Source organism: Shewanella sp. 553 (genome assembly GCF_059338375.1).
Map to the genome: position 1 here is coordinate 3055096 of NZ_CM181701.1, position 230686 is coordinate 3285781.

Here is a 230686-nt window from a genome sequence, read left to right on the forward strand (position 1 = left end):
GTTTACTGTCTATCGTGCAAATGCCTAAAGGTGTTGCAGTGGCCACCCAAGCCATTGGCGAGTCGGGTGCCTTTAATGCCGGCCTGATGGCAGCGCAAATATTGGCATTAGGTGATAGCGCTTTAACTCAGCGGCTTATCGATTGGAGAGCCTCACAAACTGCCAGCGTGCCACTGGAGGTAGAATAATGCGTATTGGCATTATTGGCTGCGGTCAATTAGCCCGCATGCTGGCACTGGCTGGGCTCCCTCTGGGGCTCAAGTTTAGCTTTGTGGCCGATACAGGCAGCGATACCGATTTAAGCTGCGTTGAAGGTTTAGGACTGATTGCGCCATGGCAAGCGGGCGATAACCTTGCAGACCTTTATGATGCCTTAGGTCAGCCAGATGCTTTCACGGTAGAAAAGGAGCAGGTCGACCTTAACTTACTGCAAGGCTTAGCCGCTTTTTGCCGTATCGCGCCGAGCGTCAATAGCGTTGCCCATTGCAAAAGCCGTATCGAGGAAAAACAGCTGCTAGCCCGACTGCAGATCCCCAGTGCACCTTTTTGCTACGGTATCGACTTAGACCAAAGCGCTAAAGAGATTGGTCTGCCCATGGTGCTTAAATCCCTACATGACGGGTATGACGGCAAAAACCAGTGGCTAGTCAAAGAGGATAAACAACTAGCACAGCTTGTTGCCAGCCCACCCCAAACGGATTATCTGGCAGAGCAGTGGATAGCGTTTGACCGGGAAGTGTCGCTTATCGGTGTGCGCAGCACGACAGGCGAAACCCGGTTTTACCCGCTAACCGACAATGTGCACCATCAAGGGATCTTAGTGCGCTCCATCGCCCCAGCTCAGGGGATAACGCCTATGATGCAACAAACCGCCGAAGATTATATGCGGGCGATTTTTGACGCCCTGCCCTATGTGGGCGTGCTCGCCATGGAGTTATTTGTGGTGGGAGATAAACTACTGGTTAACGAGCTGGCGCCTAGAGTGCATAACAGCGGCCACTGGACACAGCTGGGCGCCATGACCTGTCAATTTGAAAACCACCTCAGGGCGATAGCCGGTCTGCCGCTAGGGGCTACGCAAGCTCAAGGCGCTACGGCAATGCTCAATTTACTGGGCACAGCTGCAGCGCCAAGGGAGGCGCTTACCGCCAATGCCAGTTTGCACTGGTATAACAAGACGCCGCAACCTCAACGCAAAGTGGGCCATATCAACATTAATGCCTACGACCATGCGCAATTACAGCAGCAGATCGCACAAGTTGAAGCTAGCCTACCCCGTTAGCGCCACTCGTCAGACAAAGGCGCTTTAGGGCTGTCGCTCAATCACACTTAATGCTGTGGTTGGGCGCCATTTCGGACAATATCTTTACCCGTATCAAACACCTCTTGGGTTACCCAACGGGCAAGCAATAACTTGTGGTTATTGCCAAACACCGCCACAAAGGGACGACCGTCGGCATTATTGGTCGCCATGCCAATCCCAACGACCCCTTCTAAACCTAACCCCCCCTGCTCAACAGCGGCAATAAAGCGGCGTAATTCGGCTAAATTATCGATCACATCGTGTTCATTATTCATCTATTCACTACTCTTGTCGTCACAACTGACCTGCATTGGCTCAAATGGAGCTGAGGTTCAGTCTGTATCTGTATCACTTTGAGCGGCGTACTTTACCGTAAAGTGGGGGACAATGTGAACTCTCAGTATTGCGCTATCATCATTGGCTAAGGCAGCAGATATTCTATTGCGGCCGTTTATCCGCCACTTATAACTAATACTTGGGATCGATAGCCAAGTGTTATAACTAAAAATAACCTTTAGGGGTTTAACTGAGATTAAACATCCCGATATTAAGCAGTATCACGCCAGTAAAACCAAGGAAATCACATGACACAAGAGTATACGCCCCCTAAAGTATGGACAATGGATAAAGAAAGTGGCGGCAAATGGGCCAGTATTAATCGCCCCGATTCTGGCGCCAGACACCAACAAGCTTTGCCAGTAGGCAAGCACCCTTTGCAACTGCATTCTCTAGCCACCCCTAACGGCCAAAAAGTCACTATCTTGTTAGAAGAACTCTTGGCTAAAGGTGTTAGCGCCGCCGAATACGATGCCTACACCATAGATATTGGCGAGGGCGAGCAATTCTCATCAGGCTTTGTCGCCATCAACCCCAATTCGAAAATTCCTGCCCTCGTCGATAACTCAGGTGATAAGCCGATAAGAGTGTTTGAGTCGGGCGCCATCTTGCTTTATTTAGCCGACAAATTTGGCCACTTTATCCCTAAAGATCACGCAGCCCGCACTGAAACACTCAATTGGTTATTTTGGCTACAAGGCTCGGCGCCTTACTTGGGTGGCGGGTTCGGCCATTTCTATGCCTATGCGCCTGAAGCGATTGAGTACCCCATCAATCGCTTCACCATGGAAGTGAAACGCCAATTAGACGTGCTAGATAAACAGTTAGCCAACAACACCTACATTGCAGGCGATGAATACAGCATTGCCGATATGGCCATTTGGACTTGGTACGGCAACTTAGTGCTTGGCCATTTATATGACGCCGCCGAATTCTTAGCGGTAGACTCTTATACTCATGTCGTTCGCTGGGCCAACAATATCGCCGCCAGATCCGCAGTGCAGCGCGGTCGTATCGTCAACCGCACATGGGGGGAAACGTGGGAGCAACTCCATGAGCGCCACAGCGCCAGCGATATAGACCAAGTACTAAGTCTGCGCCCTTAGGCTAACGTCGCGTGGTTACGCCATGAATCGGTGGCTCGTAAGTTAAAACACATCATTAAAAAAGCGAGCCTTAGGCTCGCTTTTTTGGGGTCAAGCATCAACATCTGTTAACGCAGTTAATAGCGCCGGCCCATGCATAGACTCGTGGTTAGGCCCATGATTAAAGTCCAGCTTTGGCTTTACGGGCTTGATGCAGTTTCTTATAACTTTCAATCAATCGCAGGTGTGGCTCTACGCCTTCAAGCTGCATACTGGTTTGGGTTAAACCAGAGAAACGTATGTCACCGTTGACCGAGCCAACCACTTGCTCCATCACGGCTTCACCAAACATTCTGTTGAAGTTCTGGATGAAATGTTCAAGCGCCAACGCTTCGTCTAAAGTCACTTCCAATACCGCATTAACCGCTTGATAGAACAAGCCACGCTCAACCGTATTATCGTTAAACTGCAAGAAGTCGCCTACCAGCTCCAGCGCCTCATCATGAGCACCGAGTGCAAGATAGATAAGGATTTTAAGCTCAATAATCGTTAGCTGGCCCCACACGGTATTTTCATCGAACACGATGCCAATCAGGGTGCGAATATCTGTGTAGTTATCGAGCTGACTCTCTTCAAAACGATTGACTAAATCAACCAGCTCATCATCACTCAAGGTATGCAGGTTTAAGATATCTTCACGGTAATCCAGCGCTTTGTTGGTATTATCCCAAATCAAATCTTCGACAGGATAAACCTCTGAGTAATCTGGCACTAAAATACGGCAAGCCGATGCGCCAAGTTGATCAAACTCAGCCACATACACCTCTTTACCTAAGGTGTCTAAGATGCCAAACAGCCCTTTGGCTTCCTCTTCGTTGGTGCCAGAGAAATCCCACTCGCAGAATTCAAAGTCATGCTTGCTGCTAAAGAAGCGCCACGAGATCACCCCAGTCGAGTCGATAAAGTGCTCGACAAAGTTTTCTGGCTCACTCACCGCCATGCTGTTAAAAGTCGGCTTAGGCACATCGTTAAGGCCTTCGAAGCTGCGACCTTGTAATAGCTCAGTTAAACTGCGCTCTAAGGCCACTTCGAAACTCGGATGCGCGCCGAATGACGCAAATACGCCGCCAGTTTTCGGGTTCATCAAGGTGACACACATCACCGGGAACTGACCGCCTAATGAGGCATCTTTCACCACCACAGGGAAGCCTTGCTCCTCTAGCCCCTTGATGCCAGCAAGGATACTTGGGTACTTTTCTAACACCTGCATAGGCACATCGGGTAGGACAATTTCTTGCTCGATAATTTGACGCTTAACCGCACGCTCAAAAATCTCTGATAAGCACTGCACTTCGGCTTCTTGCAGGTTGTTACCCGCGCTCATACCGTTACTTAAAAACAGGTTTTCGATTAAATTCGACGGGAAATAAACCGTCTCGCCATCGGAGCGACGCGTATAGGGAATGGTGCAGATGCCGCGTTCAATGTTGCCTGAGTTGGTATCGATAAGATGCGACCCACACAGCTCATCATCTGGATTGTAAATGTCTAAACAATAGTCATCGAGCAGGCCAGCAGGCAGCGCATCGTCATCGGTGAGCGCAAACCATTTCTCGTTGGGATAATGCACAAACTCGCTGTTGGCGATATCCAAACCGAAGAACTGGTCGTTATAGAAAAAGTTACAGTTTAGGCGCTCAATAAATTCACCCAATGCAGAGCATAATGCGCTCTCTTTGGTCGCCCCTTTACCATTGGTAAAGCACATGGGCGAGGCTGCATCACGAATATGCAACGACCACACATTGGGTACGATATTGCGCCATGATGAGATTTCAATCTTCATTCCAAGATCGGCCAACATGCCAGTCATATTGGCAATGGTTTGCTCAAGCGGCAGATCTTTACCCAAAATATAGGTACTCGCTTCGCCATCGGGCTGGCCCATCAACATGGCATTAGCATCGGCGTCGAGATTCTCAACCGTTTCGATTTTGAACTCGGGGCCGGTTTGCACCACTTTTTTCACGGTGCAACGATCGATTGAGCGTAAGATACCTTGGCGATCTTTGTCGGAGATATCATCTGGCAGCTCAACCTGAATTTGAAAAATTTGGTTGTAGCGATCTTCAGGATCCACAATATTGTTTTGTGACAGGCGAATATTGTCGGTGGGAATGTCACGCGCCTTACAATACACCTTAACGAAATAGGCCGCGCAAAGGGCTGACGAAGCTAAGAAATAATCAAAAGGACTAGGGGCAGAACCATCACCTTTGTAACGGATCGGTTGATCGGCGGTAACGGTAAAATCGTCAAACTTGGCTTCAAGTCTGAGATTGTCGAGAAAATTAACTTTGATTTCCATTGAATATATCCAGTGTCGTGCGCGGCCAAGCGGCCAAAAAACTTACATTGAGGTGAATTATCGGTGTTTTTGACCCATTAGTCTTGGGTTAATTACCAAAAAGCCCATTAAGTGAGTTAGCTCTCTGGCAATACAGCGGCTTGGGGCGTGGTTAAAGGTTACGCTCAGATTCGCGCTTCACCAGTAAAAAGGTGAGGTACATTTTGGTGGGCAGCGACAACACCATGCCGATAGCGACACATATCGCACTGATAATAATGCCATTAACGCCCATGGCCTCTATTGTCTCGCTAAAGTTATGTAAATAAACCCCTACACCAATAAGGCTAATGCCGAGCATAATGCAGCACTTGAGTAACAAGATAAGCTTCTCATCTGACATAACTTGTCCCTATTTTGAAGCAGATGCTCTTTTACGAAGGTTTTACCGCCCAGCATCACTTGCTTCTATATGGCGGGTCTGGCTTTCATCGCGTAATACCTAGACAGCTTAATATATAACAGTAGTGATAGAAAAATGAGGCTGCCACCTGCAAACTGCTGTAGCTGTAACTGCTCATCTAACATCAAAATACTCAGCAACATAGTCCAAATCGGCTCTAAAATCATCAGCAGTGCGGCCGTTTCCATAGTCACCTTGTACTGCCCTAGGGTTTGCAATAGGTAGCGTACCGATGTCGCTATCACCGTCGATATTATAAACCAGAATAGTAACTGCGCATTTAACTCAAAGGCGACAGGCTTAGTCAATGCCGCATAGACCAAGCCAACAACCCCAACGACAAACAGTTGAATACAAATCGAATCTAATGGTTTGATATTAAGGCTGATATTTTTATTTAATACAAAATGAACCGAAAGTAAGGCCGCGGCTAATAGAAAATACCACTGGCTCGGATCAACCTGCCAGCCCTTGGTGAGTATCAGTAACATCATGCCACAAATACTCACAGGCAAAGCCAGCCAAAAGGCACGATTGGGCCTGACTTGAAACAACAGCCAAGCGACCATGGGCGCAATAATCATCGCCAAACTCATGATAAAAGCCCCTTCCGACAAACTTTGGCTCATGGCAACGGCGTGAACCCAAACTTGCAGTGAGACCCCAAGAAAAATGCCGACACCGCCAGCGGACAACAACCGCTTAGCGTCCAATTTAACTAAATTTTTATAGCAAAAGGGTAATAGCAGCAGGCTGGCGAGTAAGAATCGCGCGCCGATAAACAGCTCTCCTGGCATATGAATCACTACCATTTTCGATGCAACCCAACCAACAGCAGCTAACAAGGTAGCAATAAATAGATACAACACTCCGCGCATAATGGGGACTCATATAAAGTAAGATTCAGCATCAATAGCAAGGCTGAAAGGGCGACGACATGAAACACCTAACACCATAATATGGCAAGTTTTTTAACCTGAACTTTGTTCATCTTTATTTGCGTAAATAGCAACCACATGGCTGTGGTTGCTATTTATTTCATCGCAGGTAACCCACCACCTTTATACTGGGTGCAAGGTAGCTGATGACACTTTAATGAGCATACTCAGGATAATCGATTAAGCCTTTTTCTGCCCCGCCAAACAAGGTCGCCGGATCGTGCTCAGCCCATGGGTAACCGTGCTTAATACGATAAGGTAGATCAGGGTTGGCCACAAAGGGGCGACCAAAACCTATCATATCGGCTAAACCGTCATTAAGGGTTTGCTCAGCTTTTTCAACATCATACTTACCAGCGTAAATTAATACTCCTTTAAAGGCTGCACGTACCGCCTGTTTAAATGACTGTGGCGTTTCTGGTGCATCGTCCCAATCCACCTCGGCAATGTGTAAATAGGCGATGTTATATTGATTAAGCAACGCTGCTGCCGCGGTATAGGTTTCAACGGGGTTCGCATCAACCGTGCCATTAAGTGATGTAAACGGCGCTAAACGTACCCCAACGCGATCGGCGCCAATGGCATCGACCACCGCCTCGACCACTTCGGCTAAAAAGCGCAGACGATTGTCGACACTGCCACCATATTCATCGGTGCGATGGTTGGCACCAGAGTCGATAAACTGGTTGATTAAGTAGCCATTGGCCGCATGCAGTTCAATACCATCAAACCCAGCTTCAATGGCATTGAGCGCTGCTTGACGGTACTCGCCAATCACCAGCTTAATGTCATCTTTGGTCATGGCCCGAGGCTCAACCACATCGACAAAGCCTGGCTCTGCCTTACCATTATCAACAAACACTTTAACGTTTTCAGCCTTAATGGCTGATGAAGAGATGGGCTGAGCCCCGCCGATATTATCGGGATGGGTGACGCGGCCCACATGCCACAGCTGGGCAAAAATCACTCCACCTTTATCATGCACTGCAGTGGTGGTTTTCTTCCAGCCATCAATTTGCGCCTGAGTGTAGATACCTGGGGTCCACGCATAACCTTGGCCCATGGCTGAGATCTGGGTGCCCTCGGCCACAATTAAGCCTGCCGAAGCACGCTGAGCATAGTAAGTGGCCATGATCTCATTAGCTTCATTACCCGGTTGGGTCGCACGTGAACGCGTCATGGGCGGCATCACAATTCGGTTAGCTAACGTGTAACGACCTAATTGCAAAGGTTGAAATAATGCCTGTTTCATCTTGCTGTTCCTCTGTAGTCTAGCCAGTGCGCTTGGCAATACCGTGCGCATTATCGACCTAGTTAATGGCTTTAGTGCACTTAATTAATGGCTTTAGTGCACTTAGTCGATGTGAATTGAGTCGCTTTGAATTTAGCCGAGCTGAATTAGCTCAATTTGATAACCATCAGGGTCGGTGATAAACGCAATATGAGTCTCGCCGCCTTTTACCGGCCCAGGTTCACGCGTGACTTTAGCGCCCAAGGCTTTTATCTTGTCACACGCCCCATAGATATCAGCAACGCCTAAGGCTAAATGACCAAAGGCATTGCCCATTTCATAGGTGTCAGTGTCCCAATTATGGGTTAATTCGATGCTAGTACCCTGCTCATCTGGATAGCCCACAAAAACCAAGGTATAGCGATACTCGGTATTGTCGGTTCTCTCCAGCACGCTCATCCCGAGCACCTTGGTGTAAAATTCAATTGATTTATCAAGGTCTTTCACCCTGATCATCGTGTGTAAAAATTTCATCGTTATACCCTATTCACGTGATAACCAATCTGATAGTCAGCCAAGCCATAAGCCTCTGCGCCTATGTGGCTGACTCATTGAATAGCGATATAGTACGACAAGAAAATAAGTTCGTATAATTATCAATATTTATATTAATCATCACGATTTGTTATCAATAAACGCGGGCAGTCTGGGTAGCTATAACCATGCTCCAAGTAGATCAACACAATACTCCTACAAACAAAGATTGCTGCAACGCCTGTTACCTAGCAAAGATATGGTGCGTATGGAATAACCAATTAGTTTGATTGCTGTGATCTAAAGTTGCGATTTGGCGTATAATGTCTGGCTGGCAAAAATGTAAGTGCTCCTTCCCTAAATTAAGTCCCAACAATTAAGGTATGAATTAGTGAATGTAATTAATCGTCTGTATTCTGGCTTCGCGCTACTCTTGTTGATCATGCTGGGCATCACCCTTTTTGGTTTATTCAAGATCAGTATCGCCGATAAAAACCTCACCCAACTGTCCGATCAAACGGCAGTAGAACAGCGCCATGCCATTAACTTTCGTGGCAGCGTGCACGACAGGGCCATTTCGATTCGAGATGTGGTGCTCGCCAAGAACGAGGCTAAGTCAAACGAACATAAAAATGACATTGGCCGCTTAAATAGCTTCTATCAGCAATCCGCCACCGTACTCGATGCCATGTACGCAGCAGTGCCCCACAGTGCTGAAGAGCAAAAGTTAATGCGCTTGATTAAAGAGATTGAGCGCTCGACCCTCTCCTTAACTGATAACTTATTGACCATGATGCGCGATGGGCGTAAAGCCGACGCCACCGATTACTTAATTACTACAGTTTCACCGGCATACACCGAATGGCTTAAACGGATCAACAACTTGATTGATTATCAAGAAATCGCGATACAACAACAGGTTGCCACAGCGCGTGAACAAACTAATAGCTTCCAATGGATCATGTTAGTCGTGACAGCGATGGCTATCATCATCGGCTCTATTGTGGCGGTCAGTACCGTTAACCGCTTAAAACGACTGATGGGTGGCGAGCCCGAATATGCCGCTTTGGTTATCAAAGAGATTGCATCAGGTGATTTAACCACTCAGGTTAAGTTTCATACCCCCAATAGTATTTTAAGTGCGTTACAAGACTTAACCGACCATATGTCGGGTTTCACCAAAAATTCGATAGCAGCGGCTAATGAGCTGCTCAGTGCCTCTAACGAATTATTGCTCACAGCAAAATATAACGAAGAGTTGATCGTTAACCAAAAAACAGCTACCGAACAAGGCGCAACCGCCATCAATCAGATGTCATCGACGGTATCAGAAGTCGCCAGCCACACCAGTGATGCCGCCAGCCTAGCGCAAACGGCCATGAACGAATTTACCGCCGGACAAAACGAAGTCAGTAAAACCCAGTCAAGCATCAATGCCCTTGCCGATAAAGTCAGTGAGGCCGCCGAGGTGATCAATAATCTGTCGCAAGACAGCCGCCAGATTGAGACTGTGTTAGAAGTGATTCAAGGCATTGCCGAGCAAACCAACTTATTGGCATTAAACGCAGCCATTGAAGCCGCCAGAGCAGGTGAGCAGGGGCGTGGTTTTGCCGTGGTGGCCGATGAAGTGCGCAATCTTGCTCGCCGCACTCAAGAGTCGACCGGCCAAATTCAAGCGGTCATTGAAAAGATGCAAGGCAACTCGATGAATGCGGTAGAGGTGATGAATCAAGGCACACAACAGGCAGAGGTAAGCGTCGAGCAAGCAAAGTCAGCTGGTGAATCACTGACGGCGATTAATCTTTCGGTCACCCAAATCAGCGACATGAACACCCAAATCGCCACGGCGGCAGAAGAGCAATCTGTGGTTGCCTCTGAAATCAACCGTAACTTTAGCCAGATAACCCACTCAGCGTTACTGGCTGAGGAGCAAGCCAGCAAAATCACGCTAGCAAGTCAGCAGCTTGAAGATCTGGCAAAAACATTGGAGCACAATGTTCGCCAGTTCAAAACCCTGTAGTTAGCAAGAGTCGCTCGTTGATGATGGTGGTGGGAATGACATCCCCACCACTGTTGTTGCACCGCAGTATTTAATCAACGGCGCTCTCATTAAGGGTCATTAACGGCACTGTCATTGAAGAAGTGCCGCTCATTTAATCAAAGTGCCGTTAAGCTCATCAGCTTAAAACAGCGTATCAAGAAAAGGGCAATAGCCCTTTTCTGATACTCAGGGCGCACTAAGCCGAATCCCCTTACCACGATTTACAGTTGCGATTGCACAAACTGCTTGGCATTGGCTTTTAATTGCTCAAGATCTTGTTGATTATAAAACTGATTGTGCGAAATCACCCCTTCGATTTTCAGGGTGTTGCGGATATCGGTTAACGGGTTATCGGTCAAGAAAATAATATCGGCGACCTTGCCGTGAGTTAACTCACCAAACTGCTCGCTTTTGCCTAAAAATTTCGGCCCAGCAAGGGTAGCCGATTGTAAGGTTTGCAGCGGCGTCAGTCCAAAATCATTATAGATAGCCAGCTCTTGATGTAGCGATAAACCCGGGTAGATATAGGAGTTTAAAAAACCTGCATCGGTACCCGCAATAATCGAGACGCCCGCCTGCTGCACTAGCGGTAATAGCTGCCCCGTTTTGATGTAACGCGCTTTACGCTGCTCAATTTGCGCTGCATTGTCCTTATTGGCTCGCTCCACCCGCCACTGATACGTTTGCTTTAGCCCCTTACCGATATAATTTAAAAACTCATCATCTTGATGATTATCTTCATCAATATAAGTGGTAATTTGGTTGCCGACTAATGTCGGCACCACAGCCGTATCGTTGCTGGCCAGCACCGCATATTTGCTTAACGCGGTTTGTTGGTCGAAATTTTGCGTCGCTATGGGCAGTGCCTTGCTATAAGTTAGCTCGCCAGAGGCGACTTTCGCCGAGATCTCAGCTTCATTTTTGGCCGCCGCCTTTAACAGATAGGTCATATGCTCGATGGCATCTAAACCTGCGTACGACACATCGGTCACCGATAGCGAAAAGGGAATATGCCCAGAGATTTGATAACCGCGCTTTTTCACCTCTTTCACCGCCTGTAAATAAAGCTCTGGGGTGAGTGCGCTGTCGGTGATCTTAATAAAATCAATGTCCATGGCATCAAGTTGATCAATGGCGGCATTCATCTCAGCCGTGGTTTCCACTTCCAGATCGCCGGGCCAAATCGAATCTTTACCCTCAAGTTTAGGGCCAGAGGTATAAATGGTGGGGCCAACGAGCTCTCTGGCATTAACCTGTGCACGCCAAGCTAACACCGACTCACTTAAGTCTGCAGCGGCGTCTCGCACTGTGGTTACCCCGTAAGCCAAATACAGAGGTAACAGCTGCTTATTTTCTTCAATCAACGCTTCGCCACCCCCAAAATGAACATGCATGTCCCACAGTCCGGGCATCAGGTATTGGTTTTTAGCATCGATATATTGCGCCGCGCTATAGCGGTTATTAAGGGGTGCGCTGCTGCGCTCAATAATAAGGCCATCACGAATCGCCAGCGACTGTGATGCGTCAACCAGACCGGTTTTCACATCAATGATATTAGCATTATCGATAACGATATCGGCTTGCTTTGCGGCGGGCGTGCTGCAGGCACTCAGTAACATAAGTGATGAAACTATAAGCGTTTTTTGCATCTGTTGACTCCATTTTTTTGGTGTCAGGCTAACACAGCACTCGCAGATTATCCTCCATTATTTATCCTGCCAGGATGAAGATGAAGAACCTTGTTTTTCACGGTATTGCCGCCCATAACGATGAGCAAGCGGCTGGGCACGCAAAAAAGGGGGGCCGTTATCTGCAGGGAAAATACCTGCTGGGAGAGATAAGGTTCAAGCTACCAAACGTCGGCGTCAAAGCGCGCCCGCCTGGCTTCAGTAAGAGAACATTGGGTGAGATGCATCAGCTCATTCAAGGTGATGCTAGGGTTGCCCTTAATGAGGCGAGTAAGCTTAACCTGTAAAGGTTCTAGCTTGTCAGCGTGTTGCTGTAAGGCTGTGGTAATTTTTTGCACCAGGTAAGATAACTCAGCACACTCAGATACCTGTAATTGCGATGCCAGCGATTGAATATCAATGGCATCGCCACGCAACTGCCAATGTCTGGAGCGGCGCACACGCTTTAGCTCGCAACCATATGGCTTAGCAACCGCTTGCGCCTTGTTGGCCGCTTCCCTGCCAATCCGATGGATGAGCGCCGGAAGCGGTATGCTGATCTGCTTATCCATGACGGCTTACCTGTTAATCAAGTAAAGGCACAGTTGACGCGAGCGGTTAAAGTGCAACATCAGATTACGCCCCCTTCAATTTACAACCCGTTTTGGTATTGCAGGAGTGTTGACTCAGGCACTAAGCGCGACAGCTTAGCGCTGGCTTCACTTTGGCCATCCAGCAGGGCTTGAAACTGTTTAATGAGCTCAACCTTGTCAGGAGAGACTCTGTCGCCTGCGCCAATATTGGTCAAATCAATCATAAAGCCATCAAACTTATCACTAAGGTCGTTAATGATGTCGGTATTTAAAAACTGATCTTGGTTATAAATGCTTGGGTAACCTGCTTTTTGCTTGTCGATGGCAAAAGAGTCACCTTTGAGGTTTTTAATACTGGTCGATTTATCGCACGACAACATACAACCGTTATCGATACGTGGCTTTTCACACCCCACACTCTGCTGGAAAAAACACTGACGGCTAGCCATCAACAAAATGGGATGATAAATGCTGTAAAGCAGCTTAAAGTCTTTCGGTCTGGCTATCTGCTTAATTTGCTGCCGGTTTATCTCGTTAGAAATAAAGGCGCCGCTGCAGGCTGCCCCTTGCTTAAGTGCCAGCAAGGCGTAAGAGTTGGTGGTATTTAAAAATGGCCCCGCAATCCATTGAATCCCCAACTGCTCGGCATGATACGCAATACCTGTATTGTTGGTGACAATCAGCTTAGGCTTCACTTGTTGCAAAATATTCAGCGCCACATCAAAATCTTTGCCGATTAACACGGGCGGAAACCAAGGAATAAGCCGTGGGTTTTGCAGCAAGAAGTCGACATACTTGGTGCAGCCACGCTTGTAAGCATCTGGCAGCTTAAAATAGATATCGCCATCGATCACATCGGCCAACGCCACATCGGCTTCATCACAGATAAGCATCGACAGCCCAAGCGGTCCATCGGCTTTAGGGTGGTGCTCAAGTTTAGGCGGCTGCACATGTGCAATCACCGCAACCCCTGCATTTAAGTAGCTAAGTAGCTCATTTTTTAACGTGGTTATCTCACGAAACGGAATGCTTAAGCCATCGGTTAGCTGCTGAGTGTCAAGCTCGACGAGTTCATAGTTAGCGTTATTAATGCTTTTGAAACGCTTTTCAATCGCTTGCCTATCAACGCTTAACTCCTCGCTGGGTGTCATTACACTGCTAGAAGTGAAAGTTTGACTTGCGGTTTTAGCAGTTTGCCCGGGCAACAGGCTATCACTTTGCTCAGTCACCACCGTTAACCGCAGCGGCTCATCTAGCTCACTGGTAAAGCGTAAGCTGAGCTTGATTTTTTCGATACTCAAATGCGCAATTTTGTCATCAACAGAGCTGGTGATCTGTTGTTTATCCACTTGCAACTGTTGCTGAGCCGAGTGAATTTGTACCACAGAGATCGACTCGCCTTTTTCGGCTTTGAGTTTATCCACTAAGTGATTGTTAGAGTTATCGCGGGGGTTATCAATAAACATCGACTGGTTTAAATCGCCCCGTAAAAACGCATTGGTAAAGTCGCGGTTAAACACCTTATATAAGCGCTCGCCATCTTGAGTCAGCTCGCCGGTTGCCACATAGCCGTCAATCTGCTTGCGAAAACTATCGATCACCGTATGCACATAGCTAGCGCCTTTAATGCGCCCTTCCACTTTAAAGGAGTACACACCCGCTTCAATCAGTGCCGGTAAGTCAAAAAACGCCGAATTATCTTTGATATTCAGTGGGAAGTTATGACCCGACTCGGTAGTTTCATACTCTTCACGGCACGCTTGGCTGCAACGGCCACGGTTACCCGAGTTACCCGCACTGGCCGAGGTTGAATAGCATAACCCCGAAAACGCCACACATAATGACCCATGCACAAACACCTCTAATAAGGTGTCATGCTCTTGGCCGACTTTGGCGAGCGCCGTTATCTCGCGTAAATTAAGCTCGCGCGATAAGTTCACCCGGCTGACACCGAGTTTTTTTAAAAACGGAATTTGCCCCGCATTATGGGTGGTTAGCTGAGTCGATGCATGGATATCAAGGGTCGGAAAGTAGTGACGCAACACATAAAGCAAGCCCATGTCTTGCACTATCACCCCATCTAAGGTGGTGTTGACTAACTTATTCAATAAGTTAAATAAGGTTTTAAATTCTTGCTCTAAGATAACAATATTGAGGGTTAAGAAAATTTGGCAATCGTATTGATGGGCAAGTCTGATGATCCCCACAAGTTGATCGAATGAAATATTAGCGGCGCGATTACGGGCGTTAAAGGTATCTAGGCCGCAATACACAGCATCAGCACCGGCAATAATGGCCGCTTTTATGGCCTGCACATCACCACCTGGGGCTAATAATTCAATCTTGGGTTTCATCACTTTAGCGAGTCTCAGTTAACGTTAAAAGGGGGAATGGTACGCGTATATTTTGCCGATGAATATGGTTAAAGTAGATCAAGTATTAGTAAATCCGTAAATAAGTGATCAAGAGATAGCGTTTAAAATGAATAAAAATAGTAACTTACCTATTATCTATTCGCTAAGAAATTGCCCCTTCGCCATGCGGGCGAGAATCGCGATTTATAAATCCCAGCTGCCAGTTTTGCTGCGAGACATTATATTAAAAGATAAACCCGCTGAAATGTTAGCGGCATCGCCTAAGGGCACAGTGCCAGTGTTAATCACCCCAAACGGCACTGTGATAGAAGAAAGCCTTGAGGTGATGTTGTGGGCACTGAGCATGAATGACCCAGACGATCTGCTGTTCACAGGGGATGATGAGATGCTCGCTGACATGCAAACTTTAATCTATCGCTTTGATAACAAGTTTAAGCCCTGCCTAGAGAACTACAAATGTGCTAAGCGTTACAGCGAAACCAATATCATCGCGTGCCGCGAAGCCTGTGAAGTCTACATCAGTCAGTTAGAGCAACTATTAACCCAGCATCAATACCTGATGGCCGACAGAGAAAGCCTAGCCGACATCGCCTTGCTGCCGTTTATTCGCCAATTTGCCCGCGTCGAGCGCCAATGGTATCTGCAGTCGCCCTACCCACACGTTCGCCAATGGTTAACTGATTATCTACAAAGCAACATGTTCAGCAAGGTGATGACCAAGCATGAGTTGTGGCTAACTAACCGCTGTGATGTGCGGCTCAACCCCTAGGTAAAATCCACCGCGGTGCCCTTAACGCTAAGCCCTATGACGTCACGGATCACACATTTAACCCTAATATTGCTAGGTTAATTTCTTGAGCAAAGGGCCAGTATTGCCTACAATAGCGCACGTTTTATCCATTACAGACAGCGACCATGAACGACACTAATACACCAGCAGCACAACCCGCCTTACCGGATCGCCTTTCAGTTAATCCTCGTAGCCCACACCATGTGGCAGAGATCTTCGAACACGACATCGGCATTCGTGTTAACGGTAAAGAACGTTTCGATGTAGAAGAGTATTGTATCAGCGAAGGGTGGGTAAAAATCCCGTCAAAATCCTTAGACCGTCGCGGCCAACCACTGTTGTTGACCGTAAAAGGCACAGTTGAAGCCTTTTATCGTTAATACGATTACGCTCCAACATAAAAGCCAGCGATTAACCGCTGGCTTTTTTCATTGTATAACAATGCGCTTGTCCCCCATCAACCCACTCACTGATCCTGTCTGAATGAGTGTGCCGCACAAGGCTATTACCTCTGCTTAAGCACGGCTTAATTGCACAGTTTAATTCGCATCCTAACAGCCAACGCCCCACCTTAAATAGCAGGCGTGAATCGACACAAGTTACTCAATATCAATCCTTTACTGTAAACTGCTAAATAAATCATCAATATCTATTTTGCCCCATATCTTTAAGCTAACAGCTTTGTTACATTGATCCTCAAAAATCAACATCCGCATTAAGCCAACCATCTCATCATTGCTAGGAGCAAATGTGGCAAGAGCCGTTGTCCTATTTATTGCGTTAACCCTATTACCCAGCTTTTGTGTGAGCGCAAAAGCCTTAAGGTTTGCTGTTGTCCCCAAATTTTACAGCGCTTTTTTTGATCGAAGTGGCCATGGCTGTAAAGACGCCGCCGCTCAAATAGAAGGCGTTGAATGCATATATCGTGGGCCTGAAATCGCCAGCGTAAGAGTACAAAATCGAATCATAGAGCAACTGATCGATGAGGGCATTGATGGTATTGCCGTATCGGTGACGCAATCTAAATTTCTCGCCGAAAATAGCTTACAAAAAGCCAAAGAGGCCGGCATCCCTGTTATCACCTATGACTCTGATGTTGATATCTCCCCCCAAAACAACTACCAAAGCTTGCGTTTAGCTTACATCGGAACCGACAATGTTGAACTTGGTAAGGCGTTAGGAGAAGGGTTGAAAAAGCTTCGCCCCGAGGGTGGAACATTGGTTATTCAAACCGGACGGCCAGACTCGCCCAATTTGAACCAGAGAATTATGGGTATTCGCTCCGCGTTATCAGGCAAAAAATATGGTACCGCTCCCGGGTTGCAACTGAAAAACGAGCGTGGATGGACCGAAGCGCGCGAGCCTTTTTTAAATTTTGACAAGTTAACACAGGCCGTGAAACAGATGGAGTCAGTCATGAAAGGTAGGCCCATAAAGGCCGATTCCTTTATTGCTGTTGGAGGCTGGCCGCAAAATAATGTCGACCTTTATCGCAGCATGATCACTCCCTTCAAAGATAAAATTGATAACAAGGAGGTGGTCGTTATTATGACTGACGCAGCGCCCCGCCAATTAACCATGTTACAAGAGCATTTGGCACATATAAATATTGGCCAAAATCCCTATGAAATGGGACGAGAAGCGATATTGACCCTGCATAAAATTGTGACCAAACAACAATATGACGAAGTAATCCACACTCCGATCAAGTTTTGCACCCCAGATAACCATGACTCCTGTGCCAAGATTGCCGCACCGGAACCCGTTGGGAATTAGCGATACAAGGCCGAACGGCAGCCATAACGTTGGTTAAACTTAAACGAACTCATGGTCAGGGTTCTCATCGCATCAACCCAGCCAACAATCATCGGCACTAACGTCCAGCAAAAGACTAAGTACAAACTGCCTCTTACGTAATGCCCTAAATAGAACTGGTGTAAGCCGAACACACCAAACAACAAGCCGAACCAAATGGTGAGGGTTTGGTTTTTGATTTGTACGTTCGGGTCGATGCCAGCAAGTGCTTCCAACCCTTGGCCAGCATGACATTGCGGGCAGATTGCCACATTGAGACCTATCTTCTGCCTGCACTGCGAACATTGCACGTCGATATACGACGAAAAAGGGGCGTGATTGTTGGGCATTGCAAACTCCATTGTCATACGCAAGTAAAACGATGGTCAAAACACGGCTCAAAAACTTTAACCATAACGTTGACCAAATACTGAGCCACACATTATGCGTACAAGTGTTCGCTGAAATATAGGTGTGCAGTTCACAAAATTTAAATAAAGCCGCGTAAAAAAGGCACAAGCATGAAGTGAGGACAGGGAGGAAGCGAGACACGTCATCACGGCGCTAATTGAAGGTTGCTTTATCATTGTTCTCCATAGAAAATAGCGCCTAGACCAACTCAGCCATACACCATAGGAGCTCCAACTCGATGATGACAAAATGGGCAATACGTTTTTTACAGATGGCCGAGCTCGTAGCATCTTGGAGTAAAGATCCCTCCACCCAAGTGGGCGCAGTGATCACCGAAAACAATCGCATCGTCTCTTTAGGTTTTAACGGCTATCCCCACGGCATATCTGATAGCGCCGAAACCGACAACCGTGAGATGAAACTGCTTAAAACTCTGCACGCCGAAGAGAACGCCATTCTCCACGCCAAGCGCGACCTTAGCAGCTGCGAGATCTGGGTGACCCACTTCCCCTGCCCTAACTGCGCCGCCAAAATCATCCAAACAGGTTTACGTGCCGTACATAGCCCACAACCCAGCGAAGACTTTCTCTCGCGCTGGGGCGACAAAATTAAAGTCAGCCAAGATATGTTTGAGCAAGCCGGCGTCACCGTCGATTGGATGCAGGTAGATTCAGCAAACCAGACGGCTATGTGAAAGTAAGAGTAAGACAAATACGATGTGAGGCAGCGTAAATCGATAGCGTGTTTACACTGGTTCACTTTCCGCTTTATCTACTACCCGCGCCACCATTGCCCCCGCACAACTAAAGTCTCTTAGCTAAGTCTTATCACAGTAAGGTTTAACCGCCAGCATTTAGATATTGATACAAGCCATTATTTTTAATGAGAAAAAATTAGTGGTAATTTGACGTAAATAATGGCGTTATTGCCGATGACAAGGCCAGTCTAAGGCTCTAAGCAGGAGTTGACTGGTATCAAACTCTTTACGAAAAGTGCTGCATAAAACGAGGTTTAAGGCAGTATTATCGAGGTTAAGTAGCCATTACTCAGACAAAGCAATGAGGCCATGATGATGTGCAACAGCATTAGCCACCGCAATTAATCTGGCCTTTATCCCCTGCTCGATACCAACGCCGTCCTCAAGCAGATCATCTACGGCAATAAAAGCCGTGGTCGTTAGCTTGCTACTGTCATACTGGTAGGCATAACCCGATTCGACTCTCCAACGCTTTTCAAGATCGGCCGCTGGGCTTTCTTCACCCTTTTCATTCTCTGCCTGTATGCTCGCTTGTGTGTCCGCCTGTGCGCTTGTCAAATGCTCGGCTTTCTCTGCTAAGGATCTCACTAAGGTAAAATCGAAAGACAAGATGAAATCTTCATTACTGTACCAATCCGCTTTTAGCGCCTGAAAATTTAACCACATCTCCAGCTGGGTCAACAAGGGGTTAAGCGAACTGGAAAATTGGCCATCGGCCGCTACCGTAATGGGAAATCCTTGCTGCATATTTATATTTGCCCTTTTACCTTTTTTGCCTTTGTTGTTAGCGCTAATTTTGCTTTTCCATAGGCGGTTAGCCTTGGGTCACGCTGGCGATAAGTGTCGATTTTGCTGGCTAACCATCCTAGATGCAACCCCGACCAAGCATAAGCTGGCAGATTCATTACCGTGCTGCACTGCTATCAAAAGCAGACCAAAAAAGGCAGGGCAGCCATATTTTTTGGCTTTTTATGTTCACTAAGCAGCAGCATTAAATTAGTCCATAAAAACAACCCAGCCTAAGCTGGGTTGTTGTTCGTTGCGACTAACCTGACTGCTGGGCGCTACGCCATAAGGTTAAATAGGGTTTACTGCACCTAAAAAACTTATACCAGAGACATAAATAAACCGGCGATGGTGGCAGCCATTAGATTTGACAAAATACCCGCGACCAGCGCCTTTAAGCCGAGACTGACAATTTCAGAGCGACGCTCAGGCACCAGACTACCAATCCCTGCGATGGCGATGGCGATAGTGCCAAAATTGGCAAAACCGCACAGCGCAAATGACAAGATCACTTGTGTGCGCTCAGACATTGGTTGTCCGGTAGCTGCAACTAATGTGTCACCGGTCAGGTAGGGAGCCAAATTGATATAAGCAAAAAATTCGTTGATCACAATTTTTTGGCCAATAAAAGAACCCGCTAACATGGCTTCGTTCCAAGGCACCCCCATTAACCACGCCACTGGAGCAAACAAATAGCCTAAGATCATTTGCAGGCTTAAAGATTCAATGCCAAACCAGCCACCTATGCCACCAATCATACCGTTCATCAAGGCAACCAAACTGACGAATGAGAACAGCATAGCCCCTACCGCCAAGGCTAATGACAGACCACTCATGGTGCCCGACGTCGCGGCATCTATGACATTACGAGGCTTATCTTCTTCAGTAACCTCAAGCTCGTTATCGGTAACGTTTTCTGTTTGTGGGATCAGCAACTTGGCAAATAGTAGGCCACCAGGAGCTGCCATAAAAGAAGCCGCCAACAGATATTCCATCTTAATACCTAGCTGGGCATAGCCAGCCAACATGGTACCGGCAATCGAGGCGAGTCCGCCGCACATAACGGCAAACAGTTCAGAACGGGTCATTTGAGGGATATAAGGCTTAATTAAGAGTGGCGCCTCGGTTACCCCCAAAAAGATGTTAGCTCCGGCCGACATTGATTCGGCTTTACTGGTGTTAAGCAGCTTTTGTAGCGCGCCTCCGACCCATTTAACGACTAACTGCATTATCCCTAAATGATAGAGAACGGCTGAAATCGCTGAGAAAAACACCATGATTGGCAGTACTCTAAAGGCAATGACAAAACCTCCTGAACCAAACAGTTCATACATTTTGTCACTGACTAGGCCACCGAAAATAAATGACATGCCCTCATTACTATAACCAATAACATTTGAGACAGCCTCCGCCATATTTAAAATTACAGACTGACCAACAGATGAGTACATAACAAATGCACCCAAGGTTAATTGCAGCAAAAACGCTACACCGACTGTTCGATAATTAATTTTTTTACGGTTTTCAGAGGCAATATATGCCACAAGCAGTAGTGAAACAATGCCTAAAATACTAACTAAGGTTTGCATTAATTTAATCCGGAATTTATAAACAAACAAAACTGGACTTTATTATCAAATAAAGTCCACAAATAAATAGTTATAAACATGCTCAGTGCTAATTCAGTTCTAAATAGCACATTAATTAGCCACATAATTTGATTTGTTTAATGCATTAATTATATTTAGCACAAAACATTGGCAATCAACGGCCGTTTGAGGCTCAAAATCTTGACCATGCTGATCGGTATTAGACAATACACGAATACTGACAAATGGGATTTTATAGGCTTCGGCAACCATAGCGGCTGCTGACGTCTCCATCTCTTCAATGGCCGTATTAAAATGTTGATGGAACCAGTTTATCCGGTCTACCTCTCGGTTCCACTCATCACCCGTACCAATCACACCTGTGACCACTTGCCCTTTGTCATAGGTGTGAGCCAAGGACATTGCCAGCTCAACCAAGGCTGAGTCCGCCTTAAAGTGATTGTGTTTAACTACTTGGCCGTTTTCGCGCAAATACATTGTCATATCAAAGTTTTGCCAGTTGGCAGGGTGCATCCCCTGACCTTTCTCTGTGTACTCAGTCTTGTAAGAGCCCATGTTAAAACTACTGGTGCCAACCACTATATCGCCACGAAATAACTTAGGATCATGTCCACCTGCTGTGCCTTGGTTGATGATGAGCCTTGGCTGATAATGCTCGATAGCCAAAGTCGTCGCCGCAGCAGCATTAGCTAAACCAATTTCGGTTCGAGAAACCACCACTGACTGACCATTAATTTGGCCTTGCCAGAAAGTCCATGACCCAAACGTTTTTACTGACACTTGATCGAGAGCTTCAACCAACGTTTCAATTTCTACGTCCATCGCCCCTTGAACCAAAATAGGACGTTGGGAGGAGATATAATCATGATTTTTCATATAAATGTATTCAAAGCAGAAAGTGCGCGGATATTATCAACGCTTAACAGAGGGAGCAACGAAACAAAGCGTGAGCAACTTGTTATGAAAGTTTACTAAAAAATAGTTAATTAGCGTTACCGAATGTAACCATCAAAATATCGACTCTTGTTTTATAAGGAATTTAATTACCATCGATTTAATATTAAGCTAAAGGTAATTTTACAAATCAACAATTACAAAACACAGTGTTCGCTATAACACCTAATGCATGGCGCCAAGTATTAAATTAATCCTACAAAAATACCAATAAAGAAAAGTAACAGCTTACCAAGGCCCTCGATCACGATAACTTATTGGTGATAGGTTCTGGATTTTCATTTCATAATATGGGAGTTTTTCGCGCCAAATACTGAGTGCTACTGCCTAGCTAGGTGCGCCGTTGATAAACATCAAAACGTCACCATTTTAATGAGGCTAAAAATCGTCTAGTAAAGTAGTGGCGATTCAATGCGTGTAAAGTTGCGTAGTAAGAATACTGGCATAGGTCCAGAATTTCTTGGATGTGTCGAAGGTCAGCTCAATTATCCAACATAGTTGTTGCTGTATTGTTGCTGTATTGTGGCGGTATAGATGGCACGCGCCACTGCGGTCAACCCCCCCCCGCTAATTTCACGTACTGTGATGCCATGTCAGACAATTTACCCGGAACATAGCGTTTGCCATTTTTAGCCAGAAATAATGCCTTTCCAGAGCCAATGAATGCAAACATTGGTCTGATCTTACCAATGTAGAAAGCTAACCACTCACATCCTCGCAGACTAATTGGCACCAAACGTTCTTTTTACCTTTGTCGTGAACGCGAACCAACTATATTGAAGTAAAGAATAATATACCTGGTCGTCAAAACAAAAAAGGTGAGCAAAATGCTCACCTTTTGAAAGTTGTGTTAACCCACTTAATTACTCGGTAACACAAGTTGATCACAACAGATCTAGTTGGAAACTAAGAACCTTTATTTTTCAATAATTTACGAAAAGGCTTGTTACAAACCTAGTTGGAAACTTTGCCCCTTTCTTGTTGCCGAAAACTTACTGATAAAGCAATAGTAGTTGGAAACTAGGCTAAAGGGCTTTATATATCGGGGTTTACCGCCCGAATTACCAAAGAGAAAATAATGGTGCGAGAACACCTAATTCATTAACCAATCACAATAATGCTTTTTTCCACTGTAGTATCGTGTTTATGTCATTAATAATGGAAAAAAGCACTATTAAGAAATCGTTAGCTCCACCTCATTAATGACACCATATCAGCGGGAGATTTTTTATAAACTTCTTTTAGACTAGTAATTTCTATTTCTATTCCTTTTTTAATGTTTTCACTGCTATCCATAGATGATTAAGTTAAATATTTAAACCTTCCTCATTTCCTAACCAATAATTAACAATTTTGAGGCTCACTACTCTATTTTAAAAGAAACAACATATTCTCTGTTTTCTAGATGGAACCGTTCTTTATCATCAAAGTCTATATGTTCAATTCTAAGAATCTCATTAGAAACTAAAAAAATTTCATAATTCCCAATATTCTTCCTAGCAAATTCAAGCTCATTCGTGCTCAAATGAAATCTATCACCAGAGTACGTTTTAACTTCAACATACTTCGTTACGTCAAGTTCATTAATATATTTAATATCGTAACCATCACCATCACTAGTTTTAGATACCCAAGTAACTTTTTCTTTACCAAATTGTTTAACAAGAGAATTATAAACGTCTTCTTCAGATCTTTTACCGCTGATTCTATTGTTATCCGATAATGATTTTGAGTGTTTAAATGGTTTCTTCGATTTACTTTGGTTGTTTTTGATATTTCCAGGTTTACTAAGAGATGCACTCTTTATTCGTTTGGTTTGTCGAACAGAACCCTCAACACCGTGAGGTTTCTTTGTAACATTCTCAGACTCAAGTTTTTCATTAATACGAGTTGTAACTTCTTCCCACTTATGAGAAAAAAACATTAGACTCATTAGTTCTTGATCACCTTCAACCCTATCAACATCAATTAATTCAGTATGTTTATCGTACAAATCTTCAAAATCAATTTGTGTTTCTTCGATAGGTTCATGCCCTAAAATATCTGAGATATAGTTAGTGACATACTCTTCGTAGTCCATGTCAAAAGTTTGTTTATTTTGTCTAGCTGACAAAATAATGAAATTGTCGTTATTCTCGTATTGCGATACGTAATGAGTAAATTGGGGTTCTTTAGAGTTTACTATGCACCATTGATATAATTTCCTTTTGAATAAATGTAGATATCTCTCAAACGCCTGCTTGAGCTCATTAATATGATACTTTGATAGATCTATCTTATAATACGCAAATTCTGAACGATTGAAGTCAGCAACACTTACTCCCTTCTGAGCAAAAAGCTCTTTAATTACACTACAACTTTCAAGACTGTCCAACTGCTTAAAATTTATCCTTCTAACATCAATTTGCAATTCAAGCTCAGTCGACACACTTTCAAGCAAATGATCATTAGATTCAAACCTATAAGTTTTATCCAATAAGGAATACACTGTTTTCCAGAATGAATACAGTTCATCAGAAATCCCTAGTAATTCTCTTGTCCTAATTAACTCTTCTTCACCAATATCATTCTTAATAGTTTTTTCTAGATAAGAAGCATTTTCCTTAACAACATCTCGGAATACTCTTGTGTCCTGAATATCGAAAATTAACCCTATTATGTCTGCAAAGGTTTCTTGGAAATCAAAATCATATCTAAGATCCTCTACCGTAGACTCAGGTCTAACCTTTATGACAAAGTCGTTTTCATGTTTAATGTAATCATTATTTTCGAGCCGATAGCTTTCCTTACTAATCTGATATTTAACGTCCTCGCACAGGACTATTCTATACCGTCTCAACTTTGCTAATTCTGCTTTTGCAGACTGATCCTTATCAATATCTTGAATACGATAAACCAGAATATAGGGGGCAATTTCCTCTAAAAATGATGAGAAGTTACGAGTTAACGCAGGTAAAGAAGATATACTCGTAACTTTGACATCCAATTCATTTAAGTTCTGCACTCCAAAAAACTCGATTATATTTTGAGTATTTTGTCTTCTTGGGTAATACAACACTGGTACACTTGCAGCAATCTTCCGAGGAAGTTTTATATTACCATTATAAAAAACTCTATCAGCGGCGTGATAAGAACGAGTTTGTCCTTTTAAAGCAAAAAGTTTCGCGTCTTGGTTTCCCAAAGGTTGTCTATTAACTTCAAAGTGTTTGATTGCCAACTTATAAATCGCCTGTAGATCTGTCGTCCATCAGAAGACTTTTCCGGAAGTTCATTAATAATTCTCTGTACGGCTCCCAAAGATAGCTTTTCAAATTTATCAGTCGCACCAATTTTTAATAACAAACTTTCTACATCAGCACGACTAATATCGTAAAATTCAAATTTTTCATGACTAAAGTCGAATTTTATCTTATTTATTAATGAGCTTAACTTTTCATTAGAAAAAAATAAGTCTCTAACCAGCCCTAGAGATTTTACTTGGTACTTAATAAACGAAGGCTTACATGAAATTACATGACCATAATAGTTATAACCCTCTCTATCCTTGTTATAGGTAAACCTATCAGTATTTGTTGAATCATCTAACTGATTATAGATATCTTTATCCTGGATAAACCAAATGACTAACTTTTCTAGAGATATTTTTTGAGCTATAAAGTTAAAATTTTCGATTTCTCTGTAAAAAAACGAACCTACTCGATAACCAACAGGGCGGCTAACACACTGAAAAACAAATTTTTCATACTCTAAGTTTCTCTTACCTTTAACTTCATTAAACTTGCTGTGTTTGTTAACACCTAACCATAAAAAAAACTCTTCTACTCTATTGGGGTCTTCTTGACCCAGCCCATATTTTGAAGGCGCTGATAAAAAGACACTATCTTCAAATATACCTTCGAATAAGAACTCGTTTAAAGTTCCAGAAGGATAGTATTTAGATAAAAATAAATCCCTTGCATCAGCTAAAGTGTTACCTTTATCGTAAAGTCGGATTTTTGAATCAGGTATTTGTTGAGGGGAGTTCAACTTAATGAAGTTTTCATACAGAGAACGAACCATACTGGTTATGATTTCTTCTGCTCTACTCTCATCTTCTTTAATTAAACGATTGGCATTTGAAACGATTTTCTGAAGTACTGGTGTGGGCTGATATTGTTGAATATTAGTGATTAGTTTCAAAGTTCTCTGTAATTCACGAGCTTTTTCATTCGAATCAATCTCAAATTTTTTGATCAATAATTCAAACAAATCAGTATGAATAAACTTGATACTGACATAATCAGGTACACTAATATCTACAGATGAAGGCGTATATACTTCATCATCAAGAGAGATCAACGCACCACTTGAGTCAATCAAAAACTCTAATTTCTCCTCAAGTTTAAAAGTGTGGTAAATCATATGAATCATAGAAGCTCTATCTTCTATATCATCTATATTTTTACTTAATACTTTTAAACTTTCAGTATCTACGCTTCTATTTAAATTAAAATTCGAAAGGTCAACAGTACCATCTAATGGAATTAACAGATTTTCAAATATGAACTCTTGGTTAATAGAGCGGACAAAATTAGCAAGCTCATCTATAAATATAACCTCTGATCTTTTTCTATAAGTTCTGTCAACACAAGGAAACACCTCTAATGAATTGATCGCATCGTCAATCGCATCGTAGAACCCTAACCCCATCAAAATGTTATTAGGACTGTTATATGATAAAAGTTCTATAGCTTTATAACTAATGTTGCCTTCCGTCAAGGATTTCGCTGTATCAATAATTAACTTTACTAGCTCTTTTAAAATGAATCTGTTTTTCTCACTGTCATTAATCTCATTTCTGGAACTGTTTAATTCGAAAGAACCATGAATAACAAAAGGAAAATCAACAACTAATTTAGTAGGAAAGTAAGCAAACACTTCTCTAATATCGCAAGACAAGTTATCTTGAAGGGCTATTTTTAAATCAAAAAACTCTTCTACATTTTCTTTATCCCACAATTCATCAGGGATGCTGCCCTTACGTTCAAAAACAATCCACTTTTTGCTTAGTTCTTCTTTATTTATCGACTTAACGCATTTCCCATCAATAACAACAGTAAGAGTTTGGATTGAATTTAGAAAAAGTAAGATCTCATTTTTTAGCTCACCTATCTGCTTTTTAATATCACTTAAAAAACCGACTTTATAATATATATCAATTGAAGTATTCCAATCCTGATTATTATCATCGCTGATTTTTGGAACGGATAAAAATGGGATTGGACAAACAGACTCAGGTAAGTTTTGTGCCTTTCTAATAGCGGCTCTTTCTTCCAAAGAGAATAACCCGTTGAAGATTTCATTTACGACTTCTTTTGAAAAGTCTAGTTTCAAGTCGTTACTTCTAATAGAGACCTTTTTACTCCAATTAATTATCGAACGAAAACCAAGCCCTTTGTTTCCTATGAACTTTTTCGATATTTTGGTGCTTAAGTTTGAAATCATTAGAGATCGAACACCTTCAGCACTAAACGAAGTACAATTGATACCACGATTATTGATACTTAAAACACCTCTTTCAGTATCAAGCTCGATATAAACCTCTTCTGAGTTTTCATCATCTGCATTTTGAAGAAGTTCTAATAATTGCCTGCCGTTATACTCCTTTTCAGTTTCTATTTCGCGATTAAATGCAGACACCATATCAGCGGGAGATTTCTTATAAACTTCTTTTCGACGTGTAATTTCTGCTACTATTTCTTCTTTAATGTTTTCACTGCTATCCATAGATGATTTAACTGCCGTAAAGTTGTTCAAGATAAAGCCTCTTCATATTCCTTTTGAACCCTAGCTCTTAAACTCAATTCGTAATTAGTGCCATTCCCTTTTCGATAGGTGAGCCAATCAAAACTAAGTGTAAGATCCTCTCTGTCCGCATCAATTGTGAACTTAACCTGGGTTAGCTCGTATTTTCCGTCTGGTCTAAGGGCAATAACATCATCTAAACTAGTTACCTTTGCGTCAGGCAATGAGGTACTTTCTACTTTTACCCACTCATATTTATCCCTATCGTGGTACCAATTAACCAATATCCTTATACATACTAGGTCCTGATACTCATACCCAAGACGAGTTAACTGAGTGCTTTTGATTGGAGAGTTCATGTGAGTTGGTATTCCTTGATTCTTATTATCTGTTACTGATGACACCATTTACAGTAAGGAAAAAGTTTCCTATAAAATCTGATATTCCTTTACGTAATGAAGCTCAACAATGAAGACCATTACCTCTTTATGAAAAACTGTAGTTAATTTTTAAGATACTCTTTTTAAGACTATACAGGTTTATATCCTGAAATAAAAACAATCAAGTATTAACGCAGAAAGAATTACCTTATAAATTTAGCAGCGAATACATTGTGGTAGTTCACGAATAATTACCCAATAAAAAGGCGAACCATCAGGTTCGCCTTCTATACTTAGTTAGTTTCCAACTTCAATTGCAGTTTCCAACTTCGATTACGCGGTTTCCAACTTCAATTGTCGTTATCACAAGTAGCCATTTTATTTGTAATCGTCAATCGGTGCACAAGAACACATTAGATTACGGTCGCCGTAAACATCGTCGATACGGTTAACCGTTGGCCAGAACTTGTTCGCCTTAACTGCAGCACTTGGGAATACCGCCAGTTCACGGCTATAAGGACGTGAGTCAAACTCGCTATCCATGATGTCAGCCATGGTATGCGGCGCGTTGTGCAGTGGGTTGTTGTCCACTGGCCACTCGCCAGCTTCGACTCGAGCGATTTCGCCGCGAATTGAGATCATCGCATCGATGAATCTGTCTAGCTCGACTTTAGACTCTGATTCCGTTGGCTCAATCATTAAGGTGCCTGCAACCGGGAAGCTCATGGTTGGCGCGTGGAAACCATAGTCATTTAGACGCTTAGCGATATCCATTTCGGTCACGCCAGAAGCTTCTTTAAGCGGACGCAGATCTATGATGCATTCGTGAGCCACACGGTCATTACGGCCTGTGTACAGCACAGGGTAATGGGCAGATAGCTTCTTCATCATGTAGTTAGCATTAAGCAGGGCCACTTGGGTCGATTGTCTTAAGCCTTGGAAACCCAGTAACTTAATGTACATCCAAGTAATAGGCAAAATGCTGGCGCTACCGTATGGTGCAGCCGATACTGCGCCGTTGTTGTCTGATTCGCGGCCATGTTTAACCACTGTGTGACCCGCAACAAAAGGCGCAAGGTGAGCCTTAACACCAATAGGGCCCATACCGGGTCCGCCGCCGCCATGCGGGATCGCGAAGGTTTTATGTAGGTTAAGGTGCGATACATCGGCGCCGATGAAGCCAGGAGTCGTTAAGCCCACTTGCGCGTTCATGTTAGCTCCGTCTAGGTAGACTTGGCCGCCATGGCTGTGAATGACGTCGCAGATCTCGCGCACTGTCTCTTCATACACACCGTGGGTCGATGGGTAGGTGATCATGATGCAAGAAAGGTTATCGGCCACTTCGGCGGCTTTGGCTTTCAAGTCTTCCATGTCGACGTTACCCGCTTTATCGCACGCGGTCACCACCACTTTCATGCCGGCAAGCTGGGCTGAAGCTGGGTTAGTACCGTGAGCCGATTGTGGGATAAGACAGATATTTCGGTGCGCATCGCCGCGGGATTCATGGTACTTCTTAATGGCTAATAGACCCGCGTATTCGCCCTGCGCGCCTGAGTTAGGCTGTAGGCAAACGGCGTCATAACCTGTGATATCAACAAGCCATGCAGACAACTGTTCGAGCAACTCGTCATAACCTTGAGCTTGGTCCTGTGGGCAGAATGGGTGCATATTGCCAAACTCGGCCCAACTGACTGGCATCATCTCGGTGGCGGCGTTTAGCTTCATGGTGCATGAGCCTAGCGAGATCATCGAGTGGTTTAGGGCTAAGTCTTTGTTTTCGAGACGCTTGATATAACGCATCATCTCGGTTTCGCTGTGGTAGCGATTAAAAGTTGGATGAGTCAAGATAGCGTCGGTGCGCACCAACTCAGCTGGTATTGAACTATTGCCATTGGCGACGATGTCGGCATCCATTGCAGCAACGTCTAAGCCATGACCTTCACCTAAAATCACATCAAATAGCTGAGCGATATCGGCACGAGTGGTAGGCTCAGCGATGCTGACCCCAAGAATGCCATCACTATCGACACGCAAGTTAAGCTCTGCCGCGACCGAACGCGCTATCACAGCGGCGCTGTCGGCAACCTTAAATGACAGGGTATCGAACCAAGTGTTGTTAACCAGCTCGACGCCTTTGGTTTTAAGGCCTGCGGCTAAGATATCAGTTAAGCGGTTGATACGCTGTGCAATCGTTTTTAGCCCTTGTGGGCCATGGTATACGGCGTAGAACGAAGCCATGTTGGCCAAGAGTACCTGTGCTGTACAGATGTTTGAGTTGGCTTTTTCGCGGCGAATATGTTGCTCACGGGTTTGCATCGCCATACGCAGCGCGCGGTTACCGCGTGCATCTTGCGACACCCCAATAATACGACCCGGCAGTGACCGCTTGTACTCGTCACGCGAGACGAAGAATGCGGCGTGTGGGCCGCCAAAGCCCATGGGCACGCCAAAACGCTGGGCGCTACCAAAAACCACATCGGCACCCATGGTTCCTGGTGATTTAAGCATCACTAGCGACATGATGTCGGCGGCGACGGTCACGACCGCTTTTTTCTCTTTTAGTGCAGCAAAAAGCGCAGTGAAATCGCGAATTTGACCGTGACGGTTAGTGTATTGGAATAGTGCGCCAAACAGATCGTAGTTAACGGCATCTTCGGCAGGACCGGTGACAATTTCAAAGCCAAAACACTCGGCGCGGGTTTTCACCACATCGAGGGTTTGCGGGAACACATCATCGGCAACGAAGAAGATATTGGCTTTCTTGGCCTTAGAGACACGTTTCGCCAGCGCCATGGCTTCGGCTGCTGCGGTGGCTTCGTCTAGCAATGAAGCAGAGGCTAAATCAAGACCGGTTAGGTCCATCGACACCTGCTGGAAGTTTAAAATGGCTTCTAGACGACCTTGAGCGATCTCTGGCTGATATGGAGTGTACGCGGTGTACCAACCTGGGTTTTCAAACACATTACGCTGGATAACACTTGGCACTAGCGTGCCGTGGTAACCCATACCTATGTAACTTTTAAACACCTTGTTTTTATCGGCAATGGCGCGAATCGCCGCCATACCTTCGGCTTCGCCACATGCTGGGCTAACAGCAAGGTCGCGGCCTAGACGAATCGACTCAGGTACGATCTGCTGTGTTAAATCTTCTAAAGATTCTGCACCAACGAAGTTCAACATCTCTTGCTGTTCTGCGCTGTCCGGTCCTATGTGGCGACGGATAAAGAGTTCGTGCTGCTCTAACTGAGTGAGAGTTTCTGTGGTCATGATAAACCTAGTTCCATATTTGCCAGTATCCTGCCTGTAGGGGGGCGGTGTTACCGGTCTCATTTTTAATGTAGGGCGGTATAACAAAAAACCCCATGTCATTTAGGCATGGGGCTTTAGGGGCTCGACGCTTACTCTTCGTCGATAACTTCTTGATACCCTTCGGCATCAAGTAGGCTGTCAACTTCAGACTCGTCAGATGGCATCACGCGGAAGAACCAACCGTCGCCGTATGCGTCGCTGTTAACTAGCTCTGGAGAATCTTCTAATGATTCGTTAACGGCAATCACTTCGCCAGAAATTGGTGCGTAGATATCAGAGGCAGCTTTAACCGACTCGGCCACGGCGCAGTCTTCACCGGCGGTGACTGTGTCACCCACTTCTGGTAGCTCAACAAATACCATGTCACCTAGCAGCTCTTGGGCGTGCTCACTGATGCCGACAGTGTATGAACCGTCTGCTTCTTTGCGGATCCATTCGTGTGAAGAAGCGTACTTTAGTTCAGCTGGAATATTGCTCATTATTTTTAATCCTTTTTCCGTAATACTCAATTTTGACTAATCAGACAATGTGTAAGTTAAGCTAAAAAATTAGAATACTTGTTTACCGTTACGCACAAAGCCAGGGGCTATGACTTTAACAGGCACGCGCTTTTTACGCATCTCTACTTCTGCGACATCGCCAACAGAATTGGGCAAGCGTGCCATGGCAATAGAATAGCCCAAGGTCGGTGAGAATGTCCCGCTGGTGATAACCCCTTGCAGCTCTTCGCCGTTCGCGTCGGTAAAGAACACATCCATACCTGGGCGAATCACCCCTTTGGCTTCCATCACTAGGCCCACTTGCTTATGGGTACCCGCCGCTTTGATGGCGGTTAACGCTTCACGGCCAATAAAGTCACGATCGCTTGGCTCCCAGGCAATGGTCCATGCCATGTTGGCTTCGAGCGGGTTAACGCTTTCGTCCATATCTAGGCCATATAAGTTCATGCCTGCTTCTAAACGCAGGGTGTCACGCGCGCCTAAACCACATGGCTTAACGCCATTGTCGAGTAGTGCTTGCCAAAGGGCGGCCGCTTCATCTTCAGGCACAATGATCTCGTAACCCGCTTCACCGGTATAACCAGTAGTGGCAATAAACAAAGAACCTGATTGCACACCAAAGAAAGGTTTCATCCCCTCTACGGCGGCGTTTTGCTCGGCAGTAAACACGCTGGCAGCTTTCGCCTTGGCGTTAGGGCCTTGTACGGCAATCATCGCCATTTCTGGACGTTCGGTAATGGTGACATCAAAGCCCTTCACTTGCTCAGCAATCCAAGCGAGGTCTTTTTCACGGGTCGCAGAGTTAACCACAATACGGTAATGGGTGTCGTCGAGATAATAGGTGATGAGGTCGTCGATAAGGCCAGCATTGTGGTCTAGCATACCGCAGTAAAGCGCTTTACCCGGTACGGTGAGTTTGGCAACGTCGTTTGCCAACAGTTTACGCAGAAATTCACAGGCTTGAGTGCCGGTTACGTCAACCACTGTCATATGAGAGACGTCAAACATACCTGCGTCTTGACGTACAGCATGGTGTTCTTCGATTTGAGAGCCGTAGTTAATCGGCATTTCCCAACCGTGGAAGTCGACCATCTTGGCATTAGATTCCAAGTGCTTGTTAAAGAGTACAGTTTTATTAGCCATTATTATCTCTTCTTTAATGCCCTTTTCGGGTCTTACCTGACGGTGACAACATGGCTGAAATACATTGATAACGGGACTAACCGAAAGGCTCGGATAAGATCCCGTTTCCACCTGTGGTTTGAGCTATGCGACACCTAGGTGTGCTTTATTTATAGACACACCTGAACGTAGGGTACGTTGGGTCAGGATGTGATTGCAAAGATGAATTTTTGCATCAATTGCGTCGAATATGATGCATCGACAATGTCGCCTGCTAAGACGGGTCAATGGTATCAAAATGCGGCGAAATTATACCTTGCGTCACAGTTTTGTATACAAGATATTTTTCTAATCCGAGCGTATTTAACATTACTTTTTCTTATGCGTTAATCGTAGCTTTTTTACAGCGCAAAAAAACAACACCACAGCAACCTTTCAAGCCACTGTATTTAAAGGTAAAGTTGGCCAAACTCATTTTCAATGATACTTATTTACACAGGGCTGGCAGACGGCTTTTATTGCCCATCGCCTGTTGCATAAACAGTGTTTTCACAGGAGAAAAATTATCAACCAAATTAAGCCCTAAATCTCGCAGTGCTTGTTTCACTGGGTTCGCCCCATCGAAGAGGCGCTTAAAGCCTTCCATTGCGGCTATCATCTCCAGCGCATCGGCTTTACGCCAACGTTCAAGGGCGCGCAAATTGGCATAGTCGCCCAAATCTTTACCCGTACGTCTCAGTTCACTCAGGGTTTCGATAATGGCCGCGGCATCAAGAAACCCAAGGTTAACCCCCTGCCCCGCCAATGGATGTATGGTATGGGCCGCGTCGCCTGCCAGCAATAAGCGGTGGCGGGCAAAGTGGCGCGCATAACGCATGCGCAGTGGAAAAGCCTGTGGCTCACTTTCGAGCTTGCACATGCCTAGCTTGCCGTCGAAAGCGGCGGTAAGGCTACGCTCAAACTGCACCGCATCGCCGTCGAGTAAGGCTTGTGCCTTTGTTGGCGGCACCGACCAGACGATAGAGCAGAGGTTAGCTTCAAACAGGGGCAAAAAGGCTAATGGACCATCTTGTAAAAACACCTGCCGTGCGGTGTCATTGTGAGGCAGTTCGGTGCGCACCGTGGCGACGATGGCGTGGTGGCCATAATCCCAGAAGGTCATCGGGATTTTGCACTGTTCACGCACCCAAGAATTGGCCCCATCGGCACCGATCACGAGGGCCGCCGACAGGTTGTCACCATTGTCTAAGGTGAGCCATGCTTCGCGCTCGCCAAAGGCAATTTTGTCTAGGCGGCGATTTTCAAGATGGGTTATCTCATCAAGCTCGGCCGCACGGCTAGCCAGTGCGTGGCTGATGTTGTCATTTTCAATGATGCTGCCTAAGGTTTGCTCGCTGATACTGTGGGCATCGAAAGCAATTTTACCTAGGCCGTCTTTGTCCCACACCGCCATTTTTTGGTATGGCCCCATGCGCGCCTCATCGACATAGGCCCAAGCACCAAGGTGAGTGAGTAAACGTTGACTGGCCTTGTTAATCGCACTGACGCGCATACGCGCCTCGCCCGACACGGCTTGGGTTTCACCGGCATCGATAACCACCACCCGCAGCGACTCCATCGCCAAACCGATGGCAGTTGCCAGTCCTACCATACCACCGCCAACAATGGCTACATCATAGGTTTGAGTGCTGAACATAGGGGTATCCTTTATCGCTACGAGGCTGAAGTTGTAGGGGATTTCCATCCCATGGCTTGGCGGGCAATGGGGGTTTTTAGCGGCGGACACCACGACAAGAGGCGTAGCCCAATATTACGTCCGGCCACCAGCGGCCAGTGTTGATTGGAGAAGCCGCGCACCAAAAACTCGACATTGTTAATGGTCGATGCCCTGTCTTGACTGCGCTGAGCTAAATAGTGATGGGTCAGCTTAGCGCCGCCAAGATCGTCTCCTGCTAATAGCGCGCCGCGCACCGCATCGATAACGCAGACTAAATCACGCAGCCCAAGGTTAAACCCTTGACCGGCAATGGGGTGTAAGGTTTGGGCGGCGTTACCAATAAATAGGGTGCGCTGATAGATAGGCCGCGGCATTGACGACAACTTAAGCGGATAAGCGTGGCGCTCTCCAACCTCGATAAATTGCCCTGCTCGATAGCCAAAGGCCTGCTGCAAACTGGCTAAGAAGGTCGATTTAGAGCAGGTTAACATTTGCTGCGCCATGGCGGGCGACAATGCCCACACTAAAGACATGCGAGCCTGACCATCAACATTGGCCATCGGCAGCAAGGCTAATGGGCCTGAGTCGGTAAAGCGCTCATAAGCCCATTGCCCATGGGGCTTGTCGATGCCGATATTCGCCACCACCGCCACCTGCTCGAAATCCACTTGCTCAAGGGGCAAGGTAAAGTCACGCCTGACGACCGAGTTAACCCCATCGGCAGCCACTACCAGCTTAGCGCTGAGTTCACGACCATCATCAAGCAGCAAATAATTAGCGGCGATATCGGCGCGAATGCTGGCTAACTTAGCCGGGCAATACAGGCTAATCTGCTGTTTCTCTAAGAGTTCAAATAACGCGGCGCCTACACGCTCTAGCTCGACCACTTGCCCTAAGTAAGGCAGGTGAAAGTCGCTAGCATTGAGGGTGGTCATGCCGAAATGGCCGCGATCGGACACGTGAATGTTGTCGATTGGGGTGCCCAAATGGGCCAATTTAGGCCAGATGCCTAATCGGGTCAGCTCGAAAATAGAGCCTTGCGCTATGGCGATTGAGCGGGCGTCAAAACCGGGATGCAGACCACCGGGACGGCTGGCTTCAATCAAAGCGACCTTTAAGGGACGCTTGAGCTCCTGCGCCAGCTTGGCTAGCCCTAAGGCTAACGTGGCACCGGCCATGGCGCCGCCAACAATGGCGATATCAAAATCAACTGTGGTCTGAGACGCGGTCATTCAATTTCTCTATTTAGGCAGATACTTAGCGGCACCTGCCGTGACTTTTGCTGTTGGCAATCTTAATGAATTTTGGGGTCTTGATCTGTGATCTCACTCGGCTGTGGGCCAAATTCGGCGTAGCACAGCAGTGCCGCCATGCGCGAAAACTCCATCAGTTCTATGTAGGCCGCTTCAGACTCATCATCGTCGGCCACGTCAAATTCTACCTGCGCGATTTCGGCCAGATCATTGATCACCTCTTTGACATCTTTAGAGGCGCGATTGAGTTTAGGCTGCACAATCGCCAGACCCGTTAAGAAGCTTTGTACCCATAACGAGAGTGCTTCAACCCGCTTATTAAGCGGCTCTTCCTCTTCGGGGGCCATTGGCGTAAAGCCAAAATCGGCATCGGTGATCCGCGCGACAGTATCTTGGTAGAGCTCTTCGAGCAGTTGAGTCAGCGATGGCGGCGGTAATTGGCCATCATTAATTAACTCTAACAGTGACTTTAACCATTCGCTTTTTGCTTGGCCCACACCACCGCAAATAAGCCCCACGAGTGAGCCATGTACTTCTACCGGATGTTGAGCGATTTCAGCACCATTGAGCTCGGCCAATAGGCTATCAATACTTAAAGAGGGAGGCGTTGCCATAACTAATATCCAATCATATTTTATCTGTGCACATGCTAGCAGAATTGACCACATCGACCAAGATTAAAAACGTGTGCCACTGCCAAACATTATGCCCACTAAGACGACTGATAGGTGGTGAAAAATCCCCCGCATAGGCCAGGGCCTGTTGGCGAGGTTTTCACCAAAAGCGATGCGATTTACCGCCATTTATCGCGCAAGGCGCCTGTGATTGGTTATCTAAACAACATTTAATCTAACAAAGTGTTATTAGCACCCAAGTGTTATTGCACTTTAAGATACAGACCGATATAGTCCGCTCAATAACACGATAAAAGGATCTACATCAGCAAATGAGTAGCCATGCTATAGAGATTAGCTTATTAGGCCGGACCTACTCCATCGCTTGCCCTATTGGTCAAGAAGATGCTTTGCGTCATGTAGCGGCAAAACTGGAAAAACAGTTAAGCACCCTTCGTGCCCGCACCAATAATTTGAGTCGGGAAGAGATTGCCATCATGGCCGCATTGAATATCGGCTATGAACTGTTAGAAGAACAGAAGAAAAATCAAGATTATATAAAGCAGATGGATGATAAAATTGGTCTGCTACAGTCGACCTTAGAAAGTGCGCTAGTTGAGCGCTCGACTAAAGAAGACTAAGCTAATTGAAGCATCAATTAGCTGATACTCACTGAGTATCGATGCAACGTTTTTGCTCCCTGTGGTGTGCGTGAGTCGGTTATGTCCCTGTGCCGATATTTACAAACCCAGGGTGAATGCTTTAATGACATTGCGCAAGCTCGGCTCGAACCGAGAAGCCTTAGGAGTTAATCATTTACCCGCCTTGAACCTACGGTTCAAGGGCTACACCGGTAACGGCACCTTGGGGAGCAATTCAAATAATTAAGCCATCGCTTTAACCAGCGGTGGCTTTTTTACATCTGTTGCAAATGAAACAAATTACCCACCTTGAAACACTTATGGGTTCAAAGGCTACACAGGTAACAACACCTTGGGGAGCAATTCAAATAATTAAGCCATCGCTTTAACCAGCGGTGGCTTTTTTACATCTGTTGCAAATGAAACAAATTACCCACCTTGAAACACTTATGGGTTCAAAGGCTACACAGGTAACAACGCCTTGGGGGCGCAATTCAAATAATTAAGCCATCGCTTTAACCAGCGGTGGCTTTTTTACATCTGTTGCAAATGAAACAAATTACCCACCTTGAAACGCTTATGGGTTCAAAGGCTACACAGGTAACAACGCCTTGGGGGAGCAATTCAAATAATTAAGCCATCGCTTTAACCAGCGGTGGCTTTTTTACACCTGTTGCAAATGAAACAAATTACCCACCTTGCAACACTTATGGGTTCAAGGGCTACACAGGTAACAACGCCTTGGGGAGCAATTCAAATAATTAAGCCATCGCTTTAACCAGCGGTGGCTTTTTTACACCGGTTGCAAATGAAACAAATTACCCACCTTGCAACACTTATGGGTTGATAATATTTTACCCATTGAATCGATAGCCTGCCTAACGCTACACTGAGCGCTCAGCCTAACGGTAACCTTTACAGAGCAGCGGTTAATCAGACGTTTTACAGGAAGTATGCCATTGAGACCCCTATTATCATCCACCACACCTATGCTTATTACGCGTCAAATGTTGCGCGAACAGGTGCGAACGGCCCGTAACGCATTATCTAGCAAGCAGCAGCGTCAGTTTGCCAACCAAGCATGCCAACACGCCCTGCAGTTAATCACCGAGCGCGGCGTAAAACGAGTGGCACTGTATTTAGCTAACGATGGTGAACTCGATACCCAGCCCTTAATTTACGCGCTGTGGCAACGAGGGATTGAGGTATACCTGCCTCGGCTGCATCCCTTTTCGCCAGGTAACCTTATCTTTCTCGCCTACCGAGCCGATTCTCCATTAATTAAAAATCGCCTCGGTATATTTGAGCCCAAGCTGGCGATCACGCAGATGCGTCTGCCTCATCAACTGGATATGGTGATAGCGCCATTAGTGGCATTTGATGCCAATGGCAATCGCATGGGGATGGGCGGGGGTTATTATGACCGCACCCTTGCCCATTGGCCGCTAACGGGTAAACCTTTACCTGTAGGTTATGCCCATGACTGTCAGCAAGTCCGTCACTTACCGTGCGAACATTGGGATGTGCCCTTGCCTGTTATTATTACCCCAACGCGCATAGTGTATGGTTCGTAACTAGGATTAAAGAAGAGGGTAGCCATCTGTTGAATTCAATAAATACCGCACAAATCTAATGCATAACAATATTTACCCATAAGGAGTTTTTATGAAGCCACTGCTTATCTTATTAGGCGCGCTAACCCTAACAGCTTGTCATACGCCAACATCTACCACAGCAACACCGACAACCGCTACACCACCTGCTATAGCCACTGCTGTGAGCGAGCCTACGACATCAATCGGCGACAATAGCCAAAATGCCTTAGATTGGCCGGGAGAATACTCGGGCGTACTGCCTTGTGCCAGCTGTGAAGGGATAGAGACGCACTTGGTGATCAACGCCGATCTTAGTTATCGTTTAACGCAGCGTTATCTAGGAGAGTCTGGCGAGCTAATTATCAAGGAAGGCAACTTTACTTGGAACGAACGCGGCAGCGCGATTAGCCTAGCTAATGATGCAACTCCTATGCAGTTTCAAGTCGGCGAGAACCAATTATTTATGCTAGATCAAGAGGGCAAACGGATCTCTGGTGCGTTAGCCGACGATTACCGCCTAGCTAAGGTGTTCTAATTGGCTGAAACCAACAAACTTACATCTTACACCAGAGTTTTTCACAGGGCATATCACCGACCTTCTTTTCAAAACCTGGGCAGTGCTGCACAAAGTATTGCGCCTCTTGGCACGAGGTCATCTGTAAACACTGCTTGCGGGAATCACAACTAAAATCCGTATTGGGCAGTATTTGCTTGCCTATATAGTGCTCTGAGCCTGCAGGAAACAACCCTTCAGGCGGTTGAGTCCCATCAGCACCAAGCTCGTAATTGATCATCAATAGATAAAGCAAACTGGCTAATCCTAGGGCGAATACCACCAGTCCAACCTTAAATTGCCAGCTGATCGCGTCGATGCCAATCGCGCTATTAGGACTATCGAAAGGTGAGGTTAATTTGATGGGGTTACCAAGGTCTATCTCTCCCTTGATCACTTTGATACCGCGAAGCCTATCTTTCCACTGGCGATAAACTACGGTCTGCCCTTCTTGAGGCATATGCTCATAAGGTAATAAGTTAGCCCCGAGTATGCGTAGTTCACCTGACCCATCGTCTGGGGCGATAATCCCAACTCGTTGCTCTTTATTCCAACGAACAAGCGTTCCTCGCTTCATCCTGATATCCATATTCACGCCTATCTAAGCCATCTTGGCTTATACAAATGACTGCAGTTAATAAAAACACAACAATTTTAAATATAATAACCTATTGGCCCGACAGCAAGTATGAATTCAATCCGTTGTCGCGAACGCATTAGACTTGCCAGTCGATAATGGGCTGCTGGTGTCGTAAAAGTAATTCATTGATTTTAGAGAAATGAGCACAGCCAAAAAAACCACGATAGGCCGATAATGGCGAAGGATGTGGCCCAGTCAGCTTTTGGTGATGTGGCTGAATGATCAACTTCGCCTTTTTAATCGCATGCGCCCCCCATAACACAAAAATAATCGGCTGCGACTGCGCATTAAGCAGTGCCAAGGCGTTATCGGTAAAAGTTTCCCAGCCCGCTTTGGCGTGAGAGTGCGCTTTCCCCTGTTCAACCGTTAATACCGTATTTAACATCAGTACACCTTGGGCTGCCCATTGACGTAAATCACCGTGATTTGGAGGGGTAAATTTGGGGATATCCGTCGCTAATTCTTTGTAGATATTAACCAATGAGGGGGGCACCTTAACGCCTGGTTTAACCGAAAAGCATAAGCCATGAGCTTGCCCAGCACCATGATAGGGATCTTGCCCAATCAACACCACGCGCACCTTGTCGAGCGGCGTTAAGGTAAAGGCATTAAATACCTCCTCCTCACTAGGATAAATGGCTTTACCCGCGGTGCGCTCGGCAGCGACAAAATGTTGCAGCTGAATAAAATAGTCTAATTGTGACTGCTGCTCAATAAAGTCATCCCAGTTTGCGATATGCTCCATACACTTCTCTTTAGATTAAAAAACGATTAAAATTAATTACTAATACACTACTCGTTATAACTGTCATGAGCATAAACGCTCATTAAACCGCTTGGCTTATCCCCGGCTGCAACGTTATTTTTATAAGGACATATTTACCATGATATCTCAACAGCAACAGCGTGGTTTTACCCTTATTGAGCTTGTCGTGGTGATTATCGTGCTAGGCCTACTGGCTGTGACCGCCTTGCCTAAATTTGTCAATGTCTCTCAAGATGCTCAAATTGCCAGTGTAAAAGCCACAGGCGGCGCATTTAAAGCGGGGATTAACCTTGCCCATGCGGTTTGGGCCACTCGAGTAGGCTCAGGCCCAGCTGAAAACCTGCCCACCTTTGGTGAAGATGAAACGGGTGAGATGGATTTTAATGCCGCAGGGTGGCCAGCTCAACACTATTTCACCGATAACGAGCCCTCTCCGTCACTCGACAATGTCGAAGATTGTATTTCCGTATGGCAAACCCTGTACCAAGGTGAAGAACCTAGCGTGTCACGCTTTGATAGTAGTGATGAGACGGATTATAAGGCCAATTATATTGCGATTAATCAATGCCGTTATGAGTTCAATAATAATAAAAACTTAAGCATCTATTACGACTCTCGTAATGGCCAAGTCGTTGTCGACAGCGATCCAAATAGCTAAATACCTCTTAACTTGGGAGGATAAGCTAAAAATTGAAGCAAGCAATGAATCGAGGCAATTTGCCAATTTGATCTCATAAAGCCACATTCAATGATTCACTGTTGGCTAATTTAAGTTAATATCCGCCTATTACATTCACTCAATTGTGAGCCAAAAGCATGTCAGAACAGCAAAAAGAAACCACTATTTTTGAATTAGCCGATCAATTCATTGCCCTTGCCAACGAGCTGAGCGCCCAAGAGCAAGATGTCGGTAAAGTCGGCACGGCGCTGCGTTTTGCGGCAGCCCGTTTTAATGCATTTGAAGCATCAATCAAATCATCTGATTTGGCTGCTGAAAAAGACAATGCGCTAGAGTGGTTTAGCAAAGAGTACCGCGATATGTTAAATGACAATCTCGATGACCACATAAATAATCCATCACCAGCCCAAAGCGAGCCGGTGAAAGATGAAGCAGTACAGGTGTTTAAAGGTTAATCACCCGATGTAACCTTGTATGCCATCGCCTTACAGCTCAGGTAAGCCGATGGCATAATTACCCCATAACCTCACAACGATATCCCCCTAGCACTTTGTCCATTACTCACTATTTGTGTATTTCTAATAATGTGCGCTTCCAAAGCAATCTGCTTGAGAGTCTTAAATCGTAACGAGAACCCTGATGGCCAATAAAATTAGCACCACGCCAGAGAGCCTATCTATCATGCGCGCATTTTCCCGCAACTTGGGTAATACAGAGCGATGTGACAGCAATGATGCTATCAAGGTATACCACAGGCCATCGACCACCAGAGGCGTTAACACAATTAAAGACTGCCCCCAAAGGTTGTCGGCTGCCAACACAAATTGACTAAATAGCGCCAAAAAAAACAGCATGATTTTAGGGTTAAACAGTGAAATAGCCAGGCCGTCACGCGCGGCGGTAAGCGTGCTACTGGCTTTACCTGCCGCAAGCTTGTCCGACATACCGCCTTTAGAGCGTAGCGCCTGCAGGCCAATATAGGCTAAATAGAGCGCGCCTAGAATGGCAATGCCATTAAAGACCAGTGGCGCTTGCTTAAGTAACACCCCTAGGCCAAGCAAGGTCACTAAAGCGTACACCCCAATGCCAATAGAGTGCGCCCACGCGCAGACAATCCCCTTAGCGCGGCCGCCACCTAAGGTATGCCGCACCACCATAGCTAAACTTGGCCCGGGCGACATGGCGCCCAAACAACAGATGGCCAGCAAACCTAGCCAAGCACTCACACTCATCCTGCTTCCTCTTACACGACCCGATTATTGTTGTTATATCATTTGGTTAATCCGATGGCGCTTGGTAATACTCGCCAGCTTATACGCTTTGCCATCGCACCGGGCAGCTTACAAACATTCAGCCATAGGTGCAAAAGATCTGTGATGTACTGATTATTTCAATTCAGGCGTTGATGTTTGCTAGACTAGCATCATCAATCACCTTCAATGGTTATCATGCACACAATCCTCACTATCAGCGCACTCACACTAAGCTTGCTTATTGGCTTGATTATTTTTCTTAGCGTTAAAAAAGCACGCGGCACCCAGATCCCAATGGCAGTACTGCTATTACTGCTCTGTTTTACCGCGATCAACGCCGCCGTAACCTATTTTATTTACCCGCGCGAAGACATTACCGCCTATAAAAACTTAGTTTGGCAGCCGTTAGCCCAAGAGAAGATCGCCGCCTTAGTTGCCCAAGATAAAACAGTATTTGTCGATGTCAGCGCCGATTGGTGCATCATTTGCAAAGGCAATAAAGATCGCGTGTTGCATCGTGAGGCAGTGGTTAAGCTACTCAAGCGCGATCATATGGTATTGATGTTGGGCGATTTAACCCGCAGCGACCCCGTGGTAGAGGCTTTTTTAGCCCAACATAATGCCTATGGTATTCCCTTTACGATACTGTTCAGTTCTCAATATCCCCAAGGCATAGCGTTATCGCGCGTACTCGATTACCACGAGGTGCTCACCCTATTACGGGCACATTGATACGAGGCGACTAACTAATAGCAAGGTAGCAGTCTTGCAAGATACTTGTAAGATAGAAGTCGCGATATATCGTGAGCTAAAGTACACTGGATCTCTAGTTCATTTCTGCTGCGAGTATCTTTATGTGTTCATCCCCTTTAGCGCCCACGGGCGAGACTCATGTGGACTTTCTGCCCGAAAATAAATTATTGCTTAATGCCGTGGGCGAAGGGATCTACGGCTTTGACTTGGCAGGCAATGCGGTGTTTATCAATCCTGCCGCCGAGCGCATGACCGGCTGGACAGCACAAGAGCTGCTGGGTAAAAATATTCACAATCACCATCATCACAGTCATGCCGATGGTAGCCATTATCCCCAAGAAGATTGCCCCATTTACAACACCATGCACGACGGCATTGCGCGCGAGATCAGTCATGAACTGTTTTGGCGTAAAGATGGCAGCAGTTTTCCGGTGCATTACACCACAACCCCAGTCTATAAGCAGCAACAGCTGATCGGTGTAGTCGCGATATTTCGCGATATCAGCATGCAGAAACAAACCGAAGACTCACTGCGTCAGGCATTAGAGCAAGTGCAAGCCTTGTCGGAAAAGCTGGCCAGCGAAAACGATTACCTGCAAACGGAACTGGCCAGCCACACAGGTGATGTGAGTATCTCTGGTGAAAGCGAGCCGATTTTACGCCTTATTCAACAAATTAAGCTGGTCGCCAACACCAATAGTACAGTGCTGATCAGTGGCGAAAATGGCACAGGTAAAGAGCTGGTCGCGCGCAATATTCATAAACTCAGTGAGCGCAGCGATAAACCTCTGGTGAGCGTCAACTGCGCGGCATTTTCGCCCACCTTGCTTGAAAGCGAACTGTTTGGCCATGAAAAAGGGGCGTTTACCGGTGCGACCACTCGGCGCAAGGGGCGATTCGAATTAGCCCACCAAGGCACCTTGTTTCTCGATGAGGTCGCCGAATTGTCCCTCGAGGCCCAATCGAAGTTGTTAAGAGTGCTACAAGAGCAAGAGTTTGAGCGGGTCGGCAGCAGCACGACCATCAAGGTGGATATTCGTCTGGTGACCGCGACCCACCACGACTTACTAAAACGTGTGCAGCAAGGGCTATTTAGGATGGATCTCTATTATCGCCTCAATGTGTTTCCGCTGCATGTGCCGCCTTTGCGTGAGCGTTTACAGGATATCCCCACCTTAGTGAGCCATATCGTCGCCAACCTCAATAAAAAACTCGGCAAAAAAATCAAAGGGGTAAGTAATAAAGGCTTAAGTCATCTAATGGCCTACAGCTGGCCTGGGAATGTACGAGAGCTGCAAAATGTGATTGAGCGTCAGAGTATTTTGTCTCAAGGGCAGGTATTGCAAATCCCCGCCCTACAACTCGATACCGCCAACGCGCCGCCGACACACGGGCAAACCTTAGAGCAAGTGGAAGCCGCCCATATTCGCCGTACCCTACAACAGTTAGGTTGGCGCATATCGGGCGCGCAGGGCGCCGCTCAAGTGTTAGGATTACCCGCCAGTACCTTACGCTCACGTATGAAAAAGCTCAATATTCATCGACCAAGCTAGGATTAATGCCTATCTATTTTTCGCGATATATCGACAAAGCACGATATATCGCGAGGCGATTTATCTCAAGATAACAATAATCTTTTATAATCAATGCATTAAATAACTCGCAAGTTGGTGCTGAACTTGCAGATACCGCGATACTTTTTTCAATGTGTATAGCGCGGAACCTTAATCATGACACAAAGTGTGAACTCACGGTCCACCTCAACCCCGGCCAATTCGGCCATGGCATCAAACGGCAAACCACCTAGCGCCCAGGGCGAGCCGATAGCGGTGACCTTTATCCCCAGCGAAAAGGGCAAGATTCATATCAAAGAGCAAAAAGGTGACTTCCAACGACTGCGAACCGGCCTTAACAGCCTGCTTATCTTATGTTTCTTTTTGGTGCCTTTCATCCGTTACCATGGCCAGCAAGCTATTTTATTTGATATAGAAAACCAGCAGTTTAATTTTTTTGGTACGACACTGTGGCCGCAGGATTTCACCCTGATGGCATGGGTGCTTATTATTGCCGCATTTTTACTGTTTTTTATTACCGTGTTTTGGGGGCGGGTCTGGTGTGGCTATCTGTGCCCGCAAACCAGCTGGAGCTTTATGTTTGTCTGGGTTGAAAAGCAGATAGAAGGCAACAGCAATAAACGTTACGCCTTAGACAAAGCCCCTTGGAGTCTCAATAAGCTCACCAAGCGTGTTAGCAAACACCTATTATGGGGTCTCATGGCACTGCTTACCGGCTGTGGATTTATCGCCTATTTTGTGCCCGCAAGCAGCTTATACCCACAAATATTCACCCTCAATGGCAGTTTTTGGATAACGGCCTGGGTATGGTTTTTTGCCCTGTGTACTTACCTGAATGCCGGCTTTATGCGCGAGCTCATGTGCTTGCACTGCTGCCCCTATGCACGTTTTCAATCGGCCATGTTCGACAGTAACACCCTGACGGTGACCTATAATACCCAGCGTGGTGAGTCTCGCGGTCCCAGAAAACGCAAACAAGCCACAGATCTTGGCGATTGTGTCGATTGCAACTTGTGCGTCGATGTGTGCCCAACGGGAATCGATATTCGTAATGGCTTGCAGTATGAATGCATTAACTGCGGTGCCTGCGTTGACGCCTGCAATCAAACCATGGATAAGTTCGGCTATGAGCGTAACTTGATAAGCTATAGCAGTGAAAACGAGCTCAAAGGCTTACCTGTACAGCGGCTCAACTCTTGGCGGTTTATTGGTTATGGCATGGCGGTAGTGATTATGCTGAGCGTATTTGCCTTTGATCTATACCAACGCGAGGCGATCCAGCTTAATGTGATAAGAGACAGACAAAACCTGTATCGCATCGCGCCCGATAACCGTATCGAAAATAGCTATACGCTCAAGATCCGCAATAAAACCCAGCAATCACAACAATACCTTATCTATCTTGAAAGCGATCAAAGTCACTTTATCAATAAAGAGGTCGAGGTAGAGATTACCGTTCAGCCCGGAGAACAGCTCAGTTACCCGCTGACCGTGTACCAACAACGCAGTAAAGATGCCCCAATCGATGGCGCATTACGTCAGCAGCCCATTACCTTTAAAGTAATGAATCTGGCCGATCCACTCGACAGTGTAGCGCAACAAAGCCAATTTTTTACCCTGACTTCAGCGTAATCATCCCACCCAGACTTTATCGCGTCTGACAGCAACAGACGCGATAAAGGTCTGACCAGCACCAAAGCCCAGCCTAGATATAAAATTCTATATATACATAAGCTTAATAAATTTAAGTCCCAAGACTCATCGGCTATTTACGGTTGACCTTAGCGCGCTTTTAGCACAATCTAAACACTTGTTTAATTTTTAACAAATTAATAATAATGAGAGGCACGCTATGGCATATGATGTTGATACCCACGTCAACCTTACCCAGTACCAATCGATAATCGACCTGATTGAAACGTCGGCGCAGCGCTATAGCGATCACACTGCCTATGTCTGTTTAGGCCAATCGAGCACCTTTGCCGATATCGAACGTGACTCGCGCTATTTTGCCGCTTATCTGCAACACCATACTTCGCTTAGCGTTGGCGATCGCATCGCTATTCAGCTGCCCAACATTACCCAATTTGTTATTGCTGCCTATGGGGCATTGCGTGCAGGCTTAGTGTTAGTCAATACCAACCCGCTATACACAGAACGTGAACTCATTCATCAATATAATAATTCGGGCGCGAAGGCCCTAGTGGTGCTGAGCGACCTACTGCCGACGCTAACCAATGTCATCGCTAACACCGCCATTGAAACCGTTATCGCAACCCACGCATTGGATTTAATTGCCGAGCAGGAACAACCAGCCACGCCCTTTACGACCACCCGCTTTAATGAGGTGTTAGCCAAAGGCAGCCAGCTCAGCTTTACCCCCGTAAAAGCTAACTTGGGCGACTTAGCGGCGCTGCAATACACTGGCGGCACCACTGGGCTCTCTAAAGGCGCCATGTTGAGCCACAGCAATTTGATTGCTAATGCCCTGCAGGTTAAATCTCGCCTTGGCGATAAACTCATTCAAGGCGAAGAGATATTTGTCGCGCCGCTACCCATCTATCATATCTACGCCTTTATGGTGAACCTTATGGTGTATTTTGAAAGTGGTGGTTGCTCGGTACTTATTCCAAACCCTAGAGATATCTCATCGTTAATCAAAACCTTGAGTGAACATCCTTTTACTGGCTTTGCCGGGATCAACACCTTGTTTGTTGGCCTTTGTCACCAACCTGAGTTTAAAGCTCTCGACTTTAGCCACCTAAGAGTCACTATCTCTGGCGGCACGGCGCTCACTCAAGCCGCCGCCGCGGCCTGGCAATCCACCACTGGCTGCACCATATCCGAAGGTTATGGCTTGTCAGAAACCTCACCAGTTGTCTCACTTAATGCTCCAGGATTGGAGCAACTGGGGAGTATAGGTAAGCCGGTTATCGACACCCAAGTGAAGATCCTCGATCTCGATGATAACGAAGTGCCCTTTGGTGCCACAGGGGAGTTGGCAGTAAAAGGCCCACAAGTGATGAGCGGCTACTGGCAGATGCCAGCGGAAACCGCCAAGGTGATGACAAGTGACGGCTTCTTTAAAACGGGGGATATTGCCCTTGCGATTGACTTAGGCATGCACAAAATTGTCGACCGTAAAAAAGATATGATCATCGTCTCGGGCTTTAACGTTTACCCCAATGAGGTTGAAGAGGTGCTGAGCGCCCATGCAGCCGTACTCGAATGCGCCGTGATTGGCGTAGAGGATGCGCGCAGTGGTGAGGCGGTAAAGGCGGCAATTGTGCTAAGCAGCCCAAGCGATGATATCTCGGCCACCCAAGCCAGTATCCTAGCCCATTGCCGCGAGCAACTGACCGCTTATAAAGTGCCTAAAATAGTTGAGTTTATGAGCGCCCTGCCGAAATCCACCGTGGGTAAAATATTGCGTCGTGAACTGCGTAAATAACCAAGGCTAGGATTAATGAAAGGGGCCTATTGGCTCTAGTTAGTGTTAATGTTCCCGCTTACCGCTAACTGCTTGCAACTAAACACTTATAAACACTGACTCCGCTATACACTGACCAAGAAGGGAGCCTAATGGCTCCCTGCTTGTCGTACCTTCTTATCTATATGAGTTAAGCACTTTGTATCAACTTTTCATGCCCTTTATTGTTGCACCCAAATAATCTCATCAACCGCAAACCCCATCTGCTTAGCCTGCGCCACAAACTGCTGCTTTAACGCGTCACTCACCTTGGGCGTACGCGATAAAAACCATAAATAGTCACGCTTATAGCTGGTGATAAAGGCATATTGATAATCGGCTTTATCCAGTTCATAAATCACATAAGCGCCATAGAAAGGGCCAAAAAAGGAGACCTTAAGGTGACCAATATCGGGGCTTTCGACAAAATAGGCTTTACCTTCGGCTTCATCCCAACTTTGATCTGCCACTGAAAAACCACGATTAATCACCTCAACGCCACCATCGGCTTGCATACTGTAGGTGGCCGTGACTTGCGTTAAGCCGCGCTCAAAGCTGTGATCTAATCTGGCGATCTCATACCAAGTGCCTAAATAACGTGGCAGTTCAAACTGCTCAACAGGCTTAATACCACTGGGCACACTGGTGCACCCATTGAGCAGTAGCAAACATAACAAAACAATTTTTTTCACGTTGACTCCAAAATATAGATAGATCAAAGGTAAAGGATAACCCAGTGAACATTCATTACGTTAAAAACCAAGAGAATGTTCACTCAGCTTAACAGCGGTTAACACCTCCCTAGCGCACTTTATCTTAGATAACAAAAAAAGATCGATAAACTCATGGTTCAATCACAATGGTTAAATTCAAGCCAATACATCCCTCAAAATACACTTAAAATAAGCTAATAATGAACCTCTATTAGCAAAAGTAATCAATTAGCTTTAAGGCGAATAACATGCGTAAATTAATCTCGCTTCTTATCCCCACAATAGTCCTTGGAGCTTGCGGCGGCTCCGATGATTCACCTACGCCCACGACTGATCTCGCCGTCGGTATGGTCAATATTGCCATTTCCGATTCTCCGATGAGCCAAGTCAGTAACGTCGAGTTAGTACTCGATAAGCTAGTAATGACCGATGCCCATGGCACAGTTCATCAACACGACTTGGGGCAACACAGATTCAATCTTCTCGACTTCCAAGGAACAAAGAGTCATGAGGTTATTCGTAACCTTGAGCTACCAACGGGTCACTACCACGATGTACACTTTACCTTAATTAATGGTGATCAGTCCGATGGCTGTGCGATTGAAAATGGTCAAGGACGATTACCATTGATAGTCGAAAACAACCATCTTCCGTTACATGACTTTGTATTAAATCAGCACGAGAACCTATTTCTGACCATGGAGATAGATCTATACCAATCGATGCACCTTTACGATAACCAATATCATCTTAACCACGACGGTATCTACTCTATTGATAATCGAAAAATGGGACACCTCATTGGCGAGATGGATCCTCAATGGATAGCAAACTGCGAAATAACGCACTCAGATAATGCTCCGCTTGGCGGTCAGTTTTATCACATGGCCTATCTTTATCAAAATAGCGTCACAGGTCTTACGCAAATGGCGGATATAAGTCCAGCTAGAAACGATGGTAAATTCTCGCCAGTAGCCATCGCTCCTATACATCAAGATATGAGTGGTGATTGGTCCTTTGCCATGGGTTACCTCCCCGCTGGTGATTATCGCGTTGCCTATACTTGCCTTGGTCACTTAGACGACCCAGCTATCGATGATATGTCTCAGGACACCTTTAGTCTGTTTGAAGATGCAGGCTCTGTCACTGTGGGAGAGGGTGGCCAAGAGACAACACATCAATGTGGCAACGGCCATGGTAATCATGGTGGACACGGCTAAATGATGTCATTAAGCGAGTATGGAAACTCGCTTAGCTTTAGCGCAAAACACTACATCTCCTCATTTAATAACTGCAAACTGGCAAATTCACGATACAGCTCGCAGCTTTGCATCAATTGTGAATGGGTGCCACTGGCGACTAACGCCCCTTTTTGCATCACTAAGATGCGATCGGCATTAAGCACTGTGGCTAATCGATGGGCAATGATCAATGTGGTGCGCCCCTGCATTAAGGCATCTAATGCCAATTTAACCTTATGCTCGCTAACCGCATCCAGCGCACTGGTGGCCTCATCGAGCAGTAAAATGGGCCGCTCGGCTAATATGGCCCGCGCAATCGCGATGCGCTGCTTTTGTCCACCAGAGAGCCGCACCCCGCGCTCACCTAAATAGGTGTGGTATCCCATGGGGAAATCGACAATAAACTCATTGGCATGTGCGGCAATACAGGCATCAATCACTTGCTGCTCGCTAGCATCAGGGCGGCCATAACGAACATTTTCTAACACGCTGCTGGCAAAGATCACCGACTCTTGCGGCACCAGCGCAAACTGCTGCCTAAGCGCTTGCGGCATCAGATTAGCGATATCGATACCGTCTAATAAGATACTGCCGCTGTTAAGGGGATAAAAGCGCTGTAATAATTCAAATAAAGTGCTCTTGCCGGCACCACTTTCGCCCACCAGCGCCACCCGTTCGCCGCTGTGGATCTGCAGGCTAAGGTTACGGATAACCCATTGATTATCTAGCGGGTCATCGCACTGGGCATCGCTAGCATTTTCACTACTATTATCGGTGTTGGGATAGGTAAAACAGACTCGATTCAGTTGCAGGTCGCCGCGCACCTTAGTCGGCAGCATTTGCGGATGCCGGGGTAGCGGTATATCGATGGGGGTTTCAGCCAACTCGATAAGGCGCTCGGTGGCGCCAGCGGCGCGCTGGATCTCACCAATCACTTCACTAATGGTCGCCACGGCACCAGCTACCATCACCGCATAAAACATAAAGGCCGATAGTTCACCGGCGGTGATAACCCCTTGCATCACATCATGGGCGCCGACCCAAGTGACCAGCGCAATGGCTAAAATACTTAAAAACATCACCAGCGAAATTAATATCGAGCGATATTTTATCCGCCCCTTAGCTGCGTCCATGACCGCTTCGACACGCTCATTAAATAGCTCACGATCTCTGTGTTCATGACAATAGGCTTGCACCGTATGAATTTCGTGAAGGGTTTCATCCACATAAGCACCAAGATCGCCGACCCTGTCTTGGCTCTTGCGTGACAAATCGCGCACCTTGCGACCTAAGAAAAAGATAGGCCCAAGCACCATAGGCACCGCAAGCAGTACTAAAGCGGTCATCTTCAGGCTAGTGATTGTCATCATCACTATGCCGCCAATCACGGTAACACTGGCCCTAAGGGCCATCGAGAGGCTTGAGCCCACCACAGATTGCAATAGGGTAGAGTCGGCGGTAAAACGCGAGATCACTTCACCGGTTCTGAGTTTGGCGTAAAAGCCCGGCGACAGCTTAAGCAGATGATCGTACACCTTAAGGCGAATATCGGCGCTGACTCGCTCGCCGAGCCAAGTCATTAGGTAAAAACGACAAAAAATCGCCGAACTACTGAGCGCGGTAATGCCAATCACCAAGAGGATGATCTCGTTGAGTCGCTCGCTGTTATCTTGCAAAAACCCTTCATCGACCATCAGACGAACGCCTTGCCCTAATGACAGCCAGGCCAAGGAACCGATAAACAAAAAGACGATAGCGGCAATGACTCGAGCGCGATAAGGTTTTAAAAAGCCAGCAATCCAGGGCAATACCGCCCGGCGACTGGCCGAGGAGGCTGCCGCCGCTGATATGGCTTGTGTGTTTACCGCCGAGGCGGCCAATTTATTATCGCGCATAGGTCGCTAAACAAAATGGGAGATAGTGACAAGAATATCAAAAATAAAGCCAGATAATTGAATTTGTTTATCTATTGCAGACAATCAACAATGAGCCCGCCGCTCATCGCCAAGTCCTCTTTGTGATATAGTGCCGTCATAACAAAAGGGAGCGATAACCTGTGGTAAAAAATATTTCGAACGAAACCAAAAATGAGGCGCTAAGAGTCGCTAAAGCGACCCAAAAGCCGGGGCAAACCAAAGAGCAAACTAAGCTGATTGCACAGGGGATTGAAAAAGGCATTGCTGAATATAAAAAGCAGCAAAAGAGTAAGGCCCGTGACAAAGATAAAGCCCGTAAACAGGAGCTAAAAGCGAAAAACCGCGATTCAGCACAAACCGATGCCCCCCACATTAGTGACTCGAACAGCAACTCATCCAAGCTCCCATGGGCGCTACTGCTGCTGAGTTGGGCTGGATTTGCCGCTTACCTGTTAATGGGCTAATGCCTCAAGCCAGTAAGTCTAGGGGCACCTGCGATGTGCATAACGCTAACTGCATAAAACTAGTGCATTAAGCTAATGCATTAAGTTATCGAGGCGCTGGGCCAAATGGATCGCGATACGCTTTTGAAGGCTCGATGGGCTCGCTTGCAAACATAAGCGCTCCTCCCAGCTAAACACTTTATTGATGAGATGATAGCTTAACCAACGACATGGCTCAGGCTCCCATGGGGTTAATACCTGGCTAACCTCACTCACATGGGCCCAAGGCATTTGGGTTAATTCGGTGTCACGCTCAAGGATCAGGTCGGTTAAGGTTCTGGCAAACAGATTGGACGCCCCGACACCTTCGCCGCCATAGCCACCAGCCAAGCCGATGCCATTGCGCTTATCGAATATGGCATGGGGCGCAAATGTTCTCGCCATCGCCAGCGTTCCGCCCCAGCCATGGCTAACCTTGACCCCTTTGAGTACCGGAAAAAGATCGACCATAAGCTCAGCCCGCCAGCGAAAAGCCTCGCTATTACGGTCAAATTGAGTCTGCGTCTTAGCACCAAATCGATAGCCCCCTCGCGCGCCAAACACCAAACGATTATCCAAACTGCGCTGACCATAAGTCACCTGCCGAGAGGCATCGCTAAAGGTCGGCCTATCGGCCAAGCCCAGCTGTTGCCATAACGCCTCACTTAAAGGTTCGGTGGCAATCAACATGCTTTGCACAGGTAAAGTATAACCCCCAAGCTGACTCACCTCGCCTTGATACCCTTCAAGGGCAGGCACAATCACCTCGGCGCGAACTCGGCCAGAGTGACACCGCACCACGCCCTGACCAAAGCCGCTCACTCGGGTGTTGTCATATAGGGTCACTCCCATACTTTCGACCACGCGGGCTAGGCCGCGCACCAACTTGAGAGGCTGAATCGTGGCGCAATGGGGAGTATAAATCGCCGCGCAGCCCAGACGCATACTGACAGCCTGAGTTAACGCATCCCCCTCTACCCAGCGATAATCTTGCTCGGTAAACCCTTGTTGATGTAGCTCGGTTAGTTCGCCGCTCAGGGTATTAAGCTGCTCAGGATAACGCGCGGCCACTCGGTAATTACCACTGTGGCTAAAATCACAATCAATACCATGCTCAGCTATGACGCTGGCTACTGCATTGATGGGACTTTGGATCAACTGCTTGGCTTGCTCAAAGGCCTCGCCCGATAATCCTGCAAGGTAATGGCTATCGCCAACAAAACTGCCCATCAACCAGCCGCCATTACGCCCAGATGCGCCCTCTCCAGCGCATGTAGCATCGAGCACCACTATCTTTAATTGGGGAGATTGCTGCTTAAGATAATAAGCGGTCCACAGCCCAGTGTAACCGGCACCGATAATGGCCACATCCGCATCGATATCACCAGCTAATGGGGGGCGATAGACGAGCGCTTCGCCCAAGGTGCTGGCCCACAGGGTTTGATGCAGTGAATGGCTCATTATGATTGCAACTGAGCTAACAGCCCGTTGAGGTGGTCCTTAATCCATAACGGATTAATCGGCCCCCAACTGCGTAATTGATAATAACCTGCGTTATGACGCGCGCCATCTTGCACAAACTCACACTCGATACCCACATCGCCCAATGTGGCAATGGCATCTTGCAAGGTCCGCCGAGGCATGGCCGTAAGCTTACTCAGCGACAGTAAGTTATGGCGCTCGTTATCGATAAGATGGGCTAAATAGAGTTTTCTAAGAAAGGCCTTTTTCTGTTTTGATATTTGACTGTCTGTAACGCCCACAGCGCACTCCATATTGAGGTTGATTTTAGTTCTTTTGTAAACATAACAGATAATTACAAATTAGTGCTATGGCACACTCTGGTTAAATTGGGCATGATGCTGATATAGTCTAAATAAACCACAGCATGGCAATCTTGCTTAGGATAATCAATGGCAGACGATCTGAAAGACCCAACACTTAGCCTAGGCGAGCGACAACGACTGGCGCCCCATGAATGGCTAAGCTTCGATCAAGTGCCTCTCACTCCAGTTGAAACCACTTATATCAAGCAAGTCCATATCGAAAACCTGCTGTTGTTTGTGCCAATCATTATCGCCATTGCGGTAATAAGCCTATTGGCTAACCTGCCCATTTTAGCGCTATTGGGACTAGTGACGGCCGCACTCGTGCTCGCTGCGGTCATCAGTTATGGCCGCTATAAGTTTGCCACGTCGCTGGCTTATGGGGTATTTGACCATGAGTTTGTTATGCAACAAGGGGTTATTTGGCACCAGAAAATCGCCCTGCCCTACAGCCGTTTACAACATGTTAGCTTGTCGCAAGGGCCGCTGGAGCGCCGTTTTGGTCAGCACACCTTAAAATGTTTTAGCGCTGGCAGTGGCAGCGCCGAAATTACCCTGCCAGGGCTAAGTAGCTCGGTCGCAGAATCCCTTCGGCAACACTTATTGGCCAAAGCGGCGCTCGTTCGTCAAGCCGGCTCGGCGCCTGCCGACATCGCAGCGAAGCCCCCCTTGACCAGCATGAATAGCGATGATGCCGATACGGCAAAAATCGCCTCTCAGCCTAACGCGCCCAGTGATACCGCCACGCCGAGCGATAAACATGAGTAGTCGCTTTACCCAATGGGCGAGCCTATCGCCATGGTCCATCATCAGTTTTAGCTTACATGCACTCAAGGTGATGCTTAGTAACGGTTATGCGCTGATACCTGTCATCTATACCGGTTGGCAGCAGGGTTTTAATTCACCTTGGGTGATATTGGTGATGGTCACTGTGGTGTTAGCCATTGCTACCTTTGCCATTGTGCAGTGGAGCCAATATCGCTTTCGCGTACAAGACCATAAATTGGGCATCAAACAGGGATTGTTATTTAAACGCACTCACGAAATTCCGCTGAATAAAATTCAAAATGTGCGCCTCGAACAGCCGCTCTATTTCCGCCCATTGGGGCTGTTCAGTTTGGTGGTGGAAACCGCAGGTTCTAAGCAAGATGAAGCCGTGCTGTCGGCGGTTAACTATCGCCAAGCCATGCAGCTTAAACAGCGGTTATTTATCCATGCGCCCACTACGGCTGCAACCGACCCAGCGGGAACAGCACCTGTCGATGGCACCGCAGCAGCCCCTTCAACGAGCGGCCTTGTGGTGCAAAAACAGCTTAAGGATCTGCTGATTTTTGGTTTATACCAAAACAATCTTTTTTGGTTATCGATCATTTCTGGCTCGATATTGGGGCAACTCAATTGGGAGCAGATCGGTGATAGCGTGTTTGCCCAAGCGTTGTGGCAATGGTATCAAGTGACTATCGCTACCAGCTTGATGAATGAGCTGCTATTTGGATTATCGCTATTACTCTTGCTGTATCTGTTATTGGCGCTAGTCTCTATCGCCTCGGCGGTCTTAAAGTTTCACCCTTATAGGTTAAGCCTACGGGATAACACCTTGCATCGCACCGGCGGTTTACTGGCCAAACAACACGATGTATTGGCGTTAGCCAGAGTGCAGTTAATTCGTTTTAATCAGCCCGTTTTAGGCCGGCTGTTTAAGCGTTGGACCGCCAATTTTAAGCAAGTAAAAGGCAGTGAAGTCGAACAGCAATCCAAACGCCATATGCTGATCCCAAGCATGACCTCTGTCGAGATAACCCAAGTACTCTCTAGGCTTAACGGCCTTGAGAGCCACGCCACAGAGCTACCCACTCATTACCAAGGGATCGATATCGGCTGGTTTTGGCGCCGCGCCTTTTTACCACCATTAGTGACCTTGCTGGCCTCTTTTATACTTGGCCTTAACGGGTTAACCGAGCTGATGTGGCTTGGCGCAGCCCTTGTGGTGATAGCACTCTACTTAAGGTATCGCCAATGGGGGTATCAGTTGCAAGGCCATGATCTGTGGATCCATACCGGAGTGCTAGGGCAAAGCTGGCAACTGCTGTCACTCACCAAGGTGCAGCATGTCTGCATAAGCCAAACAGTAGGGCAGCGACGCAAACACTTAGCCACATTGCACTTAGGCATGGCCAGCGGCGAGCAAACCATACCTTACCTTAGTATCACAGACGCCAGAGTGATCGCCGAAACGGCGCTAAGCTTAACCAAGTATGACCATACTAACTGGATATAAGGAGCCCTTGATGCCAAAGACTATGACAAAGACCCTGCATACCCCAGATGATATTATCCATTTCTGGTTTACCGAGATTGAGCCCAAAGCTTGGTTCGATAAAGACAGCGCCTTTGACGCGCTGATTAAGCAACGGTTTGAGCCTTTATTGAGCCAAGCAAAACAGGGAGAGCTTTATCATTGGCGCGCCACGCCACAAGGTCGCTTAGCTGAGATCCTTATCCTTGACCAATTTAGCCGTAATATTTATCGTGATACTCCGCAGGCGTTTGCCGCCGATGCAATGGCACTGACCTTGGCCCAAGAAGCGGTAGCGGCGGGGATCGATCAACAGCTGAATATCAACTATGTACCGTTTATCTATATGCCTTATATGCACAGTGAATCACGCGCAATCCATGAAGTGGCGCTGATCCTCTTTAGCCGTGAGGCAGCGGCTGCCAACTTGCCGTTTGAGCTGCGTCATAAGGCGATCATCGACCAATTTGGCCGCTACCCTCATCGCAACCAGATCTTAGGGCGCCAATCGACGCCTGAAGAGTTAGCCTTTTTACAACAACCTGGGTCAGGTTTCTAACGCCCCTATTATTAATTTATAACCAGCTTAAAGGACAAAAAATGGATGTCACCCTTACCCACGGTCTATTGCTATTGGTCACCGGATTTCTCGCAGGGATCATTAACACCTTGGCCGGTGGCGGCTCTAATTTAACCTTGCCCGCCTTAATGGTGATGGGGATGCCAGCAGAGGTCGCCAATGCCACCAATCGAGTGGGCGTGGTGGTGCAATCGTTAACGGCAATCGTGGGGTTTAAAAAACACGGTAAATTAGACAGCGGTGATACCGGCCCCATTTTATTGCCCACCATTATCGGGGGTTTTATTGGCGCGGCAGCCGCGGCCTACGCCCCATCGAGTATCATCAAACCCTTATTGTTGGGGACTATGCTGACAATGGCACTGATCATTTTGGTTAAGCCCGCCATGATTTCGCCCGCGCTAGGCACAGAGGTGAAGAAAGTCAGCCAAACGCCGAGCTCTTGGGTCTGGCTCACCATTGCAGGGATCTATGGCGGCTTTGTGCAAGCTGGGGTCGGCTTTGTCCTGTTAGCAGCTCTGGCGGGCAGCTTACGTTACGACTTAGTCAGAGCTAACGCCTTAAAAGTCTTATGTACTTTAGTATTTACCTTAGCCTCGTTAGTCGTCTTTATCGCCGAAGATCTCATCCTCTGGCTGCCCGGCTTAATCTTGGCTGCGGGCACCTTAGTAGGCGCTCACATCGCCGTCAAAATGGCGATAAAAGTCAGCCCTAATGCCTTAAAGTGGTTCCTATTTATCATGACATTGTGCGGCAGCGCCGCGGCGATGCTCAGCGAGTAGACCTATTACGTACTATGCGTATAAAAACGTAAAAAGCCAGCAATTGACTCTGGGACAATTGCTGGCTGAAAAGTGTAAAGTCTGACTTATTTAAATGAGGCTGGCTAACATTTCATCTGAATACTCAACCAAAGGCTGGTTATCGCGCACTCGCTCAACATAATCTGGGTTAGCGATAAATGGGCGGCCAATGGCCAGTAGATCAAACTTACCCTCATCGATAGCGGCGGCGCCCGTTTGCGCTGTGTAGCTACCGACCCCGACTAAGGTTTTACTGTAATTTGCTCGGGTGTAACTAGATGCGCGGCCGCCAAGGTAATCAAATTCCAAGGCATCATCGAAAATACCTATGTGCAAATAAGCCAACTCACGTTGCGCTAACTGTTTAAGAAAATAGTCGAATACTTGACGATCTCGCGCATCACCTTGCATGTTGACATAGGCACCAGGGGTGACGCGTAGCGCCGTGCGCTCGTGACCAATACGCGCACAAACGGCATCGACAACGGCCAGCGGGAAACGCGCCATGTTCTCAGGAGTTCCGCCATAGCCGTCGGTGCGGCGGTTACTGTCGTGATGTAAAAACTGATCGATAAGATAAGCATTAGCACCGTGAATTTCGACGCCATCGAAACCAGCATCAATGGCATTGGCTGCCGCTTGTGAATAATCGGCAATCAGCTGCTCGATCTCTTCGTGGGTGACCGCTTTAGGCGTTTCGTAGGTTAATTCACGGCGCCTTGGCACGCTACCTTCGATAGCAATAGCCGATGGTGCAATGGTTTGCCCACCAAAAAAGTGAGAATGAGCAACCCGGCCAGTATGCCAAAGCTGAGCGAAAATTTTGCCATCGTTAGCGTGCACCGCATCGGTCACCCGACGCCAACCGTCGATTTGCGCAGGGGTAAACAGGCCAGGTGTATTGGGATAACCTTGACCGTCAGGGCGAATGATCACCGCCTCAGAAATAATCAATCCGGCCGCGGCTCGGCGGGCATAATACTCGGCCATGGCTTGAGTTGGCACCAACTCATCATCGGCCATACAACGGGTTAGCGGCGCCATCAAAATTTTGTTGTTAAGCGTAATACTGTCATTGAGCTTAAACGGTTGAAATAGGTTAGCGGTCATGTAGAACTCTCTTGCTGTAACGCTTTCTTGAATGTCCGCTCAAGATAAACCGAGTTGCATACGCATTCAAGATCTTTTTTGAACAAGCATTCAAGATTGAGTACAATGGCAACACATATGCCGACCACAGACAGAGAAATATGCGCAACGCCGAATTTGATCGAGAGCAGGTATTAAGGCACGCCATGACCGCCTTTATGGCCAAAGGCTATGCCAAAACCAGCATGCAAGATTTAACCAAGGCTACTGGCTTGCACCCTGGCTCTATCTATTGCGCCTTTAGCAATAAGCGCGGTTTGCTGTTAGCAGCATTAGGCCAATATCGCCACGATCGCAGCGTGGAGTTTGATGGATTCTTTCAGGCCGACGCGCCCATCGTCAGCCAGCTCAAGTCCTATTTAGATCATATAGTGCTGGAGTGCCTTAGCTGCGATGCCGCTCGGGCCTGTTTACTCACCAAAGCCCTGAATGAACTGGCCGAGCAAGATGATGAGATACGCGCGATAATCAACCAACATTTGGCCAACTGGCTTGACGCATTAACCGATAAGTTTCAGCAAGCTATTGATGCAGGAGAGATCCCTGCTCATCGCTCCAGCAGGGATTTAGCCCACTATTTTGTGATGGGCATTTATGGATTACGCACCTTTGCCCATACGCATCCCCAAGCGCAGGTGCTGCAATCGTTAGCCGATAAACTGCATCACGACACTTGTATTAGGCCGTAACCATTTCTCCGTAACGATTGTTATATCAGTCACTCGTCGGTTGTTACACGGCATCAGCGCACACATCTATTTGATCACTAATACCGGGCATTTGGCTTTATTAGCCAATGACTCGGCGATATTGGGGTTCAGTAGGTGCGATAACCCTTGATGACCGTGACTGGCAATGACCAACATGCCAATGTCGTTTTCTTCCACTTCCGCCAGCAGTTGCCCCAGTACATCACCGGCCCTAATTTTACTGTAAACCGTCAGTCCATCGGGCATCTCTAATTGGGCGTCTCGCACAATTTTCCCTAGTTTGCCACTGGCGTAGGCATGCAAATGTTGCTCTAACTCTTCATTACTATCGATCATAATACCGTAATTATGAGCACCATAGGGCTGACTTACCACATGCACTATTCGTAAATCGACACCATAAAGGCATGCCATTTCAATGGCATAACCTAAAGCATGCGAAGCCGTTTCTGAAAAATCGGTCGGGCACAAAATTTGATGAGTACGCATCACTCACCTCCTCAATAATGGTGTCAGCCAAGGCAATCACAACGTCTGTGGTTCACACCTTTATTTCACGACCAATACCGGACACTTAGCCCCATTGGCTACGGCCTCGGCCACATTGGTGTGTAAAAAATGGGAAAAACCCGTGCGGCCATGACTAGCAATCACAATCATACCGGCACCGTTCTCTTCGGCTTCGGCTAAGATCTCGGCCACCGCATCTCCCCGACGTATAATCGTTTCAACCGCTAGGTTACTGTCGAGATTAGCTAATAATGACTTCATTTTTTCAGCAGCGGCATCTTCCATCGTCTTAGCTAATTCCTCGGGAGTAATAGCCAAGATTTGGTAATTTTCATCACCTATGGGCTGCTCGACGACATGTAAAAGTCGAAAGCCCACCTGATAAAGGTTGGCCATCTCGATAGCATAAGACAGCGCATGGGACGCTGTTTCGGAAAAGTCGGTTGGACATAAAATTTGACCTTTTCTCATCATGAACTCCTTAGCGGTAAGGCTAGATGTAAGCGGTAGTATCATTGAGCCGTTTTAGAGCAAGCTTAGATAAATATCATCCACAGCTTACCGTCATTAAGCTTAGCGGATAACCCAGTAACCGTTAAGTAACCGTAATCAGATGACACAGTTTTATCAACTTAAGCTTCATCAACTTAAGTCTCATTAAGTACTAGCTCACGTCTGCCGACATGCTCGCTCGGCTCACATCAACCAATCTATCGCCTTAGCTCGACTGTCGAAAAATTTAAACTCTCCAGGGCTAAACCAGCCGGCAATGCGGCTCATCCACTGCTGGAAATCGCCTCGTCCAACAATTGCCACCTTACGAAACGCTTTACCATGTTTAAGCCCCAGTTGCAGATCGTCCCACGCGGCATGCAGCGAGATCCCCTCTAATTGGGTAATATCCACTAACGCAACCACCTCTGGCTGCTTGAGTCCAGCTAAGGCCGACTCCAGGATAGGGGTCATCAACTCATAATCGGCGTGGGTTAAACTGCCGATGGCCGTCATCATTAAGTAAACATTGTCATCATTACGTTCGATACCAATGGAAATACCATGCTGTAATTCACTCATATGCCCCTCCCATGACTCAATCATCACTTAAACGCTCATCTTTAAGTGTAGTTTTCGGTGCCATAAACACTGTTGATCTAGATCACACTTTGTAGTGAGCCTGATGTTTATTTGACCACAAGAAAAAGTTCATCTATTATCAGACCGACTAATCAGTCGGTTACTTTATTGAATGCCAAGGTAGAGAAGCTTATCTTGAGCGCACCCGTTCGAGCGGTAACCACTCATCCACGCGCTAGCGAATAAGGACAGGTGTAATGAATATGCCACTGCAAACCGATATTGCCACTCAACTGCAACAGAGATTAAGCGCGCAAAAATCTGCTTATCTGCGCCAACCGACTCCGGATCTCGATGCGCGAAAAGCACAACTCAAGGCCTTAAAAAAAGCCCTGCTCGCGCAGCAAAACCGCATTATTGAGGCCCTGTCCCAAGACTATGGCCACCGTTCGGCTGACGACAGCCTGATTTCCGACATCATGCCCTGCATTAACAATATTAATTACACTCTTAAACATTTAAAAAACTGGATGAAGCCCAGTCGTCGTCATGCCGGTATGCTACTGGCGCCAGCAAACATTACCGTACATTATCAACCTGTGGGAGTCGTTGGTATTATCGTGCCGTGGAACTTCCCGGTGATGTTATCTATAGGGCCGTTAATTACCGCGCTGGCGGCTGGTAACCGCGCCATGATCAAGCTGTCTGAATTCACGCCGCACACCAATGCTGTATTAAAGAAGATGCTCGCTGAGCTATTTGATGACACTGTGGTCGCCGTCGTTGAAGGTGAGGCCGATGTCGCGGCGGCTTTTTCGGCGCAGCCCTTCGATCATCTATTGTTTACCGGCTCAACCACTGTCGGGCGTCACGTGATGCGCGCCGCCGCCGATAACCTTACTCCAGTCACCTTAGAGCTGGGGGGGAAATCGCCGGTGATCATTGCCGATGATATGCCACTTGAGACAGCGGTCGAGAGGATGATTTATGGTAAGTGCTTAAATGCCGGCCAAATCTGTGTCGCTCCCGATTATGTGTTACTGCCCAAGGGAAAAACCGACGCCTTTAAGCAAGCGTTCGCACAACAGTTTAATGCCATGTATGGTCAAATCGCCAACAACCCAGATTATGGCGCCATTATTAATCAACGTCAGTTTGACAGAATAATCACTGTGCTCGACGATGCCCGCAGCAAAGGCGCGCTCATCACCTCGGCCAATGGTGAAGCTATCGACAGCAAGACGCGTAAGATCCCCACCCAACTGCTAAGCCAAGTCAATGATGAGATGCTGGTGATGCAAGAGGAGATCTTTGGCCCGCTGCTGCCTATCATAGAATATGATGATCTAACGCAAGCGATAAACTACATCAATCAGCGGCCACGCCCGTTAGCCTTATATATCATGAGCTTCGATACCACGGCTCAGCAACGCATTTTAAGCCACACCCACTCTGGCGGTGTGTGTATTAACGAAACCGTGTTTCATGTGGCGGCCGATGACGCGCCCTTTGGCGGAATTGGCCCCTCGGGCATGGGGCATTATCATGGTAAAGAGGGCTTCTTAACCATGAGCCACGCTAAAACTGTGCTCAGTCGCGGAAAGTTGAATACCGGCAAGTTAGTCCACCCCCCTTATGGTGGCCTAATACAAAAGCTGCTGATGAAAGTGTTTTTACGCTAACGCCCACGACGAGCTTGCACGCTGTAGATTGCACGCAATAGAACGCCGCTGCGGGCCATGTGCCCGCAGCCTGTGAGGAACGCCGTAAGGAACACCATGAGTATTACCGACAAAAAACAAGCCATCTTAGACACAGCACTCAGCCTGTTTGTTGCCCAAGGCTTTCATGCCACCAGCACCGCAGCGATAGCCCGCCAAGCTGGCGTGGCCACAGGCACCTTGTTTCACCACTTTCCCTCTAAAGATGCACTCATGCAGCACCTTTTTTTATCGATTAAGCAAGAGTTTGCCGATGCGATTATCGCTAGCGCTCAACCATCGGGGGAGCTTAAGCAAGATGCTAAACACCTCTGGTTTAGCGCCCTCAATTGGGCGATTGACAATCCGCTCAAGCAGGCCTTTTTTCAGCAGTACTCTATGTCGCCAACAGTTGAGCAGGCGGTGCGTATGCAGGCGATGAACACCATTTTAGGCTTTATTGGTGACTTAATTAAACAAGGCCAAATCCAAGGGGTTATCGCCCCCTACCCGGTAGCGCTGATGCAAGACAATTGCCACGGCCAATTCCTTGCCGCCACCCGTTATTTTATTGATAACCCCCAAACATGGCTGCAGGCCAGCCACAAAGAAGCCAGCTTCAAGCTGTTTTGGCATGCCATGGCAAGCCTACCCGCGTAACCTTTAGCTACTCCTGCCAGTCGGCAAAATGCGCTAATAGGTGATCTATCGCCATACGGGCACGCAGCGGCAGAAAGCGCCGATTTTGATATACAATCCAACTGGTTAATCCACTCGTCCAAAATGGCGCTAATACGGGTGTTAAGGTGCCTTTTTCGAGAGAGGTAATAAAACTACTCTTAGGCAGATAGGCTATGCCTAGCCCTTGTTCGGCAGCCGCGATCACCGCAGGTACATTATTGCTACGCCAACGGCCTTCAACCTTGATGTTGAGCCCGCTGGCGCTGTCGGGGTGATGAAATAGCCAATGTTCATTATTAGAAATAATGCAGCTATGACGCTTAAGTTCACTAGGGTGATGCGGCTCACCATGCTCGGCTAAATATTGCGGACTCGCCACCGCCATCATGTCACGATTAGCCAGCTTACGCGCCACCAAGCCGGAGTCTTTTAACGCGCCAAACCGAATGGCAAAATCGATACCGTCTTCAACAAAATTAACCATGCGACTGTTAAAGTCCATATCGATGGTGAGCTCTGGATGCTGGCCAGCAAACTGAATTAATACCGGCGCAATATACTGCTCGGCAAAGGCGCCAGCGGCGCTGACCCTTAAGGTACCATTAAGCTGTAACTGCTGCTGGCTGACCTCTTCGTTGGCCTGCTTTAAGCCCACCAACAAGTTTTTACACTGCTGATAGTAGCTCTGACCCGCCTGAGTCAAGCTAACGCTGCGAGTCGTTCGGGCAAATAAGGCGCAGCCAAGGCGCGTTTCTAAGCGGGCAATTTGGCGGCTAACATGGCTAGTCGAACTCCCCAACTGGCGCGCCGCCGCCGAAAAGCCATTTGATTCTGCCACCGCAATAAATTCAACAATGCCGTCAAAACTGTCCATCACCCATCCTCATTCTGCGTCATTATTGCTGTACAACAATAGTAATTTGCACTTTAAGCCGATTATCATATTTGATGACAACAATTACAATGACATCACTTTCAACAAACCGAGTGTTCTATCATGAAAAAAGTGCTTATCCTGCTAACGAATCACGCAACCCTTGGCACCACAGATGAAGCCAATGGCACCTTTGCCCCCGAGCTGACTCACGCACTGCATGAGATGCTTGATGCCGGTCTTGAATATGATTTAGTGTCTATTAAAGGCGGTAAAGCACCACTTTATGGTACCGACCTTGAAGATGATGCCATTAATGATGCCATACTGGCCGATGAGTCATTCCAGACTCGCGTCAATAACACCATTCCTGCATCACAAATTAATATCGATGATTATGCTGCTATCTACTACCCAGGTGGCTTTGGCTTGTTGTCTGATCTTGCCAGCGACGAAAATGTGGCTAAGCTCAGCGCGGCTCATTACGAGCAGGGCGGCGTCATCGGCGCGGTCTGCCATGGCCCAGCAGGTCTATTGCCCATCACCTTAAGTAATGGCCAAAAGCTGATTGCCGATAAATCGGTCACAGGCTTTACCCGCGAAGAGGAAGTGGATTACGGCACAATAGACAAAATTCCTTTCTTGCTCGAAGAAGCCCTCACCCGCAGCGCCGCACGTTACACTAAGGTGCAGCCGTGGAATGAGTTTGTTATCGAAGACAACCGCCTAATCACCGGCCAAAACCCCGCCAGTGCTGGCGCCGTGGGTAAAGCTATCGTTAAGCATTTAGCCTAAATCGGACTAAGTGGCTATTCGCTTAAGTGGCTATCCGACTCAGTGAGTTAGCGACTATTTGATTTAGCGATAAAAAACGCCAGATGAAGAGATTCATCTGGCGTTTTTTTGCCTTGTTATTTACCGTTAAGTGCCCTGACTCAGAGTCGCCACTTCATCCATCAACGCACCACTACCCCCCTACTTTGGCCACATTTTTGATGTTATTATCACTATTTGATAACACTAAGAAAACAATCATCACAAGGAATGCTAGATGGCAATCGAAGTCAGCAGACGTCAACTTATCAAAGCACTCGCCGCAGCAGGCGCACTGAGTCAATTTGCTCAACTCAGCGCTGTTGCGCAGCCAATGGCTAAACCGCTCTATATTGATGGTCTTTCCTTTCTACCTGATGATTTAGCCGATCTTAGCGCCTCGAAACTCGATGCTTACTTGTGTGATATCTCAGCCATCGAAGCCATTGAACAAGCCGATGGCACTACCAATTACAAGCGCACCTATAACGCCTGCGTTAACAGCATTAGTGAGGCATTAACACGGGTGAATGCCAACCCAGACAAACTATTACTGGGCAAAAGTGCCAGCGACATAGCCCTCGCCCACGACACTGGACGCACTGCGGTGATATTTCAGATCCAAGGCGCCGATTGCGTCGAAGAGAGTATCGATAGCGATCTTAATCAGGTGGATGAGTTTTATCAGCGCGGCCTGCGGGTACTGCAACTGACCCATCACTACGGCAATCAATTTAGCGGCGGCGCATTAGATAACGATGGCAAGCAAGGGCTCAATTTACCCTTAACCGCCGCAGGTCATCAGTTAATCGACAAGCTTAATCACAACAAGATGCTCATCGATGTCAGTCACTCTAGCCCACAATCGGCGCTTGATAGCGCCAAAGCAAGCCGAGTGCCCATAGTGCAAAGTCATGGCGCCGTGCGCGCTATCGTCAATCATGCTCGCTGCTCTCCCGATGAGGTGATTAAAGCCATTGCCGATACTGGCGGCCTGTTTGGGGTGTTTATGATGACTTTCTGGCTGACAACCGATAAGACGCCAACCACAGAGCACTATGTAGCGCACCTTAAACATGTGGCCAATATCGGCGGTATCGACGCCGTCGCGATCGCCAATGACTACCCCCTTCGCGGCCATGAAAACCTGATTAAACTGGGTAACAATAATGCCGAGGGCGTAAAACAGTACATCGAATGGTGGCATAGCCTACGGGCGCGCGGCGTATTAGGCTTTGATATCGAGCCCGAGCATGTGGTGATCCCAGAGCTTAATCATATCGATCGCATGGAGCATATCGATGATGCGTTATCTGCCGCCGGTTTTAGTAGCAACGATCGCAGCAAGATCATGGGCGGTAACTGGCAACGCGTGTTGACGCAGGTATTGAGTTAATACCGGTTAACCTAGGCGGGTTAGCGATCAGCCTACAGCTCGCAGTTCGTCTTGGTCTCGACATACAACCTCCTTGTTAAATGCTCTTTCAAAGCATAGTTGGAGGTCGTGAGTGATGCCATTAACTATGGCTGTCTATATATCTTTTAATCTCCCCCTAAATTAACCATGTAAAAACGCTCGTTCAGCGTCAAGGTTTGATACCAGGAAGTAATCTCTGATTATTTTGACAAATAGCGCCCACAAAGCCAGTCAATAGAGTTAATGCTATTCGGTTAAGCATTATTGCTTATATTTTAGTGGGTAACGGCTAGGTATATAGAGCACTGAACGTGGATATGTTCGGTGCTTTCTTTTATCTGGAAGGATAAAGTGTTTTATATCGGCTCACATTTGCTTCAGCTTAGCCGGCAATTTCCCATCCGGCGATAAAGCAAGCCACATCAATTGTGTGTCTATCAAGCTTATTGCTGCGGTAAAACTGATACGCGTTGGAGCAACTTCAGCTTCCTTTGCTATCGCTACCATTTCTAAACGAACCAGATTGTAAGCGATAAGTACGCCCCATAGTTCTTGTCTGACCCCTTCAGTAACTTGACTTCGTAACGTCACCTTACTTTGCAGTTGAGTTTGCTGAAGCTCGCCATATCCTTCTTCAATTTCCCAGTGTTACCAGTAGATATTAAGTAGCTTATCCAGTGGATACCGAGTGGGGTCAACCAGCGAGGTAACGAAGCCTTTAATCTCACCCTTTGGCTTTTGATTAGCAATAAAACGCGCGCGCCATGTTTCAGGTAAATTTGGGTTCTTCTTTCTCGCTTGCGGTGATACAGGCATATCAATAAGCAAATCATTATCAGAAAACGCTTCAACGACTTCATAACGCATTTTCGATTTGACTGGCGTTAACCAGTGTCGCAGTTTTCCTGAGCCTTCCCATCTAAAAAATTAGGGGCTTACCACAGCCTATAGCTATGCAACTTTCATTTTACTTATGTTGTATCGGCATATTTCCAATAGCACCAAATAAAACCCCATAGTATTCGCCATTATCCTCCACAATTTTCAAGCTCCCCCCCTTTAGCTTTTCTTTTACAATAGGCTTAGATGTAATTAAATCTAAGAAAGAATCAACATTAGAACGATTTTCAGAGGAAATGACAATGCCACAAAGTTTGTCTGAACAAGATACCGTCTTGAGATTCATATCTTCATATTCCACTAAATCTTTTCCAATTCCCTCATTAATGTTTTCCATAATAATTAGTGACTCGGGGTTGGTGATAGTAAGTGGTAAACTAGCTATAAAATCGAAAGTTTCGTTTAAGGATAGCTCTTTTAGGTAATATTCATCGAATACTAATTTCCCATTTTCTTCAAAAACAACATTATTATCTTGAAGCTCAGTCGAAATTACATCTTCATTTTTTTTATCATCTCCATTAGTCAAACTATCATGACTGATTAGTTTATCTGCATTGTTAACTGTCAAATCAGAATGCACCAAAATAGCCGCGTCATCTGGGCTTAAGCCATCCGCGTTTGCTATATCGGAAACGATATTGCCCTCATTTTGATTAAATTCATTTTCTTTTTCGTTATTAATAAACTCTATGTATCCCCATGTGGCGATTGATATTGCCAGAATAGAAAAAATATACGGTTGTAGTTTCATAACATTCCTTGATAAAAGTCCTTGATTAAAAAGGTATCTTTTCAGCTAAACTTTAAAATAATCGTAAAAAGTTGAGCGCACTTCAGCTCAACTATCAGTTAATATATTATACATCTGAAAAATTTTGCCTTAGACGGGATCTTCGGTTTCTTTTCTCCAGACCGATCCTCCGCAGCAATCCGTAACATTTCCGTGACTGTCGACAACACAAACATTATCACATTTATATGTACCTTTAGGTGTTACAACAATACTATCAGCCAGAACGCCAAATGTTGCGACTACTAACAATGAAGAAAATAGTACCAGATTAGTTTTCTTAATATTAAATGTCATTAAAATTCCTTTTATATTACATGTTGACTTTAAAATTACTAAAGCCTTGTTATGCCATAACAAAGCTTCAATTAAAATCTGACACACTTTTTTTTAAAATTACAAGAGTTTAACAACCCCTAGGTTTCAGCCTAGAGAATCCCCAGATAATTTCTTTAAATAAGCCGAAAAGAAAATACCCCCCCATTATAAAACAATAACATAATACGCTTTCGGTTTATGTTCAATCGCCGTGATGTGATTTGGTCATTTTAGGTCGAAACAATATGGCCTGAATATCGATGTATGACGACATTAAGCCTGCTGACTTAAAAATGGCGTATTTCAGCTGCACTAAACCAACCTATTGCACCAGAAGAACAACAGGTTTTGTGATGCAATAAAGCGTTAATATCAGTCTATTTTGAAATGCTGGCAGCTCGTTACAAAGTGCCGGCGCCGCTTCTCTAAGTGCTCGCAGTAATGGGTGAGTGCTTGTAATGTGCCCACTGGGCCATGAAACAATTGACCAAATTCGCTAACGAGCTTAACCCAATTTTCATGCGGGATATTCAATCTTGTCAGTACGTTGGCACTGTTTTCGTTGATAGCGCCACGTTTATCGTCACGAATAATACGTCCAGTTTGGCTTGAGCAGTACAGTCAATAGTCTCGTCACTGTTCTGTACTGCTTATCGCCTGTAACTCACAAAGGAGCAGAACCTAGTTAGCTTTTGAACTAGCAACCCACATCAAATACGGCTAAATCGAAGAGACGTTAGAGATAAGTGTAAACGCGGCTGCGGCCTTCGGTTTCAGGGATGAAACCGTAGAGCGGCCATGGATGGCGCACAGCGTGCCGCAGAAGTGTTTACACATTAGCCTGCTGCAAGCAATTTCAAACAGCGAAGGTTCGACCTTCAAACACTTTCAATAAATGAAAATACAGCCAGCCGCTACTCAAAAAAATGCCAAGCCTTCATTCCAAAACCAGCACACTTTGGGGCAAAAGCTTCTTAGCCTTTAACTCACTAGTCGTATCAAATGAAGTCCAATCGAAGAAGCGTTAGAGAGAGGTGTAAGCGCGGTTTTGGCCCTTGGCAGCAGGGATGCCGCCGTGGAGCGTATAGGGATATATTCACAGCGAGCCAAAAGAGCGCTTGCACATAAAGCCTGCGGCAGGCTATTAATTGCCATTAAGGTGCGTTTTCATAGCACATCAATAAATGAAAATTCAGCATAACGCTGCTCAAGTAAACTTAAAAAAATGCCAAGCCTTCATTCGAAGGCCTAATCACTTAGGCTCTATCTGCTCCACCATAAACTGCAGACTCTCATTGCCCCTAAACTCATTGATGTCGAGCTTATAAGCTACCTGCGCAAATTGAATGGTCGCATCAGGCCACGTTTTTAAATCGACATTAAAGGCAATGGCATCGACCATGGTTTGGCCGCATTCGGTTTCCAGTACGAGCTTAAGGTGACGTTCGCCAACAATGCGCTGCTGCACCACTCTGAAGTAACCGTCAAATAACGGCTCTGGGAAATTCTGTCCCCAAGGGCCGGCATTACGCAATTCTTGGGCTAACGCCATCGTCATTTGATGGGGCAATAGCTCACCATCACTAACAATTTCACCGGTCAGTTGCGCGGGGGCCAGTAACTCTCGCACCGCTTCATCATACGCCTTGGCAAAACGGTCAAATTGGCCAGCGTTAAGCGATAAGCCTGCCGCCATGGCATGGCCACCAAATTTGATGATCATGCCTGGATGTCTGCTATTGATTAGCTCGAGTAAATCCCGCATATGCAGGCCTTTAATCGAGCGCGCCGAGCCTTTTATCTCGCCTTCATTAGCCTCGGCAAAGGCGATCACCGGGCGATGATATTTATCTTTAATGCGCGAAGCCAAGATACCTATCACCCCTTGGTGCCAATCGCTCTGGTAAAGCGCGATTCCCCAAGGTAAGTCAGCTTCATCTAAACTCAGCGCCTCAAGGCTTTTTAGCGCCTCTTGCTGCATATCGGCTTCAAGATCGCGCCGTTCGGCGTTTAAGCTATCGAGCTCACTGGCCATACGCCGAGCTTGCATGATGTCATCACATAGTAAGGTTTCAACCCCTAGAGCCATCTCGTCGAGCCGCCCGGCAGCGTTGAGTCTGGGGCCAACCGCAAAACCAAAATCAGAGGCCACAATACGTGAAGTATTGCGTTTAGCGACTTCCAATAAGGCGGTGATCCCGGGGCGACAACGGCCGGCTCTGACTCGCTTTAAACCGGCATCGACTAAGATACGGTTATTGGTATCGAGCGAGACCACATCGGCAACCGTGCCCAGCGCCACAATATCCAGTAAGCTGGCTAAATTTGGCTCGGCAATGGCGCGCTGTTGATACCAGCCACGGGTTCTTAATTCGGCTCTTAATGCCGACATTAAATAAAAGGCGACGCCAACGCCCGCAATCGACTTGCTGGCAAATGGGCAATCGAGTTGGTTAGGGTTCACTATGGCATCGGCAGCCGGCACCGTTTGGCCTGGCAGATGATGGTCGGTGATCACCACAGTCATGCCTAGCGCCTTGGCGGCGGCAACGCCCTCGATAGATGAGATGCCATTGTCGACAGTGATCAGCAGCTGCGCCTCTTTACGGTAAGCCACAGCAACAATCTCAGGGCTGAGGCCGTAGCCATAATCAAAGCGGTTTGGAATGAGGTAATCCACCTGCTGCGCGCCCATCATCTTCAGCGCTAACAAACAGACACAGGTAGAGGTGGCGCCATCGGCATCAAAGTCGCCCATGATAAGGATTTTACGATTATCAGCCATGGCATCGGCAATCAGCCGCGCGGCCACATCGAGGCCTTTCATGGTATTAGGCCGTAGCAAGTTAGCAAGCGCCAACTCACAGTCTGCATCACTGCAACCTCGGCTGGCGTAAACTTGCTTTAAAATAGGCGAGAGATGGGCAGGAAGATGATTATCATCCACCTTAGGGCGACGAACTATCTTATGGATCACAGCGTAAATAACCTCAACAAACAATGGCGCTAGCATAACAAAGGCGGCGGCAGAACACACAGCAAAAGTATCGATTGCTACTATCTATCAGCGCTAGATAGAAGCAGATACCAGCCACTCAATACCTGCGCGGCGAGAACCATTGCAAGTAGGCACAAAAAAGGTGAGCGTAAGCTCACCTTTCAATCACACGATTTAGCCAATTTAAAGCTTATTGTACGCGCTCAAGCGCTTGCAATAATTGCCCTGGAGGTTGATAACCTGGGATCATAGTGCCATCTTCTAATACGATAGCCGGCGTGCCATTAACGCCCAGTGTTTGGCCTAAATTGTATTGCTGCGAGATGTTGGCATCGCAGTTTTTAGCCGTGTCGACCAACTTACCGCCCTTGGCATCGGTCATCGCTTTTAGCGGATCGGCCGAGCACCAAATGGCCGCCATATCGTTAGCGTTTTTCGATGGTACGCCTTGGCGTGGGAAGGCTAAATAACGTACGGTAATGCCTAAGTCGTTGTATTCATCCATTTGATTATGTAGCTTACGGCAGTAACCACAGGTGATGTCGGTAAAGACGGTCACAATGTGCTTTTCATCTTTAGCCTTATAGACCAGCATATTAGGCTCAAACTGCTTGATCATTTCGACACGAGGGCCAGCCAGCGCCGCTTCGGTGAGGTTTTTCATGCCGTTATCAAGATCGTATAAGCTACCGTGGAATAACTTACTACCATCTTGGCTAATATAAAGCACGCCACGATCGGTGATGGCTTCATAAAGGCCTGGAATTTGCGACATATTAAGGCTTTGCACTTCCACACTCAAAGTGCTGGCCAGTTTTTGCTTTAATTGCTCAGTGTTATCGACAGTGCTGTTAGCTGCTATGACAAACGGCGCGGCCACAAGGGCACATAGCAAAGTTAGAGTGCGGGTAAAGTTCATTAGATATCCTGTATTGTATTTGGACTACAACCATTAAACCAAAACAAGGTCGTGTTTATATCACTTAACACCACTCAAACTTGCGGCTACATCGACAGCGAATTAAGCAGCGATTGCATCAAATTACATAAGTGGTCTGCTATATAGACCCGACTAAAGGCTGAAAAGTTACATGTTCAAAGCACGGAAAGCAAATTATTCCACCGCCTACCCTCTTGGATGGTGCGCTTGATGCAATTTAGCTAATCTGGCCTTGGCCACATGGGTATAAATTTGGGTGGTCGACAGGTCGCTATGGCCAAGCAACAACTGTACAACCCGCAAGTCGGCGCCATGATTAAGCAGATGAGTAGCAAAGGCGTGGCGGAGTGTATGAGGTGATAGGTGCACCGCAATGCCGGCCCGTAATGCATAGAGTTTAATGCGATGCCAAAAGGTTTGCCGCGTCATCATGGTGCCCCGTTTCGAGGGAAATACCACATCGCTGCTGTTGCCTTTTAACAGTTCAAAACGCGCCGACGCCAGATACTGCTCAATCTCTGTCACCGCCATCTCCCCCAGTGGCACTAATCGCTCTTTACTGCCCTTACCGACAATACGTACCACCCCTTGACGCAGGCTGAGTTGATCCAGCGTCAGCCCAACCAATTCCGACACCCGCAAACCGCTGGCATACAGTAACTCTAACATTGCCCGATCGCGACACTCGATTGGCTCATCGACATTGGGCTCACTCAGTAATCGGTCAACATCGGCTTCGCTGAGCGAATCGGGTAAGGTGCGCGCCAATTTAGGCGGTTTGATCATCGCCATGGGGTCGATAACGATGCGCTTTTTAGCCACCAAATACTGATAAAATCGCCGTAAACTACTGACGAGTCTGGCGCTGCTGGATTTAGCAAACCCAGTATCGAAGCGCTGACTGAGATACTCTCTCACCAGCACAGCGTCAACCTCGATAAGCGCTGCATGCTGGCTTTGGACAAAGCGATCAAAATGGCACAAATCGCTTCGATACGCTTGCAGTGTGTTATCGCTTAGCCCCTTCATCGACCATAGATCATCGAGAAACGGCTCGATTAAGGGGTCCATTTGATACTCTTGTTGGCTTGAAGTCACGCGGTGTCCTTATACAAAAACGGTGTTAACTCAACTGAATTAACACCGTTATCTTACGCGATAGGCCAAGATTGTCGCAAACAACAAACGCACTATCTGGCTTATGACTTATCTACTGTGCGAACTAGATGAGCCGTGCAAACGACCAAAGGTTAGCTCGCAGCGGTTTAAGCTAGTTAATAGATGATGAGCGCGGTTCACCTTAATTGAGAACCGCCTGCGCCTTTGGGCGTTTGAGCATCAAGCAAGCAATAATCGCCAGCCCTGTAGGCAACAACCAAGCCATGCCTTCATTGTGCATCGGCATCGCATCAAACACACTCATGTCGAGCCCCGCCGCCTTTAGGCCATCGATAACGCCAAAGAACAGGGCCACGCTTAACACTAAGCGGTGAGCCAGTGCTGGGCGATCGAAATATTCAGTCAGGTAGGTCACAGCAACCAGCGCAATCGCCACCGGATAAACCGTCACAAGCACTGGAATACTGATACTGATTAACTGAGCTAAACCAACGTTGGCCACAGTGACACACGCTAGGCTCATGATCACGACCAATAACTTATAGGACAAGCTAGGCAGCAACTCATTAAAGTATTCGGCACAAGCTGATACCAGCCCCACCACAGTGGTTAAACAGGCTAAGGTAACAACCGCTGCTAACAAGAGCTGGCCCGCGGCACCAAATTGAACATTAACATAATTGGTCAAAATCACGCCGCCGTTATCAGCACCCTCTGCCAAATCGCCCGCGCTGGCACCAAGGTAAAATAATGAGATATACACAAACGCCAAGCCTGCGGCAGCAATAAATGCCGCGCGCACTAAATACTTAGTTTGCTCCTTGGGTGCTTCAACCCCCTTCTTACGCAAAATATCGATAATCAACATACCGAAAATAAGCGACGCCAGGGTATCCATGGTGTTGTAGCCTTCTAAAATCCCCTTCGACAGCGGACTATGTTGATACTCACCCACCGCTTGGCCGATATCGCCGCTGGGCAGCACTATGACTGAAACCGCTAAGCCAAGTAACAATAGCAACATGATGGGGGTCAGTACCTTGCCGACACTATCGAGTAATTTACCCGGAAACAGTGACAGCAGCATAGCGATACCAAAGAAGATCAGGGTATACAGCAGCTGCGAACCGTTAAGCACGAGCCCCAGCAGCGTAAAGGTGTCATCACCAAAATCAATAAAGGGCTTAAATCCCATCTCATAGGCCACCAAGCCAGCACGCGGCGCGGCAAATGCAGGGCCGATGATGATATAAATAGCCACAGCCAACATGGTCGCGGCGACGGGAGGTAACAACCCCATGATTTTGCCGTTGGCTTTAGCCACTGCAATCAAGGTAATAAGGGGTAAGGTTACCGCTGTCAGTAAAAAGCCAATCATGGCTAGTGACATATTTTCACCGGCTAAAAAGCCAGCCAATGGCGGGAAGATTAAGTTTCCCGCACCAAGAAAAAAAGCAAAGGTCATAAAACCTAAGCTTAATGTATCGGTCATACTCATTTTATTATTCTGCACACAACGCCCCGTTAAACTGCTTTTATAATGATCTCAATCACTTGTGGAAAATAAGCCGATAATCTTCACGACATTCATTGCGTGTAAACATTTAATTACACGACCTTACGGTAAATCTAGCCGCTTAAGACTACTTTTTGAACAACAGCAGAATCAACTAACGCCAACAATGCATTCAAACTGGATTACCTAAACCAATTTACGGGCTTTCGCCGCAAACTGGGGGACTACTATTAGCAAAATAGCTATCGATTAACAAGCAAACAGCGGCCACAAACGACGATTAACACCAAAAGTTTAACAAGCCTAAAACAGACACACCCCATTCATTACATCAGGCTACATTTCATCATAGTTAGATCCACTGCATTTATCCGGTGAGGCCCAGCTTTGCCCGACATTCACTATGCAGTACAATGACGCCATAGTTTGTATTACCGATATTCTTATGCCTTTTAGTTTTAAGCAGTTTCACATTGATGATCGCCATTGCGGCATGCCTGTGAGCACCGACGGCGTGCTCTTAGGCGCTTGGGCGCCCTTGACTGAGGCAAGCAAGATTCTCGATATCGGTGCAGGCAGTGGACTCTTATCTTTGATGGCCGCCCAGCGTAGCAAGGCAAACATCACCTCTATCGAACTGGATAATGATGCCGTCATCGACTGTAGCAACAACATTAATCACAGCCCGTGGGTCTGTAGAATCACCTTAATACCACAGTGCATCAATCAATGGCTGAGCCAGCTTACGCAGCCAAATTTATTTGATCATATAGTGTGTAATCCGCCCTATTTTGACAACGGGCCGCGGGCCGCCACTGACCGCCGCGCGCTGGCTCGCCATACCCAAGGCTTAAGTTTTCCTCAGCTATTAGATGCGATAAAAACACTACTGCACCCTGAGGGACGCGCCAGTCTCATTTTGCCTACCCAAAGCCTTACGGCGTTTTTATCTCTGCTCAGTGCACATCAGCTCACCCTGCTCAAACGCGTCGATGTGGCCAGTGTCGAAGGAAAAATCCCCCATCGCCATCTATTATTACTGGGCCATCAAGGGCAAACACAGCCAACAGCATTTCTCTCAGATAAACCTGAGTCCTTGTGCATTCGAGATAGCAGCGGCAATTACACTAAAGAGATGGTGGCACTGACTCAGGCGTTTTACCTCAAGCTCTAAGCATTAATCAGTGCCAATAGCGACTGATGGCTGTCGATAAAGCCCCCAAAGTGGCTTATTGATTATCCACCAGTCGCTGATGACTATCCTCGCACTTGAGTCTAATTTCGGTGTATAATGCCGCGCTATTATTCACTGAGACGCAGCGCATGCAATTTGAAGATTTCCACCTTGACGAGACTTTACTGAGGTCACTCAAGGCGATGGGCCACAATACGCCCACCACCATCCAGCAACAGACCATCCCACTCGGGCTTGAGCAGCGAGACATTCTTGCGCGCGCCCCAACCGGAACCGGTAAAACGGCGAGTTTTTTGCTGCCCGCGCTGCAGCATCTTATCGATTTCCCACGCCGTTTTTCTGGCCAAGCTCGGGTACTGATTTTAACCCCGACTCGTGAGCTTGCGAGCCAGATCCACCGCTATGCGTCTCACCTGGCTACCGACTTAGATTTAGATATCGCCATTATTACTGGCGGCGTGCCTTATGCACCGCAAGAAAAGGCGCTGAGTGAGAATGTCGACATTCTTGTGGCCACGCCTGGCCGTTTGATGGAATACCTCGACAAGGGGCAGTTTGATGCTCAAGAAGTTGAGATCTTAGTCATAGATGAAGCCGACCGCATGTTGGACATGGGCTTTACCTCTATCGTACAGGCCATCGCTATCGAAGCGCAGGGCCGCAAACAGAACATGTTATTCTCGGCCACACTCGAAGGTGGCGGTGTTAGCCGTTTCGCTCAAGAGCTGCTGACCAATCCTGTCACTATCGAAACCAAGCCGCCGCGCAGCGAAAAAGCCAAAATCCATCAGTGGATCCATTTAGCCGACGATAAAGAGCATAAATTTGCCTTGCTGTGCAGCATCTTGCAACGTGAAGATGTGACCCGCGCCATCGTATTCGTTAAAACCCGTGAAGTGGTTGCCAGCCTCGAAGGCCAGCTTAAGCGCGTAGGCATTGATTGCGCCTTTATGCGCGGTGATATGGAGCAAAAAGCACGCTTTCAAGCCCTAGGGCGTTTCACCAAAGGTGAAGTCAGAGTGCTACTGGCTACCGATGTTGCCGCGCGTGGTATTGATGTTGACGATATCAGCCACGTGATTAACTTCGATATGCCACGTTCGGCCGATACCTATGTGCACCGTATCGGACGCACAGGCCGCGCCGGTAACAAAGGCACCGCCATTTCACTGGCCGAAGCCCATGATATGCGCATTGTCGCTAAGATTGAGCGCTATATTGAACAACCGTTAAAACGCCGCGTTATTGAAGGCTTACGCCCAAAACATAAAGAGGCTCGTCCACCGTCTAAGAAAAAAGGCAAAGCGGTCGATAAAAAGGTCAGTAAAAAATTTAAAGCCAGCAAAAAGAAAAAGTAACTCACTCGGTTACACTTTGCTGACAACTTAAAAAGCGCCCATCACGGGCGCTTTTTTGTATCGTTAATTTAGCGTTTAGCCGTTGCGTAATCATCAAGATCAACATGTTAACGCCATTTTGACACATTTTAGTTACAAAAAGACGTTTGCCCTAAGTGCAGACTCTGGTAATTTAACAGCCAACGCAATGCAGCATGGAACCGCATCAAGGCAATGATAAAAATAATTCTTCGTAGAACGCTTCCGCCTATTCTAATTCTGGCACTCTTTGGTGGATTAGCCGCGCTGCTCATAAGCACCAAAGAGGCCCCTGAGCAAAAGCCCGATGAGATCCCTATTCCGATTGTCGATGTGATGACGGTGACCCAGCAAACCGTATCGCTAAATCTGCCCTCATATGGCGTAGTCAATCCCAAATACCGCACCCAACTGGTGACCGAAGTTCAGGGGCGTATGCTGACCATTTCCGAGCAATTTGTTGCCGGTGGCATAGTTAAAAGTGGCGATATACTGGCCGAGATTGAACCTTCGGACTATCAAGCCGACCTGATCCAAGCGCAGGCCACACTCGCTCAGGCCAAAGCCCTACTCGATGAAGAGATCGCCCGCGGTCAGGTGGCTAAAAAAGATTGGGAAGACTATGACAGCGGCGCCGCCCCCGAATTGGGACTGCGTTTACCGCAACTGAAAAAAGAGCAAGCTAACGTCAAATTTGCCGAGGCGGCTTTAGCCCGCGCCCAGCGAAACTTAGCCCGAACCGTCATTCGCGCGCCTTTCGATGGCATCATCAAGGTGAGACATGTCGACCTTGGCCAATACGTTACCTTAGGCACTAACCTTGGTGAACTTTACGATACTCGCACCGCCGAAATACGTCTGCCACTGGCCAACAGTGAGATGGCCTATCTCGAATCGGTGGACGACCCCGATACCGAAGTGACCTTAAGCGCCGAACTCGCAGGTCGCACTGTCTATTGGACGGGGAAAATTGTCCGTAGCGAAGGGGTGATCGACGCCGATAATCGCATGGTGTATTTAGTCGCCGAAATTAAAGATCCCTACCTCAGAGACAGCAAGCAAGCTGGACAACTGCCGTTAAAATTTGGCAGCTTTGTCACCGCCGTGATTAAAGGTCGCACCGTTGATGGCATAGTCAAACTGCCGCGCCATATCGTGCGTAACAATCAGGTGGCCATAGTGCGAGATGACAATACCCTTGAGATGCGCAGCGTCAATGTGGTTCGCAGCGATATCGACAATGTCTATATCAAAGACAGCCTAGTGGATGGCGAGCGCATTTCACTGACCACCATCAACAATATGACCACCGGCCAGCTAGTTAAGGTGATAGGCGAGCAAGCTGATGACAACTCGAAGCACGATAGCGAGCCTGCCCCCACCACGTTAATGGCAACAGGTGAACAGTAATGGATACCAAAAAAGGCATTATCGCTTGGTTTGCCCGCAACAGTGTTGCCGCCAACTTATTGATGATTATTTTATTGATTGGCGGGCTCTTTAGTACCGTGTTGATCAATAAAGAGGTGTTTCCCTCATTCGAACTCAACTACTTGCAAGTCTCGGTCGCCTACCCTGGCGCCGCGCCGCAAGAGATTGAAGAAGGGATAAACATTAAAATTGAAGAAGCAATTCAAGATATTAGCGGCATTAAAAAAGTCACCTCCGTCGCCAGTGAAGGCTTTGGCAATGTGACCATTGAGGTTGCCGATGGCTTCGATCCGCAAGATATTCTCGATGAAGCTAAATTGAATATCGATGCTATCTCCACCTTTCCCGACAATATCGAAAAACCCAATATTTTTCGCATTAAGCCTGAAAACAATGTGATTTGGGTGTCGGTCTATGGCGAGATGGAACTGCACCAGATGAAAGAGCTGGCCAAGAGCATTCGCGACGAGCTGACCATGCTGCCCGCCGTCACTCGCGCACAGGTCACTGGCGTACGTGAATACGAGATCAGTATCGAACTGTCAGAAGACAAACTGCGGGAATACAATTTAAGTTTTGCCCAAGTCGCTCAAGCGGTGCGTAACTCCTCTATCGATCTGCCCGGCGGCTCCATTCGCGCCGAAGATGGTGACATACTCCTGCGCACCAAAGGCCAAGCCTATACCGGTGATGATTTTGCCCAAATTGTGGTGAGCACTCGCCCAGACGGCAGCCGCGTCATGCTCCCTCAAGTGGCGACCATTCGTGATGGCTTCGAAGACCGTCTAGAATACACCCGCTTTAATGGCAAACCGGCGGCGATTATCGAAGTGTTGAGTGTCGATGACCAAAATGCGCTGGATATCTCATCGCAAGTTAAAGAGTACATTGAGCAGCGCCGCGCCAGTCTGCCAGCCAATGCCCAATTAGATACCTGGGGCGACCTGACCCATTACCTCAAGGGTCGCTTAAACATGATGATATCAAACATGTTTTATGGCGCCCTATTGGTGTTTATCATTTTGGCCCTGTTCCTCGAGTTGAAATTGGCCTTTTGGGTGATGATGGGCCTGCCTGTGTGTTTTCTGGGGGCGATGTTTATTATGCCGCTAGAGCCCTTCTCTTTATCCATCAACATGTTGACCCTATTTGCCTTTATCTTGGTACTGGGGATAGTGGTCGACGATGCCATTGTCATCGGCGAGAGCGCCTATACCGAAATTGAGCGCCATGGTCACTCGCTGGACAATGTGGTTCGAGGTGCACAAAAAGTGGCCATGCCGGCCACCTTTGGGGTACTGACGACTATCGCCGCTTTTATGCCTATGGTGATGGTATCTGGACCGATGGCGATTATTTGGAAGTCGATAGGCCTGGTGGTGATCCTCTGTTTAGCCTTCTCCTTGGTGGAGTCAAAACTGATTTTACCCGCCCATTTAGCCCACATGAAACCGAGTCGCCCTAACCCTAACCCCAATGCGTTTGTGCGCTTTAAGCTGGCACTCAACCATAAGGTTCAACACTTTATTCACCATAAATATCGAGTGTTTATCGAGCGTTGTATCAAGCATAGATACAATGTGGTCGCCACCTTTGTTGGAGTGTTGATCCTCTCCATCGCCTTGGTGGAAAGTGGTAAAGTGCGCTGGGTCTTCTTTCCCGATATTCCCTCTGATTTTATTCAGGTACGACTGGAAATGGATGTGGGCAGCTCTGAAGCCAACACCTTAAAAGTGGTTAAAGAGATTGAAAGCGCTCTGTATCGCATGAACGATGAGATGGAAGCCGAATATGGCTACCCCGTAGTTAAACATAGCTTTATCAATATGAGCTCGCGTACCTCGGCCTTTATCTTTGCCGAGCTGACCAAAGGGGAAGACAGAGAAGTTGATGGCGTGACCATCGCGTCCGCTTGGCGTGAGGCATTGCCAGAGCTGATTTCGGTTAAAAAGCTCAACATTAACGCCAGCACCAACGACGCCGGCGGTGATATCTCCTTTAGGTTGACCTCTAGCGATCTTGAGCAACTCGCCTTGGCCGCCAATGACTTAAAACAGAAGCTGCGCACCTATGAAGGGGTGTATGACATTTCGGATAACTACTCGTCGGGCAGCCATGAAATTCGTTTGTCGATAAAACCGGCCGCCGAGGCGCTAGGCTTAACCCTGGCCGATCTGGCTAGCCAAGTGCGTTACGGCTTCTACGGCTTTGAGGCGCAGCGGATCTTGCGCAATAAAGAAGAAGTCAAAGTGATGGTGCGCTACCCACTTGAGCAGCGCCGCACCGTGGGCCATCTTGAAAATATGATGATCCGCACACCTCAAGGCACCTCGGTGCCCTTCTCTAGCGTGGCCAATATAGAGCTAGGTGATTCCTACTCCTCCATCACGCGGGTCGACGGTCGCCGGGCGATTACCGTAAGCGCCAACGCCAATACCACGATTGTCGAACCCGCCAAAGTGGTGGCCGAGATCCAAGAGGAGTTTTTACCGCAACTGCAGAGTAAATACCCGCATATCTCCAGCACCTTAGATGGCGGTAGCGCCGACGAACAAAGTGCGATGGTGGGCCTGATCCAAGGCTTCTTCTTTGCCATGTTTACCATCTATGCCTTGATGGCGATTCCGCTTAAATCCTACAGCCAACCTTTGATCATCATGTCGGTTATCCCTTTTGGGATAATTGGCGCGCTGTTTGGTCACTTTATTTTGGGATTATCCATGAGCGTGCTCAGCCTCTGTGGCATCGTCGCGTTGGCGGGCGTGGTGGTGAATGACTCGTTGATCTTGGTCGATTTTGTTAATCGCTCACGCCAGCAAGGCTTATCTTTGGTGCAATCGGCCATTGATGCCGGTTGCTATCGCTTTAGGGCGATTATCTTAACCTCGCTGACCACCTTTGTCGGCTTAGTGCCCATCATCATGGAAAAGAGCTTACAAGCTAAGATAGTGATCCCTATGGCCACCTCATTGGCCTTTGGTATTTTATTCTCGACCGTGGTGACGCTAATTTTAGTCCCAGTGCTCTATATTATTCTCGATGATATTAAGCGCACAGCACGCCGTCTCTTCCAGTGGTGGTGGCAGCCTAAAACCGATGAGGTGATTGAGCCTTAAACCGCTGGCAAACAGGGAGGCATTGCCTCCCTTTTTGATCTAATCGCCATTTTCAATCGCTCAAAGTCGCTACACTGTCCTCTTTACCCCATCAGCTCGGGCAACGTCACCTATCATGAGTCAATCAACCCTAGTCTACGATATTCGTAACAGCCGCTACCTTAACATCACCGGGCGTTGCACCTTACGTTGCCAATTTTGCCCAAAACACAATGGCAGCAAGCAGATCCACGACTATCAGTTAGCCTTAGACCATCAACCTAAGGCACAGGAGCTTATCCCTCTGCTAGGGGAGGTTAGCCACTTCGATGAATATGTGTTTTGCGGCTATGGCGAGCCCACCTTAAATCTGACCACCCTGCTCGAGGTTGCCGGCGCAATCAAAAGCCAAGGCGGCAAAGTTAGAGTCAATACCGATGGCTTAGGCAATCTGTTTCACCGGCGCAATATTTTGCCTGAGTTAGCCCCTGTCGTTGACGCGCTATCGATTTCACTTAATGCCGATACTGAAGCGGCGTATCTACGCCACTGCCAGCCTAAACTCAAAGGCGCCTATCACGCCGTAAATGAGTTTATAAAACTGGCGCCGCAGTATATCGCCAAGGTGCAAGTGTCGGCCATTGATGGCTTAGAAGGTGTCGATATTGCGCGCTGTAAACAGATAGTGCTGGCCGCCAATGCCGAATTTAAACACCGACATTTAGGCGTAGTCGGCTAGCGGCCTTAAGCAGACAATAAGGCATTAGCGAGGCGCATTTGCGCCGAAAAGGTAACCCAATCTAACACCGACTAAACCATGGATATCGTCACGGGTGTTAGTCAATTGTAAGTCACTGTGTTAAGCCGTGAGAATCTGCTAATATAGCCGCAAAAGTAATTAGACAATGACACTCGATGCTGACGCAAAAACTTCCACTATTGATCACAGGGCAAGGACTTCACTGGTCACCGCAACGGATTTTCTCCGTGGCAACACAGATCATTATTTTGCTGATCAGTTCGATTCTATTGACCAATGTGATCGTTACCCTAGGCGAACGTCGCCTGCAGGAAGATTGGGCCGCACAACGATATAGCGAGCTGCAATCGGTTGGCAGCCTGATTGCCGATAGAGTGACATTTCAAAAGTTTAGAACTCAGATGTTTGCTAACTCTGAGCTGCTCAAAAACTATCTCACCAACCCAAGCGAAGCCGGCCAGCAACAGCTGCAACAAAACTGGCAGTTAATGACAGGTAATATTCCTGAGCTGTTCGATATCGCCTTGTTCGATCCTCAAGGTACCTTTAAATTTTCAGCGGCCAGCGAAATCGCCTATCAGGCATTACCCTCCTCATTATTAGGCGGGGCTAGCAGCATGGGCGGTGGTGAAGTTTACACCTCACCACTGGATTTTACTCAGGTCGATGGCAAGATAGAACCCTATCTGTATCAACTGGCATGGCTCGAAAATCCTGATCTGAGTGTGCGAGGCTACCTCGTTACCTACCAATCCATGACGCGCATGCTCAAAAGCATTAAACCCGCATATTCTAGCGAAGAGTCGCCGCTGTTGATGGTCGATACCCAAGGTTTACTCTATGCTGGTGTTAAAAATAAACCCACTATCAATCGTATCCCCGAGACATTGGGCGCCAGTTTACGCCTAAGCTATCCGGCGTTATGGCGAAAAATGGCCACCAGCAATTTTGGCCAGTTTCATGGTGATGATGCCACCTTTGTTTACTTAAAAATTGAGCTAACAACCCAATATGAAACCCGCCGGGAGTATTACTTAGTCTCCTATGTGCGCAACGATGCGATTGCCGCCGATTTTTATGAATGGCGTAATATTGTCATTATTGGCTCAGTAGTATTGACCTTACTGTCGCTGGGATTGATCTTGCTGGTGCATGCCTATCGCATTGCGCAGCGTTCACGGGAATTTAGTATCGATCTCGCCAATCGGCTGTTTCATCAAGATACTGGCTGCATCATCATCAATGACCATAATCGGGTTGTTACCGCCAACGAACAAGCCGCCAGATTATTAAATATCCCCCTAGATGAGCTGTCGGACCGTAATTTACAGCGCATCTTGCAAATGGAAGATGAGGACTATGCGGCGATATTAGTGCAGCTTAATGAACATAAAAAATGGCACGATGTTATCGATTTTGAAGAGCAATGTGGTCACTGTCTTGCCGTCACCATAACCAGTGCACAGCGCCCAGCTAAAAAAGGCAACTACCTGCTAGTGACCTTTAGCGATGTGACCGAGTTAAAACAAGCACAAAAGCAAGCCAACCTTAATCGGCTACTTAATGATAATGCGGTGGCGAGCGCCTTAGTGTTAGTCAATGGCGATCTTACCCTCGCCAACGAAGCGTTTATGCAGTTGCTGTCTATTCACGACATCAACAATAAAAACCTTACCGACCTGCTTAATAACGATTTGAGTTCACAGTGGCCGCGCATCACCCAGCAAATTTTGCTGCAAGGCAGCTGGAAAGGGCAAATCTTATGCGATCCCAACAATCATGAAAACACCTGCCTGCAAGCCACCTTAAAAGGCCATTTAGATAGCGCTGGTGAGATTGAATATATCGTCTGTACCTTAGAGCAGGCACAAACACGCACATTATTACACGACCGGGGCGATTTTATTCCTCATCGCAGCACCATCTTAGTTAACCTGCGGGATTTAGATGATTACTTTAAATCGCTGTCCCCTAAGAGTCGCGATAACTCCAGCCTACTGCTAATCGACATTACCGCCGAAAGCATGCTCAGCCACATGAGTGATATTGGTCAGTTAGAGAGCCGTCAGCGCGAAGTGGAGATCCACTTATTAAAGTCACTGCCAGTGGGCTATCAGATGTCCCATTGGCAACTGGGCAAAGTGATTATTATCTTGCCAGATACCAGCTCGGATGCGGCGCATCATTTTGCGGCCAAGTCACTCAACAGCCTTAATAATATCGGTCTTGGTACTGGTATTTGCATGGGCATAGCCAGCTATCAAGCGGGACAAAATCTAGAGCAATACTTAAGTAATGCCGAAGTGGCCCTGCAGCGCGCAAAACAGATAGGTGAGCAAAGTATTTGCCAAGCCTATACGCGTCACAACGCTGCCGATAAAAAATAGCGCGTATAACGGCTATTGATGCGCCTTGATGATGTAATCCTCTAGGCAACGCTGTAACCAAAACGGCGTGGTCACTTTGCCACTGGCATCTAACTTCAGCCATAGATAAACCGTAGGGTGGCTGAAGTTTTCTAACAGCAACTGATCTTGCTGATAATCAATTTGTTGTGCATGCAATCCATTGATGTTTCTTAAAAAATCAACCGCACCTTGCACCCCTATAATAATAATGGCATCGGAGCTCAACAGGCTGTTTGCGGCGCTGCCCAGATCGGGCGCCGTAGCATATAACTGCAGTTGTTTGCCCACCCGTTTGGCATAACTGCCAAGGGGCGACTTATTGGCAGGAAAAGGCATGGTGATCAGCTTCACCAACGGATAATCAATCATATTATCGATATTGGGGGCTTGCCAAATAGGGTGCTCTTTACGTGCCACAAGATAACCACCGCGATGTTGAATAATCGATTTTGACAAGATAGCGCGGTTATCAGCACGCTCGAAACTGATGGCCGCATCAAGCTCATCATTTAATAATTGCTGCGCCGTGCCCTCGCCCCACGGCGTGGTCGCCACCATCATATCGTCATCACTCACCGCCAGCGCCGCCTGCTTGATACTTTGGGTTAAATTGATCTCCAGTTGCGGCACGGTAGCCACCTCGACATTAGCCGCCATCACCCCTTTGCCGCCTCTCACCAGATGGTCGACCTCTTGGCTACAGGCCATCATTTGGCAAAAAATGGGGTAGAGATTATGCGCCGTTTCGGTCGCCTGAAATTGACTCTCGCGGCGAATAAACAAGGGATCATCAAATACCGCCCTAAGGGCCGCCAATGCTCGGCTCACTTTGGGCTGCGACAGATCTAGATGATTTGCCACCTCGATAGCATTTTTTCTCACATAGACTAGGCAAAAAATCTCTAAGGTGGCTAACGAAATATCGAGTAATTTATCTTTTGGCATCAATGGCTCCATCACAATGTAGGATCACATTGCCTTGAATGTAAGACGCTATCTCAGCCTCAACCCACAGGTTCGCTTGATTGCCCTGCCTCAGTTTGGTCAGGTAATGACGATGGCCGTCTGCGCGTAAATTAAGCAGTCGATTTTGGTCTTCAGGCAAGGCGACCGCATGCAGCTTGGCTTTGGCACATAAAAACGCAACCGCATCGCGATAACAGATCAAGGCTAAGGCATCGCTACGCTCAAGCTGGATCATCAAATCTGCCAACAGACACACCTTGGCCACCATGTTAATTGACCGCCCTTTATCTAAGGCATACATCGCCAGCGGATCGTGCCCTTGCTCAAACTCATGGCCATTAAAACTGATATAAGGGTACTTGAGCATAGTATCGACATCGATACGGCTATCGCCCTTAAAAATAGGATGTTGTTGATTACCCACCACCACATAGGCATTGGCTTTAGCGACAAATGCCGACGACAAACGCTCGGAATTATGGGCTTCAAAGGTCACCGCTAAATCCACCTCTAAGCGGTTTAACAGCTTATCGATATCATTGCTACAGGTCTTAATATTAAAGCAGTATTGCAGCTTTAATTGCGACGCTTTATCTTGCAGATAACTGAGTAAATTAAGCGATAATGGCGGCGGGCAGGTAATGGTCATCTGCTGGGTCACCTGTGTATTTACCGGTTGCGACAAGGCCAAACTGGTCTCAGATAGGGTGAGCAACTGTTTTAAGTGAGGATAAATCGTCTTTGCGAATGGGGTATGCTCAAAACCATGTTGCTTACGAATAAACAAAGGCTCATCGAACGAGTGGCGTAAGGCTTTTAAACTGCGACTAATTTTTGATGTCGCCACCCCTAATTGTTGCGCGACTTCGGTAGAGCTTAATGTTTCAAACAATAATACAAAGACTTTAATATTAAATAGACTATTGGTATTAACTCGACTCATGCCTCTCCTTTTTCAGGATCCATGTCACCTATATTGACTAATCGCTTAGTTTACTGAGCGCTAATTTAAGGTAAATTGCCTCGCAATACGATTACGCAGAGTAAAGAGTGATACCCAATGCAAAGATTTTGTTAAATATGTGACACAGATAAAACCCATCTCAACTCATCAGCTTCTAATTATCCCCCTAGGTCTCACCCCCGCCCTTAACCCCTACCAAGCAAGATTCACAATTGTGATTTGCGCAATATGAATATTAGAGTTCCCCTGCGTGAATTTTGAACTAAAACGCCACCAATAATAAAAATACCAGTGAATTACACCAATATTAACGCAGCAAACAGGCCATTAAATCCAATTTGTGACGCAATAAATAGCATATTCACCATTTATCACTGCAGTCGTTAAAGTGATGCGCTTCATATCGAACATCGCTACCAATCTTTAACATTTCAAGCAGCTACACCCAGTGGTTAATCTTGGAGATAAATGATGATAAAAACAAAAACAACCACACTGGCGCTACTCATTGCTTCGTCAATGATGTTGGCAGCTTGTGGAGATGGAAATGATGGTAAAAACGGTGTTGATGGTGAAAACGGCCAGCCTGGCGTGCCAGGACAACCCGGCGGTAACGGCCTCAATATCGACATGGCTGACGAAGCCATCGCCAATATCAGCAGTGCGCGTTACGAAAATGGTATTATTACCGTCGACTTTAGCCTTGAAAATAGCCAAGGCGTTGGACTAATAGGATTAAATGGCACGAATCCCTTTCACGATTTTCGCTTCTCATTAGCCCAGTTGCAGACCAAAGATGGCACCGAGCTCAAGCAGTGGTTTTCACTTCTCAATGAAACCACCAATGATGCCGGCACCACCTTTGAGCAGGGCTTTGAAAAGATAAACGACTGCCCAGAGTGCTTAACCGATCATCACGACGGTACTTATACCTATACCTTTAACACCAATCTGACCACGGCCGACGATCCTGCTGGCGTCAGTTTCGACCCACAACTCACCCAACGCATCGCCATTGAGATGCAGTTTGAATATGACTCAGGCCATGAACTGGCAGAAAATGCCCATTTCGATTGGATCCCATCGACTAATGCCAGTGAAGGCATAGAGACGCGCGATCTGGTCACTATGCAAACCTGTTACACCTGCCACCAACCAGACAGCCTAAAAGCCCATGGCGGCCGTCGACTCGATATGGAAAATTGCCAGTCTTGTCACAATGGCATAGTCACCGATCCTAACGCTATTTCTGTCGAGTTAGGCCATATGGTGCACGCCATCCATATGGGGCCACACCGTGAAGGTAAAGACAGCGAAGGTAATGTGGTACCCATGCCCTACACCATCGCAGGTTATGGTGGCGCTCACGCCTTTGACTACCCGGCTTTCCCAACTAAACCCTTTATGGATTGCGCCGCCTGTCACGTTGAAGATGACAGCTTAGCCGATAAAGATCTCTGGCTCGCTAATGCCAATGCCAACGCTTGTACCGGTTGTCATACCGACTCTCCTGTGCAGCATAAGTCAGATAAAAACCCAGAGCTGACCTGTACAGATTGTCACAGCGCTGCGGTGCATAACGACCATGCTAAGCCTTACCAAGCGGCAAAAGCCTATGACGCCGTCGTCACAAATGTTGCCATCAGCGTCGCCAATGAAATTAGCTTCGATCTGAAGATAATGGATGAAGCGGGTACGCTTGTCAGCCAAAATGAAGTCTATAAACAGGGTTACAGCAAGCCTTATGTTGTGGTCAGCTGGGATGTTGAGAAAGATTATCCAGATTTTGATCAATCCCCCTACAGCCAGCGCCGTATCGACATTAAAGATCCAACGAAAGCAACTTGGAATAGCGACAACAGTGTTAGCGTTAAGGTCGCGATGAACTTCCCAGCCGATATCGCTTCACGCTCACTAGAAGTACTGCCAGTGCTTAAAGTGTGTTTCGAAGAGAGCAGCACTAACCGTACTAGTTGTGATGCGACCAATGCATATCCTGCCTATGTCCAAACAGAGGCGTATCGCACCATCCTTAACGACACCGCTGCGGTTGTTGCACAGCGCCGCGCGATTATTGATGAGCAAACCTGCTACGATTGCCATAGCTATGAGTTTTACCATGACTCAAATGGCGTCAATTGTATCGCTTGCCACACCAACGATAAGAAACTCGGTGCGGTCGAAGATGCTAATGGCGACGCACTTGCTTCGGGCGAAATGAAGTCCACCAGCTTTATGTATAAAGCCCATAAGGCACAAGGTCATGATAATGGCCATGGCGGTAGTGGTACCCTACTGAAGACTGACTGCACCACTTGTCATGCTGAAGTCGAAGGTTGGAGTGGTAAAGATTATGGTTTCGAGCTCGGTCGTAATGCAGGCCAAGCCCATGCTGTACCTAGCTTTATTCCAGGTAAAAACAACGATCCCGCGCTAACGCCAGTTGCCACTTGGTATGCTTCATCTGATGCGGCTTCGTGCATTAGTTGTCACCAGAAGTATCTGTCAGATGCCGCTATGGCACACATGCAAAATAACGGCGCCTACTTTGGCCCAGATAAGCAAGAAGCCAAAGACGCTAAAGAAGCCTGTGCGACTTGTCATAGCCCAGAGAAAATTATGGAGCACCACGGACACCAGCTATAACTCACAAGTGATACCCCATTAGGTGCTTGGTGATACCAAGCACCTACACTAACCCTGCAAAGTTAGTCCCTGCAAAGTCAAAAGCGCCCTCGGGCGCTTTTTTATTCACTCGACATTATCAATTTAGCGTCTAGCAGTTGGATAAGCTGTGCGGCTGAACCGTGTTCGAGGGGGCAGATTACTAATCGCGATTTTGAAGAACATTAGCGTCTGACGAAGTGGATATTGGGGCAGAGGCTTGAAGGTCGATGATATTTTCTTGAGTAGCGGCTGGCTGCATTTTCATTTATTGAAAGTGTTTGAAGGTGTACCTTCATGACAATCTATCACCTGCAGTGGTAATCCTCCCATTTTTAACTGCCAATTCGATATCCCTATCTCTCCCTTGGAGAGTGTCACTTCGTGATACCTCGCCATGCCATCAACGTCCGCAGCTGCATCTACACAGGGTTATTTCATCTCTTCGATTTGACTGCATTTGCTGTGAGCTGCTAGTTCAAAAGCTAACTAGATTCTGCCCCAAAGTTTGGTGACCTTGAAATGAAGGCTTGGCATTTTTTTAAGTTTACTTGAGTAGCGTTATGCTGAATTTTCATTTATTGATGTGCTATGAAAACGCACCTTAATGGCAATTAATAGCCTGCCACAGGCTTTATGTGCAAGCGCTCTTTTGGCTCGCTGTGAATATATCCCTATACGCTCCGCGGCGGCATCCATGCCTCTCGTTCGTAAGCATAAAGCTGGGCTTCACTCACCGTGTCACAGAAGCACCTGTACGAAAGGCCTGCGGCAGGCAATTGATACACCATGCTGTCATGGTTCAAAATACCCCCCTCTAAACACCTAAAACGGGTAGAAGCGATGCTTCACTCACCGAGTCGAGGAAGCACCTGCACAGGCAATGGATAACAGTGAAGACACGAGCTTCAAACACAGATAATTGATACTCCATCAAGCACAGCTTCGCTGCCAGCGAAGTGCCACCTTAGTCTTCGCTGTCTTGCTCCCCACCTATTGGCGTCATGCCATCGGGTAACTGGCTTTCGGTCACCTCGACTATGGTCGAACGGTTCATGGTAATCTTATAACGCGCATATTGCGGCGGATTACGTCCTTCTCGCAACCTTAAAATAAGGTTGACTTGGTAGCGCCGCTCAACAGAGTCATAACTGACTTGGCCAGCAGATTCTTTATAAATTTTGGCTCTGCCGCGCTCCAAATAACGCGCAAACGGCACCAAACTAAAGTTTACTTGCTCTTGAATGGTCGAGTAACCGGCTAAAAAGTCTTTCTGGGCGATGCGTGAGTATATACCGTAGTGCAAGATCTCCGAATCGACCTTATTTTGGCTATGACGGCGCTTTAATATCTCTTCAATCTGTTCAGGCAAGTCTTTGTACTTAATAAAATCTAGCCAGACTAACTGACGCCCAATGACCGCTTGCGTGGTGGTATCACGCAGAATGCGGCTCCAACGCGGCCGCCCCTTTTGGATAACCCGCCATAAGGCATTGCGAATATCTTCTTTAAAAATTTCACGAAAGCCATAGATCACCGCCAAGGTTAACACCAGTGACAGGGTCAGGCCGTTAAACACACCTTGGGCTTTAATAATCAAGGCCGACACGACCAGCATCACCCCACCGGTGGCTACGCCGGTGGTGAGTTTCTTTAAGCCCACACCTAAGGTTTTAAGCTCCTCTTTGAGCACGACCCCTTGTTGGATCAAACGTCTTAATAACAACATCTTATTTGAGATGCGGTTAGGATCGTCTTTGGTTTGCGCAGAATTATACTTTTTAACTTCACGATAGGTCCGCTCATTACGACACAGCGACAACACCTCTTCAGTCAATTCATTGTAATCACTGCTGCGCGGCGCATGGGAGATCAGTTGTAATAGGCGCTGTTCACAAAACCACGACAGGTAATTATCGGAGTTTTCGAAATAATGTTTCCATTTAGGGTCGCTCGGTTCATTACGGCGAAACTTCTTCAGTAGCTGGGCGACAATGTCACTGAGCTCATGCAGTGAGGTGTAAAATTGCTCAACATCTTCCACCTGGGCCAACTCTTTACTGTCGGTCTCAATCGCCACCGCAAACTGGTAAGCAAACAGGTTTAAATAGAGCCTAAACTCTTCGACGGTGCGCTTATTTTGACTAATAAAGCGCCCTTGCACTAAAGGCAGATGTAGACCTGAGGAGTAATAGGAGCGGCGCCCAGCGATGGCCGAGTAATAATATTCTTCTGCATCGAGGCTTTGAGAGTTAATTCCCATCTCTTTGGGTAAAAAGAAATAAAGGTCTAACCGCCTTTGATCACCCACTTTCATCTGGTGGGTAAACTTTATCGACAGTGACTCTTCCTGCTTAACATAAACCTTAGACACACGACCTCAAAATAATAAAATATATCATAAACTTATAGGTTGTTATTTAGTATAACCCAAGATGTGTCAATGAACTAAGCGACAACCACATACGGTATTGCTGGGCTGAAACAACACTACAGCGTAATCACGATGGGGGTCTAAGTCTAATGATTCAATAGACAGATTATGCATACCTTGACTGTCTAAATTAAACGAACTGACATAGGAAAGATACTGCATATGTTGCGGACGACTGTCGGGGCGTTCATCTAGGCTTTCTTCTTTGGTGTAGACCGAAAAATCAAACCGATTGGCCGCTTCATCATAGTCGTTAAGTTGTCCCTGCATACGAATGGTGCCAGCCGAGGTCCCGTCTAAATTAAAATAACGATAATTAATCTGCGCCTGCTGCGCTTTGGCCATAATGTCGACCAACAAGTAATGACGTCCACCGCCTAAGGGGTCGCGACTATCATACAGCTCAGAGCTGCAACTGAGCATAATACTTTTTGCCGGATACAGATAACGGTAACTAATGGTGGCACTTGTCGCGAGCAGCAGCAAGATAGTGAGATTAATGGCCCAGAGTAGTTTTCTATTCACACAAAGATACCTCTGCCAGCCAAGCCTCGGAAAGAAATGCTTTGCGCTGCCTAAAGTCAGTTAGTTTAAGGTTACGTACCACAGACTGGCCCAGCTTTTCGCCGCTTAGGGTGATATTAAATACTTGCTTATCATGTGATAAGGATAAAAAGACTTTGCGCCAAGGGGAGGATTCACACTGTTTAATTTCTGCCGCTAAGCGCTCGGTTAAGGCGATAAGCGAAGTGTTGTTGGTCTTAGAGGTGGCAAAACTGCTTAGGGTGACTTGCTGGCCAGACTCCAGCGCCACCGTTTGCTGGGCAAAGGGGGCCGTTGTTTGCGTCTCAAGGTTGGCCTCACTTAGCCACTGCCCCACGACAAATACCATGCAGAGTGTGACAGCTAATGCGACAATTAATGCGACAATCATGTTAGCTAACGCCCTAATATCTAAGCGTTGTAACCTTTCTCTAGGGTGATGAATCCACGCCTTTACTTCCTGCTGTTGCGCCAGTGACGATGCAAGCTTCAATCGATAACCTTTGCCTTTAACGGTTTCAATCAAATGTTCATCGACCGGCCCCAAAAAAGAGCGCAGCATAAAGATAGCACGGGTCACCGACGAGTCGCTCAGCGGCGGGTGCTCAGCATCGGCGGCGCCCAGTATCTGCTTAGGCACCACTTGATCCTGATGTTCTGCCAAAATGCGCAGCACTTGCCATTCAGCCCGAGGCAATTGCCACTGTTCTTGCGTGCCTTGATGGGTCAATAGCCCTTTTTGAGCATCAAACAGGCAGTCACCTAGTTGCATTAATCACTTTATCCTTCACTTTGCCTTACCTCACACTTTGTATATAGAAAAAGAGTATCGATAACGCAGCCATGCACTCGTTGCGCACTTAATTGACTGGGTCATTGGTCTGCACCACCTATCCGTGCTCATCATTGATGCTGAGCAAATGTTAATACAGGCGATAAGCCAACAAAGCGTAATAAGTTAATAGGCCTATAGCATAAGCAATGCGATTCATTATTTCTGTGATCGCCATTATCTCGTTGCAATCTATATGGAAGTCATCGCCAAATCGAGAGGTTCACTTGTTGTTACGCGAAGCCTGTCACACTATTCAGCCCATAAATACCGAGCCCCCCGCTAGCTTCAATCAGCACAAATTAACATGAATACAACAAATAAGACGTTACAGCTCACATCTTAATCTTTACCCCTAATCGATCCAGGCATCCATTAAGAATAAAACCGATTAAGACTGCCCACCCAATGTCACATTGCGGCCTAGTAGGCCTGTCTTTTTGCCGCAGCTATCTTCATCCATCAGCCGTCACACTATTTACAAGATTCTCGCGCCAAACTGGCTTCAAGTTCGGCGGGATAGATAACACTTCCCCTCAACAATCATTGCAGTAACAACCCACTATTTTATTAATAACGAACGAATGCTATCTCAATGAGGATATTTTTATGACCATTAATAGACGCCAAGCACTGACCAAAATTATTGGTATTAGCACCGCCGCAGCCGGAGCGACCCTAATGGGCACTTCCGCTTTTGCCGCTACAGATGACCAAGGTAATTTTCATTTAGCCTTAGGGGATAAACTCAAGTATGTGCCACTCGATGCTATGGCAACCGCTAAGCTTGCTTATGAAACTCCCGGTGGCTGTATGCATCAGGTGTTCCACGCCATGGTAGCTATGCTCGCGCAATCATCTAGTGCTGATGCGGCCAAATTTGCCACTATCCCAACAGCATTAGCGGCCTATGGCGGAGCGGGGATAAGCGGTCAAGGCACAGTCTGTGGTAACAACAATGCTACGGGGATGCTAGTTAACATCCTTGATGATATTAACGGCCAAAATTCCGCAGTGATCGGCGCCTCTTTTCGCTACTATGAAACCCAAGAGCTTCCATATTCTAGCGATGAGTTCGTTGCAGGTATCGGCTCAACAGCAGAAAAAACCGCGCTAGTAGGTAAATCATCAATAGCCAACAGTATTCTGTGTCACTCTTCTATCAGTAACTGGTCTAAAGCTTCTGGCTTTACCTTTAGCCAAAAAAGCGAGCGTTGCAAGCGCCTATCTGCCTCTGTCGCTTATCACTTAGTTGAGCTACTCAACCGCGCTTATGCGGGAGAAGACTTGTCTGCACTGCCAGAGTCTAAGCCATCGAGCGAGGCTCAAGCCTGTCAAAGCTGTCATGGCGTAACCGACACTATGGGCAGTGCTGCCAGTGTTAAAACCGATATGGAGTGCACCACTTGCCATACCGGTCACTTTAATTAAGGGAGGCTGATATGAATGATAAATTAGTAACTGGCCTACTGGCGACACTGTTACTGTGCGGCGGTTGCGGCAGTGATAATGCTGATACCATCGAGCCACCAGTTGAGGTGCTGCCTCCAGTAGCGGACGGTATCGATATAAATGAAGCCGCAGCGATTAACCTCACATTGGCGCAGTTCGATGGCGTTAGCGGGGCATTAAGCTTCACCTTGGCAGATGATGGCGAGCAAGCGATCACCAACGTCAAAGACTATCGCATTACCTATTTTGGCTTTCCTGACGATGAAACACCGTCACGTAACGCTAAAGCATGGAAACGCTGGCATGTCACCCAAGCCTTTGCCTGTGATAGTGCTGCGGCGCAATGTGATGGTGTATTAGTCGAGTCAGACAAGGGCCACTACAGCTTCGAAGCCATCGGGCTCAATTGGGATGAAAATAGTGCACCCGGTGCGGTACAACGCTATCAAGTAGCCATTGAAATTAACGGCGCGCTTGCCAGTAACGAGCTAATCTTACACTCAGCCATACCCGCCTCATAATATCTTCACCTTACGGGCATAGACCACACGGACTATGCCCGTTTATCTGCCATATTGGTCAGCATCCCCTCCCCATACATCAGCGACTTTATGCTAATACTAAAATCTAAGCGTTAAGTTAAATTTTGTGCGATACGCTCAGCAGGGTATGGCGGCGCTAACATGGGCTATCGATTCTTAGGGATAGTTCGCCTTAACAAGGCGTTGATGGTTTAGCAGCGATAAAGTGAGACGGCTATAGTGGCGTAGCATCACGACTAAAAGAGCGAACATCATTAAGCGAACCGAGCCGCAGCGGGCCATTTTTCACTTAGACACTCACCTAGACACTCATCTAGACAATCATCGGGTCGGCCAGGGGGGAAACACACTCGAAGCGGGCTCAAATAATGAGTAAATCAGTAATAGCAACAACACAATCTGGGCGATCAAAATCGAATACTGTTTCAGCGACATACTCTTACCCGGACGCAAGGCCCAAAAACGCGCCGCACGCGTCGATTTGCTGTGCAGAATATACCCTTGCCCATCAACGGCTTCAATAAACAGCGCCGACTTACCTAAAAAGAAGCGCACACGTTTAATTGCCGCCTCAAGGCTGGCGAGCGAGCGAGCCTGCTCTGGCAGGCACGCTAACAGCTGCTCGTTTGATAGCACTTTATCTCGATGCTGCACCAATAAGTTAAGCACAGCGAACTCAGCTGGCGGCATACTCCAACTGGTATCATTATCTTGATTTGACAGCTGTGCTTGAGCAATATCAAACCAGCAGTGACCGATTTGCATAAGCGTTCTCACATCAAAAACTATGAGTAATTGTACTCACAACCCTGGCTGACTGCTGTGATAATGCGGCTATCAGCGAAAGCAATGTTGATTTCCGTGATAACGGACACAAAACGGCTTTTGTTGATGGAGAAAATGACTCAACACCCGGCGCAAAAATGAAAAAAAGCGCCCTATGGGCGCTTTTATGTCCGAAAGTTCAATGCATTACCATGGCAAGCAAAGCAGCAAGTTTAATCGCGTGCATCAAACGCTGTCTATGGCGTGAGTACTGGTTTAGAAAGAATACAGCAAGGTCATATTGGTTTCGGTGTCGGTACTCTTTTTATCATCCAAGGGTTCGCTGTTATAACGTACGACCACGGCAAATTTCATCGCCAGAGCGCCAGCAATATTGGCAGTAATAGAGGTTTCAGAGCGGCCTTCTAAGCTCTCACCGTAATCGGCGGTAAACAACTGCTTAAAGGTAGCGCTGTCTGAAACTTCTGTCTCAAAATTCATCACGCCGTGAGCAACCCAGCTTTTCTCGCTGTCATAACCCGCGGCTAAGCGGCTCTCCTCATCTAGGCGCTTGTACTGGTAACCAGGACCCACTTCGATAGCAAACAAGGTCTTAGGGGTGTCGATAAACTTATGACCATAACCGACAGAAACGGTTGATTTAGAATCGAAACCAGTAAAAGGGTCAATCTCGTGATTGGCATTGGCAAACATATAATTGACGTCATCAAACTTATAGTTGCCCTGCACTAAACCGTAGTAACGCTTACCCGTCTCTTCACCGGTATCTTCTTTATACAGCGCCTCAAGTAGGTATTGGTTCTCCCAATTACCCAGCTCATGTTTCATGTCTAAACGCCCTTTTAGAGACGTGGTTTCGGTATTACCTGTGGTCACCGTGGCTCCTAGCTCGGCATCGGCCGCAAAGGTTTTATCACCCTTAACAAAATCAGCGCCGGCATGGGCGGCAAAGGGTGTTGCTAGCAAAATTGCAGTCGTTGTCAGCAGTTTGTTAATTGTCACGTTACCCATTTTCACGTTACCTATGTTGTCGAAGTCCCTTAAAATTGGCGCAATCTTAACATTCACCATACAAAAATGAAAATGCAGCTTGCATCAGCTCATTTATCGACTAGCAGATGGCTAGCATTGCTTGACTTGTGGTGGGGACGTTATTTGTAGGCATAAAAAAACCACCTTACGGTGGTTTTTTACAGGCAAACTTAACTTAGTTTACTTTTGGATCTAACTCGCCAGATTGATACGCCTTGTACATCGCTTGTAGTGATTTAGGCTTAATCTTAGACCCCATACCCGCACAGCCAAAGGCTTCATAGCGCGTAGTACAGATATCGGCCATAGCTTCCATCGACGCTTTAAGGAATTTACGCGGGTCAAATTCGCTTGGGTTTTCAGCCAAGAACTTACGTACCGCGCCTGTCGATGCCAAACGTAAATCGGTATCGATATTCACTTTACGTACGCCGTGCTTGATACCTTCAACGATCTCCTCAAGCGGTACACCGTAAGTTTCCGGAATAGCACCGCCATACTGGTTGATGATCTCAAGCCACTCTTGTGGCACTGAAGATGAACCGTGCATCACTAAGTGAGTGTTAGGAATACGCGCGTGGATCTCTTTGATGCGATCAATGCGTAGCACATCACCGGTAGGCTTACGGCTAAACTTGTAAGCACCATGGCTGGTACCAATGGCGATGGCGAGTGCATCGACATGGGTGTCACGTACAAAGCGCGCCGCTTCTTCTGGTGTGGTTAGCAGTTGGTCATGGCTAAGCACGCCTTCGGCGCCCACACCATCTTCTTCACCGGCCATGCCCGTTTCTAGGCTACCTAGACAACCAATTTCACCTTCAACCGACACACCACAAGCATGAGCAAAGGCAACGGTTTTACGGGTCACATCGACGTTATACTCATATGATGCTGGCGTCTTACCGTCGGCCATCAATGAGCCATCCATCATCACAGATGACATGCCAAGCTGAATAGAGCGCTGACAGATATCAGGATCAGTACCATGATCTTGGTGAATACACACAGGGATATCTGGGTACTGCTCAAGCGCCGCTGCCATCAAGTACTTAAGGAACTGAGGACGGGCGTACTTACGCGCACCTGCCGATGCCTGTACGATCACAGGGCTGTCGGTTGCTTCAGCGGCCTGCATAATGGCACGCATCTGCTCAAGGTTGTTAACGTTAAACGCAGGCACACCATAGTTATGTTCAGCGGCATGGTCTAACAGTTGACGTAGGGAAATTAAGGCCATTTTTTTACTCCAATAATAGGGTGTAAGTTAACGTGTTAATTAACCATTAACTTAGTCACCGAGGTCACTATCGTTTGGACAGATTTTTATACTAACGATGGCAGCCACATCCTGCAGCTGCACATCGTCAGCGGTTTTTTTTATAATATGAATGATTCGTGTTACTTATTCTGTAACCCTTATTCGCCGCGGCTCTCTAACATCGCCACAGCAGGCAGCTCTTTACCTTCGAGAAACTCTAAGAAGGCGCCGCCACCGGTTGAGATATAAGATACTTTATCGGCAATACCGTACTTGTCGACCGCAGCAAGCGTGTCACCACCGCCCGCAATAGAGAAAGCAGATGACTCGGCAATCGCCTGTGCAATTCGCTTAGTGCCTTCGCCAAATTGGTCAAATTCAAATACGCCTACCGGGCCATTCCAGACGATGGTACCGGCATTTTTTAGGATCTCAGCTAGGGCTTCGGCGCTGTCGGGGCCGATATCAAAGATCATGTCATCACTGGTGACCGCATCCACCGCTTTGAGTGTGGCCGTCGCTGTTGGGCTAAACTCGCTAGCCACCACCACATCCGTGGGCACAGGGATATCAGCGCCGCGACTTTGTGCATTAGCAACAAGGCGCTTGGCTTCATCGATAAGGTCCGCCTCATACAGTGACTTGCCCACTTCATGACCGGCCGCTGCGATAAAGGTATTGGCAATACCGCCACCTACCACTAACTGATCAACTATGCCTGATAGGCTTTCAAGCACTGTCAGCTTGGTTGACACTTTAGAGCCACCGACAATCGCTACCAATGGGCGCGCAGGGTTGTCCATCGCCTTACCTAATGCTTCTAACTCTCCTGCTAATAGCGGACCTGCGCAGGCAATAGGCGCATAAAGACCGACACCATGGGTAGACGCTTGGGCGCGATGAGCTGTGCCAAAAGCATCCATCACATAGACGTCACACAGGGCGGCAAGCTTTTTAGATAGTGCTTCATCATTTTTCTTTTCGCCAAGGTTAAAGCGCACGTTTTCAAAAACGACCACTTCACCCACGTTAGCTTCGACACCGTCAAGGTAGTCGGTCGCTAGGCGCACAGGGCAATCGAGTGCTTTAGCAAGGTAATCGACCACAGGCTGCAGAGAGAACTCGCTGTTGTACTCGCCTTCTGTTGGGCGCCCTAGGTGAGACATCACCATGACCGCCGCACCTTTTGCTAATGCCAACTTGATGGTTGGCAGTGAAGCACGCAAACGCGCATCACTGGTCACCACGCCATTACTGACCGGAACATTTAAATCTTCACGGATCAGCACGCGCTTCCCTTGCAGATCCAACGCTGACATATTGATAATCGTCATTTTACGTTTCCTTAAGTTCAAAAGTTAAAAGATAAAAGTTAATACAAAACCGGTTCATGCTGTGGCTAATTAGGGACGTTCCACCTAGATTAACACTCAGCGGCTAAGCCTACTGTAGGCTTATTTACTGCGCCCTTACGGCGTTAATCATCTCTAAACTGGTGTCGAGCATACGGTTGGCAAAACCCCACTCATTATCACACCACAATAATAGTTTGACTAAATGGCCATCACTCACCCGAGTTTGGGTGCCATCGACAATCGATGAGCGCGGATCATGGTTAAAATCACATGACACCAATGGCGCATTAGTATAGCCCACCACTCCTTGATAGGAGCCATTAGCCGCTTGTGCCAGCACTTGGTTAACTGTGTCGATATCGACGCGCTTGTCTATGGTCACCGATAAATCGATGGCGGTGACATTGATAGTGGGCACGCGCACCGATATGGCCTCAAATTTATCTTTCATTTGTGGCAAGATGCGCTCGATACCCCGTGCCAGTTTAGTATCGACCGGAATGATCGACTGCCCCGCCGCGCGGGTTCGTCTTAAGTCGTCGTGATAGGCGTCGATCACCTGCTGATCGTTCATCGCCGAATGGATAGTGGTTATCGCGCCACTCTTAACCTTAAAGGCTCTATCGAGCACCTCAATAATGGGCACTAGGCAGTTGGTGGTACAAGACGCATTAGAGATGATGGAGTGATGGGCCTGTAGCGTATCGTGGTTAACCCCATAAACTATGGTGGCATCGACATCACTCGATGATGGATGGCTAATCAGCACTTGTTTGGCCCCTGCTTGCAGGTGCGCCTCACAGGCTTGCCTATCGATTAAGGCACCAGTGGCCTCATACACGATATCGATATCCAGCTCAGCCCAAGGCAATTGGCTGGCATCGCGTTGATGCAATAACTGAATACGGTCATCACCCACCGTCATAATATTATCGACCAATGACGTCGGGGTTTGAAAGCGACCATGAGTGGTATCGTATTGGGTTAAGTGAAGCATGGCTTCAGGTTTAGCCAGTTCATTAATGGCGACAATTTGAATGCGGTCGCGCTTGCCCGACTCGTACAGGGCACGAAGAATTGAACGACCAATACGGCCATATCCATTGATAGCAACTTTGATCATTAAGCGCCTTGACTCCTCACTCTATCCCTGCTCGCATACTGTTGATGCGACAACGGCTTACCTGATATCAACACCAGATAAGCCGTCCCATCTGGCGTGAGCCACTAAGCTGCTCACGCCTCGACTCACACTAACGCTTAAAACAAGTCGTTAACGGTCGCCACTACGTTATCAACGGTGAAGCCGAAGTATTTCATGAGTTCGCCGCCTGGCGCTGACTCACCGAAGGTGGTCATGCCCACGACTGCGCCGTCGAAACCAACATACTTATGCCAGAAATCAACGTGAGCCGCTTCGATAGCAACACGCTTAGTTACAGCGCGTGGCAATACCGACTCTTTGTAGGCCGCATCTTGTGCATCAAACGCATTGGTCGATGGCATAGAAACCACACGAACCTGCTTACCTTGCTCAGTTAATGCAGCGGCAGAGTCCAGTGCCAATTGCACTTCGCTACCTGTAGCAATCAAAATGACATCAGGTGTACCAGCACAATCACGCAGTACATAACCACCTTTCACCACGTTAGCCAACTGCTCATCGGTACGGGCTTGAGCGGGTAGGTTTTGACGGCTAAAGATAAGCGATGTTGGTGCATCACGGCGCTCGATAGCATTCTTCCATGAGACTGCCGTTTCGGCCGCATCACATGGACGCCATACCATCATGTTAGGAGTCATGCGCAGGTTAGCGAGTTGCTCAACAGGTTGGTGAGTTGGGCCATCTTCACCTTGGCCGATAGAGTCATGGGTGTAAACGAAGATGTTTTGAATACCCATCAGCGCCGACATACGTACCGCATTACGGGCGTATTCCATAAACATCATGAAGGTTGCGCCGTAGTTGATGAAACCACCATGCAGAGACACACCGTTCATGATGCCGCTCATACCAAATTCACGTACACCATAATAGATGTAGTTACCGGCTGCATCGTCTTGAATGCCTTTAGAACCAGACCAAAGCGTCAAGTTAGAACCGGCAAGGTCAGCTGAGCCACCAAGGAGTTCTGGCAACATAGCGCCAAAAGCACCAATGGCATTTTGTGACGCTTTACGGCTAGCAATGCCTTCGCCTTTCTCTTGGCATTCTTTAATGAAGGCTTGTGCTTTCGCTTCGAAATCGGCTGGCAATTCACCATCGATCACGCGGCGCTTATATTCGGCAGCCAATTCTGGGAACGCAGCTTCATACGCGGCCAGTTTTTCATTCCAAGCCGATTCGTTGCTGGCGCCCACGTCTTTAGCATCCCAACCCGCATAAACGTTTTCAGGGATATCGAATGGCGCGTGTTCCCAACCAAGGAACTCACGGGCAGCAGCGATTTCAGCATCGCCTAGTGGCGCGCCATGACAGTCGTGGCTGCCAGACTTGTTAGGAGAACCAAAGCCAATAACGGTTTTACAGCAGATCATGGTTGGCTTGTCAGTGACTGACTTAGCTTCTTCTATTGCGCTGCGAATCGCTTCGCTGTCATGGCCGTCCACATCGGCAATCACATGCCAGCCATAGGCTTCAAAACGCTTAGGTGTATCGTCGGTGAACCAGCCTTCAACATGACCGTCGATAGAGATACCGTTGTCATCCCAAAATGCAATCAGCTTGCCTAGACCTAAGGTGCCCGCCAATGAACAAGCTTCGTGTGAGATGCCTTCCATCAAACAACCATCACCTAAGAAACAGTAGGTAAAGTGGTCGACAATATCGTGACCTGGACGGTTAAACTGCGCCGCCAGGGTTTTTTCCGCAATCGCCATACCAACCGCGTTACTGATACCCGCGCCTAGTGGCCCTGTGGTGGTTTCAACACCTGGGGTGTATCCGTATTCTGGGTGACCAGGGGTTTTAGAGTGAAGCTGGCGGAAGTTTTGCAGTTCTTCGATGGGAAGTGCGTAACCAGTAAGGTGCAGCAGAGAGTAAATCAGCATCGAGCCATGACCGTTAGATAAGATGAAACGGTCGCGGTCAACCCAGTTTGGGTTAGTCGGGTTGTGCTTAAGGAAGTCATTCCAAAGCACTTCAGCGATATCTGCCATTCCCATTGGGGCACCTGGGTGACCTGAGTTGGCTTTTTGAACGGCATCCATACTTAACACACGGATAGCGTTTGCGAGTTCTTTACGAGATGACATGCTCTCTCCTGCTTATTATTGGGGATTTTGCGGGCAATTGTGGACGCATATTTTCCCCTACTAGGCGGTGGGACGCAAATAAAATTCGCCAAATTGCCCAGATTAACCCGATCTAAGCAGTAGAACCCGTATATGTAGGCTTAAGGAGTCGTGACCATGTGTCAACTTAAGCCCATTGCTCCATGATATTAACCTAGTAATAACACCTCACCGCCACATTGAGATCAAATGGCTAACGCCGCCTCATCACTCTTAGGGTCTTATGTGGTAATTGAGTGGCAATATGACAAAAAATCATCCCCAGAGACTCGGAGATTAAATCATCACTAAAAGATAATTAGGTGATGAATTACAATTTGTTAGCTACATTTAGGCACCCGTGTCGGTCTGGGAATGCTGCGATTTACTGCGCTTTACCCCACAATTTTTATCGAAAGGGGTGTTATCTAGCGTGATTTCCACTAAAATAGCCGTCTAGATGTAGATACTTCTACAGAATCAAATTGTTTACAGACGAGATTTTCCATTATGGCAAAGCACTTGTTTACCTCTGAGTCGGTCTCAGAAGGTCATCCAGATAAAATCGCCGATCAAATTTCTGATGCGGTACTCGACGCGATCTTAGAGCAAGATCCTAAGGCGCGCGTGGCATGTGAAACTTACGTTAAAACCGGCATGGTATTGGTAGGCGGTGAAGTGACCACCTCGGCTTGGGTTGATATCGAAGAGATCACCCGTAAGACCGTGCGTGAAATTGGCTATACCCACTCAGATATGGGCTTTGATGCCGATTCTTGTGCCGTACTTAATGCCATCGGTAAACAGTCGCCCGATATCAATCAAGGTGTTGATCGCGCCGATCCTAAAGAGCAAGGCGCTGGCGACCAAGGATTAATGTTTGGTTACGCCAACAACGAAACCGACGTATTGATGCCAGCCCCGATCACTTACTCGCATAAGTTGGTTAAGCGTCAATCGGAAGTGCGTAAAGACAATACCCTACCTTGGTTACGTCCAGATGCGAAAAGTCAGGTCACTTTTGCCTATAACAGCGATGGCAGCATTGCTGGTATCGATGCGGTAGTCCTGTCTACTCAACACTGTGACAGCGTAAGCCAGCCAGATCTGATTGAAGGCGTGATGGAAACCATCATTAAGCCTGTGCTGCCCGCTAAGTGGTTAACCAAAGATACTAAGTACTTCATCAACCCAACAGGCCGTTTTGTGATTGGTGGTCCTGTCGGCGATTGTGGTCTAACGGGTCGTAAAATTATCGTCGATACTTACGGCGGAATGGCGCGTCACGGTGGTGGGGCTTTCTCTGGTAAGGATCCATCGAAAGTTGACCGCAGTGCAGCATACGCGGCGCGTTATGTGGCCAAGAACATCGTTGCCGCTGGCCTTGCCGATCGCTGTGAGATCCAAGTGTCTTACGCTATCGGTGTCGCTGAGCCTACCTCTATCAGTGTTGAAACTTTCGGTACCGGTAAAGTGTCTGAAGAGGTGTTGATTAAGCTGGTTCGTCAGCATTTCGACCTGCGCCCATACGGCCTAACCGAAATGTTAGATTTGGCTCGCCCAATCTATCAAGCCACTGCGGCTTACGGTCACTTTGGTCGTAACGAGTTCCCTTGGGAGCGCACCGATAAAGCCGACGCCCTTCGCGCCGACGCTAAGCTATAATCGCAGCAAGCTTATAAAAAAACCGCCAATATGGCGGTTTTTTTGTGGCTGTTTTTGGTAGCAGTCTTTGTGACTGAATCTTGTCACAGCCTGCGCACATTAATCGATGATAACCGATGGTTTATCTGGCTTAGCATAGCTCAGCCGCCCCAACCGCTCGGTCGTATGATAGCAATCGAGACCCGATACGCAGACGGTATTTAAGCTTTCAATGTCAATACTGCCGTCGGGCTTAAGCGCCACATCATCGAGCCAAATATCGGTAATTCGGCCTATCACTAACAGAGTTTGGTTTAGTTCGATAGTTTGATAACTTTCTAACTTCACGGCATATTTTAATCGACTCTCGGTCACAAAGGGCGCCACCACTTGTGGTTGATGCATTGGGGTCAGCCCCACCGCGCTAAATTCACACTGACCACTGTCGTAGCGCGCCGAAGTTTGATGTGCCTGCTGCCAAATATCGCTATTCACCTGATTAATGGTGTAACTGCCGGTGGCAATAATATTGGCTAAGGTGTCTCGCTGCACTGTGTCTGGACGACTAATAAACCCCACCAGCGCGGGATCGGCGCCTAAATGAAATACTGAACTAATGATGGCCAAATTAGTGCGCCCCAAAGTGTCTTGGGTACCTATCAGGTTAGCACTTTTAAACCCCGACAAACTATTGATTAACTGCGCGCGATAACGGCGTTCTAATTGGCTTAATGAGTCATGACTAATATGCATTACAGAATATCTTCCTTGGCTATTTAGATTGGTGGTTTAGCTTGATGAACGACAAAAATGGGGGGCAATACAACCCTATGCAATGACAGACTCACCATGATATCGCCTTGCCATCCCAATCGATAAAATAGGCGTGCGACGATGGCGCAAGCCCAGTGCTAACCTTAAGCAGACGCTGGCTGACAAATTCGGTGGTAAAGAGTTTCTCTTTAGCGACATTGTGTTGAAATGGTTTGGATAGTTCGGTGTCGGTTGTCCCTGGGTGAAACGCCAACAAGGCAACATTTTTAGCCCGTCTGGCATACTCCACCGCCGCCGTTTGCAGCAACATATTCAGCGCGGCTTTTGAGGCGCGGTAGCTATACCAACCGCCTAAACGATTGTCGCTAATACTCGCGATGCGGGCGCTCAGCACAGTCACCACGCAGGGCGTTTGACCTTTCACCAACGGCAATAAATGCTTGAGCCAAAGCATGGGGATAACACTATTAATATGAAACAGAGTTTGCATCGACTCGGCGCTTATCTCCTCTAGACGTTTCTCTGGACTCAGGCCCGCTTGATGCAGCACGCCGTTAAAAATGTACACCCGAGTGACCCGCACCTGACGGCTCATCAGAGTTGCAATTATCCCAGCGATGGCACTATCGCTATTGTCACAGCGGTAATACTCAAGGCTATGATGACCGCTGTGGTGACGGCTTGGGGAGTGAATCGCCTCGCCACGGCCATGATGCTTAGGGTCGACATCATGCCCAAGGCGGCGACTGATAGCGATAACCGGACATTCATGGCGCAACTGGGTTATTAGCGCTTTGGCAATACCACTGCTGGCACCGATCACTAATGCACAGTCTTTGATTAATTCGCTCTGTGTCATTAACGAATTGCCATGCACTTGATCCGCGCCGCTCATGATATGCCGCAGCGGCCACTGTCGCAGCGTTTTTTACCAGTCAGCAGATAAGACACCTTATGTCTGTGCTTGGCAAATTTAAGGTAGAGAAAATCGGCCACTGGCCTAACCATTGGCCAGTGTAACGGTGCCACATAATGCTTTTTTCCCACCAGCGACCAGGCCAGATAAGTGACATCCAGTCCTTGCAATATTTCGCCCTTGTCGGTTTCCCCCTGTAATATCTGATTGGCATATTGGGCGTCGATATGTGGATATTGCTCGGCAAAATTAACGTCGGCTAAATCGGCAAGTTCAATTAACCCCGCCTTGTCGCAGCGACTCAGTTTAGCCATTTCGGCGGCGCACAGCGGACATTGGCTATCATAAAAAATACGCAGTTTCATCTACTCCCCCACCACAATAATAATTAAATGGCACGTCAGTGCGACCCCGGTTAATCGCGTCCTTAGCGCCATATAGTCATCGGCAATCACCTTCTGCTCACATTGACGCTTATCTTTTAGGTACATCACCACATAGCCGTACATTAAGATCAGCAAGGAGACATATAACTGGTTAATGATGATCGCCAGCCAAGCCAACACGCTAATCACATTACTGGTGAGCAGCTGTTTATCATCGCTGATACCGTTGGCTTGATGAGTCTGTCGCCCCCATAAGCTGCCCGCCAAAAAAGAGAGGATGACCGCACTGTAACTGACAAACAGCATAAAGGGATCTAGGGTCAGCAACGGCATCCCCATCAAGATAAAGACGGTGGCGATAATAAAAGGCAATAACCCCGCGTAGCCCAACATAGAATAGGTGGTAGACATACAGACGCCCTGCTGACAGTAAATAGAGATATTACGTGTCTGGTAGGCGCAGCGATCACCGCCGCCCCGTTATTAATAGCAACTTAAAAGGGGGGCCTTAACATCGCCGCTTAGCTAGGGGGATTTTCTGGGAAGGTAGCAGAGCGTTCATGCACTCGCTTAACAATGGTCAAAGTGGCTGTATTGCATACACATAAAAGAGACCTGTTGCAGCGTTAAGGTGGGCGCTGATACCGTTTTGGCTAAAGCCAGTTGCTCGGCACTTGGCGTTTCGGCGGCGGTAATGACTGCGCTGTAATCGTTACTCCAACCACAATCAAACCAATACTGCTGATAACACACCAAATAACGCTCTCGAGCCTGAGCGCTCTCCCACCTAAAAGGCACTAGCCAACAGTCACACCGCTTACCTTGCTCGGCGAGCAGGGCGCGAATGAGCTTCACATTATCATAAGCGCTCAGTCGCAACTCAGCATAGGGTTGCAATAAGCCTTGCACAAAAGGGGGCAGCGATACGGGTGCCATGGTCACTTCCTCGAACGATAGATCATGCAACTAGGGGGGGCTATCCTAGCATATGGCTTACTTAGCATCACTTAGGTTATGTTTGGGTGGCACAGGCAAGCAAGTAATAGTCTCGGCCATCAAAACCAAAAAAGTCGACCACTTGCATCGCCGCCTTATGGGTGTGGGCATTAAATGAGTGTTCATTATCTTCGGCAATAAAGGTCAACATGAAGGGATAGTGCGAGCACACCTCTTGCTTTAACTGCAAAACCATAGCGCTAAACAGCCCCTGACCTCGATGGTTGGGATGGATCCAAATGGGGCCATACTGGCAACAATTGTGCAGACTCAAGCGGGTATTGCCCACACAGTGCTCACCTAAGCGGCTTAATAAACGACGATAAATAGGCCACGATTCAAAAAACGACCATTTACCAGCAATCACATAACCGATGAGCTCCCCTTGCTGCTCGGCAACCACTATCCAATGTTGCTCGATTAATACCCTAATGTCGGCGGCCGAAAAGGCTTGCCCCGTCATGACGCCACCACGCTGGCTGGGATCCAATTCGGCTTCTATTTGCTCACGTTCTAATAAGGCAATCGCTGCAGCGTCGGCCAGTTGAGCCCGTCTTACTAACATGGTTTTCTCGTTAACTTATCGACTAAAAAGTACCCTCGGCACCCTAGGCGGAGGATTTGCTAAATACCGCTTCCACGACCACACTTAGACGACTATTACCTTAATGGTTCAGTTGCCTCATGCTGCCAGAAAATATCGATACCGGCGCCAGTATACTTGAAAATTACAACGCACAGATAAACTTAGTCCGCTGGATGCATCAGTGCGAGTTAATGAAGCGTTACTACCAAGCGGAAGTCGCCTTTGTAGTGCAGCAAACCGACCTTGGGTTCGAGGTCATAGTCAGCTCGATTAATGACACTCCAAAATACCTTGCAGGTACGGTTTACTCCGCTGATTTAGGGCTATTTAATCGCTTATCTAACAGCCAACCAGAAGGCATTAATCTTGACTTTAGTCGCCAAAACATCCCACTTCCTGACGATTTAGCCTCGGCGCGCAATATGTTATCTCGGCCCCTACATTGGCCTGACGGCACGGTATTTGGTTGCCTATGTGTCCTTAATACTCAAGGCGATGAGATCCCCAGCATCAAGTCATTTATGCTAGAGCCCTTCCAAGTATTATTACAGCAAGATTTGGCCTTGCTGTGCCAAAGCCAAAGGCTCGAATCCTTATCGATGCGTGACCGCGAAACCGGCATGCTCAATCATTATGGCTTTATAATGATGGCCCCCAGACAATTGAATTTGGGCCGCCGCTTCGGCGTCCACGCCGGAATATTACTATTCGAGTTATCGCCAACCCCCATGTTAAACGTCATCGAAGGCAAACATATACGACTGCTTGGCAACATTATTCAAGACACTATTCGTATCGCCGATATTGCCGCTCACTATAATCAGACGCAATTTGTGGTATTGGTGTTTGTCGACTCTGAGCGCGATCTCAACCACATTGTCATGCGAGTCAAAAAAAGCCTTAAACAGCAAAGTGGGTTATTACGACTCGATTCGGGCAGCGCCTTTTTTACCCCCGAGTCCTCCGCAAAGCTCGCGCCGATGATCGAGCTGGCGAAGAGCCAATTGCGCGCTGAACAAACGGTAAAAGCAAATGTTTTTAGCCTAAAATAACACCGAGCACCAAGTGCTAGCATTACTCTTGTTTTTCTTGCTTTTGCCCCCATTGAATAAACAGCACTACCGGAAATGGCGACATCAATACTAGACCTAGGCCTATCAGGCTTGACACCAGTAATATGCCGTCTATCTGCTGGGCCAGAGAGGTTAAGCCATAAATCGTCAACCCGCTCAGCAACATTAACACGCCAACCCAATGGGCGACTTTAAGTGCTAGCATCATATTTATATTCCTTATGTCACTGGAGGGTAATTTAATTTGGCTATAGTCAAGTAAAATCTGTATAAATAAAAAATCATCTTAAAAACTGTTAATCACCCTTTTTTAATCTGGTTAACGTTGTCAGAATAGTCAGTTCAATTTTTATGGATTCTATCATGTCAAAGAAGCTTTTATTTATTGCCAGTGCCTTACTTGGCCTATCCGCTTGTCAAACAAGTACATCCGTTGACGCTCCCGCTATTGCTATTGAGGGGACGTGGCATATCGAAGCGGCTCAAGGACAAAGCGTGATCGACTATAGTCCGGCCCAGTTGATCTTTGCCGCCGATGGCACCTTGAGTGGTAACAACAGCTGTAATCAGTTTTTTGGCCAATATAAACTTGAAGGTACGCAGCTAACGCTATCGCCAGCAGGTAGCACCATGAAAGCGTGTATCGAAGCCCTGATGAGCCAAGAGCAGCGCGTGATGCAAGCAATGAGCAAAATCACTACCGCCGAATCAGCAAACGGCAAATTGGTCCTTAAAGATGCCGAAGGTGAAGCACAACTGGTGCTAAGCAAGCAATAAGCGTGAGCGCCCCCTTTTGCGTCATCAAGGCCCATAAAAAAACCGCCATCTCGGCGGTTTTTTATGCAGCAGTTGTTGATGCATGAGTGCTAGCTTAAGCGACTGTGCACCTCAAGAATCACAGCCCCTAGCTGGCTTTTTCCAGTGCCGCCTGCTCAACCTTATCGGCCATGATCTGACTTTGCTCGGCATCGGCATTGTAATGTTCAATATCCAGCTCATTTTCAGACTTAGCGATAACGGTTGTGGCCACTAAATCACCCGAGACATTGACAACCGTACGCGCCATATCCAACACACGGTCGATACCAGCAATGATCGCAACGCCCTCTAGTGGTAAGCCGACAGTGGTTAATACTAAGGTCAGCATCACTAGTCCCGCACCAGGTACACCTGCGGTGCCGATTGAGGCTAACGTCGCGGTTAAAATAATGGTGATGTAATCCACCCACGTTAAATCAATGCCAAAAGCCTGAGCCACAAACAGCGCTGTCACCCCTTGGTATAAGGCGGTGCCATCCATATTAATGGTGGTACCCAATGGCAGCACAAAACTGGAGATCTTCTTATTAATGCCAAGAGATTCGCTGGCGCACTTCATACTGGCAGGTAAGGTGCCCGCCGAGCTTGATGTGGTATAGGCAACGGCCAAGGCGCTGCGAATGCCTTTAAAGAACTGCAATGGATTAAGCTTAGCCACCGTGGTCAGCACTATGCTGTAAAAACCGATAATATGCAGCGCGCAGCCTAAGTAAACAGCCACAATCACCTTAATAAGCGGCATCAGCATATCGACGCCGTATTGGCCAGCAACCCACGCCATTAAGCCAAACACCCCATAGGGTGCCAGTTTCATGATCATATCGGTAAGCTTGTACATGGCCTCAGCCAATGACTCAAACACCTTAATCGCAGGCTTTCCATGGTCACCAATCAGCACCAAGGCGATACCCAGCGCCACCGCAAACACGATCACCTGTAAAATTTGGCCACTGGCTAACGCCGCCACGGGATTGGTTGGCACAATATTGATCAAGGTTTGCATCACCGATGGCACCTCTTTCGCCACCGCGACGCCCGCATCGGGCGTCATATTTAAGCCCGCTCCCGGTTGTAAAAGGTAACCTACCGCCAGCCCGACTGTGATCGCAATCGATGTGGTGCCGAGATAAAAGGCAAACGACTTAAAGCCAATTCGGCCCATCTTGGCGGTGTCTTGCATTGAGGTGACGCCGACAATTAACGAACAGAAGACTAACGGCACGATAAGCATTTTAATGGTGTTAACAAACAGAGTGCCTATGGGCTTTAACACCACAGCCTGTTCACCTAAACCGATACCGACCGAGATCCCAAGTAGCATACCGATAAGAATTTGCAGCCACAAAGGCACAGACATCCAGCCAGACCAGGCTCGGCCTAGCCAAGATGAGGTTTTTTGAGACATGTTATTAACCTTGAGTGTAGAGAGATTAAGCCTGAGACTATGCTAACGCAATACGCCGAAGCGGTTAGCCATCAAAGCACAATTAGGCCGGCGATATTAGCACATAATACTTTGGTTGTACCCCCACTCACATCACAGCCAGCTAAGCATCGAATTGTGCGCGCGGCGGCTGTTGGTCAAAGTGTAATTGATGCAACGCGGCGGGCGGTTGCTCGCGCTCAATCAAGTGGCTCCAATAGGCATCGTCAAAGCCATAAAAAAACTGCCCTTGCCGACCTTGAGACTTTAATATCAGTTGCCACCATATTATGCCCCACAAGCCAAAGCTTAACAGGGTTAGCATAAAGTGCAGCCGATGATGGATAATGTTACTTTGATAAGATTGATTGGTTAATAATCTGATTTTATGATGTTTTATGGCTAGCTGCCCCGCCGGCTTAACGCCATAGTAATGACCACTATTGGGTTTACGTTGCTGCATGTCTTCACCTATAACAATAGAGTAAAACGTCATTATTAAAGTTTAGCAGAATTAGACTTTAGTCGTAGGCGCGTTCGAGGATATTGCACTCAATTTCACTAGCAAAGCATGCTAAAGTAGCGCCCTTATTAACAGGAGAGAAGCATGCAAATTAGACAAGGCCAATTATCAGATCTGAATGCCTTAGTGCAGTTTAATCAGGCGATGGCCCATGAAACCGAGGGCTTAAGCCTCGATGAACAGGTATTGTCAGAGGGCGTAAAAACCCTACTCAAGCAACCAGAAAAAGGCTTTTATCTGGTGGCAGAAGTGGAGGGCGAGATTGTCGGGTCGCTGATGGTCACTTTTGAGTGGAGCGATTGGCGCGCCAAAGATTATTACTGGATCCAGAGCGTCTATATTCGCCCGCAAAATCGACGCCAAGGGATCTACGCCAAACTCTATCAGGCGGTGAAAGATCTTGCCGCGCAAAATGGCGGCGCTGCGAGCTTTAGGTTGTATGTCGAGCAGGAAAATACTCAGGCGCAGCTAACCTATCAAGCCTTGGGGATGGAGCAAAGCTACTACTTGATGTACGAAGAGAAATAGTCTCGCTGCACCAACAAAAACGCCCCAGTCAACTTATCGTCTCAGGGGCGTTTGTTCTTCTGCGTTAGTCATTATCTAACGGCTAGAAATTAATGATTAGGCACAAATACTGGTGACCTTAATCGCCAATCCACCTTGGCTGGTTTCACGGTATTTAACATGCATATCTTTGCCAGTTTCGTACATGGTGGCAATCACCTTATCTAAGCTGACTCTAGGTTCGCTGTTACGGCGCATCGCCATGCGAGTCGCGTTAATCGCCTTAACTGCAGCAATCGCATTACGCTCGATACAAGGTACCTGCACTTGGCCTGCAACCGGATCACAAGTTAAACCTAAGTTGTGCTCCATACCAATCTCGGCAGCAATACACACCTGAGAAGGATTAGCGCCCATCAACTCGGCAAGCCCAGCGGCCGCCATCGAGCAAGCAACCCCCACTTCACCCTGACAACCAACTTCGGCACCCGAAATCGAGGCGTTACGCTTGTACAAGCCACCAACGGCTCCGGCAGCAAGATAAAAGCGGCTATACTCTTTCTCGCCCACCGGCTGAATAAACTTATCGTAATAGGCCAGCACCGCCGGAATGATCCCCGCCGCACCATTGGTGGGCGATGTCACTACGCGGCCACCAGCGGCATTTTCTTCGCTCACCGCTAAGGCAAACATGTTGATCCAATCAACAATCACCATAGGATCCGATGATAAACGCTCGTTAGTCACTAACTGGCGAAACAGCGCCGGCGCACGACGTGGCACGCGCAGTGGCCCTGCCAACACCCCTTCGTTCTGACAACCGCGCTCAATGCCCTCTTTCATGGTGCGCCAAATCGCGCCAAATCCGTCGAGTATGCTCCGCTCACTGCGCAGCACCTTCTCGTTGGCCATCATAATGGCACTGATGCTCATGCCGGTCTCATCGCACAATTTCAGCAGGTCGCTGGCATACGCAAAAGGATAAGGCACGACAATCTCATTGGCCGCGGCTAAACCAAAATGGGCTTCATCGACAATAAAGCCGCCGCCAATCGAATAATAGGTTTGGCTGTAGGTGCAGGTGTCACCTATCCAAGCACTGAGCGTCATGCCGTTTTCATGCAGGGGTAAGGCGTGTTGATGAAACACCACCGCGTCCTTGGGAAAGTCGACTCGGTGGCCTTCGGCCCCCAGTGGCAATGCTGATGTCAGCTCCACTTGGCGAATAAACTCAGGCATTAAATCAATATCGACCGTTTCAGGTAAGTTACCTGCCAGCCCCATGATGATGGCACTATCAGTATGGTGTCCCTTACCCGTTAACGATAAGGAACCGTAAATATCTACGGTCACTCGTGTGAGCTGAGTCAGCTCGCCTCGTTGACGCAAGTCGTCAATAAACCCTTTGGCGGCCTTCATCGGCCCGACAGTGTGTGAGCTCGAGGGACCCACACCTATCTTAAAAATATCAAATGCGCTAACCATAATAGACCTTACACTTATGAGGCCGACCAGCCATAACTGAGCTGGCGGCCTTCAATCAGTAGCTTAAGACAGCATGCCAAAGAGAATGGCTGTCATTGCCAACAAGCCCGCAATGATCACAAACACATTGCTAATGCGGCCACGATAGGCTTTCAAGCTTGGCACCTTGTATACGGCGTACATAGGCATTAGGTATAAGATAGCCGCAATAATTGGCCCGCCTAACGCTTCAATCATGCCAAGAATACTTGGGTTGATAATCGCCACGCCCCAGATGGTGAGGAACATAAATGCCAAGATAAACTTATCAATCTTACTGTCACTGACTTTTTTATCTGCGCTACGAAGCTGTTGAGTGATGATGCCGCGCATCCCCTCTGTCGCTCCCATATAGTGACCAAAGAATGAAGAAACAATCGCGATAACCGCAATGATAGGACCAAAGTAGCTGACAAAACCGCTCGCATGCACGTTGGCCAAGTACGATAGGATAGGTAAGTTTTGCGCTTTGGCTTCGCCAAGTTGCGCAGGGCTGAGTGATAGCACACAAGAGAACACAAACAACATCACAAATCCCACCAACATCATGCTGGTGTTACGCAAGATCACGTCGGCTTTTTTCGCCGCGTTCTGACCATGCTCGCGCTTAAGCGATACTGAGAACTGTGAAATAGCAGGTGAATGGTTAAAGGCAAACACTAATACCGGAATGGTTAACCACACAGTGCCTAAGAAGTCAGCGGTAGCTGGCACTTGCATCAAGGCATCGGTTTTCCAGCTTGGGATGAGGTACAAAGACATGAAGGCCAAGATGCCCACTAATGGATACACCAATAGCTGGGTCACTTTAAGCATAAATTTCTCGCCAGACACCATCACCGCCATCATGGCTAAGATCAACACACCTGACAAAATAAAGCGTGGTGGCGATGCCATGCCTAACTGATTGACGATAAAGCTGTCGACAGTATTGGTGATACCAACGCCATAAATCAGTACGATAGGATAAATCGCAAAGAAGTACAGCACAGTGATCGCTTTACCTGCGCCGGCCCCAAAATACTCCTCAACCACATGAGTAATGTCGCTGCCCTGCTTTTGTGACGAACATACAAAGCGTGACAAACCGCGGTGGGCTAAATAGGTCATAGGACCGATGATCAACGCCATCATCACGAGAGGCCAAAAACCGCCCATACCGGCATTAATCGGTAAGAACAAAATACCAGCACCAACCGCAGTGCCAAACAGGCTTAACATCCAAGTTGTATCGGTACGGGTCCACTTCGACGGAGCCGGGGTTAACACTTGAGAAACTGTCGCTTCATTTTGCATAAATGTGACCTTTATTGATGCTCAAGGCATCTTATGTTTTGCTACGACTGACTAGGATTTTCCTAGCAGTACGACTAAATTCGGTCACAGAATATAGGATAAAGTGCACTAAAAATTGATCTGACACGGTATTTTGTAATGAAATTTCATAATCAGCTAATATTGTGATCGGTGTTCAATTAAAGCTGTAGTAATTTTTCATATTGGTAATGCAGGATTAACTTATATACACCTAGCGTTAACAGTTGCGCTACCGCAAAGCCAGCCTGGCTGGGCAACACAGTAATTGCGTAAAAGCTAAATAACGATATTTGTCACGCCACAAGCAAAAGCGAGACACGCACCAGCAAAAGCAACGCCAACCCCAACCAAGATCACATTGTATTGACCGTGCAACTTAGGTCGCCACTCTGCCGAAAATGTTACAATCGTGACAAAATCTAGCCAAGCTCATGCACTATGGTCGCGGCTATGGCAAAATAGTGGCTAAAACACAGTTAATTCGAGATGAGTTCATGCCCCCGCTTGTGACAGAGAGTCCTATTCGTATTACCGTCGGTTCGACGAATCCAGTAAAAATTACCGCGGCGCACAATGCCATCGCCTTGCTCTTTCCGCAGGCGCAGATCATCAGCCAAGGTATCCACGCCCCTTCTGGCGTGGCTGCGCAGCCCATGACAGATAGCGAGACTCGCGCAGGCGCTATCAACCGAGCGCGCTACTGTGAGCAACAAGCAGAGCTACAACCCCACTTAAGCGCCGAACTCTACATCGCCATGGAAGGCGGTGTTGACTGTTTCGAGCATGGCGCTGCCACTTATGCTTACATGGCCATTATCCATCAAGGCAAACTGTCTGTCGGTCGTAGCGCCCAACTGCCCCTTCCCACTGCCGTGTATCAAGCTTTAGTCGACGGCGAAGAGTTAGGTGATGTCATGGATAGGCTGTTTAACACAGTCAACATTAAGCAAAAAGGCGGTGCCATAGGCCTACTGACGGATGGTAAAGCCAGTCGCGAAAGCGTTTACACCCAAGCGATTGTGTTGGCAATGGCCCCCATTTTAAATCCACAGGTTTATGTTTAAGGCTCAAACTTAGCCGCCCCATGGTCATGGCGGCTATATATTAGCAAAGGCTTGCATTTAAAAAATAAGCCGTCTAAATTAGGTATCCATTGCAACTAAATAGGATACGCACGTTATCGGTAGCATGCTTATGATAACCTCAATCGCTTGCTAGGCGACGATTCGCGCAACCCACCTATGAATGACAACGGATAGCCAATGACTGACAATAGCATCACTTCTCTTGATAATGTCTCACAACTAACGGAGACAGGGTTACCGCAAACCTGCTCCTCGTTACGAAAAATATCACGCCGCTTAGTCAGGCAATTGGGAATGCTCAACACCGATGGTATGCCGTTAAACTTATCACCTGTGCTAGCCCATGCATTAATCGAGCTCAGTAACCAAGAATTATCGGTCAATCAACTGGCACAGCTGCTTAATATCAACAAGTCCAATGCCAGTCGCGCCGTCAGCCAACTGTGTGAAAAAGGACTCGCACAAAGCCGCACTAACCCCAGAGACAGCCGCAGTTCATTATGCAAGTTGACACCCCAAGGTAAACGCCAGCTCAAAAACCTTAATCAGCAACAAAATACCTTATATCAGCAGATCCTCGCCCAGCTCTCTGCGGCACAAGTGAGTCAGCTCACCGACTCGTTAAACCTGTATTCGCGGGCTATCGCCTATGCCGAGCAGCAACAAGACTTTGCGATCCGCAGTATAACTCCAAACGATAACCCTCACATCGCCCAGGTAATCCGCTGTGTGTCGGCCGAATATGGCCTCACACCAGATAAAGGCTATGGGGTTGCCGACCCCACTCTCGACAGCTTGTATCAGGTCTATGAGATGAGTGATGCCCACTACTGGGTCATCACTCACAATGGACAAGTATTAGGTGGGGCGGGGATCGCGCCATTAGCCGACCATGATGGAATTTGTGAACTGCAAAAAATGTATTTTTTGCCCAGCTTACGCGGCAAAGGCTTTGCGCGGCGTTTAGCCTTGCAAGCGCTAGAGTTTGCCCGCAAGCAAGGTTATCAAGCCTGTTACTTAGAGACCACGGCCTGCCTCAAAGAAGCCTTGGTATTATATGAAAAACTGGGCTTCGAACACCTAAATCAGCCCTTAGGCGACACTGGCCATGATGCCTGTGAACTCCCTATGCTGCTCAAACTTTGACCGCACAATTAACATTAAAATCATTGAGATACATTATTGAATTGTGGGGCAACAAATTAACTAGTGTTTTACAATAAAGATTGATAGGGTCTAGTGGTATTTACAGATGAGTTTTTTCCGATTCATGCTGTTAAGCCCAAGGGGCGCGATTCTTGGCCATGGTAGGGCCGCTAGGTAAGACAACAATGATGACCTTAAAGCCTCATCTTACCCGCAAAGCCAATCCCCCTACAACAGCCACTGCCCCCTAGTTTTAAACATTATTGTTGTGCATTTCGGAGACTTTCATGGACTATAGACGACTCCCGCATTCTAACCTCAACGTCAGCCAACTTTGCCTGGGCACCATGACGTGGGGCGAGCAAAATACCCAAAGTGAGGCGTTTGCTCAACTCGATTACGCCATCGGCGAAGGCATCAACTTTATCGATACCGCCGAGATGTATCCGGTGCCCCCCAAGGCCGAAACTCAAGGGGAGACCGAGCGCATATTAGGCCAATACCTCAAGGCGCGTGGCAATCGCGACAACCTAGTGATCGCCACTAAAGTGTCGGCTCCCGGTGGCAAGAGCGATTATATTCGTCCCAATATGGCATTGGACTGGCGTAATATTCACCAAGCGGTCGATGACTCTTTGAGTCGCTTACAGGTTGAGACCATCGACCTGTACCAACTGCATTGGCCTGACAGAAACACCAACTTCTTTGGTGAACTGTGTTACGAGCAGCAAGAGCAAGAAAAACTCACGCCGATCATCGATACCCTAGAAGCCTTAGCCTCGCTGATCAGCGCCGGTAAAATTCGCTACATTGGCGTCTCTAACGAAACCCCTTGGGGCTTGATGAAATATCTGCAACTGGCAGAAAAACATGGCTTACCACGCATCATTAGCGTGCAAAACCCCTATAACTTACTCAACCGTAGCTTTGAAGTGGGCATGGCCGAAATCGCCCACCGCGAAGAGTTGCCGCTGCTGGCCTATTCACCACTGGCTTTTGGTGCCCTAAGTGGCAAGTACCTCGACGGCCAATGGCCCGAAGGCGCGCGCATGACGCTGTTTAAGCGCTTTGCCCGTTATAACGGTACCCAATTAGCGCTCGAAGCGACGCAAGCCTATGTGGAATTGGCGCGCGAATTTAAGCTAAGTCCAGCGCAAATGGCCTTGGCCTTCGTCAACAGCCGAAAATTTGTCGGCTCTAACATCATTGGCGCCACCAACCTTGAGCAGCTCAAAGAGAATATCGACAGTCTCAATGTCACTCTGAGCGAGCCGTTACTGGCCAGACTCAACGAACTAGCCGATCGCTATCGCCTGCCCTGCCCCTAACGGGCAAGGGATGTGACAAAAGCTTGCAATAGGCGCTAAGATCTCCCAAGATCCTAGCGCCTGTTTATTTATTGCTGCCGGAACCACCAATGGACTTAACTCAACTGCGCGCGCAGTTTCCCGCCCTTGCTCAAACTCTAGGGGATTACCCGCTGTGTTACCTCGATACCGCCGCCACCAGCCAAAAGCCATTAGCGGTGATAGAGGCGATGACTCAGTATTATCAACACGATAATGCCAATGTACACCGCGCTGCGCACCAGTTATCGAGCCGAGCCACCGCCAGTTATGAAGCGGTGCGCGACAGCGTGCAGCGCTTTATTCATGCCAAGCGCCGCGAAGAGATCATCTTTACCCATGGCACCACCGAAGGCATCAACATGATTGCCCACGGATTGAGTGAGCAGGTACGCAAAGGCGATACTATTTTAATCGACAGCGCCGCCCATCACGCCAACATAGTGCCATGGCAGATGCTCGCTCAGCGCACTGGCGCAAGGATTGTCCCTATTCCGCTCAATGCACAACAGCGCCTCGACCAAGACGCCTACGCGCGGCTACTGGCCGATAAGCCTGCCATCGTCGCCCTTGGACATGTGTCTAATGTGCTTGGTACGGTCAATCCTGTGCAGCAGATGGTTAAACAAGCAAAACAAGCAGGGGCGATCACAGTGATCGACGGCGCGCAGGCCATTGCGCATTTGTCGGTGGATGTGCAGGCACTCGACTGCGATTTTTACCTGTTTTCGGCGCATAAAATGTATGGCCCAACTGGCGTTGGCATTCTCTATGGCCGCTTTGAACGCCTCGATAGCCTCAGCCCACTGCTCACGGGCGGTGAGATGATTAAACAGGTTAGTTTTGAAACAACCCAATTTAATTCGTTACCTAACCGACTGGAAGCCGGCACGCCTGCGATCAGCGCCGTTATCGGCCTGGGGGCTGCGATACGCTTTATTGCAGGCTTAGATAAAGTGCAGACACAACAACGTGAAACTGAGTTGCTGCTGTACCTGCAACGCAGGCTGAGTGATGTAGGCGATATCACCTTATACGGTGCCCATGAGGATAATATTGGCGCGGTGGCCTTTAACCTTGCTGGCGAGCACCATCAAGATGTGGGGATTTTACTGGATCAACAAGGTATTGCGGTGCGCTGCGGCCACCACTGCGCCATGCCGCTGATGCACGCCTTACAGCTTAACGGCTGCTGCCGCGCCTCTATTGGGGTGTATACCAGTAAGCAAGATATCGACCGTTTTATCGAGGCGCTTGCCTCAGTCAAAGACCTGCTGCTGTAAAGCGCGGCCCATTGCATAATTTAAGGACTTCCATGACGCAAGCCACTCCACAACCGGCCGAGGCCCTCTTTTTAGCCCAGCATTTCGATAGCGAGGCGATCATAAAGCGTTTTAATGCCGCCGCCAACTGGCAAGAGCGTTATCGTGAGATCATGTTACTGGGTAAAACCTTACCGACACTCGATGAGAGCCTGCGCACTGAGACAGCTAAGGTTGAAGGTTGCGAAAGTAACGCGTGGCTGTATCACATCGGTATCGACAACAAACACTATTATGTGGCCGACAGCGATGCCCGTATCGTTAAAGGCTTAGTCGCCTTACTGCTTGCCGTCACCCATGGCCAAGACAGTGCAACCATCGCAGCGCTGGATATTAATGCCTATTTTGACCAGTTAGGCCTCACCGGTCAGCTGAGCCCATCTCGTACTAACGGCCTGTATGCTCTGGCGTTAGCCATAAAAGCCGCCGCTCAATAAGCTCGCCCCGATAGGCCCTGTTCCAATAGACAACAAGCCTCCGTTAGGAGGCTTTTTACTGCTGTTGATAAGCAACACTACTGGCGACTGCTGGCCGTCAGTGGCAGGGTTCGATTCATCTGCCGGCCAATATAGGCCCCGACGATCATCGCCACAACAAATAACACCATAGGCAGGTCCAGATGGGCTAAATTAACAATCGATGGCCCAGGACAGATACCTATCATGCCCCAGCCTAAACCAAACAAGGCAGCCCCAATGACCAAGGGCGCATCAATAGCGCGCTTGGTGGGCAGGTGGTAACACTTATCAAATACGGGGCCAAGCTTAGCCTGCACACGAGGCTTAACCACCAGCAGATACAAGGGTAAATAAACTGCCAAACCGCCAGACATCACAAACAGCAAGGTCGGGTCCCACTCGCCGCTCAGCAGTAGACTCACATTTAAAAAGCCAATCACTTTAGCGGGATCGGCCAGCCCAGAGAGCATTAAACCTGTACCAAATAATACACCACAAAATAGTGCAACAATCTTTTTCATCTCAACACCTTAGTGGAAAAATACCGCAGAAATAACACCCATCAGCATAAACACCAGTGTCGCCACCATCGAGCGGGGCGATAAGCGGCCAACGCCACAAATGCCGTGGCCACTCGTACAGCCACTGCCAATCGCGCAGCCTAATCCCACTAAAACACCCGAGATAAGCAGTAACGGAGTCGACTGCGACACCGAGCTTAACTCGATAGGCGCAAGGCCAAATATCGCCTCAAGCGGTGCGCCCATGATGGCACCACTGAGCAATAACCCGCCCAGAAAATACCATTGCCAGCCCAAGCCTTTGGCTTGGGTCTTGCTGTCATCGCTGCCCCATAGCGCGCCCGATAAAATGCCACTAATGCCGGCAATGCGGCCATTGAGCAGGAGCAGTAAAATCGCCCCTAGCCCCACTAATACGCCACCGCATAATGCAATAACATAGGATGAAAACATCGAATACTCCTTTCACCTTCAATAACTTATAAAATTTAATAAGCTCAATCAATTTAAGTCGAATGAGCCTAGATACGCGCCTTAATAACGTGCATTGGCCATTAAGTACGTTTTGTAACCCCCGGTTAAGTTTTTGGCTTTAAAGCCATGATTAACCAACATACGGTATGCCACGTGACCGCGTAGGCCAACATAGCAAAATACTAAGATCTCTTTATCTTTAGGCAGTTCATCTAACCGATCGCGCAATTGATCTAACGGAATATTGACCGCCCCTTCAATGGCGCCCATCTTGGTTAATTCACCTGGATTACGAATATCAAGCAGCCACTGCGCAGGGTTGCGAGCATCAATTTCTTCACTATGACACACTCGGCTGTCGCCCTTTAAGATATTGGCGGCCACGAAACCCGCCTGATTGAGCACATCTTTAGCCGAGCCAAAAGGCGGCGCATAAGTCAGCTCCATATCTTGCATATCATAAACCGTCAGCCCAGCTCTAATCGCGACGGCCAGCACATCGATGCGCTTATCGATCCCATCTTTACCCACGGCCTGCGCGCCTAGAATCTTGCCATCTTCAGTGCTGTAAAGCAGCTTCAATGACACCGGATGCGCCCCAGGAAAATAGCTGGCATGGCTAGCACCATGTACATAAATTTTATCAAAGCCGATGGCTAATTTTTGCAGGCGTTTTTCATTCAGGCCGGTATTGGCTACCGCCAGATCGAACACGCGGCAAATCGCCGTGCCTTGGGTTTTGTTGTAGCTATCATCAGCACCGAAAATATTATTGGCGGCTATGCGTCCCTGACGATTTGCAGGGCCTGCCAGTGGGATTAATGCCTTCTCACCTGTGAGTAAATCAAACTCCTCAACAGCATCCCCAACCGCAAAAATAGCGCTGTCGCTGGTACGCATCTTATCGTCGACTAAAATGCCGCCCAACTCGCCAATCGCCAATCCGGCTTCGACCGCAAGACGTGTCTCAGGCTTGACCCCAATCGCGGTAATTAACATGCCCGTTGTTAATGTGTCACCTGTGCTCAGCGAAAGCTGTAAACCACCTTCGATTTGCTCAACAGCGCTAAGGCCGCAGTTCAAACGTAAATCTACGCCATGCTCAACAATTTCTTGATGGAGCAGATTAGCCATTTCAAGATCCACTGGCATCATCACCTGATTAGACAACTCCAACAGCGTGACCTCGATATTCAGATGGCGCAGTGCCTCCATCATCTCTAGGCCAATAAAGCCGCCGCCCACCACTGTCACATGTTGCGGTTGCTGCTGTTTCAATGCCGCTAAAATGCGATCCATGTCTGGGATATTACGCAGCGAAAACGTCAGCGGATTATTAAGCCCTGGGATCGGCGGCGTAATAGGCGCTGCGCCCGGTGACAACACTAAGGCGTCAAAGTGCTCGGTATACTGCTCGCCAGTGCGTAAATTGTTAACCGTCACTGTTTTAGCCGTCTTATCGATAGCAAGCACTTCATGCTGCACCCGTACATCCACATTAAAGCGCGCCTTAAAACTCTCTGGAGTTTGCAACACTAAGGCACTACGTTCACTGATTTCACCACTGATATGATAAGGCAAGCCACAGTTGGCAAAAGAGACATATTCGCCGCGCTCAAACATAATAATTTCAGCATCTTCACTTAATCGTCTGGCGCGAGCCGCAGCCGATGCCCCACCGGCAACACCACCAATAATCAATAACTTGTTCATTTACTGTCTCCTGACTTGCGATTCAAATTCACCTTGGCCTATGTCGCGGTGCCCCGGGTGCTTCGGCTTTTCGAGTAACTGAGCCCTTAGCTTGATTGGCCTGCCTCAATCGACTAACAGCGGTTGTGCAAGGCAACGAGCTCAGTTTTTATGAGCCGACGAGTGTATTACATCTATAGGTACATGCAAAATCCTTTTATTAGAAAAATCTAAGAGATCAAATTTTCATTATTCATATTGGAGTAACACAGTTAATGGGTTAATGATGTGAAACCGTCGTAATTATGACTAAAGAAGGAGATAAACAGATGATTTATCGCCGATTGAGCGTCAATAAGTGCCCTTTTGGCTCTTTACAGCGCTCGCTTAGCCACATAAGATCCAGCCACTCTACGCCAAAGAAAGATACCTCAATGACCACAATAACCATTACTCGCCCCGACGACTGGCATGTTCACCTACGCGATGGCGACGTGCTTGCCGATACCGTTAGAGACACTGGCCGCTATATGGGCCGCGCGATCATCATGCCAAACCTAGTGCCACCCGCCACTAACCTTGACAGCGCCATGGCCTACTATGAGCGTATCAAAGCGGTCACCACCACCAACTTTGAGCCGTTAATGGTGCTGTATTTAACCGACAACACCACGGCCGAGGATATTCGCGCCGCCAAAGCCTCTGGCAAAGTGGTTGCCGCTAAGTTGTACCCTGCGGGCGCCACCACCAACTCAGATTCTGGCGTGACCGATGTGAACAACATCTACCCAGTGCTTGAGGCGATGCAAGAGGTGGGGATGCTGTTTTTGGTCCATGGTGAAGTCACCGACTCATCAATCGATATCTTCGACAGAGAAGCCATTTTCATCGAGAACACCTTAAAGCAAGTGGTGCAGGATTTTCCCAAGCTGAAAATTGTGCTTGAACATATCACCACCAAGGATGCGGTCGACTTTGTGATGAGCGCGCCAGACAATGTGGCCGCAACCATCACCGCCCATCACTTGCTGTATAACCGTAACCATATGTTAGCCGGTGGTATTCGTCCGCATTTTTACTGCTTGCCCATTTTAAAGCGCAACACTCACCAGCAGGCACTGCTGGCTGCGGCGGCCAGTGGCAGCAAAAAGTTCTTCTTAGGCACAGATTCGGCGCCTCATGCCAAAGATCGTAAAGAAGCCGCCTGTGGCTGCGCCGGCTCATATACCGCTCATGCGGCTATCGAGCTGTACGCCGAGGCATTTGAGTCGGTTAATGCACTCGATAAGCTGGAAGGATTTGCCAGCTTCAACGGCCCTGACTTTTACGGCCTAGCGCGCAACAGCGACACCATCACCCTAGTAAAACGCAGCTGGGATGTGCCAGCCACTTATCCACTGGGTGAGACAGGTGTGGTGCCGATTCGCGCAGGCGAGCGCATCGAGTGGCAAGTCGAAGACTAAGCCAAACAGCCTATAGGCTTGCGTGACTGTCGATATGCCAGAGCTTACTCACTGGGCGATGAAAATCGCACACCACGTTAGGGCTTGGGCTAATGGCCAAGCTAGATAACAAAACACCGCCATCACGGCGGTGTTTTTTATGGGCACGATACGCTTATGCTCACGCCAAGCTAATCTTAACTAAGCCAAGCTAATCTGAGCCAAGCGCCGATAGCAGCGGCAATCGGCCGATGAAAGACCATTAAAAGGCTTGAGCAAAAATGGCAAAGCTGCAGCCGATGGCAACCGACCAAGCGAGCGAGCGTAAGGTGCTTTTATCCAGCAGATACAAAATATGGTAAGCGACCCGCGCAATAATATGCCCCACAGCAAGTAACGCCACAGTGTCATTCACCTTATCTAGCGCGATCACGCTCAACACCGACAAGCCAAAAATCAGTAGCGATTCAAAGGCATTTTGATGCCCAGCGACCGCTCGCGCGCCAAAGCCAGTTAACTGCGCTTGCTGGGCTCTAGGTTGATGATTGTCATAGCCCCCCAACTTTGCCATAGCTACCGCCACCGGCCCCTTGGCCAAATAAGGCAGTAACATGGCTAACAATAAACACGTTAATAAAATGGTCATGATGCATATTCCTTTTAGCAAATAACGGGCAAGGGGTTAATCACCGCACTTTATGAGCGCGCCTTATCTAGCGCTTGGCACAGCGCCTGGATACCTAAGATAGCGCGCGGCGCAGCGCGATGTAATAAATCGGCATTAAGTTGATAAATGTGCTGCTGTTTTACCGCCGGGATCTCCTGCCAACTCGACCAGTCTACCCCATTGACATTGCCTTTATCTTGGCTTTGCAAAATCACCTGTGGCATCTTCAATAGCACGGCTTCGAGGCTCACCTGCGGATAGGCGCTGGCTGCATCGGCAAACACATTCTCGCCATGACACACCTCGATGATCTGCTCTATCCAACTGCCTTTGGCCACCGTCATTAGCGGCGTCGACCATAACTGATAAAACACCTTCACCTGTGGCTTATCTTGGTTTTGCTGTCGCAATTGTTGCAACTGCTGCTGATACTGGCTGGCCACCTTTTGCGCCTGCGCCTCATGGCCGGTGAGCTGTCCCAATGCCAGTAAATCCTCTGCCACTGCGGTCAACGATTTAGGGTCGCTGTTATAAATGGGGTAGCCTAATTGGCTTAGACGCTCAATCTCTTCGGCCTTATTGCCACTGCCCCACACCACAATTAAGTCTGGGTTGAGCTCAATCACCCGCTCAATTTGAATCCCATAATAGCCACCGATGCGGGGGATCTGCTTTGCCGCCTCGGGAAAATCGGCGTGATCTGTGGTGGCGACAATATTATCACCCGCGCCAATGGCATAAAGCATCTCAACGCCATGGGGCGACAGGGCGATAATCCTGCTCGCGGGGGCGGCCAATGCCACTACAGGCCAGCTTAATAGCAGGGCTAACATCCATTTTTTTATCATTTTATTCTTATCCTTTAATCGCATCTCGCGCTGCTTACCTCAATCCTCGGCCGCTAGCTAGAAGCTGCTGATGGTGCAGCAATCCAAGCCAGACATAAGCAATAGCATAGGTTCTTTTTCTGGGTCAGGAGTATATCGCTATACGCTCGGTGGTGGAAACAGACCTGCATAAGCTGGGGATGTGCAGATACTTCTGAACGAAGCCGCTGCCGACTTAGTCGAATAAAACTTCCTTAAAATGGGGGTTATCAACGACAATCGTTAGCTTTGCCATCGAGTCTAAAACAACCAATAAATTATCGTGTTCAATCTTGAGTTTTATGCACTCTTCACCTTGATGATTTTTTGCGGTATCAATAGCTTTTCCTGTGATGGCCTCACCCGATTTTAATGTGATTTCGACAGGATAATTAAACAAGCAAACTATCTCTATGTAGTCATAATTAGCGCAACTGATCATAAACCGCGTCCTGTTCACTTGGATAGAGTAGGCAGAATAACATCACTTTCAGGTACCGGTCCCCATCCCCAATGTTAACCTTAGAGGCAATGGCCAAATGAAATTGCCCTTAAAAGAGCCAAACGGTGGACTTCAATGTTAAGCCAAACAAGATTGAGCCCATGGATGGCGTCCACTTAACTTTTATCAGCTTTGATTAATTAGTGAATAGATCGAAAATATTACCTAAGGCACTCGTCTTACCGCGATAAAATTCGGTATAAGTACAGTTAGTGCAAATTACAGCAGTAAATTTTCGGTTTTGCATATCAAATATTTTAGACCAACCACTTCCCGTCGTTGCAATAGTATCCGTATCATAATCACAACAATCACATTTGGGGCATTTCCAATTTTTAGACATATTAATTCCTTTGTTATAAATATTACCCAATAGATATCCAGCCGTTATTAATCAACAACATAACTAAGTTCCTAACCAATATCAATACACATTGTCATGCCCTACATCGGCAAATACACTTTCAACGCCTACTGTTATTTATGAATAAGAAAAACGGTTTATTTGAGTCGAATAGTGAGTTTTATGATGCGGATGGCAAACTCTTTTGGCTAGAGCATTAACTATGCCTGTCTATGTATTCGCTACTTTTAAAAGCGTTGTTTAAAGCGAAAGAGTCAATCAATAAGCACTGAACGAGAGCCCAGAACAAATAGAAACTAAGGCAAAACCGCCTCGGTTAGCGAAGTACAGCCTTGACTAACCGGGGGCGTCCATATATGTCTATTTATTTCTCTATCTATTTATTTATTTTCTATAACTATGAATGATTTTTACCACTTTCATACGACTTAGCTTTAACAATCGTAAAATAAAATACAAGGAAGCCTAACCAAGAAAAAAACAAAGTCAGAAAGAACCAAGCCAGTTTATGATAACCGGATACAGCTTTTGACTTTAAAGATAAGATTAACGGCATAATAAAAATAATAAGGGCAATTATTTGACCTAGTGAAGTAGCATTAATATCCATTTGTAGCTCCTGACTTTTGATTTACTTATAACGCCGCGTTAAGCGGACAAAAATTGTGGGTTAAAATGTGTAGCGAAGCGAAACGTAACCCACTGTTTTTGTTCCGTTTAAATACCTTGCCATGCCTTAACACCCAATGCTACCATGAATTTTTTTGCATTTTCACAATCAGGGTTAATGTACGCTTTTGATTCTTCGACAAATGGTAACCATTGCCAATCTTCAGCTCCAACACAGCCTAAACGACTAGATAGGAACAGAAACTCTTTAAAGTTTTTTGCTATTTCTATTCCATGGCCATCACCATCGTCGTGACTCAGATACACAACAGGCTCCTTTCCGTCTTGGGAAGTATCAATGGCTAAGTAATCACCATTACCTACTTCCTGAAACGCAAACTTGCCATGCCAAACAGCATCATATGGATCTTCAATGTTTGAAAACACTTCATCTTTCCAACCATTTTTTTCTTCGTTAAATTGAATTAACCACTCTAAAGACCAATGTCTGTCACCAGAAAATATTTCTGAAAGCGGGTTCTCAAATTCATAATCATCTGGCATGAACCATCTAAACTCTACTTTTTTAGAAAAGTTAATTAAAACTTCCTTTAAAGAAGGCGGTATTTGGCAACCAATCTTGTTTTCTACAATTGTGAGTTCTGCTTCTGTAGCAGGTTCATGAATCGACAACACGCTAGCTTCACCACCGAGCTTTTTTACTGCGTCGGCAAAGAGCTTCCAATTCTCAACAACTTTGCAATATTCCATAGTTGACACCTTAGGCATAACGCCGCGCTTTGCGGCTGGTTTGAAGCGCAGCGGAAAACCAGTCCGACAACAGCGCCTTGTTAGCAATTGTGGCTACCATCGTTCTCCTAGCTCTCCATCTCTGAGGTAGTATTTTTTTCCGTCAAGAATACTTTTTAGTATTGCCTGAATATGAATTGGTTGATTTTCAATATCTATTTCCTTGGCTCGATCTCTAAGCGCCTCTAAATCAATGACATCGCTAAAGTTTTTCTCATCAATCTGAACGTAAGGCCCGTTAGTAGAGTCACTGCCTGAGTTGCCAATAATTTCAGCCGCTCTAATTACGCCATTATCATTTCTCAATATTTCTGACATAAAACCAGAAGTCTTTTCATTTGAGGATCTTTTCAATTCGTAGAAAATGTGTGATTCAAGATGGTTGTTGATGAACGCCCTTTCAGTAAGAGCTTTAATTGCCACCTCCTGATAATTACCTTCAAGCTCTTCTAGCTGTTGTTCAGTGATCCATTTTTCATCATGGTTTTTCCCGTGCAGCTGATCTCTAATTTTATACAGAACGTCGGCTGCTAAAGGGGCGCTTTTTTCCCTACCTACCAAATATTTGATTAATGTATATTTATTGCCACTCTCAGATATAACCTTATTTGTCAGCCAATTCATTTGGCGATATAGATCCTTGGACATAAAGCCATAATTACTTTCTAGAGACGATATTAGCTTGTCAGAATTAAGAAGTGCATCGTAAATACTGGCCAGAATATCAGAGCTATTGTCACCGCATTCTTTCGCATAATTCGTCATCATCTCAAAGAATCGATCTTCGGCGTCTTCAGAAATCACTTTTTCAAGAAATTCTGCTCTGTCAATTTCTCCAGAGATAAAGTCAAGAATCTCCTGATCTGAAAGGTATCCTATTGGTGTTTTGTAGTGAAATGCAACATGAAGCCTTTGAAGGGCAGACACTCGACCGGCGGAATCTGTATCGGAAACACCATAATGAGAATATCCTCCCGAATCCAGAAGCGGGAAGGTATCACCAAGAAGGTCCTCTAGTAATTTACGATCTCTTTCGCTAAATACTTTGAGGATACAAGCTCGTTCATCCTTAAATGACTCAACTACTTCTTCTGGCTTATCCATCATAAGACCGTCATTGGAAAATCTTTTTCCGATGTAAGCTTCTGGCGAGTTCTTGATATGCTCGTATACAGAATTGGCTTTAGTAGCAATTATCGATAACGAGAAAAGGTCTGAAAAACAAACCTGGCCTTCAACCTGCTCCAGAACAAACCTCAAGTGATTAAAGAATCTTTTTAGCTCCCTGGGGTTTTTGATTACATGTTTGAAATAATTATGATAGATCCAGCTTAACCTCTCTTGGTCACTTTCAAATCTATCAGTTAGGTTTTTATCGCTTAAGTTTTCCAGCTCAACATTTGCAAGCTCATTCATACCTCGTTCTGAGATTACAGGTAGAGGCACCCTAAGCTGTATTACCTTGTTGATGTATTCAGAGGCATTTACTATGTCGTTCTTATCTAAAACAGAGATAAGATAGTTTGAATCAAACGCCAACAGAAAAGATGTTCCAGAAAAGTCTGCTACAGCCTTAACAAGACGTAGGACTTGAAATGTTTCAGATGGTGTCAACCTATCAATATCATCTATAACAACAACTATTGGTGTTTTTATTTTCTCTATCGCAGATACAACCTTCTTCTTTTTTCCCAGTAAATCAAGTTTTTTCAGCTCTGCAATCTTCTTGGTTGAATTTCCAAACTTAGAAAATACTTTTTCAACAATTGACGCCCAAGGCTCCGCACCAGGAACTAGCTTAGCGACGCTAAAAAGGCTTGAATATGCAATTAATTCCTTGGCAGCTTTTAGGGCTACCTCAGAGTTATCTTTAATATTTAGCTGTGATGAAAATTGAAGCAAGAAATCCTGAATTAACGATTCTGGCTTGCCAGCCAGCCAAGGGTTATATTCAATAATAATTGGTGCAGATTCTTTTTCATTTAAAGCGCCTTTGACAAGGTTTATTACTGACGTTTTTCCATAACCCCATTCCCCTTCCAAAGAAACAGTTAAACAATCATCATCATGATTCAATAGAAGTACATTTGCTAAATGGTTGGCAAAGTCGAGTCTATTTAGTAAATCAGGGTCATTGGGACCACCCTGTATCGGTTGGTCGTTATGGTACTTTCCCATTCATAGATCCATTATTTGTGAAGATTGCTAACGCCGCCAGCATGCGCGGCTACGAAATGGAGGCGCAGCCGCAATGTAGTAGACGTCGCGATGCCTGGCTTTGTTAAACGTTTTTTGACTTTGCGTCTTTAGCTTCTGCACTTTTTCGCGGACCTTCGGGGGTCATTGAGTACAATGCCTCAAGCTCCCTCGGCTCAGTTATGCCCTTCTTTACAATAAAGTTCAGCAAATCAAACATTTTCTCAGCGATATGGTCGAAGTCTTGGTCAGACATCTCCCCGGGATGAACTGCATTATTTCCTGTAAGACGCACAGTATCCGCAACTTTTACAACAAGCGGAGGAACGGTATTTTTCGCAGCTAAAGCCCTAATATCATCGTTGATGTTCTTACCTTCTTCGCCAAGATGTTTGCATAATTTTTGAAGACCCAACCTCAGAAGTGCTGCTGCACCACGGGGTGATTTGGAAAAGATACGGGCTGCCTCTAAGTAATCAGTGGCAACATCTTCCGGCATATCCTGTTCGGGAAGTGGTGCAAGACCAAAGTCCGGAAAGAGCATCTCCCCAATTTTTGCCGCCGGGTAAAAGCCAGCCATTTCCACTTCAGTTGCCCGCCAAAGGCTGCTGTCATGGCAATGAGCACACTTCGCCTCGAGATAATCGGTGCGTTTTTCGTGAGTCGACAACCAGGACCAATTCATGTGTGAATATGTTCCACAGTACGGGCAGTGAAACGCTTCCAAAGAAATTTGTGGAGCAACGTACTTCATTCCTGACTTACTCCTATTGTTTAACGCTTCAAGCATAGGTTGCAAATAGCTTGAAGCTCGGTACGAGCGCAGCTATTTGCAATCCTGATGCCTTGACTTGTTAAATGCTGATTATTCATAAATTTTTCCGCAGTATAGAAAAACTGCAAATTGCTTCCATTTATTTGTCTTTAATTCAGAGTCTTGATTAATACCGAAATCAGCATCCTCAGCCCAAGCCACTGAAGATTCCAAAAAGTCACTAATGGAGTTATTCTCCCAATCCCCAGGAGACTCCCGATCCTTTATCAGAGATTTCACGAAGAGCAGAAAGCTTTTCTCATCCTTCACCTCTTCCAATAAATCATAAGGTTCGCTCATATCAGCCTTTGCCATTTAACGCCCGCATAAACTGCGGAGTAAATTTGGCGACTTTTTTGCGTCCCTTAGCAAAAAAGACGACAAGTTTACGGAGTCAGATTTAATGCGCTTGTTAAGTGTGAACATATTCGTAAAAGCTGGCTAAACATTTATGTACTTTAAGTTTTTGTACTTTAGCTTTTTCACGATAGATTTCAATTTCATCATGCCGAGGAAACAAGTTTTCAAAAACTATAGGATCTCTGATTTCTTTTTCTAGCGCTTTACAAGCAGTTAACTCTTCTGCAGCCTCAGTTGCATTAATGAGCCTTAATTTTGCGATAGCCTTTTCTCTTAGTGACCATGCAGCAATCAATTCTTTATTCCTAGTAGACATGGCCTTCTTTTGAGCTTCCGTTATTTCTTCATCTTCCTTTTCAGTCAAAGACCTTTTTCGTGCAATACCTGATGCTTGTGAAACATATAAATCCCAAAATGAAAAATACTCTTCTATGTTTCCTGAGAGCTCTTCTAATAATTTTGTCTTATGCTCAATAGAAAATTTATTCATTTCAGATTTTTTAGTAAACTTAATGCCAACATAAGTAAAAAAACCAGTTATCAACGCACCTAATCCAATTTTGACGGCTGTATCAACAACATCAATCCATTCTTTAGCCAATTAAATTCTCCATAGTAAAATTATTACGATTAACACTTAACGCCGCGCTCTGCGGAAAATTTGGAGCGCAGCGGAAAATTTGTCCGACAGCAGCGCCTTGTTAGGGCTGCCGAAATGATATGTTAGGGATATCACTTCTTTCTCCTGTTTTTCTTACGGGATTGTTTTGCAATTTTATTCTTATTCTTTCTTTTGCTGTTCTTGCTTTTAGTACTGATATTTTTTTTAGAGTTATTCTTTCGGCCAAATATCCCCTCTCTAGCATCCATTAGGACCGGCCTTGTTACATCTATTTTTACCTTTTCACCGGATTTCTCTGAAAGATATATTTCGTCAAAAATGTCTGAGTAATCTGGAGAAAGAAAGATTAGATCCGCATCTTTTTCAATAACATCTTTAAGCCCACCATGTTTTAGTCCAAATCCAACATATTCCAATTCATCTGTGCCAAAAAGCTTGCCATGAAGCTGAATCCTTTCGTTCAAATATGTAACCAAGTGCTCTTCTTTTAACTCTAGATGCTTATATCCTTGAACTAATGACTCCAGATCAAACTGATTTATCACCCATGGATAAGGAGCCTCAGCGCTTTTTTCCAATAATAAGTTTAGGTTTGTTGCTAACGGGCCGTAATCGTCCCTTGTTAAACAGATGGAAAAAACATTGTCAAAATCATCAGGGTTGAGAGTTAACACAAGATTCGAGTCACCATCATAGAGGCTGACCTCGCTCCCTTTCGCTAATTGTCCCCTTATTCTCTCTGCTTGCTCAAACCCTTTCTGGATGCCTCTATTGCTGCGGAAGTGCCGTTTTATCCTCGTGTACGCCTTCTCAGGATCTCTAAAGGGCTCTATTGGTGGAGATGCCTTAGCTTCTACTAAAAAAAGGTTTCTACCACTCACGATTATGGAGTCATGTTCGTGATGTAAATCCGCTGTTTCGTATAATCCGCTGTAAGCTATAGCCTCTTCTTTTAATAAGTCGAGAAAAAGACCCTCACCACTTTTCTCCAAAAGCATATCTCTGTGATGCAGAAATCTATCTCGCTTTTCGCTATTTAGGACAATCGTTTCAAGCTGATTTAAAAGCGAAGTGAATAGAGCATTTATAGATGGACAAAAGTAGTTGCTATCATTTGATTCTATAATCGGTCTTGATTCGGCAGGGTTTTCCTCTGTTATATAGGTAAATTCAATTCCCGCGCCTCGTTTTAAAGAGAAATAAGTTAAAAACTTTCCTATTTCCTCTTGGCTATGATCTAGTTCGTCAGTTTTAAATGAAAACAGATTATTCATGTGCTCTAAGAATCTAGGTATAAAGCTAGAATATTCTGACTTGGCTGTTTCTTCTTTTAGACGTTGCTCACTCCAGCCTTCACTAGCTGCTGCATCAAGAAGCCCCAACCTAAGCTCCTTTTCCTTTTCAGCGTCCAGGTATAATTGATCCAGTTTATTTTGTTGGAGTTTGGCTATTAAGTTGCAAATATCAAGACAACTGGATATCGATAAGCCAATATGATCAGTTATATCCTGATCAAAACGTAATAAACCTTCATTGATGCGATTTGCAACTTGCTCAACTGACGCCATCAGAGATGTATTGAAATAGTGTAGGAATGCTGGCATAGCAACCTCTCTACACCTGTGCCACTCCTCCGAGAGGTCGTCCTTTTCTTCTTCAGAAGGCCAGAAGATTAAAGCATATAGTTGAAATACTTCGTTCAAACTGTCTATTAATTTGGAGGTGGACTTTTCATCGAGTGTTTGTGGTTCGCACGGTTCTTCTGTCTGCTGCATTATTCCCATCAGATAGAAGCACTGCTTAGCTGGGGATACAAGCCTTGAGTTTTCTTGGTCAGGAAAGGAATGTTTGCGTAACTCCATTGCAACAGTATTAAGAAGAGAAGAGGTCGAAAATCTCTTAACTAAGCCCTTTAGCTCTTCGATTTTCTCAATTAATTCTGTGTGGAGCTTTTCTTCCATCTGTGCTTCCTTGTTGCCCTAACAGCTTATTGATTAGCAGCAGGATAACTTCCTGCTTTCTTGTAAGTCTCTTCGTCAAAATATCACTTGTAAGTGTTTGTTGTAAATATATTTTCTAACAAAAAAAATACAGGTTAAACATGACAATTTAGCAGATAAAAAAGATGCATAGGTGTTTACGAGGTCTGCATAACACTTTTATATATATTACAAACTATTGATAATAATGAGTTAATGTTTAAAAGTTAGTATTATCGATGCGCCAATCAAACGATTTATGCATCTTTTTCATAGTAATTATCTTAACTTCAACTATAACTGTATATACATACAGTATGCTAGTAAGGTAACGGTTATGGGGCAATTAACATTTTTGGAGGCTATACGGACAGAGATCAGGGTACGCCATTACAGCTATCAAACAGAAAAATCCTACCTCTATTGGAACCGTTATTTCATTCGACATTGCAATATTCGTCATGGCGCTGATATAACCCCCGCTTTGATTGAACAATTTCTCTGCTTTTTAGCTGTGGAGTGTGAAGTGTCGGCGAGCCCCCAGAAACAGGCCCTATGTGCCATTGTATTTGCTTGTCGCCATGTGTTAAAAGTTGAGCCCAATGAGTTACAATTTCCCTATGCAAAAGCCCCTAAACGAATACCGCAGGTATTGTCTAACGAAGAAGCAAAACTGATCATCAGCAATTTGTCAGGCTACCACTATTTAATTGGTGCCATCCTATTTGGCTCAGGCCTAAGATTAAAGGAAGCCCTAAAACTTAGGGTAAAAGATATTGATCTAACCACTAAATCTATCTTTGTGTACCGAGGTAAAGGGCAAAAAGATCGAGTTTGTATGCTACCTAACGGATTGATTGATGCTCTAAAGTCACAAATAAAACAGGTAAAAAAGCTCCACGAGACGGATTTGTCTGATGGCTTTGGACTTGCTTCATTGCCCATCTCTCTCATCAGAAAATACCGCAGTAACGCCTCTAAGTTTCATTGGCAATATATCTTTCCTGCTAGCCGCCGTTGTATGCACCCAAGTGACAACTACGTGTGCAGACACCATATTCATCCAACGGCTTTTTCACGTGCATTAAGGCAAGCTACCACTAACAGTGGTATAGATAAGCGCGTTACCGCCCATACTTTTCGCCATTCATTTGCAACATCTTTATTACTCAAAGGGCATGACATTCGTACCATCCAAGAGTTATTGGGACACAGTGATGTCAAAACAACCGAGATATATACCCATGTGATTGGTGGCCATCATACTGGGGTCATAAGCCCTCTTGATAGTCTTTAAGGCATACTACAAGACAAGTTACTAGGGCCTTATCTTTTGCTTTCCGCATTATTAAATATAAGGTAAACACAGAAACACAAAGTTCGAATGAGTAATTGTTCTAGATCATAATGGGGCAAAAGCACGTTAGCTTTTAACTCTGAATTCACACCAAATGCAGCCAAATCGAAGAAACGTTCGATACCAAGTGTAAACGCGGCTGCGGCCTTTGCCAGCAGGGATGCTGGCGTAGAGCCCACAGGGATTGTGCTTGAACAACGTCCATGTCTAAAAGCCAGTTCGGCGTCCATGCCTCTCGTTCGTTAGCGCGAAGCTACGCTTCACTCACCGTGTCGCAGAAGTGTTTGCACATAAGCTCACCGCAGGTGATAGATTGCCATTAAGGTGCGTCTTCAAAGCACATCAATAAATAAAAATGCAGCCAGCCGCTACTCAAACAAATGTCATCGTTCTTCATTCCAAGACCAGCACACTTTGGGGCAAAAGTACCTTAGCCTTTAATTCACTAGTCCAAACATCTCTCTAACTTAATAATCAAATCCGATTTGCGCTTTTACTCCGGCCTCAAAGGCATGTTTTATCGGCTGCACTTCGCTCACAGTATCGGCTAACTCAATAATGGCGCGATGGCACGCCCTGCCAGTGATGATCACATGCTGCATCGGCGGCCTATTTTTAAGTGCCTCAAGGACGCGCTCGAGCTCAATATAGTGATAGCTCACCATGTAGGTCAGCTCATCGAGTAAAATAATGTCGATACTGTCGTCTTTAAGCAAGGTTTCGGCCGCTTCCCAAGCGCTTTGCGCCGCGGCGGTGTCTTTGGCTTTATCTTGTGTCTCCCAGGTAAAGCCTGTGCCCATAACATGAAACGCAACCCCGACTTTTTCTAATACGGCGCGTTCACCACAAGGCCAATTGCCCTTGATAAACTGCACCACGGCGGCTTTTTTGCCGTGACCCACTGCGCGGGTAATATTGCCAAAGCCGCCTGTTGACTTGCCTTTGCCGTTACCGGTTAACACTAACAGCACGCCCTTTTCCGTTTGCGCCTGAGCAATTTTGGCATCGACCGCCGCCTTCACTTTTTGTTGGCGCGCCTTATGACGCTCGGCTTTATCCTGCTCTCTGCTGTCGTGATCGCGCTCAGGGCTGTTATCAGTGCTGCTCTGGTGATTGTTTTCACCCTTGTTAATATCCGTCATCATCTTTGTCTCTTGTGTGGTATCGCCGTGATGTAACGGCTTGTAATTGGGTTAATTTTTAAAGCTAATGCTCAGCTCACCTTACTTATATTGGGCTCATTTTATACTGGGCTTAGACGCCAGCGATGAGCTGATGCAGCTTATCCATGTCCATATTTTCGGCCAACATATCGGCTAAGCGATCTAACTGTTGCTGCCTAAGCTCATCGATATCGATGGCGGGGGCGTGGGTCATTCCCGCCCAGCGCAGCAGTAGCTGGCACGCCTTGGGCTGATCAAAAATGCCATGCAGATAAGTGCCCAATATCTGCCCATCGGCGGATAAATAGCCATCTTCGATATCAACCCCATGATTGCCATCATCGGCGCGCAGACGCAGTAGGCTTTGCCCCTGGCCTAAATGTTGGGATTGACCACAGTGGATCTCATACCCACTCACCTTGGCTTGTTCGCCTAGCAAATTCAATACGCCCGATACCTGCGCCAAACGCTTAGTGGCGGTTAATTCGGTGACCAGCGGCAAAAGCCCCAGCCCCTCACTCTCGCCAGCCTCGCCCTCGACACCTAACGAATCGTCAATGGCCAGCCCCAGCATCTGATAGCCGCCGCAGATCCCAATGATCTTGCCGCCATACCTAAGATGAGTTTGCAGCAATGTGTCCCAGCCATTACCCAGCATAGTCGCTAAATCTTGGCGCACGCTCTTGCTGCCGGGCAAAATAATCAGGTCCGCTTGGGGCGCCGTGCCATCAAACGCAGATGTGACGGTTAAATAACTAAACTCAATATCAGGGTGTAAGCGCAAGGCATCGAAATCGGTATGATTGCTAATGCGCGGCCACACCAATACCAACACCTTAAACTTAGGGTGAGTAGATTTTTGCGGTGCGACCATTAGGGCATCTTCGGCGTCCAGATAAAGGTCATTTAGATAAGGCAGTACCCCTAATACAGGTTTATTGATCTCAGCTTCTAGCCAATCTAATCCTGATTGCAGCAGGCTAATGTCGCCGCGAAAACGGTTAATCACCACCCCTTTAATTCGCGCACGCTCAGAGTCGGACAACAAGGCCAAGGTACCAACGATATGGGCAAACACGCCGCCTTTATCGATATCGGCGATCAAGATAACCGGGCAATCGACCGCTTCGGCAAAACCCATGTTGGCAATGTCGCCCTCACGTAGATTGATCTCTGCTGGGCTCCCCGCCCCCTCGACCATGACAAGCTCATACTGCGCCGTTAACCTTGATAGCGAGTCGAGCACAGCTGCCATCGCCTTGGTGCGATACCCTGCGGCATTTTTGCCAAAATAGGCTTGACCGTCCATATGGGAAAGGGCTTTACCTTGCACTATCACCTGCGAGCTGGTGTCGGAACTTGGCTTTAATAAAATAGGATTAAAATCGGTGTGCGGTGCTAAGCCACAGGCCACCGCTTGCAACGCCTGCGCGCGGCCAATCTCACCACCATCGGCGGTCACCGCGCTGTTTAGCGCCATATTTTGCGGCTTAAAGGGCGCCACCTTGACCCCGTTACGGGCAAAGTAACGACACAGGCCAGCCACTAAGGTGCTCTTGCCCGCATCTGATGTGGTGCCCTGCACCATCAAGACGTTGGCCACGGCTTTATTTTGCATAGCATTGTTATTGGATTGACTCATCGTCTCATCATCTTATTGCTTATCCCTTTAAGCGCATCGGCAGGCCAGCGGTGACTAAGGTTACCTCATCGGCAAGGGCCGCTATCGCCTGATGCAACCAACCGGCTTCATCGACAAAGCGCCGGCTCAAGGGATCGGCTGGGACTATGCCGCTGCCCACCTCATTGGAGATTAAAATAACATCGCCCGGGAGCGCCGTAAGGGTTGCCAGCAACTGCGCCTTCACCTGCGGCCAGTCGTGCTCGTCGCTGAGCAACTGATTGGTCAGCCACAAAGTAAGACAATCGACTAAGATCACCTGCTTAACGTGAGCCTGCTGAGCCAAACATTCACTTAAATCCAGTGGACACTCAAGCATGCGCCACGCAATCTCATCGCCCGCACGCTCGGCTTGATGACGTGCAATCCGCGCCGTCATCTCATCGTCAAAGGCCTGGGCAGTGGCGATAAATAACGCCTCGGCGCCGCGGGCAACATAGTGCGATACCAACGCCACACCATGGCTGGATTTACCACTGCGCGCACCACCTAATACCAAATGGATCATAGGGTGATGGCCAAGATAAACAGGTAACAGGTAAGCTCTGCCACCTGCTGTGCCGCGCCTAAGGTATCGCCCGTGTAGCCACCAATTTGACGCCTAAAACCGCGGATAAGCAGATAACGCACCAGCAACAGCAAGGCGCACAAACTCAGCGCATTGGCGATGCCCGCCACCCATAAGGTGATCACTCCGCTGGCCAGCAATATCAGCAACTCATTGACGGTTTGCGATTGTGCCAGCGGCTTACTCTTACTGCTGGCATCTTCACGCACATAAGGCTCAGAAAAAATCAGCGACGCCGCCACGACTCGGCTAAGGCAATGGGCCACTATCAGCGCCGCCGCCACTAAATCGGCCTGATACAGGGCGATTTCGCTGAGCAGCACAAACTTAAACAACAGCGCAAACACTAAGGCCAACACGCCATAGGTGCCGACCCGCGAGTCTTTCATGATGTTGAGCTTATCTGCCAGCGTCCAGCCACCGCCAAAACCGTCGGCGGTATCGGCGAGGCCATCTTCATGAAAGCCGCCAGTCACCAGCACACTGGTTACCATCGCCAAGATGATGGCAACGCTGCTGGGCAGCACCATGCTGGCCAGCGTATAAACCAGCGCGCTTATCGCCCCTACCAGCACGCCCACCAAGCCAAAGTAACGGCTCGCCTGATTGAGCCGCTGGCCGTTAACCTCGACCCAGCGAGGCATAGGAATGCGGGTAAAAAAGCCCATGGCAATCAAAAATAGGCTTAACTCTTTATGCAGCATCTGCTTCACTCCCGTCTGCTTGCCCTGTTTAGTGCAATGTTCTAAATCGCTGGTTAAATGGATTAAATCGCGATGCCAACATCTTGCAGGCTCGCCATCTCGTTATAAAACGCCGCAGCAGCGCGCACTAATGGTAAGGCCAGCGCCGCCCCCGTGCCTTCACCTAAACGCATCTCTAACTGTAATAGCGGCTTAGCTTGCAGATGTTGCAGCATCAACTGATGTCCAGCCTCATCTGATTGATGGGCAAAAATCATGTAATCACGCGCCGCAGGGGCGATGGTCACCGCCAGTAATGCGGCTGTGGTGGCAATAAAGCCATCGACCAAGATCAGCATTTTCAGCTCGGCCGCCGCCAACATGGCACCGGTCATCTGCACAATTTCAAAGCCGCCCAGCGCCGCCAATATCTGCTGTGGTGTGTTTAATTGCCCTTGATGCAGCTGTATGGCTTGAGTGATTAAGGCCTGTTTACGCTGCAAGGTTTCGCTGTCGATACCAGTGCCGCGCCCAACACAAGCGGCGACATCCACAGGTAAGAGCGCCGCCATAATCGCCGCCGCCGAGGAGGTATTGCCAATGCCCATCTCGCCAAAAGCAATGAGATTAGTGCCATTGTCATGATGCAAGGCCACCCGCGCCTTCGCCATAGCAAAGCCTTGCTCAACACAGGAAGCTGACATGGCCGCCTCGAGATGAAACGCGCGCGTGCCGGCGCCAAGGCGCTGATCGATAAGCGCCTCATGGCCTGTAACTGGATGGGCTATACCACAATCGATCACCTCCATCTCAAAGCCTGCTTGGGCACAAAACACATTGATGGCCGCGCCGCCATGCAGAAAATTAAGCACCATCTGAGTGGTCACTTCGCTAGGGGCAATCGACACGCCCGCGCTGGCAATACCGTGATCGCCGGCAAACACCAGCAGCTTAGGCTGCTTAATAGTCGGGTACGTTGCCCCCAGCACCTGCGCCACTTGCAGCGCCAAGGGTTCGAGTCGGCCCAATGCGCCTAATGGCTTGGTTTTACAATCGATTTTTTGCTGAATCTCGCCATCAAATTGGTGGTTCACCGGCGTTACGCTAAACATGGGTTATATCCTTAACGGGTCTGCAGCTGGCCTCGCCTTTAGCCGCGGCGCTTGCTGCCTAAAATAAACAAGAAAAACACACTGCCGATCACCGCGGTAATAATGCCGATAGGCAGCTCTTGGTAACTCAGCAAGCAACGGGCTAATACATCGACCCAGATCATAAACAGCCCGCCCACCAACCCTGTGGTCAACAAGGCGAAGCGACCAGGCAGCAACAGGCGCACCATATGCGGGATCATCAAACCCACAAAGCCGATTCCGCCACAGTTAGCCACCAGCACGGCTGTGATTAACGAGCACAAAAGCAACATGGCTAGGCGCAGGCGCTGCACATCGATCCCTAAAGTGTGGGCGGTTTCATCACCGGCTTTCATGGCAACTATCTGGCGTTTAAACAGCAAGATGATCACAGTTGCGCCTGCCACCACCAACAAGGGCAGCCCCAAGCCAGACCAACTGGCCTTGGCAAAACTGCCCAAGCTCCAAAACAGCACAGAGGCGGCCGCCTGAGGGCCCGAAAAATAGAGTAATAAACTGGTAAGCGCACCAAACATAAAGGAGATCGCCACCCCAGAAAGCAGCATGCGCTCGATTTGAGTGCTCATGGCGCGGCCGCACAAGGCCAATACCATCAGCACTGCGAGACTGGCGCCAATAAAGGCGCCCATCGGCAGGCTGACGCTGCCAAGCCATGATATGGATAAGGCGTTCGATAGCGCGCCCGCACCGCCAAACAGGGTAAGCACCACTACGGCACCAAAGGAGGCGCCAGAAGATATGCCAAAAAGATAAGGGTCGGCCAGTGGATTGCGGGTCACAGTTTGCAGCACGGCGCCGGCGATGGCTAAACCAAAACCGGCGATAAACGCCAGCACGATGCGCGGCATCCGCAGCTCCATCACAATGCGGGCGGTGACGCTGCTTGGACGCTCACCGCCAACGGTGGCCAGCACCACATCGACCACTTGGTTAAAGTCGATGTGCGCCGCACCAAAACTGGCGGCTAACAGCGGCGTCATTAGGCTTAATACCCCAAACCCTGTGACCAATAGCAGGCCGCGCCAAAGGCGCTCGCTGGCCGATAATCCGGACGAGCGCATCATGGCCTCTCCCCTTGGGTGACATTATGGTAGCCATAAAAGTAATTAATTTGCGGATTACCGTGTTGGGGGTGCGGGCTCACTTGGCAGCACACCTCAAAGACCTCTGCAATACGCTGCTCGGTCAACACCTCATTGGGGCGGCCTTGGGCAACTGCGTGGCCTTGGTCGAGCAGCAGCAATTGGTCACACAGGGCGCTGGCTAAATTAAGATCATGGATCGAGATAACCACCGTCATCTCTAAGCTACGCAGTAGCTCTAAGATCTGTATTTGATAACGGATATCTAAATGATTAGTGGGCTCATCGAGGATCAACAGCTTGGGCTTTTGCACTATGGCGCGGGCGATTAACGCCCGTTGTTTCTCGCCGCCAGAAAGTTGCTCATACCCTTGGTCGGCCAACGCGGTTAAACCTACTGTGGCTAAGGCGCGGCGCACATCGTGCTTGTCTTGGTCGCTGGTGAGCGAAAACGCCCCCTTATGGGGCGTCAACCCTAGCGCCACCAGCTGCGCCGTGGTCATGTCAAAATGGTGCGGCGTGTCTTGCAGCACCACCGCCACTTGCTGGGCAAAGGATCGCGCCGAAAAGTCGCCCACCGCTCGGCCAAATAAGGTGATATCCCCTTGGCTTGGGGTCAAATAACGATATAGACAGCGCAGTAAGGTGGATTTACCGGCGCCATTAGGGCCGATGATCCCCAGCATTTGGCCTTGGGGCAGTTCGACACTGACATCAGCCAAAATGGCGCGCTCGCCCGCGTGCCAACTAAGGTGTTGGGCAGATAACGCCATAGGGATTGACGTCACAGGCTCATCATCCAAGCCGCAAAGTAATAGGGTAAAGTGTGTTGCGACCGCGCAGGTGTCGACCTGCCGCTGCCAAGCGGGGCTAACGCCCCAAGTCGGTTGTTCATCTTTAGCTCCCTCAAGTCACCCGCTTGAGTCATTAGGCTATAGCGTAAGGCAGGTATCCTGACTTGTGGTTGCAGACAAGGCCAATTGCCTTACTCAACACACTCACAGTTGCGGGCACAGTTTGGGCTGATGACCTTAGGTCACTCCCCAATTCCCTATTAAGTTTGAGTTACTCGACCCACGTTAAGTGAGTCGCTGCTCAACACCTTACGCTCGGCGTCATCTGTATGCTAGACACCTAAAATTGTTGGCTATTATGCGGTATTTCCCCTAAGAGGCAAACCACCTTTTGTATTTGCCGCGCTGGTTGACGACAAACGCTGATAACTAACGCCCCAACATTGAGCTTAACCATTAACTCCAATGCAAGCGCCAATAGCCTTTACCATCGTTATCGACCAAGTGGCTTAACTTAACCACACTGGCATAATCGAGACTTAACTGGGTATAGAAGCCGACTTCGCCGCGGATCCCCAGCGCCAGCCCCATCAAATGGCGGATAACTCCACCATGGGTGATAAGCAGCAGGGTATTGCCACTGTGCCTATGTAACACTTGCTCGATACAGGTCTCGATACGCTGCTCAAAGGCATCTAGCGGCTCACTGCCTGGCAATGGTGCGCGCCAAGGATCTTGCCAGTAGGCGTTAAGCGCCTCTCTATGCTCAGCAAACAAGGTGTCAAGCGCCTCACCGTCCCAGCGGCCAAAATCAATCTCCATCAAACCCGCTTCAACTGAGTAAGGTAACTGCTGTTTATTGGCATAATACTCGGCAAACACTTGGCAGCGGCTTAGGGGGGAGGTCACCAGCGCATCTATCGTCTCGGGTAATTTAGTCGCACAGGCCAGTTGCATCTGGGCAAATCCCAGCTCACTCAAAGGCAGGTCGCTTCGGCCTCGCAGCACATTACCGCCCTCGCACTGACCATGGCGCATTAAATAAAAAATCGTTTGTGTCATTGGCTTACCTTGATATTTGTCATGCCGTGGCAGCATACGCCGAGACGGCGCGCCAATGCAATATGGGTCACACTGCCCCGCGGGCTGCAATTGCGCCAAAACAAACATCACCCACAGGCTAAGCGGCAGCCTATAAGCCACTGGGCTAACGAGGGGGAAAACTGATACTCTTTTGACTTGCCCTAAGCCTAATAAGTCGCTTACTATAGCAATTACTATAGACGTCTATACGTTTATACATCTAAAAATAATAGCAGGGTGATCACACCCTCGTCGCACTGCATCAGCAGTCGTGAACATGCATCGAGTAGGATATAGGTAGAATTTTATGGCGACCCGACCCCCTGTTACCCCAATAAGACAGATAACAGCGCAGATCAGCGAGCAGCTCGAATCACGTATTTTAATCCTCGACGGTGCCATGGGCACCATGATCCAAGATCATAAGCTTGAGGAAGCCGCCTTTCGCGGCGAGCGTTTTAAAGACTGGCCCTGCGATGTCAAAGGTAATAACGATCTGCTGGTTCTGACTCAGCCAGCCATTATCAAAGATATCCATAAACAGTACCTACTCGCTGGCGCCGATATCATCGAGACCAATACCTTTAACGCCACTCGTATCGCCATGGCCGACTACGAGATGCAAGATCTGTCTGTTGAAATTAACCTTGAAGGCGCGCGTCTTGCCCGCGCCGCGGCCGATGAAGTCAGCGCAGAAACGGGGCGTGCGTGTTATGTTGCCGGGGTACTAGGCCCCACCAACCGCACCTGCTCGATTAGCCCAGATGTTAACGATCCCGGTTACCGTAATGTCAGCTTCGATGAGCTGGTCGATGCCTATATTGAGTCGATTGAGGCGCTGCTTAAAGGCGGCGCCGATATCATCATGGTGGAAACCATCTTCGATACCCTCAACGCCAAAGCCGCGTTGTTTGCTATAGAAACGGTATTTGAACAGCTTGAGCTGCGCGTGCCCATCATGATCTCAGGCACCATCACCGATGCCTCGGGCCGCACCCTCACAGGGCAAACCACCGAAGCCTTTTACAACTCGCTGCGCCACGTTAAGCCACTGTCGATTGGCCTTAACTGCGCCCTTGGCCCGCAAGAGCTACGCCCCTACGTGCAAGAGTTGTCAAAAATTGCCGAATGTTATGTGTCGGCGCACCCCAATGCGGGGCTGCCTAATGAGTTTGGTGGCTATGATGAAAGCCCCGAAGAGATGGCAAGCGTTATCGGTGAGTGGGCACAAGAGGGCTTTTTAAACATTATTGGCGGCTGCTGTGGTAGTACACCGGCCCATATTAGCGCCATTCGCGAGGCGGTAATCTCCCATGCGCCGCGAGCGCTGCCAGACATCCCAGTGGCTTGCCGCTTGTCGGGGCTTGAGCCACTGACCATAGATGCCAACTCGCTGTTTGTGAACGTGGGCGAGCGCACCAATGTCACCGGCTCGGCTGCCTTTTTACGGCTGATCAAAAATGGCGAATATGAAACCGCCCTCAGCGTCGCACGTGAGCAGGTAGAAAACGGCGCCCAGATCATCGACATCAACATGGATGAAGGCATGCTCGACGGCGTCGAGGTGATGCAGAAATTCCTTAACCTTATCGCCTCTGAGCCCGATATCAGCCGGGTGCCGATTATGATCGACTCCTCTAAATGGGAGGTGATAGAGGCAGGCCTTAAGTGCATTCAAGGCAAAGGCATAGTCAACTCCATCTCGTTGAAAGAGGGCGAAGCGCAATTTATTCACCACGCCAAATTGGTTAAACGTTATGGCGCCGCGGCCATCATCATGGCGTTCGATGAGCAAGGTCAGGCAGACACCAAGGCACGTAAGATCGAGATCTGTACCCGCGCCTATCGGGTGTTAGTCGATAAGGTGGGCTTCCCGCCAGAAGATATTATTTTCGACCCCAACATCTTCGCCATTGCTACCGGTATTGACGAGCATGACAACTACGCTGTCGACTTTATTGAAGCCACTCGTGAGATCAAACGCACCCTACCCCACGCGATGATCTCGGGCGGGGTATCGAACGTGTCGTTCTCATTCCGTGGTAACAACCCGGTGCGTGAGGCGATTCATGCCGTGTTCCTCTATCATGCGATTCAAGCGGGAATGGACATGGGTATCGTCAACGCAGGTCAGCTGGCGATTTATGACGATATCGACAGCGAGTTAAAAGCGCGCGTTGAAGCGGTAGTGCAAAACCTGCCCTGCCCAGTGGCAGATTCAAATAACACCGAGCAACTACTTGAGGTCGCCGAGAAGTTTCGCGGTGATGGCAGCCAAGTGGCTAAGAAAGAAGATTTAGAGTGGCGCAGCTGGGAGGTGAGCAAACGTCTTGCCCATGCCCTAGTGAAAGGCATTACCGACTTTATCGATGAAGACACCGAAGAAGCAAGACAGCAGGCGACTCGGCCACTGGATGTGATTGAAGGGCCGCTCATGGATGGCATGAACGTGGTCGGCGATCTCTTTGGTTCGGGCAAGATGTTTTTGCCCCAAGTGGTCAAATCGGCGCGAGTAATGAAAAAAGCGGTCGCCTACTTAAACCCCTATATCGAACTGGAAAAAGTCGAAGGTCAGTCTAACGGTAAAATCTTGATGGTCACTGTTAAAGGTGACGTGCACGATATCGGTAAGAACATCGTCGGCGTGGTGCTGGCCTGTAATGGCTATGAGGTGATCGATCTTGGGGTGATGGTCCCCGTTGAGAAGATCATCGAGGTCGCCAAGGCGGAAAATGTCGATATCATCGGCATGTCAGGCTTAATCACCCCGAGTCTCGATGAGATGGTGCACAACGTTAAAGCCTTCCATAAGGCGGGGCTTACTATCCCGTCGATCATTGGCGGCGCGACCTGCTCGAAAATTCATACCGCGGTTAAAATCGCGCCCCACGCACCAACGGGCGCCATCTATATTGCCGACGCATCACGCGCCGTGCCTATGGTATCGAAACTTATCAGCAATGAGACGCGTCAAGCCACCATCGATGCCACCTATGATGAATATCAGATGATGCGCGACAAGCGTAACTCACAAGAAAAACGCAAACAGATCATCCCCATTGCCGCCGCGCGCGACAACCGCTGCCAGCACGATTGGGCCAATTACACCCCATTTGTCCCTAATCAACTAGGGCGTCAGGTGTTCGATGACTACCCATTGGAAGACTTAGTCGAGCGTATCGACTGGACCCCGTTTTTCCGTAGCTGGGAACTGCATGGCCATTTCCCGAAAATCTTGGACGACAAGGTGGTCGGTGAAGAAGCCCGTAAGCTATTCGCCGATGGCAAAGCCATGCTTAAGCAGATCATCGACGAAAAATGGCTCACCGCCAAGGCGGTTATCGGCCTGTTCCCTGCCAATACCGTTAACCACGATGATATTGAGCTCTACACCGACGAAACCCGCACAACAGTGGAGATGACGACCCACCACCTGCGGATGCAGATAGAGCGCGTAGGCAATGATAACTTTTGTTTGGCTGATTTTGTCGCCCCTAAAGACTCAGGCGTGGCCGACTACATGGGCGGTTTTGCCGTCACCGCAGGTCATGGTATCGACGAGCATATTGCCCGTTTCGAAGCCAACCACGATGACTACAACGCCATCATGCTCAAATGTTTAGCCGACCGTCTGGCCGAAGCCTTCGCCGAGCGCATGCATGAGCGAGTGCGTAAAGAGTTTTGGGGCTACGCCGCCGATGAAGATCTCGATAACACGGCACTCATTCGCGAAAAATACAAAGGTATTCGCCCAGCGCCGGGTTACCCCGCCTGTCCAGATCACACCGAAAAGGGCTTGTTATGGGACTTACTAAAGCCAGATGAAACCATTGGGCTTGATATTACCGAAAGCTACGCCATGTTCCCCACCGCCGCGGTATCGGGTTGGTATTTTGCTCACCCGCAATCACGCTACTTTGGCGTGACCAATATTGGCCGCGATCAGGTGGAAGATTACGCCGTGCGTAAGGGCATGAGCATAGAAGAAACCGAGCGCTGGCTAGCACCAGTATTGGATTATGATGTTTAACGGGTAGAGATGTGGAGTCATCACCTTGACTCCTTTGATTACCCAAACTTCGTTTGAACATTAGTACTGAGGCTTCGCCTCACTAACCCATACGGCCTTACGGCCGAGGTAAGTCGTGGGTCTTCAACCCACACCCGAGCAAGAAGGGGATCAACAGCAATCCCCCTCTTGCATCTCCCCTTGCCGCCCCAGACGAAGTTACATGCATTAGTTAGGCGCCTCATACTCCAATAAAAATCGCCTAACGGCTCAGATCGGGCATCCATGCCCTCCGAGCCTTAGCCATCATCCATGATGGCTATACGGCATTTTTATCTACTTATTTCGGCAACTTCGATGGCGAATCTTGTAGCTTCTGACTAATTACTTAAAAAGCATGGGGGTGGGTATAATGCCATCTTTAAGTCCCATTATTCTTTAGACTCAAATTCTTTTTCGGCTTCTTCCCACGACTTCTCGAGATCTTTATAAGCATCCGAGAACCCTTGCTTAATTTCTTCCCATGCATCAGCAGAGCTGGATTTCATGCTGCCATACCACTGGGCAACTTTATTCTGTTGCTTACGAAGTGCTTTGAGTTTTTCGCGGGCATCTTGGCGCGCGGTTGCACTCATTTCATCCCAATTTTTATCTGTCTTCGCCTCTAACGCATCGATGCGCTTATCTAACTTATCAAGGCTCGCTTTGACTTCTTCCACCGCTTTATCTCGCTTATCGGCACTGTATGCACCAATCGTTTTAAGCATCTCTTCGGTTTCTTTTTTAACATCTTCTATTGAGGTCTTTTCCTCAGCTTTATCACTATCGGTTTGTGCATAACTCATCTGTACATAACCTAGCGGGACAATACCTATTATGGTCAGGGCGAGATCGCGAACATAATTTGAGCTATTAGGGTGATATTCGCTCAAATAGCTGGACGGGCCATATTGGCTGTGATCTTATACTCTCTTTTGTGGAGAGCCCTATGAACTCCGGTGCATTTCAACAGTTCTTTAGTTCCTTAGAAGATCCTCGTCAGTCAGCCAAAGTCGAGCATCTATTTACTGATATTTTATTCCTCGTGGTTTGTGCCTCAATAGCTGGGGCACAAGGTTGGGAAGATATCGAAGATTTTGGCGATCTCCACTTTAACTGGTTTGCCAAAAAAGGACTTTTTAAGAATGGGTTACCTGTTCATGACACTATTGCTCGAGTCATATCGAGAATAGATAGCGAGCAGTTTCAGTATTGCTTTATCGACTGGATGAAGTCTGTTGCTGAGTTATCCGACGGTCAGCTTATTGCGATAGATGGTAAACGGCTATGTGGTTCATATAATCGCGAGAACAGACTGTCAGCCATCCACATGGTAAATGCCTTCGCAACAGAAAATAACGTCGTGCTTGGGCAAGTTAAAACCGAAAGTAAGTCGAATGAAATTACCGCCATTCCCGCATTACTGGCGCTGTTGGATATAAAAGGTTGTCTGATATCAATAGATGCCATGGGATGTCAGACAGATATCGCCGAACAAATTATTGAGCGGGGTGGAGATTATTTACTTGCCGTAAAAGGTAATCAAAAAACACTGCATAATGCCGTTCGTAAGGCGCTTGGCAGCGAGATTGACGAAGAAGTGCTTTGCTTAGAGAAGCAGCACGGACGTAACGAAGCTAGAGCCTATTGTGTAATGGACGCAGGCAGCTTAGCCGACGCTTTCCCTGAATGGAAAGGGCTTAAAAGTATTGGTGTTGCGTTAAGCTATCGTCGAACGAAAAGCGGCAATGAATCCCTTGAGTACCGTTATTACATCAGTTCAGCCAAACTGAGTAAGGCTCGTTTTGCCAATGCAGTACGCAGCCACTGGGCGGTTGAAAATAGCCTGCATTGGGTATTGGACGCGTCGATGAAGGAAGACCAATGTCAAATATATAGAGGCAATGCGGCGGAGGTATTGTCCGGAGCAAGGAAGATAGCGTTGAATATGCTCCGAGCGGAAACAACTCGAAAAATCAGTATCCCACGCAAACAGAAGCGTGCACACGGCAGCACTGATTATCTGGAGCAGGTACTAACAGCAGGCTTAAAGACGTTGGGTGATATTTAAGCATTCATGCTCTCACCCTGCTATTATGGTGGCTAACAAAAATGCATTAATAAATGATTTCACAAGCAACCTCCTTAATACTTTGTCATTGTTTAGACTAATATTTACCTAATATTAGTTGAACTATTACTTGAACCTCTGCACTGCTGATTTCAATGCTTTGTCGAGCGAGTCCCACGCATTGTTGATACCCGCCTTAATATCTTCCCAAGCATCATCGCTAGACTCTTCAAGTTCAATTAATTGATTAGCGACATCCCTTTGCATTGTCCGCAGTTCTTCAATTTTTTTATAATATTCAAGTTGAGCGTCGGCTTCGGCCTTTTATCTGCTTTGGCTTTAAGCTTATCTATCTCTGCGCTCCACTCATCCAATTGAGCCCGTAATTTCTTTTCATATGCTTGCTTCATACTCATATCGTTCTCCTTTTACAAAAAAAACAATAAAAACAAAGATAAGCGCAACACCTTGCTTCATGTTACGTTTATAAACTCGGTAATATCGTTGATTTTTACTAACAGATAAATTAGAAAATACTAACTTTTACAGATGACAGGAAAGTCGTAAATGATCTTATAGATGGGATAAAAAAGGGAGCATTTAAATACATTGCGTCTCCTTTGAAATTCATTAAATGAGCGATTAATACTAGCCTATAAAGCTAAAGAAATCAAATTACCAAACAAAAGTTAACATAGAGCTCAATAATAATAAAACCAAATAACTGAAAAACAATAAGTCATTTAAAAAAGTTAACACCAATATCAAACTCAAGGATAAAAAATAGAATAAAACAATACAAAAAATAAGCCTACTCAATGTATTTAGCAGGCTTATTTCAACTGTCTTATTCTTGCGACACTATATAGAGATAGAGTATGGCTTTAAAACGGCGCAGGGCGCGGTGTATTAGCATTCGATGGCGGCAATATCGGCAGGACAATTTGTGGCTGCTCGCCAGTTAATGTCTTTAAAAACGCGACCATCTGGTTAATTTCATCTTCACTTAATTTTTGCCCCAACTGAATATCAGCCATGGTGTCGACCGCCTCTTCAAGCGTCCACACACTGCCATCGTGGAAGTAGGGATAGGTCAGTTCGATATTACGCAACGTTGGCACTTTAAAGACATATTTGTCGGCTTCATTACCTGTCACCGCTTTGCGACCCTGTGCAGGGTTGTCGGTATGAAATGGCTTTACCAATCCCATCTTCATGTACATGGTGCCGCCAACGGCCGGGCCGTTATGACAGCTAACACAGCCTTTATCTTTAAATAGCTGGTAACCCGTTTTCGCCTCAGCACTAATTGCATCGGCATTCCCGGTCAAATACTGATCAAATGGGCTATTGGGGGTCACCAAGGTTTTTTCAAACGCGGCGATGGCATCGGTAATACGGTCGATATTCACCTCATCTGAGGCGTAAACATGATTAAAACGCGCCACATAAGCCGGCATTGAGGCGATGGTATCTATCGCCAGTTCGTGGCTGTAAGCCATCTCTTTAGGGTTGGCAATAGGGCCTGCAGCTTGAGCTTTTAGGTCGGCCGCGCGGCCATCCCAAAACTGCGCCAGCATATAGTCAGCATTGAGCACCGTTGGCGAATTTATTGGTCCCTCTTGCCAATGGTGACCTATCGAGGTCGGCAGGGCATCGACGCCACCCGTCGAGAGGTTATGGCATGAGTTGCAAGAGATAAAACCCGACTTAGAAAGCCTAGGCTCAAAAAACAACATTTTGCCGAGTTCCACTTTGTCAGGGTTAGTGATCACCGCAGGTTTTATCGGTTCAATTGGTTCACTGGCCGAAGCGGCTGACATTGACAACATAGAAGCCAACATAATGGCGACAGGAATTAACTTAATCATGGAAATACACTTAATAATAATATGGTGATGGCCGCCATAATAGGCCAAGCTCCACCGTTGATATAACGGTAATTTTCGATTAAGCCTATCGCTGCCGCTGATGTTAAATATGAGGCTCAAGTCACTGTTTAATCTGAAAAATAGCTAATAATAACCACCGCACACCGGCTATCAACACAGGAATAAAACACTCCATAAACAGCTTAGTAAACTGATACCTACATCCCATACCTTAAACTTACTTATGCTTATATTTACGCCACTGTCCGCCAGCAAATAAGTTATGCCTTTTACATCGTCATGGCGAGGTAGATGCTCACCGCCTCCGTAATGTGCATAATAGCCCAGAGAACGTGGCAACCTAATGGCTTAAAAAGTGGAGTAAACTGATGATATTAATAACCGGCGCCAGTAGTGGCTTGGGCGCGGCATTAGCAAAACAATATGCCCTTGATGGACGTGCTGTGACCATTAGTGGTCGATCGACCGCTCGCCTACACGCACTGAGTCAGCAACATCTCAATATCAGTCCTATCGCGGCCGACTTAGCCAATGAAGCCAGTATTGTCGCCCTATTTGATAGCCTCAGTCTCAGCCCGCCAAGCACCGTCATTCATTGCGCCGGCAGCGGCTATTTTGGTGCTATTGAAACCCAACAAGCCGCTGAAATAAACACCTTGTTAGAGAACAATGTCACCTCCACCATACTGTTAATACGTGAGATCGTGAAACGCTACAAAGATCAGCCGATCAATGTAGTGATAGTGATGTCTACGGCAGCGCTCGCCGCTAAAGCCGGCGAATCAACTTATTGTGCGGTAAAATGGGCGGTGCGCGGCTTTATTGAATCGATACGTTTAGAGCTTAAAAACAACCCGATGAAATTGATTGCGGTCTACCCTGGTGGAATGGATACCGACTTTTGGCCAACTAGTGGTCAAAGGCTCGATACCTCAAGTTTTATGTCGGCCGAGGAGGCGGCGGGGATGCTAAAGCAGGCATTAGTATCCAGTGAGCATGGCTATATCTCAGATATCACCATTCAACGGGGTTAACCGCTCAACCCATGGCGAGCCTTGCCATCGCTCATTTGGCAAGGCGAATTTTAGGGAGCAGCTTAGGTGCCGCAATAGCTGACAAAGGGGCCAAAACTGGCGGGCGCGGGCTTGGCATAGTCCTCTGCCCCTGCTTGCGGCGTATAAGGCGTAGTTAACACCTCGACTAAACGCTCAAAGGGTTGGTAATCACCGTGACGCTGCGCCGCTTCAATGGCCTGCTCAACTTGATGATTGCGAGCAATATAAAGCGGATTCACGCTATCCATCAATGCCACGCTCTGCTCAATCGTTAACGGATCTTGCGTAATACGCGCCAGCCACTGCGTACGCCAGGCGTTAAACTTATCGGCATTATTAAATAACTTTTGGCTATCGTTACCTTGCTGGCTTAAATCGATCGCGAGTTGGCGAAATAGATTAGTAAAATCGACTTTCTCTCCGGTCATAGCCTCGAGCAGTTCCTCGCCCAGCGCCTGATCGCCAGCCTCCTCGGTAGATAAACCAAGCTTGGCGCGCATGCCATTAACCCAATGATATTTAAATACATCCCAAAATTCAGTTACCGCCTGTGTCGCCAGCTCAATAGCCACAGGTTGTGACTCATCGATAAGCGGGAGCAAGGTTTCCGCTAAGCGTGCTAAATTCCACTGACCTATGGCTGCCTGATTGCTGTACGCGTAACGTCCTTCTCTGTCGATGGAACTAAACACACTATCGGCATCGTAATGGTCGATAAACGCACAGGGGCCATAATCGATAGTCTCGCCACTGATGGTCATATTATCAGTGTTCATCACCCCATGGACAAACCCCACTAGCAGCCACTGGGCTATGAGACGAGCTTGTTTATTACGCACCGCACGTAAAAAGTCTAAATAGGGATGTTCGCTGAGGCAGAGCTCGGGATAATGGCGCGCTATCGCATAATCGGCCAACTGCTTAACTTTATCTTCTTCGCCGTGAGCGGCAAAAAACTGAAAACTGCCGACACGCAGATGGCTTGATGCGATACGGGTCAACACGGCGCCGGGCAATAACATATCACGTCTCACCGACTCGCCCGTGGCGACAACCGCTAAGGCGCGGGTGGTGGGAATATTAAGCGCATGCATCGCTTCACTGAGGATATATTCACGCAGCACAGCCCCCATCACCGCTTTACCATCGCCGCCGCGAGAAAACTGGGTTGGCCCAGAGCCTTTTAGCTGCAGATCGAGGCGCTGCCCCTCTGTATCTAACACTTCGCCCAATAACAAGGCGCGGCCATCACCCAGTTGCGGAGTAAAGCCGCCAAACTGATGTCCTGCATAGACTTGCGCTAAAGGGAGCGCCCCAAGCGGACAGGTACTGCCCGATAACACTTGGGCTAACTGCGTGGGGTCCTCATTGGTTAAACCAATGCGTTTGGCTAGCGCAGTATTTAATTTCACCAACTGAGGCGCTGGTGCAACATCGCCCTCGCAGGCGACATAAAAGCCACCAAGCTGTTTAGCGAAACTGTTATCGAAGTTTAATCCTAAGTCTATGGCGAGCTTTTTCATGGTCTATATATCCATATGCTAGAACCAATCTGAATCAATATTCAATTTAAGACTGTGTTCAATTCAAGGCTGTATTTAACTTAAGGCACTGTAATATCACAATAACAAGCAACACCAGCATAGATTTATGCCACCTGTTAGTCAAACATGACAATCTGTAGCCCGCCGACAGCGTGCCCCATTGTGCTTAACTTGTATTATTAAGTCGGCTTCTGCGCCATTAAGTTGAGATCAATCTGTCGAAATTACCCCTTATTTTAGCGCAAACCGTTTGATAAAGAGAACGAAACATCACTTTAAGTCGCCTTCATCTCTGGCGGATTCATCAGCGCCACTAATGAATGGTGTTGCCTCAGCTTAGACTTCTGGCACGCATCTATGGCGAGCCCCGAATCAACGCCCGCCATCAGCACCCAATAGGCCGCGCGCTCGCTTTTAACATCGTCCCTTAAACGATATCGCTCAGCACGGCTTAATCCTGCACACCACGACGGATGCTCAAACTTTTATATTCGATAAATTAGAATGGAATAAGCATTATTTAGCAATTTTTATTCTACATCTTAGTTGTTAATCTCTACAGCTAACCATTTTAACCACTCAATTTAACACATAGCCAAGCCCCTACAACTATCATCAATAGTGATGTTCGTTGGCCACCCATTTGGAGATGATGATGAAAGTATTAAGCCAATATCGCGCTATACCGGCCATGGACGGTGATGGTGTCAACATTCGTCGCGTCGCCGACTTTACCCGCACCAAGTTCGACCCATTCTTGATGTTCGATGAGATAAAATCCGATGACAAGCAAGATTTTATCGGCGGCTTTCCGCCTCACCCCCACCGTGGAATTGAAACCTTTACCTATATTCGCAAAGGCGGCTTCGAGCACAGAGACCAATTAGGTAACGTCAAGGCAATACGTGCCAGTGACGTGCAATGGATGAGCACTGGCAGCGGAGTGGTACATTCAGAAATGCCGTTGGCCGATGCGAACGATGGCCTGCATGGTTTTCAAATTTGGCTCAATATGCCCGCCAAAGATAAGATGCGTCCAGCCATCTATCGAGACAGCAGCGATACCCACAATCCAGAAGTCACCAATTCCCACGGCGCAACACTGCGGGCACTGGCTGGTGATTGGCAATTTGCCAACATGGATACTCACATCAGCGCCCCAGTGCAAGGCTTGGCAGGCCAAGGTATGGTGGCCGATTTAATGCTCACCGCAGGCGCACAGGCCCAACTCGACTTGAGTCATCGCCAATATGCTGGGCTTTATCTGTATCAAGGCAATATCAGTAGCACGCAGCAAGATACGCAGGTGCGTTTTCAGCAAGGGCAGTATTTAATTGTCGACAGCCAACGCTTATTGTCGCTGCAGACAGGCGATGAGGGGGCGGGACTCTTAGTGTTTGCTGGCAATCCTATTCGCGAAAAAATCGTTCATATGGGGCCATTTGTCATGAATAGCCAAGCCGAGATTGAGCAGGCCATTGCCGATTATCAACAAGGACGCTTCGGCGAAATTGCTAGCCAGTAATGCTCAATCGCGTTTATTAGCCGATCTAGCTTGATTCAGTTAAGTTGGCGATTACAGATAAAAAAGAGGTGTTGGATAGACTCCAACACCTCTTTTTACTTAGTTAGCGACTCATCATCAGCCAACCACATTTTAGTTTAGGCTAACCATAAGAAGCCCATAAACGTTAGCGCAGCAGCGATAAGCGCGTAAGGTAGCTGAGTAACCGCATGACTCACCAAGTTACAGCCTGAGCCTTGGGCTGCCAGTACCGTCGAGTCGGAATAGAAGCAGGCTTGACTACCAAAAGAGGAAGCCGATAGCAACGCGCCAATTACCAAGGGAATATTAGCATCTACCGCTTGGGCTAATGGCATCACAATAGGGATAGATACCGCAAAAATCCCCCAGCTTGAGCCCGTCGCAAACGCCAATATCGACATGGTTAAAAACACCACAGCAGGCAAGAGTTGTGGCGTCATAAAGGCACTGAGATTACCAATCACATATTGTGGCAACATCATCTTGTCACACACATCTTTAAACACAAAGGCGGCGATAACGGTACCAATGGCTGGCAGCATCGACTTAAAACCATCGATCATCTGATCCATCATCTCAGACAACGGCATCAAACGTTGCAGGCCGTAATAGGGCAAAGTCACCGCTAACGTGGCAATTAACCCTTTAAGCACATCAATATCGAAGTACACGGTAAAGGCAACCAGCAGTATGATAGGCACAAAAAAGTTGTGCAGCTTACCTAGATTGTCGGCGTGTTTGAACTCCTCTTCAATGGCTTTAACCCCATAATCGTCGGAAGTTTGCACCTCTTCTAAATCCATCTGCTTTAGCGCTGGTTCACCTTGTGCTGTGGCCTGCTGCGCCTTTTTCATCGGCCCAAATGCGGGCACGATACCCAAAATGACCAACAGCACCATGGCGACCGCAAGCCAAGCGTACAGCATGTATGGGATGGCTGACATGTAGACGGCAATGCCTTGGCCTTCACCAGCTACACCGTTGTCGACTAACAAACCACCAAAAAAGACCGCCCAGGTCGATAGTGGTACTAGCACACAAATCGGCGCTGCGGTTGAATCAACCACATAGGCCAGCATCTCACGTGACACCTTAAACTTATCGGTGACGCGCTTCATGGTCGAGCCAACCGTTAACGCATTGAGATAGTCATCGATAAAAATCACTACGCCTAAGATAAAGGTCATAAACAGTGATGACTTTGGTCCCTTAGCAAACTTAAGCGCATGGCGGCCAAATGCCATCGAGCCGCCGGTTTTCACCAGCAAACTGATTAAGGCACCAAATCCACCGCACACCAGAATCAACCAGCCTATGGTTTCATCTGCCATCACAGAAAGGGAGATCGTCGAAATATTATTGAGTACATCGCTCGGCTGGTACATAGCCAGCCCCACTAAGGACCCGATAATTAATGAGAGAATTGGACGGCGTAACCAAATAGCTAACACCAAAACCACCACTGGTGGGATAAGACTTAAGGCTGTCGCTTCAGACATGCGTTAAGGTCCTTCTTAAATTGAGCCAATACGGCAAACTAATTTCACTAGGCGAGATTGGTTATAATTCCAACAACGCTTAATTGCTGCTTTATTATGGACATACCACTAACCATTAGATTTTGGTTAATGCCATTTTTGCACCTGAGTTAAAACATCGGCGGCAAAATAATCCGCAATGGCCGGTGAGTCAATAACAAATAGTTATTTGCGTAAAAAAATAATCCATCTCCTGCTCAAAAATAAGTTAACCAACTGATAAATATAGACATAAATAAAACATAACCTCAATAAGGTTATTGGTTAATTGCAGTGGAATATTCAACTAAGATGCGTATTTAGATATATATGCCGTCAATAGGTTCAGTCACACCATAACCAGCAAGGTGGCTCACCTTGCACAAACGAGACGAGTTTAGAGCAATCACAAATTTTACCCATCGCGGGTGACAAGTTTTATTGGCATGCTACCCTGCACAAGCTGTCAATATAAGGAGTATGACAATGACTCAATCAAAACCAATAACAAACCCTATCGACATTGCTAGCGTGACTATCACCCCTAACGCTAACGCGCGACCGATCATTCTCGACTGCGATCCCGGCCATGACGATGCAATTTCTCTTGTATTAGCCCTCAGTAGTGAGCTGCTCAATCCGTTGGCCGTCACCACCAGCGCCGGCAATCAAACGCCAGAGAAAACCCTTCACAACGCGCTGCGCATGCTGACACTGCTTAATCGTTCAGACATTCCCGTTGCGGGTGGCGCCATTAAGCCATTAGCTCGAGAGCTGATCATTGCCGACAACGTGCACGGTGAAAGTGGTCTCGATGGCCCACAACTGCCCGAACCTAGTTTTGCCGCCGTTGAACAAAACGCCCTAGAGTTGATGGCCGAAAAAGTCCGCCAAAGCCAAGAGCCTGTGACCTTAATTCCGTCGGGACCATTAACCAACATTGCCCTGTTTTTAGCTAATTACCCTGAGCTGCACAGCAAAATTGAACGTATCGTTCTGATGGGCGGCGCTGCGGGTGTGGGGAACTGGACCCCTGCTGCAGAATTTAATATTTTTGTTGACCCAGAAGCGGCCGACATGGTGTTTAAGTCAGGTATTCCCATCACCATGTGTGGTCTGGATGTAACCCATAACGCCCAGATCATGGATGAAGATGTTGAGCGTATTCGCCAAATACCCAATCCGGTGGCCCAGTGTGTCGCCGAGCTACTCGATTTCTTTATGATCTACCACAGAGATCCTAAGTGGGGCTTTATCGGCGCACCGCTGCATGATCCCTGCACCATCGCCTGGTTACTAAAACCCGAGCTGTTTACTGGCCACGAATGTTGGGTTGGTATTGAAACTCAAGGTGAATATACTCAAGGCATGACAGTTGTTGACCGCTACCAATTAACGGGTAAGCCCGCCAATGCCACCGTACTATTTGATCTGGACCGACAAGGCTTTGTTGATCTTATCGTGGAGTGCTTATCTGCGTACAATCAATAGGTCGTTTACACTTAAGGGGCGCTATGCCCCTTAAGTATTGGGAAGTAACTTGTTATTAGGACAATAATCATGACCAGACTCCTTATCTTAGGCAGCGCCAATGTTGATCACGTGATGAAATTTGACTACCTACCCGAGTCTGGACAAACCTTAATGAGTCGCGATTATCGCCTCGAATATGGTGGCAAAGGAGCCAACCAAGCAGTCACCTGCGCCCGCCTGTCTCAGCCTGGTACTCGCGTCGATTTTATCTGCCATGTGGGAGACGATGTAGCTGGTCAGCAGTTGTGTAATGCTTGGCTTAGTGACGGTATTTATCCTGATGGCGTGCACCAAATCGTCAACACCTCAACAGGTAATGCGATGATTTTTATCGATGGAAATGGCGAAAACATGATCGGTGTTTCTCCCGGAGCCAATGCCTCGCTCACCCCTGATGTCCTGTTACGCCATACGCCGCTTATCGAGGTAGCCGATTGGTTATTGGTGCAGTTAGAAACCCCTGTACTCAGCGTTTTAACCGCTCTTAAACTGGCCAAACAGCTGGGCACCTACACCATACTCAATCCCGCCCCAGCGAGGACTATAAGTAAAGAGATGTTTCAATTAGTGGATATTATCACCCCAAATGAAACCGAGGCCGAGGCGATAACGGGCATAGAAGTGAACAATGAAGTCAGCGCCAAACTGGCCGCACAGTTTATCCACCAGCTTGGACCTAAAACAGTGATCATCACCTTAGGCAAGCAAGGCGCCTACGTTAGCAGTGATGACTTTAGTGGTTTGATTGCAGGCTGTGAAGTCGATGCAACCGACACCGTCGCTGCCGGAGACACCTTCAATGGCGCCTTAATGGTAGCGTTAAGCGAAGGTTGTAGCATAAAAGCGGCAGTGGAATTTGCCCACCGAGCCGCAGCTATCACAGTCACACGACCCGGCGCCCAAAGATCTATCCCTTATCGTCATGAATTAGAAACAGGCATACGGCGCTGCACGTAGCGATCGACCCAATCTCTTAGCGTCGTGAATTAGAAATAACCATGAGTTAGCCTTGCTGGCACTCCTGTAGTAACCGCTGAAAATGCGCACCTAAATCTTGGCTGGCAAATTCACCACCCGAGCGCGCCAACTGCTCAACCGTTTGCAGTGCCTGCTCTAGTCCTTGCTGATCAACCAATGCCGATGCATAAGCGGCGAAGTCGGCCCCTTGCAACAACAGATCAAATAGCTGCGAAAAACTCACCTCCTGCTCCATGGCCGCTTGTAACTGTGTCATTAACTCAGCTATTTTTGCCTGCTCCACCAGCGCTCCGTCGACGCTCACTAACTGACCCAGTGGATCCTTTGACAGCTGGCTCGCCACGCACTGTGCTACCGAACCCGCCGCCGCACCTTGAGCAACAGTTTCAATACCTTGAGCGCGGATCTGCTCTACTACGGTTTTTAATTGCTGATCTTGCGCTAACCATGCTTGCTCAATTTGCGCCTTATCATCGCCCACAAACCCGCAGGCCGATAGTGACAACGCCGATACAGCAAGCACTAGATTCAATACGTTATTCATAAATCACTACCCCCTCGATAAGTGCCAATTGGTGAAACTGCTACACACTATACGAGCTTTTATTTAAGCGAGAATTAATTTAGTCATAATTAAGCTAAAAGCCCTATCAATGGCTCGAAAGTCAGTTGTACTGCTATGGCCGCTATTCATATGTCACCGCAAGCAAATTCAGCGGTAAGTGCTAGGTTACCGCTGATTGCTCACACGGTGGCGCACTGGCGATCTCGCAGCGACCCGTGTTACTGCCGCTCGCCTTACACCACTTTAGGCAATCAAACTGATCGGGGTGGCCAGTATCGTTACTGTGCGCATGAACCACCCCTTTACCAGGGTTTGACGCCACTAATACCACATCTGTTAGGCAGGCCTTGCCAACTCTGCGCCCGTTGGCATTTCCTTCAATAATGGGTCATCAGACACGCTCAACGGTATAAGTGTAGTGGCACTGTGAACCCGCGCCACATATGACATTAAGGTGATAAAATAACGGCTTAAAATTACTATATATGGGCTTTACATTAGTTAAAAAATAGGCGTAATATTGCGCAGCTTAGTCAAGAGGCATAAACACAGCTTGACCATCATCCTTTGGTAGCCAAAGCAATGGCGGCTTGATAAGCACACATGAATCCCGAATATTGCTCAGTATCTGTGATTTAGTATTTGTGAATCAGTAATAAATCCTGCATTAGGATAAAGAGGAGACAAGATGAGTAAAAAAAATCATCGCCGCACGATACCCCATGATAGTGGTCGTGGCGTCATCAAAGACAACGCCTTAAAAGCTATCGTCACCAGTGAGCTATTTAGAATGCGCACTGAGAAGCCTAAAAAAGGCAAAGGATCATACAACCGCAAACAACAGAAGGGGCAAATGCTAAAGGGCGTTGCCCCTTTTGACTTTTTCGGCCACCTTATTGCAATGACTTAATCCTCCACTGCAACGCAACTGAGCGTAAATCTACCCCCCCCTGATCACATGCTGCAACCCTAATACTTCTGTGACTGACTCACCCCATGAATTGATACAGTCCATAGGTTGATTAAGGCTTATCAAAAAAAATACAACTGTAATCACAATGTTAATATATGTAAGCGGTTACAATGTTACACATAATATTTTATGTTACCTTTAATGTGAATAAATAGTTACACAACTGCTTACCGGAGGCCTTAATGGTTGCTCGAACCGTTTTAAATAATAAGTGGTGCCTACCCCTTATTAGTGTCTGGCTATTAAGTGCCTGTGGCGAAGCACCGACCCCCAAACAAACCATGTTACCCAGTGTCATCGTCAATACCGCTCATACCGAAGTGATCACCCAACAAACTGAAGTTGTGGGCCGCACTCGGGCATCGGAAGATGTGATTATCAAATCACAAATTCAAGGACAGTTACTCAAGCGCGCCTTTATCGAAGGCGATAATGTCACCGCCGGCGACCTGTTATTTGAAATTGATCCCGCAAGTTTTGATGCCGAATTGGCACAAAGAAATGCCGTACTTGAACAAGCGATAGCCTCACGAGATGTGGCTTTAATGAACTGGAAACGTGGACGTGTATTACTGCCCGACGGCATGATTAGTGCCCAAGATATGGATGAGTTAACCAGTCGAAAACTCACCACCTCCGCAGGAGTCGTACAAGCTGAAGCAGCAGTTCAAGCTGCCAAGTTACAACTGAGCTATACCAAAATTTACGCCCCTATCTCTGGACGTATCAGTCAGGCTAATGTCAGTACTGGTGACATCATCAGCCCCCAATCTGAAATGGCTACCCTCGTTCAGCTTCAGCCTATGTGGGTCACGTTTCAAGTGGCAGAGAAAAAATTGATATCAGTGCAGCAAGATATCTCTAAAGCACTAAATAAAGAGTTAAATATTGCTGATATTGTCGTCCGCCTTCGTCTACCCAACAACACTATGTTTAATGAAACCGGCCATATTGATTTTGTCGGTAATCGAGTTGACGCAGCGACAGGGACTCTGCCCATGCGCGCCACCTTTAACAATAGCGAAAGCATAATGTTACCAGGCATGTTTGTGACCTTGGTGATTGAGTCACCCTTGACGGAAAAAGCCTTACTTATCCCCCAAGCGGCGGTCCAAGAAGATCAACAAGGCCGTTTTGTGATGGTGCTCAATGAGCTCGACGAGGTACAGAAACGCTTAGTCGAACTCGGTGATCGCTTCGGTGTCGACTGGCAAGTGAAAAGTGGCTTAACAGAGGGAGAGCGTATTGTGGTTGAAGGGTTACAGAAAATACGCCCTGGCATCAAAGTCAAAGCCGTTGAACAGGAGCTCGTGCCTTTTAAGGAAAGCACGGCATCTTAAAGCTTGGCCATAATTAACGCCGCGCCAACTTCATCCGCCAAGGGGCCAATTTGATTCTGGTCGATGGCAGCTGTGGCTATAAAGGTAATCAGATATCATGATGGATAAGTTGTTTATTCAACAACCTGATATTGAACTGTATTTGTTAGATTTAACTGTCACAGATGACAGACGGAGACTGCAATGATTAGCGAGTTCTTTATCCATAGGCCCAAATTTGCCTTTGTCATATCAACGGTATTAACCTTGGTGGGACTGATCGCCATTCCCGTTTTATCTGTGTCTGAATTTCCTGAAATTGCACCACCACAGGTTAGCGTTTCCACAAGTTACTCTGGAGCCAGCGCCGATATTGTTAAAGATACCATCGCCCAGCCACTGGAAGCGGAAGTGAACGGGGTCGAAGGCATGCTCTATATGGAGTCAAAGAGTGCTAACGACGGGAGTTACTCGTTAAATGTCACGTTCGAAGTGGGCACCGATGCCGATATGGCACAGGTAAAAGTACAAAACCGAGTTCAGCAGGCGATGCCACGTCTACCCGAAGAAGTGAAACGTCAAGGGGTTAAAGTCGAAAAGCAAAGCCCGAATATGTTAATGGTCGTCAATCTCGTTTCACCTAATGAAACCTTCGATTCCCTATTTATTACCAATTACGCTGGCCTTAATATAAAAGATGCGCTGGCGCGTCAAACTGGCGTATCTAAGGTACAAGTAATTGGTGCTCTCGATTATGCGATCCGTATCTGGCTCGAGCCCGATCAAATGGCGAGCCTTGGCGTGACCGCATCCGATGTCATTACAGCACTACAAGAACAAAATATTCAGGTTGCCGCTGGTCGTATTGGTGCAGCCCCAGTTGATCCCGACCAGCAATTTCAATATACCTTACAAACAAAAGGCCGCCTTAAAGATCCGCAAGAGTTTGCCAATGTGACCATTCGCGCCAACAACGACGGTTCTAAAGTGGTCGTCGGTGACGTAGCCAGAGTCGAATTAGGATCTCAAACCTATGATGCACAAGGTAAACTTAATAATAAGCCATCGGCAGTGATCGCTATTTATCAATCTCCCGATGCCAACGCCTTAGAAGTGGGTAAGGCTATTAAGGCTGAAATGGCGACATTATCCGAGCGCTTTCCGGATGATTTGGAATATCAGGTCCTCTATGACACCACTGAGTTTGTCGAAACCTCGATTAGAGAGGTGGTAACCACCCTATTTATCTCAATTGCATTGGTTATTTTTGTCGTCTTTATCTTCTTACAAGATGTTCGCTCCACTCTAGTACCAGCCATTGCGATTCCCGTTTCACTTATTGGTACTTTCGCCTTCTTACTTGCCTTTGGGATGAGCATCAACACGGTTTCGCTATTCGCCTTGATCTTGGCCATCGGTATTGTGGTCGATGATGCCATTGTAGTTGTAGAAAATGTCACCCGTTTAATGCAAGACGAGGGGCTATCATCAAAAGAGGCCACCTCGAAAGCGATGAAAGAGGTGACCGGCCCTATTATTGCCACCACACTGGTATTGCTAGCCGTATTTGCCCCGACAGCAGTGATGCCAGGGATCACTGGGCAAATGTATGCCCAGTTTTCAGTGACTATCTGTATTTCGGTCTTAATCTCCTCTGTCAACGCCTTAACCTTAAGCCCGGCGCTGTGCGCCTCTTTATTACGCCCACCTCAAACGCATACCAAAGGGTTTCATGCTGCGTTTAATAAGCAGTTTGCACGTGTGACGGGGCGATATACCAAGCTAGTCGGGTCCTTAATGCGCAAACTCACCTTAGTCGGTGTGGTATACCTTTGCTTAATAGGCCTCACAGGAGGGATTGCGAAAATATTGCCATCAGGCTTTGTGCCTATGGAAGATAAAAAAGCCTTTATGGTTGATATTCAGCTCCCCGATGGGGCATCGCTGAACCGCACTGAAGAGGTAATGAGTCAGCTGGTCACACTCACCTTAGCGGAGCCGGGGGTTGAAAATGTTATTCACGCCAGTGGCTTTAGTATTTTGACGGGCTCAGTCTCCTCAAATGGGGGCTTAATGATTGTGACGCTTTCAACGTGGGAGGAGCGAGACACGCCAAATATGGTCGAATCGGCCATTGTGGCCAGATTGCAAGCCAAGTACGCCGCCAACCCTGCCGTAAAAGCGATGGCCTTCTCACTGCCTCCCATTCCTGGTGTTGGCAGTGTCGGCGGGTTCGAGTTTGTATTACAAGATACCCAAGGACGCTCTCCTCAAGAGCTGGCGGCGGTAATGCGTGGGCTGGTGATGAAAGCTAATGAGCAGCCAGAAATCGCCATGGCCTTTAGTAATTTTCGTGCCGATGTGCCGCAGATGTATGTAAATGTCGATAGGGATAAGGCTAAGGTGCTCGGGATCTCTCTCAATGAGATATTTTCAACGATGCAGACCATGTTAGGGTCAATGTATGTCAACGATTTTAATCGGTTTGGTAAGGTCTTTAGGGTTATTCTTCAAGCCGAGGGCGAGTTCCGTGATTCGGAGAAAGATATCTCTCGATTTTATGTGCGCTCAAACACCGGCGATATGGTGCCATTAAGCACCTTAGTGACGGTGACGCCTATCTTAGGCCCAGATGTCATGAACTCCTACAACATGTTCAACTCGACTACGATCAACGGTTTTCCTGCGCCAGGATTTAGCTCTGGCGATGCGATTACAGCCATGGAACGTGCAGCGAGTGAAGCATTACCAACCGGTTACGCCTTTGAGTGGACCGGGCAGACCTTCCAAGAGATTAAAGCGGGCAACCTTGCACCATTGATCTTTGCCTTAGCATTGGTATTTACCTACTTGTTTTTAGTGGCGCAGTACGAAAGTTGGACCATTCCATTTGCCGTTATCCTCGCGGTCCCTATTGCGGTCTTAGGTGCGTTCTTGAATATCTTATTAGTGGGTTCCGACCTCAACCTCTACGCCCAGATAGGCCTGGTTCTGTTAATTGGTCTGGCGTGTAAGAACGCCATCTTAATTGTGGAATTTGCTAAGCAATTACGGGAAGAGGGCATGAGCATTCTCGAGGCGAGTGAGACGGCAGCCAAATTACGTTTTCGCGCCGTCTTAATGACCGCCTTCTCTTTTTTGTTAGGTGTATTGCCATTAGTCTTGGCCAGCGGCGCAGGCTCAGGTAGTCGCCGTGCATTAGGGTATTCGGTCTTTGGTGGAATGTTAGCGGCCACCATTGTTGGCACCGTACTCGTACCTGTGTTTTACGTGATAATGCAAACCATGCGTGAGAAGTTTAAGACCCGTAAGAGTCATAAGGCCTAGGCTTTTGTTATAAATGAATATGCTTAACGACTCACTATGCCTTAGAGGATGTTTTTTCCACCAGAACATAATATGAAATACACAATATGAAGCCCAATTTACTCTCAATCGTTACGCTTAACCTATTGTTGTTATCGCCTATTGGTTCACTAAAAGCGGATGAGCCTCACCAGGCTCAAACAACACACACTCAAGAGCTAGCTTCAGTCGCACAATGGCAAGATAATTGGGGGATTGGTATAGGGGTTCGCCGCGGTGATATCCCTTACGCCACAGAAGATGATGAGGTGTACGATACCTTGCCGCTGATTTACTATCAAAATGAGTACCTTTTTCTCAATGGGATGGAAGCGGGTGGCCATCTTTGGAAAAATAATCAACATCAAATCAATCTATACACTCGATTTCGTTTCGTCGATATTCCTAAAGCACTGCAAAATAATACCCAATCACAAGCCTTTGACTTTGGTTTACAATATCGCTTTGTTAAGGATGAATGGGACGTCGATTTCGCTATTTTATCCGATTCACATAAACGTGTTTATGGCTACAGCCGTACCCAATATCATTGGGCGTCGGGTGATTGGAAGGTTAACCCTTATGCCGAGTTCCAATGGAAAACGGCTGACTTTAATGACCATTACTATGGTTTAGACCAATACGATGTAGGCCATGGGCTCAGTTTTACCTCTGGAGTTAAGGCACGCTATCACCTCATCAGTAACTTGTATCTACTCGGTCAGTTTGGGTTAAGTCGCCTCGAAGATGAGGTTTATCATCTTCCCACCATCGACAACCGCTTTCAATATGAGTCATTTTTGGGTTTTGGTTTTTTCCCTGAGCCTAAAACCCCCCAATATTCGGCTGTGTCTGCGCCAAAAACACTTAAAAAAAGCAGCGAATATATTCGAATCGCCCACGGGTGGGCGACGCCATCCAACTTAAACGCCATTTTGAAATGGCAAACGGCAACCGATCCATATAATAACCAAATGACATCGGCATTTTACGGCACTCAGCTAACAGATAAGCTATTTACTTTACCGATAGATCTTTACCTAACCCCTGGTTTGGTATGGCATCACGACTCACAAGTGCAGGATAATCTGGCAGAAATGGTCATTGCACTAAAGGCCTTTTACACCTTTGAGCTAGGGCCACGTTTTCGACTTGGTATCGCCGAAGGCCTGTCGTATGTCAGCAATATCACCTATATCGAAGGTACAGAGCTTGAAGCCAAAGATTACAAACCGTCTAAGCTATTAAACTATTTAGATTTTTCGTTAGATGTGAATATTGGCGATCTGGTGAACTCTCATCAAATGGATAACCTTTGGCTAGGTTATAGCATTCACCACAGGTCGGGGATCTTTGAAACAAGCTCAGCCTTTGGCCGCATTGGTGGTGGCAGTAATTACCAAAGCATTTACGTGCAGTGGCACTTTTAATCTGGCGATCGCGCCGAAAAATAGCCCGAGATGATCAAACGGAGAGACTCATTCCTCTTCGGCGAGCGAGATGTGCATTCGGCTGATATCACGATTCCATAGCTGAATGATCTTGCGGGTTTTATCTTTATTCCAAAAGCACTTACCAAATAAGATGATCCCAGCCCCTTCGAGATCGCGGCGATGTTCAATACCGAAACGCTGTTGTAATTCCTCTTTAAAACCATCCATTGGGATCCCTACATCTTTACAGTCGGCAGGGTTAAGCCAGAGCATCGCCTTATCGGTATGAGAAATCGTGCCCCAATACATACGCGGCGCCCCATTGTCTGTGGGGCTAGCCTGACTAAAATTAACAAACAGATTTTTAGCGCGCCAACGATACTTGTCATCGGTATACACCCACAAATCTGAGCTGGCCAGCTCGCTGCCACGCAATAAACTGTGTAACAGTTTCTCTAACCCTTCGCGGGCGATGCGTTTATCGGGCGTGGATGCGCTAGCCTCATTGGGCGTTGGCGTACTCTTTTGAACTGGTGATGTGATGGGCGAATGAGCCGTTTGGGGCATTGGTGCTGCTGGCTCAGAAACCCTGTTATCTGCCGCCGTCGTTGGCGTTGCTGCGGTTTTTGCCTTAGTGCTATGACTTGATGCGCGTTTCGAGAAGTCGATTCGCAGCGCATCGCTGTCGACAATAAGCTGGTTAACCTCGCTGGCATCTTGCTCTTCACGTTGGCGGCTGGCGCTGGGCTTAAATTCGCGGCAATCTAGTTGATGATAACGCGAGCCAAAGCAGGCCGCTTTACCATCTTTAGAGGCTTTACGAAAATACGCCTTACCAGCACAGGCAGGGCAATATAGGTGCTGACGCAAGCGTTCAACCTCCGCCTCATCGAGGCGTTGAAACTGAAATACCGAATAGACGGTTTGCGATAACTTATCCATACGACAAATAGCGTCAAGCATTCTCTGTATCCTTTATCTCGCCATGCGCCAGCATTATGCCCCAGTCAATAGGCTCAAACTATCCTATAACCTGTAAGATGACAAACGAGTTTACTGCCTGATCTTTAAGGTGATCATGACAGGTGCATGATCTGTGCTATGACTGTCGCGGGCATACTCAGGGTTAAGCAAGTGCCTATCATAGGTGTGGTAGTGCTCAACTTCTGCCAGGCATTGATCGTTATGGGGGTCAAACTCATTAGACAGTAAGATGTAATCTATCACCGCCCCTTGGGTTAAATGGTAGTGAGTGGCAGGCCGCGCAACGGCTGTCACGCTGTAATGGGATTGCTCAAATAACTGATAGGCATCGTGCAAGCGGTAATCGTCAAAGCCCTGCTCGCCATAACTGGCAATTAAGCGGGTATCCGTGCTGACCAGGCTAGATAGCACGCCGCTATGCAAGGTATCGTTAAAATCACCCATCAAGATCACCGGGTAAGCCGTGACGGCGCGCCGCTCGGCAATCACATAACGCAGCAGGCTCGCCTCGCTCCCGCGCACGATAGCGGCGCTCCATTTGGCTGCAGCATCGATGGCAAAACTGGCTTGCATCGCGCTAGGGGCAACACCTAGCAGCTCTTGAGCTTGTTCCACACTGAACTGGCCGCGCTTAGATTTAAAATGCACCACATAACAATCGCATGGCCCCAGAGCAGGCAGCACCACAGTCGCCCGCACCGGTGTGCGACTGAATGCAAATTCGGCGCTGAGCCCCAATAACGCAGCAAATTCAGGGGCGGCACTACAGGCGTGAATGGCGCTTATCGGGTATTTAGAGGCCAAGGCCACCACAGGGCTGCGATAGATAAACTCATCTTCGACCTCTGGGGTATCGACCACAGCAAAATAGGGATACCCGGCAGCGTTTAACAACGCCTTTAACGCATCAGTTGAAAACACCTCTTGAAAACCAATCACATCGGGACGGTATTGATCAACATAAGCCGTTATCCAGTCACACTTTTGCTGCCATTGCTGCTCGGTATAGATGTTATTGAAATCGTAATAGGCATCTGGCGGCGCAATAAAATTGAACAGATTAACACTGGCTATTTTTAGCTGCGATTGAGCTGCAGATTCAGTAGACAAAAATACCTCTTAACCTAAATAACGATTCATAAGCTGGCAGCATAACATGACAAAAAGTGAACCACACTTGCAGCGCTTATCGACAAGCTGCCAATCAGCCCATCGATGACACTCTGCCATGCGTTACATATCATGCCTATCATCAATATAATTTTGCCAATATTTGTGATTTTACACCATGTTCATTGCATGATGACTGACGTAGAATCGCCACATCGTTCATTGCTCGCACATAGGATAACCTGCATGCAGCCAATCAGTTTTTTTGCCAACAAACGCTATACCACTAAGGTGTTTGACCCCACTAAAAAGATCGCCGATGAGAAAATTGATGAGTTAAAACAGTTGCTCAGACTCAGCCCATCGTCGACCAACTCGCAACCTTGGCACTTTGTGTTAGCCGCCAGCGAGCAAGGCAAGGCGACCATTGCCCAAGCCACCAGTGATTTTGGTTTTAACACAGATAAAATCCTCAATGCGTCGCATGTATTAGTGCTGTGCACCAAAACCAGCATGGATGAAGCGCACTTGCAAAGGCTACTGGAGCAAGAAGCGAGCGATGGCCGCTTTGCAAACGACCAGGCGAAACAAGCACAACATGCTGGGCGCTCCTTTTTTGCCAATATGCACAGAATCGAACTCAAAGATGCCCAGCATTGGATGGAAAAGCAGGTGTATCTGTCGCTAGGCACCCTGCTGCTGGGCGCCAGTTTGCTCGATATCGACGCCTGCCCAATCGAAGGGTTTAATGTGACTAAACTTAACCAACTGCTGGACTTACCCGCCCAAGGTTATTGCGCTTCGGTAGTGGTCGCACTTGGCCATCACAGCGAAGAGGACTTTAACGCTAAGTTGCCTAAGTCACGCTTACCGTTAAGTGAACTGTTCACCGAGATTTAAGCCTGAGCCATGGCGCGCCTGCACACAGTGGGCGCGCCATTAAAGGCTTGCGTTCCATCTTTGCTATTGCCATAGTAAAAATTATCATTGGTTATGGATGATCCCTATGTTGCTAGCGCCCCCCCCCCAAGACCCAGCATCACTCGATGCCAATGCCGAAGCGAACTCTGAAGCCAAGCACGCTGTGGCAACGACCGCTTCGATTAAAGGTGATAATCCGCTTATCTGGCCGCTGCTCTCACTACTGCAAAGCACGCCACACAGCTGGAAAGTGCATCATCTCGCGGCCAAATTGCAACAACAGGGCCTGATGCAAGATCTCGACAGCGACCCACAAAAAGCCCTGTTTAAACAAAACTTCCTACTCATGAATGCCCTGTTTCAACTGCAGCAACTATTACTGCCTGACAGCTGGCTGCAGGTGAAATCGATGCAAATCCAAATATTTAGGCGAGTGCCAAGCGATCTCAAGCAGCAATTATGTGAAGACGACTCACTGCGTGATTACTACATGGATTGGCACAACTATGATACCAGTGCCAATGTGATCCAGCAGATCCTCGAATCATTTTGGCACCGCTATGAGCAATATATTGGTGCCAACCCCAACGCAATGCACAAGCGCCAAGCCTTAAGCGTATTCGAGCTCGATGACAACGCCACCAGCAAGATGATACGCAAACAATGGCGTCGCTTAGCCCTGCAATGGCATCCGGATCGTCAAGGTGGCGATGCCGCCAAATTTCGGCAAGTTTGTGAGGCTTGGCAAACTTTACGTGAAAAGTGGTAAAACTCTGCCTCAATATACAAGCTAAGTCACATTGTAGGCACTGTTTCTTAAGCGCCGTTAAGTCATACTTAAGCTTTCGCTATTATGCTAAAAATATTACATTTTTTATGTTAATTACTATTAAGCAGCACGCTGTCATTTGAGGACACTATGATCAAACATATCGCATTAGCACTGACTCTAGCCATTGCTCCATTAAGCAGTTTTGCCGCACAGTTTATCGAAGGTAAGCATTTCACTGTCGTATCAGACAAGGCACCAAGCACCGAGCCAAAGTTAACCGAGTTTTACTCTTTTTACTGCCATAACTGTTTCAATATGGAAACCCAGTACCTAGGCGACATCAAGGCGAACCTTAAACCTGGCGTCAGCTTCGACAGTAAGCATGTAGACTTTATGAATAGCGATATTGGCACCGAAGTGATGCGCTCTCTGGCGGTTATCCAAGAGCTTAACGTTGAAGACAAGATGATCCACGCTATGTTTGCCGCCATTCAAGGTGAAGAAGGTGCCAACGGCCACAGCCATGACCATGATCACAGCGCTCACGACAAGCCAGAAATCAATACCCGTGATGATATCAAAAAGGTGTTTAGCGCCAACGGCATCGACGTCAGCAACTATGATAGCCTTGCCGATAGCCAAGCGGTGACCGATAAAATTAACCTGTGGCGTGCGCAGCAACGTGAGTTTCGCATTCAAAGCGTACCGACCTTTATCGTTAATGATAAATATGCGGTCAATTTAGGCCAAGTACGTACCCTAGGTGAGTTGATTGACCTTATTAACTATCTGGCGGTTGAACATAAATAAGCCTTAGCTTAATGAATTTCCTCTAAAAAAGGCTTCTTAGGAAGCCTTTTTTGTACTCTGGCTCACTCAGATAATGTTTGCGCTTTGCCGCTCCTTTTAGGCTTGGCGGTAATGGCCTAAATTGAGTGGCTTATCTTATATTGAGTCGCTAATAGTTAATGGCTTTGCATCGCCTGTAGTTTAGCTTGATAACGACCTTGATTAGCCGCATCGGTTGACAAGGAGAGGGCTTTTTCTAAATTTTTCCGTGCATTACGTGTATCGCCTGTCACCCAATAGACACGTGATAATCCAAAATAAAATTCATGACGATAATCGGCTTTCTCAACGGCGCGTTTATACCAAGTTAATGCCCTTTGGTACTCATGCTCGATATAGGCCTGCTGACCCATATCATAGTAATAATAGGGATTGCCGATGCGGGCCAACTCGAGAATTTTATGCAGCTTCGCCCACTCGGCTAAACGCTGCTGGCTCTCCAGCAACAAGGCATAATTGTACAGGGCGTTCATGTCGTCTTCATTAAGGCTTAACGCCAACTTGTATAGGGTTTCAGCGGCATCATCTAACCCTTTATAGCGATATAAAATCGCCAAGGTATTAAGTGCCGGGGTAAAGTCGGCGCGCAAACGCAAGCTCTGCTTACTGTATTGGTAAGCTAAATCATAATCTCCGGCCACTAAAGATTCGGCCGCGATATTGTTATAAAACATGGCCATCACAGTGATTTTGTCGATACGGGTTTTGCCATAACTGCGCATGGTTCGTTCGGGTAAAAAGTCGACCTGTATCTCCTGACTGGCCACCAGCACGGTATCCTCGGTAGCTTGTGGCAATAAGCGTAAATTGATGTGGCCATTAATGAGATAAAACTGGCCTTGCTTGTCCCACACGGGTGGCACTGCTATCTGCTGAAATTCAACCGCCACGCCTAGGGCATCAGCCATTGCGGCGGTGAGCAACACCAGCGACATACAATTTCCCGCTCTGTCATCAAAGGTCTGCTGGGGAATGCGCGTTATATTATCTTGATAGCTAAAACCGCCTTGGCTGGCACTGATATAGTTGGCTAACCAACGATGGGGCATGATTGCAGTGCGTGAGGTTTGACTGCTTTGGTAGGCCTGCTGCAACACTTGAATGGTCTGGGGAGATAAGGCAAACAGCTGGGCTGGCAACACAGGCAAAGCAACAGGCTTAAATTGGCTGTCTAAAAAGTATTGCTCAATGTTATCAACCGAGCGAGTTGTGGGGGCTGAGGCACATCCTTGCAGTAACATCATCATCGACGCAAGCCAAAGTAACTGTCGCATAAAACCCGTCTCAATCAGTACGCCATATCATTTAGCATAAGTGAGAGCATGCCCTTTTGCCGCGCCAAAGCGTTACAAAATATTAGTTTGGAGTGGGCTCTGGTGGATCAATCTCAATATAAAGCTCATCATTGGACTCGCCATCACGATAAGGCCGATAGAAATGGGCGCCGCAATGAAAGTAGCGATAAGGCGTTGGCACCAGTATGCAGTCCAGTGGCAAAGCGCGTAAAATCGTAAGCTGTTGCTGCATTCGCAGCGCCTCTCGCCATTGATGGTCTTGCAATACTTGGTCTCGCACCGCAAATGCATCGAAAGGCTCACTGGACTTACGCACGACGACTTCGCCAGCGTGACTAGCACTGATAGACACGTAGCCGATAGACAGCAGACTTAGGTAGAGGCCGTAGAGACTGACTCGCACAATGTTCATGGTGTTCCTCGCAATTAACTCGCCATGGCCATAGACAGTATGACGCAATAGACACCTAGAGTGTGTTCACATCATACAAAAAATCGGGGCCGTTGCACTACTGCAACGGCCCCCCGTAAGCTCATCTTCTGTGCTGATGAAGATTAGTTAGCACTCTTGAGCGAGACAAACTCAGGATAGGCATCGATACCACAATCTGATGCATCCATACCATTGTACTCTTCCTCTTCAGTCACTCGGATCCCCATGGTCACTTTGAGTACGTACCAGACCACAAACGAGCTACTAAATACCCAAGCGAAAATCACTGCTGCCCCAAGTAACTGGCCTGTGATGGTCGCATCGGCATTCGATAGCGGCACCAAGAGTAAACCAAATAAGCCAGCCACACCGTGCACCGAGATTGCGCCCACTGGATCGTCTATCTTAATGCGATCAAACATCACAATAGAGAAGACCACTATGCCACCGGCAAACATACCGATAGCACCGGCTAATAGCAACGAAGGCGATAAGGGATCGGCGGTGATGGCAACTAGGCCGGCCAAGGCGCCGTTAAGGATCATGGTTAAATCGGCCTTACCCCACACCATCTTACACACGATGAGCGCAGCAACGGCACCGCTCGCGGCAGCCGAGTTGGTGTTCACAAAAATCTTGGCCACCGCCGAGGCGTTCTCCATGTCCGATACCAATAACTGTGAGCCGCCATTAAAACCAAACCAGCCCATCCACAACACAAACATACCTAAGGTTGCCATGGGTAAGTTAGATCCAGGGATTGGGTTAACCTGACCGTTAGGGCCATATTTACCTTTACGTGCACCGAGCAGTAACACCCCAGAAATAGCTGCCGTCGCGCCAGCCATATGCACAATACCGCTGCCAGCAAAGTCGACAAAGCCCGCTTCAGACAGGAAGCCACCGCCCCATGTCCAGTAACCTTCGATGGGATAGATAACCGCCGTCATCACCACAGAGAAGAGTAAAAAAGACCAAAGCTTCATCCGCTCAGCGACCGCCCCCGAGACGATAGACATGGCTGTCGCCACAAACACCACTTGGAAGAAGAAATCTGATTCTAAGGCATGGTCTGCATCGCCCGCTTGTACGCCAATGAGTCCACCTAACGAGGGCAGCCAGCCGCCTTCAGTGTTATCGACGTACATAATGTTGTAACCCACAATTAAGTACATGATGCAGGCTATAGAGTACAAACAGACGTTTTTGGTTAATATCTCGGTGGTATTTTTAGAGCGCACTAAACCCGCTTCTAGCATGGCAAAACCGGCCGCCATCCACATCACCAGTGCACCCGAAATCAGAAAGTAAAATGTGTCTAGTGCGAATCGCAACTCGGTCACAGTGGTACCTAATGCCTTTAGTTCTTCCATTGTCTTATCCCCTTACAGTGCTTCGTTATCGAGTTCGCCCGTACGAATACGGATAACCTGATCTAGATCTGTCACAAAAATTTTGCCGTCACCTATCTTGCCCGTTCGCGCTGCCGCCACGATAGATTCAATCAAGTGGTCTACATTTTCCGACTTAGTGGCGATATCGAGTCTAACCTTAGGTAAAAAATCGACTTGATATTCGGCGCCACGATAGAGTTCGGTATGGCCTTTTTGGCGCCCAAACCCTTTCACCTCGGTGACTGTCATGCCCTCTATCCCCATACCAGCGATAGCTTCTCGCACATCATCCAATTTAAAGGGTTTGATAATTGCACTGATTAGTTTCATTCCAGCCTCCGGCTCGTGATTGTAATGTGGTGATACAATAAACAATTCAAGCATCAGGCCAACAATAAAAATCACTTATAATCAGTAATTTAAACTTTACGGATTGATACAGCCTACCCGCTATCGCACCATTTTGGTGCGCGCACCCCACCAGTGCACAAAAAACAAGCGTTCAGGTATTCGACTTATGACCGATTGGTTATGGCGTTATCCTAGGTATGATAGAAAACCAACCATGGGAGGAGATGACTATGTTAGAACCACAGGAGTGTGTGTTATTGATTGTCGATGTGCAGGGCAAGCTTGCCCAGATGATGCATCAAGCCGATACCTTAGAGCACAAGCTGACCACCTTGATCAAAGCGGCAGAGCTGTTTGACATCCCCATTGTCTGGCTAGAGCAGCTACCCGAGAAACTCGGCAGCACGAGTCCAGCATTACAGGCCCTGCTGGCCCCGCACCACCAGCCAATCGTCAAAGCCCATTTTAGTGCTTGGTATACCGAGGCCTTTCGCCACGCAATGGAAGGCACCAAGCGCAAACAAGTGCTGATGGCGGGCATTGAAACCCATATCTGTGTCTATCAAACCTGTCGCAGTCTGCTCGATAATGGTTATCAGGTGAACGTTGTTGCCGATGCGGTATCGTCACGCAGTGCTGAAAATAAGCAGCTGGGCATTCAGATGATGACTCAGTATGGCGCGAAGGTGACCAACTGTGAGTCTTTACTGTTTGAACTGCAGCGCGAAGCCAGCGGCGAGCGCTTTAGGGCCCTACTAAAGATGATTAAATAGTTTGTACTCAAGGGACAGGCCTATCTTGGCAACGGACAGAATATGACAAAAAGCCCTGGTTAAATACCAGGGCTTTTTAGTGTGATGACTTAAAACAAACCGTTAGAGAAGCACTGCTGGCTTACTGACGCAAAGGCTCACTCACGGCTTGGCTATATCACTTGCTTAGTACGTTGCTTCACGCTGCTTAGCTTCGGCGTCCCACTTAGGCAGTACGGTTTTCTTGAACTCTTCCTTGTCGGCGTTCATCTTTTTCATGTCCATACCTAGCGCCGCTTGGGCTTTGGCTTTAGTCGATACATCAGGGATCGCAATCGGCTGCTTAACCCCTTTCACCGCTAATAACTGTGCCAGTTTAATACGGGCATCGGCGGCTTTATCAACTGCGGTACCTAATACACGTAAGGCTTCATCCGGTGCATGAGCCGCCACCCCATGAGAGGCTGTGGCATAATCCCAGCGCCACTGTGAATGACGGATATCCATTAAGATAGGCTTCATTTCAGTCTCGCTAGCACCAGCGTCCCACGCCGCTTTGGCTTCAAAGTGAGCTCTAACCAACTGAGCTTCAGCACGCGCCTTTAAATCGGCCACTTTCACCTTACGTTCTTCGGTTAGGTTAACCATGAACTCTTTGCTTTGGCTATGACAGGTGCCACAGGTTTCTTCGAAGCGATCAAATGGATTACCCACTTTATGGTCGGTAAACTTACGGCCTTCGGCATTGGTAACCTTAGGCATGTGACAATCGGTACAGGTCACATTGTTTTTGCCGTGTACACCAAGCTGCCAAGTTTCATAACCTGGGTGCTGGGCTTTAAGCATAGGAGTTTTCGATAGGGCATGGGTCCAATCGGTAAAGTCCATACTGTCGTAGTAGACTTCCATCTGCTCAACTGTGGTGCCCATATCCCATGGGAACTTAACAAAGCCTTTGCGATCTTGTGTTTTTTCGAAGTAGTACTCTACGTGGCACTGACCACACACCATAGATTGCTTATCTTTTTTAGACGCTTTATCGAACGGGGTGCCTAGGGTGTTCATGGCACGTTCGGCAAACGGACGAGACAGGCGTAACTTAGCCGAGCCTTTCTCATGACAATCGGAACAACCGATAGTATTGACTATCTCTGCACCACCTTTGTACCACTTACCGGCGAAATAGCCATCTTCGCCTTGCTCTTCAATCATACGAGGCACATCAGGGCTCTTACATGACCAACACGCCATCGGCATTGGACCATCTTCAGCAGACTTAGGCGCACCGGTACGTAAGGTATTACGCACATCGGTTACCGCATACATATGACCACGAGGTGCATTGTAATCTTTGGCAAAGCCATAACCCGCCCACAATACCACTAAACTGGGCACTTGCTCTAACATATCGACAACATCTTTGCTTTCAGCGGTCTCATGCCAGCTGTTATATTGCTTCGCAAATTTGTCTTTATACACTTCATTACGTGGCTCAGTTTTGTCACTGGCCATCACGCCACTTGTCATTAAGCTCGCTGCAACTAACGCGCTTAGTGCAAAGGTTTTTTTTGTTAAATTTTTCACCATCTCATCTCCGTATTATTCATAGTTATCTGCAATAACCACAATATCTCCATGGCCAAAGTTAGCCTTTAAGCTGATTTTTAAATATACCTCTTATGGGGTAACTGGGATGAATCTTGAGCTAGATCATAATGTAAATGTGTTGTATCTCACACTTTAGCCAATATGTTAACTTTTATGCTGATGACTCATTAATAATACTCGCCTTACTAGTCATCCTCTTCTTCGATTTTAAGCGACGGTTCCCTGATGAAAAAAGGCAGTCTCACCGCCACCATTTTTGCACTTATGCTGACCTTTATTTTACTGTCGAGCGGCTTGGCCACCTTTGCTATTGCCAATTTAGCCTACAGCTTAGGCGATGCGCGGGCGATTAACGCCTCCGGCTCGCTACGAATGCAAAGCTATCGGCTGATGTTTTATGCTAACTCTGGCAGTGAAGATGCCGATGAGAAAGTGGCCGAGTTTGAAGCCACCCTCTATTCAGATGCGTTAAAACGCTCCCTAAGTTGGATAAGTCCTGCTGCCTTGGGTGAGCAATACCAACTGGTTATCCAAAAGTGGCAGGTGATGAAACGTTTTATCGAAACCGAAAATTCACGCCAATATGCCGCCGCACTCAGTGATTTTGTCGACACCATAGATTTGCTGGTACTGGAAACCGAAAAACACGCCGCCTTTAAATTACGCCTGCTGGCCGCAAGCCAAATTATCGGCTTAAGCCTGATGTTATTAATCGCATTTTTTGCGGTGCGTTTTACTCAACGTAAAGTGGTAAAGCCACTGCATCAATTAATGGAATCGGCTAACACCATCTCTAAAGGCGACTTTAATGTTGCCGTGCCGCAGAGTGAATATGTTGAACTTAATGCCCTGAGTAATGCACTGGCCAGCACAGCCAAAGAGTTATCTTCGCTCTATGCTAACCTCGAAAATCAGGTCAAACAAAAAACCTTAGCGCTCACTCGCGCCAACAATGAGTTGAAACTCTTGTACGACAATCTGGTCATGTTGCACTCAGGCACGCTGGAGGTAAGCACCCTTAAGCAGGCCTTAGATCAGCTCAAGGCCCATGAGCCAAATACCAACTTGCGATTAGTGATCGCCCAAGAGGGCGAAGCGCCGCTGTGTATCGAAGCCGATGGCGGGTGGTCACTGGCAGCACCAGAGACCACCCGCTTTGCCCTCAAGTTTGCCGATAACGAACTGGGCCATTTAGAAGTACGCAGCGATAGCGAGATTAATTACGCACTATTTGACAATTTTGCCATCATGCTGGCGCGCTCTATTGTGATTCACAATACTGGTGAGCAACGTCAACAACTGGCCCTGATGGAGGAGCGCGCCGTTATTGCCCGGGAGTTGCATGACTCACTCGGGCAACTGTTGGCCTTTCTAAAAATTCAGGTCAATTTGTTATCAAAAAGCCTCGATACCGATTGCCGTAGCCCACAAGTTGACAGCCAATTAAGTGAGATTAATGAAGGCGTCAATACCGCCTACGTGCAACTACGAGAGCTATTATCGACCTTCCGCTTAACCATCAATGACCCTAATCTACATAACGCCATGGAGGCGATGTTAGCGCAGCTGCGCAGCCAATCAGAGGCTAAAATCAGCCTCAACTACCAGCTACCAATGCAGCTATTAGGTGTCTATCAACATATTCACGTATTACAGCTCACTCGAGAAGCTACGCTCAATGCCATTAAACATGCCCAAGCGAGCCATATCCATATCGATTGCACTGCCCAAGGCGACAAAGTAGTGATAAGCATTAGTGATGATGGTGTCGGTGTCGATAAATTAATCGAGCGGGATCAACATTTTGGCATTGGGATCATGCATGAACGCGCCAGTCGATTAGCGGGTGTGCTAGAGTTCAGCGGTAACACTCAAGGCGGCACCACGGTCACGCTACAATTTCCACCTAAGACAGAGCCAGAATAATTTGGCTGCAATAACGGCATACAACGCCTGGAGACAAAACCATGGGTAAGCCCTATTCCGTATTAGTTGTCGATGATCACCCTTTATTACGTCGAGGCATCTGTCAGCTGATCGCTTCCGATGCCGATTTCACCCTATTTGGGGAAGCTGGCTGCGGCTTAGATGCACTGGCGCTGGTGGCCGACAACGAGCCTGATATCGTATTGCTCGACCTCAATATGAAAGGGATGACTGGGCTTGATACCCTCAATGCCTTGCGTCAAGAGGAGATCACTAGCCGCATCGTGATTTTAACAGTCTCTGATGCCAAACAAGATGTGGTGCGCCTGATCCGCGCCGGAGCCGACGGTTATCTATTAAAAGACACCGAGCCGGATCTGCTGCTTGAGCAACTGAAACAAGCCATGTCGGGGCACCAAGTTATTTCAGCCTCTGTGGCAGCCCATTTACAGATCCTACAAGAGGGACAAGATGAGCAAGAATGGATCAGTAACCTAACACCACGAGAGTTACAGATTTTACAGCAGCTAGCAGAAGGTAAAAGTAATCGAGTGATCGCCGAGCAACTGCATATCAGTGAAGGTACGGTAAAAGTGCATGTCAAAAACCTGCTGCGCAAGGCCGATGCAAAATCACGCACCGAGATGGCGGTGCGCTACCTCAATCACTAAGCTTAACTTGGCCAAAGCCCTGTTTAGGCTTAACTTATGTTACGCACAACTATGGTTAAGTTGAGCGTAACTAAGGTTAATTCTTATTAAGGGGGTAATTCTAATAAGGGGCTAATTTTAAAAATGAGTTATGTTTAAGAATGGCAAAATAATCAATAAAAATGCGACCAAAAGTGCTGCAAATAGTTAGTGCACTAGCGTTAGGCTAACGACTCTCAAGAATAAAGATACGCCAGCTGGTTAAGGCTTGCTCAAAATCTTCTAAACCACAAAATGCCTCAGACTCACCATTATAGAGTGACATAGACTCATCGAGCTCATAGTCATCTTCCATCTCTAACACATTCGCAAACACCCGCACCTGCTCGGTGTCTAAGTCGATTGATATCGCTTTACCCAGGATACGCTTTTCACTGAGCGTGCCTTGCTGCAACTGCAAAATCACTTGTTTAATTTGCTCATACAGCGAATTATCTTCGCCCAGCTCATCGACAAACCACAGCCCCATGATCTCATGATCCATGGTGAAATTAGCCACTAAGGTACCCGTTAATGTATTGCGGCGAAATTCATATTCCATCACTAAACCCTAAAATTGTTATGCCACTCTCAAGGATAAATTCTACCCCAAGCCTGCAAGCAATGCGCTGTTATCTTGTCATGCCTGCGCCGCTTGTTGACAAAACCAACGTTTAAACCTGTTTAAGCCAACCGAAAAGATGCTCACCTATATGAATCACCTCTGTATAAGCCAAATTATAGCCACAAAAAAGGGCGCTTAGCGCCCTTTATTCAATATCGAGTCAGCGACTATTTTTCGCTGGCTTCAGCCGCTGCAACGGCTTTTTCGATAGAGAGTAATTCAACTTCAAAAATCAGCGTTGAATTAGCTGGAATAGTACCAGTGTCACGATTGCCATAGGCTAATTCAGCTGGAATAACAAACTTGTACTTGGCGCCTACAGGCATTAGTTGAACACCCTCGGTCCAACCAGGGATAACCCGGTTCAGTGGGAACTTAGCAGGTTCGCCGCGAGCAACTGAGCTATCAAATTCGGTACCGTCAATCAGAGTGCCGACATAGTGCACCTCTACTGTGTCTTCCGCTGCTGGCTTATCGCCACTACCTGCAACAAGTACTTCATATTGCAGGCCAGACTCTGTAGTCGTCACCCCTTCTTTGGCTTTGTTTTCAGCTAAGAATGCCGCACTTTCTGCCAAGGCTTTTTCAGCCATGGCGGTCGCCTGTGCCTGACGCTTCTCATTTAAGGTTTCGTCTAAGCTTTGCAATACGGTTTGCATCTCTTCTTCGGTCAGCTTGAGCTCATCGTTCAAACCATTGCTGAACCCTGTGATGATGAGGCTACGGTCAACAGCTAAGCCTAACTCTTCTTGCTCTTTAATATGGCCTGACATGTATTTACCAATAGAAGCACCAACACTATACGCTTGTTTTTGCTGCGTGGTTTCTAATTTAACCTCTGCTGCGGTTGTTGATTGTTGCTCTTGGTTACAAGCGGTTAAACCAACCACTGCTAGCGCGACCAGTGACATTTTATAAATCGACTTCATTAAAAGCTTCCTCAGCATTTTCTTGTGGTTACAATAACCTTACTTTTCTAAGACGAACCACTTTATACTAGTTAATTAACATATACCAATTACATTATCGATGTTAAGCCAGCGCCATCACAGTGGTCAATTCGCTCTACAGAACCTGTGCAGTGACAAGCAGCATCAATGTAATCGCCTTGAGCTAAAGACAATATATTGCGGAGCAAGTTCATGAAAAGTTTCACTGTGCTGCTAATTTGTGCATTATTTATCACCGCCTGCCAACCACAGCCTGAAACGACCGTTATTATCAATCAACCCAGTTATAGCGCGACCCTGTCTGACGATGCGCATTATCTGTTGATCAGCACCGCCAATAGCGATTTACAATTGTGGGATTTAACCACGCACACCCAGAAATATCGCTGGTTTCACGGTGAGCAAAAAAGCCAAGCCATCGACACCGCAATTTCTGCCAATCAGCAATACGCCGCCTCACTGAGTCGCGACTCAGTGGCGCTGTGGAGCATCGAAGATGGTCGCTCACTTGGATGGTGGTCTTTACCTGCTAACGGACAAACTGTAGCGATTGCCGATAGCGGCGCCCTGTTAATCGGCCTCACCGATGGTAGCGTGATGTCATTGGCGCCCAGCCAAAATCGATTGATCAAATTTCTGGGCCACAGTGAAAAAGTCAACAGCGTGGCCATCTCACGCAATGGTGAACTTGCCCTCTCGGGAGCCAATGATAACCAAGTGATCCTCTGGCATGCGACAACAGGCCAACCGATACATACTTGGTCGCTGCCCAGCCGGGTGATTAATGTCAGTTTGAGTCTGCAAGGTGAGCTGGCTTTTGCCTCCGACAGCACCAATCAAGCCATCATTTGGAACACCCAAGATGGCAGCCAACACAGCCAACTCAATATTCATCGGCGCACCCATAATTTTTCCAATGCACGCTTTACTCGTGACAACAGCAAGTTACTAACGGGCACTCCGGCTAGAGAAGTGAGTGTCTGGCGAGTTTTAGATGGAAAAATGCTGGTTAATTGGCGAGTCAGTCGCACAGAGCATGCCCAAATCAAAGGAGCCGTTGTATACTCAGTAGCTGAAGATAACCATCATCAGGTCAGTAGCATTAGTAGCAATGGTCTACTGGAAACTTGGCCTATGCCGCCCTTATAGAGGAAATTATTGGTGCCACTAGAACAACGAATTGAAGAACTTGAAATGAAACTTGCGTTTCAAGAGAGTACTATCGAAGCACTGGATCAACAGGTCATTAAGCTTAATGCCATTGTCGATGAACAGCAGGAAAAGCTGCGTATATTGGTCGATAAGGTGCAGCAATCTGAGCCAAGTAATATGGCTAATCCCGCGGATGAAACGCCGCCACCGCACTACTAAATCGATGCTCTGAGTGGCGATTACCCGCCACTCCGGTAAGTTATCGCGATAGACGCTAGCGCAAGGGAGCGAGACTGACATGCTGTTAACCCTATACATTCATCATCTTAAGGTAATAACCTGATGAAACGACTCGTTATGATTATGCTCGTCAGTCTCAGTGTATCGGGTTGCGCCTTTAACAGCGTATTCATTAGCTACCCGTCGCAAATCGCCCCGATAAAAGCTGCATTAAATCGACCCACCACCAGCCCTATCTACCACCAGCTGGATGATAAAATAAACGGCGCAGATAAATTGTTATACGCCCAAGAAGCTGGCAGAGTAGCGCAAATAGGGGGCGACTTCAGCGCCAGTAAAGGCTATTACGATAAGGCGATTGACGCTTATCAAGCCTTTGATGAGCAAGCTACCCTCAGCATCTCGGATACCGGCGCCAAAGCCTCTAGCCTGTTGATTAACGACAATGTGATCCCTTATCGTGGGCCTGGGTTTGAGCGCATCATGCTGCATCAGTACCAAGCACTGAACTACCTGTTCAGTGGCGACAGCGAAGCCGCCTTAGTGGAAGTTCGGCGCAGTAATCAACTGCAAAGCTCAGAACAAGCCCGTTATCAAAAGTCGATGCAAGCAGTGCAGTCGATGGCCAACGGCACCATAGATGCCGAGGTCAACAAACTGGGACAAGCAGCGGGCAGCACCACCAGCTCGTTTTTAAACGCCTACAGTTATTACACCACAGGGTTACTGTACGAGTTATTGGGCGAGGCTAACGATGCCTTTATCGATTATCGCAAAGCGGCGCAAATTACCCCAGACAACCCTTATCTGCAACAAGATTTAGTCCGATTAGCCAAGCAACTGTCAATGCCGCAAGCGGATGATTTTGTTCGCCGCTGGGGCGATGCTAACCCCGCCAGCGCAGGGCAAGGACAAGTGGTGTTATTAGTCGAGCGCGACTTTGTCCCAGAAAAGCAAAGTTTTACCGTGCCTTTTTCTATCCATGGCAATTGGCAAACGGCATCATTAGCCACCTATTACCCCGACCGCTCTCCTGTGCGGCCCGCACAGATTAATGGCCTTGAGCGCCGCTTAACCGCCGCGCCACTCGCCAACATCGACGCCTTAGCCATCACAGCATTAAAAGAGGAGTTGCCCGCCGCGCTGTTTCGCCAAGCGGCTCGCATTTACGCTAAATCAGAAATGGCAAGACGGGTACGAAGCGACTCAAAAAAGGCTAACAATCAATTCGATGCGGCGGCGCTTGCCATACAAATTTTTAATGTCGTCACCGAACAACCCGACCGACGCAGCTGGCTAACCCTGCCCAAACAAGCACAAATCGCCCGCGATTATGTGGATGCTGGCCGTTATGCTATCCAACTCGACCAAGGTCAGGCGCAGACGATAGATGTACAAAGTGGCAGAACAACATTAATTTGGATAATTGATACTGGTAATTACACCCGCTTTTATTCAATAATCATTTAACCTCATTACAGGAATCGGTATGTTTATGAAAAAATTCAAGCTCATTTTTATCATTGCTGTGGCCATTGGCCTAGCGGGCTGTCAATCGCGGGTTCAATACGGTGATGCTACTGAAGTCGAAACCGTAAATGAAAACTTCGGTTCCACCGATCTGCAAGCGATCACCGCCAAAATGGTCGACAGCATGTTGACTTTCCCGCCCGTAGTGGCAATGACAGCCAACGATCGTCCCATTATTTTTGTCGACAAGATCAAAAATAAAACCTCTGAGCATATTGATACCGAATCGGTAACCGATTCGATCAGCAACAAGTTACTGCGCTCAGGTAAGTTCCGCTTTATCGACATGACGAAGGTAGACAGTGTGCGTAAGCAACTGGATTACCAAAATAACTCTGGCATGGTTGACCCTTCAACTGCCATTAATTTTGGTCGCCAAATCGGCGCGCAGTTTATGCTGTATGGCAACTTGTCGAGCATAGTTAAACAAGACGGTAGCACCACCGATGTGTACTACAAGATGACCATGCGTTTAATGGATCTCGAAACGGGCCTCATTGAATGGTCTGATGAAAAAGAGATCCGTAAGACGCGTTCTAAGTCGTTCCTCGGTTTGTGATCTTTTCCTGCCTTAAAAAACCAGCAACGTGCTGGTTTTTTTATGGCAGGTGATACATCGCCTTCCGATCACATCAGCCCAAATTGCTAATGACAACTTAATAATGGCTCACAACATTCTCGCGTTGCGACATCGCAAACCGGCTCAACAGAAAAAGCCTCTGTTGAGCTTGTGTATCATGGCCGCCGTGGCGCTATTGCTCAGCGCATGTCAAAGTACACCCACGACGCAGCCTGCTCGCCAAGCACAAGATAACGCCACCATCAGCGCCGAGCAGGCACGCTCGCGAGCCAATCGCATCAGTGATATTCACTATCAATTGGCGCTAGATCTCAGTGATAATCAGCACTTTCGTGGTGAGGCCACCATCAGCTTTAACTTAAATGACAACGACGCGCCCTTATTATTGGATTTACATCAGGCGCGGCTGCACCAGCTAACGATTAATGGCCAGCGCCTCTATCCCAATTACGACAGTCAGCATCTAAGCCTTTCGCCCTCGCTGCTTAATCGTGGGAGTAATCAAGTCAGTCTCAGTTATAGCCACCCATACAGCATAGGCGATCAGGGACTGATCCAAGCTATCGATGCCGTTGACGGTCGCCGATACCTCTATAGCCACCTGCTGCCGGCCAGCGCCCAGCGCATGATGCCGGTGTTCGATCAGCCCAACTTAAAAGCGGTGTTTCAACTCTCGGTTACTGCCCCCAGCGACTGGCGAGTGTTCAGCGCGGCCGCGGAGCAAGAACAACGCCACGGTACTGACCTTAGCCAATGGTTCTTTGCGCCGAGCCCCCCGCTGAGCCCGCATACATTTTCGCTTATCGCGGGCCCATATCATCAATGGCAGTCGGATGAAGCATCGCTGACGCTGCGATTGCTGGCGCGGCAATCGATTGCCCACCAGATAGACGCCGACACTTGGCTGGCGCAAACCCAGCGAGGACTCACTTTCTACCGTCAACAGTTTGGTGTCGACTATCCCTTTAATCATTACAACCAAATTCTGGTGCCACACCTGCCGACGCAGGCGATGGCCAATGCCGCCAACGCCACCTTTGCTGAAACGGGTATTGATGTGACGCCTTCCTTGTCACTCAATTTACGCACCTTAGCCCAGCAATGGGTGGGTAATTTGGTGACCTTAAACTGGTGGGACAGCTTTTGGCTCAGTCAGAGCCTAGCTATTTTACTGGCCAACAAGGCGATGATTGCAGACGCTTCCACCCCCGCTTGGTATCAAGACATACACAATGTTTACCAGCTCGATGACAAGTACAGTCTAACCCCGCTAGAACAAGCGGTTATAAGTACCGCAGAGATTGAGCCAAGCGTCAATCCAGCCACGCTCAGCAAAGGCGTTGCTCTGTTAACCCAGCTCAATTACTTGGTGGGCGACACCGCTTTCAAGCAAGGCCTGCAGCACTACCTTGATCAACACCGCTTTGGCAATGCCAACCTTAACGATTTTATCGTGAGCCTGAGCCTGACGGCAAAACGCCCGTTAGCAACATGGGCCGAGCAGTGGCTCTACCAGGCTGGCGTTAACCGTATCGAGGCGCAGTTCCAGTGCAGCAACGGCCGCATCAGCCACTTTAATCTACACCAGAGTGCCAGCGAGCAATACCCCACCTTACGGCAACAAAAGGTTAAACTGGGGCTGTTTACCTTGGGCCGTGACGCATTGCATCGCAATTTGGTCGTGGCAACCACCTACAGCGGTAGCGACACCGAGATTAAGCGGCTGCAAGGGGTGCGCTGTCCCGATTTGGTGTTTCCCAACTACCAAGATTGGGGATATGTGCAGGTACAACTTGACCCACAATCCTTAACGACGGCGCTATTGCATCTGAGTAAAATCGACGAGCCCAAGCTGCGCATCATGCTGTGGCAAACCCTGTGGCACAGCGTCACTCGGGGCGAGCTCACACTCGACAGGTTTCTTGGTAGTGTATTTATCAACGCGCCGCAAGAGAATGCCCCTCAGGTATTACAACCTCTGTTAAGTCAGTTGAGGCAAGCCAAGGCGCAGCTTGAGCAGATGAGTCCCAATCGGCAGCATTACAGCCAACGTGCGCTAAGGGCATTGGAGCAGATGAGTCTGCGCCTGACCATGACCACTCAAGCTACGCCTGAAATCCAACGCTTGTGGCTTGAGGCCTATATTGATTTTGCGCTCAGCCATCAGGCTAAGCAGCACCTAAGTGCACTGCTTAACGGCACCGAGCAGCTCACTGGGGTTGAGCTGACGCCTTCCCTGCGCTGGGCCATGGTGATCCACCTTAATCGTTACGATGCCATAGGCGCCCAGCGACTATTACAGCAAGAAAAGCTGCGCGACACTTCGCCGCAAGCGGAAATCCTAGCCCTGAGCGCCGAAGTTGCGCAGCCCATTGCAGCGCAAAAACGCCAATGGTTTGAGCGCATACAGCAGCATAACGCCGATGCCGATAGCCTGATGTTGGCTAAACTGCTGCGCATCATGCCCTACCTTTACCCTAGCGAGCAAAAAGCCCTTAGCCAAGCAACCGCCGAGCAACGCTTAAATGAGCTTGCGCAGCTAGATAAACGTAATAGCGCCCGCTTTATGCAGGCCTACAACCAATTTTTACTGCCGCGAGAATGCTCTTACGCTAGCGTGGCGCGCTTGTCGCGTTTGCTTAATAACGAGCCCAACTTGAGCCCGGTCACTCGGCGTGGCGTGAAGCAGGCTATCGAGGATGAACAAGCTTGTATCACGATCCAGCAGCCCTTGCGTCAATAACATAAAAAATGCCACCCTAAAAAGGTGGCATTTTTAATCGCTTCAGCACACTTAACATCAAGCTATATCGGCTACCGACAGAATTATCAAGTGACGGACTAGACCGACACGATAGGGTAACCCCGATACGGTAAACCTTATGTGGTAAACCTAAGGGGCTTAAAGGGCTTACATAAACAGCTCTTTAATGTTTTTCAGATCGCTCTTGCCCTCTAGCAACTCTTGCTGTGACAAGCCTGACACTTCATGTGGGAACACCAACCAATCATCAGACTCATGGATAAAGTAATCCGGCTTTAGCTCAACTGCGGTGTTTTTAGGTTTGTAATAAGGGCAAGCAATACGCACATCGGTTGGCATATTAAGGCGCATCAGCTCTTGGAGCTTGGTTTTAAGCGCATGAATGCTGCGGCCAGAATCGAACACATCATCGACAATCAATAATCCCCCATCGGCATTGGCATTTTCAACAATGTAATGCAAACCATGCACCTTGATCTTTTTGCTCTGCTGGTTAATACCATAGTAAGAGGAGGTTCTAACGGCAATATGATCGGTATCGACCTTTTTAAAATCAAAATATTCCTGTACCGCAATGCCTATTGGAGCACCACCACGCCAGATCCCAACAATAAATTGTGGCCTGAAACCACTGTCAAAAACTTGTGCTGCTAAACGAAAGGAATCTTCAAGCAACTCCTGTGCAGTAATAAAGCGTTTCTCTGACATCTGACCGTCCCCATCTTGTTATATTTAGTATTCGACTGGGTAAAGTGTAATCTAAAAAGATTAGCCTTTGCCCAAATTCAACGTAGCACAAGAATATCGAATTGAGACTCAAAACGATTAAAAAATGGCTACGGGATTTTGGAGCTGGATTTTATACTAAAAACCCCGCTCCTGCAGGACTAAATCACTAAAACTGCAGGGCAGGTTCACTTTTATAAACAGTAAAGCCAACAAGTAACGACTAAGATGCGCTTATCAAGCGAGGGGCTTACACCAGCGTGATGCTCACCTCACCCACTTGAGTGATGGCGCTCGCCTGTTTATCGCTAGCTTCACTAAAGTCTGGCGACATTAAGGTGTCGACATAATGCCAGTCACTTCGAACCTGATAGTGATCGAAGCTGAGCACCATAAAACCGCGATCGCGCAGATTGGTGTATTTCAGCCCCTCGACCAGATCAACAATGCCCGCCTCGGTAACACTTTGCTGATCGGCCTCAATACCTAAATAGTACTCCAATCCTGGAGATGAGACCGAACTGGTGGCAAACTCTACACCCACACTGTCGCCATGGCTGTCGGTTAACTCGTTCGCCCAGGCATTATGGGTGTCACCGGCTATCACCACTAAGTTAGCGCCTTTGGCTTTTGCCGTGGCTAAAATCACCTCTCGCTCATAGGCATAACCATCCCAAGCATCTAAGTTATAGGGAATAGCGGGCAGTTGTAACAACGCCATCACTTCGGGCGTCAGCTTATGCTGATTACCAATCAAATAACTATACTCTTGCGCTGTTAAAGTGGGGTCGCCAGCCTGTGCCCGCGCGGCAAGTTGCGCTAAGGCCCCCAACTCGGCGTATTGGTACACAGACAATTTTTGGGTGGCGATAGCCGCTGGCAACAGCATACTGCCCATCAACACTTGCTGGCCCAGTACCTGCCACTTGCCTGTGGCATTAAGCAGCGAAGCTTGCAGCCATTGCAACTGTTCAGCCCCCAACATAGTGCGGGTATCACTGGTGACATCGGCCATAAAGCGCGCGCTGTCGATAGTATTGCTGGCATCATCGATATAGTCGGCATAATCGAGCTGCTTATCACGCGCTAATTGGCGGGTATCGAGCATATGTAAATCGACCAAGTCGCCAAAGCTAAATGAGCGATAGATCTCTTGATGATTGCCCTCTGACCATGGACGAATAGGCAGCCACTCAAAATAGGCTTGCAGCGCGGCGGTTTTGCGCGCTGCAAAATCCCCTTCATCAGCATTGTGGTTTTCTGCGCCATCAGCCCAACTATCGTTGGCCACTTCATGGTCATCCCACACCGTAATAAAGGGGACTTTGGCATGTAGGGCATTTAACGCGGCATCACTGCGGTACTGAGCGTAGCGCGTACGGTAATCGCTAAGGGTTAACAGCTCACCGGCGGGTAACACTTCCCGGCCAAGCTCGGCGGCATTTTCACTGGCATAACCCCCTCGGCCATATTCGTAGATATAATCGCCTAGGTGGATCACCGCATCGAGCCCCGCTATTTCACTGGCCAGTTGATACACATTAAAATAGCCTGCAGGAAAGTTAGCACACGACATTACCGCTAATTTAACTTGCTCCACTGCGCCCTCGGGTAAGGTCTTGGTCATCGCGACCTCGGAATAAACCTCGCCGCATTTAAAACGGTAATAATACGCTGTGCCCGACATCAGGCCGATGGCATCGACTTTCACCGTATAATCGCGCGCGGCAGATGTGGTGGTTTCGCCGTTGCCAATAATATTGCTAAAGCCTTCATCGGTAGCGATTTCCCAACTGACATTAAGCTCCCCCTCAACCTCTGGCGTGACTCGGGTCCACAGGATCACCGCCTCGTGAGTGGGATCGCCACTGGCAACCCCATTGAGAAATTCCCCCCGGGCAGCGTTAGCTTGCTCATCATCGTCACTGCTTGAGCAGCCCATTAAGCCATAGGAGATGACCGCGGCGCCCACTCCTTTAGCCGACATGGCTAAAAAATCCCGGCGTGAATAGTGTATTTTCATTGTTATCCCTTTCATGGTTATTCTTATATTGATGCCGATTATCCTGGCGAAACACACTTCACGTCATAGGAGTACAGCTTAAGCATGGCAAAGCAATAACCTTAAGTTATGCTCGGCGCTTGGTAAGAGGTCTAATGACGATAAGTATTTATTAACAATATTGCAACGTTATTACAGGGGGGCATTGGGGATTAATTAATCTAAAACGTTTTACCCCATCACACATTAGCGCTCAAGATTAAGTATCAAAAATGAAATTATAATTTAATAAACAGACATTTAATGAATAAGGCATTACTGTTATCATCAAAAAAATAGAATGACAGCAGCAGGAAAACACCATGCGTGTTAGCGATATTATGAGCACCGACCTAGTCTGTATCAGCGATCAGGCGACCGCCAAAGATGCTCATCTATTGATGCAGAGTCGTGGGGTTCGCCACTTACCCGTCGTCAGTGAGCATGACGGGCGATTGGTGGGCATATTGACTCACAAGAAGATGATCTCCACCGTCATCCACATGCTTAGCGCCTATGGTCCCGACGGGCTCGATCGCAAGGAACGTAAAACCTTAGTGGCAGACATTATGGAGAAACAGCTTCAACAGCTCAGCGCCGATGAGCCGCTAGCCGAGGTGGTCGATTATTTTATTGATAATAAATTAGGATGTTTACCCGTTGTGAACGACAGTAATAAGATTGAGGGGATCATCACCTCATCGGACTTTGTGAAACTGTGCGCCACACTACTGAAAGTGTAAGCCTTTATGACAACTGAACAAGCAATAAGGTAAATGAACCGCCGCCCAACATAAAACCAAACGCCGCCATGAGGGCGGCGTTGATAAACATGGCCGGGTCACCAGCGTATATGACGAGTACGCAGTTACGAGCGCAGCTTACTGAGCCCAGACATAAGCAATACCGCAATGGCACCTGCGACAACCCCAAACAAGGCATTAAGCACACTTGGGGTGATAAAGCTCAATACCGGCCCGACCATCGCCCACTGCTCCACCACAACTGCCCACTGGTTAAACAGTTCACTCAGGCTATGAATACCGTGAGTTAAAATGCCGCCCCCCACCATGAACATCGCGATGGTGCCAACCACGGTTAAGCCGCGCATCAAATAAGGCGCTGCATTAACCAAACTGTGGCCAAAACGTCGCCCTAAGCGTGTCAGTAGGCTTTCGCCCTGACGCTGGCTTAAGTACAGGCCAGCATCATCAAGTTTCACAATTCCCGCCACTAAACCATAAACCCCTATGGTCATCAGCACTGCAATAACGCTTAAGGTCACCACCTGGGTCATAAAGCTAGTGTGGGCTACCACGCCCAATGTGATGGCAATGATCTCGGCTGACAGCACAAAGTCGGTACGAATCGCGCCACTGATTTTCTGTTTTTCATAGGCTTGCAGATCGAGCGCGGCAATATCGACATGAGGCTCGCTGCTCGGCTCATGGAGCTGAGTTGCGCTGTGATAAACCTTCTCAAACCCTTCATAACAGAGAAACAGGCCACCAAACATCAATAATGGGGTCACCGCCCAAGGAATAAAAGCACTGATCAACAAGGCCGCCGGCACAAGAATCGCTTTATTACGCAATGAGCCTTTAGCCACCGCCCAAACCACAGGCAGTTCACGATCGGCGTTAATGCCTGAAACCTGCTGGGCATTGAGCGCTAAATCATCGCCCAATACCCCTGCGGTTTTACGTGCAGCCATCTTACTCATGGCCGCGACGTCATCTAAAATGGTGGTAATATCATCGAGCAAGGTTAACAAACTTGCACCAGCCATAGATTCTCCTTTAATTTGAGTTGTTACGATGCCGTCTTTCGCCATATCACTAAGGCATCGATATAGTGTTAAATTACGCCCCAGTTAAAGCCGTTACCAGCAAAAAACACCGTAATGCGCAGTTGCTGAGATCTAACTTAAGTTAAGTTACACAAACAGCAGCATTTCACATACCTCTACTAACAACTATGAGTATAATAGTGACAAAAGATTCGTTTATCCTTACAGGAACTCCTTATGACTCAAGATGAAATGAAAAAGGCAGCTGGTTGGGCAGCCCTACAATACGTTGAGAAAGACACCATAGTCGGCGTCGGTACAGGCTCAACCGTCAACCATTTTATTGATGCCTTAGCCACCATCAAAGGCCGATATCGAAGGCGCAGTATCGAGCTCTGAAGCCTCGACTGAAAAAATGAAAGCCTTGGGTATTCCTGTATTCGATCTTAATGCCGTTGACGATGTAGCCGTATATGTGGACGGCGCCGACGAAATCAATGGTCATATGGATATGATTAAAGGCGGTGGTGCAGCGTTAACACGTGAGAAGATTGTTGCGGCAGTGGCGAAAAAGTTTGTCTGTATCGTCGACAACACTAAGCAGGTAGATGTATTGGGTGAGTTTCCACTGCCTGTGGAAGTGATCCCTATGGCGCGCTCTTATGTGGCACGTGAATTGGTTAAGCTTGGTGGCGATCCTGTGTATCGTGAAGGTGTGGTGACCGACAACGGTAACGTGATCTTAGATGTTTATAATATGAAGATCGTTAACCCCAAAGAGCTAGAAGAGAAGATTAACCAGATAGTCGGCGTGGTCACTAACGGCTTATTCGCTCAGCGCGGCGCCGATGTGCTCTTGGTCGGCACCCCTGATGGCGTCAACACCATCAAGCAAGACTAACCATTTGAGTGGTAGTCTGCTGTATACCGTCCCATGCAATAACCCAGCGGTGTATTGATGATTAACCAGTAAAAAGTCACCATTAAAAAGCCACCCCATGTTCATGGCGTGGCTTTTTTAATATCACTATCTTGTGCTAAAGGGGTGTTAACTTAAGTTAGCTAACATCCGTCATTAAATAGGCTTATTGGCCACTTAATCTTTTACCAAAAGAAATAGCATAAGCGGTTGAGCGCAAACGTAAAATACGGTCATCACTTGACTCAACCCCTTGAGCCAACGCATTTGGGTCGAAGTTAATCAAGTCGCAGCTGTTATCGCCGCTGCTGGTAATACTCAATGTGCCCAAGGTGATCACTTCACGATCTTCTGGCCACGCTTGTGATGGATTATTGGTGACATCATCGGCCTGACCGATAACCGCTTGCAGCTCAAAATTGGCCGGACCTTGGCTTAGCTCCTCTTTCAATTTGTCGGCTAAAAAGGTGTTTGGCAACTGCTTCATCTGCGCTTCGGTTAATAGTTGCTGCCCCTCGGTCGGCACTAAACGCCATTTAAACTTAGTTTTCTTACCTTGGTCATCGACAAAGTAGAAGGCATGAATACCGTGATAATTGACCGATGCATAAGAGCTTGGCGGATTATTGGCTTGCAGCCAATTAAACTGCGGCAAGGTACTTGGGTGATCCTGACGGTACTGCGCCACTTGGCTAAAATCGACTTTACCTTGTTCGTTAGGCACTAAGGTTTCAAGTAAACCTAAAAAGACTTCGGGTGACTTACCCGGAAAGACTGGTGTGGTTAAGCCTGCAATGTAGTGCACGCTACCATCGGCCATGGTGAACTTAACTCCCACTCCACGCGGGCTTCGCTCGGTTTCATTGGCCGCAGGGTTGCCGCCCGCCATTGAAAAACGAATGTTAGCCGTGGATTTTTCACCATTAAATAGGGCACTACTAGAATAGCGACCACCCGCATCAGTAGGGGTAAACTCACCTACGGCGCACACCCCTTTGGCATGGCCTTTACGCACACCCGGCTGTTTACCCGCAAGTTTTTCAAATACATTAATAAAGTCCAAGCCAGAGGCTTCTGCGTGAACCGCGCCGCTTGCTGCCATGGTTGAAACTAAACATGCTGATAGTGATAGTGCTTTAAAATTCACGATGAACTCCGCTAAACGTTATCAATTAAATACGATGGACAGTAAGACCGCGCTTGATCACCTTTTATTTCACAAGAGGTTAAATAAGCGCGTTTAATTACCAGCAGCTAGTCAGTACCACTTTGTATTAAGCCTGTCCCTGTTGAGCTTGAAGGTTGAAGACTTAAGCCTTAAGCCTTAAGCCTTAAGCCTTAAAAAAAGATAATCGCTGCCGCGCCATGGCGTAGAAAAAAAACGCCTAAAGCATATCAATGCCTTAGGCGTTTTAGTGGGGCGCACTCACTAGAGGCGCGCGGTCACACTAGAGCGAAAAGTTCGCTATGGTCTTTTGGATCCCTACCACATCGGTGCCTTTTTTTAGCTCTTTAACCAGCGGCTCTTTTTGCCCTGAGATCCACAGCTTTAATTCGGCGTCCATATCAAAAGTTCCGGCAGTTTCCACTTGAAAGTGAGTAATGGCCTTATAAGGCACAGAGTGATAACTGACCTTTTTCCCCGTTACCCCTTGTTTATCTATCAAAATGAGGCGCTTATTGGTAAATACAAACATATCGCGCACCACGCGATAGGCCAAAGCCAGCTGCTCATTGTCGCCCATAATGGGGCCTAGCTCGGCCGCCAACTCCTGTAAATCAACCTCTGAAGCATTGCCCATTAGCGCATCTAACAGTCCCATGATCTTTTCCTTAAGTCAGTGAATGTGGCGCTTAGAGACGCCTATACTTGCCGATTGGCACCGACCACCATCATTTCACACTTAGGGCAGTCAAATACCAGTTTTAGCACATCCTTGCCGATCTCCAAAATCATAGGGTCGGCCTTAATGCCAGGCACCTCTTTGGGGCAAAGGTTAAAGTTAAAGCGTAAGCAATGTTTAGTCACCATCAAGGGCGCATCATCGCTGATACCATTTTTCTCGTAGGTGTCTTCAATCTCAATCACCCCGTGACGGGTATAAAACGCCTTGGCTTGCTCATTAGCCACATTGCCCATAAAGCTTAAGTGTTTTACTGGGTAAACCGCATCTTGGTTATATTTCCACGCTTTAGGACGCTGATAACCGTCGATACGAGCCTGCTCAAGGGCGACCACCGTGTCACGGCGCAGACCATTTAATACCGAGGCTGGCATAAACCAAGGGCTGGCGGTGTCGATAGTGATTTGACGTGCATTAAAGTCGGTGCTGCCGAGCTTTGATAGCTGTTTACGCACATTTTGCAGCGCCTTATCGTGATCGCTAGCCGGCGTCTTATCCATGGGCAATGTTACACTGGCGCTAATACCATATTGATCCGTCATGGTTAAGGCTACGCCATCATGGGTGTCGGCTAACGTCATATCGACGTTAATAATGCGCTTAGACGACTCTTTAGCCAGCAGCGTTTCGAACGCCTGATCATGGTTTCGATATAAGGTTGCGCCCACTTTAAGGTCACCCGGTACGGCAATCACATACAGTTTATCGCCGTCGGCGCGATTGACTCGCAGCCCTTGTAGTTTATCGTCTGACTGTTTGGCTTTTTCATAATTGGGCGGGAAATAACACAGGCCGTCGCCATTATTAAACCCATGGGTCGAGCCCACTTGGATATAGTCTTTACCCAGCGCCACCACGCTACCGACCTCTTCACCAATATATTTAGGCGAACGGAAATCACTCACCCCTTGGCTGCGGTCATTAACAAAGTAGTCGGTTCTGCCGCGGTTAAAGGTTTTTTCGGTATTAGGGGTAAAGCTATGTTCACAGCGGCCATGGCTTGAGGCAACAAACTCGGGGCGACGCGCGATAATTTTATCGAGTTCTTGGCGATAATGGGCGGTAACGTTTTTAACGTAACTTAAGTCTTTTAAGCGCCCTTCGATTTTAAATGAGCGAATACCGGCATCGATAAGCGCTTCTAAATTATCGGTTTGGTTATTATCTTTTAAAGACAATAGGTGTTCATTTTGTGCCAGCACCTCACCTTGACGGGTCTTAAGATCGCCAGGCAAACGACACATCTGAGAACATTCGCCTCGGTTAGCGCTGCGATTACTAAAGGCATGACTTAAATTACACAGGCCGCTATAGGCCACGCATAAGGCGCCGTGAATAAAAAATTCCAGCTGCATATTGGTATTGGCGGCCACCTCGCGGATTTGGCTTAATCCTAGTTCTCGCGCTAACACCACCTGCGAAAAACCCACCTGCTCAAGAAACGCCACTTTCTCTGGATTACGGTTATCCATTTGCGTGCTGGCATGCAGGGCGATAGGCGGAATGTCGAGCTGCAATATGCCCATATCTTGCACGATAAGTGCATCGGCGCCGGCTTCATACACCTGCCATATCAGCTTTTCGGCCGCTTTTAGCTCATCATCCATCAAGATGGTATTGATGGCGACAAACACCTGCGCATGATATTGGTGAGCAAACTGGCACAAACGGGCAATATCTTCGACGCTATTACCCGCGGTTGCACGCGCCCCAAAGGCTGGGCCACCGATATACACCGCATCGGCACCATGGCGAATGGCTTCAATACCAAAGTCAGCATTTTTGGCGGGGGCCAATAACTCTAGGCGGTTTGAGCGGGTCACAACTGACGCAGGTGACGGGCTATCGGGGGTAAAAATCTCAGGCTTATCCATGGGGCGTTACTCAATCAGGTAGCAGCTTCATAAAAATTAGGCCGCGATTATAACAGACACGGCTAACATAGCACGGTCAAGCGTAGTCGATTTTAGGCGTTTTTTGCACTGTCCGCTCAAGCCGCAGATGCCCAGTACCCTAGTAACAAGCCGTTAGAGCTTATCTGTCAAAGTAAAAAAGGGCTTCAATGTGAGTGACCTTGCGGCCGTCAGTCTTAACCGCTGATGGGCAATAACACGCTGATAGCCGATAAAAAGTGCGCAGGCTGTAGACCCGGCACCTTAAAGATGATGAATACCATTAAGTTAAAGGAGTGCTGGAAGCTTAAATAACCCCAAAGAGACCTTAACCCTGCAGCCCAGAGTCTGTTAGCCCTTGGCTAATCTTACCTGTAGTTTTTGATTTTCCGCTTCAATATGTTTATAGAAATCACAATCGTCCAATTGAGAGGCCGCCGCTTCATCGAGCACTAACATGGCATTACGGTGCAGTTGCAGGGCCGAAGCCGGACACGATGCACTCAGCGCACCCTCTACCGTTGCCTTAATCGCCGCAGCTTTATTGACGCCCGTCGCGAGCAACAATACTTTTTTCGCGTCTAATATGGTGCCTATCCCCATGGTGATCGACAGATGGGGCTGATATTCATCGGCTGAGAAAAATCGGGCATTATCTTCAATCGTCGCCTTGGTGAGGGTTTTCACTCGCGTGCGCGACATTAAGCCCGATGACGGCTCATTAAAGCCGATATGACCATTACGCCCTATGCCGAGCAGCTGGATATCGATGCCACCCGCTTGGGCTATTTGGCATTCATAGCGCTCGCAGGCCTCAATCGGATCGCTAGCATCACCCGGCGGCACAAAGGTACGCTGCTTATCAATATCGATATGCTCAAACAACTGCTGATCCATAAAGTAGCGATAGCTTTGTTTATGCTGACCATCGAGGCCTAAATACTCATCTAAGTTAAAGCTGGTCGCCTGGGCAAACGAGACATCGCCAGCTTGATTAGCACCAATCAATAAATGGTATAAGGCCAGCGGCGTCGAGCCCGTAGCCAAACCCAACACAGAGCTTGGCTTGCGTCGCAGTTGCTGAATAAAAATATTGGCGCCATATGACGCGACATCGTCACTGCTGTTTAAAATCACAATTTGCATAATCTCGACTCGCCTAAACCAAACTTGACCTGTAAAAATGACTGACTCCGCCACACCTACCTACTACTAACCCAAAAAACCAATTAGCCAGCCTTCGCGCGCAACATCAACCACCACCTTTTGATAACATGACTATAACCAACAATGACAGCGTTGTCATTAGTAATCCCCTTACAGAACGAGTATCATCGTCTCCGTCCATCAAACAGCGCCTCTAGCACCTCAGGATGACTTAATAACGTCGTCATCATTAGGACGATATTAATCCGCTAATATGTTGTAAATGTTAGCTATATAATCTTAATTTGGGTTATATAAGCTCAGCTTCCTTATACAGGTTATTTATGTCCAAGCCTCACTATCCCAGCATATCGGCAAGCGATACCGCCGATTTTGCATCAGCGCAAGACTTTAAAATTTTCAAACCTTATGGCTACCTGAGCCAATTTGTACCCGAGCGGCGCAAAAGCAAAAAACTTCTCGGTGAGTTAGCCGATTTTCCCGACGGGATCATGGCGATTGGTCGGTTAGATCACGACTCGGAAGGCTTGCTGCTACTCACCACCGACGGCATGAGTAGCCACTTGGTGCGCAGTAAACAGATTGAAAAAGAGTATTACGTTCAGGTAGATGGCGAGATAAATGCCAAGGCTGTTGCTGAGTTATGCCAAGGGGTCAGCATAGGTATTAAAGGTGAGCAATATCAGACTCTGCCCTGCAAGGTTAAACTGCTCGATACGCCGCCGGCGTTACCAGAGCGAGGCAAAAAAATTCGCGATCCGCGCCATGGGCCAACGAGCTGGTTATCCATCACCTTGACCGAAGGCAAGAATCGCCAAATCCGAAAAATGACCGCCGCTGTGGGATTTCCCACCTTACGTCTGGTGCGAGTACGTATTGGTTCAATTTATCTGGGCGACATGCAAGTCGGTGAAGTGCGAGTCCTTGGTCGATTAGGCTCACAACTGAGTGAAAGCTAACAGCAAAGCCAAAGCGTGGAAAGCTTGGAGCCACCTGCTGTTAGCCAAACAACATTAAGGTGCCAACATCAAAAAACGGTCTAGTTCACTGGCAGGCAAAGGTTTACTGTATAGGTAGCCTTGCGCCTCATGGCACCCAGCTTTAGACAAAAATTCCGCCTGCTCTTGAGTTTCAACTCCTTCGGCAATAACGGTTAAGTTGAGCGCATCGCCAAGAGCAATGATCGCCTTAGCGATTGCGGTATTGTTGGCGTCATGCGGGATATCATGCACAAAAGATTGATCGATCTTCAGCTTATGTATAGGGAGCCTTTTCAGATAATTAAGCGATGAGTAACCCGTGCCAAAATCGTCAACCGACAGTTCAATGCCTAAATCGCCTAACTTTTTAAGCACCTCAATCACAGCCTTTGGATCTGACATCATGCAGCTTTCGGTCACCTCCAGCTCGACATAGTGCGCCGGGAGCCCTGTCTGCTCGAGGATCCGTTTTACATCATCAAAGAAGCTGGCTTGTTGTAATTGCGGGCCCGCGACGTTAACTGCGATACGACCAAAATCCTGCCCCTGTGCTAACCATTTCACCCCTTGGGAGGCCGCCGTTTTTAACACCCATAAGCCAATATCATAGATAAGACCAATTTTTTCGGCCACCGGAATAAAGACCGCCGGCGATATTGCCCCTAACAGGGGGTCATGCCAGCGTAGCAAGGCTTCAAAACCCACTAAGTGTAAGCCATTAAAACTCAACTTTGGCTGGTAAACCAATTGAAACGCTTCATTTGCCAGCGCATCGTGCAGGGCATTTTGCAGCTTGAGGTGTTCAACTGAGGCTAAGGTCAGCGCTTGGGTGTAAAAAGCATAGTTGTTACGCCCATTGAGCTTAGCTCTGTGCATGGCGGTGTCGGCATTGCGCAGCAAAGTATCTGAGCTTAGGCCATCTTCTGGATACTGCGCGATCCCCATGCTCGCCGTTAATCTAACGGTCTCATCGTTGGGTAAGGCATAAGGCAGATCAAACACTTCCCGTAAACGACTGACCATAAGGGACACGGCGTCTTGGCTATCGATATGGGGTAATAACACCACAAACTCGTCACTGCCCACACGTGCCAAGGTACCTTGTTCGGCCAATTTGTAAGAGAGTCGCTTAGCCAACTCAACCAAAATACTGTCGCCGGCAATGTGGCCAAAACTGTCATTAATATGTTTAAACAGATCAACATCGATAAAGATTAACGCTAATTGACTCTGCTCACGCTTGGCATGACGCACCTCTTGTTCGAGCTGCGCCGACAAGGTGATACGGTTAGGCATCTGAGTTAAGGGATCGTGATAAACCAAGCGCGCTAACTCATTTTCACTTTGCTTTTTAGCCGAAATATCAGAAAACACCGCGACAAAATAACGAATATTATTATCATCATCGCACATTGAACTAATGCTTAATTGCTCAGGGAAAATAGCGCCACTCTTGCGGCGGTTCCAAATTTCGCCGTGCCAACATCCCTCGGATAACAGTGAGTCCCATAATTGGGCAAAAAAGGCTTTATCATGTCGACCAGAGTTAAACAGGCGGGGGTTTTTACCGATAACCTCGTCGCGCCGATAACCTGTGATATCGGTAAAAGCGCCGTGAACCTCGACGATATTGCCATCGGGATCTGTGATCACGACCCCTTCTACCGAATTTGCAAACACACTGGCAGCCATCTCTAACTGCTCTTGCGCCGCCTTATGTGACGAGATATTACGTGAAATACCGATCACCCCTTTTAACTCACCTTCGGCGCTCACCACTGGCATTTTTGTCGTCTCAAGCCAACTCAGTTGCTTGTCATGGTCACGAGCCAAACACTCATCGACTGTGACTTGTATCCCCCGCAAAATCGACTCATTGTCTGCTGCAATAAACCGTTTAGCCAGACGAGGCTCAAACAGTTCATCGTCGGTATGGTAGAGGATCTGCTCGCGGCTTTTATTGAAGGAGAGTTCAGCCCCATAGTTCACCAAAATGTAGCGCCCATCGCTATCTTTCATCCAGATATGATCTTTAATACTGTCGATAAACAACTGTAAATCTATCGATTCAGCTGCTGCGGGCGTTGCCCTCCCCCGCATAGGTTGCTGATGTGCCTGATAGCACTTAAGTAAACTCAACTCGATACTGTCACGACCTAACGGCAATAACCTAGAGCATTTAGACTTTACGCCTGAGGAAAGCCCTATGGCATCGGCTTTCGCTGGTTGCCAAAATAAGCCACCATAAAGGGCTTTAGATGGCCAAAAAAGCGGCAGCACTTGTATACCATCGATGACGATAGGCGATGAATAATCAGCATGAACCGAAGTGGTAGACAACTGGGCTAGGCTTTGATCGGCCGCCGCCTGCACAGGTAACAGGTCGACAGTGTCGCTGCTGCTAGATTGCAGTAATAACTGCAGCTGAGCCGCTGAATTAAGGTAAAAAAGAAAAAAATCACCACCACATGACGAGCACAAGGTCTCAATCGTTAATTGCCACTGCGCTAACTGCGTATCTGACACTGTTATATCAATCACTGCAACTATCCTTTATGTCATCCACACAGATGTGCAATCAAATCACCTGTTAGGCTGCTATGTTAACCGACTAAAACCAAGATGCTAGCGCAAAATGTTAACTGTGTGATCCAACCATTTACGATCATACTGTTAACATAACATGGGACTTGTTGGCGCCATCGACGGTCAATATGACTTTATACAATTTAAAAACAACGGTTTGATTAATAAGACAATAAAACCAAAATAATCACAATCAACACATTTTACACTACGTAGCACAACTAAAATAAGACTTTATATCAAGATCATGAGTTAAGCACATCATAAAATGCGCCTCGGTTTGTCTCAATAGCAGCACACGCATTATTAGTATTAACTTAAACATTACCGACTAAAATACCTTAAAGCAAAGCAACCTTGGCGCTGTTCGCCTTAAGCCTTAAATGGCTACTTCATACTCAGGTATTACAGCCGCCCAACTGCGGATTTTCTGTGTCGGTTAAAGTGAATATTAGTCGAAAAAAAACCAGCCAAGCGGCTGGTTTTATCTGTACCTTGCAATTAGCCTTGAGGGCGCATCGCTGGGAATAAGATCACATCACGAATCGTGTGTGTGTTGGTAAACAGCATCACCAAACGGTCGATACCAATACCTTGACCTGCCGTTGGTGGCAAACCGTGCTCTAGCGCGGTGATGTAATCGGCATCATAGAACATGGCCTCATCATCGCCAGCATCTTTAGCGTCAACCTGAGCCTTAAAGCGGCTATCTTGATCTTCGGCATCATTAAGCTCTGAGAAGCCATTAGCCACTTCGCGGCCACCGATGAAGAATTCAAAACGGTCGGTGATGAAATGATTGTCATCGTTACGACGCGCCAGAGGTGAGATATCCGCTGGGTAACCGGTAATAAAGGTCGGTTGCATCAGCTTAGGCTCTGCGGTTTCACCGAAAATTTCTTCCAGTAGTTGACCACAAGTCCAGAACTTCTCAATCGTCATGCCTAGGCTCTTAGCGAGGTTACGCATAAACTCAAGATCTTTGACCTCTTCATAGGTCATCGACTGAATAGTGGCGTTGTCTGGATTGTACTTTTTAATCGCATCTAGCATGCTAAGGCGCTCGTAAGGGCCACCAAAGTCAACAGTGTGCTCACCGTAAGGCAGTTTAGCTGAACCACAAAGTTCAACCGCAATCGAGCTCAACATCTCTTCGGTCAGATCCATCAGATCGTTATAATCGGCATACGCCATATAGAATTCCATCATGGTGAATTCTGGGTTATGACGTGGCGACAGACCTTCGTTACGGAAGTTACGGTTGATTTCGAACACTCGCTCAAAGCCACCGACCACTAAACGCTTAAGGTAAAGTTCTGGTGCGATACGCAAATACATTTCGATATCGAGCGCATTATGATGAGTCACAAATGGACGCGCCGACGCACCACCAGGGATGCTGTGCATCATTGGGGTTTCAACTTCCATAAACTCTTTTTTCACCATGAAGTTACGAATAGCGGTAACCACTTTCGAGCGCATGATAAAGGCATTACGAGAGTCTTCGTTAACGATAAGGTCAACATAACGTTGACGGTAACGCGTTTCTTGGTCTGTCAGACCATGAAACTTCTCAGGTAGTGGACGCAGTGCCTTAGTCAGCAGTTGGTACTGCTCCATATTGACATACAGATCGCCTTTACCCGACAGGTGCAACTGGCCCGTGACACCGATAATGTCGCCGATATCCAGCCCTTGATACTTAGCTTTCAGCTCTTTTTGGACATCTTTACCGGCGTAAGCCTGAATGCGACCGCTGACATCTTGGATCACCAAGAATGGACCACGCTTGGCCATGATACGCCCAGCAATCGAGCGCTGCACATTCATGCCCTCAAGCTCTTCTTTGCTATAGTGACCATATTCGGCCTGAATATCTGCCGCTTTATGTTTACGATCGAAGTTATTTGGGTGACCGTTAGCAGGGCAAGTTGCGCGGATGTGCTCTAACTTGGCACGGCGCTCTGCAATTAACTTGTTTTCGTCTTGGGTTTGTTCAGTCATCTTCTTCTCTCGTTAAAGGCCAGATTTAAGGCTAGCTTCAATAAACTTATCCAGATCGCCATCAAGGACGCTCTGAGTATTTCGATTTTCTACACCGGTACGCAGATCTTTAATACGTGCATCATCGAGCACGTAAGAGCGGATCTGGCTACCCCAGCCGATATCCGATTTAGCATCTTCGGCGGCTTGTTTATCGGCATTCTGCTTAAGCATCTCTAGCTCATACAGTTTTGCTTTTAACTGTTTCATCGCCGCATCACGGTTTTTATGTTGCGAGCGATCATTTTGACATTGCACCACGGTATTGGTGGGCAAGTGGGTAATACGAATCGCCGACTCGGTCTTGTTAACGTGCTGACCACCCGCACCCGAGGCGCGGTAGGTGTCGATACGCAAGTCCGACGGATTGATGTCAATTTCAATGGAATCATCAATTTCTGGGTACACAAACACAGAACAGAATGAAGTGTGACGCTTACCCGACGAATCGAATGGCGACTTACGCACTAAACGGTGTACGCCCGTTTCGGTCCGCAGTGAACCAAAGGCGTATTCACCGGTAAATTTAATGGTGGCGCCCTTAATGCCGGCCACATCGCCGTCGGTCACTTCTATCAGCTCAGGCTTATAGCCCTTAGCTTCGCCCCAACGCAAATACATGCGCAGCACCATATTGGCCCAATCTTGTGCCTCGGTGCCGCCCGAACCCGATTGAATATCCAAGTAACAATTTGACGCATCGTTTGGACCAGAGAACATGCGACGGAACTCAAGCTCTTCTAACCGTTTCTCAAGTTGTTGTAATTCCGTGGTTGCATCGTTGAAGGTCTCTTCATCATTCTCTTCAACGGCCAACTCAACCAAACCTTCGATATCTTCTAAGCCACTGTCCATATCGTCGATCGTTTTGACGACCGCTTCTAGGGAGGCGCGCTCTTTACCTAAGGCTTGGGCATTCTCAGGATCGTTCCATACTTCAGAGCTCTCAAGCTCTCGACTGACTTCTTCTAGACGCTCACACTTAGCATCGTAGTCAAAGATACCTCCGAAGAAGGTCGGTACGGTCAGCGAGTTCCTTGATTTTGAATTTTACTGGATTTACTTCAAACATGATTTAATCAACTTTTAGTCGGATTTATACACGGATAGAAAACCCGCTATTTTAACTGAATCACCCGCGTTAGCCTAGGGGCGAATCCGATAGATTTGCGCTTATTTAATCCCTAAAGGACATTAGCCCCAAAATGCAACGCTACACTCTGTGGCACTTTTGCTTAACGCCTATCTGCTGATCGATAGACCAAGTAACAGGGCGACGACTGCTCCCTGAACAACCACGACTAAAACTAGGCTGATGGTATAGCCTAAACACCTAAACAAACCATAGGGCAAACAGTGATCCAATCTTGCAAAACCGCTCACTTTGCTAACTATGTCACACCAAGTTTTAATACAAACAGCATCGGAGCACACTCTTAAAAGCAATTGCGATCTCACTGGCAGAACTAGCATAAATAGTCACTTCTAAGACCTGTCGACAAAATCCCTCTGGGTATACTCAAGCAAAACCTTATTCTCAAAAACGCGCTGACACACGGCATTCATCTCGCGACGCACTGCCGAGCATAGTCAACGATTCTAAAAAAGGTCCCTATATGATAACGCTCAGTTTCGACGGTAAAACCGCTCACGCCTCTGTAGATGAAACCTTACTGAGCTGTGCCCTCAATGCGGGCATTGCCATTCCCCATTTATGTTATCAAGGCGCTGGCCTCCAGTGATGAGCATGCCTTGAAGCAACAAAGTTGTCACCTGTGTTATGTCGAAACGCTCGACTCGCATGGCAATCGCAGCACAGTCAAAGCCTGCGACACAAAAGTGAGCCACAACCTCAAGGTCATCACTCACTCCGCCGCCCTGAGCAAGATACGTCAAGCCTCACTGAAACAGCTACTGAGCGATCATTATGCCGACTGCCAAGCACCCTGCCAGCAAGCCTGTCCTGCGGGCGTGGATGTACAGTCTTACTTACTGCATATCGCTCAGGGCAATCATCGCCAAGCGGTAAAAATTATTAAAGATACCTTGCCACTGCCCTTGTCCATTGGCCGTGTCTGCCCCGCATTTTGTGAATCCGCTTGCCGCCGAGGTGAGTTAGACGAGCCGCTGGCCATTCGACAACTTAAACGCCACGCCGCCGATATTGACCTGCAAGGCGATAGCTATGTGCCCAGCAGATTAGCACCAACGGGCAAAAAGGTCGCCATCGTCGGCAGTGGTCCAGCGGGGATCAGTGCCGGCTTTTATCTGTCCAACGCCGGCCATGATGTCACCCTGTTTGAAGCTATGCCCAAGGCGGGCGGCTGGCTAAGATACGGTATTCCCGAATACCGCCTGCCCAAAGCCATACTGGATCAAGAGATAGCCTTGCTGTGTCAAAATGGCATGAAAATTCAAACCAATACCCGCTTAGGCCATGAGATCCACCTCAATGATTTACTCGCCACATTCGATGGCGTTTGCCTAGCCATTGGCGCGCAAAAAGCGGTGCCGATGCACTACCCAGGTAGCGAGCTTGATGGCTGTTATCTTGGGGTCGATTACCTTAAAGATCATTGCACCGATAAGCGCTACACCACAGGACAAAAAGTGGCAGTCATTGGGGGTGGCAACACCGCTATCGACTGCGCCCGCACCGCACTGCGTGAAGGCGCCGATGTCACTTTAGTGTATCGCCGTACTCGCGATGAGATGCCCGCAGAAGCCTATGAGATAGCCGAGGCCGAACATGAAGGTGTGCGCTTCTATTTTCTCACTAACCCCATTGAAAACCATGGCGATAGCCAAGGGCGCGTCAATGCCGTGACCTTTGAGAAAATGGCTCTAGGCGACGCCGATGCCTCTGGGCGACGCTCACCTAAAGCCACGGGTGAAACCTTTACTGAAGCATTCGATACCGTGATCCCCGCCGTTTCGCAAACCCCAGACATGGCTTTTTTACAACACCCACAGAGTCAACTGAGCGTGGGCGAAGTGGCATTAACCCGCTGGAATACCTTCTCTGGCTGCGAGCACACCATGTCGGCAGGTATCGATAAATTATTTGTGCTCGGTGACTCCCGCACCGGCCCTGCAACGGCCGTGGCCGCGGTCGCCGATGGAAAAAAGGCCGCGATGGCCATTCAAAAACTGCTGGATGGTGAACTCGCCTGCGAGCTAAACCCCAAGACGTTTAACTCACAAAAACGCAGCAAAGCGGCATTAGACTGGCGCCACTTTCCTCAGCAATTACAGCAAAATAAAGCCCAGATGCCCGAGCTCGCCTTAAGCGACAGAACTGATAACTTTGCAGAGATTGAATTGGGCTTTAGCAATGACGCCGCCATGGCCGAAGCGGCTCGCTGCCTCGAATGTGGCTGCCAAGCCAATACCGATTGCCGCCTAAGAGACTATGCCAGCGAGTATCGCGTCAGCAACCAAGACCTTGGCAATCAGCCCCGCGCTTTTGTCGCCGATAACAGCAGCCCATTTATCCATTTCGATCCCAACCGCTGCATCAGTTGCGGCGCCTGCGTGACCATGTGTCACCAGCAAGCGGGGCATCACGCCATCAGCTTTGAGCCTGACAGTTATCTGGCTATACCCCAAGGCAGCCAAACCCCATTGCGCCAAGCCCCCAGAGCCGGCTTTAGCGTCAGCATGGCCGACAGCGATTGCGTGCAGTGCGGCAATTGTGTTTCAGTATGCCCCACCGGCGCACTCACAGATGCACGCGACAAACGCCAAGGGCGCAACCTTAGCCACTCACAAACCTCGACGGTTTGTACCTATTGCGGCATAGGGTGCCGCATCACCCTGCATACCGACCCGCAAAGCCATACCATCACCGGGGTCAGCGGTGACACTAGCTCTCCTGTTAATGAGGGAATGCTCTGCGTGAAAGGGCGATTTGGCTTCGATTTTGTTAACAGCCCTGAGCGCCTAACCAACCCACTACTGCGCAAGGCGGGCGTTTTGGTCGAGGTGAGCTGGGAGGAGGCCATCGGCTTTATTGCCGATAAGCTTCAGCAGATAAAAACCCAACACGGCAGCGATGCCATAGCAGGGCTTGCGTCCGCTAAAGCGACTAACGAAGACAACTACCTGTTTCAAAAGTTGTTTAGAAGCGTGATTGGCACCAATAATATCGATCACTGTGCCCGCCTGTGCCATGCCTCAACGGTAACCGCCTTGCAAGACTCGCTGGGGAGCGGCGCAATGACCAATGATATCGCCTCCATTAAAGAGTCCGATCTGATTGTGATTTTGGGCTCAGACACCGAATCGGCCCATCCCATCATCGCTTCAAAAATTAAGCAGGCCATACAACAGCATGGCGCACGTCTTGTGGTTATCGACCCCAAACGGGTCAGCATAGCCGATCACGCTCAGCTCTATCTTTGCCATCGCCCCGGCACCGATGTCATGCTATTAAATGCCCTGATGCAGCAGATAATCACCCACAATTGGCACGACAGAGACTATATCGACCAACGGGTCGATGGCTTTGACGCTCTGCAAGCAGAGGTAATGAAGCCAGACTATAGCCTTGAAAATGCAGCACGGATCACTGGCGTCAGTGCAGCCGAAATACAGCAACTGGCTAAGATGATAGGTACGGCGAGCAAAACCGCCCTCTATTACGCCATGGGCGTGACCCAGCACACATCGGGCCATGATAACGTCACCGCCATCGCCAATTTACAGCTATTGTGCGGCAACATAGGCATGGCGGGCGCGGGGATCAATCCCCTGCGCGGACAGAGCAATGTGCAAGGCGCCTGCGATATGGGCGCGCTGCCCAACTATATTACCGGCTATCAAAGGGTCGATGATCCCAAGGTGCAGCAACTCTTTACACAGGCGTGGCAACAGCCACAGTTGCCAAGCACTGTCGGTATCGCCGCGACTGAGATGATGCATGCGCTGGCACATGGCGAGCTAAAAGCCCTGTATGTGATGGGGGAAAACCCAGTACTGAGCGATCCAGATCAAGCCCATGTATTACAAGGGCTGGCCGCTGCCGAGTTGCTAGTGGTGCAAGATATCTTTATGACCGAAACCGCTCAACTTGCCGATGTGGTACTGCCAGCGGCGAGTTTCGCCGAAAAACAAGGCCACTTTACCAATACCGAGCGCCGAGTTCAGCAACTGCAAGCGGCGGTGAACCCGCCTGGGCAAGCACGCCTAGACTGGCAGATAGTGCAGACTATCGCCAATCAACTTGGCGCCCACTGGAATTATCAAGATGAGCGCCAAGTTTGGCATGAGATAACCCAAGTTACGCCGCAGTATCGCGGCATGCGTTGGCAAGATACCGCGGTTAACGGCCATGCTGGCCGCCACGGCATTCAGTGGCCTTGTCCGAGCGAAGGTCATCCAGGTACGCCGATTTTACACACAGAACAATTTACCCGAGGTAGGGCTGCTATGAAGCCGGTTAGCTATCGCTTACCCGCCGAAATGCCCTGTGACACCTATCCTTTTATTCTCTCGACTGGGCGCTTGCTCGAGCAGTTTCATACCGGCACCTTGACCCGTAAAACAGCCGGACTCAATGAACTCGGCAGCCCTAAGGTGATGATCTCCGCCTTCGATGCCGATAGGCTCCAGATAGCCAACGGCGACATGCTGATGCTATCGACTCGACGTGGCAGTATTCGTATTGCCGCCTTCGTCACTAAGCGGGCGCAAGCGGGAGTGTTATTTTTACCGTTTCACTTTGCCGAGGCGGCGGCCAACAAACTGACCAATAATGTGTTAGACCCTGTGGCTAAAATCCCCGAGTTTAAGATCTGCGCGGTTAAGGTAGAAAAGGTGGCGGCTGAGTTAGCCTTGGATTGATGAGGCTTAGCCACAAGCGAGCACCGATTCACATTGGCGCAATGTTCAAGACGCTATAAATAACAGCAAAAAGGCCACCCATTTATGGGGGACCTTTTATGATTGCGCTGTCAGTAAACCATATTTGGCATGGGGCAAACTTATGACCCCCAAACCGACACGAATAGGAATTACACCCGAAACTGCCCCACTAATGTATCCAAGTTACGCCCTTCATTAGCCAACTCTTGGCTAGTCTCCGAGGCGCTATTGCTCGACTGGAGCAGCTCGTTGACAATATCTTGGATAGCAAACACGTTACGGTTAATCTCTTCGGTTACTGAGCTTTGCTCGGTGGCCGCAGTGGCAATTTGGGTGCTCATATCATTGATGGTAGTAACCGCAGAGGTAACGGCGCCTAAGCTGTCGGAAATCGCCCGCGATGAGCTAACAGCGCGATGACAGCCTTGCTGGCTTGACTCCATGCTGTTAACAGCCAACGAAACTAAATTATGCAGCTCTAATAGCATTTCGTTGATCTCTAAAGTACTCGCTTGAGTGCGACTGGCTAGACTGCGTACTTCATCGGCAACCACGGCAAAGCCTCGTCCCTGCTCACCCGCTCTTGCTGCCTCAATCGCCGCATTAAGCGCCAATAGATTGGTCTGCTCGGCAATACCGCCAATCACACTCAGAACACTATTAATCTTTTGTGATTGCTCATTAAGTGAGGTGATGTGCGTGGCGGCAGTATCGATTTCGGCCATTAATGACGACACTTCGCTCAGTGAAGTATCGACACACTGCTGGGCATTACCCACATCTTGAGTCGCGGCTTGTGTCGCCTCGGCGACCTGAGTTGTGCTCATCGCCACTTCAGATGCGGTCGCCGACATTTCGGTGATCGCGGTGACAACCTGATCCGTCTCATTATTGTGGCTTTGCAACTGCTGTGACATGGTATGCGTTTGAGCTAAAATGTTGTCAGCACCGCCTTTAACCGCATGGGTTGCCTGCGCAACCTGTTGGATAATACCCTGCAGCTTTTCGACAAACTGGTTGAAGGAGCGTCCTAACATGGCGATTTCATCTTGACCATGAACCTCAAGCCGCTTGGTCAGATCGCCCTCGCCTTTGGCGATATCTTCAAGGTTGCGCACCATATTGTGAATCGGATTAACCATGCGCTGCGCCGCAAACAGCATCACCACGGTCGTGATACCAATGAGCACTAAGACGATAACAACAATCGTCATCGCCTTGCTCTGCATATTTTGCGTCATCAATGCGCGATAGTCTGCGATGATCACATCTAGATCATCGGCATAAGCCCCAGTCCCTATCACCCAATTAGTACCTGGAACTTCTGCGTTATAGCTTAGTTTGGGAATAATTTGGCTGGTACCCGGTTTGGCATATTCATACTCAAAATGACCATCGGCGTTACGCGCGGCATCAATAGGCCCACCACAATTTTTTTACCGTTAGGGTCGGTCATGCCAATCTGGTTAGTGCCCTCAAGAGCGGGAACTACTGCATGAAATATGGCCTTACCGCTAAAGTCATAGATATAGAAATAGCCTGCGCTGCCAAACCGAACATTACGCAACGCAGCGCTGACATCGCCTTTATCGCCGAGACTTAGCTGATATTTAACAATCTCAACGCCGATTTCCACCTCTTCCTCCAATAGACTTTTACGCTCACTGTAGAGGGAGTCTTGAAAGGTGTTTATATTTTCTTCAAGGGCGTTCGATTCTAATATGTAGGTGATCGCCACCAGCAACAAAAAGCTGATGATTAACGGCAATAAAGCAAACACCAGTAGCTTATTTTTCATTTTGAGCTGCCACATTTTCACGCTCCATAACAGGTTGATACATTGGTTAAAAAGAGAGCCATCATTTTGTTGGACGCCACTATGGATAAACTATAGCCAATGTCACCTCATCGACTGCACAAAAAAATATCAAGCGTGTACGCAAGGAATTTTATTGTGACGCGTATCAGATATGCCATGTCCCATGGGCGTAAGAATACTTGCTACAACTCATCAGCACGCCACAAAACCGCGACGCAAAAAATAAAAGGCATTTAAAATTAATGACTAAAATAGCATCAATGGAAAGCTGAGATGTCGCTCCACTTAAACAAAACCTCCCGCTAAAAGGAGTTACGTTGGCAACATCTATCACTACATCGAACTAAGATTTCAGCAGTAAAATCGATCCCTATGGCTAATAGTGCGACAGTCTAGCAACAAAGATGAAATGTAACCGATACCTATTTAGCTAAATTAATCAGGTCATACCACACTTGCTACTAAACGCAGCAATGGTACTAGCTATCCCTAACAAGCATGGTTAACACTTCGAAGTGATCGGTATGGGGAAACATATCAAAAAGTTGAACTTTGGTGATGTGATAGCCTTTTATCTGGCGTAGATCGCTGGCTAAGGTATGCGGGTTACAACTGGAGTAGAGTATCGCTTTTGGGGCGAATTCACTCAAGGAATGGCACAGAGATTGACCTATGCCGCGTCTGGGAGGGTTCACAATAATCAGGTCGGGCTTATCTTGAGCCTGCTTACCACTGGCAAACTCGGTCGAATCAAGGGCGGTAAATTGTACGTTACCTAACCCCATCGCCGCTGCTGACTGTTTGGCACATGCAATCGCCTCGGGCTCGATTTCGATACCCGTTAACGCTATCTCGCCAGAGGCGCAGTGCAAGCCAAAGCCGCCCACACCGCAAAACAGATCCCAAATCGATTGCGGCGCAAGTTCAGCTGTCCACTCGCGAGCGGTTTGATACAGCTTTTCGGCCACGATGGGATGGGTCTGAAAAAAGCTCTTAGGCCGAATAGACAGTGGCACATCATTAAAACGTTCTTCTAAACGGGTCGCCTCGGTGAGGAACATTTCCGTTTCGCCTTCAAGAATCGCCATATGTACTGGCTGCAAGTTAACCGACACCACCTTAATTTGTGGATATTCGGATAATAATGCAGGCAGTTCGCGCTCGATACGAGTAATGGCGTCGGTGGATCGCAACACAAACCTGAGCATATATTCACCGCGAACTTGGCTGCGGGTGAGCAAAATAAACTTCAATTCGCCTTTTTGTTTATCAACCCGGTAAGGTGGGATACCTGCTTGGCGCACAAAAAGCTGTAAGCGGTGCAGTAGCTGCTGCATATCATCAGGGTAGAGCTGGCAATCACACAGACTGACGGGCTCGCCACTGGGGCTCACTATGCCTAAAATGGGCTGATGAGCAGCGCCCAGCACCACCATTTTGGCCTTGTTACGAAATCCACTTTCAGGCCCAAACACCGGGGCCAGCCACTCTTGCACCGATAATCCCTGCAGCAACTGGCGTAATACTGCCGATTTAACCGTTAACTGCTCGGCTAAAGACGTCTGAATATGACGACAAGATAAACACTGCTTAGCATCGAAATGGGCACACTTCACGGGTGATAGGCTCTGAGATAAATAGAAAAGGCGGCCCATTTTAGCGTCTTTCAGCTAAAGAATCACCTGCTGAGCAAGGATCTTTCTACCCCGCTAAATCAAGGCTCAATACCTAAATCCGTGATGACACTCCATTTAACCTAAGGGCAAATGATCAACATCGGCTTTTATCGGTCTGACACCTATTTGCTCACGCAGCCATAGCATCGCATCGGCGGCGGTATGCCTAAAGGTGGTGAGCTTCCCCCCATAAATGGTCAACAAGTGTGGATGACTCGGCTGCGCATCCATAATGGTGTCTCTAGGGGTATCGAACGCTGTGCCCGTCGGTTTCGGCAAGACTCGTACACCGCAATAGTGGCCAACGACCTTGCTCTCGAGTGCATCACTCGCCATATGGGGAAAGTAATTACGATAAATTCCCAGTAAATATTGCGTTTCAGCAACCGTGACCTTGGCATCTTGCGGCGTCGCAATCGTCGTTTCAGTGGTGCCTATCATGGTTTTACCATGCCAAGGCATCACAAATACTACCCGCTTATCGTAAATAGACTCGAGATACAAAATGCCAGCTGGCGCGGCAATATCGAGCACCAGATGACTGCCCTGCACCAGTTCGATAGCCAGTTTACCCACCTTGGGTATAACAAGATCTAAGGTATCGTTGACCCAGGGCCCTGTGGCATTAATCACGCAGCGCGCGTGCAGACTCGTAGCCCCGTGGTTGTGACGGTAATTGACCACGCAGCCGTCGCCGTCATGGCTGATCTGCTCTATCTGCGCCTGGGTGATAATGCTCGCGCCAAGTTGCTCGGCACTGGCGGCAACTGCGCGGGTCAGCGCCAAATCGTCGGTTTGCGCGTCCCAATAACGAAACACGGCCCTAAGCCCTTTGAGGGTAATACCAAGTGAGCTCCACTCTTTTGCCTCCAGCGACTTAAATTGCCCTAACGGGTCAAACTCACTGAGCAAGGCATAAAGGCTGAGGCCTGCGCGTATAGCCAATGGCCCGCGCTGGCTATCTTGGTAAACGGGGATATAAAAAGGCACAGGTTTGACTAAGGTGGGGGCTAAGGATAACAGCGCTTTGCGCTGGGCTAACGACTCTCGCACCAATCCCAGTTGGCCAGTTTCTAGGTAGCGCAAGCCACCATGGATAAGCTTGCTGGAATTGGATGAGGTTTGCTCGCCAACACCGTATTTTTCAAGCACGGTAACGCGATAACCCGCCGCTTGTGCTCGCTGCGCGATACCCACTCCTGTTATTCCAGCGCCAATGACGATTAAATCGACAGCGTCCATAGCACTCTCTCCCCTTAAACACCCGAAAATCATCACAAGTTTAAATCAGCTCAAACCTAACACCGGTGCGCCATCCACTGGCGAATACCACAACCGCCGCGCACTTCCCCTACATCAACTTAAATAGGCGTAGGCTTTATCGCACAGCTGTTTTAACTGGGCAAATTCGACATCTTCGCCACCTAACTTACAGCGCATTTGCATGGGCACTTGCTGAGCTTGCGTTTCAAGCTGCAAGCCTTTGTCGGTAAGATGTAATACTCTGACGCGCTCATCGGTTTCACTGCGCCCCCGGGTCACCAGCCCTTTTGTTTCGAGACGCTTTAATAAGGGCGTTAAGGTGCCAGAGTCGAGATGTAACTTTTTACCTAAGGTTTTAACGCTGATCCCCTGATGTTGCCACAGCACCATCATGGCTAAATATTGCAAATAGGTAAGATCTAACGCCTCTAACAAAGGGCGATAAGCCCTAATCATGGCATTGGTGGCACTATATAAAGAAAAACAGATCTGGTTTTCTAATATCAGTGGATTATGGCGGTTATCTTGGCTCATTTAGGGCGCTTCCAGTATTCAATTGCACACAACTTTTAATCAGTCTACTGCAATCTTCATCCAACTGACAATGACAAAAAGATCACTAAGCGATGCTTAGGTCGGCGATAAGAACTAAGCAATAAAACACTCGATTAGCGTAATTACTCAGTTATTTTCACTAAAAACGTATTTTATTAACCAATGCGATTGATTTACCGTCACTTTACCCCTAAATTACCCATCCTTGTTATTGACCAACATACCGATAGCGAGCCTTGCCTGCGGTGTTATGCCTCAGTCAACCCAGCTCAGCCCCTGGCGGCTAAAACAGATTGATACAACAACACATTGGAGGTGTTCACGATGAAGCAGCAAATTCTCGCTCTGCTATCGTTACTATCGATAGGTAATGCATCAGCCCACTGCCTAAATGAAGTGGATTTATTTGATATTCAGTTTGAACTCAACAGCTCATATTTTGGCAAACAGCAAGCCAAGCAACTGCAGCAACTCCCTACAGACCCCCAAGTGGGAAACGGCTACTTATTACTCGAGTTTCCTATCTATAAAGGCCAAACCGATAAAAAGCTGCGTCAATATGACCGCTGGTTAGCATATCGCCGTATTGCGCGGGTAAAAGACTACCTTACCAAATCCGATTATCAGGCGCCTATTATGACTCGCATTCTCACGGCCAGTAACGATGATAGCCGCACCTTGAGTTTACATTGGTGCCAAGACGCTCATCCAGAAGCGATCGCAGCCACGACTGGTGCAAACCGATAAACATGCGCTATCCCCCGATAATTACAGCAGTAAAATCTGCCCCAGTTAACACTTACAAGGTATTTCACGATTTGCATTGCAAATATGACAGATAAACTTAATCTCCCTTTGGCTGCGCAGTAAACTATTGATAACAAGGTTGTCATCCTTGCCACCGTGATCTTGAGTAGGCGAGCGCTTCCCGAGGAGGGAACATGTTAAGAATTGTCATTTTAAGCTTATTATTTCTATTGAGTCTCACCCCCTTGTCCAGTCAAGCCGTCGATACTGGCGCTCACACGGATCCCACCTGGCACTATGTCGATGACCAAGGGCAATTAAAGGTCAAGCTATACTTTTTCTGGTCTAAAACCTGCCCGCATTGCGCCGAGGCTCACCCTTTTATCGATTCACTGCCACAACAATATCCTTGGATAGAGCTAGAGTCGCATATGATTACGGCCGATGGCACCATGGAAAAATGGCAACAGATAGCCCAAAAGACCCAAGTGCCAGCCCGCTCGGTGCCCTATATTGCCGCCTGTGACAAAGCCACCGTGGGCTATAGCAGCGAAGCCGTTACCGGTCAGTATATTGTACAAAATCTTAAAGCCTGTTACCGCGCCTTAGGAGGTCAAGTCAGCGATGACGAGCACCCAATCCCTTCGGCCACAGCCAACACTAGCGATGCCTCGCCCCTCTTTGGTACCTGTAGCGAAAGTGAACAAGCCGGCACCTGCGATTTAGGCCTCGGTGACACAGCTAATACCGCCCCAGTAAGCCAAGTGCAACCGGTAGAGCTACCTCTCATTGGCGTTATCGCCCCTGAAACCCTGTCGCTGCCGGTACTGACAGTGGTATTGGCAGGAGTCGACGCATTTAACCCCTGCGCCTTTTTCGTACTGTTATTCCTATTATCCATCATGGTTAACGCTAAAAGCCGTAGTAGAATGTTGATTGTGGGCGGTATTTTTGTCTTTTTCTCCGGCTTTATTTACTTCCTATTTATGATTGCATGGCTCAATATTTTCGAACTGCTCGGTGCGGGCAGTGATGGTGGCTGGATTATATTAGGCGCCGGATTGATGGCCTTAGTCGCGGGCGTTATCAATATCAAAGACTACTTCTTTACCAAAGGAGAGGTGACGTTGTCGATGTCGGCAGAAAACCGCACCGGACTGATTAAGCGCATGGGTAAACTCACCAGCGCCAGTAGCATGGCGGCGATGATAGCGGGCACTGTGGTACTCGCCATTTTAGCCAACGCCTACGAGCTGCTTTGCACCGCTGGTTTTCCGATGATTTACACCAGTGTACTGTCGATGCATGAACTCCCCGCATTTGATCGTTACCTGTATCTGGCCTTTTACAATATTGTTTATGTGATCCCGCTGGCCATCATTGTTATCGCCTTTAGTGCCACCTTAGGTAAACGCAAGTTAACCGAGAAAGAGGGGCAAACTCTCAAGCTAATGTCGGGCATCATGATGATTGGACTGGGCGGCACCTTAGCGGTCGATCCTACGGCATTGCAAAATGTTACGTTAGCCATCGCCTTAATTGCAGCCTCTATTGGCTTAACCTTGGTTATCACCTTAAGCCGTAAATTGATAGCGCGCCAAGCCTAGCCTAGCCTGATGTATGGCGTGTAGAGAAGTGGTATGGTGATGCCAAGGTGCATCACCAAGCTTACCTCACACAAAGCGCATTAAAGTTGCAAAGAAGTTGGCCGATAATACGTTAGTTAAGTTAAATGGGGGCTACACAGTGCTGCCCAGTTTAACACCGCTTAGCGTTAATGATGCGAAAGCTTAGCTTATATATTGAGCTAGCATTAACATCAAACAGCAATCAATTTAAGGTAGTCCTTATGGCAGTAACGATTGGCACCAGTAATCTTCAACCCAACATGAGCAATGGCAGTGTTGGCGTAAAAGTGGCTCAGCTTGCTAAGGAGCAACAACAGGCTGAAGGAGAAATTGCATTGCAATTGATCAATGCCGCGATGCCCGCCCCAAGCGCCGCACCTGTGGGCAACATTGGCCACAATATCAATACCACGGCATAAGTTACATTTAACACTAATAAAAAAGCCTACGCTAAGTAGGCTTTTTTACATCACTAATATTATGCAAAGAAGCCATATTATGACTAGTGGAGGGTATCGCCATGCCAACCTTAAAGGTATTGCGCCCCGCTTTTTTAGCCTCGTAAAGTAATTTGTCGGCGCTACACATAAAGGCGTCGGCATCGACCCCCTCCTGCCACTGACACACCCCTTGCGATACTGTGACATAAGGCGCGATGTCGGAATCTGCATGTGGAATTCGCGTATGTTCGATAACTGATTTTAACTTCTGGGCGATGACCTCTGCGCCCTTTAAATCGGTTTCAGGTAAGATAAGGGCAAACTCTTCGCCACCGTAACGGGTCGCCAAGTCGCGTGGGCGATGGGCAATTTCCGACAAGATAGCCGCCAGCTGTACCAAGCAGAGATCTCCAGCCAGATGGCCTTGACTGTCATTAAGGCGCTTAAAATAATCCACATCCAATAGTATCAAACTCAGCGGACGACCGTTACGTGTCGATGCTCTTATCTCTTGATGTAAAACTTGGTCAAAATGGCGCCGATTGCTTAAATTAGTTAATACATCAATCAAGGCCATACGCTGAAACTGCTTCACCAACATCTGTTTTTCCACATCGCGTAAAATAGCCATATCAAACCATTGAGCCAACACCTTACGGCCGGTAAAAATGATCACAAAAAAACAGCCGAACTTAGTAAAGGCAAACACTGGACTGTCGGGCAGACCCGTTAGGCGAATAGTCAACCCCATCAACATCAAAGGAATAATAAAAGCTAGCATCCAGTTACGCTTTGGAAACAGGGCGATGGCAAAGGTCACCACCAAAATATCGACTAAGGCTTCATCCCCTGCTAATACTGAATATTTTGTCATTCCCGTCAAGGGCTCTGTTTGTAAAAACAAACTGATGATCAGATACAACCATGCCGCTTCTAGCAACAAAAAGAAGCCCATCACCATGCGCAGAGTTACCGCTTCTCGCTTGATTAGCACCTTCATAGCCAGCCCTAACAGCGATACCAGTATGACAGGCAATACCATTAGCGAAAAAAGATCAAAGCGTGCAGCCGACATGGCTCTGATATAAGCACTGAAAGAGATGGCCACGATTAGAAACAATGACAGTAGTGAAGCCCACTTAATGCTAGCGAGCATATAACGTAGGCTTTCCAGCTCATGTTGTTGTTCAAAGTGAATAATTTGCGTTGCCATAGGCGTGAGGGTGAGTAACCCGATCATTCCCCAATAAAATCTTCTTGTTAAATCAGTATATAAGCAGATACAAAAACAGCCAGCTAAGCTGGCTGTTTTATCAAGGTATTAGGCTAACATTACGCAGCTTGGACGCTGCTCTCTTCACTATGACGGATCAGATAATCAAAAGCGCCTAATGAAGCGGTGGCTCCGCTGCCCATGGCAATGATGATCTGCTTGTAGGCCGAATTGGTCACATCACCTGCGGCGAATACACCCGCAAGCGAGGTTTCCCCTTTCACATCGACAATGATCTCACCACGGTTAGTCAGCTCGAGAGTGCCTCTTAACCATTCGGCATTCGGCACTAAACCTATCTGCACAAATATTCCCGCCAAGGCGATATGGTGGCTCTCGCCTGTGGCTCTGTCGGTATAATTAAGGCCGTTAACACGTTGACCATCGCCAGTCACCTCTGTGGTCATTGCCTGAGTAATAATATCAATATTGCCCATAGACGCGGCCTTGCGTTGCAGCACATCATCGGCTCTAAGCTTGCTATCAAACTCCAATACCGTGACATGTTCAACGATATTGGCTAAATCGATTGCCGCCTCAATACCTGAGTTACCGCCACCAATTACAGCAACCCGTTTGCCTTTAAACAATGGGCCATCGCAATGTGGGCAGTACGCGACCCCTTTACCACGGTATTCTTGCTCACCAGGGACATTCATCTCGCGCCAGCGGGCACCAGTCGCGATTAAGACCGTTTTGCTGCGCAGCACTGCGCCGCTTTCCAACTCGAGTTCAAATAGCTCGCCAGATTTAAGGCTCAATGCACGCTGATTATCCATGATATCAACATCATATTCGTGCACATGGGCTTCAAGGTTAGCCACCAGCTTTGGCCCTTCGGTGGCTTTCACTGAGATAAAGTTTTCAATGCCCACAGTTTCGGCGACTTGACCACCAAACTTGTCGGCGACGATTCCGGTACGCAACCCCTTTCTGGCTGCATATATGGCCGCCGATGCACCCGCGGGGCCGCCGCCCACAACCAACACATCAAACGCTTGTTTCTGATTTAACTGCTCAGCCTTACGGCCAGCGGCATTGACGTCTAGCTTATTTAGGATCTCAACCACACTAATACCGCCCACAGAGAAAGGCTCACCGTTGAGGTAAACAGAGGGCACCGCCATGATGTTGCGTTGATTCACTTCTTCTTGGAATAGTGAGCCGTCGATCATCACATTACTAATATTGGGGTTAATGGCCGCCATCATATTCAGTGCCTGCACCACTTCTGGGCAGGTTTGGCAGCTTAACGATACATAGGTTTCAAACCGATACTCGCCGGGAAGTGCACGGATCTGCTCTATTAGTTCCGCATCGAGTTTAATCGGGTGCCCACCGGTGTGCAGCAAAGCTAACACCAATGAGGTAAATTCATGGCCCATTGGCAAACCAGCAAAGCTGATACGGCTATGGGTTTCGTTGTTGGTTACTGTCATTGACGGGGTGCGTTCACCCGCGGACTCGGTCAATGACACTAAGCTTGAAGCGTCAGCAATATCGGCTGCTAACGACTTTAATTCTAACGCTTTAGGACTGTTATCTGCTGATACGACAAGTTCAACTGGGCGCTTGAGGTTTTGCAGGTAAGTAGTCAGCTGATTTTTTACATTCGCATCTAACATAAAAGCTCCTAAATATAGGCGACTCAAAAATGAGTAAGGAAAAATAGCGATAAAGTGCCAGCTCAGGCATTGCAGGGGGAACCTGAGCCGGCATTTAGATAATGGGGCTAAGTGATGAGCTTAGCCGGTAGCGAATAAGCCAGATGTGGCTCTGTCCGCTAGGGGTGAGGCAGTGTTAGATTTTACCCACTAGGTCTAAAGAAGGCGCTAGGGTTGCTTCACCTGGCTGCCATGCAGCAGGACAAACTTCACCGTCGTGCGTTGCAACATACTGAGCAGCTTGGATCTTACGAACCAACTCAGTAGCGCTACGACCAATACCTAGGTCATGAACTTCAGCCACTTTAATCACACCTTCTGGGTTGATAACAAAAGTACCGCGAAGCGCTAAGCCATCTTCTTCAATCATCACACCAAAGTTACGTGTGATAGTACCGGTTGGGTCACCGATCATTGGGTATTGGATTTTGCCAATAGTGTCTGAGCTATCGTGCCATGCTTTGTGCGTAAAGTGAGTGTCAGTTGATACTGAGTACACTTCAACGCCCATTGACTGAAGCTTCTCGTAGTGATCAGCCATGTCACCTAGTTCTGTAGGGCACACAAACGTGAAATCAGCTGGGTAGAAGAACACTACTGACCACTTGCCTAAAAGATCTTGCTCGGTTACCGAGACGAAATCACCATTGTGGTATGCAGTTGCAGAAAAAGGCTTGATTTCAGTGTTGATGATAGATTGTGTCATGTCATGCTCCATTTAGGGTTATTAACAGATTAACGCTGGGGTAGCAGCCGTTTGCTGCAACCCGTTGTTTGTTTCGATGGAGAGATAATAACGAGGAGTGACAATTAAATATAACGGATAAAAACTATCATGCTAATCGATTTTTATAATTGAACTTTGATTGCAACGAAAAAATCGATTAGCCCTAAGCAACAAGTGTAAAAGTGACTATTCTAAAAATGACGAATTTAAAAGGTAATCGTAAACAATCATTCCCATAACTCGAATCGCGTTAAGCTGCGGCCCAAGGGAAAGTCCAATTGTAAGGATAACTGCTGCGCATCAGCTTTTAAGCCACTACTACTGACTGACTTGGCCACTTTACCCGCAATCACCACCCAATTACCGCCACCGGTTAAACAGGCTCTGACCTCGGCAAAATGGATCTGCAGTAAAGCTAATAGCTCTCGATTTTGGCTATGTTCTTTCCAGCAATTGAGCACTAAATACCCCTCACTCTTAAGCAGGCTTGCCGCATTGGCAATAAAGGTTTCTGATAGCTGATTTTCATCGACGCCGTCGGCACCATAAATATCGGCAAAAATCACATCGGCCTTTTTATGCTCCCGCGCCACCAAAAACTCGGTGGCATCTTGATGAATAAGAGTGAGCTTTTTGCCCGTAGGCAGCTGAAAGTAACGTTTAGCAATATCAATTACTTCGGCGCGCAGCTCGACGGCGGTAATATTAATGGCGCGATCGTAATTACGTAAGGCATGGATTAAGCCCCCGCCACCTAGGCCTAACACTATGACTCGCTTAGGCTTAATAAACAGCAGCACCAGTAACATGGCTTGTAAATAGGTATGCTGCGGAATGTGCGGAGATGACTTAAGCAGTTTGCTTTGTTCATCGCTATCGCCAAACGAAAGCAGGCGCACTTGACCATCTTCGTTAACGATTAAAGGGCCATACTCATCCTCGCTGCGATACAAGGTTTGAAAATCTGTCATCTGGACTCCGACAATAAGCATAATGAAACACTGAGCCTATCGCGACCAGCCAGCGAATGGCGGCGTCATTTAAGCCAAGTAACAAAGGGCGATAGTATGACTGAATCGGCGCGTTATCACAGCCACTACGAGGTGATTTATCCCCCACTTCACGCCAGCTACACCACTAAAGCCGTCTATTTGTTCGATTCCTCGTCAAAGCAGCTGCGTCTTGGCACAAAAATCAATAGAGAGATGGTCATCATCAGCCTTGCCCAGCCTATGCCTCACATTAACCCGTCAGCCTATTTGTTGATGCGCAACAAGAGTCATTGCATAAGCTTGCATGATGTAGTAAATGTTAAAAGTCTTTTATTTATAAGCCATTGCTAATGACCTACTCACTACTGATCGCCACCCTGTTTGTCGTACTGTTTATTTTTGGCCAGCGCCTATTAACTAATTGGGTCAGTAAATTGGCCCAACACAAACAGGTATCAACGACTCGCGCAAAAATGGTGATCCAATACATCAGTTATCTCTATTTTACCCTGATGGCATGCCTTATGGTGGTCTCGCTTGGGATTGAATATCAGCAAGTGTCACTGTTTATCTCATCCATCTTTGCCGTACTGGGCGTCGCTCTTGTCGCACAATGGTCGATACTGAGTAATATTACCGCGGGCATTTTAATCTTCTTCGTCTTTCCCTATCGCATTGGCGACAAGATTAAGGTGATTGATAAAGATGAAGATGTCACTGGGATCATCGCCGACATCTGCCTATTTCATGTATTGATCCAACGCGACGATGAGGTGCTTATCACCTACCCTAATAATTTAATGTTGCAAAAAGGGGTGCTTAAGATATCCAGCCATAAGCCAACACTGATTAATGAGCAAGATGATAAAGATAATATCCAGACCCAAAGTGATTAAGGCGTTATCTAACTAGAGGCAAGACTATGCTGACCACCCTTCTCTACAGCCCACAAGATAATTCGCTGCTTCAGGGCGACGAGTCCAATATCGCTAAGTGGCAACAGAGCGATGACGCCATTTTATGGCTCAATATTGATGGCGAGTTAACCGAGCCACTGCAAGCCATGTTAAAGCAAACTTTTAACCTGCATCAGTTGGCACTGCAAGATGCGTCACGCGATCGACATCCCCCCAAGATTGAAGATTTTGGCGATCATACCTTTATTTTGCTGCGCGGCTTGTCGGCAGATTCTGAATCCATTAATTGTGATAATATTCTCTTGGCGATGTTTATCAGCCAGCGCTTTATTGTCACTCGCCACTCGGCTCGTTCGCTCAGTATCGAGCGCACCATGGCGGCGCTACGCGCGGGCGATATCTCCCTCGCCACTGGGACTGGGGCATTAAGCCTTAAGATCAGCCGCTTTGTGGTGAAGCGTTATCATAAAATTCTGTTTGATTTAGAAACCCGCCTCGAGCAACTGGAGTCGGTCATGCTGACCACTGCCGATGATAAGGTACTGGCCGAAGTGGTACTGTATAAAACCGATCTCACTCGTCTGCGGCGTAACTTTCACTACCATGTGGAGCTGTTTAACAACCTGCGCGATGAGCCATCTGCCCCATTTGATAGCACTCTGGCGCATGAGATCAACGATGTGTGTGAGCACCAACATCGCGCTGCGAGTCTGGCAGACTTGTTTTATCAGGTCGCTAGCGACTTAATTGACGGCTATATCTCTATTAGCGCCCATCGCTTAAACAACATCATGAAAGTACTAACGATTATTACCGCCATATTTGTACCTTTGACCTTTATTGCCGGTATTTATGGTATGAATTTCGAGTACATTCCTGAATTAAAAAACCCTAACGGTTACTTTATTGTCTGGGGCGTTATGCTCAGCATCACCGCGGTATTGATTTGGCTGTTTCGACGCCGAAAATGGATTTAACCACTTCAATACAAGATTACCGCTCGGCGAAGCATAGACAGTAGCCTAGCAGCGCCATCACAAAGGGCTAATCGTTGGTAACGATTAGCCCTTTGAATTTAATGCTATTATTTAAAAAAAGAACCAGTCAGTCGACAGTGACTAACGCAGCACCCGCTGAAAAAAAGCCACCGCCTGGCCATACATCTGTAAGGCTAATGCCGGATCATATCGCTCACCTTCATCACGCATAAAGGCATGCTGGGCATTGACCTCAAGCCAGCTAAAGCAACGCTTGCTTTCGCTGAGTTTGGCGTAGATTAGTTGCCGTCCAGCGGCGTCCACATGCGGGTCTTGCTTACCAAACACTAAGGCCAACTCGCCTTGAATATCACCAGTACGACTCAACGAGTCATTGCCCTTATTACAGGGTAAGGTATTAGAATGAATATCGGTTGGATACAGGCAAAAAGCCCCGACCACATCGCTATTGAGCGCGGCGCGATAGGCCAAGTGGCCGCCAATGCACACGCCCATGGTCCCCACTAGGCTGCTGCAAAACGGTTGGCGCTGCGCAAACTCCACCAAAGCCTGGGTGTCGCTATCGTGATGCTCTAACCCTTTGGTAAATTTGTCTTGGTTGCCCTTATCTTTGCCCGCCTCATCGTAAGCCAGTACTGTGCCTAGCGGATTAAGCTCGTGAAACACTTCGGGCACCAGCACCACAAAACCGTGACCAGCCATGATCGCCGCGGCGCGCGCGATAGGCGCCGTTTGCTGGAAAATTTCAGAATAGAAGATGATGGTCGAAAACGGCCCTTCGGCATCGGGACGGTAGAGATAGCACCTCATGGGGCCTGTGGGGGTATCGATATCGTGAACAGCCTGTTTAACCATCATACTCATGCCCTCGGGCTAATAAATGTATTTATAACTTATCAGCCTAATGGGAGAATGTCAGGTAAAACTCGCCGTTAACCATAGCGTTACTAGTAGGGTATTAACGCCATGGTCAATCGCGGCTTGTTAAGGTTAATAAAGCTGGTTAGGGCAATCCTCACCATTAAGCAGTTGCTTAATATTGGTTAAACTGGTCAGGGCAATCGCGCCGAGCGCCTCTTCGGTTAAAAAGGCTTGGTGACCGGTAAAAATCACGTTGTGGCAGGCTGACAAACGTCTGAACACATCGTCTTGAATGATCTCATTAGACTTATCTTCGAAAAAGAGCTCTTTCTCGTTCTCATAGACGTCTAAGCCCAGTGACCCAATTTTGCCCTCTTTTAATGCTTCCATGGCATCCATCGCATTGAGCAGGCCGCCACGGCTGGTGTTGATCACCATGACTTTGGGTTTCATCTTGGCAAAACTCTCTTGGTTTAACAGATGGTGATTATCTTGAGTCAGGGGGCAATGCAAGCTGATAATATCGCATTGGGGGTAGAGCTCATCGAGAGATAGATAGGGCACGCCTAAATCGATAACAGCTTGATTAGGGTATGGGTCGTACGCGACCACCTTACAACCAAAGCCTAACAGCACCTTAATGGTGGCTAAGCCGATGTTACCCGTGCCAATAACGCCCACGGTGCGGCCATGCATATTAAAGCCCACTAACCCTTCGAGCGAGAAGTTTGCATCTCGAGTACGTTGATAGGCTTTATGCACCTTGCGGTTAAGCGTCAGCATCAGCGCAACCGTATGCTCGGCCACCGATTCTGGCGAGTAGGCAGGTACGTTAACCACTTTTAACCCTAACCGCTGTGCTGCCACTAAATCAACGTTGTTAAAACCAGCGCAGCGCATGGCGATAATCTTGGTGCCGTTTTTAGCCAGTTCAACCAACACCTCTTCGCATAGAGAGTCGTTAACAAAGGCGCAAATCACCTCAAATCCAAAGGCCAGCTTTACTGTTTTCATGCACAGACGAGAATCAAAATACTCGATGCGGGCGCCAAAAGCTTTGTTGGTGCGATTGAAATGCTCCATGTCGTAGTGCTTAGCACTGAAAAAACCGATTTTCATATTTGATTCCCAATTGTGTGCGTGACCATAGGTCACAGAAAAATACCGTTCACAGCGTTAATGCTAACCCTAGCAAACTGTTACGCTCTGGATACTCGGGCAGCTCCCTGCCCATTTAAGGCTGTAACCATATAGCCTTATGTCCACAACCTATTCGAGATAAGTCAATGTAAGACATCATTATAACCTAGCCGTTACACTTGGATCATGAACACTGACCATGGCAAGTCAATATAATTACCCAACCCCATGATAAAACCGCAAGCCTCATCACGAAAACTCTCTCGCAACAGGGCGCCAATGTGCTTTGCGATGATTTCCTGATAAGCTCAAGACAAACTTATTGATGCCATTGATCTTATGGGACGACAATCGATTTCTGAAAAACAGTTTTGGTTACAACGCCTGAGTAAAACCAGTTTACGCGCCTTACATATTTTAGGCATTACGGGGGCCGGTGGGGGGATTTTATTAGGGGTAGCCAAAGCCGACTGGAGCCTATACTGGCTACTTGCGATGGGATCGGGCAGCCTATTAATGCTGTGGGAGATCATTCGTGACTGGCGCTGGCTTATCCAACTAAAGGGTGTTCTCACTCTAGTAAAACTAGGATTATTAAGTTTATTTATTCCGCTGGCCGATTATAAACCCGAACTGCTCATCATCATTGTATTATTGTCGGTTGTGGTCTCCCATGGGCCAGCAGGATTACGCCACTACTCTATTATTCACAGGCGACGTATCGATGGAAAAAAAGAAATTAAAGGCTAAGGTAGCGCCCTTAATCAGCCACTATTTACCAAACTTAGCTCAGCCTGCACAGCTGCAGGTATTAGATCTGGCCTGCGGTAGTGGCCGTAATGGGTTATGGTTCGCGCAGCAAGGGGCAAATGTCACCTTCATCGACAAGGATATCAGCAGCTTACCCAAGCTGCCTCCACACTGCCACGCCTTAGCATATGATCTTGAAGATGGCTCGGCGCCCGCTTTACCTGAAGGCGAGTTTGATCTGGTACTGGTGTTTAACTACCTACACAGACCGCTGTTTGAACAAATAAAACACAGTATTAAACCAGAGGGACTGTTAATTTACGAGACCTTTACCACAGAGCAAGCCAAGGTAGGTCGGCCTAAAAATCCGGCTTTTTTACTGCAAACCAATGAGCTACTCACTCAATTCAATAAGTTTGAGATATTGCACTATTTTGAAGGTAATGTAGGCTGTGAGGATGAGCCCATCTATAAAGCCCAATTTATCGGGCGAAAACGCGCTTAGCCTCATCAACATAGCATAAGGACGTTACATGTTTCCCTATCCCCAGCAATACCGCCTAGCGGCGCCGCCGCTCATCACCATGCTTATGGTTGTTTGGTCGTTATTGTCTAGGGCATTACTGGGAGACGCTAGCCCAGTGGGCTTCTACCCACTGTTTATGCTGTTTCCGCTCAATATCCTGCTGCATGCTCAACTGCTTTGGCAGGCCAAAGGGATGGAGCGACTCGATCAAGCCCTGTACGCCTTTATTCATCTGTCGCTGGCTTTTGTGGTTTGGACCTTTGCCATCATGCATGTTAATGGTCATAGCCTTTAAGCAACGTCCAATTTGTACCGCTGCTGGTGAGTTTTGCTTGCGAGCCATGACGCTAAACGGTATCTTGACTGCCGCT

The 230686-nt window shown here is 47.7% G+C and carries 200 protein-coding genes, 1 other RNA gene, 5 pseudogenes and 1 riboswitch (1 of these 207 cut by a window edge); of the genes and pseudogenes, 83 read left to right on the forward strand and 123 right to left on the reverse strand.

All coding sequences use genetic code 11. From position 1 onward, the window contains the following. Both purE and AC5YBZ_RS13540 read left to right on the forward strand, forming a co-directional pair. On the forward strand, window positions 1-188 hold the 3' end of the coding sequence (purE, locus tag AC5YBZ_RS13535; RefSeq protein WP_494521072.1) for a 5-(carboxyamino)imidazole ribonucleotide mutase. Its footprint begins 295 nt before the window's first position; the window shows 188 of its 483 coding nt (coding positions 296-483); its start codon lies off the left edge, out of view; the stop codon is at window positions 186-188. Continuing rightward, on the forward strand, window positions 188-1282 hold the full coding sequence (locus AC5YBZ_RS13540; RefSeq protein WP_494523843.1) for a 5-(carboxyamino)imidazole ribonucleotide synthase: 1095 nt from the start codon (window positions 188-190) through the stop codon (window positions 1280-1282). Before purE ends, AC5YBZ_RS13540 begins: the two co-directional genes overlap by 1 nt. 47 nt (window positions 1283-1329) lie before the next feature. Here the strand turns inward: AC5YBZ_RS13540 and AC5YBZ_RS13545 are convergent, their stop codons facing one another. Beyond that, window positions 1330-1578, reverse strand: coding sequence for a hypothetical protein (locus tag AC5YBZ_RS13545; RefSeq protein WP_475514669.1), 249 nt, complete (start codon window positions 1576-1578; stop codon window positions 1330-1332). Window positions 1579-1887: 309 nt separating this feature from the next. Between AC5YBZ_RS13545 and yghU the strand changes: the two genes are divergently transcribed. Then, the gene (gene yghU / locus AC5YBZ_RS13550) at window positions 1888-2745 is read left to right on the forward strand and encodes a glutathione-dependent disulfide-bond oxidoreductase (protein WP_494521070.1); all 858 of its coding nucleotides are present in this window, start codon (window positions 1888-1890) and stop codon (window positions 2743-2745) included. Between the two features lie 160 nt (window positions 2746-2905). Here yghU and AC5YBZ_RS13555 read toward each other — a convergent pair whose 3' ends face one another. The 5 genes from AC5YBZ_RS13555 to gloA form a co-directional block, all read right to left on the reverse strand. Then, entirely contained in the window at window positions 2906-5092 is a 2187-nt protein-coding gene (locus AC5YBZ_RS13555) for an OsmC domain/YcaO domain-containing protein (protein WP_494543036.1), read from the reverse strand. Between the two features lie 151 nt (window positions 5093-5243). Then, a complete protein-coding gene (locus tag AC5YBZ_RS13560) occupies window positions 5244-5474 on the reverse strand; it encodes a hypothetical protein (protein WP_494521068.1) in 231 nt (76 codons plus the stop codon). A gap of 65 nt (window positions 5475-5539) precedes the next feature. Then, entirely contained in the window at window positions 5540-6412 is an 873-nt protein-coding gene (locus AC5YBZ_RS13565) for a DMT family transporter (protein WP_494521067.1), read from the reverse strand. 214 nt (window positions 6413-6626) lie between these two features. Further along, complete coding sequence (locus tag AC5YBZ_RS13570) at window positions 6627-7724, reverse strand: alkene reductase (RefSeq protein ID WP_494521066.1); 1098 nt, start codon at window positions 7722-7724, stop codon at window positions 6627-6629. Window positions 7725-7856: 132 nt separating this feature from the next. Beyond that, on the reverse strand, window positions 7857-8237 hold the full coding sequence (gene gloA / locus AC5YBZ_RS13575; protein WP_494521065.1) for a lactoylglutathione lyase: 381 nt from the start codon (window positions 8235-8237) through the stop codon (window positions 7857-7859). 391 nt (window positions 8238-8628) lie between these two features. Between gloA and AC5YBZ_RS13580 the strand changes: the two genes are divergently transcribed. After that, window positions 8629-10257, forward strand: a complete 1629-nt coding sequence (locus tag AC5YBZ_RS13580; RefSeq protein WP_494523846.1) for a methyl-accepting chemotaxis protein — start codon at window positions 8629-8631, stop codon at window positions 10255-10257. A 242-nt stretch (window positions 10258-10499) separates the two neighbouring features. Here the strand turns inward: AC5YBZ_RS13580 and AC5YBZ_RS13585 are convergent, their stop codons facing one another. The 3 genes from AC5YBZ_RS13585 to AC5YBZ_RS13595 form a co-directional block, all read right to left on the reverse strand. Beyond that, window positions 10500-11927, reverse strand: a complete 1428-nt coding sequence (locus AC5YBZ_RS13585) for an amidohydrolase family protein (RefSeq protein ID WP_494521063.1) — start codon at window positions 11925-11927, stop codon at window positions 10500-10502. A 200-nt stretch (window positions 11928-12127) separates the two neighbouring features. Beyond that, the gene (locus AC5YBZ_RS13590) at window positions 12128-12517 is read right to left on the reverse strand and encodes a ribosome recycling factor family protein (RefSeq protein WP_494521062.1); all 390 of its coding nucleotides are present in this window, start codon (window positions 12515-12517) and stop codon (window positions 12128-12130) included. A gap of 80 nt (window positions 12518-12597) precedes the next feature. Further along, entirely contained in the window at window positions 12598-14892 is a 2295-nt protein-coding gene (locus AC5YBZ_RS13595; RefSeq protein ID WP_494543037.1) for a peptidase U32 family protein, read from the reverse strand. A gap of 127 nt (window positions 14893-15019) precedes the next feature. On the opposite strand from AC5YBZ_RS13595, the gene AC5YBZ_RS13600 reads away from it, so the two are divergent. The 3 genes from AC5YBZ_RS13600 (at window position 15020) to AC5YBZ_RS13610 (ending at window position 17479) form a co-directional block, all read left to right on the forward strand. Next, window positions 15020-15682 carry a glutathione S-transferase gene (locus AC5YBZ_RS13600; RefSeq protein ID WP_494543038.1) on the forward strand — a complete coding sequence of 221 codons (663 nt, stop codon included), beginning with the start codon at window positions 15020-15022 and terminating at the stop codon, window positions 15680-15682. A gap of 146 nt (window positions 15683-15828) precedes the next feature. Next, the gene (locus AC5YBZ_RS13605; protein ID WP_494521059.1) at window positions 15829-16083 is read left to right on the forward strand and encodes a DUF3297 family protein; all 255 of its coding nucleotides are present in this window, start codon (window positions 15829-15831) and stop codon (window positions 16081-16083) included. A gap of 370 nt (window positions 16084-16453) precedes the next feature. Continuing rightward, a complete protein-coding gene (locus tag AC5YBZ_RS13610) occupies window positions 16454-17479 on the forward strand; it encodes a substrate-binding domain-containing protein (protein ID WP_494521058.1) in 1026 nt (341 codons plus the stop codon). On the opposite strand, the gene AC5YBZ_RS13615 is transcribed toward AC5YBZ_RS13610, so the two are convergent. Further along, window positions 17476-17847, reverse strand: coding sequence for a TM2 domain-containing protein (locus tag AC5YBZ_RS13615; RefSeq protein WP_494521057.1), 372 nt, complete (start codon window positions 17845-17847; stop codon window positions 17476-17478). The genes AC5YBZ_RS13610 and AC5YBZ_RS13615 overlap by 4 nt on opposite strands. A gap of 299 nt (window positions 17848-18146) precedes the next feature. On the opposite strand from AC5YBZ_RS13615, the gene AC5YBZ_RS13620 reads away from it, so the two are divergent. Then, window positions 18147-18602 (forward strand): dCMP deaminase family protein, encoded by a 456-nt coding sequence (locus AC5YBZ_RS13620; RefSeq protein ID WP_475514686.1) that lies wholly within the window; start codon window positions 18147-18149, stop codon window positions 18600-18602. A 348-nt stretch (window positions 18603-18950) separates the two neighbouring features. Here AC5YBZ_RS13620 and AC5YBZ_RS13625 read toward each other — a convergent pair whose 3' ends face one another. The 12 genes from AC5YBZ_RS13625 to AC5YBZ_RS13680 form a co-directional block, all read right to left on the reverse strand. Beyond that, window positions 18951-19412, reverse strand: a complete 462-nt coding sequence (locus tag AC5YBZ_RS13625; RefSeq protein ID WP_494543039.1) for a hypothetical protein — start codon at window positions 19410-19412, stop codon at window positions 18951-18953. 359 nt (window positions 19413-19771) lie between these two features. Continuing rightward, window positions 19772-21040 (reverse strand): NupC/NupG family nucleoside CNT transporter, encoded by a 1269-nt coding sequence (locus AC5YBZ_RS13630; RefSeq protein ID WP_494543040.1) that lies wholly within the window; start codon window positions 21038-21040, stop codon window positions 19772-19774. A gap of 111 nt (window positions 21041-21151) precedes the next feature. After that, window positions 21152-21937 carry a 5'-methylthioadenosine/S-adenosylhomocysteine nucleosidase gene (mtnN, locus tag AC5YBZ_RS13635; RefSeq protein ID WP_494543041.1) on the reverse strand — a complete coding sequence of 262 codons (786 nt, stop codon included), beginning with the start codon at window positions 21935-21937 and terminating at the stop codon, window positions 21152-21154. 1441 nt (window positions 21938-23378) lie between these two features. Beyond that, complete coding sequence (locus AC5YBZ_RS13640) at window positions 23379-25232, reverse strand: protein NO VEIN domain-containing protein (RefSeq protein WP_494543042.1); 1854 nt, start codon at window positions 25230-25232, stop codon at window positions 23379-23381. Beyond that, entirely contained in the window at window positions 25163-27811 is a 2649-nt protein-coding gene (locus AC5YBZ_RS13645; protein WP_494543043.1) for a sacsin N-terminal ATP-binding-like domain-containing protein, read from the reverse strand. Before AC5YBZ_RS13645 ends, AC5YBZ_RS13640 begins: the two co-directional genes overlap by 70 nt. Continuing rightward, window positions 27808-28158 (reverse strand): hypothetical protein, encoded by a 351-nt coding sequence (locus AC5YBZ_RS13650; RefSeq protein WP_494543044.1) that lies wholly within the window; start codon window positions 28156-28158, stop codon window positions 27808-27810. Before AC5YBZ_RS13650 ends, AC5YBZ_RS13645 begins: the two co-directional genes overlap by 4 nt. A 399-nt stretch (window positions 28159-28557) precedes the next feature. Next, on the reverse strand, window positions 28558-31446 hold the full coding sequence (gene gcvP, locus AC5YBZ_RS13655) for an aminomethyl-transferring glycine dehydrogenase (protein ID WP_494543045.1): 2889 nt from the start codon (window positions 31444-31446) through the stop codon (window positions 28558-28560). Window positions 31447-31577: 131 nt separating this feature from the next. Further along, complete coding sequence (gene gcvH, locus AC5YBZ_RS13660; protein WP_110457408.1) at window positions 31578-31967, reverse strand: glycine cleavage system protein GcvH; 390 nt, start codon at window positions 31965-31967, stop codon at window positions 31578-31580. Between the two features lie 69 nt (window positions 31968-32036). Next, a complete protein-coding gene (gene gcvT / locus AC5YBZ_RS13665) occupies window positions 32037-33131 on the reverse strand; it encodes a glycine cleavage system aminomethyltransferase GcvT (protein ID WP_494543046.1) in 1095 nt (364 codons plus the stop codon). Between the two features lie 466 nt (window positions 33132-33597). After that, complete coding sequence (locus AC5YBZ_RS13670) at window positions 33598-34806, reverse strand: FAD-dependent monooxygenase (protein WP_494543047.1); 1209 nt, start codon at window positions 34804-34806, stop codon at window positions 33598-33600. A gap of 17 nt (window positions 34807-34823) precedes the next feature. After that, window positions 34824-36059: a 2-octaprenyl-6-methoxyphenyl hydroxylase gene (gene ubiH / locus AC5YBZ_RS13675; protein ID WP_494521045.1), complete on the reverse strand. Its 1236-nt coding sequence runs from the start codon at window positions 36057-36059 to the stop codon at window positions 34824-34826. 62 nt (window positions 36060-36121) lie between these two features. Continuing rightward, complete coding sequence (locus tag AC5YBZ_RS13680) at window positions 36122-36694, reverse strand: UPF0149 family protein (protein ID WP_475514702.1); 573 nt, start codon at window positions 36692-36694, stop codon at window positions 36122-36124. Window positions 36695-37026: 332 nt separating this feature from the next. Here AC5YBZ_RS13680 and AC5YBZ_RS13685 point away from each other — a divergent pair, with 332 nt between their 5' ends. The 4 genes from AC5YBZ_RS13685 (at window position 37027) to AC5YBZ_RS13700 (ending at window position 39465) form a co-directional block, all read left to right on the forward strand. Continuing rightward, window positions 37027-37335 carry a cell division protein ZapA gene (locus AC5YBZ_RS13685; protein ID WP_475514703.1) on the forward strand — a complete coding sequence of 103 codons (309 nt, stop codon included), beginning with the start codon at window positions 37027-37029 and terminating at the stop codon, window positions 37333-37335. A gap of 53 nt (window positions 37336-37388) precedes the next feature. Further along, a non-coding RNA gene (gene ssrS, locus AC5YBZ_RS13690) (6S RNA) lies at window positions 37389-37569 on the forward strand. Window positions 37570-38288: 719 nt separating this feature from the next. Continuing rightward, window positions 38289-38909: a 5-formyltetrahydrofolate cyclo-ligase gene (locus AC5YBZ_RS13695; RefSeq protein WP_494521043.1), complete on the forward strand. Its 621-nt coding sequence runs from the start codon at window positions 38289-38291 to the stop codon at window positions 38907-38909. Window positions 38910-39000: 91 nt separating this feature from the next. Further along, window positions 39001-39465: a copper resistance protein NlpE gene (locus AC5YBZ_RS13700; protein ID WP_494543048.1), complete on the forward strand. Its 465-nt coding sequence runs from the start codon at window positions 39001-39003 to the stop codon at window positions 39463-39465. A 19-nt stretch (window positions 39466-39484) separates the two neighbouring features. Here AC5YBZ_RS13700 and AC5YBZ_RS13705 read toward each other — a convergent pair whose 3' ends face one another. Then, complete coding sequence (locus AC5YBZ_RS13705; RefSeq protein ID WP_494521041.1) at window positions 39485-40060, reverse strand: hypothetical protein; 576 nt, start codon at window positions 40058-40060, stop codon at window positions 39485-39487. Window positions 40061-40199: 139 nt separating this feature from the next. Then, window positions 40200-40868, reverse strand: coding sequence for a uracil-DNA glycosylase (ung, locus tag AC5YBZ_RS13710; protein ID WP_494521040.1), 669 nt, complete (start codon window positions 40866-40868; stop codon window positions 40200-40202). A gap of 139 nt (window positions 40869-41007) precedes the next feature. Here ung and AC5YBZ_RS13715 point away from each other — a divergent pair, with 139 nt between their 5' ends. Next, window positions 41008-41547, forward strand: coding sequence for a type II secretion system protein (locus AC5YBZ_RS13715; RefSeq protein WP_494521039.1), 540 nt, complete (start codon window positions 41008-41010; stop codon window positions 41545-41547). Between the two features lie 158 nt (window positions 41548-41705). Continuing rightward, window positions 41706-42023, forward strand: a complete 318-nt coding sequence (locus AC5YBZ_RS13720; protein WP_494521038.1) for a DUF3144 domain-containing protein — start codon at window positions 41706-41708, stop codon at window positions 42021-42023. 162 nt (window positions 42024-42185) lie between these two features. Here AC5YBZ_RS13720 and AC5YBZ_RS13725 read toward each other — a convergent pair whose 3' ends face one another. Continuing rightward, on the reverse strand, window positions 42186-42800 hold the full coding sequence (locus tag AC5YBZ_RS13725; protein ID WP_494521037.1) for a LysE family translocator: 615 nt from the start codon (window positions 42798-42800) through the stop codon (window positions 42186-42188). 216 nt (window positions 42801-43016) lie between these two features. On the opposite strand from AC5YBZ_RS13725, the gene AC5YBZ_RS13730 reads away from it, so the two are divergent. The 4 genes from AC5YBZ_RS13730 (at window position 43017) to AC5YBZ_RS13745 (ending at window position 48599) form a co-directional block, all read left to right on the forward strand. Beyond that, window positions 43017-43553: a thioredoxin family protein gene (locus AC5YBZ_RS13730; protein ID WP_494521036.1), complete on the forward strand. Its 537-nt coding sequence runs from the start codon at window positions 43017-43019 to the stop codon at window positions 43551-43553. Window positions 43554-43675: 122 nt separating this feature from the next. Continuing rightward, window positions 43676-45127 (forward strand): sigma-54 interaction domain-containing protein, encoded by a 1452-nt coding sequence (locus AC5YBZ_RS13735; RefSeq protein ID WP_494521035.1) that lies wholly within the window; start codon window positions 43676-43678, stop codon window positions 45125-45127. Between the two features lie 177 nt (window positions 45128-45304). Continuing rightward, complete coding sequence (gene ccoG / locus AC5YBZ_RS13740) at window positions 45305-46780, forward strand: cytochrome c oxidase accessory protein CcoG (protein WP_494543049.1); 1476 nt, start codon at window positions 45305-45307, stop codon at window positions 46778-46780. Between the two features lie 220 nt (window positions 46781-47000). Then, window positions 47001-48599 (forward strand): AMP-binding protein, encoded by a 1599-nt coding sequence (locus tag AC5YBZ_RS13745; protein WP_494543050.1) that lies wholly within the window; start codon window positions 47001-47003, stop codon window positions 48597-48599. 200 nt (window positions 48600-48799) lie between these two features. Here AC5YBZ_RS13745 and AC5YBZ_RS13750 read toward each other — a convergent pair whose 3' ends face one another. Further along, window positions 48800-49309, reverse strand: coding sequence for a lipocalin family protein (locus AC5YBZ_RS13750; protein ID WP_494521032.1), 510 nt, complete (start codon window positions 49307-49309; stop codon window positions 48800-48802). Window positions 49310-49578: 269 nt separating this feature from the next. Between AC5YBZ_RS13750 and AC5YBZ_RS13755 the strand changes: the two genes are divergently transcribed. Then, window positions 49579-50550, forward strand: a complete 972-nt coding sequence (locus AC5YBZ_RS13755) for a DUF4382 domain-containing protein (RefSeq protein ID WP_494521031.1) — start codon at window positions 49579-49581, stop codon at window positions 50548-50550. A gap of 50 nt (window positions 50551-50600) precedes the next feature. Here the strand turns inward: AC5YBZ_RS13755 and AC5YBZ_RS13760 are convergent, their stop codons facing one another. Beyond that, window positions 50601-52466, reverse strand: a complete 1866-nt coding sequence (locus AC5YBZ_RS13760) for an ABC transporter transmembrane domain-containing protein (protein WP_494523858.1) — start codon at window positions 52464-52466, stop codon at window positions 50601-50603. Between the two features lie 161 nt (window positions 52467-52627). Here AC5YBZ_RS13760 and AC5YBZ_RS13765 point away from each other — a divergent pair, with 161 nt between their 5' ends. Then, window positions 52628-52951, forward strand: a complete 324-nt coding sequence (locus tag AC5YBZ_RS13765; protein ID WP_494543051.1) for a DUF2956 domain-containing protein — start codon at window positions 52628-52630, stop codon at window positions 52949-52951. 72 nt (window positions 52952-53023) lie between these two features. Here AC5YBZ_RS13765 and AC5YBZ_RS13770 read toward each other — a convergent pair whose 3' ends face one another. Both AC5YBZ_RS13770 and AC5YBZ_RS13775 read right to left on the reverse strand, forming a co-directional pair. Continuing rightward, window positions 53024-54430 carry an NAD(P)/FAD-dependent oxidoreductase gene (locus AC5YBZ_RS13770; RefSeq protein ID WP_494543052.1) on the reverse strand — a complete coding sequence of 469 codons (1407 nt, stop codon included), beginning with the start codon at window positions 54428-54430 and terminating at the stop codon, window positions 53024-53026. Beyond that, entirely contained in the window at window positions 54430-54732 is a 303-nt protein-coding gene (locus AC5YBZ_RS13775) for a winged helix-turn-helix domain-containing protein (RefSeq protein ID WP_494543053.1), read from the reverse strand. Before AC5YBZ_RS13775 ends, AC5YBZ_RS13770 begins: the two co-directional genes overlap by 1 nt. A 150-nt stretch (window positions 54733-54882) precedes the next feature. Between AC5YBZ_RS13775 and AC5YBZ_RS13780 the strand changes: the two genes are divergently transcribed. The 4 genes from AC5YBZ_RS13780 to AC5YBZ_RS13795 are packed head-to-tail and all read left to right on the forward strand — an operon-like array spanning window position 54883 to window position 58453. Further along, window positions 54883-55563 carry a PH domain-containing protein gene (locus AC5YBZ_RS13780; protein ID WP_494543054.1) on the forward strand — a complete coding sequence of 227 codons (681 nt, stop codon included), beginning with the start codon at window positions 54883-54885 and terminating at the stop codon, window positions 55561-55563. Then, window positions 55556-57073: a PH domain-containing protein gene (locus tag AC5YBZ_RS13785; protein WP_494543055.1), complete on the forward strand. Its 1518-nt coding sequence runs from the start codon at window positions 55556-55558 to the stop codon at window positions 57071-57073. The genes AC5YBZ_RS13780 and AC5YBZ_RS13785 overlap by 8 nt, the downstream gene beginning before the upstream one ends. Before the next feature lie 22 nt (window positions 57074-57095). Further along, window positions 57096-57650 (forward strand): DUF924 family protein, encoded by a 555-nt coding sequence (locus AC5YBZ_RS13790; protein ID WP_494521589.1) that lies wholly within the window; start codon window positions 57096-57098, stop codon window positions 57648-57650. A gap of 41 nt (window positions 57651-57691) precedes the next feature. Further along, entirely contained in the window at window positions 57692-58453 is a 762-nt protein-coding gene (locus AC5YBZ_RS13795) for a sulfite exporter TauE/SafE family protein (protein ID WP_494521026.1), read from the forward strand. Window positions 58454-58543: 90 nt separating this feature from the next. Here AC5YBZ_RS13795 and AC5YBZ_RS13800 read toward each other — a convergent pair whose 3' ends face one another. After that, complete coding sequence (locus tag AC5YBZ_RS13800; RefSeq protein ID WP_494521025.1) at window positions 58544-59584, reverse strand: alkene reductase; 1041 nt, start codon at window positions 59582-59584, stop codon at window positions 58544-58546. A 140-nt stretch (window positions 59585-59724) separates the two neighbouring features. On the opposite strand from AC5YBZ_RS13800, the gene AC5YBZ_RS13805 reads away from it, so the two are divergent. Next, window positions 59725-60312 carry a TetR/AcrR family transcriptional regulator gene (locus AC5YBZ_RS13805; RefSeq protein WP_494521024.1) on the forward strand — a complete coding sequence of 196 codons (588 nt, stop codon included), beginning with the start codon at window positions 59725-59727 and terminating at the stop codon, window positions 60310-60312. Between the two features lie 66 nt (window positions 60313-60378). Here AC5YBZ_RS13805 and AC5YBZ_RS13810 read toward each other — a convergent pair whose 3' ends face one another. From AC5YBZ_RS13810 to AC5YBZ_RS13820, 3 genes are all read right to left on the reverse strand, one after another. After that, entirely contained in the window at window positions 60379-60822 is a 444-nt protein-coding gene (locus AC5YBZ_RS13810; protein ID WP_475514728.1) for a universal stress protein, read from the reverse strand. A gap of 60 nt (window positions 60823-60882) precedes the next feature. Beyond that, window positions 60883-61314, reverse strand: a complete 432-nt coding sequence (locus tag AC5YBZ_RS13815; protein ID WP_475517038.1) for a universal stress protein — start codon at window positions 61312-61314, stop codon at window positions 60883-60885. Between the two features lie 225 nt (window positions 61315-61539). Beyond that, entirely contained in the window at window positions 61540-61917 is a 378-nt protein-coding gene (locus AC5YBZ_RS13820) for a SpoIIAA family protein (RefSeq protein ID WP_475514729.1), read from the reverse strand. 257 nt (window positions 61918-62174) lie between these two features. Between AC5YBZ_RS13820 and AC5YBZ_RS13825 the strand changes: the two genes are divergently transcribed. Further along, window positions 62175-63599, forward strand: coding sequence for a coniferyl aldehyde dehydrogenase (locus AC5YBZ_RS13825; RefSeq protein WP_494523862.1), 1425 nt, complete (start codon window positions 62175-62177; stop codon window positions 63597-63599). A 96-nt stretch (window positions 63600-63695) separates the two neighbouring features. Then, a complete protein-coding gene (locus tag AC5YBZ_RS13830) occupies window positions 63696-64277 on the forward strand; it encodes a TetR/AcrR family transcriptional regulator (RefSeq protein WP_494523863.1) in 582 nt (193 codons plus the stop codon). A gap of 7 nt (window positions 64278-64284) precedes the next feature. Here AC5YBZ_RS13830 and AC5YBZ_RS13835 read toward each other — a convergent pair whose 3' ends face one another. Then, the gene (locus AC5YBZ_RS13835) at window positions 64285-65172 is read right to left on the reverse strand and encodes a LysR family transcriptional regulator (RefSeq protein WP_494523864.1); all 888 of its coding nucleotides are present in this window, start codon (window positions 65170-65172) and stop codon (window positions 64285-64287) included. A gap of 123 nt (window positions 65173-65295) precedes the next feature. Between AC5YBZ_RS13835 and AC5YBZ_RS13840 the strand changes: the two genes are divergently transcribed. Both AC5YBZ_RS13840 and AC5YBZ_RS13845 read left to right on the forward strand, forming a co-directional pair. After that, window positions 65296-65967 (forward strand): type 1 glutamine amidotransferase domain-containing protein, encoded by a 672-nt coding sequence (locus AC5YBZ_RS13840; protein ID WP_494523865.1) that lies wholly within the window; start codon window positions 65296-65298, stop codon window positions 65965-65967. Between the two features lie 256 nt (window positions 65968-66223). Next, a complete protein-coding gene (locus AC5YBZ_RS13845) occupies window positions 66224-67381 on the forward strand; it encodes a membrane dipeptidase (protein ID WP_494543056.1) in 1158 nt (385 codons plus the stop codon). 282 nt (window positions 67382-67663) lie between these two features. Here AC5YBZ_RS13845 and AC5YBZ_RS13850 read toward each other — a convergent pair. The 8 genes and pseudogenes from AC5YBZ_RS13850 to brnQ all read right to left on the reverse strand — a co-directional run. Then, window positions 67664-68299: pseudogene (locus tag AC5YBZ_RS13850) on the reverse strand (transposase); the annotation flags it as partial. A 70-nt stretch (window positions 68300-68369) separates the two neighbouring features. Beyond that, the gene (locus tag AC5YBZ_RS13855) at window positions 68370-69056 is read right to left on the reverse strand and encodes a hypothetical protein (protein WP_494521020.1); all 687 of its coding nucleotides are present in this window, start codon (window positions 69054-69056) and stop codon (window positions 68370-68372) included. A gap of 129 nt (window positions 69057-69185) precedes the next feature. Further along, window positions 69186-69392 carry a hypothetical protein gene (locus AC5YBZ_RS13860; RefSeq protein WP_456041046.1) on the reverse strand — a complete coding sequence of 69 codons (207 nt, stop codon included), beginning with the start codon at window positions 69390-69392 and terminating at the stop codon, window positions 69186-69188. Window positions 69393-69785: 393 nt separating this feature from the next. Then, window positions 69786-70016, reverse strand: a pseudogene (locus AC5YBZ_RS13865) (transposase); the annotation flags it as partial. A gap of 649 nt (window positions 70017-70665) precedes the next feature. Then, window positions 70666-72390, reverse strand: coding sequence for a single-stranded-DNA-specific exonuclease RecJ (gene recJ, locus AC5YBZ_RS13870; protein ID WP_494543057.1), 1725 nt, complete (start codon window positions 72388-72390; stop codon window positions 70666-70668). A 211-nt stretch (window positions 72391-72601) separates the two neighbouring features. Next, entirely contained in the window at window positions 72602-73330 is a 729-nt protein-coding gene (gene dsbC, locus AC5YBZ_RS13875) for a bifunctional protein-disulfide isomerase/oxidoreductase DsbC (RefSeq protein ID WP_494521018.1), read from the reverse strand. A gap of 207 nt (window positions 73331-73537) precedes the next feature. Continuing rightward, window positions 73538-74422, reverse strand: coding sequence for a site-specific tyrosine recombinase XerD (gene xerD, locus AC5YBZ_RS13880; RefSeq protein ID WP_494521587.1), 885 nt, complete (start codon window positions 74420-74422; stop codon window positions 73538-73540). 229 nt (window positions 74423-74651) lie between these two features. Continuing rightward, window positions 74652-75968, reverse strand: a complete 1317-nt coding sequence (gene brnQ / locus AC5YBZ_RS13885) for a branched-chain amino acid transport system II carrier protein (RefSeq protein ID WP_494524828.1) — start codon at window positions 75966-75968, stop codon at window positions 74652-74654. A 463-nt stretch (window positions 75969-76431) separates the two neighbouring features. Between brnQ and AC5YBZ_RS13890 the strand changes: the two genes are divergently transcribed. From AC5YBZ_RS13890 to AC5YBZ_RS13915, 6 genes are all read left to right on the forward strand, one after another. Further along, window positions 76432-77160 carry a tRNA1(Val) (adenine(37)-N6)-methyltransferase gene (locus tag AC5YBZ_RS13890; protein WP_494543729.1) on the forward strand — a complete coding sequence of 243 codons (729 nt, stop codon included), beginning with the start codon at window positions 76432-76434 and terminating at the stop codon, window positions 77158-77160. Window positions 77161-77309: 149 nt separating this feature from the next. After that, window positions 77310-78539 carry an ATP-dependent RNA helicase SrmB gene (gene srmB, locus AC5YBZ_RS13895; RefSeq protein WP_494521017.1) on the forward strand — a complete coding sequence of 410 codons (1230 nt, stop codon included), beginning with the start codon at window positions 77310-77312 and terminating at the stop codon, window positions 78537-78539. Window positions 78540-78752: 213 nt separating this feature from the next. Then, on the forward strand, window positions 78753-79967 hold the full coding sequence (locus AC5YBZ_RS13900; RefSeq protein WP_494543058.1) for an efflux RND transporter periplasmic adaptor subunit: 1215 nt from the start codon (window positions 78753-78755) through the stop codon (window positions 79965-79967). Then, window positions 79967-83104, forward strand: coding sequence for an efflux RND transporter permease subunit (locus AC5YBZ_RS13905; protein ID WP_494543059.1), 3138 nt, complete (start codon window positions 79967-79969; stop codon window positions 83102-83104). The genes AC5YBZ_RS13900 and AC5YBZ_RS13905 overlap by 1 nt, the downstream gene beginning before the upstream one ends. A 115-nt stretch (window positions 83105-83219) precedes the next feature. Next, window positions 83220-83822 carry a TatD family nuclease-associated radical SAM protein gene (locus AC5YBZ_RS13910; protein WP_494543060.1) on the forward strand — a complete coding sequence of 201 codons (603 nt, stop codon included), beginning with the start codon at window positions 83220-83222 and terminating at the stop codon, window positions 83820-83822. Between the two features lie 176 nt (window positions 83823-83998). Further along, a complete protein-coding gene (locus AC5YBZ_RS13915; RefSeq protein WP_494543061.1) occupies window positions 83999-86230 on the forward strand; it encodes a PAS domain-containing protein in 2232 nt (743 codons plus the stop codon). Between the two features lie 12 nt (window positions 86231-86242). Here AC5YBZ_RS13915 and AC5YBZ_RS13920 read toward each other — a convergent pair whose 3' ends face one another. Together AC5YBZ_RS13920 and AC5YBZ_RS13925 are read right to left on the reverse strand one after the other, a co-directional pair. Next, complete coding sequence (locus AC5YBZ_RS13920) at window positions 86243-87196, reverse strand: LysR family transcriptional regulator (protein ID WP_494543062.1); 954 nt, start codon at window positions 87194-87196, stop codon at window positions 86243-86245. Then, window positions 87183-88160 carry a LysR family transcriptional regulator gene (locus AC5YBZ_RS13925; RefSeq protein ID WP_494543063.1) on the reverse strand — a complete coding sequence of 326 codons (978 nt, stop codon included), beginning with the start codon at window positions 88158-88160 and terminating at the stop codon, window positions 87183-87185. The genes AC5YBZ_RS13920 and AC5YBZ_RS13925 overlap by 14 nt, the downstream gene beginning before the upstream one ends. A gap of 489 nt (window positions 88161-88649) precedes the next feature. Between AC5YBZ_RS13925 and AC5YBZ_RS13930 the strand changes: the two genes are divergently transcribed. Continuing rightward, window positions 88650-90827: an OmcA/MtrC family decaheme c-type cytochrome gene (locus AC5YBZ_RS13930; protein ID WP_494543064.1), complete on the forward strand. Its 2178-nt coding sequence runs from the start codon at window positions 88650-88652 to the stop codon at window positions 90825-90827. Between the two features lie 985 nt (window positions 90828-91812). Here the strand turns inward: AC5YBZ_RS13930 and AC5YBZ_RS13935 are convergent. From AC5YBZ_RS13935 to AC5YBZ_RS13945, 3 genes are all read right to left on the reverse strand, one after another. Continuing rightward, the gene (locus AC5YBZ_RS13935; RefSeq protein WP_494521009.1) at window positions 91813-93219 is read right to left on the reverse strand and encodes a hypothetical protein; all 1407 of its coding nucleotides are present in this window, start codon (window positions 93217-93219) and stop codon (window positions 91813-91815) included. Window positions 93220-93285: 66 nt separating this feature from the next. After that, the gene (locus tag AC5YBZ_RS13940; RefSeq protein ID WP_494521008.1) at window positions 93286-93804 is read right to left on the reverse strand and encodes a hypothetical protein; all 519 of its coding nucleotides are present in this window, start codon (window positions 93802-93804) and stop codon (window positions 93286-93288) included. After that, window positions 93797-94594, reverse strand: coding sequence for a winged helix-turn-helix domain-containing protein (locus AC5YBZ_RS13945; protein ID WP_494521007.1), 798 nt, complete (start codon window positions 94592-94594; stop codon window positions 93797-93799). The genes AC5YBZ_RS13940 and AC5YBZ_RS13945 overlap by 8 nt, the downstream gene beginning before the upstream one ends. A 669-nt stretch (window positions 94595-95263) precedes the next feature. Between AC5YBZ_RS13945 and AC5YBZ_RS13950 the strand changes: the two genes are divergently transcribed. Together AC5YBZ_RS13950 and AC5YBZ_RS13955 are read left to right on the forward strand one after the other, a co-directional pair. Next, complete coding sequence (locus AC5YBZ_RS13950; RefSeq protein ID WP_494521006.1) at window positions 95264-96085, forward strand: cytochrome c3 family protein; 822 nt, start codon at window positions 95264-95266, stop codon at window positions 96083-96085. 11 nt (window positions 96086-96096) lie between these two features. Next, the gene (locus tag AC5YBZ_RS13955) at window positions 96097-96627 is read left to right on the forward strand and encodes a hypothetical protein (RefSeq protein WP_494543065.1); all 531 of its coding nucleotides are present in this window, start codon (window positions 96097-96099) and stop codon (window positions 96625-96627) included. 342 nt (window positions 96628-96969) lie between these two features. On the opposite strand, the gene AC5YBZ_RS13960 is transcribed toward AC5YBZ_RS13955, so the two are convergent. The 6 genes from AC5YBZ_RS13960 to tkt all read right to left on the reverse strand — a co-directional run bounded on the left by AC5YBZ_RS13960 (window position 96970) and on the right by tkt (window position 104337). Next, entirely contained in the window at window positions 96970-97413 is a 444-nt protein-coding gene (locus AC5YBZ_RS13960; protein ID WP_494521004.1) for a winged helix-turn-helix domain-containing protein, read from the reverse strand. Between the two features lie 276 nt (window positions 97414-97689). Continuing rightward, window positions 97690-98445 (reverse strand): DUF481 domain-containing protein, encoded by a 756-nt coding sequence (locus tag AC5YBZ_RS13965; RefSeq protein WP_494521003.1) that lies wholly within the window; start codon window positions 98443-98445, stop codon window positions 97690-97692. 196 nt (window positions 98446-98641) lie between these two features. Next, entirely contained in the window at window positions 98642-99706 is a 1065-nt protein-coding gene (gene fba, locus AC5YBZ_RS13970; protein WP_494521002.1) for a class II fructose-bisphosphate aldolase, read from the reverse strand. Between the two features lie 179 nt (window positions 99707-99885). Further along, window positions 99886-101061 carry a phosphoglycerate kinase gene (locus AC5YBZ_RS13975; protein ID WP_494543066.1) on the reverse strand — a complete coding sequence of 392 codons (1176 nt, stop codon included), beginning with the start codon at window positions 101059-101061 and terminating at the stop codon, window positions 99886-99888. 124 nt (window positions 101062-101185) lie between these two features. Next, complete coding sequence (epd, locus tag AC5YBZ_RS13980; RefSeq protein WP_494521000.1) at window positions 101186-102205, reverse strand: erythrose-4-phosphate dehydrogenase; 1020 nt, start codon at window positions 102203-102205, stop codon at window positions 101186-101188. Between the two features lie 137 nt (window positions 102206-102342). Then, the gene (gene tkt / locus AC5YBZ_RS13985; RefSeq protein ID WP_494523873.1) at window positions 102343-104337 is read right to left on the reverse strand and encodes a transketolase; all 1995 of its coding nucleotides are present in this window, start codon (window positions 104335-104337) and stop codon (window positions 102343-102345) included. Window positions 104338-104865: 528 nt separating this feature from the next. Between tkt and metK the strand changes: the two genes are divergently transcribed. Beyond that, complete coding sequence (gene metK, locus AC5YBZ_RS13990; protein WP_475514758.1) at window positions 104866-106020, forward strand: methionine adenosyltransferase; 1155 nt, start codon at window positions 104866-104868, stop codon at window positions 106018-106020. 99 nt (window positions 106021-106119) lie between these two features. Here the strand turns inward: metK and AC5YBZ_RS13995 are convergent, their stop codons facing one another. The 6 genes from AC5YBZ_RS13995 to AC5YBZ_RS14020 all read right to left on the reverse strand — a co-directional run bounded on the left by AC5YBZ_RS13995 (window position 106120) and on the right by AC5YBZ_RS14020 (window position 109636). Then, a complete protein-coding gene (locus AC5YBZ_RS13995; RefSeq protein ID WP_494520998.1) occupies window positions 106120-106752 on the reverse strand; it encodes a flavin reductase family protein in 633 nt (210 codons plus the stop codon). Window positions 106753-106843: 91 nt separating this feature from the next. Then, complete coding sequence (locus tag AC5YBZ_RS14000; protein WP_494543067.1) at window positions 106844-107632, reverse strand: SDR family NAD(P)-dependent oxidoreductase; 789 nt, start codon at window positions 107630-107632, stop codon at window positions 106844-106846. Between the two features lie 32 nt (window positions 107633-107664). Next, window positions 107665-108054: a thiol-disulfide oxidoreductase DCC family protein gene (locus AC5YBZ_RS14005; protein WP_475514761.1), complete on the reverse strand. Its 390-nt coding sequence runs from the start codon at window positions 108052-108054 to the stop codon at window positions 107665-107667. Continuing rightward, window positions 108055-108486: a DUF3429 domain-containing protein gene (locus tag AC5YBZ_RS14010; protein WP_494543068.1), complete on the reverse strand. Its 432-nt coding sequence runs from the start codon at window positions 108484-108486 to the stop codon at window positions 108055-108057. Window positions 108487-108645: 159 nt separating this feature from the next. Next, the gene (locus AC5YBZ_RS14015) at window positions 108646-109011 is read right to left on the reverse strand and encodes a hypothetical protein (RefSeq protein ID WP_494543069.1); all 366 of its coding nucleotides are present in this window, start codon (window positions 109009-109011) and stop codon (window positions 108646-108648) included. Between the two features lie 76 nt (window positions 109012-109087). Next, complete coding sequence (locus AC5YBZ_RS14020) at window positions 109088-109636, reverse strand: GNAT family N-acetyltransferase (RefSeq protein WP_494520994.1); 549 nt, start codon at window positions 109634-109636, stop codon at window positions 109088-109090. Between the two features lie 119 nt (window positions 109637-109755). Here AC5YBZ_RS14020 and AC5YBZ_RS14025 point away from each other — a divergent pair, with 119 nt between their 5' ends. Beyond that, a complete protein-coding gene (locus AC5YBZ_RS14025) occupies window positions 109756-110709 on the forward strand; it encodes a GGDEF domain-containing protein (protein ID WP_494520993.1) in 954 nt (317 codons plus the stop codon). A 22-nt stretch (window positions 110710-110731) separates the two neighbouring features. On the opposite strand, the gene AC5YBZ_RS14030 is transcribed toward AC5YBZ_RS14025, so the two are convergent. Further along, on the reverse strand, window positions 110732-110938 hold the full coding sequence (locus tag AC5YBZ_RS14030) for a hypothetical protein (protein WP_494520992.1): 207 nt from the start codon (window positions 110936-110938) through the stop codon (window positions 110732-110734). 155 nt (window positions 110939-111093) lie between these two features. Here AC5YBZ_RS14030 and AC5YBZ_RS14035 point away from each other — a divergent pair, with 155 nt between their 5' ends. After that, a complete protein-coding gene (locus AC5YBZ_RS14035; RefSeq protein ID WP_494520991.1) occupies window positions 111094-111507 on the forward strand; it encodes an META domain-containing protein in 414 nt (137 codons plus the stop codon). A 127-nt stretch (window positions 111508-111634) separates the two neighbouring features. Here AC5YBZ_RS14035 and AC5YBZ_RS14040 read toward each other — a convergent pair whose 3' ends face one another. Together AC5YBZ_RS14040 and AC5YBZ_RS14045 are read right to left on the reverse strand one after the other, a co-directional pair. Beyond that, the gene (locus tag AC5YBZ_RS14040; protein ID WP_494520990.1) at window positions 111635-112954 is read right to left on the reverse strand and encodes a dicarboxylate/amino acid:cation symporter; all 1320 of its coding nucleotides are present in this window, start codon (window positions 112952-112954) and stop codon (window positions 111635-111637) included. A gap of 142 nt (window positions 112955-113096) precedes the next feature. Then, window positions 113097-113435, reverse strand: a complete 339-nt coding sequence (locus AC5YBZ_RS14045) for a hypothetical protein (RefSeq protein WP_494520989.1) — start codon at window positions 113433-113435, stop codon at window positions 113097-113099. Window positions 113436-113579: 144 nt separating this feature from the next. Here AC5YBZ_RS14045 and AC5YBZ_RS14050 point away from each other — a divergent pair, with 144 nt between their 5' ends. Next, window positions 113580-114023 carry a GNAT family N-acetyltransferase gene (locus AC5YBZ_RS14050; RefSeq protein WP_494520988.1) on the forward strand — a complete coding sequence of 148 codons (444 nt, stop codon included), beginning with the start codon at window positions 113580-113582 and terminating at the stop codon, window positions 114021-114023. A gap of 96 nt (window positions 114024-114119) precedes the next feature. On the opposite strand, the gene AC5YBZ_RS14055 is transcribed toward AC5YBZ_RS14050, so the two are convergent. Further along, window positions 114120-115487 (reverse strand): L-serine ammonia-lyase, encoded by a 1368-nt coding sequence (locus AC5YBZ_RS14055; RefSeq protein WP_494520987.1) that lies wholly within the window; start codon window positions 115485-115487, stop codon window positions 114120-114122. Between the two features lie 63 nt (window positions 115488-115550). After that, window positions 115551-116822, reverse strand: a complete 1272-nt coding sequence (locus AC5YBZ_RS14060; RefSeq protein ID WP_494520986.1) for a serine/threonine transporter — start codon at window positions 116820-116822, stop codon at window positions 115551-115553. Window positions 116823-117337: 515 nt separating this feature from the next. Between AC5YBZ_RS14060 and yjjX the strand changes: the two genes are divergently transcribed. The 5 genes from yjjX to AC5YBZ_RS14085 all read left to right on the forward strand — a co-directional run bounded on the left by yjjX (window position 117338) and on the right by AC5YBZ_RS14085 (window position 122179). Then, window positions 117338-117907, forward strand: coding sequence for an inosine/xanthosine triphosphatase (gene yjjX / locus AC5YBZ_RS14065; protein WP_494521584.1), 570 nt, complete (start codon window positions 117338-117340; stop codon window positions 117905-117907). A 198-nt stretch (window positions 117908-118105) separates the two neighbouring features. Further along, on the forward strand, window positions 118106-119074 hold the full coding sequence (locus AC5YBZ_RS14070) for a bifunctional helix-turn-helix transcriptional regulator/GNAT family N-acetyltransferase (RefSeq protein ID WP_494543070.1): 969 nt from the start codon (window positions 118106-118108) through the stop codon (window positions 119072-119074). A 287-nt stretch (window positions 119075-119361) separates the two neighbouring features. Continuing rightward, window positions 119362-120402 (forward strand): NADP(H)-dependent aldo-keto reductase, encoded by a 1041-nt coding sequence (locus AC5YBZ_RS14075; protein WP_494543071.1) that lies wholly within the window; start codon window positions 119362-119364, stop codon window positions 120400-120402. An 89-nt stretch (window positions 120403-120491) separates the two neighbouring features. Further along, window positions 120492-121703 carry an aminotransferase class V-fold PLP-dependent enzyme gene (locus AC5YBZ_RS14080; RefSeq protein ID WP_494543072.1) on the forward strand — a complete coding sequence of 404 codons (1212 nt, stop codon included), beginning with the start codon at window positions 120492-120494 and terminating at the stop codon, window positions 121701-121703. Between the two features lie 32 nt (window positions 121704-121735). Beyond that, on the forward strand, window positions 121736-122179 hold the full coding sequence (locus AC5YBZ_RS14085) for a SufE family protein (RefSeq protein WP_494520982.1): 444 nt from the start codon (window positions 121736-121738) through the stop codon (window positions 122177-122179). A 77-nt stretch (window positions 122180-122256) separates the two neighbouring features. Here AC5YBZ_RS14085 and AC5YBZ_RS14090 read toward each other — a convergent pair whose 3' ends face one another. The 3 genes from AC5YBZ_RS14090 to AC5YBZ_RS14100 form a co-directional block, all read right to left on the reverse strand. Continuing rightward, window positions 122257-122721: a DUF6691 family protein gene (locus AC5YBZ_RS14090; protein ID WP_494520981.1), complete on the reverse strand. Its 465-nt coding sequence runs from the start codon at window positions 122719-122721 to the stop codon at window positions 122257-122259. A 9-nt stretch (window positions 122722-122730) separates the two neighbouring features. Then, on the reverse strand, window positions 122731-123174 hold the full coding sequence (locus tag AC5YBZ_RS14095) for a YeeE/YedE family protein (RefSeq protein WP_494543073.1): 444 nt from the start codon (window positions 123172-123174) through the stop codon (window positions 122731-122733). A gap of 81 nt (window positions 123175-123255) precedes the next feature. After that, the gene (locus tag AC5YBZ_RS14100) at window positions 123256-124908 is read right to left on the reverse strand and encodes an FAD-dependent oxidoreductase (protein ID WP_494543074.1); all 1653 of its coding nucleotides are present in this window, start codon (window positions 124906-124908) and stop codon (window positions 123256-123258) included. A 413-nt stretch (window positions 124909-125321) separates the two neighbouring features. On the opposite strand from AC5YBZ_RS14100, the gene pyrC reads away from it, so the two are divergent. Then, complete coding sequence (pyrC, locus tag AC5YBZ_RS14105; RefSeq protein WP_494520978.1) at window positions 125322-126350, forward strand: dihydroorotase; 1029 nt, start codon at window positions 125322-125324, stop codon at window positions 126348-126350. A gap of 241 nt (window positions 126351-126591) precedes the next feature. Here pyrC and AC5YBZ_RS14110 read toward each other — a convergent pair whose 3' ends face one another. From AC5YBZ_RS14110 to AC5YBZ_RS14160, 11 genes are all read right to left on the reverse strand, one after another. Continuing rightward, complete coding sequence (locus tag AC5YBZ_RS14110; RefSeq protein WP_494543075.1) at window positions 126592-126975, reverse strand: MAPEG family protein; 384 nt, start codon at window positions 126973-126975, stop codon at window positions 126592-126594. Between the two features lie 50 nt (window positions 126976-127025). Continuing rightward, window positions 127026-127844, reverse strand: coding sequence for a cobalamin-binding protein (locus AC5YBZ_RS14115; protein ID WP_475514782.1), 819 nt, complete (start codon window positions 127842-127844; stop codon window positions 127026-127028). A 214-nt stretch (window positions 127845-128058) separates the two neighbouring features. Further along, window positions 128059-128304, reverse strand: coding sequence for a Rho-binding antiterminator (locus AC5YBZ_RS14120; RefSeq protein WP_494543076.1), 246 nt, complete (start codon window positions 128302-128304; stop codon window positions 128059-128061). A 196-nt stretch (window positions 128305-128500) separates the two neighbouring features. Next, a complete protein-coding gene (locus tag AC5YBZ_RS14125) occupies window positions 128501-128707 on the reverse strand; it encodes a zinc ribbon domain-containing protein (RefSeq protein WP_110457298.1) in 207 nt (68 codons plus the stop codon). Between the two features lie 418 nt (window positions 128708-129125). Then, window positions 129126-129338, reverse strand: a complete 213-nt coding sequence (locus tag AC5YBZ_RS14130) for a hypothetical protein (protein WP_475514784.1) — start codon at window positions 129336-129338, stop codon at window positions 129126-129128. 107 nt (window positions 129339-129445) lie between these two features. Further along, on the reverse strand, window positions 129446-130108 hold the full coding sequence (locus AC5YBZ_RS14135; RefSeq protein WP_494543077.1) for an SMI1/KNR4 family protein: 663 nt from the start codon (window positions 130106-130108) through the stop codon (window positions 129446-129448). Between the two features lie 93 nt (window positions 130109-130201). Continuing rightward, complete coding sequence (locus AC5YBZ_RS14140; RefSeq protein WP_494543078.1) at window positions 130202-132325, reverse strand: KAP family P-loop NTPase fold protein; 2124 nt, start codon at window positions 132323-132325, stop codon at window positions 130202-130204. 103 nt (window positions 132326-132428) lie between these two features. Continuing rightward, entirely contained in the window at window positions 132429-133097 is a 669-nt protein-coding gene (locus AC5YBZ_RS14145) for a DUF4145 domain-containing protein (protein WP_494543079.1), read from the reverse strand. Between the two features lie 111 nt (window positions 133098-133208). Next, window positions 133209-133472 (reverse strand): DUF7660 family protein, encoded by a 264-nt coding sequence (locus tag AC5YBZ_RS14150; protein ID WP_494543080.1) that lies wholly within the window; start codon window positions 133470-133472, stop codon window positions 133209-133211. Window positions 133473-133569: 97 nt separating this feature from the next. Continuing rightward, the gene (locus AC5YBZ_RS14155; RefSeq protein ID WP_494543081.1) at window positions 133570-134118 is read right to left on the reverse strand and encodes a hypothetical protein; all 549 of its coding nucleotides are present in this window, start codon (window positions 134116-134118) and stop codon (window positions 133570-133572) included. 131 nt (window positions 134119-134249) lie between these two features. Then, entirely contained in the window at window positions 134250-136100 is a 1851-nt protein-coding gene (locus AC5YBZ_RS14160) for a hypothetical protein (RefSeq protein WP_494543082.1), read from the reverse strand. Window positions 136101-136455: 355 nt separating this feature from the next. On the opposite strand from AC5YBZ_RS14160, the gene AC5YBZ_RS14165 reads away from it, so the two are divergent. Next, window positions 136456-137415, forward strand: a complete 960-nt coding sequence (locus tag AC5YBZ_RS14165; RefSeq protein ID WP_494543083.1) for an integron integrase — start codon at window positions 136456-136458, stop codon at window positions 137413-137415. Between the two features lie 29 nt (window positions 137416-137444). On the opposite strand, the gene AC5YBZ_RS14170 is transcribed toward AC5YBZ_RS14165, so the two are convergent. The 9 genes from AC5YBZ_RS14170 to AC5YBZ_RS14210 all read right to left on the reverse strand — a co-directional run bounded on the left by AC5YBZ_RS14170 (window position 137445) and on the right by AC5YBZ_RS14210 (window position 145662). Next, the gene (locus AC5YBZ_RS14170; protein WP_494543084.1) at window positions 137445-137705 is read right to left on the reverse strand and encodes a hypothetical protein; all 261 of its coding nucleotides are present in this window, start codon (window positions 137703-137705) and stop codon (window positions 137445-137447) included. A 237-nt stretch (window positions 137706-137942) separates the two neighbouring features. Further along, window positions 137943-138620, reverse strand: a complete 678-nt coding sequence (gene cobO / locus AC5YBZ_RS14175; protein WP_373317383.1) for a cob(I)yrinic acid a,c-diamide adenosyltransferase — start codon at window positions 138618-138620, stop codon at window positions 137943-137945. 109 nt (window positions 138621-138729) lie between these two features. After that, window positions 138730-140280, reverse strand: coding sequence for a cobyric acid synthase (locus AC5YBZ_RS14180; protein ID WP_494543085.1), 1551 nt, complete (start codon window positions 140278-140280; stop codon window positions 138730-138732). A gap of 19 nt (window positions 140281-140299) precedes the next feature. Next, window positions 140300-140827, reverse strand: coding sequence for a bifunctional adenosylcobinamide kinase/adenosylcobinamide-phosphate guanylyltransferase (cobU, locus tag AC5YBZ_RS14185; protein WP_494543086.1), 528 nt, complete (start codon window positions 140825-140827; stop codon window positions 140300-140302). Then, the gene (locus tag AC5YBZ_RS14190) at window positions 140824-141591 is read right to left on the reverse strand and encodes an adenosylcobinamide-GDP ribazoletransferase (protein ID WP_475514787.1); all 768 of its coding nucleotides are present in this window, start codon (window positions 141589-141591) and stop codon (window positions 140824-140826) included. Before AC5YBZ_RS14190 ends, cobU begins: the two co-directional genes overlap by 4 nt. A 62-nt stretch (window positions 141592-141653) precedes the next feature. Beyond that, window positions 141654-142682, reverse strand: coding sequence for a nicotinate-nucleotide--dimethylbenzimidazole phosphoribosyltransferase (gene cobT / locus AC5YBZ_RS14195; protein WP_494543087.1), 1029 nt, complete (start codon window positions 142680-142682; stop codon window positions 141654-141656). 38 nt (window positions 142683-142720) lie between these two features. After that, window positions 142721-143785: a FecCD family ABC transporter permease gene (locus AC5YBZ_RS14200; RefSeq protein ID WP_494543730.1), complete on the reverse strand. Its 1065-nt coding sequence runs from the start codon at window positions 143783-143785 to the stop codon at window positions 142721-142723. Beyond that, a complete protein-coding gene (locus AC5YBZ_RS14205) occupies window positions 143785-144579 on the reverse strand; it encodes an ABC transporter ATP-binding protein (protein WP_494543731.1) in 795 nt (264 codons plus the stop codon). Before AC5YBZ_RS14205 ends, AC5YBZ_RS14200 begins: the two co-directional genes overlap by 1 nt. A 153-nt stretch (window positions 144580-144732) precedes the next feature. Then, window positions 144733-144903, reverse strand: a riboswitch (cobalamin riboswitch). A 153-nt stretch (window positions 144904-145056) separates the two neighbouring features. Then, window positions 145057-145662 carry a histidine phosphatase family protein gene (locus tag AC5YBZ_RS14210; RefSeq protein WP_494543088.1) on the reverse strand — a complete coding sequence of 202 codons (606 nt, stop codon included), beginning with the start codon at window positions 145660-145662 and terminating at the stop codon, window positions 145057-145059. Window positions 145663-145990: 328 nt separating this feature from the next. Between AC5YBZ_RS14210 and metH the strand changes: the two genes are divergently transcribed. After that, window positions 145991-149713, forward strand: a complete 3723-nt coding sequence (gene metH, locus AC5YBZ_RS14215) for a methionine synthase (protein WP_494543089.1) — start codon at window positions 145991-145993, stop codon at window positions 149711-149713. A gap of 410 nt (window positions 149714-150123) precedes the next feature. Here metH and AC5YBZ_RS14220 read toward each other — a convergent pair whose 3' ends face one another. Further along, window positions 150124-150537: a sll1863 family stress response protein gene (locus tag AC5YBZ_RS14220; protein WP_494543090.1), complete on the reverse strand. Its 414-nt coding sequence runs from the start codon at window positions 150535-150537 to the stop codon at window positions 150124-150126. A gap of 143 nt (window positions 150538-150680) precedes the next feature. Here AC5YBZ_RS14220 and AC5YBZ_RS14225 point away from each other — a divergent pair, with 143 nt between their 5' ends. Then, window positions 150681-151802 (forward strand): ISAs1 family transposase, encoded by a 1122-nt coding sequence (locus tag AC5YBZ_RS14225; RefSeq protein ID WP_096035922.1) that lies wholly within the window; start codon window positions 150681-150683, stop codon window positions 151800-151802. Window positions 151803-151928: 126 nt separating this feature from the next. Here AC5YBZ_RS14225 and AC5YBZ_RS14230 read toward each other — a convergent pair whose 3' ends face one another. The 3 genes from AC5YBZ_RS14230 to AC5YBZ_RS14240 all read right to left on the reverse strand — a co-directional run bounded on the left by AC5YBZ_RS14230 (window position 151929) and on the right by AC5YBZ_RS14240 (window position 153673). Beyond that, entirely contained in the window at window positions 151929-152069 is a 141-nt protein-coding gene (locus tag AC5YBZ_RS14230) for a sll1863 family stress response protein (RefSeq protein WP_494543091.1), read from the reverse strand. After that, a complete protein-coding gene (locus AC5YBZ_RS14235; protein WP_494543092.1) occupies window positions 152042-152218 on the reverse strand; it encodes a sll1863 family stress response protein in 177 nt (58 codons plus the stop codon). Before AC5YBZ_RS14235 ends, AC5YBZ_RS14230 begins: the two co-directional genes overlap by 28 nt. A 468-nt stretch (window positions 152219-152686) precedes the next feature. Beyond that, on the reverse strand, window positions 152687-153673 hold the full coding sequence (locus AC5YBZ_RS14240) for a cytochrome-c peroxidase (protein ID WP_494520962.1): 987 nt from the start codon (window positions 153671-153673) through the stop codon (window positions 152687-152689). A 389-nt stretch (window positions 153674-154062) separates the two neighbouring features. Here AC5YBZ_RS14240 and AC5YBZ_RS14245 point away from each other — a divergent pair, with 389 nt between their 5' ends. Then, window positions 154063-154728: an SDR family NAD(P)-dependent oxidoreductase gene (locus tag AC5YBZ_RS14245; protein WP_494520961.1), complete on the forward strand. Its 666-nt coding sequence runs from the start codon at window positions 154063-154065 to the stop codon at window positions 154726-154728. A 62-nt stretch (window positions 154729-154790) separates the two neighbouring features. Here AC5YBZ_RS14245 and AC5YBZ_RS14250 read toward each other — a convergent pair whose 3' ends face one another. Next, window positions 154791-156272, reverse strand: coding sequence for a protein adenylyltransferase SelO (locus AC5YBZ_RS14250; RefSeq protein ID WP_494543093.1), 1482 nt, complete (start codon window positions 156270-156272; stop codon window positions 154791-154793). 676 nt (window positions 156273-156948) lie between these two features. On the opposite strand from AC5YBZ_RS14250, the gene AC5YBZ_RS14255 reads away from it, so the two are divergent. Further along, on the forward strand, window positions 156949-157818 hold the full coding sequence (locus AC5YBZ_RS14255; RefSeq protein WP_494543094.1) for a pirin family protein: 870 nt from the start codon (window positions 156949-156951) through the stop codon (window positions 157816-157818). 137 nt (window positions 157819-157955) lie between these two features. Here the strand turns inward: AC5YBZ_RS14255 and AC5YBZ_RS14260 are convergent, their stop codons facing one another. Beyond that, window positions 157956-159338 (reverse strand): Na+/H+ antiporter NhaC family protein, encoded by a 1383-nt coding sequence (locus tag AC5YBZ_RS14260; protein WP_494520958.1) that lies wholly within the window; start codon window positions 159336-159338, stop codon window positions 157956-157958. A gap of 504 nt (window positions 159339-159842) precedes the next feature. Here AC5YBZ_RS14260 and rihA point away from each other — a divergent pair. Together rihA and rbsK are read left to right on the forward strand one after the other, a co-directional pair. Beyond that, on the forward strand, window positions 159843-160847 hold the full coding sequence (gene rihA / locus AC5YBZ_RS14265) for a pyrimidine-specific ribonucleoside hydrolase RihA (RefSeq protein WP_494520957.1): 1005 nt from the start codon (window positions 159843-159845) through the stop codon (window positions 160845-160847). A gap of 69 nt (window positions 160848-160916) precedes the next feature. Then, complete coding sequence (gene rbsK, locus AC5YBZ_RS14270) at window positions 160917-161846, forward strand: ribokinase (protein ID WP_494543095.1); 930 nt, start codon at window positions 160917-160919, stop codon at window positions 161844-161846. Between the two features lie 46 nt (window positions 161847-161892). On the opposite strand, the gene AC5YBZ_RS14275 is transcribed toward rbsK, so the two are convergent. Next, the gene (locus AC5YBZ_RS14275) at window positions 161893-162411 is read right to left on the reverse strand and encodes a hypothetical protein (RefSeq protein WP_494543096.1); all 519 of its coding nucleotides are present in this window, start codon (window positions 162409-162411) and stop codon (window positions 161893-161895) included. 709 nt (window positions 162412-163120) lie between these two features. On the opposite strand from AC5YBZ_RS14275, the gene AC5YBZ_RS14280 reads away from it, so the two are divergent. The 4 genes from AC5YBZ_RS14280 to AC5YBZ_RS14295 all read left to right on the forward strand — a co-directional run bounded on the left by AC5YBZ_RS14280 (window position 163121) and on the right by AC5YBZ_RS14295 (window position 169499). After that, window positions 163121-163342, forward strand: coding sequence for a ribosome alternative rescue factor ArfA (locus AC5YBZ_RS14280; protein ID WP_494520954.1), 222 nt, complete (start codon window positions 163121-163123; stop codon window positions 163340-163342). Between the two features lie 245 nt (window positions 163343-163587). Continuing rightward, window positions 163588-164745 (forward strand): efflux RND transporter periplasmic adaptor subunit, encoded by a 1158-nt coding sequence (locus AC5YBZ_RS14285; protein ID WP_494520953.1) that lies wholly within the window; start codon window positions 163588-163590, stop codon window positions 164743-164745. A gap of 183 nt (window positions 164746-164928) precedes the next feature. Continuing rightward, a complete protein-coding gene (locus AC5YBZ_RS14290) occupies window positions 164929-168051 on the forward strand; it encodes an efflux RND transporter permease subunit (protein ID WP_494523901.1) in 3123 nt (1040 codons plus the stop codon). Window positions 168052-168137: 86 nt separating this feature from the next. Further along, complete coding sequence (locus AC5YBZ_RS14295; protein ID WP_494523902.1) at window positions 168138-169499, forward strand: MipA/OmpV family protein; 1362 nt, start codon at window positions 168138-168140, stop codon at window positions 169497-169499. Window positions 169500-169547: 48 nt separating this feature from the next. Here AC5YBZ_RS14295 and AC5YBZ_RS14300 read toward each other — a convergent pair whose 3' ends face one another. Further along, a complete protein-coding gene (locus tag AC5YBZ_RS14300; RefSeq protein WP_494543097.1) occupies window positions 169548-170465 on the reverse strand; it encodes a hypothetical protein in 918 nt (305 codons plus the stop codon). Window positions 170466-170555: 90 nt separating this feature from the next. Next, the gene (locus AC5YBZ_RS14305; RefSeq protein WP_494543098.1) at window positions 170556-171596 is read right to left on the reverse strand and encodes an endonuclease/exonuclease/phosphatase family protein; all 1041 of its coding nucleotides are present in this window, start codon (window positions 171594-171596) and stop codon (window positions 170556-170558) included. A gap of 246 nt (window positions 171597-171842) precedes the next feature. On the opposite strand from AC5YBZ_RS14305, the gene nfsB reads away from it, so the two are divergent. The 3 genes from nfsB (at window position 171843) to AC5YBZ_RS14320 (ending at window position 174099) form a co-directional block, all read left to right on the forward strand. After that, on the forward strand, window positions 171843-172496 hold the full coding sequence (gene nfsB, locus AC5YBZ_RS14310) for an oxygen-insensitive NAD(P)H nitroreductase (protein WP_494523904.1): 654 nt from the start codon (window positions 171843-171845) through the stop codon (window positions 172494-172496). Window positions 172497-172602: 106 nt separating this feature from the next. Next, window positions 172603-173286 carry a DNA-J related domain-containing protein gene (locus AC5YBZ_RS14315; RefSeq protein WP_494520947.1) on the forward strand — a complete coding sequence of 228 codons (684 nt, stop codon included), beginning with the start codon at window positions 172603-172605 and terminating at the stop codon, window positions 173284-173286. A gap of 150 nt (window positions 173287-173436) precedes the next feature. Next, a complete protein-coding gene (locus AC5YBZ_RS14320) occupies window positions 173437-174099 on the forward strand; it encodes a thiol:disulfide interchange protein DsbA/DsbL (RefSeq protein ID WP_475514808.1) in 663 nt (220 codons plus the stop codon). 155 nt (window positions 174100-174254) lie between these two features. On the opposite strand, the gene AC5YBZ_RS14325 is transcribed toward AC5YBZ_RS14320, so the two are convergent. From AC5YBZ_RS14325 to AC5YBZ_RS14340, 4 genes are all read right to left on the reverse strand, one after another. Further along, on the reverse strand, window positions 174255-175412 hold the full coding sequence (locus AC5YBZ_RS14325) for a tetratricopeptide repeat protein (protein WP_494543099.1): 1158 nt from the start codon (window positions 175410-175412) through the stop codon (window positions 174255-174257). A gap of 82 nt (window positions 175413-175494) precedes the next feature. After that, the gene (locus AC5YBZ_RS14330) at window positions 175495-175845 is read right to left on the reverse strand and encodes a hypothetical protein (RefSeq protein ID WP_494520945.1); all 351 of its coding nucleotides are present in this window, start codon (window positions 175843-175845) and stop codon (window positions 175495-175497) included. Between the two features lie 143 nt (window positions 175846-175988). After that, window positions 175989-177239: an ammonium transporter gene (locus tag AC5YBZ_RS14335; protein ID WP_494520944.1), complete on the reverse strand. Its 1251-nt coding sequence runs from the start codon at window positions 177237-177239 to the stop codon at window positions 175989-175991. Window positions 177240-177251: 12 nt separating this feature from the next. Next, window positions 177252-177590 (reverse strand): P-II family nitrogen regulator, encoded by a 339-nt coding sequence (locus AC5YBZ_RS14340; RefSeq protein WP_494520943.1) that lies wholly within the window; start codon window positions 177588-177590, stop codon window positions 177252-177254. A gap of 251 nt (window positions 177591-177841) precedes the next feature. On the opposite strand from AC5YBZ_RS14340, the gene AC5YBZ_RS14345 reads away from it, so the two are divergent. Then, window positions 177842-178384: a hydrolase gene (locus AC5YBZ_RS14345; RefSeq protein WP_494520942.1), complete on the forward strand. Its 543-nt coding sequence runs from the start codon at window positions 177842-177844 to the stop codon at window positions 178382-178384. 165 nt (window positions 178385-178549) lie between these two features. Here the strand turns inward: AC5YBZ_RS14345 and nrfA are convergent, their stop codons facing one another. Continuing rightward, entirely contained in the window at window positions 178550-179950 is a 1401-nt protein-coding gene (nrfA, locus tag AC5YBZ_RS14350; protein WP_494520941.1) for an ammonia-forming nitrite reductase cytochrome c552 subunit, read from the reverse strand. A 246-nt stretch (window positions 179951-180196) separates the two neighbouring features. On the opposite strand from nrfA, the gene narQ reads away from it, so the two are divergent. Both narQ and AC5YBZ_RS14360 read left to right on the forward strand, forming a co-directional pair. Then, window positions 180197-181897 (forward strand): nitrate/nitrite two-component system sensor histidine kinase NarQ, encoded by a 1701-nt coding sequence (narQ, locus tag AC5YBZ_RS14355; RefSeq protein WP_494520940.1) that lies wholly within the window; start codon window positions 180197-180199, stop codon window positions 181895-181897. Between the two features lie 41 nt (window positions 181898-181938). Next, window positions 181939-182568 carry a response regulator gene (locus AC5YBZ_RS14360; protein ID WP_494520939.1) on the forward strand — a complete coding sequence of 210 codons (630 nt, stop codon included), beginning with the start codon at window positions 181939-181941 and terminating at the stop codon, window positions 182566-182568. 205 nt (window positions 182569-182773) lie between these two features. Here AC5YBZ_RS14360 and AC5YBZ_RS14365 read toward each other — a convergent pair whose 3' ends face one another. After that, a complete protein-coding gene (locus AC5YBZ_RS14365; RefSeq protein WP_494520938.1) occupies window positions 182774-183148 on the reverse strand; it encodes a YacL family protein in 375 nt (124 codons plus the stop codon). 230 nt (window positions 183149-183378) lie between these two features. Further along, the gene (fkpA, locus tag AC5YBZ_RS14370; protein WP_494543100.1) at window positions 183379-184140 is read right to left on the reverse strand and encodes an FKBP-type peptidyl-prolyl cis-trans isomerase; all 762 of its coding nucleotides are present in this window, start codon (window positions 184138-184140) and stop codon (window positions 183379-183381) included. Between the two features lie 213 nt (window positions 184141-184353). Here fkpA and AC5YBZ_RS14375 point away from each other — a divergent pair, with 213 nt between their 5' ends. The 5 genes from AC5YBZ_RS14375 (at window position 184354) to pepN (ending at window position 190406) form a co-directional block, all read left to right on the forward strand. Continuing rightward, window positions 184354-185310 (forward strand): WD40 repeat domain-containing protein, encoded by a 957-nt coding sequence (locus tag AC5YBZ_RS14375; protein WP_494543101.1) that lies wholly within the window; start codon window positions 184354-184356, stop codon window positions 185308-185310. A gap of 9 nt (window positions 185311-185319) precedes the next feature. Then, complete coding sequence (locus AC5YBZ_RS14380) at window positions 185320-185532, forward strand: SlyX family protein (RefSeq protein WP_110457257.1); 213 nt, start codon at window positions 185320-185322, stop codon at window positions 185530-185532. Window positions 185533-185655: 123 nt separating this feature from the next. Beyond that, window positions 185656-187023, forward strand: coding sequence for a COG3014 family protein (locus AC5YBZ_RS14385; RefSeq protein WP_494543102.1), 1368 nt, complete (start codon window positions 185656-185658; stop codon window positions 187021-187023). A 25-nt stretch (window positions 187024-187048) separates the two neighbouring features. After that, window positions 187049-187642, forward strand: coding sequence for a penicillin-binding protein activator LpoB (lpoB, locus tag AC5YBZ_RS14390; protein WP_119977742.1), 594 nt, complete (start codon window positions 187049-187051; stop codon window positions 187640-187642). 103 nt (window positions 187643-187745) lie between these two features. Further along, window positions 187746-190406 carry an aminopeptidase N gene (gene pepN / locus AC5YBZ_RS14395; RefSeq protein WP_494543103.1) on the forward strand — a complete coding sequence of 887 codons (2661 nt, stop codon included), beginning with the start codon at window positions 187746-187748 and terminating at the stop codon, window positions 190404-190406. 168 nt (window positions 190407-190574) lie between these two features. On the opposite strand, the gene AC5YBZ_RS14400 is transcribed toward pepN, so the two are convergent. After that, complete coding sequence (locus AC5YBZ_RS14400) at window positions 190575-191135, reverse strand: phosphoribosyltransferase (RefSeq protein ID WP_494520933.1); 561 nt, start codon at window positions 191133-191135, stop codon at window positions 190575-190577. A 268-nt stretch (window positions 191136-191403) separates the two neighbouring features. Next, the gene (locus tag AC5YBZ_RS14405) at window positions 191404-193176 is read right to left on the reverse strand and encodes an alkaline phosphatase D family protein (protein WP_494543104.1); all 1773 of its coding nucleotides are present in this window, start codon (window positions 193174-193176) and stop codon (window positions 191404-191406) included. A 341-nt stretch (window positions 193177-193517) separates the two neighbouring features. Here AC5YBZ_RS14405 and AC5YBZ_RS14410 point away from each other — a divergent pair, with 341 nt between their 5' ends. Beyond that, window positions 193518-193937: a CBS domain-containing protein gene (locus AC5YBZ_RS14410; RefSeq protein ID WP_494523912.1), complete on the forward strand. Its 420-nt coding sequence runs from the start codon at window positions 193518-193520 to the stop codon at window positions 193935-193937. Between the two features lie 125 nt (window positions 193938-194062). On the opposite strand, the gene AC5YBZ_RS14415 is transcribed toward AC5YBZ_RS14410, so the two are convergent. Continuing rightward, window positions 194063-194983 (reverse strand): DUF808 domain-containing protein, encoded by a 921-nt coding sequence (locus AC5YBZ_RS14415; RefSeq protein ID WP_494543105.1) that lies wholly within the window; start codon window positions 194981-194983, stop codon window positions 194063-194065. Between the two features lie 237 nt (window positions 194984-195220). On the opposite strand from AC5YBZ_RS14415, the pseudogene rpiA reads away from it, so the two are divergent. Then, a pseudogene (rpiA, locus tag AC5YBZ_RS14420) lies at window positions 195221-195884 on the forward strand (ribose-5-phosphate isomerase RpiA). A gap of 184 nt (window positions 195885-196068) precedes the next feature. On the opposite strand, the gene AC5YBZ_RS14425 reads toward rpiA, so the two are convergent. From AC5YBZ_RS14425 to nagB, 4 genes are all read right to left on the reverse strand, one after another. Continuing rightward, on the reverse strand, window positions 196069-197049 hold the full coding sequence (locus tag AC5YBZ_RS14425; RefSeq protein WP_494523913.1) for a catalase family peroxidase: 981 nt from the start codon (window positions 197047-197049) through the stop codon (window positions 196069-196071). A gap of 301 nt (window positions 197050-197350) precedes the next feature. Beyond that, the gene (locus tag AC5YBZ_RS14430) at window positions 197351-197725 is read right to left on the reverse strand and encodes a PH domain-containing protein (protein WP_475514829.1); all 375 of its coding nucleotides are present in this window, start codon (window positions 197723-197725) and stop codon (window positions 197351-197353) included. 41 nt (window positions 197726-197766) lie between these two features. Beyond that, window positions 197767-199680: a peptidase U32 family protein gene (locus AC5YBZ_RS14435; protein ID WP_494543106.1), complete on the reverse strand. Its 1914-nt coding sequence runs from the start codon at window positions 199678-199680 to the stop codon at window positions 197767-197769. Window positions 199681-200049: 369 nt separating this feature from the next. Further along, complete coding sequence (nagB, locus tag AC5YBZ_RS14440) at window positions 200050-200844, reverse strand: glucosamine-6-phosphate deaminase (protein ID WP_494523915.1); 795 nt, start codon at window positions 200842-200844, stop codon at window positions 200050-200052. 344 nt (window positions 200845-201188) lie between these two features. On the opposite strand from nagB, the gene AC5YBZ_RS14445 reads away from it, so the two are divergent. Further along, window positions 201189-201824, forward strand: a complete 636-nt coding sequence (locus tag AC5YBZ_RS14445; protein ID WP_494543107.1) for a pseudouridine synthase — start codon at window positions 201189-201191, stop codon at window positions 201822-201824. A 54-nt stretch (window positions 201825-201878) separates the two neighbouring features. Here the strand turns inward: AC5YBZ_RS14445 and AC5YBZ_RS14450 are convergent, their stop codons facing one another. The 3 genes from AC5YBZ_RS14450 to prfB form a co-directional block, all read right to left on the reverse strand. Next, window positions 201879-204386, reverse strand: a complete 2508-nt coding sequence (locus AC5YBZ_RS14450; protein ID WP_494543108.1) for a putative bifunctional diguanylate cyclase/phosphodiesterase — start codon at window positions 204384-204386, stop codon at window positions 201879-201881. Window positions 204387-204932: 546 nt separating this feature from the next. Then, window positions 204933-206435 carry a lysine--tRNA ligase gene (gene lysS, locus AC5YBZ_RS14455; protein WP_110457241.1) on the reverse strand — a complete coding sequence of 501 codons (1503 nt, stop codon included), beginning with the start codon at window positions 206433-206435 and terminating at the stop codon, window positions 204933-204935. A 12-nt stretch (window positions 206436-206447) separates the two neighbouring features. Continuing rightward, window positions 206448-207546 (reverse strand): peptide chain release factor 2 gene (prfB, locus tag AC5YBZ_RS14460; protein ID WP_494543109.1). Its coding sequence is split into 2 segments (ribosomal slippage): window positions 206448-207470 and window positions 207472-207546, totalling 1098 coding nucleotides; the frame shifts between segments, so codons are not numbered across the junction. A 544-nt stretch (window positions 207547-208090) separates the two neighbouring features. Between prfB and fdhF the strand changes: the two are divergent. Next, window positions 208091-212318 (forward strand): annotated as a pseudogene (gene fdhF / locus AC5YBZ_RS14465) (formate dehydrogenase subunit alpha). Window positions 212319-212488: 170 nt separating this feature from the next. Here fdhF and AC5YBZ_RS14470 read toward each other — a convergent pair. From AC5YBZ_RS14470 to ohrR, 4 genes and pseudogenes are all read right to left on the reverse strand, one after another. Next, a pseudogene (locus AC5YBZ_RS14470) lies at window positions 212489-214152 on the reverse strand (methyl-accepting chemotaxis protein). A gap of 485 nt (window positions 214153-214637) precedes the next feature. Continuing rightward, window positions 214638-215813: a 23S rRNA (uracil(747)-C(5))-methyltransferase RlmC gene (gene rlmC / locus AC5YBZ_RS14475; protein WP_494543110.1), complete on the reverse strand. Its 1176-nt coding sequence runs from the start codon at window positions 215811-215813 to the stop codon at window positions 214638-214640. Between the two features lie 96 nt (window positions 215814-215909). Then, on the reverse strand, window positions 215910-217076 hold the full coding sequence (locus AC5YBZ_RS14480; protein ID WP_494523921.1) for a glycerol-3-phosphate dehydrogenase/oxidase: 1167 nt from the start codon (window positions 217074-217076) through the stop codon (window positions 215910-215912). A gap of 114 nt (window positions 217077-217190) precedes the next feature. Continuing rightward, window positions 217191-217631 (reverse strand): transcriptional regulator OhrR, encoded by a 441-nt coding sequence (gene ohrR / locus AC5YBZ_RS14485; RefSeq protein ID WP_494520919.1) that lies wholly within the window; start codon window positions 217629-217631, stop codon window positions 217191-217193. A 345-nt stretch (window positions 217632-217976) separates the two neighbouring features. On the opposite strand from ohrR, the gene AC5YBZ_RS14490 reads away from it, so the two are divergent. From AC5YBZ_RS14490 to AC5YBZ_RS14500, 3 genes are all read left to right on the forward strand, one after another. Then, window positions 217977-218399 carry a hypothetical protein gene (locus AC5YBZ_RS14490; RefSeq protein WP_494543111.1) on the forward strand — a complete coding sequence of 141 codons (423 nt, stop codon included), beginning with the start codon at window positions 217977-217979 and terminating at the stop codon, window positions 218397-218399. 194 nt (window positions 218400-218593) lie between these two features. Then, the gene (locus tag AC5YBZ_RS14495; RefSeq protein WP_475514842.1) at window positions 218594-220006 is read left to right on the forward strand and encodes a cytochrome C biosynthesis protein; all 1413 of its coding nucleotides are present in this window, start codon (window positions 218594-218596) and stop codon (window positions 220004-220006) included. Window positions 220007-220248: 242 nt separating this feature from the next. Beyond that, window positions 220249-220446, forward strand: coding sequence for a cytoplasmic protein (locus tag AC5YBZ_RS14500; RefSeq protein ID WP_475514843.1), 198 nt, complete (start codon window positions 220249-220251; stop codon window positions 220444-220446). 31 nt (window positions 220447-220477) lie between these two features. Here the strand turns inward: AC5YBZ_RS14500 and AC5YBZ_RS14505 are convergent, their stop codons facing one another. The 4 genes from AC5YBZ_RS14505 to AC5YBZ_RS14520 all read right to left on the reverse strand — a co-directional run bounded on the left by AC5YBZ_RS14505 (window position 220478) and on the right by AC5YBZ_RS14520 (window position 225102). Then, window positions 220478-221707, reverse strand: coding sequence for a membrane-associated sensor domain-containing protein (locus AC5YBZ_RS14505; protein WP_475514844.1), 1230 nt, complete (start codon window positions 221705-221707; stop codon window positions 220478-220480). Between the two features lie 92 nt (window positions 221708-221799). Next, complete coding sequence (ahpF, locus tag AC5YBZ_RS14510; RefSeq protein ID WP_494543112.1) at window positions 221800-223365, reverse strand: alkyl hydroperoxide reductase subunit F; 1566 nt, start codon at window positions 223363-223365, stop codon at window positions 221800-221802. 175 nt (window positions 223366-223540) lie between these two features. Further along, the gene (gene ahpC / locus AC5YBZ_RS14515) at window positions 223541-224110 is read right to left on the reverse strand and encodes an alkyl hydroperoxide reductase subunit C (protein WP_494523924.1); all 570 of its coding nucleotides are present in this window, start codon (window positions 224108-224110) and stop codon (window positions 223541-223543) included. 248 nt (window positions 224111-224358) lie between these two features. After that, entirely contained in the window at window positions 224359-225102 is a 744-nt protein-coding gene (locus tag AC5YBZ_RS14520; protein WP_475514847.1) for a spermidine synthase, read from the reverse strand. Window positions 225103-225198: 96 nt separating this feature from the next. Here AC5YBZ_RS14520 and AC5YBZ_RS14525 point away from each other — a divergent pair, with 96 nt between their 5' ends. The 3 genes from AC5YBZ_RS14525 to corA are packed head-to-tail and all read left to right on the forward strand — an operon-like array spanning window position 225199 to window position 227017. Further along, window positions 225199-225474 carry a hypothetical protein gene (locus AC5YBZ_RS14525; protein WP_494520915.1) on the forward strand — a complete coding sequence of 92 codons (276 nt, stop codon included), beginning with the start codon at window positions 225199-225201 and terminating at the stop codon, window positions 225472-225474. Further along, complete coding sequence (locus tag AC5YBZ_RS14530; protein ID WP_494520914.1) at window positions 225474-226019, forward strand: mechanosensitive ion channel domain-containing protein; 546 nt, start codon at window positions 225474-225476, stop codon at window positions 226017-226019. Before AC5YBZ_RS14525 ends, AC5YBZ_RS14530 begins: the two co-directional genes overlap by 1 nt. Before the next feature lie 26 nt (window positions 226020-226045). Further along, window positions 226046-227017, forward strand: coding sequence for a magnesium/cobalt transporter CorA (corA, locus tag AC5YBZ_RS14535; protein WP_494520913.1), 972 nt, complete (start codon window positions 226046-226048; stop codon window positions 227015-227017). A gap of 141 nt (window positions 227018-227158) precedes the next feature. On the opposite strand, the gene AC5YBZ_RS14540 is transcribed toward corA, so the two are convergent. Then, window positions 227159-227896 (reverse strand): dienelactone hydrolase family protein, encoded by a 738-nt coding sequence (locus tag AC5YBZ_RS14540; RefSeq protein ID WP_494520912.1) that lies wholly within the window; start codon window positions 227894-227896, stop codon window positions 227159-227161. A gap of 132 nt (window positions 227897-228028) precedes the next feature. Beyond that, complete coding sequence (locus AC5YBZ_RS14545; protein WP_494520911.1) at window positions 228029-229018, reverse strand: 2-hydroxyacid dehydrogenase; 990 nt, start codon at window positions 229016-229018, stop codon at window positions 228029-228031. A gap of 360 nt (window positions 229019-229378) precedes the next feature. Between AC5YBZ_RS14545 and AC5YBZ_RS14550 the strand changes: the two genes are divergently transcribed. The 3 genes from AC5YBZ_RS14550 to AC5YBZ_RS14560 are packed head-to-tail and all read left to right on the forward strand — an operon-like array spanning window position 229379 to window position 230610. Further along, entirely contained in the window at window positions 229379-229789 is a 411-nt protein-coding gene (locus AC5YBZ_RS14550) for a hypothetical protein (RefSeq protein ID WP_494520910.1), read from the forward strand. Then, window positions 229764-230294, forward strand: a complete 531-nt coding sequence (locus AC5YBZ_RS14555) for a class I SAM-dependent methyltransferase (protein ID WP_494520909.1) — start codon at window positions 229764-229766, stop codon at window positions 230292-230294. The genes AC5YBZ_RS14550 and AC5YBZ_RS14555 overlap by 26 nt, the downstream gene beginning before the upstream one ends. Before the next feature lie 28 nt (window positions 230295-230322). Then, complete coding sequence (locus AC5YBZ_RS14560; protein ID WP_494520908.1) at window positions 230323-230610, forward strand: hypothetical protein; 288 nt, start codon at window positions 230323-230325, stop codon at window positions 230608-230610. Window positions 230611-230686: the final 76 nt, after the last annotated feature.

What these genes read in the sequence shown, in the direction of transcription:
- lpoB (WP_119977742.1), top strand. Translation starts at nt 187,049, where the DNA reads ATGAAAAAATTCAAGCTCATTTTTATCATTGCTGTGGCCATTGGCCTA.
- AC5YBZ_RS14120 (WP_494543076.1), bottom strand. Translation starts at nt 128,304, where the DNA reads ATGATCAGTTGCGCTAATTATGACTACATAGAGATAGTTTGCTTGTTT.
- AC5YBZ_RS14145 (WP_494543079.1), bottom strand. Translation starts at nt 133,097, where the DNA reads ATGAAGTACGTTGCTCCACAAATTTCTTTGGAAGCGTTTCACTGCCCG.
- ahpC (WP_494523924.1), bottom strand. Translation starts at nt 224,110, where the DNA reads ATGACACAATCTATCATCAACACTGAAATCAAGCCTTTTTCTGCAACT.
- epd (WP_494521000.1), bottom strand. Translation starts at nt 102,205, where the DNA reads ATGATCAAAGTTGCTATCAATGGATATGGCCGTATTGGTCGTTCAATT.
- AC5YBZ_RS13920 (WP_494543062.1), bottom strand. Translation starts at nt 87,196, where the DNA reads ATGCCAAAAGATAAATTACTCGATATTTCGTTAGCCACCTTAGAGATT.
- AC5YBZ_RS13815 (WP_475517038.1), bottom strand. Translation starts at nt 61,314, where the DNA reads ATGAGAAAAGGTCAAATTTTATGTCCAACCGACTTTTCCGAAACAGCG.
- AC5YBZ_RS14135 (WP_494543077.1), bottom strand. Translation starts at nt 130,108, where the DNA reads ATGGAATATTGCAAAGTTGTTGAGAATTGGAAGCTCTTTGCCGACGCA.
- gcvP (WP_494543045.1), bottom strand. Translation starts at nt 31,446, where the DNA reads ATGACCACAGAAACTCTCACTCAGTTAGAGCAGCACGAACTCTTTATC.
- AC5YBZ_RS13760 (WP_494523858.1), bottom strand. Translation starts at nt 52,466, where the DNA reads ATGCGCGATAATAAATTGGCCGCCTCGGCGGTAAACACACAAGCCATA.
- tkt (WP_494523873.1), bottom strand. Translation starts at nt 104,337, where the DNA reads ATGTCATCTCGTAAAGAACTCGCAAACGCTATCCGTGTGTTAAGTATG.
- AC5YBZ_RS14435 (WP_494543106.1), bottom strand. Translation starts at nt 199,680, where the DNA reads ATGGATAAGCCTGAGATTTTTACCCCCGATAGCCCGTCACCTGCGTCA.
- AC5YBZ_RS13950 (WP_494521006.1), top strand. Translation starts at nt 95,264, where the DNA reads ATGACCATTAATAGACGCCAAGCACTGACCAAAATTATTGGTATTAGC.
- AC5YBZ_RS13785 (WP_494543055.1), top strand. Translation starts at nt 55,556, where the DNA reads ATGAGTAGTCGCTTTACCCAATGGGCGAGCCTATCGCCATGGTCCATC.
- AC5YBZ_RS13930 (WP_494543064.1), top strand. Translation starts at nt 88,650, where the DNA reads ATGATGATAAAAACAAAAACAACCACACTGGCGCTACTCATTGCTTCG.
- AC5YBZ_RS13800 (WP_494521025.1), bottom strand. Translation starts at nt 59,584, where the DNA reads ATGACCGCTAACCTATTTCAACCGTTTAAGCTCAATGACAGTATTACG.
- yghU (WP_494521070.1), top strand. Translation starts at nt 1,888, where the DNA reads ATGACACAAGAGTATACGCCCCCTAAAGTATGGACAATGGATAAAGAA.
- metH (WP_494543089.1), top strand. Translation starts at nt 145,991, where the DNA reads ATGGCGACCCGACCCCCTGTTACCCCAATAAGACAGATAACAGCGCAG.
- AC5YBZ_RS14540 (WP_494520912.1), bottom strand. Translation starts at nt 227,896, where the DNA reads ATGATGGTTAAACAGGCTGTTCACGATATCGATACCCCCACAGGCCCC.
- AC5YBZ_RS13670 (WP_494543047.1), bottom strand. Translation starts at nt 34,806, where the DNA reads ATGTTCAGCACTCAAACCTATGATGTAGCCATTGTTGGCGGTGGTATG.
- lysS (WP_110457241.1), bottom strand. Translation starts at nt 206,435, where the DNA reads ATGACTGAACAAACCCAAGACGAAAACAAGTTAATTGCAGAGCGCCGT.
- AC5YBZ_RS14180 (WP_494543085.1), bottom strand. Translation starts at nt 140,280, where the DNA reads ATGAGTCAATCCAATAACAATGCTATGCAAAATAAAGCCGTGGCCAAC.
- AC5YBZ_RS14335 (WP_494520944.1), bottom strand. Translation starts at nt 177,239, where the DNA reads ATGGAAGAACTAAAGGCATTAGGTACCACTGTGACCGAGTTGCGATTC.
- AC5YBZ_RS14500 (WP_475514843.1), top strand. Translation starts at nt 220,249, where the DNA reads ATGGCAGTAACGATTGGCACCAGTAATCTTCAACCCAACATGAGCAAT.
- AC5YBZ_RS14160 (WP_494543082.1), bottom strand. Translation starts at nt 136,100, where the DNA reads ATGGAAGAAAAGCTCCACACAGAATTAATTGAGAAAATCGAAGAGCTA.
- AC5YBZ_RS14245 (WP_494520961.1), top strand. Translation starts at nt 154,063, where the DNA reads ATGATATTAATAACCGGCGCCAGTAGTGGCTTGGGCGCGGCATTAGCA.
- AC5YBZ_RS14020 (WP_494520994.1), bottom strand. Translation starts at nt 109,636, where the DNA reads ATGTTAGTAAGACGGGCTCAACTGGCCGACGCTGCAGCGATTGCCTTA.
- gcvH (WP_110457408.1), bottom strand. Translation starts at nt 31,967, where the DNA reads ATGAGCAATATTCCAGCTGAACTAAAGTACGCTTCTTCACACGAATGG.
- AC5YBZ_RS13995 (WP_494520998.1), bottom strand. Translation starts at nt 106,752, where the DNA reads ATGCATATTAGTCATGACTCATTAAGCCAATTAGAACGCCGTTATCGC.
- AC5YBZ_RS14220 (WP_494543090.1), bottom strand. Translation starts at nt 150,537, where the DNA reads ATGAGTTATGCACAAACCGATAGTGATAAAGCTGAGGAAAAGACCTCA.
- AC5YBZ_RS13650 (WP_494543044.1), bottom strand. Translation starts at nt 28,158, where the DNA reads ATGAACTCTCCAATCAAAAGCACTCAGTTAACTCGTCTTGGGTATGAG.
- AC5YBZ_RS14415 (WP_494543105.1), bottom strand. Translation starts at nt 194,983, where the DNA reads ATGGCTGGTGCAAGTTTGTTAACCTTGCTCGATGATATTACCACCATT.
- AC5YBZ_RS13545 (WP_475514669.1), bottom strand. Translation starts at nt 1,578, where the DNA reads ATGAATAATGAACACGATGTGATCGATAATTTAGCCGAATTACGCCGC.
- ccoG (WP_494543049.1), top strand. Translation starts at nt 45,305, where the DNA reads ATGACACAAAGTGTGAACTCACGGTCCACCTCAACCCCGGCCAATTCG.
- AC5YBZ_RS13855 (WP_494521020.1), bottom strand. Translation starts at nt 69,056, where the DNA reads ATGAAACTACAACCGTATATTTTTTCTATTCTGGCAATATCAATCGCC.
- AC5YBZ_RS13695 (WP_494521043.1), top strand. Translation starts at nt 38,289, where the DNA reads ATGCCATTGAGACCCCTATTATCATCCACCACACCTATGCTTATTACG.
- AC5YBZ_RS13890 (WP_494543729.1), top strand. Translation starts at nt 76,432, where the DNA reads ATGCCTTTTAGTTTTAAGCAGTTTCACATTGATGATCGCCATTGCGGC.
- AC5YBZ_RS13770 (WP_494543052.1), bottom strand. Translation starts at nt 54,430, where the DNA reads ATGAGCCATTCACTGCATCAAACCCTGTGGGCCAGCACCTTGGGCGAA.
- AC5YBZ_RS14140 (WP_494543078.1), bottom strand. Translation starts at nt 132,325, where the DNA reads ATGGGAAAGTACCATAACGACCAACCGATACAGGGTGGTCCCAATGAC.
- AC5YBZ_RS14165 (WP_494543083.1), top strand. Translation starts at nt 136,456, where the DNA reads ATGGGGCAATTAACATTTTTGGAGGCTATACGGACAGAGATCAGGGTA.
- AC5YBZ_RS14320 (WP_475514808.1), top strand. Translation starts at nt 173,437, where the DNA reads ATGATCAAACATATCGCATTAGCACTGACTCTAGCCATTGCTCCATTA.
- AC5YBZ_RS13825 (WP_494523862.1), top strand. Translation starts at nt 62,175, where the DNA reads ATGAATATGCCACTGCAAACCGATATTGCCACTCAACTGCAACAGAGA.
- AC5YBZ_RS13560 (WP_494521068.1), bottom strand. Translation starts at nt 5,474, where the DNA reads ATGTCAGATGAGAAGCTTATCTTGTTACTCAAGTGCTGCATTATGCTC.
- AC5YBZ_RS14360 (WP_494520939.1), top strand. Translation starts at nt 181,939, where the DNA reads ATGGGTAAGCCCTATTCCGTATTAGTTGTCGATGATCACCCTTTATTA.
- AC5YBZ_RS14110 (WP_494543075.1), bottom strand. Translation starts at nt 126,975, where the DNA reads ATGACCATTTTATTAACGTGTTTATTGTTAGCCATGTTACTGCCTTAT.
- AC5YBZ_RS14125 (WP_110457298.1), bottom strand. Translation starts at nt 128,707, where the DNA reads ATGTCTAAAAATTGGAAATGCCCCAAATGTGATTGTTGTGATTATGAT.
- AC5YBZ_RS14250 (WP_494543093.1), bottom strand. Translation starts at nt 156,272, where the DNA reads ATGAAAAAGCTCGCCATAGACTTAGGATTAAACTTCGATAACAGTTTC.
- mtnN (WP_494543041.1), bottom strand. Translation starts at nt 21,937, where the DNA reads ATGAAAAATCATGATTATATCTCCTCCCAACGTCCTATTTTGGTTCAA.
- AC5YBZ_RS13905 (WP_494543059.1), top strand. Translation starts at nt 79,967, where the DNA reads ATGGATACCAAAAAAGGCATTATCGCTTGGTTTGCCCGCAACAGTGTT.
- ubiH (WP_494521045.1), bottom strand. Translation starts at nt 36,059, where the DNA reads ATGACCGCGTCTCAGACCACAGTTGATTTTGATATCGCCATTGTTGGC.
- AC5YBZ_RS13755 (WP_494521031.1), top strand. Translation starts at nt 49,579, where the DNA reads ATGCGTAAATTAATCTCGCTTCTTATCCCCACAATAGTCCTTGGAGCT.
- brnQ (WP_494524828.1), bottom strand. Translation starts at nt 75,968, where the DNA reads ATGAGTATGACCGATACATTAAGCTTAGGTTTTATGACCTTTGCTTTT.
- AC5YBZ_RS14520 (WP_475514847.1), bottom strand. Translation starts at nt 225,102, where the DNA reads ATGACAGATTTTCAAACCTTGTATCGCAGCGAGGATGAGTATGGCCCT.
- AC5YBZ_RS14340 (WP_494520943.1), bottom strand. Translation starts at nt 177,590, where the DNA reads ATGAAACTAATCAGTGCAATTATCAAACCCTTTAAATTGGATGATGTG.
- AC5YBZ_RS13570 (WP_494521066.1), bottom strand. Translation starts at nt 7,724, where the DNA reads ATGAAACAGGCATTATTTCAACCTTTGCAATTAGGTCGTTACACGTTA.
- AC5YBZ_RS14050 (WP_494520988.1), top strand. Translation starts at nt 113,580, where the DNA reads ATGCAAATTAGACAAGGCCAATTATCAGATCTGAATGCCTTAGTGCAG.
- AC5YBZ_RS14090 (WP_494520981.1), bottom strand. Translation starts at nt 122,721, where the DNA reads ATGAAAAAGATTGTTGCACTATTTTGTGGTGTATTATTTGGTACAGGT.
- AC5YBZ_RS14405 (WP_494543104.1), bottom strand. Translation starts at nt 193,176, where the DNA reads ATGAAAATACACTATTCACGCCGGGATTTTTTAGCCATGTCGGCTAAA.
- AC5YBZ_RS13705 (WP_494521041.1), bottom strand. Translation starts at nt 40,060, where the DNA reads ATGAAGCGAGGAACGCTTGTTCGTTGGAATAAAGAGCAACGAGTTGGG.
- AC5YBZ_RS14550 (WP_494520910.1), top strand. Translation starts at nt 229,379, where the DNA reads ATGGGACGACAATCGATTTCTGAAAAACAGTTTTGGTTACAACGCCTG.
- AC5YBZ_RS13630 (WP_494543040.1), bottom strand. Translation starts at nt 21,040, where the DNA reads ATGCAAACCTTAGTTAGTATTTTAGGCATTGTTTCACTACTGCTTGTG.
- ahpF (WP_494543112.1), bottom strand. Translation starts at nt 223,365, where the DNA reads ATGTTAGATGCGAATGTAAAAAATCAGCTGACTACTTACCTGCAAAAC.
- nagB (WP_494523915.1), bottom strand. Translation starts at nt 200,844, where the DNA reads ATGCAAATTGTGATTTTAAACAGCAGTGACGATGTCGCGTCATATGGC.
- yjjX (WP_494521584.1), top strand. Translation starts at nt 117,338, where the DNA reads ATGCCCCCGCTTGTGACAGAGAGTCCTATTCGTATTACCGTCGGTTCG.
- AC5YBZ_RS14555 (WP_494520909.1), top strand. Translation starts at nt 229,764, where the DNA reads ATGGAAAAAAAGAAATTAAAGGCTAAGGTAGCGCCCTTAATCAGCCAC.
- AC5YBZ_RS14240 (WP_494520962.1), bottom strand. Translation starts at nt 153,673, where the DNA reads ATGATTAAGTTAATTCCTGTCGCCATTATGTTGGCTTCTATGTTGTCA.
- AC5YBZ_RS14525 (WP_494520915.1), top strand. Translation starts at nt 225,199, where the DNA reads ATGACTGAATCGGCGCGTTATCACAGCCACTACGAGGTGATTTATCCC.
- AC5YBZ_RS13845 (WP_494543056.1), top strand. Translation starts at nt 66,224, where the DNA reads ATGGCAATCGAAGTCAGCAGACGTCAACTTATCAAAGCACTCGCCGCA.
- AC5YBZ_RS13595 (WP_494543037.1), bottom strand. Translation starts at nt 14,892, where the DNA reads ATGAAACCCAAGATTGAATTATTAGCCCCAGGTGGTGATGTGCAGGCC.
- AC5YBZ_RS14400 (WP_494520933.1), bottom strand. Translation starts at nt 191,135, where the DNA reads ATGTCAGAGAAACGCTTTATTACTGCACAGGAGTTGCTTGAAGATTCC.
- AC5YBZ_RS14225 (WP_096035922.1), top strand. Translation starts at nt 150,681, where the DNA reads ATGAACTCCGGTGCATTTCAACAGTTCTTTAGTTCCTTAGAAGATCCT.
- AC5YBZ_RS13555 (WP_494543036.1), bottom strand. Translation starts at nt 5,092, where the DNA reads ATGGAAATCAAAGTTAATTTTCTCGACAATCTCAGACTTGAAGCCAAG.
- AC5YBZ_RS13945 (WP_494521007.1), bottom strand. Translation starts at nt 94,594, where the DNA reads ATGCAACTAGGTGACTGCCTGTTTGATGCTCAAAAAGGGCTATTGACC.
- AC5YBZ_RS14365 (WP_494520938.1), bottom strand. Translation starts at nt 183,148, where the DNA reads ATGGAATATGAATTTCGCCGCAATACATTAACGGGTACCTTAGTGGCT.
- gloA (WP_494521065.1), bottom strand. Translation starts at nt 8,237, where the DNA reads ATGAAATTTTTACACACGATGATCAGGGTGAAAGACCTTGATAAATCA.
- AC5YBZ_RS13605 (WP_494521059.1), top strand. Translation starts at nt 15,829, where the DNA reads ATGAACGACACTAATACACCAGCAGCACAACCCGCCTTACCGGATCGC.
- AC5YBZ_RS14480 (WP_494523921.1), bottom strand. Translation starts at nt 217,076, where the DNA reads ATGGACGCTGTCGATTTAATCGTCATTGGCGCTGGAATAACAGGAGTG.
- AC5YBZ_RS14100 (WP_494543074.1), bottom strand. Translation starts at nt 124,908, where the DNA reads ATGAACAAGTTATTGATTATTGGTGGTGTTGCCGGTGGGGCATCGGCT.
- AC5YBZ_RS14010 (WP_494543068.1), bottom strand. Translation starts at nt 108,486, where the DNA reads ATGTCTACCACCTATTCTATGTTGGGCTACGCGGGGTTATTGCCTTTT.
- AC5YBZ_RS14070 (WP_494543070.1), top strand. Translation starts at nt 118,106, where the DNA reads ATGACTGACAATAGCATCACTTCTCTTGATAATGTCTCACAACTAACG.
- AC5YBZ_RS13925 (WP_494543063.1), bottom strand. Translation starts at nt 88,160, where the DNA reads ATGAGTCGAGTTAATACCAATAGTCTATTTAATATTAAAGTCTTTGTA.
- rlmC (WP_494543110.1), bottom strand. Translation starts at nt 215,813, where the DNA reads ATGGGCCGCCTTTTCTATTTATCTCAGAGCCTATCACCCGTGAAGTGT.
- AC5YBZ_RS14075 (WP_494543071.1), top strand. Translation starts at nt 119,362, where the DNA reads ATGGACTATAGACGACTCCCGCATTCTAACCTCAACGTCAGCCAACTT.
- AC5YBZ_RS13960 (WP_494521004.1), bottom strand. Translation starts at nt 97,413, where the DNA reads ATGCAAATCGGTCACTGCTGGTTTGATATTGCTCAAGCACAGCTGTCA.
- corA (WP_494520913.1), top strand. Translation starts at nt 226,046, where the DNA reads ATGCTGACCACCCTTCTCTACAGCCCACAAGATAATTCGCTGCTTCAG.
- AC5YBZ_RS13910 (WP_494543060.1), top strand. Translation starts at nt 83,220, where the DNA reads ATGAGTCAATCAACCCTAGTCTACGATATTCGTAACAGCCGCTACCTT.
- AC5YBZ_RS13615 (WP_494521057.1), bottom strand. Translation starts at nt 17,847, where the DNA reads ATGCCCAACAATCACGCCCCTTTTTCGTCGTATATCGACGTGCAATGT.
- AC5YBZ_RS14385 (WP_494543102.1), top strand. Translation starts at nt 185,656, where the DNA reads ATGAAACGACTCGTTATGATTATGCTCGTCAGTCTCAGTGTATCGGGT.
- nfsB (WP_494523904.1), top strand. Translation starts at nt 171,843, where the DNA reads ATGCAGCCAATCAGTTTTTTTGCCAACAAACGCTATACCACTAAGGTG.
- AC5YBZ_RS13780 (WP_494543054.1), top strand. Translation starts at nt 54,883, where the DNA reads ATGGCAGACGATCTGAAAGACCCAACACTTAGCCTAGGCGAGCGACAA.
- AC5YBZ_RS14200 (WP_494543730.1), bottom strand. Translation starts at nt 143,785, where the DNA reads ATGCGCTCGTCCGGATTATCGGCCAGCGAGCGCCTTTGGCGCGGCCTG.
- AC5YBZ_RS14545 (WP_494520911.1), bottom strand. Translation starts at nt 229,018, where the DNA reads ATGAAAATCGGTTTTTTCAGTGCTAAGCACTACGACATGGAGCATTTC.
- AC5YBZ_RS14285 (WP_494520953.1), top strand. Translation starts at nt 163,588, where the DNA reads ATGGTTGCTCGAACCGTTTTAAATAATAAGTGGTGCCTACCCCTTATT.
- AC5YBZ_RS14000 (WP_494543067.1), bottom strand. Translation starts at nt 107,632, where the DNA reads ATGACACAGAGCGAATTAATCAAAGACTGTGCATTAGTGATCGGTGCC.
- AC5YBZ_RS13625 (WP_494543039.1), bottom strand. Translation starts at nt 19,412, where the DNA reads ATGCAGCAAGGATTTCCCATTACGGTAGCGGCCGATGGCCAATTTTCC.
- AC5YBZ_RS14490 (WP_494543111.1), top strand. Translation starts at nt 217,977, where the DNA reads ATGAAGCAGCAAATTCTCGCTCTGCTATCGTTACTATCGATAGGTAAT.
- AC5YBZ_RS14045 (WP_494520989.1), bottom strand. Translation starts at nt 113,435, where the DNA reads ATGCAGCAACGTAAACCCAATAGTGGTCATTACTATGGCGTTAAGCCG.
- AC5YBZ_RS13715 (WP_494521039.1), top strand. Translation starts at nt 41,008, where the DNA reads ATGATATCTCAACAGCAACAGCGTGGTTTTACCCTTATTGAGCTTGTC.
- AC5YBZ_RS14330 (WP_494520945.1), bottom strand. Translation starts at nt 175,845, where the DNA reads ATGAACATTGTGCGAGTCAGTCTCTACGGCCTCTACCTAAGTCTGCTG.
- ohrR (WP_494520919.1), bottom strand. Translation starts at nt 217,631, where the DNA reads ATGAGCCAAGATAACCGCCATAATCCACTGATATTAGAAAACCAGATC.
- AC5YBZ_RS14210 (WP_494543088.1), bottom strand. Translation starts at nt 145,662, where the DNA reads ATGACACAAACGATTTTTTATTTAATGCGCCATGGTCAGTGCGAGGGC.
- cobT (WP_494543087.1), bottom strand. Translation starts at nt 142,682, where the DNA reads ATGTTTAGCGTAACGCCGGTGAACCACCAATTTGATGGCGAGATTCAG.
- AC5YBZ_RS14190 (WP_475514787.1), bottom strand. Translation starts at nt 141,591, where the DNA reads ATGCTGCATAAAGAGTTAAGCCTATTTTTGATTGCCATGGGCTTTTTT.
- AC5YBZ_RS14255 (WP_494543094.1), top strand. Translation starts at nt 156,949, where the DNA reads ATGAAAGTATTAAGCCAATATCGCGCTATACCGGCCATGGACGGTGAT.
- AC5YBZ_RS14015 (WP_494543069.1), bottom strand. Translation starts at nt 109,011, where the DNA reads ATGGCACCCGTATCGCTGCCCCCTTTTGTGCAAGGCTTATTGCAACCC.
- AC5YBZ_RS14150 (WP_494543080.1), bottom strand. Translation starts at nt 133,472, where the DNA reads ATGGCAAAGGCTGATATGAGCGAACCTTATGATTTATTGGAAGAGGTG.
- AC5YBZ_RS14495 (WP_475514842.1), top strand. Translation starts at nt 218,594, where the DNA reads ATGTTAAGAATTGTCATTTTAAGCTTATTATTTCTATTGAGTCTCACC.
- AC5YBZ_RS13790 (WP_494521589.1), top strand. Translation starts at nt 57,096, where the DNA reads ATGACAAAGACCCTGCATACCCCAGATGATATTATCCATTTCTGGTTT.
- metK (WP_475514758.1), top strand. Translation starts at nt 104,866, where the DNA reads ATGGCAAAGCACTTGTTTACCTCTGAGTCGGTCTCAGAAGGTCATCCA.
- srmB (WP_494521017.1), top strand. Translation starts at nt 77,310, where the DNA reads ATGCAATTTGAAGATTTCCACCTTGACGAGACTTTACTGAGGTCACTC.
- AC5YBZ_RS14035 (WP_494520991.1), top strand. Translation starts at nt 111,094, where the DNA reads ATGTCAAAGAAGCTTTTATTTATTGCCAGTGCCTTACTTGGCCTATCC.
- AC5YBZ_RS14085 (WP_494520982.1), top strand. Translation starts at nt 121,736, where the DNA reads ATGACGCAAGCCACTCCACAACCGGCCGAGGCCCTCTTTTTAGCCCAG.
- xerD (WP_494521587.1), bottom strand. Translation starts at nt 74,422, where the DNA reads ATGGACCCCTTAATCGAGCCGTTTCTCGATGATCTATGGTCGATGAAG.
- AC5YBZ_RS14275 (WP_494543096.1), bottom strand. Translation starts at nt 162,411, where the DNA reads ATGAATAACGTATTGAATCTAGTGCTTGCTGTATCGGCGTTGTCACTA.
- AC5YBZ_RS13745 (WP_494543050.1), top strand. Translation starts at nt 47,001, where the DNA reads ATGGCATATGATGTTGATACCCACGTCAACCTTACCCAGTACCAATCG.
- AC5YBZ_RS13700 (WP_494543048.1), top strand. Translation starts at nt 39,001, where the DNA reads ATGAAGCCACTGCTTATCTTATTAGGCGCGCTAACCCTAACAGCTTGT.
- AC5YBZ_RS13680 (WP_475514702.1), bottom strand. Translation starts at nt 36,694, where the DNA reads ATGGCAACGCCTCCCTCTTTAAGTATTGATAGCCTATTGGCCGAGCTC.
- AC5YBZ_RS14235 (WP_494543092.1), bottom strand. Translation starts at nt 152,218, where the DNA reads ATGAGTATGAAGCAAGCATATGAAAAGAAATTACGGGCTCAATTGGAT.
- AC5YBZ_RS13540 (WP_494523843.1), top strand. Translation starts at nt 188, where the DNA reads ATGCGTATTGGCATTATTGGCTGCGGTCAATTAGCCCGCATGCTGGCA.
- AC5YBZ_RS13620 (WP_475514686.1), top strand. Translation starts at nt 18,147, where the DNA reads ATGATGACAAAATGGGCAATACGTTTTTTACAGATGGCCGAGCTCGTA.
- AC5YBZ_RS14025 (WP_494520993.1), top strand. Translation starts at nt 109,756, where the DNA reads ATGCTGCCAGAAAATATCGATACCGGCGCCAGTATACTTGAAAATTAC.
- AC5YBZ_RS14030 (WP_494520992.1), bottom strand. Translation starts at nt 110,938, where the DNA reads ATGATGCTAGCACTTAAAGTCGCCCATTGGGTTGGCGTGTTAATGTTG.
- AC5YBZ_RS13730 (WP_494521036.1), top strand. Translation starts at nt 43,017, where the DNA reads ATGCACACAATCCTCACTATCAGCGCACTCACACTAAGCTTGCTTATT.
- AC5YBZ_RS13900 (WP_494543058.1), top strand. Translation starts at nt 78,753, where the DNA reads ATGATAAAAATAATTCTTCGTAGAACGCTTCCGCCTATTCTAATTCTG.
- cobU (WP_494543086.1), bottom strand. Translation starts at nt 140,827, where the DNA reads ATGATCCATTTGGTATTAGGTGGTGCGCGCAGTGGTAAATCCAGCCAT.
- fba (WP_494521002.1), bottom strand. Translation starts at nt 99,706, where the DNA reads ATGGCCTTAATTTCCCTACGTCAACTGTTAGACCATGCCGCTGAACAT.
- AC5YBZ_RS13720 (WP_494521038.1), top strand. Translation starts at nt 41,706, where the DNA reads ATGTCAGAACAGCAAAAAGAAACCACTATTTTTGAATTAGCCGATCAA.
- AC5YBZ_RS14445 (WP_494543107.1), top strand. Translation starts at nt 201,189, where the DNA reads ATGTCCAAGCCTCACTATCCCAGCATATCGGCAAGCGATACCGCCGAT.
- fkpA (WP_494543100.1), bottom strand. Translation starts at nt 184,140, where the DNA reads ATGAAGTCGATTTATAAAATGTCACTGGTCGCGCTAGCAGTGGTTGGT.
- AC5YBZ_RS14055 (WP_494520987.1), bottom strand. Translation starts at nt 115,487, where the DNA reads ATGGTTAGCGCATTTGATATTTTTAAGATAGGTGTGGGTCCCTCGAGC.
- AC5YBZ_RS14280 (WP_494520954.1), top strand. Translation starts at nt 163,121, where the DNA reads ATGAGTAAAAAAAATCATCGCCGCACGATACCCCATGATAGTGGTCGT.
- AC5YBZ_RS13810 (WP_475514728.1), bottom strand. Translation starts at nt 60,822, where the DNA reads ATGCGTACTCATCAAATTTTGTGCCCGACCGATTTTTCAGAAACGGCT.
- AC5YBZ_RS13565 (WP_494521067.1), bottom strand. Translation starts at nt 6,412, where the DNA reads ATGCGCGGAGTGTTGTATCTATTTATTGCTACCTTGTTAGCTGCTGTT.
- AC5YBZ_RS14410 (WP_494523912.1), top strand. Translation starts at nt 193,518, where the DNA reads ATGCGTGTTAGCGATATTATGAGCACCGACCTAGTCTGTATCAGCGAT.
- AC5YBZ_RS13830 (WP_494523863.1), top strand. Translation starts at nt 63,696, where the DNA reads ATGAGTATTACCGACAAAAAACAAGCCATCTTAGACACAGCACTCAGC.
- AC5YBZ_RS14040 (WP_494520990.1), bottom strand. Translation starts at nt 112,954, where the DNA reads ATGTCTCAAAAAACCTCATCTTGGCTAGGCCGAGCCTGGTCTGGCTGG.
- pepN (WP_494543103.1), top strand. Translation starts at nt 187,746, where the DNA reads ATGGCTCACAACATTCTCGCGTTGCGACATCGCAAACCGGCTCAACAG.
- AC5YBZ_RS13835 (WP_494523864.1), bottom strand. Translation starts at nt 65,172, where the DNA reads ATGGACAGTTTTGACGGCATTGTTGAATTTATTGCGGTGGCAGAATCA.
- AC5YBZ_RS13805 (WP_494521024.1), top strand. Translation starts at nt 59,725, where the DNA reads ATGCGCAACGCCGAATTTGATCGAGAGCAGGTATTAAGGCACGCCATG.
- AC5YBZ_RS14295 (WP_494523902.1), top strand. Translation starts at nt 168,138, where the DNA reads ATGAAGCCCAATTTACTCTCAATCGTTACGCTTAACCTATTGTTGTTA.
- AC5YBZ_RS14230 (WP_494543091.1), bottom strand. Translation starts at nt 152,069, where the DNA reads ATGCAAAGGGATGTCGCTAATCAATTAATTGAACTTGAAGAGTCTAGC.
- AC5YBZ_RS14375 (WP_494543101.1), top strand. Translation starts at nt 184,354, where the DNA reads ATGAAAAGTTTCACTGTGCTGCTAATTTGTGCATTATTTATCACCGCC.
- AC5YBZ_RS14315 (WP_494520947.1), top strand. Translation starts at nt 172,603, where the DNA reads ATGTTGCTAGCGCCCCCCCCCCAAGACCCAGCATCACTCGATGCCAAT.
- AC5YBZ_RS14205 (WP_494543731.1), bottom strand. Translation starts at nt 144,579, where the DNA reads ATGGCGTTATCTGCCCAACACCTTAGTTGGCACGCGGGCGAGCGCGCC.
- rbsK (WP_494543095.1), top strand. Translation starts at nt 160,917, where the DNA reads ATGACCAGACTCCTTATCTTAGGCAGCGCCAATGTTGATCACGTGATG.
- AC5YBZ_RS13840 (WP_494523865.1), top strand. Translation starts at nt 65,296, where the DNA reads ATGAAAAAAGTGCTTATCCTGCTAACGAATCACGCAACCCTTGGCACC.
- AC5YBZ_RS14325 (WP_494543099.1), bottom strand. Translation starts at nt 175,412, where the DNA reads ATGCGACAGTTACTTTGGCTTGCGTCGATGATGATGTTACTGCAAGGA.
- AC5YBZ_RS13685 (WP_475514703.1), top strand. Translation starts at nt 37,027, where the DNA reads ATGAGTAGCCATGCTATAGAGATTAGCTTATTAGGCCGGACCTACTCC.
- AC5YBZ_RS13590 (WP_494521062.1), bottom strand. Translation starts at nt 12,517, where the DNA reads ATGGATAAGCAGATCAGCATACCGCTTCCGGCGCTCATCCATCGGATT.
- AC5YBZ_RS14430 (WP_475514829.1), bottom strand. Translation starts at nt 197,725, where the DNA reads ATGGGACTGTTAGATGCGCTAATGGGCAATGCTTCAGAGGTTGATTTA.
- AC5YBZ_RS14290 (WP_494523901.1), top strand. Translation starts at nt 164,929, where the DNA reads ATGATTAGCGAGTTCTTTATCCATAGGCCCAAATTTGCCTTTGTCATA.
- AC5YBZ_RS14260 (WP_494520958.1), bottom strand. Translation starts at nt 159,338, where the DNA reads ATGTCTGAAGCGACAGCCTTAAGTCTTATCCCACCAGTGGTGGTTTTG.
- gcvT (WP_494543046.1), bottom strand. Translation starts at nt 33,131, where the DNA reads ATGGCTAATAAAACTGTACTCTTTAACAAGCACTTGGAATCTAATGCC.
- AC5YBZ_RS14060 (WP_494520986.1), bottom strand. Translation starts at nt 116,822, where the DNA reads ATGCAAAATGAAGCGACAGTTTCTCAAGTGTTAACCCCGGCTCCGTCG.
- narQ (WP_494520940.1), top strand. Translation starts at nt 180,197, where the DNA reads ATGAAAAAAGGCAGTCTCACCGCCACCATTTTTGCACTTATGCTGACC.
- AC5YBZ_RS14560 (WP_494520908.1), top strand. Translation starts at nt 230,323, where the DNA reads ATGTTTCCCTATCCCCAGCAATACCGCCTAGCGGCGCCGCCGCTCATC.
- AC5YBZ_RS14170 (WP_494543084.1), bottom strand. Translation starts at nt 137,705, where the DNA reads ATGGACGCCGAACTGGCTTTTAGACATGGACGTTGTTCAAGCACAATC.
- pyrC (WP_494520978.1), top strand. Translation starts at nt 125,322, where the DNA reads ATGACCACAATAACCATTACTCGCCCCGACGACTGGCATGTTCACCTA.
- AC5YBZ_RS13975 (WP_494543066.1), bottom strand. Translation starts at nt 101,061, where the DNA reads ATGACGATTATCAATATGTCAGCGTTGGATCTGCAAGGGAAGCGCGTG.
- AC5YBZ_RS13965 (WP_494521003.1), bottom strand. Translation starts at nt 98,445, where the DNA reads ATGGGTAACGTGACAATTAACAAACTGCTGACAACGACTGCAATTTTG.
- dsbC (WP_494521018.1), bottom strand. Translation starts at nt 73,330, where the DNA reads ATGAACTTTACCCGCACTCTAACTTTGCTATGTGCCCTTGTGGCCGCG.
- AC5YBZ_RS13915 (WP_494543061.1), top strand. Translation starts at nt 83,999, where the DNA reads ATGCTGACGCAAAAACTTCCACTATTGATCACAGGGCAAGGACTTCAC.
- AC5YBZ_RS13600 (WP_494543038.1), top strand. Translation starts at nt 15,020, where the DNA reads ATGAATAAAAATAGTAACTTACCTATTATCTATTCGCTAAGAAATTGC.
- nrfA (WP_494520941.1), bottom strand. Translation starts at nt 179,950, where the DNA reads ATGGTGAAAAATTTAACAAAAAAAACCTTTGCACTAAGCGCGTTAGTT.
- AC5YBZ_RS13585 (WP_494521063.1), bottom strand. Translation starts at nt 11,927, where the DNA reads ATGCAAAAAACGCTTATAGTTTCATCACTTATGTTACTGAGTGCCTGC.
- AC5YBZ_RS13795 (WP_494521026.1), top strand. Translation starts at nt 57,692, where the DNA reads ATGGATGTCACCCTTACCCACGGTCTATTGCTATTGGTCACCGGATTT.
- AC5YBZ_RS14300 (WP_494543097.1), bottom strand. Translation starts at nt 170,465, where the DNA reads ATGCTTGACGCTATTTGTCGTATGGATAAGTTATCGCAAACCGTCTAT.
- AC5YBZ_RS14115 (WP_475514782.1), bottom strand. Translation starts at nt 127,844, where the DNA reads ATGATAAAAAAATGGATGTTAGCCCTGCTATTAAGCTGGCCTGTAGTG.
- rihA (WP_494520957.1), top strand. Translation starts at nt 159,843, where the DNA reads ATGACTCAATCAAAACCAATAACAAACCCTATCGACATTGCTAGCGTG.
- AC5YBZ_RS13725 (WP_494521037.1), bottom strand. Translation starts at nt 42,800, where the DNA reads ATGAGTGTGAGTGCTTGGCTAGGTTTGCTGGCCATCTGTTGTTTGGGC.
- AC5YBZ_RS13860 (WP_456041046.1), bottom strand. Translation starts at nt 69,392, where the DNA reads ATGACATTTAATATTAAGAAAACTAATCTGGTACTATTTTCTTCATTG.
- AC5YBZ_RS14505 (WP_475514844.1), bottom strand. Translation starts at nt 221,707, where the DNA reads ATGATCGGGTTACTCACCCTCACGCCTATGGCAACGCAAATTATTCAC.
- AC5YBZ_RS14130 (WP_475514784.1), bottom strand. Translation starts at nt 129,338, where the DNA reads ATGGATATTAATGCTACTTCACTAGGTCAAATAATTGCCCTTATTATT.
- AC5YBZ_RS13955 (WP_494543065.1), top strand. Translation starts at nt 96,097, where the DNA reads ATGAATGATAAATTAGTAACTGGCCTACTGGCGACACTGTTACTGTGC.
- AC5YBZ_RS14345 (WP_494520942.1), top strand. Translation starts at nt 177,842, where the DNA reads ATGTTAGAACCACAGGAGTGTGTGTTATTGATTGTCGATGTGCAGGGC.
- AC5YBZ_RS14530 (WP_494520914.1), top strand. Translation starts at nt 225,474, where the DNA reads ATGACCTACTCACTACTGATCGCCACCCTGTTTGTCGTACTGTTTATT.
- AC5YBZ_RS13735 (WP_494521035.1), top strand. Translation starts at nt 43,676, where the DNA reads ATGTGTTCATCCCCTTTAGCGCCCACGGGCGAGACTCATGTGGACTTT.
- ung (WP_494521040.1), bottom strand. Translation starts at nt 40,868, where the DNA reads ATGGAGCATATCGCAAACTGGGATGACTTTATTGAGCAGCAGTCACAA.
- AC5YBZ_RS13820 (WP_475514729.1), bottom strand. Translation starts at nt 61,917, where the DNA reads ATGAGTGAATTACAGCATGGTATTTCCATTGGTATCGAACGTAATGAT.
- AC5YBZ_RS14005 (WP_475514761.1), bottom strand. Translation starts at nt 108,054, where the DNA reads ATGAAACTGCGTATTTTTTATGATAGCCAATGTCCGCTGTGCGCCGCC.
- cobO (WP_373317383.1), bottom strand. Translation starts at nt 138,620, where the DNA reads ATGATGACGGATATTAACAAGGGTGAAAACAATCACCAGAGCAGCACT.
- AC5YBZ_RS14080 (WP_494543072.1), top strand. Translation starts at nt 120,492, where the DNA reads ATGGACTTAACTCAACTGCGCGCGCAGTTTCCCGCCCTTGCTCAAACT.
- AC5YBZ_RS14095 (WP_494543073.1), bottom strand. Translation starts at nt 123,174, where the DNA reads ATGTTTTCATCCTATGTTATTGCATTATGCGGTGGCGTATTAGTGGGG.